This is a genomic window from Clostridium mobile, from assembly GCF_018918285.1.
Taxonomy (GTDB): Bacteria; Bacillota; Clostridia; order Clostridiales; family Clostridiaceae; genus Clostridium_AW; species Clostridium_AW mobile.
In genome coordinates, this window is the sequence record NZ_JAHLQF010000003.1 from 575,934 (window position 1) to 765,222 (window position 189,289).

The following is a 189,289-nucleotide window of genomic DNA, read 5'->3' on the forward strand; positions in this document are numbered from 1 at the left end:
ATGCTTGGGAAATAGGCCATGTTGAAGCTGGAGGAGAAGGAGTATGTATAAAATAGCAGTACTTGTATCAGGCAGTGGTAGCAATCTACAAGCGATAATAAACAATATAGAAGATGGAGATTTAAACTGTAAAATACAATGTGTAATCAGCGACAAACCAGAGGCCTTTGCTATAACTAGAGCTAAGGAAAAAGGCATAGACACCTATGTAATTGACAAAAGAGAGTATAAGGATGAATTAAGTGATAGAATATTAAGCTTAATAGAGGGAAAAGTAGATTTAATCATATTAGCAGGATTTTTATCCATATTAAAAGGAAAGATTATTGAAAAGTTCAAAAATAAGGTGATCAATATACATCCATCATTAATACCTTCATTTATGGGAAATGGTATGTATGGACTAAAAGTACATAAAACTGCTATTGAATACGGAGTCAAAGTAACAGGATGTACAGTTCATATTGTAGATGAAGGAACAGATACAGGACCTATTATAATGCAAAAAGTAGTACCTGTAATGGAGAATGACGATGAAGTGTCTTTACAGAAAAGAGTTTTAGAAGAGGAACATAAAGCTTTATCAGAGGTTATAAGCTTATTTATAGATAATAGAATAAAAATTCAAGAGCGTAAGGTATTTATTATATAAATTGGAGGTAGTTTCATGATTAAAAGGGCTTTAATAAGTGTATTTTATAAAGATGGAATATTAGAATTGGCTAAATTTCTTCAGGAAAGAGGAGTAGAGATAATATCAACAGGGGGAACCTTTAGGTATTTAAAGGAGAATGGAATAGAGGTAATAGATGTAACAGAAGTTACAAATTTTCCTGAAATGCTAGATGGAAGAGTGAAAACCCTAAATCCATATATCCACGGTGGTATACTTGCAATAAGAAATAATGAAGAGCATATGAAAACTATTAAGGCTCATAATATTACCACAATTGATATGATAGTTGTGAATTTATATCCATTCTTTGAAAAGGTAAAGGAAAACTTAAGTTTTGATGAAAAAATAGAATTCATAGACATAGGTGGTCCAACAATGCTTAGGAGCGCTGCTAAAAATTTTAGAGATGTAATAGTATTATCAAATACAGGAGATTATGACAAGGTTATAAGACAAATAGAAGAGACAGGAGATGTGGATTTTAACACTAGAAAATTTTTAGCTGGTAAGGTGTTTAATTTAACCTCAGCTTATGATGCTGCTATCAGTAGCTTTATGTTAGAGGAAGAATATCCAGAATTCCTTAATTTATCATATAAAAAATCCATGGATTTAAGGTATGGTGAAAATAGCCATCAAAGAGCAGCCTACTATGTTTCTACTGTAGAGGACGGGGCTATGAAGGATTTTGAACAGCTAAATGGAAAAGAATTATCCTACAATAATATAAAAGATATGGATATTGCGTGGAAGGTAGTAAATGAATTTGAAGAAATAGCTTGTTGTGCTGTTAAACATAACACCCCTTGTGGAGTGGCCCTAGGGGATAGTGTTAAAGAAGCCTATATAAAAGCATATGAAGGTGATCCTATATCCATTTTCGGAGGTATAGTAGCCTTTAATAGAAAAGTGGATAAGGTTACAGCAGAACAATTAGTGGATATATTTCTTGAAATAGTTATAGCTCCTGATTTTCATGAGGATGCTCTAGAGGTTTTAAAAAATAAGAAAAATCTAAGAGTGATTAAATGTAAGTTTGCACCTAAAGATGGAGTAGAGGTGGCTAAAGTAGATGGTGGTATATTAGTTCAAAGTGTTGATGATAAGCTCACGGAAGAAATTAATGTGGTAACTGAAGCTAAGCCAACAGAGGATCAATTAAAGGATATGGTTTTTGCTATGAAGGTTGTGAAGTATGTAAAATCTAATGCTATTGTAATTGTAGAACATGGAAAAACCCTTGGAATTGGCGGTGGACAAGTAAATAGAATTTGGGCGGCAAAGGAAGCTTTAGAACGCTCAGGAGGTGGAGCGGTACTTGCTTCAGATGCTTTCTTCCCTTTTAGTGATGTTGTTGAAGAAGCAGCGAAGTATGGAGTTAAAGCTATAATTCAACCAGGGGGAGCTATTAGGGACGAAAAATCTATAGAAGCATGCAATAAAAGTGATATTGCTATGGTGTTCACTGGTATTAGACATTTTAAACATTAATCCTATGAATTATGATAATAGGGAGTGAATAATAAAATGAAGATATTAATAATTGGTTCCGGGGGAAGAGAGCATGCTATAGCTTGGAAGGTTTCACAAAATCCTTCTATAGAAAAAGTATATTGTGCCCCTGGAAATGGGGGAACGGCTTTAGAAAACAAATGTGAAAACATACCCTTGAGTAAAATAGATGAATTAGTAAATTTTGCGCTAAGAGAAAAAATAGATTTGACTATAGTTGGACCAGAGATATTTTTGTGCGAAGGAATAGTAGATGAGTTCAAAAACAATGGACTTAAAATATTTGGCCCTTCTAAAGCAGCAGCTAAATTAGAGGGGAGTAAATCCTTTGCAAAGGATTTTATGAAAAAATATGGTGTAAAAACCCCAGGTTATGAAGTGTTTGATGAGGCAAAAAAGGCTATAAATTATCTGGAAAACTGTGATTATCCTGTGGTAATTAAGGCAGATGGATTAGCTTCTGGAAAAGGAGTTGTAATCGCTAATAATAAAAAAGAAGCAGAAGATACGATAAATGCATTTATATTAGATGATATATTCAAAGGTTCAGGAAAGACTGTAGTAATAGAAGAATTTCTTCAAGGAGTGGAGGCATCCATATTATCGATAACCGATGGAGAAAGCATTATACCTTTTATATCTGCAAAGGATCATAAAAAGATTTTTGATGGAGAAAAAGGACCTAATACAGGTGGCATGGGAGTTATAGCTCCAAACCCTTATTGTACCGAGGAAGTTTTAGAAAAGTTTAAAAAAGAAATAATGGAACCTACCTTAAAGGGAATAAAGGAAGAAAACTTAGATTTTACTGGAATTATATTTTTTGGTTTAATGATAAATCAAAAGGGAGTATATTTACTGGAATACAATATGAGAATGGGAGATCCAGAAACCCAAGCAGTTTTACCTCTCATGAAAAGCGATTTAGTAGATTTAATAGAAGAGGCTCTTGATAAAAAGCTAAATGGTTTTAATATAGAATGGAAGGATTTAAGTTCCTGTTGTGTTACTCTAGTATCAGATGGATACCCTGGGGAATATAAAACTGGTTTTCCAATTAATATAGAAGAGTGCGAAAATAAAGAGTGTAAAAATAATGAAGTTAAAAATTTTATTGCAGGAGCTGTATTAAAAGATGATGGACTAGTTACCTCTGGGGGAAGGGTTTTAAATGTAACCTCTTTAGGAGAAAGTCTTCAAGAAGCCAGAGAAAAGGTGTATTCTAATATAAATAAAGTTAATTTTCAAGGAGCTTATTATAGAAAAGATATAGGAGATGTTTAAATATTTGAATGTGCGCTAATGAATGAGTTAGCGTGCATTTTTATTTTTAGGAAGGATAAAAAAGATTATAATATAAAATATAGTGTATAATTAATATAAGATTTAACTTGGATAGGGGTTTAGTGTTATGGAAAAATATTTAATAGATTTAGAAGGGATTGAAATTGCCAAGTATAAAAAAATTGCACAACATATAAAAAAATTAATAGATGATAATAAGATAAAAGATGGAGAAAAGCTACCAGCAATAAGAAACCTTGCAAGCATATTAAGGGTTAATAATGTAACTATAGTCAGTGCCTATAATAAACTAGAAAATGAAGGATATGCTGTTCAAAAAATAGGTAGCGGCACCTATGCTAAAAGAAAAGAAATATCCGTAAATTATAAAAAAAGATACAGCGAAGTTGTGAGAAAAATAAGCAGTGAAAAATCTAGAAAATACATAGACTTTTCAGGGGAGGCAGCAAGTAGTGATCTCTTTTCAGTATCCTCCTTTAAAGATGTAATTAATAAAGTATTAGAGAGAGATGGAACAGATGCACTAGTTTATCAAGAAGCACTTGGATATGAAGGATTGAGAGAGAATATAGACAAGTATTTCTGGAATAACAGTATAGGTAAGGAAAATATTTTAATTGTTTCAGGAGCTCAACAAGGTATAGATATAGTCTCTAAGGCTTTGCTAAATGTAAATGATAATGTAGTAGTTGAAAAACCTACTTATGGTGGTGCTTTGACAGTATTTAAATGGAGAAGAACTAATGTTATTGAAATAGATTTGAGAGAAGACGGCATGGACTTAGATCAATTAGAAAAAATATTAAAAAAGAATAAGATAAAGTGTGTATATTTAATGAGCTATTTTCAAAATCCAACGGGCATTAGTTATAGTGCCCAAAAAAAGAGAAGGCTTTTAAATATGGCTGAAATATATGATTTCTATATCATTGAAGATGATTATTTATCAGAGTTAATATATAATGATGATAAATACATAAGCTTTAAGAGTATAGATACTAATGATAGAGTAATATATATAAAGAGTTTCTCAAAAATATTTCTTCCTGGAATAAGACTAGGATATCTTATAAGTCCTAATATATTTAAAGAAAGTATACAAAATTCAAAAGTAAACACAGATATTGCCACATCTAGCTTAATGCAAAGAGTTTTAGATATGTATATAAAGGAAGGTATGTGGAAGGGACATATAAAAAGATTAAATGAAGTGTATGAAGAAAGATACGTCTACATGAAAAATGCGCTAAATTCTCTCCATGAACATATAAGTTTTATTTTGCCAGGAGGGGGATTACATTTTTATGTAAAGATAAAAGATGAATTTATTAATAGTATGGATTTGTTTTATAGATGTGAAAAACAGGGGGTATTAATAACACCAGGTATAATATTTTATAAAAATCCTGAAGAAGGAAAAGGATATTTTAGAGTTAGTTTTTCACAGACAGACCTTCCTACTATAGAGAATGGATTACGAATCATCAAAAGTGTATTTGAAGAATATTAATACAGGAGAGATTATTTTGAATAAGGGATTAATAAATATACAATGGGAAAAGGTAGAAGAATATTCTGAAGAGGAAATTACTTATTTTTTATTTGTTGAGGGTAAGACTTTAGATGCCATATGTAAAATTAGGAATATAAATAAAGAAACTGCTAAAAGGCACATTATAGAAGGCAAAATAAAATATGGTATACTAGCTAAGAGTGAAAACGAAGAAGAGCTATTAAAAAATATATCAAGGGCAGGAAAAGGGGATAAGCTAGAAATAATTAACTCCTTAGAGAAAGAAATGAAAAGTAAGCTAATAAGCTATATAAAAAATAATTATGTAGAAATGTATCCAAAAGAGAAAGAAACAGCTATTTGGATAATTGGAGAGTTAAAGGAAATTAGCTGTAATGATATATTGTTAAAAAGCTCAGTTCATAAATTTGTTAATGTAAGAAGAATGGCCATATCAGCTATGGGTAAGATTGGAGATAAAAGCTTAGAATTACCTCTAATGAGAGCTTTAGATGATGAAAATCCTCAAGTAGTTTTATATGCTATAAATGGATTGATTAAAATAAAAAGTGAGAAAGCATATGATAAAATCAATAATATATTAGTAAATACATCAAAAGAATATATTAAAAGAGCTGCATTGAGATATATGGATGAAATAAATTCTAATGGACAGGGGGAATAATATGGGATACTTAACCATAAAAGACCAAGTAAGCTCTGAGTTTGAAGAAAAAAAATCAGTATTTATTGGTCATGCAAAAAGAGTTTATAACGAAGAAGAAGCTAAATCCTTTGTTGATAAAATAAAAAGTGAGCATAGCCAAGCTACCCATAATGTTTATGCTTATATAATAGGGGAAAATATGGGTATTCAAAGATATAGTGATGATGGAGAGCCACAGGGCACAGCAGGAATTCCGGTTTTAGATGTAATAAAGAAAAATGGAATAACTAATACAGCCATAGTAGTAACAAGGTATTTTGGAGGCATACTTTTAGGAAAGGGTGGTCTAGTTAGAGCTTATAGTAAAGGAGCAGCTCAAGCCATTAAAGAGGCTGGCGTAGTAGAAAGAGTAGAAGGATGTGCCTTACATATTTATATAGATTATGATTTGCTAGGGAAAGTTCAATATTTATGCGGTCAAAATGATTGGCATATGGAAGATACTATATACACTGATAGAGTTGAGATAATTATTTTATGCGTAGAAGATTTAATGGAAAGAATAAAGAAGGAGATAATTCAAGTCACTTCAGGAAAATGTGACTTTGCAAAAGATAAAGAGGGATACTATTTTAAGATAGAAAATAGACTATATGAGGAAGAAATAATTTGAGTTTATATAAGGCTATATGATATAATATTTTCGGTATTTTATAAGAAAAATTTAATTTAAATAGATTTAAATTATGCAAAAATGTTTTATATACTTAAGGAGGAGATATAAATGTCAGGACACTCTAAGTGGCATAATATACAAGCTAAAAAAGGTAAAACGGATGCTAAAAGAGGTAAGATATTTACTAAAATAGGTAAGGAGTTAGCTATAGCAGCTAAAGATGGTGGTTCTAATCCTGAAACTAATAGTAAATTAAGAGATGTTATTGCAAAAGCAAAAGCTAACAATATGCCTCAAGATACTGTAATGAGAGCAATTAAAAAAGGATCAGGAGAACTAGATAATGTAAACTATGAAGAAATAGTTTATGAAGGATACGGACCTTTTGGAGTTGCAGTAATAGTTTCTGCTCTAACAGATAATAAAAATAGAACAGCTGGAAATGTTAGACCGGCCTTCACTAAATTTGGGGGGAACCTAGGTGCTAACGGATGCGTAGGCTGGATGTTCCAACAAAAAGGGCAAATAGTTATTGAAAGAAAAGAAGAAATGGATGAAGAGGAAATAATGATGGCAGCAATAGAAGCTGGAGCAGAAGATTTCCAACCATCTGAAGAAGCATTTGAAATAATTACTTCTGTTGAAGATTTCGGAACTGTAAGAGAAGCTTTAGAAAAAATGGGCTTTGAGTTCATATCTGCAGAGCTTACAATGATTCCAGATACAACAATGTCATTATCCATGGAAGAATCAGAAACTATACAAAAGCTTATAGATAAACTAGAAGATGATGACGATGTTCAAAACGTTTATCACAATGCTGATTTCCCTGATGAATTTGAAGGATAATATGAAATATAACACTTCTAAATGTATGTATAAAAACTTACTACATTTAGAGGTGTTTTTATTTTAAAATTAAATATATTATTAATATTTTATAATAAATTTATTTTTTTGCATAAAATTATTAATTAATGTCAATAATCCTTCTTAGGAGGGATATTATGGATATTAAGAAAAGCAAAAAATTTTATGTAGTGTTAATTATTATGGTGTCAATAATTATATTTTCATTAAGTTACTATATTAGCATTCAATTTTTCAGAGGGAAAAATGAAGAGGTAGATGACAATAGAATACAGGTAAACAATCAAATCAAAGAGGGTTACACTCAAAATAAAGATAATGAAAGTATATCTTCTAATAGTTCAGTTGTATTTAAAATTAGATATAGAAAGAGTGGAGACACATTAATATCTAAAGTAGATAAAGTAAGTAACCTAAATGTAAAAACTAAAGGTGAATTAGAAGAAAAGTTTAAAGATGAATATAAGTTAACTGATATTACAGATGATAAAATTGTCATGGTAAAGGAAGTAGATAAATATTCTCCTAATAAGTATGTGCTTGGAATAAAAGGTGACTACATAGCAATATTTAGGACAGACAGTAATGGGGAAATGTACATAGAAAATGAAGAAAAAGATATAACAGATAAAAGAATAGATAACTTAAAAGAACAAGATATAGTGTTGTTAACGAATGGTAGTGAATATTTTCAATGCAACACTAGAGAAGAAGCACTATCACGCCTCGAGGATTATGAATAATAGTCCTTGAGGCTTTTTATTAGCCCCTCTTATTCTTGAAATAAATTTATTTAAATGATAAAGTAGAGATTGATAATTTAAATCTTAAGGGGCTGAAACTAATGTACGAATATATTAAAGGCATTTTTAAAGGGATGAACAAAGATTATATAATTGTAGAGAATGGTGGAATAGGTTATAAAATATTTACATCAGGAAATACGTTATCAAAAATTCCTAAGACAGATGAAGAAATAATATTATATTTGCAGCAAATTGTTAGAGAAGACTTTATAGGGCTTTATGGGTTTCACTCTAAAGAAGAAAGGGATATGTTTAACTTGTTATTAACCATAAATGGAGTTGGAGTAAAAGCATCTTTATCATTGCTATCTATAACAAGTACATATAAATTAAAATATGCTATCTTTATTGGTGATGAAAAGACTTTAACTAAAGCTCCGGGCATAGGTAAAAAGACAGCACAAAGAATTATTTTAGAATTAAAAGATAAGCTAAAAGCTGAACATTTTACATCAAAAGAAGAAAATAATTTTGAAGAAGATACTGCAGAAATAGATGTATTTACCGAAGCTTTAGCTGCTTTAATGGCTTTAGGTTATTCAGAAAAAGAAGGAAATAAAGCATTAAATTCTGTGGACAAAAAAGCTCCTTTAGAAGATGTGATTAAACAATGTTTGAAATTTTTAATGAGTTGAAAGGAGTAATAAAATGGAGAATAGATTTGTTACACCTTTAAATATAAAGGAGGACAATGAAATAGAGTTTAGCTTAAGACCTAGAAAGCTAAAGGAATATATCGGACAAAGAAGAGTTAAAGAAAAATTAGATATATTCATAAAGGCAGCACAAGGAAGGGAAGAGGCCTTGGACCATGTTTTGTTACATGGACCACCGGGACTCGGAAAAACCACATTGGCTAATATAATAGCAGAAGAAATGGGTGGTAATCTAAAGATAACATCAGGGCCAGCTATAGAGAGAGCAGGAGATTTAGCAGCTATACTTACAAGCTTGAATGATTATGATGTATTGTTTATTGATGAAATACATAGATTAAACAGATCAGTAGAAGAGATTCTTTATCCAGCTATGGAAGACTATGCTTTGGATATTGTGATAGGGAAAGGTGCTTCTGCTAAATCCATAAGATTAGATTTGCCACAGTTTACTTTAATAGGGGCTACAACTAGAGTAGGAATGCTTACTTCTCCTCTTAGAGATAGATTTGGCGTGTTGTGTCCTATGGAATTCTATGAAGAAGAGGAACTAAAAGAAATAATTATTAGATCTGCTGGAATTCTAAATGTTAAAATTGAAGATAATGCTGCCTTTGAACTTGCAAGAAGCTCAAGAGGTACGCCAAGAATAGCAAATAGAATATTGAAAAGAGTAAGAGATTATTGCCAAGTTAAAGGAAATGGAATAATTGATTATACTTCATCTATGGAAGCCTTAGAATTATTTGAAATTGATAAAGAAGGATTTGATAGTATAGATAATAAAATCCTAAACGCAATTATAGATAATTTTGACGGAGGACCTGTTGGAGTAGAAACTCTTGCTTACTTCATAGGAGAAGAGCTAGATACAATACAGGACGTATATGAACCTTATTTACTTCAAAAAGGATTTATTATTAGAACTCCTCGAGGAAGGACAGCTACAGATAAAGCATATAAACATTTTAATAAAAAAAGAAAAGTAAACACTGAAATTGAACAATGCTCGATAGATATAAAGGAGTGGTAACGTGAAAGTAACAGATTTTGACTACTATTTACCGGAAGAATTGATAGCACAGGTTCCAATAGAAAAAAGAGATGAAGCAAAGTTAATGGTAATAGATAAAAATAATAAAGAGATTGAGCATAAAATATTTAAAGATGTTATAGACTACTTAGAAACCGGTGATTGCCTGGTTTTAAATGATACTAGAGTACTTCCAGCCAGACTTATTGGTGAAAAAAAAGGCAGTGGCGGAAAGATGGAGTTCTTGTTATTGAAAAGAGTAGATAAGGATAATTGGGAAACTTTAGTTAAGCCTGGTAAGAGAGCAAAAATAGGAAGTAGATTTACTTTTGGTAACGGTGAATTAAAGGCTGAAGTAGTAGCTTTAGGAGAAGAAGGAAGTAGAATAGTTAAATTTGAATATGAAGGTGTATTTGAAAGCGTATTAGATAGGCTTGGTCAAATGCCATTACCTCCATATATAAAAGAAAAGTTAGAAGATAAGGAACAATACCAGACTGTATATTCAAAAGAAAGGGGCTCAGCAGCGGCTCCAACAGCCGGATTACATTTCACTGAAGAGTTATTAAGTGAGATCAAAAACAAGGGTATAAGCCTAGTGTTTTTAACTCTTCATGTGGGTCTAGGAACATTTAGACCTGTAAAAGCTGAAGATATAACAGATCATGTTATGCACTCAGAATACTACACTCTTTCGAAAGAAAGTGCAGAAGTTATCAATAAAACAAAGGAAATGGGAAAAAAGGTTATAGCTGTAGGTACTACCTCTTGTAGAACTTTAGAAACTATAGGTGATGACAATGGAAGAGTAAAGGAATCCTCAGGATGGACTGATATATTCATATATCCAGGATATAAATTTAAGATTATAGATGGATTAATAACAAATTTTCACCTTCCTCAATCAACTCTATTAATGTTAGTTAGCGCTTTATGTGGTAGGGAAAAAATATTGAATGCATATAATACAGCAGTTAAAGAAGAATATAGATTTTTCAGTTTTGGAGATGCCATGTTAATTAAGTAAATTTTACTTCAGGAGGAAAATTGATATGTACAAATTAATAAAGAAATGCGGTAATGCAAGAAGGGGTGAGTTTAAAACACCTCATGGAACAATTCAAACACCTGTATTTATGAATGTAGGAACGCTAGGAGTTATAAAAGGTGCAGTATCCTCCATGGATTTAAAAGAAATAGGATGCCAAGTAGAGTTATCTAACACCTATCATCTTCATTTAAGACCTGGTGACCAAGTAATAAAAAAAATGGGTGGATTACATAAATTTATGAATTGGGATAGACCGATTTTAACAGATTCAGGTGGATTCCAAGTCTTTTCCTTAGCCGGTATGAGGAAAATTGAGGAAGAAGGAGTATATTTTAATTCACATATAGATGGAAGAAGAATATTTATGGGACCAGAAGAAAGTATGCAGATACAAAGTAACATAGCTTCTACTATAGCTATGGCTTTTGATGAGTGCATACCTATTCCATCAACAAAGGAGTATGTTGAAAAATCTGTAGCTAGAACGGTAAGATGGCTTGAAAGATGCAAAAAAGAAATGGATAGGTTAAATTCTTTACCAGATACAATAAACAAACAACAAATGCTTTTTGGAATTAACCAAGGAGCAACATTTGACGACATTAGAATAGCTAACGCAAAAGAAATAGTAAAAATGGATCTAGATGGATATGCTATAGGAGGGCTTGCTGTAGGGGAAACTCATGAAGAAATGTATAATACTATAGATACAGTAGTAGAATATTTACCAGATAATAAACCAATCTATCTTATGGGGGTAGGAACACCTAGCAATATTTTAGAAGCCGTTGATAGAGGGGTAGATTTTTTTGATTGTGTTCTTCCAGCAAGAAATGGAAGACATGGCCATGTATTTACCAAGAATGGGAAGATAAATTTAATGAATGCAAAATATGAGTTAGATTCTGACCCAATAGATGAAGGATGTAATTGCCCTGCATGTCAGCACTATTCTAGAGCATATATAAGGCATTTATTTAAGGCAAAAGAAATGTTAGCTATGAGATTATGTGTTCTTCATAACTTGTATTTCTATAATAATATGATGAAAGAAATAAGAGATGCTATAGATGGTGATTATTTCTCCAAATATAAGGAGAGTAAATTAGCTCAGTGGAGTGGAAAAGCTTAGAAAAAAACTTTACATCACATAAAAAGGATTATAAACTTATATTATGAGGGGAGGTGAATATATGTTAGCACTTAAAAATTTAACAACAGTGGCAACAGCTGCTCCGGCATCAGGAAGTATGTTAGGATTATTTTTACCATTTATTATAATGATGCTGTTCTTTTATATAATTGTGTACATACCGGAAAGTAGAAGAAAGAAAAAGTATAGAGGAATGCTGGATTCATTGAAAGTAAATGATGAAATTATTACAAAGGGTGGAATATTAGGGAAAGTTATAAATATCCAGGATACATTTATTATTTTAGAGTCTGGACCTAGTAGAGCTAGAATTAAGCTTGATAAGAATGGTATATTATCAATATTAAATACTAGTGAAGCTGCTGTTGAGGATAAAAAAGAAGACAAGAAAGAAGATAAAGCAGAAGATAAAGCGGAGGAAAATGAATCTCCAGGATACAAGGAAAATTAAATTTCTTATCATAAAACACCTCATTTCTACATAAATTCTAGTAGATAGGAGGTGTTTTTTATATGGAAAAAAGTAGTTTTTTACCAATAGGGGATGGAATTTTAAGAAGTACTATTTTAACAGTAATTTTTATGCTTATATATGCTGTTATAATGACTTTTGTAGATTTAAGCGATAAAACAAATAGCGTATTTTATTTAGTTACAACTATACTCAGTATTATGTATGGAACTGTATATGCTGTGCGAAAGATTAATAAAAAAGGGTGGTTAACTGGGATAGTTATAGCAACATTGTACATGCTAATAATATACTTTGTATCAATAATAGCAGGGAACAATTTAACGGTAGATAATAGAATGATGATAAGATTTTTACTAGCTTTAGGAGTAGGGGCATTATCAGGTATGCTAGGCATAAATATTTGATAATTACTTTATTTTGTGGTCTTTTTATGATATAATCATACGGAAATATGCTATTTAGGAATGGAGGAGTTTATATGAAACATATAAAAACTATAAATAAGACAAACATAAAGGATAGCTTAAAGAAGCCAGGATGTAAAGAATGTGCTAATTCATGCCAATCAGCATGTAAAACTTCCTGTACAGTTGCAAATCTAGCTTGCGAAAATTAATATAAAAAGCAGTAACTTTAGGTTACTGCTTTAAATTTAGCCAAAACGGGTTAGGAGGAAATAATTTGTCACTTATACACAAATTTATTCAAGATGGAGAATACTATATTTTAGATGTAAACTCAGGAGCAGTACATGTAGTTGATGAGTTAGTTTATGAAATAGTTGATAAAGAAGGATTAAGAAAAAAAGAAGATATCTTAAATAAGTTCCAAGATAAATATGACAGAGAAGATATATTAGAAGCCTATGAAGAATTAGAAGTTCTTGTAAATGAGAATATGCTTTATTCAAAAGACTTATATGAAGATATAGGCAAAAATGCAGGAGAGGGACAATCTTTCATAAAGGCTTTGTGTTTAAATATTGCTCATGATTGCAATTTAAGATGTAAATATTGTTTTGCAGACGAAGGAGAATATAAAGGCAAAAGAGAGCTTATGTCACCAGAAGTAGGCAAGAAAGCCATAGATTTTGTAATAAAACATTCAGGACCAAGAAAACATATAGAAGTGGATCTCTTTGGAGGAGAGCCATTAATGGCATTTAACACTATTAAAGAAATAGTAGAATATGCAAAAGAACAGGAAAAGATTCATAATAAAATTGTTAGATTTACTATGACTACCAATGGCGTATTATTGACAAAAGAAATTATGGATTATTTGGATAAAAATATGGGTAACATAGTTTTAAGCATAGATGGCAGAAAAGAAGTTAATGATGGAGTTAGAACCAGAGTTGATGGCAGCGGATGTTACGATACAATTCTACCTAAAATAAAGAAGATGGTAGAAATGAGAGGTAAGGGAAAACAATACTATGCAAGAGGAACCTTTACTAGAAACAATACGGATTTCTTTGAAGATGTGTTACATTTAGTCAATGAAGGATTTGATGAGGTATCCGTAGAACCAGTTGTATTAGAAGAAGGTCACCCTCTTTCCTTAAGAGAGGAGGACTTGCCTAAAATATTTGAACAATATGATAAGATCTATAAAGAAATGGTTAAAAGGCATAAAGAAGGGAACTCATTTAAGTTTTATCATTTCAACGTAGACCTTCAAGGAGGACCTTGTGTTTATAAAAGAATATCAGGATGTGGTGCAGGTCATGAATATGTTGCTATAACCCCTTCAGGAGATATATATCCTTGTCATCAATTCGTTGGAAATGATGAATTTAAAATGGGAAATGTTTTTGAAAGTGATTTAAATGAATCAATAGAAAAACGGTTTAAACAAGGAAATATATATTTTAAACCAACTTGTATAGATTGCTGGGCAAGATTCTATTGTAGTGGTGGATGCCAAGCTAACAACTATAGTTTTAATAAGGATATATTAGTACCTTATAAATTAGGTTGTGAAATGCAAAAGAAGAGAATAGAATGTGCTATAGCATTAAAGTCACAACTGATAGAAGAATAATAGAAAATATCAATATGAGAGGGTAATTAGACTCTCTTATATTGACTATTTTTTACATTGGTTATATAATTTTTGTATGTCGTTTCCTTATAAATTCAAGAAATGATAACTTAATATATAATTAACAAAAGAAGGGGGATAAATATGAAAGGTAATAAAACCTTAAAGAGTACAATCCTATTCATCTTATCAGTTCTTATAATAGGATTTTTAGCTTATGCTGGTGCCTTTGGAATAGACAACATACTTGGAACTGGATATAGGTTTAAATCTTTTAATGAGACCATAAAAAAAGGATTGGATCTTCAAGGAGGCGTGTCAATAGTTGAAGAAATCCAAGAGGATAAAGTAGACAGTGCAACTATAGACAGAACTATTGAACTTATATCTATGAGAGTTAATAAATTAGGAGTTAGTGAAACTATAGTTCAAAGAGAAGGGGAAAAGAGAATCAGAATAGAGATACCAGGCATCTATAATGCTAAGGAAGTAATAGATAGCGTTGGTAAAACAGGTGAATTAAAGTTTGTAGGACCTGATAATGAAGTAATACTTACAGGTAAGGACGTTAAAAATGCAGTGGCTCAGATTGATCCTAGCAATAATCAACCAATAATAAGCTTAGAGTTTACTGATGAAGGAACTAAAAAATTTGCTGAAGCAACTAAAAAGTTTATAGGACAGCAAATAGCAATCTACATGGATGAAGAACTCTTAACTAGTCCAGTAGTAAATGATGTTATAGCTACAGGAAAGGGTATGATTTCAGGAAGTAAATCCCTTGAAGAAGCGAAAAGACAGGCAGGTATAATAAAGTCTGGAGCATTACCAGTGGTTGTTAAACCTGTTGAGGTAAAAACTGTAGGTGCGACGTTAGGAGCTAATGCACTTCCACTTAGCATAAAGGCTGGTGCAATTGGAATAGGACTAGTAATGCTATTTATGTTATTATATTATAGAGTTCCTGGACTTATAGCAAATATAGCTCTAACATTTTACATAGTATTAGTACTCTATACCTTTGTTTCAATAAAAGCTATTTTAACTCTATCAGGAATAGCAGGTTTCTTGCTTACAATAGGTATGGCGGTAGATGCTAATGTACTTATATTTGAGAGAATAAAAGAAGAGTTATCTACAGGTAAATCCATAAGAAGCTCAGTTGATTCTGGATTTCATAGAGCTCTAAGTTCCATTATGGACTCCAATATAACAACTATAATCGCAGGAATAGTTTTATATAACTTAGGTTCTGGAGCGGTAAAAGGCTTTGCCCTTACTTTAATGATCGGAATAGTATTAAGTATGTTCACAGCTTTAGTAGTAACAAAGTTCTTATTAAAGTTAGCTGTAGAAATGGGTATGCTTAATAGTTTGGCAGCTTTTGGTGTAAAGAGGAGGGTAGAGTAAAATGAAGTCTTTTAAAATAATTGAAAAAACAAAGATATGGATAGGAATATCACTTGCGATAATGGTTTTAGGATTGTTTTTTGCAATAAAGGATGGATTTAATTACGGAATTGACTTTAAAGGTGGTACCCTAGTTAAAATTAATATGAAGCAGGAGTATGACAAGGAAGAAGTAGAAAAGATAGTAGAAAAGTATACAAAGGACTATACAACAAATTCTGCAGTTACTACTTCAAATGAAATTTTACTAGAAATAAGAAGTAATTCCTTAACAGAAGACCAAATTGAACCTATGTTTAAGGAAATAAAAGAGAAATATAAGTTGGAAGATAAAGATTTGGTTTCTCAAGAAACAATAGGAGCATCAATAGGTAAAGAATTAAGGCAAAAGGCATTTATTGCTTTAATTTTAGCTAATATAGGAATGTTAATATATATAGGAATTAGGTTTGAATTTAAGTTTGGGTTAGCAGCAATAATTGCATTAGCCCATGATATTTTAATAACCCTAGCTGTATATGCTATATTCCAAATACCAATAAATAGCAGCTTTATAGCAGCTATACTAACAATAGTTGGATATTCAATAAATGATACAATAGTGGTATTTGATAGAATAAGGGAAAATGGTAAGAGAATGAGAAAAATAAGCGATACAGAATTGGCTAATATAAGTATTTCTCAAACCTTAACTAGATCTATAAATACGAGTTTAACAACATTATTTACAATTGTAGCGGTGTATGTATTTGTTCCAGCAGTAAGGGATTTTGCAATACCATTAATAATTGGAATAGTTTCAGGGGCCTACTCTTCTATATTTATAGCTAGCCCTTTATGGGTATATTTTAGAAAGAAGAAATAAAAAAGCGTTAATAGAAAATAAAAAGCGTTTTTATTACAAAACAACTAAAAACCAGAGCGAAACTGCGCTCTGGTTTACTATTTTCAATAAAATATGTATAAAATATTTGTAAAAAAGTATATTTTAAATTATAATATATATGCTTTTTATTTTTTGGAGGACTTAGCTATGGAGAATAGAGGTTATTCTTTTCATAATCCCTTTTTATTAAAGAATATGAATGAGGCTTTAATGAGGATAGTTAGAGCTGTAAATGAAAGGGAAAAAATAATAGTATATGGATGTTGTGATTTAGATGGAATATCAGCGGTTTCATTGCTTTTTTTGGTTTTAAAATATTTGAATGCAGATGTAGAATATTTTATATCCGATGGAGACGATGATAACTTTGATATAAGGACAGATATAATAAAAAATCATGTAAAGTTCTTAGGAACTAATTTAATGATAACAGTTGGTTGCGGGATTAATTCTTCTTATCAAGTAGATTTATGTAAACAGTTGGGTATTGATGTAATAATTACTGATAATCACCACTGTCATAATAAAGTCCCAGATACCATAGTGGTTAGTCCAAAACAAAAGGATTGTATATATCCATTTAAAGATTTATCTAGTGTAGGTGTTGCCTACAAGCTTGTTCAATCGATATCATCTTATTATCAGATGAAGAGTATTAGTAAATATTTAGATTTAGTTATGTTAGGTACTAAGTCGAATAAGGTCTCCTATGAAGGAGAAAATAAGGCTATAATAGATGAAGGTATATATCATATGAACTACACAAATAATTACGGATTGAGAGCTTTAATGAAGGTGAGCAATATAAAGCATATAGATATAATTAATGTAAATAAGCTTATAGACAGTATTGCACCCTCTTGGAATAATACGAGGATGTTGGATAATGCTAGAATTACAGTAGAACTGCTCACTACATCTAATAGTGATAGAGCAGAACAAATTGCTAAATACTTAAAGAATGAAGTAAAGGGTAGTAGGGTTTGTAATAAATAAACTCCTTTTATTGAATAACCTGTCCATTGTAATATATAATTATACGATTCTAGGGGGAATTGATGATGAATTTAAAAGAAAAGATAAGAGTAATTGAAGGATTTCCAAAAGAAGGAATAAGTTTTAAAGATGTGACAACTCTCTTAAAAGATAGTGAGGCTTTAAGGTTTACTATAGATTCAATGATAGATAGTCTAAAAGATAAAAACATTGATGTAATAGTTGCTCCAGAGGCTAGAGGATTTTTATTTGGAGTTACATTAGCCTACACTTTAGGAATAGGATTTGTACCTGTTAGAAAGAAAGGAAAGCTGCCTTGTGAAACCATATCTAGCACTTATGAACTTGAATATGGAAGTGACGTTTTAGAAATGCATAAAGATGCTATAAAACCAGGACAGAGAGTAGCAATTGTAGACGATTTACTTGCTACAGGAGGAACTATTGAATCAGTAGCAAAAATGGTTGAAGGCTTAGGTGGAGAAGTGGCTTCAATTAATTTTGTTATTGAGCTAACTGATTTGAATGGAAGAGATAAATTAAAGAAATATAATACTGAATCCCTTATACAGTACAATATATAAAAATTATATATTATATAAAAAATAACCATTGATAAATTTAATATCAATGGTTATTTTTTTTATTTTATTAATAAAGTTCAATTTTTCTTAACAAAATGTATACGGAAAAGATATTGACTATTAGTCAGTTAATGTATATAATAACAAAGTAGAAAATGACTATTAGTCATAAAATATAAATTAAGGAGAGGATGGCCGTGAAGAAATTCGGAGATTTTATAGTTAAGCATAGAATTTTAGTTATTATATTATCGGTATTATTATTAATTCCATCCTTTATTGGAATGGCCAAAACTAAAATAAACTATGATATGCTTGAATATCTTCCACAGGAATTAGATTCTATGAAAGGACAACAAGTCTTGGATAAGACATTTTCTAATGCTGCAAGTTCGATGCTCATAATAGAAGATATGGAGTCTAAGGATGTTTTAAAGCTTAAAGAGGAAATATCAGAAATAGAAGGTGTAGATACCGTGATATGGATAAGTGACATCTTAGATGAAAGTGTACCTAAAGATATATTACCGGATGAAATAAAAAATGTTTTCTATAGCAAAAATTCAACTATGTTAATTATAAAGTATAATGAGTCTGCTTCATCAGAAGTGACACAAAAGGCTATAGGAACCATAAGAAAAATTACAAATGAGCAGTGTTTTTTAAGTGGTATGTCTGCCATAGTGAAGGACACTAAAGATTTGTCTGATAAGGAAACGCCTATGTATGTGTTAATTGCAGTTATATTATCTGTTGTAGTACTAGCATTAACCATGGAATCCACATTAATTCCAGCAATATTTTTAATAAGCATGGGTTTTGCCATAGTATTTAATATGGGGACTAACATATTTTTAAAAGAAGTATCATATGTAACCAAATCTATAGCTGCAGTACTACAGCTTGGAGTAACAATGGATTATTCTATATTTTTACTTCATAGATATGAGGAAGAAAAGAAGAAGATGGAAAATAGATATGAAGCTATGGCTGAGGCAATATCCAACACCATAGTATCTATATCAGGTAGTTCACTTACTACTATAGCTGGATTTTTAGCTTTGTGCTCAATGAAGTTAAGCTTAGGCAGAGATATAGGTCTTGTGATGGCTAAAGGGGTAGTATTAGGCGTACTATCTACCATTACAATACTTCCAGCGCTTATACTAACTTTTGATAATCAAATTCATAAATACTCACATAGGACAATACTTCCTGAATTTAATAAAGTATCAAAAATAGTATCACAAAAATATAAAACTTTTATTTGGATTTTTTTAATAGCCTTTATACCTGCTTTGTATGGTAACAACAATTTGAAGGTATATTATAACTTAGATAGATCTTTACCAAAAGATTTACCATCAATAATAGCTACAAATAAATTAAAAGAAGATTATAACATGACTACTACTCATTTTATTGTGGTTCATGATAATGTTCCAGCTTATAATATGGAGAAAATGATAAAAGAAATTGAAGGAGTAGAAGGGGTAGATAAGGTATTAGGTTATAACAAATTCATGGGAGAGGCTATACCAGAGAGTTTTATACCAGATAAAATTAGAGAAACCTTTAAAAAAGATGGATACAATTTAATTTTAGTAAACTCAAAATATAAGGCGGCTACAGATGAAGAAAATAAACAAATAGAAGATATAAATTCAATAGTAAAAAATTATGATAAAGAATCTATGATGACAGGTGAAGGAGTATTAACTAAAGATTTAGTTATGCTAGCAGATGAGGATTTTAAGAGTTCAAACTTAATATCTATAGGAGCAATATTTGTCATTATTTTATTGGTGTTTAAATCACTAAGTATACCTATTATATTAGTTCTTGCTATAGAGCTTGCAATACTTGTCAATATGAGTATGTCTTTCTATATGGGAACAACAGTACCTTTTGTAGCTTCTATAGTAATAGGATGTATTCAATTAGGAGCAACTGTTGACTATGCAATATTATTGACTTCAAGGTTTAAAGAAGAGCTAGGAAATGGATTAGATAAATTTACTGCAATGGAGAAGGCGGTAAAGGAATCAGCAAAATCCATTGTGACAAGTGCTTTAGCTTTCTTCGGTGCTACAGCTGGAGTGGGGATAATATCAAATTTATCTATAATAAGAACTCTATGCATTATGATGGCTAGAGGCGCAATTATAAGCATGATCGTTATTATTTTCATTCTTCCATCTATATTGCTAGTATGTGAAGGGATAATAAAGAAAACCACAAAAGGGTGGGTACAATCTAATTAATATAAAGGAGAAGATGTAGTATGGATAAGAAAAGTTTATCAAAAAATTTAGTTTGTTTTGTGTTAATGGGAACTATGTTAGCTCCTAATGTAGTGAGCGCTAAAGAAATGATAATAAAGGATGAATCTGTATATGTAAATCTTTCTGAGAAAGGAGATGTAGAGAATCAAGTAGTTACCGATTGGTTGAGAGGGAATGGACAAAGTATAGAGGTGAAAGATAGATCAGGATTGGAGAATATAAAAAATATAAAAGGTGAAGAAAACTTTAATAAAAGTGGAGAAAACTTAACTTGGAAGATGGAAGGTAAGGATATATTCTACCAAGGAACTACAAATAAAAAGCTGCCTCTAGAAATTAAAATAAAATATTATTTAGATGATAAGGAAGTAAATCCAAAAGAAATTGCAGGTAAGTCAGGAAAATTAAAAATTCAAATAGAATATGTAAATACAAGCATTCATATGGAAAATATCAATGGACAATATGATAAGATATACGCATCAATAACAGTATTGACAATGGTAACTTTACCACTTGAGAACTTCAAAAATATCAAGAGCAATGAAGGTACTATGATATCAGAAGGAAATAACAATATAATAAGCTTTGTATCCTTGCCAGGGCTTAAAGAAAATTTTAATATAGAAAATGGAAATTTAAATATACCAAATAATATAGAGATAGAGTGTGATGTTGAGAACTTTAAAATGTCCCCAATATTAATAACGGCTACTCCTAAATTACCAGAAATAAAGTCTCTTAAAGAAGCTAAAAATGTTGGAGATTTGGATGATGCAATAAAAGAATTAAAAGATGCATCTAATAAAATAATGGATGGAACATTAAAAATAAAAGATGGTAGTGGAAGCTTAAACAAAGGGCTTATAGATTTTAAATCTGCTATGATATCTGCAAAGAATGGATCTGAACAACTAAGCAATGGTATAGGTAAAATGAAAGAAGGAACTGAAAAAATAAAAGAAGAATTACATCAAAATCCAGATAAAATATCATTGATAAGAGATCCTAAAAATGTAGAAGAGGAAAGGAAGTTAATTGACCATGCTTTTAAAGCAAAGGATATGGACATAAATTTACTACAAGATGCTATGAAAGTTCTAACTGCTGAAAATATAGCTTTGTTTAATAAGACATGTAAAGATTTTAAAAATATAGATGAAAATGAAATATTAAATCATCCCCTATATAAAGGATTAAATATTTTAACAAAAGATGATGGTATTAAGAATATAAATTCCCTTATGGCAGGATTGGAGGAAGTAAGTAACGTAGATGGGAATATACTAAAAAAATATAATGATTTATTAAATGATGCACCTAAGATTAATAATAGTGTTAATAAATTTTCAAGTGTTATAGAAAATTTTGATAGCAATAGGCTTACCGCTATTAAAAACGGTTTGAGTAGTGAAAATATAAATTCATTAAGAACTATAATGAATAGTGGAGAAAAAGTGAAAAATATTGATTTGAATTCAATAAATAACATATTAAAGGAAGAAATAAACACTGCTGATGCTTATCATTCTCAAACTGAGCAATTAAGAAAAGAAGAAAATGTTAAATTTTTAGAAGGTATAGTTGATTCTAATGATAAATTATCAAATGAGGAAAAAGTTAAAGCTAAGGCATTGTTAAAAGGATATTATGAAACTGTAGATGAAACTGATAAAAAATTTAAGAATTCTCAAAGTAAAATTTCAAATTTATCAAGTGAGTTAAATTCATTAAATGATCTACAAAGACAATTTAAAGATAATGAAAAAAATATTGGTGAATTAAACTCAGCATTAAATGAAAGTAATATCTACTATATAAATGGTACAATAGATCAATTAGGAAAACTAAAAGAGGAAGTGTCATCTCCAGAAGGGAAAAATATTATAAAAAATATAAATGAAGTATTCAATGAAAAGAATATAACTAATATGCAAGGCTTTATGAAAAAGTTTATAAGTATTAAAGAAGATTTAGATAAAAATAAAAATAATTTAAATCAGATAAAGAGTATTTTAGATGGTATAAATGATCCTGCATCAGCAAAAACTTTAGAAAAGATAAAGTTGCTGCAAGAAGATTTGGATAAATTAATACCTGAATTGACAAAACTCCAAAAATCTTTGCCAGATGATGTAAATAATAATATTAAGGTTGTACCAAAAATGCTAAAAGAACTTACTATTATGCAACAGGATTTAAAAAACAATGAAAAGATACTAGAGTTAGTTAAGGACTCTTTAAAAGAAGAAAATATAAATAAAGCTAATGAAATGTTAGATCAAATTCCTACCTTGAATGATGGCGTAGAGAAGTTATATGAAGGTTCATATAATCTAGATAAAGGAATGGAATCTTTAATTGATAAAGGAGTAAATCCTTTGATTGAAGGAAGTACCAATCTCTTTGAAGGAAGTGAAGAGCTGTACTCAGGAGTATTAAAGTTTAAGAAAGAGGGAGATGGAAAGATAGACTCTAAATTAGGTTTAAAAATTGAAGACATGGATAGAATTATAAAGGTCAAAGATAAACTATATGAAATGTCAGATAGATATGGAACTTACACTGGAGTAGGAGAGGATATGGAAGGTAGTGTTAAATTTATAATGAGAACTGATTCCATAAAAGCTCCACAAGTAAAAAAAGAAAAGAAATTAGTAATTGAAGAAGAAAAAAAGGGAATTCTTCAATGGGTTAAAGACTTGTTCATTTAAGATGAAATAAAATGAATTGAACTCCTATGTAACTAGAATACATAGGGGTTCAATTTATATTTAATATTGACTAAATAAAATTTCTAATCAATAATAGTATATAATATATTACTTAATTGCATATATTTTCCCATAAGGAGGAATTATATTAGTATGACTAAAGAAGAAAATGAGATTAAAAAAAAGAATACAGTAAAAAAAGAAGTAAAACTTTATGAGTCTGCCTTTCAATTGTTTTCTGATAAAGGGGTAAATGATACCTCTATTGATGATATAGTTAAAAATGCAGGAGTAGCAAAAGGAACTTTCTATCTTTATTTTAAAAATAAGTATGATATTATAGATAAAATCATATTAAAAAAGAGCGCTCATATATTGAAAGAGGCGTTAAATCATACTTTAAATATTTTAAATGGTAATGATGAAAGCTTTTCGGAAGGATTAATAATATTTACAGACTATATTATTGAGTATTTTAAGTTGAATAAAAAACTATTGAAGATAATACATAAAAATCTCTCTTGGGGACTCTATAGAAAAGCCATAGCTAATGCTAATCAGTATGAAGAAATGAAAGAGATTATGGAGCTTTCAAAGGATATTATGATAAAAGAAAATATAGATGAAAAGGAATTTGAAATCAAGCTTTTTATGATTATAGAACTTACCAGTTCTATCTGTTATAGTTCTATAATTTTAGAGGAACCATATAGCATAGATATTATGAAGCCGTATCTATTTGGAATGCTTGAAAAGATGGTGTCTTAGCAAAATATAAATTGCATGTTTCTACAAAATATTATATAATGTTAATAAAAAATAATGGCTGGTTATTAAAACCAGCCATTGATTTTAGGGGAGTAAAATATGCTTGAAAAATTGATGGATAGGATAGATAAAAATTGCATAAATGTAGATAAAGAATTAGTAAAAAAAGCATATAATTTTGCCTATGATGCTCATGGGGAGCAGAAAAGGGAGTCAGGTGAGCCATATATTACTCACCCTCTTGAAGTAGCATGCATATTAGCAGAAATGGGTATGGACACCAGCACTATTGTGGCTGGCCTTTTGCATGATGTTATTGAAGATACAATATGTACATATGAGGATGTTGAAAGAGAATTTAGTAAAGAAGTTGCTGATTTAGTTGAGGGTGTAACTAAATTAGGTAAGATAAAATATAAAACAAAAGAAGAACAGCAGGTAGATAATGTAAGGAAGATGCTTTTGGCTATGGCTAAAGACGTTAGAGTTATACTGATTAAACTTGCGGATAGACTTCATAATATGAGAACTTTAAAATATATGCCAGAAGGAAAACAAAAGGAAAAATCTAAGGAGACCTTTGATATATATGCACCATTAGCTCATAGATTAGGAATATCTAAAATAAAATGGGAATTAGAAGATTTAGCTTTTAGATATATAAATTCAGCAGAATACTATGATCTAGTAAAAAAAATAGCAGAAAAAAGGGCAGAGAGAGAAGCATATACAGAAATGATAATAAATCAATTATCAGATAATTTGGAAAAGGCTGGTATTAAATCTGATATTGAAGGTAGGCCAAAACATTTCTATAGTATATTTAGAAAAATGGTTAATCAAAATAAGACCTTAGAGCAGGTATTTGATTTGACTGCAGTAAGAATACTTGTGCATACTGTAAGGGATTGTTACGCAGTTTTAGGAATAGTTCATACTATGTATAAACCAATACCAGGTAGGTTTAAGGATTACATTGCTATGCCTAAACCAAATATGTATCAATCGCTTCATTCAACCGTGATAGGACCTCAAGGAAAACCCTTTGAAATACAAATAAGAACAGAAGAGATGCATAGAACAGCAGAGTATGGTATCGCAGCCCATTGGAAGTATAAAGAGGGAAAAATAAATGAAAGTAATATGGAATTAAAACTTTCTTGGCTTAGAGAGATACTTGAATGGCAAAGAGAAACCCCAGATGCGGAAGAGTTTATGGAAGGCTTTAAAATAGATTTATTTTCAGATGAAGTATTTGTATTTACACCAAAGGGTAATGTAATAAACCTTCCTAGTGAATCAACTCCTATAGATTTTGCATATAAAATTCATACAGATGTAGGGAATAAATGCGTAGGAGCAAAGGTCAATAACAAGATGGTACCTCTTGATTACCATTTAAAAACTGGTGAAATAGTAGAAATAATAACATCTAATTCATCTAAAGGTCCTACTATTGAATGGATTAATATTGCAAAGAGTAATCAAGCTAAAAGTAAAATTAGAGCTTGGTTTAAAAAGGTTAAAAGAGAAGAGTCCGTAGGTAAAGGGAAAGAGCTTTTAGAAAAAGAGGCAAAGAAACAGGGATATAATTTTGGTGAAATAGCAAAAGGCGATATATTGAATAATATATTAAAGAAATATAGCTTTAATTCAGTGGAAGACCTTTATGCTGCCGCAGGTATGGGAGATATATCTCCTTCAAGCATAGTTGCAAAAATAAAAGAAGCTTATGAAAAAGGTAATAAGGTACAGCTCACAAATGAAGAAATATTAAGTAGTATAAATAATAAGAACGCAAAGGGAAATCAAAGTAAGCATAATAAGAAAAGAACTTCTTCCCCAGCAATAATTGTTAAAGGTGTTAGTAATTTATTGGTGAGATTTTCAAAGTGTTGCAACCCAGTGCCAGGAGACGATATAGTAGGCTATATAACAAAAGGAAGAGGAGTTTCTATCCATAGAAAAGATTGCGTAAACTTAGCAAATTTACTGGAAGATGGGGAAAATAAGATTGTAGAAGTAAGTTGGGGAGAATCAAAAATAGGGGATTATATAGCAGAAATTCAAGTAAAAGCAGATGATAGAGATGGTTTACTAGCAGAGATCATGGATATAATTACTCAAACAAAAACAAATCTCTATGCTATAAATGCAAAACCAATAAGAGGTACTACTGCTCTAATAAATATTAAATTTAAAATACCTAATATCGAGCACCTTAAAGATTTAATGAAAAAGATCAAAAGATTAAGAGGTGTTAGTGATGTGTATAGAACTAAGAATTAGAGGTGATGAACTTGAGAGCTGTTGTTCAGAGAGTTAAAATGTCCAAAGTAGAAGTGGACGAAAAAACAATAGGAAGCATAGATAAGGGATTAAATGTTCTCTTAGGTATATGTAAAGAAGATACTATAGAAGACGTAGCTTATTTAAAAGATAAGATATTAAATCTAAGAATTTTTGAAGATGAAGAATGTAAAATGAATAAGTCCTTACTAGATGTAGGTGGAGAATTATTAATAATCTCTCAGTTTACCTTATATGGTGATGTGAGAAAAGGTAAGAGACCTAGCTTCACCCAAGCTTTAGGTGGAGAGGATGCAAAATTTCTATATGAGGAATTTATTAAGCAGTGTAAGGAAATCCTAGGTAATGTGGAAACAGGAGAATTTGGGGCAGATATGGAAGTTACTATAGTAAATGACGGTCCTGTAACTATATTACTAGATAGTAAAAAAACATTTTAAATTATAGGAGTGAATTAAATGAAAATTAATAGATTGCCCGTTGGGTCATATGCTGCTAATTGCTATATAGTTATGGATGATAAGACTAAAGAAACTATGGTGATTGATCCAGGTGCAGAAGCTTCTTTAATAAATAATGAAATAAAGAAAATGGGTGGAAAAGTAAAATATATATTTTTAACCCATGGTCATCTTGATCATACAGGTGCTGTAAGCGAGCTTAAGGAATTAACTAATGCTTTAGTTGGTATAAATGAAAAGGATGAAAAAGCTATAGAAAAAGGTGGCTATGTATTTGGAGATAAAAATAAATTTGGAAGAGCTGATATACATTTAAAAGATGGAGATGAATTTCAAATAGGAGATATTAAAATAAATTGTATAGAAACACCTGGTCATTCCGAAGGAGGAATGTGTTTCTTACTTAAAAATGTAGTATTTACAGGAGATACTCTTTTTGAAGGCTCCATAGGAAGGACAGATTTTGAAGGTGGAGATTTTAAAGTATTGATAGATAGCATTAAAAATAAATTATTAAATCTTCCTAAAGAAACAGTAATACTTCCAGGTCACGGCGGTGAGAGTAGAATAGATTACGAAAAAATGTATAACCCGTTTTTATAAAATTATGAAAGAAAGTAGATAATATGGCAATTTCAATAGAATTGAATAATCTAAAATATAGGTATGATGTATACCAAATTTTTAATTTATTTTTTCCTTTGAACCAATTGGATTTTAACACTACCTCTCCTGATTATAAAATTGAGATAGGGGAAGATTCAATATTAATAGAGGATAAGAATGGATCAGAGAATTTTAATATAAATAAAGATATAAATGTTAAAGAAGAAGTAAAAAAGAGTAGTTACATTTTTCTAGAAAAGAGAACAGGGAAAAAAATTCCCTGGGGAACTCTTGTAGGGATACGGCCTAGTAAAATTGCGTTATCTCTATTGAAAGAGGGAAAATGTGAAAAAGAAATTATAGATTATTATAAAGAGCATCATATAGCAGAAGAAGAAAAAGCTAAACTATGTATTGAAGTAGCGAAAATAGAAAGCAATATGGTTAATAATGATAAGAGAAAAATAAGCATTTATATAGGTATGCCTTTCTGTCCTACTAGATGCTTATATTGTTCTTTTACCTCAAATCCAATAGTAAGTTGCAAAAATGTGGTGAGAGCATACTTGAATGCTTTAACTAAGGAAATAGAAGAAATAAGCAGATTTATTAAAGAAAAAGAACTAATTATAGAAACATTGTACTTTGGAGGGGGGACTCCTACCTCCATAAAAGATGAAGAATTTGAAGATATTATGGAAAAAATATATAATAATTTTATACATGATAATAATGTACGTGAATTTACTGTTGAGTGCGGAAGACCTGATAGTTTATCAGCTCATAAGTTTTCTACCATGAAGAAGTATGGTGTAACAAGAATAAGTATAAACCCTCAAACTATGAACGATGATACTTTAAAACTTATAGGCAGAAATCATTCTGTAGAGGATATTAAAGATAAATATAGAATGGCAAGAGATATGGGTTTTAACAATATAAACATGGACATAATTGTAGGATTGCCGGGTGAAAGGTTACCTCATATAAAGAATACGTATAAAGAAATATATAATCTGAAGCCAGATAGTATAACAGTTCATGGAATGTCTTTTAAAAAAGGATCTAAATTATATGAAAAATTAGAAGAATATTTAAGAGATATAGAACAGAATGAACTAAATAGAATGTACGAGGAAACCTTTAAATTATCAAAGGATTTAAATATGAGCCCATATTATATGTATAGGCAAAAAAATATGGTTGGCAATATGGAGAATGTGGGGTATTCTCTAAAAGGTAAGGAATGTATATATAATATACAGATGATTGAGGAAAGACAAACTATTATAGCTCTAGGAGCAGATGCCGTAACTAAGGTTGTATACTTAGAGTTGAATAAAATAGAAAGAGTACCCAATGTAAAAGATGTATTAGAGTATAATAATAGAATTGATGAAATGATCAATAAAAAAATAACAGAATTAAATAAGCTATATTAACTTTAAGAGCTTATAAAGAGGAGGAAAAACAATGGGCGAAGCGTTGAATGGACTTAAAAGAACTATAATGTGTGGTGAGCTAAGAGAAGAACATGTGGATAGTGACCACATAGTTATGGGATGGGTTCAAAGAAAAAGAAATCTTGGAGGACTAACATTTATAGATTTAAGAGATAGAACAGGCATCCTTCAAGTTGTATTTGGAGAAGAGATAAATAAGGAAGCTTTCGAAAAAGCAGACACAGTAAGATCTGAGTACTGTATATCTGTAAGGGGTAGAGTTGTTAGAAGAGAATCTCCTAATAATAGCCTTCCAACAGGAATGATAGAGCTTAAAGGAGAGGAAATAAAAATATTGTCCGAATCAGAAACTCCTCCTATATATATAAAAGAGGACTTAGATGCTTCAGAAAATATAAGATTAAAATATAGATATTTAGATTTAAGAAGATCTGACATGCAAAAGAGATTTATGATTAGACATAAGACTGCTAAAGCTGTTAGAGATTTTATGGATTCTCAAGGATTCTTAGAGGTTGAAACTCCAATGCTTACAAAGAGCACACCAGAAGGAGCAAGAGATTATTTAGTTCCTAGTAGAAACTATCCAGGAAGTTTTTATGCATTACCACAGTCACCACAATTGTTTAAACAGCTATTAATGGTGTCAGGATTTGATAGATATTTCCAAATAGTTAAGTGCTTTAGAGATGAAGATTTAAGAGCAAATAGACAGCCTGAATTTACTCAGGTGGATATAGAAATGTCCTTTGTAGAAGTTGATGATGTAATAGATATGAATGAAAAGTTAATACAACATGTATTTAAACAGGTATTAGATGTAGATATAAAAATACCATTTGAAAGAATACCATATAGAGTAGCTATGGCTAAGTATGGAAGTGATAAACCAGAGTTAAGATTTGGAATGGAAATAGAAAACATAACAGACGCAGTAAAGAACACTGAGTTTAAAGTGTTTAAAGATGTAGTAGAAAATGGTGGAACCATAGGTGCTATTAAGGCAGAAAATTGTGCTGATATGGGAAGAAAACAAATTGATAAATTAACTGATTTTGTAAAAGGATTTAAGGCAAAAGGATTAGCTTGGATAGCATATAAAGAAGATGAAATAAAATCACCAATTGCTAAGTTCTTAACTGATGAAGAGTTAAAGGCTATAATCCATAAGATGGATGCAAAAGTAGGAGATTTAATTTTAATCGTGTCTGATGTAAAAGAAAAAGTTGTTTTAACAAGTCTAGGACAGTTAAGATTACATTTAGCTAAAGAATTAGAGCTATTAAAAGAAAATAAAGAATTTAGATTTGCATGGATAACTGAATTCCCATTAGTTTCATATAACGAAGAAGAGGATAGATGGGAAGCAGAGCACCATCCATTTACATCACCTATGGATGAAGATATACAATATCTAGATACAGATCCAGGCAGAGTGAGAGCAAAAGCTTATGATATGGTGTTAAATGGAGAAGAGCTAGGTGGAGGAAGTATAAGAATACACGATAGTAGCTTACAGGAAAAAATGTTTAAAGTTTTAGGATTTACTCAAGAAAAAGCTTGGGAAAGATTTGGATTCTTATTAGAAGCATTTAAATATGGTCCGCCACCACACGGAGGATTGGCATTCGGATTTGATAGAATGGTAATGTTCTTAAGTGGAACTGATAACATTAAAGATGTTGTAGCATTCCCTAAAAATCAAAATGCTCTTTGTCCAATGACAGAGGCACCAAGTAACGTTGATGAAGTTCAATTAGATGAATTAGGTTTAGTTATCAATTTAAAGGGTGAAGAATAAAAAATATATAAAATATAATAAAGAATTTAAAAAATGTAGTATAATATAATTAAAAGGAAACATAGCTCCTGCTGTGCTCGTTAGAATAGGTTTATATTGAGCCAACACATAAGTTAAAGGGAATCGGACTCTTTTTGTAGATTTGACGCTTAAATTCTATTTAAGAACAAGGAAACAAAAAGGAGATGCCCACCTGCAAAGGCAGGTTCAAACATGACCTATTTCGGCGGCATGGCGGGGATTGTTTTTATCAATGTTGATTTTTATGATGTACTACATAAAATTGAATAAAAAAACTAATGCAGTATGCATTAGTTTTTTTGTTTTAAAAACAAGTATGAGATTATAAATGCCAATATGCTTGGTATTACCCAGACAAATCCTAGATTTGATAAAGGTATTAATTTAATAGCATTACTTATGAACTCTATATTTAAACCTAAATATTTAAGATTGTCGCATATACTAATTAAAAGTGTTACATAGGTAGTTATACGTATAACTTTATCATTTTTCACACCTATTAATGTCATTAGAACTAATACAATAACTATAGGATAAAGTATTTGTAGTATTGGACCAGATAATAAAACTATTATATCTACACCCTTTAATGCAATTATTGCACTGGCAATAGAAATTACTATTGCATTAGCCTTGTAGGATAGTTTTCCGTTGGATATTTTCTCGAAAAAGGATGCTGCAGAGGATGTAAGTCCAATAGAAGTAGTTAAACAGGCTAGTCCAACGGCTAAGGCTAGTATTACATTTCCAGAGTAACCTAATAATCTATTTACTATTTCTGTTACTAAAGCAGTTTTATTTATGCTTGCTGGTAGTATTGAAGCAGTCTGGCTGCCTAAATACATCAATCCACCATATACAAATCCTAATCCAATAACTGCAACTATTCCTGCTATAGAAGTCATTTTTATAATATCAGAAGTTTCAGTGTATCCTTTAGCTTTAACAGTTGATATAACAATTGAGGCAAATATTACTGATGCCATAGCATCCATTGTCTGATATCCTTCAATTAAAGAAGAGGAAAAAACATTTTTGAAACCTGTATTTACTATTGGCCCTACAGGAGTTATGATACCCTTTATAATAATTATAGTAAGCAATAATAACAGTGCAGGTGTTAATATTTTCCCTATAGTATCTACAATTGAAGAGGGTTTAATGACAAAAGCTAAATTAATAATAAAATATATTAATATTGCAGGTAATATAGGAAAGTTTGGAAAAATTGGTTGAATGCTAAGCTCGAAAGTAGTGGCCGCCGTTCTAGGAATTGCAAGCATTGGGCCTATTGCTAATATAATGGCTGTAGTTGCAATAATTGAAAATAAGTTACCTACTTTTAAGGAGATTTCCCTAAATGTACCTCCGATTTTAGCACAGGCTAGTATACCTAACAACGGTAATCCCACACCAGTCATCAGAAAACCTATAATAGCTAAAGCATAATTGTCTCCTACCATTTTACCTAAATAAGGGGGAAATATTAAATTTCCTGATCCAAAAAACATTGCAAAAAGTGCTAATCCAATTATGAATGCATCTCTAGTTGATTTTTTCATACATATCTCCTTTATACGTAAATTTTGATTTTAAACTATTATATCATGAAATAATTGCTGCACAAAGCATTTGATAGATTATTTTATTATTATATTTGATATGATGAATAAATTAATAAAATATGGTTAATATTTATTACTAAACGAAAATAAGATATAATAATAATTACCTAATATTAGAAATGGGGTATATTTATGGAGAGAACTTTAGTATTAATAAAACCTGATGGAATAAAAAGAAATTTAATTGGAGAAATAATAAGCTTCTATGAAAGAAAAGACTTAAAAATTATAGGTCTAAAGATGATTCAAGGAAATGTAAATACTATAGAAGAGCATTATATTGAACATAAAGAAAAAAAATATTATAAAGAATTAATTGAATATTTAATGGAAGGACCAATTATTGCTATGTTAATTGAAGGTGAAAATGCAATAAAATTTGTTAGAAAAATAAATGGAGCTACAGATCCACTTGAAGCAGATATGGGAAGTATTAGAGGGATGTACGCTTTAACTAAACAAAGAAATCTTGTACATTCATCTGATAGTGAAATAAGCGCTGAAAGGGAAAGGAAAATTTGGTTTCCCGAAATAAAATAATGGATTTGAGGGGATTAATATGAAAGCGATAATTGAGGACGTAAATGATAAATATGTATTCTGTAGAAGAGAAGACAAAGTAATTATACAAATATTATTAAAGTTTTTAAATAATCCTCAAATTGGAGATGTAATTTATCTACCAGAAACTAGATATCTTAACTAATATAGTACTAGTATAAAACTCCTTGACCGTGAGAAAATAAAATGGAAAGGAGTTGTTTTTATGGTTCACAAAATGAAAAGTACTAAGAATAATAGAAAATCTGATGGAAAGTTTAGAAAGAAAACTATAAAACATAATCCTCAAGAAGAAAGTTCTAGAGCTGTATTTGAAGATCCAAAAGCTAAGGAAGAAGAATAAATAAGGAGAGGAAACTATATGCTAGAAGGAAACATTGAAGAGTTAAAAATGAGAGCTAAAAAAATGCTTATAGATGGAAAGACCATAGATGAAATAAGAAGTGAAACAGGATTGAGAGAAAAAGACATTAAAAGAGTACAAAATGAAATAACAAAAGAGTTTTTATAGTTAAATAAAAAGCACTTTGGTTAATTAACCAAAGTGCTTTTGTTATTGATTTATATGGTGCCGAAGGCGGGACTTGAACCCGCACGGGTTTATAGCCCACCGGATTTTGAGTCCGGCGCGTCTGCCGATTCCACCACTTCGGCTCGTGATAAAAAAATAATAACACAAAATATACATATAAGTCAAGTAAATTTTAACATGTCCAATTATTTTAGTAGATTAATACTGCGAACTATAAAAAGTTAGTATTCTTAATTAGAGTATAAGAAGAATAACAAAATATTACTTAATATTTAAAATATTGGAAATATGCTGTTGGTATATGGATGGATTTGGTATAATATACATATATTATATTCATATAAAATAAGGGGGAATATAAATGGGGGATTCAAATGTTCAAATTGAATTAAAAAGTAGCACTGGGAATAACGCTTTTAAACTTTTAGTCTATAGTGCTATAGGAGTATTTATGTTTTTCATACCAATAACCATAGGTAAAAATACTACCATACCTATCGACCATATAGTGAATATTATAAGAAAAATACCTTATTATAATCAAATATACGGTGCACTTATTGTAACTATAGGTGGTATATATCCTTTTATAAATAAAACTTGGAATAAAAATACGGTTAGTAAGATATTTTCTATATTAAAGCTTATAGGAATCGTAGTAGTGTATATGGCCATATTCGAAATAGGACCTAAGGAATTATTTGAAGTAGATATGATTCCTTTCGTATTTGGCAAAGTTGTTGTTCCAGTATCAACTATAGTACCTATAGGATCTGTATTTTTAGCATTTTTAGTGAGTTATGGATTGATGGAATTTGTGGGCGTATTGATGAGACCAGTAATGAAGCCAGTATGGAAAACTCCAGGAAGATCTGCCATTGATGCCGTGGCATCCTTTGTGGGAAGTTATTCATTGGCATTATTGATAACTAACAGAGTTTATAAAGAAGGTAAATACACTACAAAGGAAGCTTGTATAATAGCTACAGGATTTTCAACAGTGTCTGCAACTTTTATGATCATTGTAGCAAATACTCTTGATATAATGCACTTATGGAATACTTATTTTTGGTTAACATTTTTAATTACCTTTATAGTGACAGCTATAACTGCAAGATTAGCTCCTTTAAGTAAGAAGTCAGAAGAATATTATGAGGGAACGAAAGGAGATAAGGAATCAGAAGAAAAGGGGAATGCTTTAAAAAGAGCATGGAGAGAAGGTATAATTGCCGCTGATAGAGCACCTTCGCTTATGGAAAATATAGTAATAAATTTTAAAGATGGTATCATGCTTGCTATAAGTATAGCACCAACCCTTATGTCCATAGGTTTTTTAGGATTAGTTGTTGCCAAATATACTCCGTTGTTTGATATTATAGGATACGTGTTCTACCCATTTACATTTTTATTAAGAATACCAGAACCATTGCTGGCAGCTAAGGCTTGTGCCGTTAGTATTGCAGAAATGTTATTACCAGCCATTGTAGTTGCTAATACTCCTTTGGTAACAAGATTTATAATCGCTGTAGTTTGTGTATCAGAAATATTATTTTTCTCAGCTTCAATACCATGTATGCTATCAACAGATATACCTTTGAATATAAAAGATTTAGTCATAATATGGTTTGAGAGAGTGGTTCTATCATTAATTATTACAGCGCCAATAGCATATTTAATTCTATAAATTAAAAAATAATAAACCACTAGGATGTATTACCTAGTGGTTTTATATTGGCTATAATCTTCTAAAATAAAATTTATAGTTCTTAAATAGGTAAAAAAGATGAATTATAATATAATAAAGTGTAAAATAATAATTATAATACCATTATTATATTAGGAGAGATTAATATGATTAGATTTCTTGATGCTGGTGAATCCCATGGGAAGGCTTTAATTGCAATACTAGATGGGCTTCCATCAAATTTCATAGTTGATATAGATTATATAAATGATGAATTAAAGAGAAGGCAAACAGGTTATGGTAGGGGAGAAAGAATGAAGATAGAAGAAGATAAGATTGAAATTCTTTCAGGACTTAGAGGAAGAAAAACCACTGGAAATCCCATAACTATGATGATTCATAATAAAGATTATGAAAAATGGAAGAATATAATAGATAGAGAACCTGAAGATAAGGAAAAAATAAGTATCCCAAGACCAGGACATGGGGACTTAGTAGGTTATTTTAAATATGGTACTGGAGATATAAGAGACTCCATTGAAAGAACTTCAGCACGGGAGACAGCCATTCGAACAGCTGTAGGTGCTCTATGTAAATCTATATTAAAAGAAATTGGGATAGATATAAGGAGTAAAGTAAATAGCATAGGAAATAGCTATGAAGAAATAGTAGATTTATTTGACGATTCAATATATGAAAAAATAAATAATAGCTCTGTTAGATGTTATGATGAGGAAATTGAAAAGAGCTTCATGAAGAAAATCGATATATGTAAAGAAGAGGGGGAGACTATAGGGGGAAGTGTCTATATATCAGTAAAGGGAGTTCCCATAGGTGTAGGTAGTTATTCCCAGTGGGATAGAAAACTAGATGCTATATTAAGTTATGGTATAATGTCCTTACAGGGAGTAAAGGCTATAGAATTTGGCAATGGATTAGACTTATCCTTAAGAGGAAGTAGTTTTAATGATGAAATACTATATAAAGATGGAAGAATTTCTAGAGACACTAATAATTGTGGAGGAATAGAAGCAGGAGTTTCAAATGGAGAAAAAATAGATATTAAAGTGTTTATTAAGCCCATACCATCTATAAAAAAAGATATAAGAACAATAGATTTAAAAACTAGAGAAGAAAAAACTACAAGATACGAACGTTCAGATGTATCTGCAGTAGTTCCAGCTTCAATAATATTGGAAAATATAGTGGCCTTCTATATATTAAAAGAATTATTAAGTAAATTTCCTAATGATGAATTCAATGATTTTAAAAAGGCAGTAAAGGATTATAGGGATTCTGTATATATAAAGTAATGTTTGATAGGAGAGATAATGATGAGCACTAAAGAAGTGATGTTGATACTGGACGGTAATAGTTTAATGAATAGAGCTTTTTATGCACTACCACTATTAACTAATAATGAAGGATTACATACTAATGCAATTTATGGATTTACTAATATGTTATTGAAAATGAAAGAGGAATTAACCCCTAATTATGTAGTTTGTACTTTTGATAGAAGTGCACCTACCTTTAGACATAATGAATATGAAGATTATAAAGCTGGAAGAAAAAAAATGCCTCCAGAGCTAAGAGAACAATTTCCAGTAGTTAAAGATTTATTAAGTAAGTTAGCTATCGATATTTTTGAAATTGATGGTTTTGAAGCAGATGACTTAATAGGAACTTTATCTAAAGTTGCAGAGGAGCATGATATAGAAACTTATATTGTTACAGGGGATAAGGATGCACTGCAGTTAGCTTCAGATAAAACAAAGGTAGTATTGACCAAAAAAGGTATAACTGAAAAAGAGATATATGATGGTAATAGAATGATTGAAGAGATGGGTGTAACTCCAACTCAGTTTATAGATGTTAAAGGTCTAATGGGAGATCCATCAGATAATATACCTGGAGTACCAGGTGTAGGAGAAAAAACTGCATTTAAATTAATAAAAGAATACGGCAGCATAGAAAATGTTTTAGAGAATATAGATAATATAAGCGGAAAAAAAGTAAAAGAAAATTTATTTGAAAATAGAGAGCAAGCAATTTTTAGTAAAAGACTTGCTACTATTATGAGGGACGTTCCAGTTGATATCGATTTAGAAAGTATAAAATCTAAAGATAATTATGATGAAGAAGGGGTAAGAAGATTATTTATAGATCTTCAATTTAAATCCCTTTTAGATAGAATGCCAAAATCTAATGAAAGCATAGAAAAGGAAGAAAAGTTAAAAGTTGACTATATAGTTGTTGATAATGTGAATAAATTAAAAGATTTGTGTCAATCTATAAATGAAGAAATTTTCATTACCTTTAAAAATGTTAATGAGAATGTATTTTCCAAAAGCTTAATAGAAAATATTTATTTAAATAATAAGGATAATAATTATTTAATAAATTTAAGAAGCATATTAGAAGAGGATGATAAAACTTCTATTGAATGCTTAAAGAAAATTTTTGAAAATGAAGAGATAAAGAAAGTATGTCACGATGTAAAAGTACCTTATACTATTTTGTATAAAATGGGTATAGACTTAAAGTCTGTAATATTTGATACCAAAATAGCTGCGTACCTAGTTGATTCCTCAAGGGGGGACTATGAACTAAATACTTTAATTAGAGAATATCTTAAAATAGTAATAAATAATGATGAAGAAGATATGATAACTGAAACATCATTATTAAAAGATTTGTATAATGAATTGAATTTACAAATTAAGAATTTAAATATGGAAAAACTCTATTATGAAGTAGAACTTCCTCTTACAAAGGTATTAGCATCTATGGAGATTGAAGGATTTAGAGTTGATAAGGAAGCATTAACACATATAGGTGATAAATTTTCAATAGAAATAGAAAAGATTCAAAAGGAAATATATAATTTAGCTGATGAAGAGTTTAATGTAAACTCACCAAAACAATTGGGGAAAATACTATTTGAGAAATTGGATTTGCCAGTAATCAAAAAGACTAAAACGGGATATTCAACTAATGCAGAAGTATTAGCTGAATTAGAGGATAAACATCCTATAATAGAAAAAGTAATATACTATAGACAGTTGGCTAAGTTATATTCCACCTATGTTGAAGGACTAAAAAATGTAATAGATGAAGATGGAAGGATACATTCAAGCTTTAATCAAACTGTAACAACTACAGGAAGGCTTTCTAGTACTGAACCTAATCTTCAAAATATACCTATAAAATATGAAATGGGGAAAGAGATTAGAAAGGTTTTTGTACCAAATGATGATGGATGTGTCATTTTATCTGGTGATTACTCACAAATAGAATTAAGGGTTCTTGCGCATATTGCAGGAGATGAAAGCATGATTGATGCCTTTAAGCATCATACAGATATACATACTAAAACTGCCTCGGAAGTGTTTAAAGTGCCATTAGATCAGGTTACTTCTGTTATGAGAAGCAACGCTAAAGCTGTAAACTTTGGAATAGTTTATGGTATAGGAGACTTTAGTTTGGCAAAGGATTTACATATTTCTAGAAAAGAAGCAAAAGAATATATAGATACATATTTTGAAAGATATCCAAATGTTAAAAAGTATATGGATGACACCATAGAAAAAGCTAAGAAGGATATGTATGTGACAACAATATTAAATAGAAGAAGATTTATACCTGAAATATTAAATTCTAAGAAAATGGTAAAGGCTTTTGGAGAAAGATTAGCTATGAACAGTCCAATACAGGGAAGTGCTGCGGATATAATTAAAATGGCCATGGTTAATGTTTATAATGAATTAGAAAATAGAGAGTTAAAAAGTACTTTAATTTTGCAGGTTCATGACGAACTGATCTTAAATGTATATAAGGATGAGTTAAATGAAGTAAGATCCTTGCTTAAGGAATCTATGGAAAATATAATAAAATTAAATGTTCCTCTAGAAGTAGATATAGACGAGGGAGAAAACTGGTATGAAGCAAAATAAAATATTTAAAATAGGTTTAACCGGTGGAATAGGCAGTGGAAAAAGCACAGTATCTAGAATTCTTAAAGAAAGAGGAATATCTATTATCGACTGTGATGTTATATCAAGAGATGTTTTAAAAAAATACCCTAATATCATAGAAGATATAGAAGAAAAATATGGCAGTGAGTTTGTAGATGAAAATGGGAATTTAAAGAGAAGAGAATTTGGGTCATTTATATTTTCTTCAGAAGAAAAAAGAAGAGAATTTGAGTCTATTATTATTCCTTATATTAATAAAGAAATATATAATATGTTTGATAAATGCCAATGCAATGGAGAAAAAATTTGTGTGTTAGATGCTCCTACTTTATTCGAACAAAATATGCATTTAGTTATGGACTTAATAGTGGTAGTGTGGGTAGATGAAAAAACTCAATTTAATAGAGTGAAAAGTAGGGATAAATTAGATGATAAGGAAGTAATAAATAGAATAAACGCTCAAATATCATTAAATAAAAAAAGAGAAATGGCTCATTTTGTCATAGATAACACTAAGACTATAGATGAAACAGAAATGCAAATAGATACATTAATTCAATTCATCAATGATTTGCGGGGAGTGGAAAAAGCAGTTGAAGAAATTAATTAAAATTACAATATTCATCTTAATAGCCGTTGTAGCAATAAAGCAAATTCCGAACGCAATGAAAAAGCTATATCCTTTAAAATATTCAGATATAGTATATAAATATTCAAGAGAGTATGATATAGATCCTTACTTAGTATTTTCAGTAATAAAAGCTGAGAGTAATTTTAATCCTGATGCTGTATCACACAAAAGTGCCTATGGGCTAATGCAAGTAACTTCTACTACAGGAGAATGGATTGCGGAACAAATGAAGATTGAGGATTTTACATTAAATAAGTTATTTGATCCAGAGTATAATATTCCCATGGGGTGTTGGTACATAGATAATCTAAGAAAAGAATTTGGAGACAATATGGATGTAGTTCTGGCGGCATACAATGCAGGAAGAGGTAATGTTCAAAAGTGGTTAAATGATACAGAGCACTCAAAGGACGGCAAAAACCTTCACTACATACCTTTCAAAGAAACAGACAAATATGTTAAGAAAGTAAAAGTAAACTATAAAATATATAAATTTTTGTATGACAAATAATATTGACAATGAATCTATTAAGAGTATAATATTATTGTGACGCGGATGTGGCGGAATGGCAGACGCACTATCTTGAGGGGGTAGCGAGGAATCCTCGTACGGGTTCAAGTCCCGTCATCCGCACCAAAGAATGAAATCCGAACCTTGTCCCTATCGGGAAGGGTTCGGATTATTGCTTTATTTAATGAATTTATAGCTTTAACAGAGGCTGATGTTATGAACTTTCTTTAGGAATATTCATAACATCAGCCTCTGTTTTTTCTTTATCCTATTTTCAGAGGCGCTTTGGGCGTAGGAATACTGTGCTTATAGGTAGCAATGCCTGATTCAATATATTAAAATAAAGCTGTTGAATAGAATTTCTCATTTGATCCGCACATTTGAGAACGGTAAACCGTTAAACAATTTGAGAGGAGGTTTTAAGATGTCGGTAGATATCCAAGAACAATACGATAAAATCTATCGCTATTGCTACTATAAAGTTGGCAACTCTGCTTTGGCAGAAGATCTGACGCAGGAAACCTTTCTCAAATACTTTGCGCAGAATTCGTATATTGAACACGGGAAGAAGCTTGCTTATCTTTATACTATAGCACGAAACCTTTGCATAGATTCTTTTCGTAAAGTTCAGCCGGAGACACTAAATGATGATATACCGGATACAGATCACTTCGGACGGCTGGAACTTAATATTGCCCTTCGTCAGGCTCTTAAAACCTTACCCGTACGGGAACAGGAGCTACTGCTTCTTCGGTATGCCAACAAACTCGCTGTGGGTGAAATTGCTTCGATCATGGGGATTTCCCGCTTCGCTGTCTATCGTAGAACAAGTTCTGCAATAGCCACCCTAAAAACATTATTTAGAGAGGAGGATTTTCTATGAATAAGAAATTCAAAAAAACTTTGCAGGGAGCTTTTGAAGCGCCGCCCCCAATGAATAAAGCGCATTTCCTCAAAACACTGCGCTTTCCAAAAGCGACTTACAGGGATTTTCTGTTCAGTCAGCTTCACTATATTCGTAAACGGGTGTGGGCAGTTTCTGTTTTAATTGTTTTCATTGGATGGATGATCGCATTCGGAGCACCAGCATTTACCTATCAAAATTTTGAATCATTTAAAATCTGGGGCATTTCCGCTTTACTTCCATTTCTGGCTATGCTGACTGTCACGGAGATCTATCGTTCGGCTGCTTACCGTATGGCAGAGCTGGAGGCCAGCTGCCGGTTCAGTCTGCTGCAGATTATCATGGCGCGCATAACCATCCTTGGCGGAGGGAATTTTGTGATTCTGACATTGCTCCTAATTTTTATAAATTGGGTATCTGCATATAGCCTGCTGCAGATTATCGTCTATTTGATGGTGCCATACCTTGTTGTCTGCGGAATTTGCCTGTGGATACTGAACCGAGCACGCAATCAGGAAGGCGTATATGGCTGTGCGGTAGCAGCTTGTCTTGTGTGCGTAATCAGTATGCTGTTTGGTAATGTTGTGCCAAATATTTACGCAAATGTACACCTGAACAGCTGGCTGGTGATCTTTGCCTGCTGCTGTGTATTTATCGGAATCCAGATATGTAAATTACTCAAAGAAATGGAGGAAAAACAATGGAACTTGAGCTTGATCGAGTGACAAAACACTACGGAAATAAAATAGCCTGTGACCGCATTTCACTCTCTTTTCATACAGGCGTATACGGCCTTCTCGGGGCAAACGGAGCAGGGAAAACCACCCTGATGCGTATGATGTGCGGCGTACTGGCCCCGACCTCGGGAACAATCCGCTTTGACGGCATCGATGTCAGTCATGAGGATTATCGTGATGCACTGGGATATATGCCGCAGGATTTCGGATATTACCCGGAATTTTCTGCGCAGGATTTCATGCTGTACATTGCTACATTAAAGGGATTGCCCAAAACTCGGGCGAAGGAAAAAACCCGGGAGCTTTTAGAGCTTGTCTCCCTTGAAAAAGAAGCAAGAAAGAAAATAAAGACTTTTTCCGGCGGCATGAAGCAGCGGCTTGGCATTGCACAGTCTATGCTGAACGATCCGAAGATATTAATTTTGGATGAACCTACCGCCGGACTTGATCCAAAGGAGCGGGTACGTTTCCGCAACCTAATTTCCCGTCTTGGCGCTGACCGTATTGTTCTGCTTTCGACCCATATCGTTTCGGATGTGGAACATATTGCAGGCACAATCCTTGTAATGAAAAATGGACAATTGATTCATCAGGGCACGCTGGAAGAAATCATTCGGACAATTGAGGGCAAGGTTTGGGAGTGTATACTTCCCCAATCAGAAGCGGATATACTATGCGAAAAGTATCCAGTTATCAATCTGCGCCAAGAGCAGAAGGAGATATTACTGCGCTTGGTTTCAGAAGAGAAGCCTTGTGTTTCGGCAGTAAGTGCAGAGGCTACATTAGAAGATCTGTATTTGTATTATTTTAGCGAGGTGAGTGAAAAATGAATGGCTTTTGGAGTCTGGTCAATTTCGAATACAAGAAAATCCTGCGCAAGAGAAGTGTACAGATAACTTTGCTGCTTGCAATCCTATTTACCGTTTTCAGCGTTGCAGGCACGCTGTTTGGAAGCTATTATGTGGATGGAAAGCCTTACGAATCCAATTATGATGCCATGGTTAAGGATAGAACTTATGCACGAGCTCTAGCAGGACGCCAGCTGGACGGAGAATTGATCATGGAAACAGTGGGGGCTTACTCAGGAATTCCCAAGTCCGACGGCAAGTATTTTGATACGGAAGAATATCAGAAGCTTGCACGGCCCTACAGCGGAATCTACAGCATTGTACGGCCAGTTTTTAACACCTATTCCCGACGGTTCAATATGGAGGATTTTCAAGTACTGACGAAAGAACAGGCAGACCAGTTTTATATCACAAGGCGTGCCCAGCAAGAACAGCTTGTGGAACAGACCCACATGAGTGCCAAAGCTAAGGAACAGGTGCTGGCTCTGGATGCACGGATTAAAACTCCCCTTACATTTTCGTATACGGACGGCTACACACGCTTTTTTGTTCTTATCAATACCTTAGGATTAACGGCGGCATTTGTCATGGCAATATGCGTGGCGCCACTGTTTTCTGGGGAATATGTATCCGGTGCCGATCAGCTTATTCTTGCTTCAAAGCACGGCAAAAACAAGCTCATCGCAGCAAAATTATTTACAGGGTTTTCATTGGCTGCTGTCATCTGTCTTGTGCTGATAGCATTGAGTTATGGCCTATCTATGGGTATTTTCGGTGCGGATGGCAGTAATGCACCATTACAGCTTTATGAAATTTTGTTGCCTTATCCGCTGACTATGGGACAAACAGCGCTGCTTCTGGTGCTCTGTACTTTCTTTGCCTGCCTTATGACAGCGGCCATCACTATGCTGTTGTCCGCGAAACTCAAATCCCCCTTTGGAGTAATAGTTCTGGTCGGCGTACTACTAATCGGCCCTATGCTGGGCAGAATTTCACATACCAATATTGTCCAATACAATCTGTATCGTCTTTTTCCAACGCAAATGGCAAACTTCTCGTCGGCAGTGAACAGCATTCAATACGAACTTTTGAGGTTGGTGGTCAAACCGTATGTGTTTCTGCCTTTGTTTGCAGCTGCAGTCAGCGTGCTGCTTACGCCGTTTGTATATCGTTCATTTAAAAATCATCAGATTGTTTAGGTGTGTGAATGTAGAAACAGTAAGGCGGCGGTTCAGCTTGAACCGCCGCCTTAACTTATCATGGAGGTTATTTTCTTTAATTCCTTTGGTAAATGCATTTGGTCAACCTACTGTATTAATAGATAATTTATATGTAAAGTAAGTTAATAAATTTGCATTGAGTTTATTTAATATAATGTAAAAAAGTTAAGCAACTAATGGATAATTTAGTTCCATCAGTTGCTTTTGGTGGTTCAAATAAATATTTATTTATCTATCATCTTACGTTCCTGATCTTCAACCATTCTTTTAACCATTTCACCACCCAGCATACCGGCACTAGTTAGATTTCCAACAAAGTTTGAAGGATGATCCCCCATATATGGAGCAGAAGTTTTATCTTCAAAATTTGGATTAATACCTAAATCGCTGGCTATTTCCATTTTAAGCTTTTCCATATTACTTCTTGAATCGGAACTATAAAGTCTTTTTCTTGCCATAAAATTTTCTCCTTTCACCATTTTAATAATAGTTTTCACAAAATGTGTTTTTATATGTGAAGAAAATTTTAGTCAATAGTTCTTATAGAATCTATAATGTTCATAGAGGAAATTCTTTTTAAAGGTAGTAGAGTAGCAGATATTCCTAAGCAAACATTAGCAATGAAGTTTATTATCACAGAAATCCAAGGAATATACCATTCTAAATAGGTAAGCTCATTTTTCGTAATTATAAATAATACGTAAGAAAGCAGTATACCTAATATAGATCCCAGTAATCCGCTTATAATGCCATAAAAAGCTCCTTCAAGTTTAATTATATTTCTAAGATCTTCATTAGTAGTACCTAATGCTCTAAAGGTGGCAAACTCTCTAGTTCTCACAATTAAATTAGTGCTAATTGTATTTGTAATATTTAATACTCCGATTACTATAATTACTCCCAGCAAACACAAAGACAGCATTATAATTTGATTTATTAGTGTTTTTAATTTTTTAACTTCTTCTTCAAAAGAAAACAATGTTCCCTCACTAACTTTTTTAGCTACGTGATTAAGTTCCTTTTCTATAAATTCTATATCACTATCCTGGGACAACTTTATATCTATCATCTTATATCCACTTAAACCTATAGAATTTTTATATACATCTTTGTGTAATATTATACTAGGAGCTATATTGCTAAATCCTATAGAATTAGGAGTGTCTTTTAATATACCACCTAATTTAAATTTAAGTTCTTTTATTTCATCTAATTTATCCCCAGTATAATATGAAAATTTATAAGTGATGGTTTGTCCAACATTTATATTCAATTTACCTTCAGGATCTATCAATAAAATTTCATTATTATTAGACATTTTTTCAATATCTATTGTACCAGATAGTAGAAATTTTTTGCTATTATTTAAAATATAATCATCATATGCATATACTAAAGAGTCTAGATTGTACTCCTTAGTATCAGAATCAGGTTTTACATTACGTTTCTCTAAAGATTCTTTATACTTTGATGAGAGCCTTTCTTCAGGGTATGATGAGGTTGCATAATAAGCCTGTGTTGCAAAGACTTTTTCTACTCCAGGAAGTCCTTGTATATAAGATATATCTTCATCATCATATGATTTTGATTTTTCTTTACTTATATTTGTAGTTTTAATGATGTAATCACTATCTATAAGGTTTGTTGCTACATTAGAAATATCTAAATTTTTGACATAATAACTAAATACTATAAAAAGCACGCCAGATAAACACATGGAAGTAATAGTAACTAAAGTCCTTTTTTTATTTCTCCACATATTTTGATAAGCTATTTTCCCTCTAATGTGGAAGAGCCTTTGAAAGAATTTATTTAATAGTGTTGATTTTTTTATAAATTCTTTTTTTGTGCTACTCTTTCTTATAGCTTCAAGAGGAGAAATTTTGCTTGCAAAGTATGAGGGACCTAAAAGTGATAAAAATATAGAAATTATAGCTATTAAAGAGGAAAATAAAATTATGCTTAATGATATTGTAATCTCTTTAATAACATTCTGTAGTATGGGAAGTGATGTTATGAATATTTTTGACAGTAATATTCCTAGTATTATACCTATAGGAATAGATATTAAGCTCAATACTAATCCTTCACATAAAACTATCAATCTTATCTGCTTTGGGGTAGAACCTATAGCTCTTAACATACCAAAATATTGTGTTCTTTCTACTACGGAAATATGAAATATATTGTATATTGTAAGCATGGTAGCTATAACTATGCTTAAACCTAGAAATAGAATAGGTCCATTTATTTTATCATTTTCACCGAGTGCATTCATTAACATAGAATTAAAATCCATATTTTCTTCATCCATATTAATGTTACTTAATATTTCTTCAGAACTTTTTTTAATGCTTAATCCTTCTTTAAGGGTAACAAAAGCTAAGGATAGTGAGGAATAAACTTCCTTAGGCATAATAGATTTAACAGTATCTAAAGATATTAAGGATAAGGAGCTCCCCCAAGCTTTTCCACCACTAATGGCAGGAGTTAAAATACCGGATATTATAAAATCATTTTTCCCTTCATAAGTCTTTAGCTTATCGTTTTCATCTTCATAGGTCTGAGAAAAGCTTAGAGTGATTTTTTCCCCGATATTTAATCCTAATTCATCAATTAGCCATTCTTCTAGTGCAATTTCATGCTTTCCTTTTGGATAACTACCAGATTTTAATGACATACCCATCATTTCCATTGCATTTTCATCCCAAGCCTCTATTGAAATACTTATACTTGTATCTGGAACTTTATGTGTACCCAAGGGCAGTGAAACACCTATATTTTTAATATTAAAGTGATTTTTTAATATTAAAAGTTTTTCTTCACTTAAATTACTATAACTAACATGATAATCCCCACTAAGTTCTATGGCTTGTTTTACTTGAGTGTCCTTGATACTTGAACTTATTATTCCTATAGAAGTAATCATACATATGGATAACACTATGCCAAGTATAGTGAGTAAGGACTTTTTATATTGTTTTTTTAGAAATCTTGGAACTATGCTTATATAATTTTTCATTTTACCATCATCCTATCTTCAACTATTAAGCCGTCTTCAATAGTTATAATTCTATCTGAAGTACTTGCTATTTCTATATCATGAGTGATCATTATTAAGGTTTGATGATATCGTTTTGTGGATATTTTCAACAAGTCCAATACTTCTTTATTAGTTTTCCTATCTAAGTTTCCTGTAGGTTCATCAGCTAAGATAATTGAAGGCTTATTTGCTAATGCTCTAGCAATTGCAACTCTTTGCTGTTGACCACCGGATAGTTCGTTTGGTAAGTGATATCTTCTATCTTTTAATCCTAATAAATCTAATAAGTCTTCAATGTATTTATTATCAATAGATTTTCCATCTAGTAATAAAGGAAATGTAATATTTTCCTCAGCATTAAGTACAGGTATCAAGTTGTAAAATTGAAATATAAATCCTATACTTCTTCGTCTGAAAATAGATAATTTTTTCTCTGAAAGAGAATATATATCCATTCCATCTATAAAAACTTTTCCCAAAGTGGGTCTGTCTAGCCCCCCCAGTAAATGTAATAAGGTACTTTTGCCAGAACCACTAGGGCCGACAATGGCAACAAAATCTCCTTCATTTATAGATAAATCAGTAGGTTTTAGAGCATCTACTTTTGTTTCACCTTCCCCATAGGTCTTAGATAGGCCGATGGTCTTTAATACCTCCATATTTTTTCCTCCTTTAAATTGTGACGGTAATTTAATATTACCAAGGAAAGCTTACAACTAGGTGTATTTAAAGCTTACGATTTAGTAAGGTTATAATGCTACCTTAGGGAATGTCAATGTAAAGGAAGTTCCTTCATTTAAGTTACTATCTACTTGAATAAAAGCTCCATGTTTTTCTATAACTAATTTTGATAAGGCTAGTCCGATACCACTGCTATTTTTAAATGAATTTCTACTAGATGCACCTCGAAAAAATTTGTCAAAGATAAGAGGGAGTTCATCTTCTGATATACCTACTCCTGAATCTTTTATAACAATTCTAACTAAAGTTTCAGTTTCCTCCATAAAAATTGAGATTTCTTTTCCATTAGGAGTGTATTCTATAGCATTATTGACGATATTACCTATAGCCTCTCCTAACCACTCTTTGTCATGTGGAAGACTCATATTGGGAATTAGATCTAGTTTTATAACTTGGTTTTTTTCAATAAATTTCATTTTAAAGCTATTTACTGTTCCTATTAAGGTAAAATAGATGTCTTCAAAATTTTTATTAATATGTATAACCTCAGCTTCTAGCCTAGATATTTTTAGTAGGCTTTGAATAAGCCATTCCATACGTTTAAGTTGAACATTACTTCTATTTAAAAACTCTAAACATATTTCTTTATCATCCATTGCCCCGTCCAATAATAGCTCATTAAAAGCTAAAAGAGAAGATAATGGAGTTTTAAATTGGTGAGAAATATTTGAAATCATATCTTTAAGATGGTTCTTTTCTTTTTTTAAACTATTAAGTGTGAGCTCAAGTCTTTTTGACATTTGATTAAAATTAAAAGCTAACATGGCAAGCTGGCTTTCATCATTGTAAGGAAGCCTTAAATCAAAACTACCATCCATTATTTTATCAGTTCCTAAAGAAAATTCTTTTATACTATGATGAAGCTTATTAAATGTATTTAAGAGAAGTAATAGAATGGCAATAGAGAGGGTTAAAGTAAGAATGAAAAAGTTAAACTTAATAGTTTTGTAGAAATTATTAAGAGAGGAGGTAGAACTTATGGGGAGAGAATCAATATAGCCATATTTCTTTGTGAATTCAATACCCCTTTTATAATTATCTTCATTGAATCCAAGAGAAAAAGATTGCATTATAGTGCTCTCTAGTTCAGGAGATTTCTCTAAAATACTTCCTATGGTAGAAATATTAATTTTTATTGTCTCTGCATTGAATTTTTTAAAGGCACAGTGCAAATATAGTTGAGAGCCAAGAATAAAAATAGTTAATGTAAGGATAAGTTTAAAAATTATTTTATTATAATTTTTCAATTTATATCAACCTCTCATTCCATTTATATCCTAATCCTCTGACAGTAATAATATATTTAGGACTATTAGGATTGTCCTCTATCTTTTCTCTAAGTCTTCGTATATAAACAGACAAAGTATTATCATCTATAAAATGTCCATCTACATCCCATAGTATTTCTAAAATTTGTTCTCTAGTTAAAACTTGCATAGAGTGGTTAACTAAGGTGAAGATTAGTTTGAATTCTAGAGGTGTAAGTCCAATTTGAAGATTATTTTTATATACTTTCATATCTAATGGATATATAACTATATCCTTAGATCTAATATGAGATCCTATATTAGTATTGATTTTTCCTTCATTTATACTAGTTGAAATCTCTGATCTTCTAAGGATAGCTTTAATTCTTGAAATCAATTCCTTTACTCTAAAAGGTTTAGTAATGTAATCATCTCCACCCATATCAAGGCCTAGAACCACATTTACTTCTTCATCACAAGCAGTAAGAAATATTATAGGAATATTAGATTTAGTTCTGATTGATTTACAAAATTCGAAACCATTTCCATCAGGTAGCATAACGTCTAAAAGTATTAAATCAAAATTACTAATAGCCATAAGCTTATATGATGATTTAACGGTATTAGCATTGGTTACTAAATATCCTTCTTTTTCTAAAGCGTATTGTATTCCTCTTGATAAAGATTCATCATCCTCTATTAATAATATATGTTTCATAATATACTTCCCCCATAATATAAAGCATTTATATTATTATAATACATATTTTTCATAATAAACATAAGTTGTGGTAAAATAAAGAATAGATGTTCTAATATGAAAGAGTTGGAGGAGAATATTATGGCAGATATGAAGTGGACAAAGGAACAGAAAAGTGCCATATACACTAAAGATTGTAATTTACTTGTAGCAGCTGCAGCTGGAGCTGGAAAAACTGCTGTTTTAGTTCAAAGAATAATAGAAAGAATAATGGATAAAGAGAATTTAACAGATATTGATAGATTACTGGTTGTTACATTTACCAATGCGGCGGCTTCAGAAATGAAAGAAAGAATAGGAGAAGCCATATCCAAAGAATTGGATAAAAATCCTGATTCAAAAATACTCCAAAGACAGCTTACATTACTTAATAAAGCAAATATAACTACAATACATTCTTTTTGTCTTAGTGTTATGAGAAATAATTTTCACTTAATAGATATTGATCCTAATTTTAGGGTTGGAGATGAAACAGAAACTCTGCTTTTAAAAGGAGAAATTCTAGAAGAGTTATTTGACTATATGTATGAAATTGAAGATGAAGATAAAAAAGCGATTTTCTTAGAATTAATTCAATCCTATGGAGGGAAAGATGATAGACGGGTATTAAATATGGTAGAGGAGTTGTATAACTTTTCTCAAAGTTTACCATGGCCTGAAAATTGGTTATTAGAAAACGCAGAAATTTTCAATGTAGATGATAATTTTGATTTTAATGATACTTTATGGGCTAGTGAATTGATAAATGATATAAAAGTAGAATTAAAGGGATTAAAAATTAAGATGGAGAAATCCATTGATATAGCTAATAGTAATGAAGGATTAGAGCATTACCTGCCAATATTAAAGGAAGACATTGTCATGTTAGACGACATACTAAATAGTGATAATTGGAATGAGATTAGAGATATTATTTTAAATGTAAAATTTAGCGCTCTACCTAGAAAAAAAATACCGGAAGATTTGGTAGAAATAAAGGAAAGTATTTTAGATGTAAGAACAAATGTAAAAGAAAAAATATCTAAAATAAAAGAGGATATATTTTTAGGTAGTGAAAATATAGGGCAAAACTTTAAAAAACTTTACCCGAGAATAAAATGCCTAACGGAATTAGTCATTGAATTTACTAAAAGATATAGAGAGAAGAAAAGAGAAAAAAATATAGTGGATTTTAATGATATAGAGCATTATACATTAGAGATACTAACTGATTATGATGAAAAAGGAAATTCTATGCCTTCAAGTGTGGCTATTGAATACAGAAAAAAATTTGCAGAAATATTAGTAGATGAATATCAAGATAGTAATTTAGTACAGGAAGTAATATTAAGCTCTGTATCAAGACAGCAGAACATAAAATTAGAAGAAGAAAAGTTAACAACTCCAAATATGTTCATGGTTGGTGATGTTAAGCAAAGCATATATAGATTTAGACAGGCGAAACCTGAACTATTTTTACATAAATATAATACCTACTTATTGGAAGAGGGCAGTTTAAATAGAAAGATAAAGTTATTTAAAAATTTTAGAAGTAGAGAAGGTATTATAGATGGGGTAAATTATATATTTACTCAGATAATGTCAAAGACCATAGGTGAATTAGAATATGATGATGGTGAAAAATTAAACCTTGGAGCTGATTACAAGGCTCCAGAAGAAGATATTAACTATGCTGGACCTATAGAAATTCATATTATGGAAAAGCTAAATAAGGATAATGAAGATATTTTATTTGAAGAGGATAATAATGGAGTTCTTTATGATAGCGAGGAAAGACCAGATAATATACAATTAGAAGCAAATATGGTGGGGAAAGTAATAAAAAAACTTATGGATGATGAAAATCCTTATATGGTATTGGATAAAAGAACTAATGAGTATAGAAAATTACAGTTTAGAGATATTGTAATTTTAATGAGAGCTACTTCTCAAATGGCACCTATATTTATGGAAGAATTAAATAACAAAGGTATACCTGTTTTTGCGGATACTTCTTCAGGATATTTTGAAACCACGGAAATAAGAACCATTTTATCTTTATTACAAATTATAGATAATCCAAGGCAAGATATTTCTCTATTAGCTGTACTAAGATCTCCTATTTTTTCTTTTACTCCAGAAGATATTATTGATATAAGATTAGTTAATAGAGAAACAAGTATATATGAAGCTTTAAAAAAGATAAATGATGATGACTTATGTACTGAAGATGAAAAAAAATATGTAAAATCATTAAATCAAGATTTGAAAAATAGAATTGAAAACTTTTTAACTAGACTATTAGATTGGAGAGAAAGATCCCTTCATATGAGTATAGATCAATTTATATGGCGTCTTTATACGGATACAGGGTACTATGGATATGTTGGTGCCATGCCAGGGGGAATACAAAGGCAGGCAAATTTAAGAGTACTTTTTGAGAGAGCTAAACAATATGAGAAAACTAGTTATAGGGGATTGTTTAACTTTATATCATTTATAAATAAGTTAAGAAACAGCAGTGGTGATATGGGAAGTGCTAAGATTCTAGGAGAAAATGAAGATGTAGTGAGAATTATGAGTATTCACAAGAGTAAAGGATTGGAGTTCCCTGTGGTAATCCTCTCAGGTGTAGGTAAGAACTTCAATCTTCAAGATATGAGAAAGAGTATGCTTTTCCATCACCAATTAGGTCTTGGACCTGATTATGTAGATTTGGAGAAAAGAATAACCTATCCTACTATAATTAAAGAAATAATAAAAAGAAAAATAAAATTAGAAACCTTATCAGAAGAAATGAGAATACTATATGTAGCTTTTACCCGTGCTAAAGAAAAATTAATCATTACGGGTATGACAAGTAAAATAGAAGATAGAATAAAAAAATGGTGCAATATAAGCATGGATGATGGAATAAAGATACCTAAATACGCCATCTTAGAAGGAAAGAATTATATGGATTGGATTATACCTTCTGTTTGTAGGCATGAAGATGGCATTTTTTTAAGAGAAAAGGCTGATATAAATAATCCGTACACTAATATAATAAAGGATACATCAAGATGGACGGTAAAAATATGGGATGTAAACGAAGCTATAGAATCTAAAATTGAAGAAAAGGAAGAAGTAGATATTTTAAAGGAGCTGGAGACCTTAAGACTTATGAAAAAGGATGAAGAATACAAAGAAGAAATAGAAAGAAGGCTTAATTGGAATTATAAATATATTCATTCTTGTAATATACCAGCAAAGTTTTCAGTATCAGAACTTAAAAAGAGGTTTTCAGAAACAGAGGATGAAAACTCAGAAAAAATTGTAGGAGAACTTTTGCAAAAAAAACCAATATTCTTACAAGAGTATAAGAAGTTTACATCAGCAGAAATAGGTACTTTAATTCATTTAGTTATGGAGCATATAGATATAAATAAAACTGATAATATAGAAAATATAAGAGAACAAATTCAAGCCATGGTAGTTGATGAATTCATAACTGAAGAAGAATATAAAGTTATAAATCCACATAAGATATTAAATTTTTTCAAGAGTCCTTTAGGAGAAAGAATAAAAAAATCAACTTTAGTAAGTAAAGAAGCACCCTTTTACATTCAAATTAAAAGTGTAGATTTATATAAAGATTTACCTAAAGATATATACGGTGAAGAAAAAGTAATAATCCAAGGAGTAATAGATTTATATTTCGAGGAGGAAGATGGATTAATAATTGTGGATTATAAAACGGATTATGTAGAGGATGAAGAAGAAGTTAAGAAAAAGTATGCACTTCAGTTACGATACTATACTGAAGCTTTAGAGAAGATTACAGGAAAAAAAGTAAAAGAGAAGTATTTATATTTATTCTATTTAGATAAATTCATATTTGTATAATTTGTATAATTTGTATAAATAGAAGCGTTGATGCAAAATAATAAGTAAAGTGCTGATATAAAATAATAGGTAAAAAGAATAGGAGGGTGAAGTTATGAACAAAAAAGGAATCAAAATATCTATTATAGGAGCGGGATTTGTTGGTGCTACTACTGCCTATGCAATAATGATGGAGGGGCTAGCCTCGGAAATTGTAATAGTAGATATAGATAAAGAAAAGGCTAAAGGAGAAGCTATGGACCTGGCTCATGGAGTTTCTTTTTTAAAGCCAGTAGATGTCATATCAGGTGATTATAAGGACACAGAAGGATCAGATATAGTAATAATTACAGCTGGAGTTGGTCAAAAACCAGGAGAAACTAGATTAGATTTAATCAATAAAAATTATAAAGTATTTAAATCCATAGTGCCTCCAGTGGTTGAATATAGCCCTAATTCTATAATAATGGTAGTATCTAATCCGGTGGATGTATTGACATATGTAACATATAAGTTATCAGGATTTCCTCCTGAAAGAGTTATAGGATCAGGAACAGTTTTAGATACATCCAGATTTAAATATTTATTAAGTGAGCATTTTAATGTCGATGCTAGAAATATACATTCATACATATTAGGAGAGCATGGTGATTCTGAAATAGCAGCTTGGAGTCTTACCAATATAGCAGGTATAACTGTAGATGAGTATTGCAATAAGTTTTGTAATAAATGTGATGGAGATTTTAAGAAAAATATATATGAAGATGTTAAAAATGCTGCTTATGAAGTTTTAAATAGAAAAGGAAATACTTATTATGCAGTAGCTTTAGCTGTAAGAAGAATTGTTGAAGCTATTATAAGAAATGAAGACTCTATTCTTACGGTTTCAACTTTATTAAAAGGGGAATTTGGAATTAATGATATATATATGGGAGTGCCTTGTGTAGTTGGAGAAGGTGGAGTGAAAAGAGTATTAGAAGTTAAGTTAAATAAGGAAGAACTGGATAAATTAAAAAAATCAGCAGAAGTTCTTGGAGAGAGCTTAAAGGAAATTAATTATTAGTATGAAATTAAGGGGAGATAGCATGAGTAAAGTAGTAGAAAGATTTTTAAGATATGTAAGGTACAATACAAAATCAGATGAAAATTCAAATACTTATCCTAGCACATCAGAACAATTGATATTAGCTAGGGAATTGGAAAAAGAGCTAAAGGAAATAGGGCTTAGCAATGTAAGGATAGATGAATATGGTTATGTTTTAGGGGAGGTGCCTTCTAATATAGATAAGAAGGTACCAGCAATAGGATTTATAGCTCACATGGATACAAGTCCAGATTTAAGTGGAGAAAATGTAAATCCTAAAATAGTAGAAGATTATGATGGTAAAGATATAGTATTAAACGTGGAAGAAAATATAGTACTTTCTCCTAAAGATTCACCTGAACTAAAAAATTATATTGGAAAAACATTAATAACCACAGATGGAACTACTCTTCTAGGAGGGGATGACAAAGCTGGCATCGCTGAGATAATCACTGCTCTTGAGTATCTTTGTAATAATCCACATATACCCCACGGCAAAATATGTGTGGCCTTCACTCCTGACGAAGAAGTAGGAAATGGAACAAAATATTTTGATGTAGAGAAATTTGGAGCAGATTTTGCCTACACAATAGATGGAGGAGAATTAGGAGAGCTTGAATATGAAAACTTTAATGCTGCAGGAGCTGATATAATCATCAAAGGAAGAAACGTTCATCCAGGTTCAGCTAAGAATAAAATGATTAATTCGATGAAAATTGCTTGTGAATTAATCGATGCTTTGCCTAAAGATGAAGTACCAGAAAGTACTGAAGGATATGAAGGTTTCTATCACTTAACATCCATACAAGGAGAAGTAGAAGAGACTAAATTAAGCTATATAATTAGAGACTTCTTTAAAGAAAGTTTTGAAAATAAGAAAAGTAATTTAGAAAAAATAGTGGGTGAGTTAAATAACAAATATGGAGAAGGCACAGCAATACTAGAATTAGAGGATCAGTATTATAATATGAGAGAAAAAATTGAAGAAGTAAAGTATATCGTAGATATTGCTTATGAAGCTATGAAGGAAGTGGGGGTAGAGCCAAATGTAGTTCCAATAAGAGGAGGTACAGATGGAGCAAGGCTATCTTTTATGGGATTACCAACTCCTAATATATTTACAGGAGGTCATAATTTTCACGGGAGATTTGAATATATACCCACTTTTGCCATGGAAAAGACTGTAGAAGTCATCTTAAAAATTGTAGAATTAACAAACAAATTATAGTAATATTTTCCTCAAGACTGCATATATTATAGTATATGCAGTCTTTTTATGTAGAAGCAATGTTGAATTTTGTTGAGAAGGTGAACATATAATGTTAAAATATAGTACATATAGGTATTTATATGAAAATATTTGGCAATAATTATAATGATTTCATAAATTCAACAAAAAATTAATATTATGAGGGGGAAAATATTAATGCTGTATATCATTATAGTGGGATTGCTAGTTCTAATATATTATGAATGGAGAAAAATAAAAGAACTAGAAGAAAGGGACAGATTAAAAACCGAATTTTTTGTAAATGTTGCCCATGATTTACGGACGCCTTTAAATATAATAATAAATAGTATAAAATTAATTCAACTTAATATTGATAATGGAAATATAATTGATGATAGCTCTAACTTAAATAATAGAATTGTTGTATTGAAACAGAACTCCTATGGACTATTAAAATTAATTAATAATTTAATTGAAGTTACAAAAATCGATGGAAATTACTATAATCTTTCATTAGATAATTATAATATAGTAAGCGTAGTGGAAGAAGTGGTTCAATCGGTTTCAACACTTATAAAGGATAAGGGTGTAACTTTAACGTTTGATACTGCAATGGAAGAGAAAATAATGGCCTGTGATAAAGAAAAAATAGAAAGAGTAATATTAAACTTATTATCTAATGCAGCTAAATTTACACCGAAAGGTGGTAAAATAGATATTAGTATGTATGAAATTAATGATAAAATGATAATTTCTATTAAGGATACTGGTATAGGTATTAAAAAAGAGATGCAGAAATGTATTTTTGAAAGATATAAAAAAATTAATGACAATACTTGTTCTGACTATCATGGTAGTGGAATAGGGCTTTCTTTAGTGAAATCTTTAGTAGAAATGCATGGTGGAGATATAAGTTTATATAGCGAATATAAGAAGGGTAGTGAATTTATAATATCCTTACCTTGCAGAATTATTCACAATGAAGAAAAAAGTAATATTAAGCAATTAAATGCTGAAATAGTTGGAGTTGAATTTTCCGACTTCATAAATCAATAAAATTTAACAGAAATTTAATATAGTTAAAGGTTTTCAAAATGCAAGCGTAATTAAAAACGCTTGCATTTATTTTGAAAGATGATATACTAATCTAGTAAAAAGAATATACGATAAAAATAAAGGAGGTAAGTATATGATTGATGAAAGAATGTTTGTATTAACAGAAGAAGTTATCGAAGAATGCTTAGAAGAAAGCATAGAAAAACCAGAAACAGAAGAATAAAATTTACGAATGATAGGAGATGAACAAAAAAAGTTGGAATCAAATTCATTCCCCCAGAGCATATAAAATCCCTAGCTATGATAAAATTATCAGCTAGGGATTTTATTATTTTATATTAATAAATATCAGAGAAATTATAGTAAACCCAAGAGAAAGCTTTTCTTTTGGCATTAATTTTTCTTTAAATATTATATAACTCAATATATTTATAAATACAATACTTCCAGCACTAAAGACGGGGTAAACAACAGAAGTAGTTAGGCTATTTAATGAAAGGATTAAGAAAAAGGATGAGAAAAAATTAGGTACACCTACTGCAAGTCCTGTGAGTATATCTCTTTTAATAATTTTCTTTTCACCTCTAATAGTGAAAATTGCACTAATTATAAAAGCTGTAAAGAAAATAAAAAATAAAAAAACATTTTTATGATTCAATAAGGCATATTTTTGAAAAAATTTATTAGAAAAGTCAGCCATTCCACCTAAAAAAAATAATAGCAATAATGAGGGATTTATTTTAGTAACGCTTTTCTTATCAAAAGATATATTAACTATGGTTATAGAAAGTAAAGATAGTAGTATACCTAACCACTGCAGAACTGTAGGGGTTTCCTTCCATAAAATTATAGAAAAAGTCATAGGAATTAATATACCCATTTTTGAAAAAGCACCAGATAGCCCTGCACCATTATCTTTAACGCTTTTTTGGTAATATATAAAAGAGGAGAAGAAAAATAATCCAAATAAAATACCGCACATAATCGCCCAAACTAAACTAGCTGATGGGGAGAATAAACCCTGGTTATGTATAATGACTTTAGAAAACTGGCTATTAAATGCTTGGATGGAAGGCTTTTTAATGAAAGGTACTCTTTCTGTGAGTATAAGAATTAAGCTAATAGAAGATGCAGCAAAATAATTGCTTGACGTTAAAGCGTATCTATTTATATTTTTAGATTCACTATACTTAAATATCAAAGCAATAGATGAACTACACAATATAGCTAGTAATAAATGAAACATATATAACATACTCCTTTATAAAAATATAAATTAACTTATAACTTCAAAAAGAGGAAACCGTTGATTAGGCTTCCCCTAAATAAATCTAGCATCTGCAGCAATGATGACACCTGCAGCTATGACGAAAACTAAATAAGCAGAACAAAATTCTCAATAAGAATATTAAAAATATTAGCCAGAAAATAAATATGAATATAAACCCACAAAACATATAAAACACCTCCTGGTGAATAAAGGCTAATACTAGTTTAATATATTATATGTTAAGTCATACAACTTGTTACATGCATTACTTAGTGTTGTAAGAGAATTCGATGTTTAGTCTTTCAGTAATGTCTTTATTTAAATTCTTATTACATGGCGTAAAATTTCTAGAATTTTCTGTTTTTATTACTGGCAATTCTATTATCATTACTGTCCCTTTTCCATATACGCTTTTAGCTTTAATAGTACCTTTATGTAATTCAACAAGGGATTTAACTAGAGATAATCCTATACCAGAACCATCCATACCTTTAGATGAGGGTTTGCCCACTTGGGTAAATCTATTAAAGATATCTTTTAAATCATCCTTTTGTATACCACAACCTGTATCTCTTACTATAACTATTACTGAATCTTTTCTATCCTTTATAATTACTTCAACGAGTCCACCAGGTTTAGTAAATTTAACGGAGTTAGAAATTAAGTTAAGCATAATCCGTTCTATTTTTTCTGGATCACAGGCAATGATTTTTTCCTCAACATTTGTATCAAAAATTAAACAAATTGACTGATCTTCAATATAATTTGCTACTGAAGAAACTATGTCTTCTACGATGCTTATAATATTATAATTACCAAAATTTAAGTTATAGTAACCACTTTCAATTTTGGATAAATCTAATATATCATTTATCATTTTAATCAATCTAAATGAATTTTGTTTAATACTATTATAATAATCTTTCTTTTTTAATTTAGATAAATTAATCTCATCATTTATATCCATATTTAACAATTGAATAGCACCTAATATTATATTAACAGGTGTTCTTAGCTCATGTACAATGTTTGTAAAAAATTCTGCTTTAATATTCTCTAATCCATCTAAATTAGCATTAATTATATCATCAATGGATACAGTGTTACTATAGGAATTGTACAACACATCTTTCTCCGACTCAATTTTATCAACCATATACATACTACAACCCCCCAAAGATTGAAACATAATTACAATATTCTATAAGAATAATAAAAATCCTTTAATTAAATGTAAAAAGTTAGAAAATATTCTTATATAATTGCATTTGCTTTTTTAAAGTGATATATTTTTAATAGTTTATAAAATATATAAAACCTTAGGAGTAATGCAATAATGAATATATATTTAGTGAGGCATGGAGAAACAGATAATAATTATAATAAAACTTATTATGGGAAAACAGATTGTAGCTTAAATAACAATGGAAGATATCAAGCATCAATAATAAAGAATAGAATTGAAAAAATAAATTTTGATAAAGTTTTTACCAGTAAAATGAAAAGAGCTAAAGAAACAGCTCATATTATATTAGATGATAGTAAGTATGAATTGATAGAAGATGAAAGACTTAATGAAATGAATATGGGAATATTTGAAGGAAAAGATCATAAGGAGTTAGAAGAAAATTATTCAGTAGAATGGAAGAATTGGTGTAATAATTGGAAAGAATATAAAATACCCAATGGGGAAAGTTATATAGAATTTTATGAGAGAGTTAAAGACTTTTTTGAGGAAATACTAAGAGGAAAAGAGAAAGATATTCTAGTGGTTGCTCATGGAGGGGTTATAAAAAGCATTTATTCATACATACTTGGGGAAAACTTAGATATTTTTTGGAAAATTAGCAGTAGAAATGGAGATATAGCCTTAATAAAATATGAATATGGTAATATTTATATAGATTCTATAATACCAGTAGAAATTTAATATTTAATAGGAGCGTGAAACAACATGAGTAAAATTATTTTGGTTACTGGAGGAGCAAGAAGTGGTAAAAGTACCTTTGCAGAAAATTTATTGAAAGGGAATGATGATGTCCTTTACATCGCCACTTCTATAATTACAGATGATGAAATGGAGGATAGAGTAAAAAAGCATATAGAGAGAAGAAATCATAATTGGGAGACCTATGAAGGATATTTAGATTTACATAAAGCCTTAGAGAAAAGCAAAAAAAGTCATATATTACTTGATTGTGTAACCATAATGACTACTAATATAATGTTTAGTGAAGATAAAGATCTAGAAGAAATAAGTATGGAAGAAGTTGATAAAATTACAGCTAAGATTAAAGATGAATTTTATAAGCTTATAACTAAAGCAAAAGAAATGGAAAAAACTTTAGTTATGGTTACTAATGAAGTAGGTTTGGGAGTAGTTCCTCCTACAAAATTAGGAAGAATTTTTAGAGATGTATCGGGTTTTATAAATCAGTATATTGGAAGTTTAAGCGATGAAATTTACTTAGTATGCTGTGGTCAACCATTAAAAATCAAATAGGAGTGACATAAATGAAAGAGTACTTTTTAGACTTATTACTTATGATACAATTTTTAACTAGATTACCGGTAAAAAAAAGCCTTCCCTGTGATAGCAAAAATTTTAGAGATGGAAGTGCTATGTTACCTTTAGTAGGGTTAATTATTGGATCTATACAATGGTTAGTTTATTATTTGTGTATAAAAATATTCCCAGCTAATATTACAGCCATATTTGTACTAGCTATAGGCATACTACTTATGGGATGTCTTCATCAAGATGGTTTCGGGGATATATTCGATGGATTTTTTTCCTTTAAAGGGGATAAAGAAAAAATAATTGAAATAATGAAGGATAGTAGAATTGGAACCTATGCCACAGTAGCTTTAATATTTGATATATTAATAAAATATGCTTCTTTATCTTTTATTATTGCAAGAGGAATGGGCAGTGTTATAATAGTTGCCCCCATAATTAGTAGATTTACACTAGTATTATTATTTTTAATAGGAAAGAATGCGAAACCAAAAGGAACGGGAAATTTATTTATAGGAAATACTTCAGTAGGGCACTTTATTGTAAGTCTTAACATTGCTGCAATTTTCTCCTTTTTATTAGTGGGGGTAAGATACGGTATTTATTCAATATTAGTATCATTGGTAGTTACTTTATTATTTTTAAGACTATGCAATAATAAAATTGGTGGAATAACAGGAGATTGCCTTGGAGCAAATAATGAGTTTGTTGAATTGGCGATTTTTGTATTATTCACAGCCCTTTTATAATAAATAGTTGAAACCTTGGGTACATTTTTGAATCTAGCTTAAAACCCATTAGAATTAATTTATAAAAATTCTAATGGGTTTTAAATTTTACTTAGTATATTCTCAAAAATAATTGGCGGAATATTTTGAAAATAAATTGACAAGATATTTCCATAGAGTTAAAATAATGTTAAGTTTATTTAGTATACTAAATAAACTTAATAAACCAGTTCTAAGCATACATGCTTTTTAATATAATTTTATAAACTTTAAAGTAATAGTCTATGTAAAATTATTTATCCTAGGTAAAAGATATAATCTTATCTACCTAGAAAAGCTTTAAGAATACAGGAAGAGGTGAATAAAATGCAAAAACAATATGACGTAATAATTATTGGCTCAGGAGTAGTTGGCAGTGCAATTGCAAGAGAACTTTCCAGGTATGAACTTAAAATAGGTGTATTAGAGAAAGAACAGGATGTAGTGTGTGAGACAAGTGGACGAAATAGTGGGGTGCTTCATGCTGGATTTAATAACAGACCAGAAACCCTTATGGCTAAATTTTGTGTAGAAGGATGCTTAGGTTTTGACAAGATTGCAGAAGAGCTTAATATCCCCTTTAAAAGAACGGGCAAGCTCGTAACGGGTTTTGATGAAGATGATATAAAAGTATTAAATGAGTTAAAGGAACAGGGGGATAGAAATGGTGTTCCAGGTTTAGAAATTGTACCTTCAGAAAGAATTAAAGAATTGGCACCCTATGTAGAAGGAAAAGCGGCATTATATTCTCCTATGACAGGGGTATTAGATCCGTTTATATATACCATTGCATTAGCCGAAAATGCATGTGAAAATGGTGTAGATTTTTATTTAGGAAGGGAAGTAACTGGTATTGAAATAAAAGAATCATGCTATGAAATTACCACAAATAAAGAAACTTATCACGGTAGGTGGGTAATTAATAGTGCAGGATTGAATTCTGACAAAATAGCAAGAATGGTTGGTATTACAGATTACACAATCTATCCATGTAGAGGAGAATATTTTATTCTTGACCAAAAAGCAGGTGAATTTCTTAAGATTCCAGCATATCCAGTTCCTAATAAGAAAGAGGGGGGATTGGGAATCCATCTTACTCCTTCAATTCATGGTAATGTATTTATTGGACCTAGTGCCCAATATATTGATGAAAATGATGATTACTCAGCAACACAAGAGGTTATGGACATGCTTGTGAGAGAAGGAAGGAAAATATTGCCACAAATAAAAAGGGAACATTTCATTAGAAATTTCTCAGGAATTAGACCGAAGCTAGTAGGTAAAGAAAAAGGTGGATACGCAGACTTTGTAATAGAAGAAAGAAATAAAGTGCCAAATATGATTAACTTAATTGGAATCGAGTCTCCGGGATTAACTTCTGCAGTTCCCATTGCAAAATATATAGTAGAAAAAATTAAAAATAAGGAAAACTTAAAAGAGAATAAGGATTTCAACCCTAGAAGGCAAGGAATATTAAAGTTTTCAGAGCAATCTGAGGAAAAACAAGCTGAACTTATAAAGCAAAATCCTGACTATGGAGAAATTATCTGTAGATGTGAGATGATTACAAAAGAAGAAATTTTAGAAGCTATAAATAATGCATTAGGAGTAGATACAGTAACTGGCATTAAGTATAGAACAAGAGCCATGATGGGAAGATGTCAAGGTGGATATTGCCAAACTAGAATTGCAGAGATTATTATGAAAGAAAAAAATAAAAAAATAGATGAAGTAACCTATTCAAGAGAAAAGGGAAAAATGTTTTTAGGGGGCGTAAGGTAATGAAAGCAATACTAAAGGATGCAATCATCATTGGAGGAGGCCCAGCAGGACTTGCAGCAGCTTTAAAGCTAAAAGAAAAAGGCGTAGAAGACATTTTGATATTAGAAAGAGAAAAGAAACCTGGTGGAATATTAAGACAGTGTATTCATGATGGTTTTGGATTAGTAAGATTTAAAGAAGCTCTTAGCGGACCTGAATATGCAAACCGATTTATAGAAAAGGTGGAAGAGGCTAATATTGAAATACAAACAGAGGCCACTGTAACAAATCTTACTAAGGACAAGGAAGTTACAGCAGTTACAAGAGATGGACTTAAAAAATATAAAGCCAAAGCAGTTGTATTAACAATGGGGTGTAGAGAAAGAACAAGAGGAGCTATTAGTATACCTGGGACAAGGCCAGCAGGTGTGTTCACAGCAGGTGTAGCTCAAAGCTATATAAATTTAAAAAATATAATGGTAGGAAAAAGAGTAGTGATATTAGGTTCTGGAGATATCGGACTTATAATGGCAAGAAGGCTTACATTAGAGGGAGCGAAGGTACTTGCAGTAATAGAAAAATTACCTTATCCTAGCGGATTGCCTAGAAACATACAACAATGTCTAAATGACTACAATATTCCTCTATATTTAAATCATACCGTAACAAACATAAAAGGTAGAGAAAGATTGAAAGCTGTAACTGTAAGCGAAGTAAATACAAATGGACAATCTATTAAAGGAACAGAAAAAGAATATGAATGCGACACATTGATACTATCTGTTGGGCTTATTCCAGAAAATGAATTATCCATTAAAGCGGGAGTAGAACTTGATGAAAGAACAAAGGGCCCAATTGTAGATGAAAATCTACAAACAAGTGTCGAAGGAATTTATGCAGCTGGAAATGTTCTTCATGTGCATGACTTAGTGGATTTTGTATCTGATGAGGGAGAAAGATTAGCAGAGGCAGCAGCAAAATATATAAGATATGAAAAACAAAATGAAAATAAAATTTTAATAACAACGGATAAGAACGTTAACAATGTAGTTCCACAAAGAATAAGTGGAGAACAAGACGTGGAGCTATTCTTAAGGGTAAGTAAACCTTCGAGAAATGGAGCAATAGAAATCAAACAGGGTGAAGAAGTGATTAAATTAAAGAAATTTAATAAATTAAATCCTGCAGAGATGATACACATAATATTAAAAAAAGAAGATATTATTAACAAGAAAAATATTAAGGTGGTGGTAGCTCAATGAAGAAGGAAATAACATGTATAATTTGCCCTAATGGATGTGAATTATCTGTAGATTTAGAAGGAAAGAATATAAAAAGCGTAAGTGGAGCTTTGTGTAAAAGAGGAGAAGAATATGTAACACAAGAAATACAAGACCCTAAAAGAACAATTGCATCACTAATAAAAGTAAATAATGGTGAAGTGCCCCTTGTTAGCGTAAGGACAACAAAGGCTATTGCTAAAGAGAAAATATTTGATATTATAGAAGAAGTTAAAAAGTTAGAAATTAATGCACCTATAAAAATTGGTCAAGTAATTGTTGAAAACATTCTTGGTCTTGGTTCAGACATTATTGCTACAAGCTCTGTGGACAAGAAGCAAATTTAGGAGATGAAATTATGACTGTTGAAGAGTTGAATCCGCTTAAAAATGTGCAAAAAATAATTAAGGAAACTTGTAAAAACTTAAACTTAAGTGAAAGTATTTATAAATTAATTAAAGAACCTGATAGAGTGATAGAGGTCAACATTCCAGTTAAAATGGATGATGGATCTATAGAAGTGTTTAAAGGATATAGAAGTCAACATAATAATACTCTGGGTCCTACAAAGGGTGGTATTAGATTTCATCAAGGGGTAAATTTAGATGAAGTAAAAGCATTATCCATATGGATGACCTTTAAATGTGCTATAGCTAATATTCCTTTTGGTGGAGGTAAAGGAGGAATTATAGTAGATCCTAAAACATTGTCTAAAGGTGAATTAGAAAGATTAAGTAGAGGGTATGTTGAAAAACTTTATGAAGTTTTAGGTGAAGATTTAGACATTCCAGCTCCAGATGTAAACACAAATGCTCAGATAATTGCCTGGATGGCAGATGAATATAATAAACTTTCAAGAGAAAATGCTTGGGGAACTTTTACCGGTAAGCCAGTAGTATTAAATGGTTCTAAGGGTAGAAGTGAAGCCACAGGCTTAGGTATAGCTATAGTTCTTAAAGAAGCTTTAAAGAAGTTAAATAAAAGCCTAAATAATTCTTCTATAGCAGTTCAGGGTTTTGGAAATGTAGGAAGTAATGCTGCTCTTTGCATAGAAAATTTAGGCGGAAAAGTAGTGAGTGTAGCAGAATGGCATAGAGAAAAAGGATTTTATGCTATACATGATGAAAGAGGATTAAATATTGAAAAATTAATAAGCTATTTTAATGAAAAAGGAACGTTGCTTGGATTTGCTGGAAGTTCTGAAATAAAAGAAGAGGAATTCTGGAGTTTACCTGTAGATGTATTAGTGCCTGCAGCTTTAGAAAATTCTATAAATATTAATAATGTTGACTTAATAAAGGCAAAATTGATTTGTGAAGGAGCTAATGGTCCACTTACACCGGTAGCTGATGACATATTAAAGAGAAAAGGAATTGAGGTTACGCCAGATATATTAACTAATGCAGGTGGAGTTATAGTATCTTATTTTGAATGGGTACAAAACCTAGATAACTATTACTGGAATGAAGAACATGTTAAAGAGAAAGAAGAAGAATTCTTAGTAGATGCCTTTAATAATGTTTGGAGTATGAAAGAAAAGTTTAATTGTAATATGAGAAATGCTGCTTATATGTATGCTATAAAAAAGTTGGCGGAAGCGATGAAGTATAGAGGGTGGTATTAAAAGGGGGATTTTTTATGGAACTTTTAACTGCTTTTGGCAGTATATTTAGTATTGTTATAATGATATCTATTGGGTATTTTTTAACCCAAAAAAAATGGATTGATGACTCAGGGGCTCAATTATTTTCGAAAATCGTTATAAACGTATCTCTACCAGCTATGATGATTAATAATCTTATGAACGATTTTGATAGGGAAAAACTCTTAAGCCTAGGGAGAGGACTTATAGTTCCGTTTCTTTCCATAGCTATTACTTATTTATTTGGTAAGATATTTATAAAGATTTTTAATATTACTCCCAATAGACGTGGATCTTTTTTATCTATGTTTTTCGTGTCTAATACTATATTTATTGGATTACCAGTTAACCTAGCTTTATTTGGCCCAGAAAGTATTCCATATGTTTTGTTATACTATATAGCTAATACTACATTCTTTTGGACTATAGGCGTTTTTGAAATAAGTAAAGATGGAAAAGGTGAGTCTAAGTCGTTTTTATCCATTACTACTATAAAAAGAATATTTTCACCTCCTTTAATGGGATTTATAGTAGCTATAATATTAATACTTTTAGCTATCCCTGTACCTAAATTTATAATGGATACTTGTAAATATTTAGGAAATACAACTACTCCTTTATCTATGATGTTCATAGGAAATACAATATATCATGTAAATTTAAAAGGAATGCGTTTTGATAAAAATGTTTGGGGAATTCTATTGGGAAGATTTATAATATCACCTTTAATGGTAGTGCTGCTATGTAAAGTTTTCCCCTTGCCTGGACTTATGACAAAAGTATTTATTATTCAAGCTGCTATGCCAGTAATGACTAATACTGCTATAGTATCTAAATTTTATGACGCAGATTATGAATATGCTGCTATCATGATCACTATAACTACTATATTAAGTTTATTTATAATTCCTATATATAAAATACTTCTTCAGTAAAATAAAATTTATAGCTATAAATAAGAAAAAACCTTCTTTTCATTTTATGTGGAAAGAAGGTTTTTATGAAAATTTATTTTCTTTTGAAGGTATTATAAAAAACACTTGGGAGTTGTCTAGTGACACCATAGGCATGTTCTAGATGATCTCTCATGGCTTCACGTGCCAGTTCTTCATCCCTATTTATAAGTGCCTCATATATGCGATGGTGTTTTTTTATGGTGTTTTTTCTATCATCATTTGTTAAAGCTGTATGTATTTGCTCCAATTGATCATAAATTAATGTATTAAGAGTATACATTAATTTAGAACATAGGTCATTTTTAGCACAATTTAAAATACTCATATGAAACAATTGATCTAATTTAGTAAAATTTTTGATATCTCCACGAGGAAGACTAACCATTTCATCAAAAAGACATTTTATCTTAGCGAAGTCTTCTTCCGTTCCTCTAGATGCTGCAAGGCCTACCATCTCTAGTTCTATAGCCATTCTAAGTTCAAAAAGATCTGTGTTACTTGTTTTTTCAAAGGCTAAAATATAGGTAAGTGGCAAATAGTAGTTATTGTTTTTTGGATCACTAATGACAATTCCCTTTCTTGGTGATACTATAACGATTCCTAAAAACTCCATAACCCTTAAGGCTTCACGCAGGGTTGGTCGACTGACGTTTAAAATTTCCATCAATTCTGCTTCGTTATATAATCGTTCTCCGTATTCAAGTTGATTATCAATGATTAAATGAATAAAGGTCTCAATTATTTGAAAATAGGTTTTTTTACTCTTAACAGGTTTGATATCTATTTTATTCATGGTGATCACCTCATTAATGTATTTGTATAAACTTGTGCATAATATTATACTAACACTATATTATACTAACACCAATAGTAGGAACAGTAGGATCTTTTATATTTTGTATAAACAAGGATATATTGGTTGAAATAATGCTCTGAATAATATACATTTAGAAAATTGAATTATATTGACAAATTATAGAGTGTGTAGTACACTAATTATGATAAATGAATACATAATTTCAGGTGCCTAGTATTAGGTGAAAAGGGAATGTGGTTGAATTCCACAGCAGCCCCCGCTACTGTAATTGATGACGAACCTTCAATGTCCACTCGTGAGAGGAAGGAGAAGGAGAGGAAGAATCATGAGCCAGGAGACCTGCCTGAATTTTAGAGAATGAGCTTTCGGCGGGAAAGGATCTTAATAAATGATTCCGGCTTTTGTCGGTCTTTTTTTATGGTTTCCATCAGCAGGCGAGCAGTTCGTCTGCTATTTTTATATATTATATATTGAATGCTGTGTTCTTAGATTAATCTAGACCTCCTAGAACAGAATTCTCCTATCAAACTCTAGAACACAGCCTATTTTTACTAAAGAGGTGTTAAAATTGGCAAAGATAATGATTCAGGGGACAGGTTCCTCAGTAGGAAAAAGTATTTTAGTCACTGCGTTATGCAGAATATTTAAACAGGATGGATATTCTGTTTGTCCATATAAATCACAAAACATGTCATTAAATTCATACATAACTCATGATGGCTTAGAAATGGGTAGAGCCCAAGTTCTTCAAGCTTATGCAGCGGGATTAGAACCAGAAGCCTATATGAATCCTATATTGTTAAAACCTACTAGCGATAAGAAATGTCAAATAATATTCAATGGAAAAGTCTATGGAAATAGTACAGCCATGGAATATCATAATATGAAATTAGACTTTGCTGAAAAATTGAAAACTCAATTTGAAGATATAGAAAAACAGTTTGACATAATAGTTATTGAAGGAGCAGGAAGCCCAGCAGAAATAAACTTAAGAGATAGAGATATAGTAAATATGGGATTTGCTGAAATGGTAGATGCTCCAGTACTTTTAGCTGGAGATATTGATAAAGGTGGAGTTTTCGCTTCCCTTGCAGGTACTATGTTACTGCTTACTGAGGAAGAAAGAAAGAGAGTAAAAGGTACTATAATAAATAAATTTAGAGGGGATATAGAAATATTAAAACCAGGGGTAAAAATGCTAGAAGACATAATTAAAATACCTTGCGTAGGAGTAGTTCCTCACTTTACTTTAGATTTAGAGGATGAGGATGGAGCAGTAGATTTTAATAAGAATAAAAAAGCGGACTTAGATGTTGCAGTTATAAAACTACCTCATATTTCAAATTTTACAGATTTTGATGCCTTAAAGGTTGAGGAAGATGTATCTATAAGATACATAACAGCAAAAGAAAATTTCGGTAATCCGGATTTATTGATAATTCCTGGAACTAAGAATACCATAGATGATTTATTAGTTTTAAGAGAGTGTGGATTAGAAGACTTGATTAAAGAATACTCAAAAGAGGGACTTGTCATCGGAGTATGTGGCGGTTATCAAATGCTTGGTAATGTTTTGAAAGATCCATATGGAGTGGAAACAGATAACGAAGAAGTTAATGGAATGGGACTTTTGGACATTGAAACAACCTTTGAAAAGGAAAAAGTTACCACTAGAGTAAAAGCTAAAGGAAATTATGGAGAGGTATATGGTTATGAAATACATATGGGTATTTCAAACTATGGAAACAATGCAACTCCAATGTTTACTATTTATGATGAAAATGGAAAAGATGTAAATAGAATAGATGGGGCAATAAATGATAGAGAAAATATAATGGGTACTTATATCCATGGTCTATTTGATGGAATTGAATTTAGAGAAAGAACATTAAATAAAGTGAGAGTAGCTAAGGGACTAAAGGAGAGAGAGTCTCTTCACTACGAAAATCTTAGAGAAAAAAATCTAGATGAACTAGCAGACTTAGTTAGAAAAAATATAGATATTGAAAACTTATATAGAATCATGGGAATAAATAGGTAGAGGTGATTACCATAGTTTCGTTTTTATTAAATAATTTTATTGATTTAACTTTAGCAGTAATAATAGATTGGATTATAGGAGATCCTTATTGGTTTCCGCATCCTGTTATTTACATAGGAAAGTTAATAAGTTATTTAGAGAAAAAAGGAAGAAAGTATATTGAAAATGGTAAAGGGTTAAAAGTTTTTGGTGGATTTATCGTTATGATAGTTGCCACAATATCTTTTTTAATTCCCTACAGCCTATTATATCTAACTAAGGGTAATCAATGGATATATCATGTATTAAACGTATTTATTTTATGGACAACTCTTTCAGCTAAGTGTTTGAAAAATGAAGCTATTAAGGTGTACCATGCTTTGAAAAATGAAGATATAGAAGATGCTAGATTAAAATTATCCTACATTGTAGGTAGGGATACAAAGTCTCTAATGGAGGATGAAATAATACGAGCTGACATTGAAACTGTGGCAGAAAACACAGCAGACGGAGTAATTGCTCCACTTTTATATGGATTAGTAGGAGGGGCTCCACTGGCTATGATGTATAAAGGCATAAATACCATGGATTCAATGCTTGGATATATGGATGAAAGATTTATTAATATAGGATTTTTTCCAGCGAAGGTAGATGATGTTTTTAATTATATTCCTGCTAGATTTTCAGGGATTTTAATAGGCTTATCTTCCCCAGTGGTTGGTGGAAATATTATAGAATCTTTTAAAGTGATGATTAGGGACAGGAAGAATCATAAAAGTCCCAATTGTGCTTATCCAGAAGGAGCAGCAGCAGGGGCCATGGGTATACAAGTAGGTGGTACTAATACTTACTTTGGAAAAGTGGTATATAAGCCAACTATAGGAGATAAAAAAGTAGATTTAAACTATAACCATATATTTGGAAGCATAAAATTAATGTTTGCATCAGAAGTACTATTTTTAATAGCATTTGGTATAGTGATTTTAACTTTAAACATAAAGGGAGTGTAACCAGTGCAACATGGTGGAGATGTTTATACAGAAGGAATATTAAAGGGGAAAGAATTAATAGATTTTAGTTCTAATATAAATCCATTAGGTGTACCTAAGGGGTTTATAGATAATTTAAATGAAGGGATTTTAAATATAACAAGATATCCAGATCTTCAATATAGACAACTAAGAGCAGATTTAAAAGAGTATATAAATAATGTAGAGATATTATTTGGGGATGGAGATAGAAGTTTAGAATTAGTTCATGAAGAAGATTTTATACTGGGCAATGGAGCAGCAGAAATAATTGATTTAACTATATCCAGTTTCAAAAGCATTATGATAATTACCCCATCCTTTGGTGAGTATTATGAGAGTGCTGAGAAGTGGGGAGTGGATATAGTATGTGTTTCATTAAATGAAGATATGGAATATGACTATGAAGCTATAGCTAAAAATTTACACAGTGTAGAAGCTATAATCATAGGAAATCCCAACAATCCTAATGGTGGGATAATAGACAAAGAAAAGTTCTTGCCAATAATAGAGCGTTGTGAAAAAGAAGGCAAGAAAATAATAATAGATGAGGCTTTTGTAGAATTTACAGGAAAGCATAAAGACAGCTTTATTTATCAGTTAAAAGATTATAAATCTCTATTTATAATAAGAGCTATAACAAAATTTTATGCCATGCCTGGAATAAGATTTGGCTATGGAATTTCTTCAGATGGGGAATTTATAGATAAATTAAAAGAAAAGCAAAATCCGTGGAACATAAATGCTTTTGCAGAGCTAGCAGTTAAATATGTACTTAAAGATAGAAATTATATCAATAAATCAATAAAGTGGATTAAAGTAGAGAGAGAGTATCTAAAAGGAGAACTAAAGAAATTAGATATTATAGAAAAGGTATTTGATACCCATGGAAACTATATTTTATGTAAACTAAAAAATATTGATTGCGATAGATTATACGAGTATTCACTAGAAAGAGGAATAGTCATAAGAAAATGCAATAATTATATTGGACTTAATAAAAGCTATGTAAGATTTGCAATCAAAGATAGATTGAACAACGATAAATTATTACAGGTACTAAAAAAAATTAATATATAATCTATAGGAGGGTTATAAATGAGTAAAAAGTTTACATTATTTATGATGATGGCTATGGTGTTTACAATGACGTCAAGTGCATCAGCCATGCACATAGCAGAAGGATTTTTGCCACCGATGTGGTCGGGAATTTATTTTGTAATTGCTCTTCCATTTGTAATAATGGGGATAAAGGGGATTAAAGAAAGCACTAGTAAAAATAAAGATATTAAAATGCTTTTAGGTCTTGTAGCTGCATATGCATTTATACTTTCAGCTATGAAAATACCTTCAGTTACAGGAAGTTGTTCTCATCCAACAGGAACAGGGCTTTCAGCTATAATTTTTGGACCTTTTATATCTTCAGTAGTAGGATTGATAGTTCTTGTGTTCCAAGCTATATTTTTAGCCCATGGAGGAATAACAACTCTTGGCGCTAACGTGGTTTCAATGGCCGTAGTTGGACCAATAGTTTCCTACTTAATATACACTGCATTAAAAAATAAAAATAAAAAACTAGGGGTGTTTTTAGCAGCAGCAATAGGTGATTTAGCAACATATTTTGTTACTTCAGTGCAGTTAGCTTTAGCTTTCCCAGCACAGCAAGGTGGAATAATAGCTTCTTTTGGAAAATTCTTTTCAATATTTTCTATAACTCAGATTCCTTTAGCTATAGTAGAAGGATTGCTTACAGTAATAATTTTTGAATTTATTGAAAAATATTCTTCTAAAGAAATAGAAGTACTTAGCGGGGTGAAATAATTGAAAAAGAGAACAGTATCATTATTAATTGCATGCTTTATAGTTATAATAGGTTCTTTGGCTATAGGTAGCATGAGAGGCGGAGAGTTCGAAGGCGCAGATGGAATGATAGAAGATGTAATAGCTGAAACAAGAGGGGATTATGAACCATGGTTTTCAGCATTATGGGAACCACCTTCAGGGGAAATAGAAAGTTTATTGTTTGCAGCTCAAGCTGCTATAGGAGCAGGATTCATGGGGTATTATATAGGAAAGAAGAAAAATGCTAAAGTTAGTAATTGCGCTGTCGAAGAGAAATAAATTAACCTATATTCATCCTTTAGAAAAAATATTTATGACTATATTACCAATAATTATCATGGGGTTTATATATAATCCTATGGTAATTTTTGGTAATATAATGATATTTTTTTTAATGCATATTATCATAAAAAATAATATGAAAATTGTAGCTAATTTTGCTTTTAAAATAGCAGCCTTTGCTGCTTTTTCGTCGTTAACTTTCATTTTTGACTATGGACTTAAATATGTATATGTCATTATATTGAAATGTTTATTTTCTGGATTAAGTCTTTCTTTTTTTACTTTAACTACTCCTATAGAACACATATTATATTATTTTTCTAAAAATAAGTGGTTAACGGATATATGCGATATTGCAAAATCTATGGAAAGATTTTTAATGATATTAGATGATGAATATAATATTATGCACAACGCAATGAAATCAAGGGGAGGATTTGATGGATTTTCCTCAAAAATAAAAAGTACGGGTAAAATAGCGGCATTACTTTTTGTGAATACTATGGAGAGATGGAAAAATATAAAGGATGGGTTAGATAGCAGATGTTACAGAGGATATACTCCTTACATTGCCATAGACTTTAATTTTTCTTATAAGAGATTTATATTTATATGTATATATAATTTTATATTAATTTTTCTTGCGATATATTTAAAATAATTGAACTTTATGGAGTGAAAGAGAATGATAGGAGTTATTGGTATCAGAAATAATATAAAGCTAGATATAAGGGAAAAGTTAAGTATAATACCAAAACGTTATGAAGATTATCTTTTGAAGCTTAATGAAATTTGTGACGAGGTATTAATACTTAGTACTTGTAATAGAACAGAAGTATATTTTTCCACCCAAAAAGACTATGGTGAAATAATTGATGAAATTTTTGAAAGATTAAACTGGAGTAAAGAATATATAAAATATACATTTTTCCATAAAGATGATGAAGCTGTAGATTACATGATGAACGTGGTATGCGGATTCTATTCTTCAATTTTAGGTGAAGATCAAATCTTAGGTCAAGTTAAAGATGCCTATGAAATAGCACTAAAAAATAAAACTATAAAAAGAGAGGTTCAAAAACTATTTCAAATGGCAATAACCTGTGGAAAGGAATTTAGATTTAAATCTAAGTTATACACTATACCTGTTTCCTCTGCGTCTATAGCAGTAAATGAAGGTAGACGCCTAGGTGCAAAGAATTTTATGGTTCTTGGCTATGGAGAAATTGGTAGTTTAGCCTGTAAATATATAATGTCTGGCAGTTTTAATAAATTATATATATCCCTTAGAAACCCTTCTCTTGTTGAAATAGAAGATAGCAGGGTAAAGGCAATACCTTTTAATGAAAGACAGAAATTTTATAAAGATGTAGATTGCATAATATGTTCAACCTCTGCACCACACCCAGTGGTACATAAGAATGATATGTCAGAAAAGGAATTGGTGATTTTTGATTTAGCGGTACCTAGAGATGTGGAAGAGGGAATAGAAAAGATTAATAATATTCAGGTATACGATATAGATAAAATTAGTTTATTAAACGATGAGAATTGTCAGAAAAGAAAATTACAGATGGAAGAAAATAAATATATTTTAGACAAGTACATCAATGATTTTAAGGATTGGCAAAAGATAAGAGAAATATCTCCTCAAATAGAGAAACTAAAAGAATGTGGAGAAGTTGTATATAGAAAGAGATATAAGACCTTTAAGAATAAATTAAAAACTAAGGATAAAGAGATGTTAGCTGAAATGTTATTAAAAAGCACCTCTGATGCCTATGTAAATAGAGCAATAGAAGTATTAAAAGAAGAACAATTGAAAGGCAGGTATGAGGAATGCCTGAATATAATTCAAAGAATATTTTACAATACCAAATAGACTACACTAATATTTCATTAATATCCAATAAGATAAGGGTATTGATTATAGGTGGAGGAAGGGCAGGCTTTATAAAAGCTAAGACTTTTATAAAGAATGGATGTATGGTGACCATGCTTTCTAAGGAATTCACCAATAGCTTTGATGAGTTAAAGGGTAGTCATAATATTGAATTCATAAGAGATGATTATAAACAAGATTATATATTAAATTATCATTTAGTAATAATAGCTATAGATGATAATAATACAAGGGAATTAATAAAAAAACATTGTGAAAAGTATTGTAAGCTCTACTCCGATTCCAGTGAGTTTAGAAGGGGAATGTTCTTAGTACCTTGTCAAAGAAAAACTAGATATATAAATCTTTCACTAAATACTAAGGAAGGTAGTCCTAAGACTTCTGTTTACTTGACTAATAAGTTGACAGATGTAGCTAAGGCATATGACGATTTTGTGGACTACTGTTGTAAATTAAGAAATAGTTTAAAGGATAATCCTTTGAAAAATGAAATAACAAACTTTGTAAACACAGATGACTTTTATTTCTTTTTTGAAAAAAATGTCCATAATAAAGTGTTAAAAATGTTTTATGGAGGTAATGAAATTGAAATTAATTTTAGCTACGAGAAAAAGTATCCTAGCACAGACTCAAACGGATTTAATAATAGATATGATTAAAGAAAAGAATAATGTAGAATGTGAAAAGTTACTAATTGAAACCTTAGGAGATAAAATATTAGATAAAACCTTAGATAAAATTGGAGGTAAAGGGCTATTTATTAAAGAGATAGAAATGGCTCTATTAGAGGATAAAGCTCATATTGCAGTACACAGCATGAAAGACATGCCTTATGAAATACTAGAAGAATTTCAAATAGCCGCAATACCGAAAAGAGAAGATGTAAGAGATGTATTTATATCTGCAGATGGGACTCCTTTTATGGATTTGCCAGAGGGAGCTAAGGTTGGAACTAGTAGCAGAAGAAGAGCTTCACAGTTAAAACTTTTAAGACCAGATGTAGAGATAGTGCCAATAAGAGGAAATGTACAGACTAGAATAAGAAAAATAAAAGAATTAAATTTGCATGGAACTGTACTCGCTTCCGCCGGATTAAATAGACTTGGAATGGAAGATGTAGTAACAAATTATTTTGAGGTTACGGAGATGGTGCCAGCTATAGGACAAGGGGCACTAGGTGTGGAAACAAAGGTAGGATCAGAAGCTTATGAATATGTTAAGCATATAGATCATGAAGAAAGTAGAATTTGTGTAGAAGCTGAAAGAAGCTTTATGAGAGAGTTAAAAGGAGATTGCCATTCCACCATAGGAGCTAATGCAATAATTAAAGGTGATATGTTATATATGGTAGGAATCTTTGAAGTCAATGGAAAAATAGTAAAAAAAGATATAGAAGGCAAAAAAGAAGATTTTATAAACTTAGGAAAAAATTTAGCCAAGAAAATTGAAATGGCTTAGGAGGTAGACTATGAGTAAAGTATATTTAATTGGAGCAGGACCAGGAGATGAGGAGTTAATCACATTGAAAGCTATAAATAAATTAAAAAAATGTACTGCAGTTATGTACGATAGATTAGCCTCACCAGGAATATTAAAATATCTAGATGAAAAATGTGAAATATATTACTGTGGCAAAGAACCTGGATGTCACTATAAAACCCAGGATGAAATAAATGAAATGTTAGTTAATCTTGCTAAAAAAGGACACATAGTAGGAAGAATAAAAGGAGGAGACCCTTTTGTATTCGGCCGTGGAGGAGAAGAAATATTATCACTATTAGAAGAAAATATTGAGTTTGAAGTAATACCAGGTATAACTTCAGCTATATCTGTTCCAAACTATGCAGGGATTCCAGTTACTCATAGAGCTATAGCTCAAGGTTTTCATGTATTTACAGGAATGACTGCAGATAAACTTAACTTAGATTGGAATGCAGTAGCAAAAATTGGAGGAACCCTAATATTTTTAATGGGATTCAATAACTTAGATATAATAACCTCAAGGCTTTTAGAAAATGGCATGGATGAATCTACCCCTTGTGCCATAATAATGAGAGGGACTACTTCTCTTCAAAGAAAAGTAGTTGGCACTATAAAAAACATAAAAGAAAAGGCATTAGAAAAGGGAATAGGGTCCCCTTGTATAATTCTTGTAGGTGATGTGGTTCAGTTTAATGATAAGTTTAACTGGTATGAAAAGAAGCCCCTTTTCGGTAAAAACATATGTGTAACTCGCTCAAAGGAACAGGCGGGAGAACTTATAGAAAAGTTGAGAGATTTAGGAGCACAAACCACAGAAATCAATGCTATAAAGATAGTAAACACAGGGGAAAACTTAAACTCATACATGGATAAATTATCACAATATGATTTTATACTCTTTACCAGTGTAAATGCTGTAAATATATTCTTTGATTATTTAGTAGAAAAAGAATACGACATAAGAAATATAAAAGGAAAATTTGCTGTTATAGGACCTGCTACAGAAAAAGCTCTCATTAAAAGAGGAATAAAACCAGAAATTATGGCAGAAGAATTTGTAGCAGAGGATTTATTCAATAAAATTAAGCCTCAAGTAAAAGAAGGAGATAAAATACTTCTCCCTCGTTCAGCTCAAGCTAGAGAATATTTAGTTGAAGCATTGACAGAGGAGAAAACTTTAGTAGATGAAGTAACTACTTATAGTATAGCTAAAGGGGATTTACCTGAAGGGGAAATATTTGATAATGTGAACATAGTCTTATTTACTAGCCCAAGCATAGTAAGAAACATGATAGATATGGTTGGAGTGGAAGCTATAAAGAGCAAAGAATGTTTAGCTATTGGCCCTATAACTTCAAAAGAGCTTCAAAAGCATGGCATAGAACATACTGTATCTGATGAATATTCGAACGAAGGAATAATTAAAAAACTTTTGGAAAATAAATAGATTTATTTCAATTGATAATTGAGAATGGACAATTGGGAATTAAGGACAGAATTTTGTGAAATGAAATTCTTACAATAACTTTCAATTCTCAATTCTAAACTCTCAATTTTAAAAAAGGAGTGTAATTTATGTTTAATAGACATAGAAGATTGAGAAATAATGAAGCCATAAGGAGTATGGTTAGGGAAACAGTTTTAACTCCAGATGATTTTATATACCCATTATTTGTTGTAGAAGGGGAAAATATAAAAAAAGAAATAACTTCTCTTCCAAACAACTACCATTACTCCATAGATAGGTTACATGAAGTAGTAAAAGAAATAGAAGAGAGCGGAGTTAAGGGAATAATTCTATTTGGTATACCGGATCATAAAGATGAAGTTGGTAGTGAAAGCTATAATGATAATGGAATAATACAAAAGGCAATAAGAAAAATTAGAGAACTATCTAAAGATATTTACATAATAACCGATGTGTGCATGTGCGAGTATACAAGTCATGGTCATTGTGGAATAATTCATGATGAAAATGTAGATAACGATGAAACCCTAGATTATTTGTGCAGAATATCTCTATCCCATGCTAAAGCAGGAGCAGACATGATTGCACCTTCGGATATGATGGACGGAAGAATTGCAGCCATAAGAGAAGCTTTAGATAAAAACGGATATGTTCACATTCCAATAATGTCTTATAGTGCTAAATATTGTTCAGCTTTTTATGGTCCTTTTAGAGAGGCAGCTAATTCAACACCTCAATTTGGAGATAGAAAGACCTATCAAATGGATCCAGGAAATATAAGAGAAGCCATGCTTGAAATAGAAAGTGACATCATGGAAGGAGCAGATATTATTATGGTAAAACCTGCCCTATCTTATTTAGATGTAATAAGATGGGCTAAGGATAAAACCCATATGCCAATAGCAGCTTATAGTGTGAGCGGAGAATACTCTATGGTTAAAGCTGCTGCAAAAATGGGATTAATAGATGAGAAGAAAATAGCACTTGAAATGCTTTTATCCATGAAAAGAGCAGGAGCAGATATGATCATAACCTACTATGCTCTTGATGCGGCTAAATGGCTTAAATAATGGAGAATTGATAATTGAAAATGGAGAATAGGAAAGAAGGGGTGTTTTAAATGAGAAACTTAGAGATATTTGAAGAGTCAAAAAAATATATGCCAGGGGGAGTTAATAGCCCTGTTAGAGCATTTACAAATGTTACAATAAATCCTCCAGTAATGAAAAAAGGTGAAGGTTCACATATATTTGATGAAGATGGAAATGAATACATAGACTTTATAGCATCTTGGGGACCGATGATATTAGGACATAATGATAAGGATGTAGTAAAAGCTATAAAAGATATGGTAGATAATGCCCTAACTTTTGGAGCACCAACGGAAGTGGAATTATTACTTGCAAGACATATGGTAAATACATTAGATAATGTAGATATGGTTAGAATGGTGAATTCAGGTACGGAAGCTACCATGAGTGCTGTAAAACTTGCAAGAGGATATACAAAAAAAGATAAGATAGTAAAATTTGCTGGATGTTATCATGGACACTTCGATGGATTTTTAGTAGAAGCAGGATCAGGAGTACTTACAGAAAGAATTCCAGGTTCTCCAGGGGTACCAAAGAGTAGCATAGAAAACACTTTAATTGCCAAATACAATGATATCCAAAGTGTAAGAGACTTATTTGTTAAATATGGTGATGATATAGCAGGAGTCATAGTTGAACCAGTGGCTGGTAATATGGGGGTTATACCTGGAACTAAAGAGTTCTTAGAAGGACTAAGAAAAGTTTGTGATGAGTATGGAGCATTATTAATTTTTGATGAAGTAATGACTGGATTTAGAGTAGCTTATAAAGGAGCACAAAGCCTTTATGGAGTAGTTCCTGACTTAACCACCTTTGCTAAGATTATGGGAGGAGGACTTCCTTGTGGAGCATACGGTGGTAAAAGAGAGATAATGGAAAACCTATCTCCTATGGGACCTGTGTATCAGGCGGGAACTATGTCAGGTAACCCAGTGGTGATGGCAGCAGGATATGCTACCTTAACTAAGCTATATAATAATTTACATTATTATGATCATGTTGAAAAGTTAGCTAACACTCTTAAAATGGGTATGGAAGAAGTAGCTAAGGAAAAAGGAATATCCTTAGTTATAAATAGATGTGGATCCATGATGACGCCTTTCTTTACAGAGAAAGAGAGTGTTGTAGATTACGAAGATGCTAAAACCTGTGATACAGCGCTATATGGAAGGTTCTTTCATCACATGATAAATGGTGGAATGTACATATCACCTTCACAGTTTGAAGCTATGTTCATAGGGGTTAAGCATAGTGAAGCTGAAATAGAAAAATTCTTAGAACTAATGAGAAAGTTCTAGAAAACAGGTGTTAATATGAAGAGTATTATTGTTTCATCCAACAGTAGTGGTGGAGGGAAAACCACCATTACCCTCGGATTGATTAAAGCTTTAATGAAAAAAGGATTTGATGTTCAAGGATATAAAGTAGGGCCAGATTATATAGATACAGCTTTTCAAAGTAGAATAGCTAAAAAACCTTCCAGAAACTTAGATATATTCCTTATGGGTGAGGAGGGAGTAAAAGCTTCTTACTCTAGAGGAAAGGGAGATTTAGGTGTTATAGAAGGGGTTATGGGACTTTACGATGGAAAGGGAATAGACTCTAAATATTCCACAGCTCATGTGTCAGAAGTGTTAGATTTACCAGTAGTATTAGTGTTATCACCTAAGGCACAAGTGGCTACATTATGTGCTGAGATAAATGGATTAAAAAACTTTGGCAATGTAAATATTTGTGGAGTAATACTAAATAATATTGGTGAAAAATACTATAAGCTTTTAAAGGCATCCATTGAGTATAACTGTAAAATTGAAGTCTTTGGCTATATTCCAAAGGATGAAAAGTTATCTATAAAAAGTAGACACTTAGGTTTAATTCAAAGTAGCGAAATTGAAGATTTAGAAGAGAAAATAGATTTATGCAGCGAATATATATTAAATAATGTGAATTTAGAAGAGCTATTAAAATACTTCAAAGGCACTCCTAAATATGAAGATGATTTTCATATAGAAAACATGCATCTAAAGATAGGAGTACCTATGGATAAGGCTTTTAGCTTTTATTATAGAGAAAATCTAGAGTTGCTAGCTGAAGCAGGAGAAATAGTTTATTTTAGCCCATTAAAGGATAAAGAGCTCCCAGAAAATATAGACTTTTTATATATAGGGGGAGGTTATCCAGAAGTATTTTTAAAGGAATTAAGTGGAAACACAACTATGCTAAATAGTATTAGAGAAAGATTAAATAAAGGGTTGCACTGTTATGCTGAATGTGGTGGACTTATGTATCTAACAGAATCCATAGACAACGGGTTAGAGGAAGAAAAAACAGTGGGATTTTTTAATGGAAATGCTATAATGACAAAATCTCTTCAAAATTTTGGCTATGCAAAGTTGGAATGCAATGATTTAAGTATAAACTGTCATGAGTTTCATAAATCTTATGTTACGCTAAATGATGATAAAGTATATAAATTGACTAAAGAAATATATGATGGAAGTATTAAAGAGTGGAGTTGTGGATATTTAAAAAGTAATACTTTAGCTGCTTATCCCCATATACACTTTTTTGGAAATATGGAGTTTTTAAAAGTTCTATTAAAAAGGAGCGGTGAAAAATGATGGATTACATAAAGAAACCTATGGAAATAGAAGAAAGAAGCTTTGAAATTATAGGTGAAGAAATGGGAGAACATAACTTCACAGAGGAAGAATTAAAAATAGTTAAAAGAACAATACACACTACAGGAGATTTTGATTATAAAAATATTGTGTATATAAGAGAAGGGGCAATAGAAGCAGGTAAAGAGTTGCTTGCAAAGGGAGTTAAAATATATACAGATACAAATATGGCTAAATCAGGTATAAATAAAGCTGCATTAAAGAAATTAAACTGTTCTGTAGAATGTTATGTTTCAAATGAAGACGTGGCAAAGATTGCTAAGGAAAGAGGGATAACTCGTTCTATGGCTGGGATTGAAAAAGCAGTAGAGGATGGAGTAGAAGTTTTTGTTTTTGGTAATGCACCTACAGCTTTGTACAAGCTTATAGAACTTACTAAAGAGGGGAAAGCTAACCCTAAATTTATAATTGGAGCACCAGTAGGTTTTGTAGGGGCAGCAGAATCAAAAGAAGAGGCTGAAAAGCAACTTTCAATCCCGATGGTTACAATTAGAGGAAGAAAAGGTGGAAGCAATGTGGCGGCTGCCATAGTTAATGCATTAATGTATATGGTTGTAGATAGAGAATAAGGCATCATTGACTAGTTATTTCATTTTAGATGCTAAGAAGCAGGTGATTAAATATGCTTGATATGTATGTAAACGTAGATGGTAAAAGATTAAGATGTGGTTATACTACAGGCTCCTGTGCAACAGCAGCAGCAAAAGCAGGAACAATTATGTTGTATTCAGGGCAAGATTTAAAGGAAATAAGCATAGACACTCCTAAAGGTATAAAATTAAATATTCCTATAGAAAAAATTAAAAGAGGAGAAAACTTTGTAGAGTGTTGCGTTATTAAAGATGGAGGAGATGACCCAGATGCTACCCATGGATTAGAAATTTGGGCTAGAGCCGAAAAAAGAGAGGATGGATATAGCCTAAAAGGTGGAATTGGCGTAGGAAAGGTTATGGGGGAAGGACTCTATGTACCTAAAGGTGAGTGGGCCATAAATCCTGTACCGAGAACTATGATAGAAAAAGAAGTAAAAGATGTACTTCCAAAGGATAAAGGAGTAGAGGTTACTATTTTTGTTCCTAAGGGAGAGGAAGTAGCTCAAAAGACCTTCAACCCTAGACTGAATATAATTGGAGGTATATCGATTCTTGGAACTTCAGGTATAGTTATGCCTATGTCAGAGGATGCTTTAAAGGAATCCATAAGAATTGAGGCAAAACAAAAGGTAGCAAAAGGTAGCAAAGAATTAATACTAGTATTTGGTAATATAGGAGAAAAAGCAGGTACTAAAATAGGCTTAAATCCGGACAACATGGTAGTTGTATCTAATTATATTGGATTCGCATTAAATTGTTGTATAGAAAACAAAATTAAAGATGTGACTTTAGTGGGGCATATAGGAAAGCTGTGCAAAATAGCGGGAGGGTGTTTTAACACCCATAGCAGGGTATGTGATGTAAGAATGGAGATCATAGCTCTTGAACTTGCCTTAATGGGGTATCCACAGGAATTAGTACAGAGTGTTTATAATGAAAAAACTACAGAAGGGGCAATAAAGTTCTTAGGGGACGGTTATGAAGAACTTTACAAGAGAATAGCGGAAAAAATCAAAAAAAGAGTTGAAATATTCACTTATAATGAAATCAGCCCTAAAATAGTTATGTTTTCTATGGAAAAAAATTTGTATATAGATGAAGAATTAGTGTAGATCAGTGAAGTGCAAAGAAGGAAAAGTGAAGAGTAATTCTTAACTGTTTACTCAAAAAGAGGTGATATATTGGTTTATATAGTAGGAATTGGACCTGGGAATAGAGAGTACATTTTGCCTAAAGCACTAGAAATAATGCAGAAATCTGACATAATACTTGGATTTGGAAGAGCTATGGAAAGTGTAGATTTCATAGGTAGGAAAAAAATTAAAGTAAATAAAATAAGTGAAGTAGTAGAAGAACTAGAAAAAAATAAGGATAAAATTATATCTGTAGTGGCATCGGGAGATCCTTTATATTATGGTATAACAGAATATGTTAAGAACAATTACCAGGGAGAAATAAAGGTTATACCAGGAATAAGTTCCTTTCAATACTTAACTGGAAGGTTAAACAAAAGCTGGCAGGGTGCCTATTTAGGAAGTCTTCATGGAAGAGAAGAGGATTTTATAAAAAAAGTTAGAGAAAATAAATTATCTATATGGCTTACAGACAGTAAAAATTCTCCAAAGGATTTAGCTAAAAGATTCCTAGAAAAAGGATTAAACCCTAGGATGTATGTAGGAGAAAACCTGTCCTATGAAGATGAAAAAATAGAAATAGGATATCCAGAAGAAATGAAAAATAAAGAATTTTCTTCATTATGTGTGCTATTGCTAGAGAATGAGGAAGTTTCACTAGAAGAAGAAAAATTATCTTTTATATCTGATGAAGATTTCATTAGAGGGAACTGTCCGATGACTAAAGAAGAAATAAGAATTTTAAGTGTTGCTAAAATGAATTTATATAAAAATTCTAGAGTGTTAGATGTGGGAGCAGGAACAGGCTCTATAAGCATTCAAGCGGCTAAAATATGCAGTGAAGGTGAAGTAGTTGCCTTAGAGAAAGATAGTGATGCACTAGAAGTTATATATATAAATAAGGAAAAATTTCAGACGGATAACTTAATAGTTATTGAGGGAGAAGCCTTAACTGCAAAGGTAGAAGGAAAGTTTAATAGCATATTTATAGGCGGTAGCGGAGGAAACTTAAGTGATTTAATCAAAAAATACTGTGAAATGCTAATGGACGGTGGAAAAATAGTATTAAACTTTATAACAATAAATAATCTTTACATAGCTATGGATACATTAATGGAGTTAGGCTATAAAGTAAAGTGCACCCAAGTTTCTGTAAGTAAGACAAAGGGACAAACCTATATGCTAATGGCAAACAACCCAATATTTATAATAGAAGGAGAAAAGAACAATGGCTAAATTATATGGAATAGGCGTAGGACCAGGAAGTGAAGAATTATTAACATTAAAAGCTATAAGATTATTAGAGAAGGCAGAAGTTGTTGTAGCACCATCTCCAATGAAAGATGGAGGAAACAGTATAGCTTTAGATACATCTATAAATTTTATAAATAAAGATGCTGAGGTAATTGTAAAACATTTCCCAATGGGAACACCAGATAAAGAAGAGAAAGTATTTGATGCTTTTAAAACTATAGAAGAAAAACTTCATGAAGGAAAAGATGTAATATTTTTAACTATAGGAGATCCTTTCGTTTATAGTACATACATATATCTATTAAAATATATAAATGAAAAGGGATATGAAGTAGAGACTGTACCGGGAATTACTTCATTTTGCGCATCAGCAAGTCTTGCAGGAGAAATACTAGTTATAGGGGATGAACCATTACTAATATTACCTTCCACTAGATTAGATGCAGTAAAGGATGAGAAATTCTTAGTTATAATGAAACTCTACAATAATGAAGAAAAAGTTGTAAACTTCTTAGAGGAAAAAGGATATGATTACGTTTGTGTAAGAAGGGCCTATAGAGAAGGACAGCAGATATTAAGAGATAAAAACGAAATCATAGAAAACAAAGATTATATGTCCCTAATAATAGCAAATAAAAAATAAAAATAAAATTCGTTAAGAAGGGAAGAAAATACATGGTATATTTTATTGGAGCAGGTCCAGGAGATGTTGATTTAATAACTGTAAAAGGAAGAAAGATAATATCAGAAGCAGATGTGGTTATATATGCAGGATCATTAGTTGCAAAGGAACATTTAGACTTTTGTAAAGAAGGGGTAGTTGCTCATAACTCAGCTTCTATGACATTAGATCAAGTAATAGAAGTAATGAAGGAAGAAGTAAGTAACGGTAAAACTGTTGTAAGATTACATACAGGAGATCCATCTATGTATGGAGCAATTAAAGAACAGATGGATGAATTGGATAAACTTAATATAAAGTATGAAATAATTCCTGGGGTAAGCTCTTGTTTTGCAGCTGCAGCGGCAATACAAAGGGAATTTACTTTACCTAATGTAACACAAACTTTAATTCTTACTAGGGTAGAAGGAAGAACACCAGTACCTGCAACAGAAGATTTAGAGAAATTAGCAAGTGTTGGAGCCTCTATGGCTATATTCTTATCTATAAGTATGATAGAAAAAGTAGTAGAAAAATTAAGAAAAGGATACGGCAAAAATGTACCTATAGCAGTAGTAGAAAGAGCAACTTGGGAAGATCAAAGAATCATACTAGGTACACTAGATGATATAGCAGAGAAGGTTAAAGAAGCTAATATTACTAAATGTGCTCAAATACTTGTAGGAGAATTTATAGACTGTGAATATTCAAAGAGTTTGCTATATGATAAGAGCTTTACTCACATGTTTAGAAAGGCAGAGGAATAATGAATATAGCAGCTATAACCATAACTAAAAATGGAGATTTAATCTGTGAAGAAATTAAAAAATCCATTTCTATACATATCTTTTCAAAAGAAAAAGATGAGAATTTTAATTTTAAGGAAGTAGTAAAAAAAGCAATGGAAAATTATGAAGGAATAATTTTTATCACCTCAACAGGCATAGCAGTTAGAGCAATAGCACCGTATATAAAAAAGAAGGATGAAGATCCGGCAGTATTAACTATCGATAATTCAGGGAAATTTGTCATAAGTCTTTTAAGTGGTCATTTAGGTGGTGCAAATGAATTAGCTATAACAATTTCAAACATACTAGAAGCTATTCCTGTAGTTACTACCGCTACAGACTCCTTAGGAATTGAAGCTCCTGATATGGTGGCAAAGAAAAATAATTTAGTCATAGAGGATTTAAAAGATGCCAAAGATATAGCTGCTCTTTTAGTTGATGGAAAAAAAATTTATTTTCAAGATGAAGATAATATTATACCAATACCTAAAGGCTATAGTGCGGATTTAGAAGGGGCCACAGGTATTGTATATGTAACAAATAAGAACAAGTCTTTTTGGGTAGAGAGGGAAAAAATAAAAAATCCTCAAACCAAAATACTAAAATTAATAAGAAAAAATGTAGTTTTAGGAATAGGGTGCAGAAAAGATTTTTCTTCTGAAGATATGAGAAAAAGAGTTGTAGAAGTTTTAATAGATGAGAACTTAGATTTACAAGGAATAAAGTCTATTGGAACTGTAGAAGTAAAAAAGGATGAAAAAGCTATAAAAGATTTAAGCATTTTTCTAAAATGTGATCTTAATATTTTTAGTATAGAAGATATAAAAAATATAGATCATAAATTTCAAGGAAGCGACTTTGTAGAACAAACCATAGGAGTAAGGACTGTATGTGAACCCTGTGTTGAACTTCAAGGTGGAGCTTTTATAACGGGAAAATTGAGGTTAAATGGAATGACCCTTTCTATTGGAATTATTTAAAGTGAAGATTAAATAGTAAAGATAGAAGATAGAAGATAGAAGATAGAAGAATGAAAAATGAAAGGTGGATTATTTTGGGAAAATTATATGTAGTAGGAATTGGTCCAGGTGGATTAGAACATATGACAGCTAAGGCTAAAGAGGCAATAGAAAAAAGTGAAGTAATTGTAGGATATACAAAATATATAGATTTTATTGAACCATTAATTAAGGATAAAGAAATAGTTTCAACTGGGATGAAGGGTGAAGTAGAGAGATGTGAAAAGGCTTTAGAAATTGCAAAGGAAAAGGTAGTTTCTATTGTTAGTACAGGTGATGCAGGAATATATGGAATGGCAGGACTTATTTTAGAGATGAAAAAAGACGAAGAGGTAGAAATAATTCCGGGAATAACAGCTTCCTCCTCAGCGGCTTCAGTGTTAGGTTCCCCATTAATGCATGATAACTGCAATATAAGTTTAAGTGATTTAATGACTCCTTATGAACTTATAAAAAAGAGAGTGGAACTTGCCTCAGAAGGAGATTTTGTTATATCACTTTACAATCCAAGAAGTCATGGAAGACCACATTATTTAAGAGAATGTATTGACATCATAAAAAAATATAGAAAAGGGAATACTCCAGTAGGAGTAGTTAAAAATGCACTTAGAGATGGACAAGAGATTAGCTTATTCACATTAGAAAACTTTGATGATAGCATAGTAGATATGTTTTCTATAGTAATAGTGGGAAATAGCGGAAGCTATATTAAAGACGGCAAGTTTGTAACGCCAAGAGGATACTCTTTATAATTTTTAATGAAGAGTGAAAAATTGAAAATGCAGGATTAATGGTGAAGTTTCTTTGGAATCTCTGTAGATATATAGTCTGAAAAATTCCAGGGAAATTTTCACTATAACTTTTTAGCTTTAATTTTACGTTTTTTACTCCAAAGGGTTGGTGATAAAATGATTGGATTAATAAGTGGTACTTCGGAAGGTAAAGAAATATTAGGTTTATTAAATGAATATACTGATGATATTTTTGTATCCACGGCCACAGAATATGGCGGGGAACTATTAAAAGATTATAAATATAAGATATTAAATAATAAGCCTTTAAACAAAGAGGAAATGATTGAGACCTTTTCTAGAAATAAAATTAATATATTAATTGATGCTACCCACCCATATGCAATAGATGTAAGCAAAAATCTTATAGACGTATGTAAGAAACTGTCTGTGGAGTACATAAGATTTGAAAGGGAAAGCGTGGTAGATAAATTTAGAAAATGTAAAAAAGTAGTCTTGGTAGAAGATTATTCAGAACTTTATGAAAAGCTAAAAGATATAGATGGAAATATTTTAAATACTACAGGAAGCAGAAATTTAGATAAAATATTAAATTTAGGTGTAGAAAATAGAATAATTCATAGAGTACTACCTTCATTAAAGGTTATGGAAGAATGTTATTCTTTAGGCATTAAATTAGATGATTTAATAGCTATTAAGGGTCCCGTTAATTACGATCTAAATAGAGCTTTTATAAAAAACTACAATGCAAAAGCTATTATAATGAAAGATAGTGGAACAGAGGGTGGAACTGAAGAAAAAATAAAATCTGCGTTAGATGAAGGAATATGGGTTATTATAATAGATAGAGAAAAGTTAAATTATAAAAATTTATATAAAAATAAAGAAGAGTTAATGAAACATTTATTTAATTAATTCAATATATGAAAGGTTTGATAAAAAATGTGTGGTAATGGTTTATAGGTAAGGCGCCTAAATTTTCAGCAATTAGTCGCAATTTATTTAGGAGGATTTAATATGAGAACAAAAAAATTAGTATTAACAGCTTTATTTATAGCCTTATCTTTTGTAGGATCAAACTTAAAGGTAATGGGAACAATTGCTTTCGATTCTATGCCAGGATTTTTAGGAGCACTAATGCTAGGACCAGTTTATGGAGCTATTATTGGAGGAATAGGTCACTTTTTAACAGCATTAACTAGTGGATTTCCACTTTCCTTGCCAGTTCATCTAATTACTATGATAGGAATGGCTGTTACAATGACTGCATTTACCTTTGTTTATAAATTTGTGGGTAGAAAAAATCAACTAGCAGGCATGGTTTTATCTACTATTGTAGGAGTAATTATCAATGGACCCTTAACACTATTAGTATTAACTCCTTTATTACTACCTGTGATGGGTAAGGCAGGAATATTAGGTCTTGTGCCTGTATTATCTTTAGTAGCTGCTATAAATGCCATTGTAGCATTATTAGTATATAAATTATTACCAAGGAGTATGAAGGAATATGAAAATAAATAAAATTAGAGATTTAACTCTAGTCAGTATAGATAGTAATAAAACTATGGTAATTGCTTGTGATAGTTGTGGAAGCATAGGAATGAAAGAAGGAGATGCCTTAAAGGTTCCTTCAATTTTTGTAGGAAAGCTCACTTTAAGAGTAGCAATGTTTGAAGTTTTATCGTCTGGAGCTAATATTGTAGCAATTACTAATGCAGTTTGCAATGAAATGGAGCCTACAGGAAAAGAAATAATTAAAGGGATAGAAGAAGAACTAGAATGTGCAGGAATAGATAAAATAGCGCTAAATGGGAGTACTGAAGAAAACTTTAAAACCACTTCTACTGCACTAGGTATAACTGTAGTTGGAATTGTTGATAATGCCAATTTAAAGGTAAACAATATAAAAGAAGATTGTCTACTTATATCCATAGGCATGCCTAAAGTTGGTGGAGAAATAAATTTATCAAGTAAGGATGAAGACATAGCAGATTATGATGACCTTTATAAAATGTTAGAAACTCAAGGTGTTTTTGAAATAGTGCCTGTAGGATCTAAAGGGATACTATACGAAGGTGAATTGTTGGCTAGAAATAACAATATGAATCTAAATTTAGTGGATAATATGTCTATAGATTTACATAAAACTTGTGGGCCAGCTACTGTACTCATAGCTGCAGTGAGTCATGAGGCCTATGAAAATTTAAAGACTATGAAAAGAGTAAGATTAATAGGTAAATTGAATAAAAATTAAAAAAATTATCCGATGACTATCATCCGTAATACTCCCATCTTCTACAAGTGAGAGATAACGGATGCTACGTCCCTGGATAAGTTCTTCTAAGCTTCAGTTGGAGTAAGTATTCCTTTAAGCAAACTCCATCTGAAGCTAAGAATCACTTGATATAAGTAATGAAAGAAGGGGATGGTATTAATGAGTAAAAAAGGAATATTAGTAGTAAGCTTTGGTACAAGTTATGAAGAAACGAGAAAGGTTACAATCGAAGCAATTGAAAATAGAATAAAAGAAACTTATTCTGATTATGAAGTTAGAAGAGCTTTCACATCAGGCATGATAATTAACAAACTAAAAAAAAGAGACAACTTATATATAGATAATACTGAAGAAGCTTTAGAGAGAATGGCAAAGGAAGGGTTTGAGGAAATATATGTTCAAACTTTACATATAATGCCGGGCGAAGAATATGATGATATAAGAATTGCAGTTCATAAGGCTAGAAAGAACTTTAAAAAGTTAGTTTTAGGAAGACCACTACTTTATAGAACCTCTGATTACAACAAGGCAGTTAAAGCTCTAAAAGGTCAGATTCCAGAAAGAGAAGAGGACCATGCTGTGGTATTCATGGGACATGGAAGCACTCATCCAGCTAACTCAACTTATTCACAATTGCAATGCATAATGGATGTGGAAGGATTCAAAAACGTATTTATAGCTAATGTGGAGGGCTTTCCTGAACTAGATGTCCTATTACCAAAGCTAAGAGAAAATAATATAAAAGAAGTTACTTTAATGCCATTTATGCTAGTAGCAGGGGATCACGCAATTAATGATATGGCTGGTGATGAAGAGGATTCTTGGAAGACTATTTTGGAAAATGAAGGTTATAAGGTAAATATATATCTACACGGACTAGGAGAAAACAAGGAAATTCAAAATATATTTATACAGCATCTTCAAGATTGTATAGATGGAAATCCATTGATGAAAGAAGAATAGTAAGTATTAAAAATTTAGTAAAAGCCAAAAATGAGAAGAATTAAATTTATTAATAAAGGAAATAATTTAACTGTAAATGTTGAAGAGAAATAAACAGAAATTATAATTAATTTCAAATATTTCATAAAAGAAGTATTTTACCATATATTTCATAGAAAATACGGTTGAATTATGATATAATCGTTTACGAGTAGGAGGTTTAAATTTACTCCTATATGGACTTAATTAAACTTATAAAGGACTGCTTTTTTCTATACAATACTTATTAAAATGAGCATTGTAAAAGTTAGTCGACGGACAAAAACTTTTGAAAGAAGGGATTTATTATGGAAAATAAGGGGTATATACAAGTATACACTGGAAATGGTAAGGGGAAAACTACTGCATCATTAGGGCTTTCACTTAGAGCAGTTTGTGCAGGAAAGAAAGTTTTTTTTGGTCAATTTACAAAAGGTATGAAATATAGCGAGCTTGAAGCTGTTAAAATCTTACCTAACTTTGAAATGGAACAGTTTGGCAGAAATGCTTTTATATTTGGAAAACCAACAAAAGCTGATATTGAAGAAGCTAAAAAAGGTTTAAAAAGAGCGGAAGAAGTTTTAACTTGTGGAGACTATGACGTAGTAGTACTTGATGAAATAAATATAGCTTTATTTTATGAATTATTTACAGTTCAAGAAGTTTTAGAACTTATTGAAAAGAAAGCTGAAAAAACTGAATTGATTTTAACAGGAAGATATGCTCCACAAGAAATCATAGATAGAGCAGACTTAGTTACAGAAATGAGAGAAATTAAACATTACTATACTCAAGGAGTACCTTGTAGAGTAGGTATTGAAAACTAGTTTTATAGTTAAAAGCTGAGAATTAAGATTTAAATTTAAAGAAAGGGATTTTTGCAAGACAAAAATCCCTGTTTTAATATAAGGGGGAAGGGTATTATTATGGAAAATAAGGGGTATATTCAAGTTTATACAGGAAACGGCAAGGGAAAGACTACAGCAGCATTAGGATTAACTCTAAGAGCTATTTGTGCAGGGAAAAAAGTATTTTTAGGTCAATTTGTAAAAGGAATGAGATATAGCGAGTTAAAAGCAGTTGAATATTTACATAACTTAACAATTGAACAGTTCGGGAAGAATTGCTTTATATACAATGAGCCAACACAAGATGACATAGATAGAGCTATAAGAGGACTTAAAAGATGTGAAGAAGTAATAAATTCTGGAGAATATGACATTATAATTTTAGATGAGATAAATATTGCTTTATTCTATAACTTATTTACATCAAAAGAAGTTATAGATATATTGGACAAAAAACCTGAGAATACTGAAATTATAATAACAGGAAGATATGCTCCACAAGAGATAATAGATAGAGCAGATTTAGTAACTGAAATGGGAGAAATAAAGCACTATTACTATAAAGGAGTTAAGGTGAGGAAAGGAATAGAAAATTAGTTAATAACTATAATAATTAGCAAAACATATTGAATAAATAGTAGTTATATAATATAATAAAATAAGTATTAAAATTGTATATTTATGTTATTAGGTGCTACCTTAAACCGGTAGTTAAAAGGGAAAGTGGTGAAAATCCACTACAGCCCACCGTTACTGTGATGTAGATGAAACCTTGAATTAAGTCACTGGATAAAAAATTATCTGGGAAGGCAAGGGAGTAAGATGAAACTAAGTCAGGAAACCTGCCTAGTAAATGTTGATTCTTTCGGAGGGAAAGATACATACACAGCTAATGGGAATATTTTAGCCATATTTATGGTGAAATGTTACATTGAATTATTCTAAGAACCCTTCTGGGTTCTTTTTTATGTGTCCATATGTGTTTTGTCCCTTTGAATTCTGTGAGAGGGGGTGGAACAATGAAGATGTTAAAAAAAATCATACCAATTGCAATGCTTTTCTTAATATGTTTTTTTACTATATCATGTGGAGGTAAAAAAACGTCAAATTCTACATTAAGTAATTCTAATATAGCGGTATCTCAAGATATAAATCATAAAGATAAGGTAGCAGCTGAAGATAATAAGTTAACTAAAAATAATGAGTTAACTAAAGATAATAATGAAGCTAATACTAAAAATCACAAAGATGAATTAAAGGATAGTAATGCGTCAAATAAAACGGAGAAAAATAGTGATGATGTAAAGACTAAAGAAAATAATTCAAATAGCAACGCTAATAAAAAAGATATTAAATCTAATAAAAGTATAGAAAATAAATTAAATACTGAAAAAAGTGAACCAAACAGTAAAAAAGTAGAGCTAGATAAGTCAGTACCGAAGGAAGATAAAAAGAAAAAAGATTCATTTACCCTAATAATAGCAAAAGAATCAAAAGGATATACTGGTAAAGAGCCTGAAATACTTGTAGAAAAAGATGTGGAGATATCAGAAGATAAAAACGCTATGACATATCTTAGGGAAAATTCAGATATTAGAGATAAGGGCGGATTTATATATGAAATAAATGAAATACGTAGTATTTATCCAATTCCAGCATCTAAGAAAACTGATGAGCAAAAGAAATTAGGAGTACTAGGGGTAGATTGGTTTATATATTTAAATGGTGAAAAAACATCAGTAGGTGCTAATGATGTGTACCTTAATCCAGGAGATGAATTGCTACTTGATTATCATGAATGGGATAAAAGAGAATTTTCATCGGAGACACAATAAATTAAAAAGTTTATTAAAACAAATGATTATAAAAAGGGAGGATAATATGAACAAAAAGTTATTAAGTAAAATAGCTATAACTATGTTCACTATGACGTCATTATTATTTACAAATTCGTCGGTGACTTATGCTCAAAATGCAAAAAGTAGGGTTTATGGAAAAGACAGAATAGAAACTTCTATTGAAATAAGTAAAGAGGGGTGGAAGACAGGCTCACAGACTGCCATAATAGCTCAGGGTTATAATTACGCAGATGCATTATGTGCAGCGCCCTTAGCTAAAAAATATAATGCCCCAATAATGCTCACATCACAATACTCATTAAGTGAAGATATAATAAAAGAGCTTAAAAGATTAAATGTGAAAAATGTTTATATAATAGGAGGACCTAAAGTAGTTTCAGAAAAGGTTGATGAGCAATTAAAAAGTATAAACATAACTAATATAACACGTTTATATGGAGATACAAGGTATGAGACTTCTCTTAAAATCGCAGATCAACTAGGTAGTGTTAACGAAGTTTTCATAACATCAGCAAATGGATATGCAGATAGCCTTTCAGTTGCAGCTATTGCAGCTAAAAAAGGAGCACCAATAATATTTGCAGATAAAAATGAATTAAAGCAGCCTGTAAAACAATATATTAATAAAGTTAATCCGAAAAAAGTTTTTGTTATAGGTGGAGAAGGCGCCATTTCAAACAATGCTATAAAAGGAATAAACAATGTAGAAAGAATAAGTGGACAAGACAGATTTGAGACAAATGAAAAGGTATTACAAAGCTTTAAAAATGATATTATTTTTGAAAATGTTTATGTGGTACAGGGAGCAGGTCCAAAAGGAAACGAATTTGCAGATGCCCTTTCATGTTCAGCATTAGCAGCACAAAAGGCAGCACCAATAATATTAACAAATAAAGACATAACACCAGATTTAAAGAATTTTGTAAATGATAACATAACATCTTTAAGTAATATAATTGCTATAGGTGGAGAGGACGTAGTTCCATCAAGTATATTGGATAAGATAGAAACTGACGTAGAAGTAACAGAAATTAATAAAGATAACTCAATTTTTGGAGAGGAAAAAACTAAAAAAGTTATAAATGGAGATTTAACAGTAAAAGCCGATAAAGTAACTTTGCAAAATTTACAGGTCAAGGGAGTATTGATAGTAGATCCTGGTGAAAAAGGTTCAATAGATATTAAGAATGTAACTGCTAACACTATAGTAGTAAAATCAGGTGGAGAAAATAGTATTCATTTATTAAATTCTAAAGCTCACAATTTAATAGTTGATAGTAAAAATAATGTAGGAATTGAGTTAAAGGAAAGTAGTAATATAAATAATACTAGTGTTAAGAGTAATGCAATATTAGATAATGTTAGAGGTAATTTTGGAAATGTATTAATTCAAAATAAATCAGATTCAACTGAAAACAAAGTGGTGCTTAAAGGAAAATTTGATAAAACAGTTGATATTATTGGTAAAGCGAATGTAGATTTTAAAGGTGACTTTTCTGAAGTAAAAGTAGCTAGTGAAGCAAAACTAAATATAGAAAAAGACTCTAAAGTAGAAAAAATATCTGCTAATAGTAAATGTAATATAAAAGTTAAAGATGGAGCAACTGTAAACAAAGTAGAAAAAGGAGTCAAAGATGTAGAAATAGATGGTGATGTAAAAGATGTAACAAGCACTGACAAGGGAAATGGGACACCCCCTGGTGAGGGAGAAAAAACAACAGGTAGTGATTCATTCACATTAGTAATATCAAAAGGTAATGGAAGCTCAGAATTAAAAAAAGAAACTTTAAAAATCAAGGACAATAATAATGCAATGAATTATTTAAAGAGTATTGCATCTGTCACAGAAAAGGGAGGACTAATCACTGGAATAGATGGAATTTCAAATAAAACTTTAAAAGAACTTTCAGAAGAGCAAAGAAAAAGAGGAATAATAGGAGAAGACTGGTTTATATATTTAAATGGCTCAAAGACATCTGAAGGGGCTGATGGAGTTTATCCAAAAGCTGGAGATACATTGAAGTTTGATTATCACGAATGGGATTGGCGGGATCTTGCACCAGATGAAAGTGTAATGCCAATAAAAATTTCAAGAGTACCTAATAGCATAAAGGCAGGGGAGAATTTTGAAGTAAGAGCTACTTGTGTATATAAACCAGTATATGATGCTGTAGTTAAAGTTGACGGAAAAGAAGTAGCAAGAACAGATATGGACGGATGTGCAACTATAACAATTAATTCCACTGGAAAGCATACAGTATCTGTTGAAAAAGAAAGTGGAAAAGATGAAAAGACAATTGAAGTAACACCAAATGGTAGTTCAGGTGGCGATAATGGTGGTGACAATGGTGGAGAAATAGATCCAGAAAAACCTTTAGATAATGCATTTAAGATGACTAGCAATGGTGATAAAGTTCAGATGAAAATTACCAATGAGGAAAACGGAGAAATTACAATAACATTGTATGATTCAAATAATTCATTAGTATATATTGGACAAGATACTCTAAACAATGGAGCAGTGAAATTTAATACAGTGTTAGATAATGGAAAGTATTATGGATTTTATAAATTTAAAAATAAAGAAAAAGTTAAAGTAGAATTTGAAATTAAGTAATGCATAGGAAGTGATTTATATTTTCACATATAAAAACAGAAATACATTTTTACAAAGATTACATCCTTTAACAGGGATATTACTTCTTATAGTGTATATTATATTGTTTTTGCAAATAAATAACCCAATACATCTATTAATAATACTAGTAAGTCTTTTAGTTCTTGCGTATTTAGATGATTCTTTAAAAGACTTGCTTTCATATGGAAAACTTATATTGCCCTTTACTTTATTGATCGCTATATTAAATCCTATTATGGTTCATGATGGGAGCACTGTAATATATGAAGGACATATAAATTATCCTGTATTGGGACCTATGAGAATTACTTTAGAAGCTATAATTTATGGAATATTTAATGGTATCAGGGTTATGTGTGTAACACTTACTTTTGGTTTAGGAAATTTAATAATTCACCCTGATAGAGCTTTTGGATTTTTTTCTAAGTTTTTAAAGAAGTCTTCATTACTTATGAGTATGACTATAAGGCTTTTTCCAACTATGATGACCTCCTATGAAAATATAGTTAATGTTGAAAAACTTAGAGGAAATAAAATGTTTCATAAAGATATGAAAAAAAGTATTAAATGCAGTGGAAATATAGTAAAGATATTATTTTTATCAAGCTTAGAAGATTCAGCAGATATGGCAGAATCAATGTATTCAAGGGGATATGGAGCTTTGAAGAAAAGAAGCTCCTATTTCCATGAAAAACTTACACATAGTGATATATTCTTGATTTTAGTATGCATTTTCATTTTTGTGTATTATGCATATTTTAATTTTAAGGGTTTTAATGTTTTAAATTTCTATCCGAAAGTAGATAGTCCAATAAAGGCTTTATCAGTTGAAGGATATATACTTTGCATAATGATGTTTCTTCCATCATTAATATGTTGGGGGTGGAAAACTTGGAAATAATAAATATAGATAAGGTTACATTTAATTATCCAGAAGATAAAAATAATGCTTTGAAAGATATAAGTTTGTCTGTAAAAGAAGGAGAACTTGTATTGATTGTAGGACCATCAGGATGTGGAAAATCTACCCTTATAAGACTTTTAAATAGAATAATTCTTGATTATTATGGAGGAACATTAAAAGGTGAAGTATATGTAAAAGGTAAAAATATTGAAAGCCTTAATAACCATGATATTGTTAAAACTGTAGGTATGGTATATCAGCACCCTGAGAAGCAGATTGTACTTCAAGATGTGGAAAGAGAAATTGCTTTTGGACTTGAAAACCTTAATACGGATATAAACATTATGAAAAGGAATGTAGCGGAAGTTATATCATTGCTTGGAATAAATGAGATAAAGGACAAGCAAACTACAGAAATATCTGGAGGCCAGAAGCAAAGGGTAGCAATAGCTTCCGTAGTGGCCATGGATCCAGATGTTATATTATTTGATGAGCCTATATCTCAGCTTGATCCTATAGCGGGGGAAGAAGTTTTAAATTCTATAAAAAAGTTAAATAGAGATATGGGAAAAACCATAATTCTTGTGGAACAAAGGCTGGATAAATGTTTCCATTTAGCAGATAGAATTATATTTATGGAAGAAGGAAGGATTATTGGAGAAGGAACTCCACATGATGTTCCTAAAAACATACATAAAAAATATCATTTACCTAACATTGCATACATATTTAAAAAAGCAGGAAAAGATACAATACCTACAAATGTTAAGGAAGGTAGGGAAGCTTTGGAAGGTATAAACTTTAAAGAAGTAAAAGTGGAAAAAGAAAAGAGAAATTTTTCACAGTGCATTATGGAAGTAAGCAAATTAAACTTTCAATATGAAAAAGGGAGTAAAACTTTAAACAATATAAGTTTTAAACTGCACGAAGGAGAAATACTGGCGGTTATGGGGGAAAATGGTGCGGGTAAGAGTACTCTTTTTAAAATAATATGTGGGCTTATAGATAGTTATACTGGAAAGGTTTTAATAGAAGATAAGAATATAAAAAAAATTAGTCTGGACAAAAGGATTAAAAAAATAGGGTATCTTTCACAAAATCCAAATGATTATTTTGGAAGAAGAACTGTTTTTGATGAAGTAGGATATACTCTAGAAAACATTAGTGAATACGATGAAAAAAGGATTATTAATGTATTAGAGCGTTTAGATTTGATACATTTAAAGGACAGAAATCCAAGAGACTTAAGTGGTGGAGAAAAGCAAAGAACAGCTATTGCTTGCACATTGATTACAGACCCAGACATTCTTATTTTAGATGAGCCTACACGAGGAATGGACTCTATAGCAAAAGAAAAGCTTGGAGACATTATAAAAGAACTATCTGCACAGGGAAAATCTATTGTACTTATAACCCATGATGCTGATTTTGCTGGAGACTATGTTAATTCTGTAATGCTTATGTTTAATGGTGAAATTGTAGCTAAAGGGCCTGCAAGTACTATACTATATGATTCTATATATTATTCACCACAAATTGCTAAAGTATTTAAGAAAAAATGTAGAGTTATAAAATCTGAAGATGCTATTGAAATTTTGAAGGTGATGTAAATGAAAAAAAAGATTAAGTTAGGACCTATAATTATTATTTTTTATACAATAATGTTACTTTCAATGACTTATTTTGAATTTCCATTGGAAAGAGCAGTAGAAATATCTGCACTATTTATTATAGGTACGGTTATAGTTCTATTTGAAAATAAGGAAATCAACGGAAGAACTATGGCGGCTTTAGCAACAATGTCAGCACTTGGAGGAGTATTAAGAGTACCATTTGCAGCTATACCAGGATTTCAACCAGTTACATTTATATGTGCAGTAACGGGTTATACATTAGGACCTGTAAATGGTTTTATGGTGGGTGCTATGAGCGCATTTATTTCTAATTTCTTTTTAGGTCATGGTCCATGGACACCGTGGCAGATGTTGGGATGGGGCTTATGTGGCGTTTTCTTCGGAGTTTTTAAGAATAAAATTAGCAAGTGTGGAATAAATGGATTTGTAATAATATGTGCAGCTTGGGGATATATCTATGGAACTATATTAAACCAATGGTATGTTTTAGAGTTTATGAGACCAATTACATTAAAAACTATATTGGCAGGAAACATATTAAGTTTTTCTCATGATACATTACATGCAGTAGGTAATGCAATTTTTGCAAAATTTTTTGGAGAAAGTTTCATAGAAGCTTTAGAAAGATATAACAAGAGAAATAAGGTTATAAGAATTAAAAATGAAACTATAGAAAATAAAAGTTTATAGAGGGTAAATAATTAAGGAAATAGTTGTAGATTTGTAATTAAATAGGATGAATTTTATTACAGGGAGGAAACAGAATGAAAAAAAATTATAAAAAGATAGTATCTTTTTTAGTAACATTTATGATGATTTTATCTTTTTTTAATGTTGGAATATTAAAGGATTCTAAGGTTTTTGCAGGGGAAAGTAAAAAGACAAGTATCAGTGTGTCAGCTGAAGGAGATTATAATTATACGCAAACAGAAGAGAGAACAGGTCACTCTGACGATAGAATAGAAACTAAGGATGAAGGTGGAAAAGTAACAATAGAAGAAGATGCTGGAGAGCTTGAAGTTGATGCTGATGGAGAGGACATCATAAAAACAGATGAAGAAAAGGCAGTAGTAAAAGAGCAAACAAATACAGATAATAATGATGAAAAAAATACTGTAAAGGTAGAAGTAAGAGTTGAAGCAAATGATCATACCATAGTTCCTGAAAAAGAAATAGAGGTAGATAATTTTGATTTGAAAACTTATGGTTTTTCCGAGAATGAAGACAGCGTAAAAGCAATACATGCAGTTATTAAAGCTTTGGAAAGTGAAAATATAGATTGTAAAGATAAAAGTAAATTTAATGCTATTGATGGATATATAAATAATATAGCTGGCGTTAAGCAAGGTTCAGTATCTTCAAAAGATGGCTGGATGTTTTATATAAATAATAATTTTGCGTTAGACTACATGAATAGAGTAGATATAAAAGATGGAGATAATATAGTGGTGTTTTTTCAGGAGGATTATGAGAAAAACACATATTCTTGGTTTAATGAAAGTTACATCAAAGCAAAAACAGGAGAAGATATTAATTTAAAACTTTTAGGATTGCAATATGATGTAAATACTAATGAGTCAAAAGAAGTTAGTATAAGCGATGGCAAAATATTAGTAGATAATAAAGATTATATAGAAAACGGAAAGTATGTTACTACGGATAAAGAAGGAAATGCTAAATTCAAATTTGATAAAGAAGGAACTTACGAAATTTCAGCAGTAAGATTTGATGAAGATACAAAAAGAAGAAACATATCAAGACCTTATTGTAAAGTAGTAGTAGAAAAGGGAGAGGGTACAGTAGATAAAACTCCTCTTGTTAATTCAATCGATGAAGGTGAAAAGATTTTTAAAGCTGCAAAGATTGGTGAAGAAATAGGAGAATACTCGAAAAAAGCTAAGGAATTACTTGAAAAATCAATAAGTGAAGCAAAAGTTGTATTAAATAAAGAAGGATTAACTACAAATGATGTAAATACTGCTAATACAAATCTTCAAAATGCCATACTTAAGTTTAAAGAAAGTGTAAATAAGGATGAAAGCTTACAAGATATCATAGATGATGTTCTTTCATACTATGATACTTGGAAAGATAATAGTTTTAAAAGTTTTGATTTCATAACATCTATGGCTTTAAGAAGAGCTGGAGTAGATACGGACAAACTATTAAGTAAAGTAAATATTTATACAATGGATAGCCTACATAATAACTCAAAAAATGTTATGAATATTATAGGTGTTGGAAAAAATCCTAAAGACTATAAAGGTAAAGATTATACAAAGTATCTAATAGATTATAACTATGAGGATGAAGATACTTCAGAATATATTGCTAAAGCTATTATAGCTATGGATATGGCAGGCGTAGAATATGATAAAGAAAAAGTAGTAGGAGCATTATTAAGTAAAGCTCATGACGAAGGAGAAGGAAAAATCTCTTTTGGATCAATAGAAGAAGGTTATTGGGATGATTTTATGCAAGAAGAAACTGAGGATGAATATATACCATACATAGATTATACAGCATGGAGCTTAATTGCCCTATCAAATCATAAGGAGCTAAAAAATGTTCCAGAAGTTATAGAAGGAGCTAAAAAATATTTAAAGTCTAATCAAAGTAAGGATGGATTAATAAAAAATTCATCAGATACAGCATTGACAATTCAAGGAATTATTGCTTTAGGTGAAGATCCAAAATCTGATTATTGGTGTGTAAAAGATGGAGAGAAGAAGATTTCCATGATAGATGGAATGCTAAATTGTAGAAAAGATAATCAGTTTATGCTTTATCCAAAGGCTGGTATGGCATCAGATTTAGCAACCTCACATGTGCTCGCAGCATTAGTGGATTTAAATACTATGACTTCTATGTACAGAAAGCTTAAATATGAAGATATAAGTGTACCAGTTAAAGTACAAGTTTATGGAGAAAAAGAAGTTTATAGCGGAGGAAAGATTAATTTAGAAGCTAAAGCTTTTAATTACAATAATGTAGTTATTAAAGATGCAGCTATTTCTTGGAGAAGTTCAGACGAGAATGTTGCTACAGTAAAAAATGGAGTATTACATACTTTAAAAGAAGGGGAAGTAGAGATTACTGCATATATTACAGGCAGTGAAAAAATAAGTGGCAGTATAAAAATAAAAATAACAATACCTCCACAAATTGATTATAGTGATAGATTAAATAAAGAAATAGAATTCTTAAAAAATCATTATATGGCCTATGGAAAGTATGAATTTTTAGCATCACCAGCAGCTGTTTTATCAGGTGTGGATAAAAATATAGTAAAAGAAAACATATATAGATATTCTAAAAATTCTACTGCATTACAAGTTTCAAAAACAATTATAGCACTTTTAGGAGCAGGATTAGACCCTAGAAATGATGAGGTGAAAAATGCAAAAGTAAACCTTGTGGAAATATTAGAAAAAGCTCAAGTATTAGATGGAGTGAATAAAGGAAAGTTTATAGTAAATGAGGCTATGGATAAAAGTTCTATAGAAACTCAAGCTTACTGCATTATAGCATTGGACTTAGCAGAGGGAAAATATGATAAAGAATTAGCTGTTAAAGCCCTTTTAAATATGTTAAATGATTCAAATTACAAAAATACAGACTTGTCATATAAGTATATTAAAACAGAAGCAGTAGCTGCTACGGCTTTAGCTAAACATAAGGATGTTTTAGGAGCGGAAAATAAAATAAATGAATTAATAACATTCTTCAAAGAAAATCAAAATGAAGATGGAGCTTTTGACATGGTGGCTGGAAGCACCTTTGTTAATAGTCCAGCAGCTACTGGAGTTGTAGTACAAGCTCTTTTATCTAATAATATAGATCCATTATCATGGCAGTGGACTAAGGGTGGAAAGACTGTTTTAGATGGTATGCTAAAGAGTAAATTTGAAGGAAGAGATGCTTCTACATCAGGATACTCTCAAGGGGAAGGTCTTGGATTTGAAAACTCAGAAGCTTCTTACTATGCTTTTTCTGCATTAGTTCAAATGTTAAATAAAAAGTCCATTTATGACATGATAAAGGAAAATATACAAGATGACTCAGAAGAAGTAACTCCAAAAGATTATACATCAATGGTAAATGAAACAATAGACACAATAATAAGCAAAAATTTATCATTAGAGAATGATTGGTATATTATTGAGTTAAATAAGGCAGGCAAGGAAATACCAAAGGATTATATAAAAAAAGTTACAAAAGAAATAGTAGATGCCAAAGGACAATTAAGTAATGATACTGATTATGCTAAAAAAATCCTTGGAATTTTAGCTGCAGGAGGGGATCCAACTAATGTAGGGGGATACAATCTTGTTGAGAAAGTATACAATAATGACTTAACTCAAGGATTAAATGCCTATGTATTTGGTCTTATTGCATTGGATTCAGGAAACTTTACTATACCAAAGGAAAGCAAATGGAATAGAGAAAAACTTATACAGACTATTCTAGAGGGAAGAACAAAGGATAATGGTTGGGCATTTTTCGGAAGTACTACAGATGTAGATGCTACTGCCATGACTATATCTGCCTTAGCACCTTATTATAATAGTAAAAAGGAAGTAAAAGAAGCTATAGATGAAGCGTTAGTTACTCTTTCAAAGATGCAGACAGAAAAAGGCGGCTTTAAATCTTGGGGAAGTGAAAATAGCAATAGTACTTCTATGGTTATAGTAGCACTTTCCTCACTTAATATAGATTTAGCAGCGGATAGTAGATTTATCAAAAACAATAACACTGCAATGGATGCTTTAATGGGTTATAAAACAGAGGATGGAACTTTTGGGTTTAAAGATAATAAATATAATAAATTCGCTACAGAGCAGGCATTAAGAGCTTTAGTAGCATATAAAAACTTTAAAGAAGGAAAAGGGTCTATATATAAATTTGATTTTACACCTGGTGAAGAAGAAGTAATTCCACAAGATCTAGAAATTAAAAACTTAACGGATGTAAAAGAATTTAATTTAAATTCTAATGCAAAAATATCTATACAAGCTACAAACAATAGTAAGGAATCCAAAAATGTAACTTTAATAGTAGGTCTATTTGATGAAGATGGAAAGCTTATAAATTATGTTGCAGCAAATCAAAGTATAGAAAGTGGTAAAAATGTAGAATTAAATGGAGTGTTAAAACTTCCAAAAGAAGGAGAGTACGCAGTTAAAGCCTTTGTTTGGGATAGTTTAGAGGAAATGAACTATATTTCAAATACAATAGAAATACCGGTTAGATAATAAATAGGATTAGGATTTTTTACTTTGTAAAAAATCCTTTTCAAAATATATTAGCTATTAATTAAATTAAAGGAGGATTGTCTGTGTTAAGGAATAAAAAATTTTATATTAATCTATCATTAACTACAGGAATACTTTTATCATTATGTAGCTATGCTAGAGCGGCAGAAGTGAACAAAGACATAGAGGATATACACAAAATCTGGAATATAAAGTTTAATCAGGATGTGAATTTTGATGATGAAACTAAAAGAGAGATCACTATAAAAGACAGCCATGAAAATATATTAGAAACTGAAATAAATTTAAAAAATGGAAAAACTATAATTGTATCTTCTCCTAAAGAAGGTTATAAGGTTGGAGAGACTTATACTTTAAATATTGGTGGTAAAGTTCATTCAAAAGATTTAAAACCCATAAAGGCTCCGAAAAGCTATATCTTCAGGATAAAAGAAAAAACAGCAGATTATAAACATAAAGAAGAAGTTAATACTACAATAAGTACTGCTATTAATGCTTTGAGAAATGGTGCAGAGACAGAGTGGGAAGTAATCGCCCTTGCAAAGGCAGGAAAAACAATACCTGATACTTATGTTAAAAGAATTGAAGCCGATTTTAAAAAATCAAATGGAGTGTTGGATCAGCCCACAGATTATGAAAGAATAGTTCTAGGCTTACTTGCGGCTAAAGCAGATCCAACGAATATTGGTGGATATAATTTAATAGAGAAGATTTATAATAATGAAGATTTAGAGAGCCAAGGAATTAATGCATATATATATGGACTTATTGCACTAGATTCAAAAGAGTATTCTGTGCCTGACTCTGCTGTGTGGACAAGGGAGAAACTAATTAACGTCATATTAGATGAACGTACAAAGGATAAGGGATGGGATTTTGCTGGTATAAAAGCAGATCCAGATATGACAGGAATGGCACTTATAGCATTAGCTCCATATAAAGATATACCGAAGGTTAAAAAGGCTATAGATGAAGGAGTTGAAAAATTAATATCTCTTCAAAAAGAAAGCGGTGCTTTTGCCTCATACAATGTAGAAAATACAGAGAGTATAAGCCAGGTAATAATGGGATTATGTGCTAATGGTATAGATCCTACCGATAGCAGATTTATAAAAAATGGTAAAACCATGATAGATGCGCTAATGACATTTAAAACAGCTGATGGAGGATTTTCGCATTTGAAAAATGGCAGAAATGATGTAAAAGCTACAGAACAAGCGTTATTAGCACTACAAGCTTATAAGAATTTAAAAGAAAAAAATAGTGTTTCCATATATTAACAACTTTATAATAACTAAATTTATGGGGGGAAGTTTATATGAATAACAAAAGGAAAAGAATAATATCTTTTCTCATGGCATTTGCTATGATTTTGTCCACACTTAATTTAAATTTATTTAATTCTAATAAGGTTTATGCAGAGTCAATAGAGAGTGTACAAGCTACTGCAACGGTGAATGAGGCCATAGAAGCGGTAATTGCTTGTATGAATAAAGATTATTATGATAATAAAGGTGGTTCGCTAGAAGGAGAAGCTTATGCGGCTATGCATAAAGCAGGAGCAGACATAGGGAAAAAAGATTGGAGAGTAAATAAGGATACATCTAGCTACGGGCTAGCAGCTTTTGGATCTAAAGTAACTCAGGCATTAGCACTTATGGATTTAGATGAAGATCCAACAATTTATAAAGAAATAAGCTTAATTAGCGATATAGCAAAAGATATAAACAAAGTAAGTTCATCTAGAGATATGGGTATAAATGAAGTTAAAGCTTTAATCTTACTAGATAGATATAGTGAAAAGTATAGTGATAAAAAAGTAGATTATAATTTAGAAAATGCAATTAAAAACTTGATAGAAGCTCAAAAAAAAGATGGTTCAATAAATAATGCACCACAACATACTGCTGCTGCAATAGTTGTGCTAAATAAGCATAGGGATATTGAGGGAGTTAATGATTGTATAAATAAAGCTTTAGATTATTTGCATGGAAAGTATACACAGAATGGAGCTTTAGTAAATTCAAAATTCTTTACTGGGCCTAACGCTGAAGCTGTAATGTGGTTTGTACAAACAGGAGAGAATTTAACATCAGAAAAGTGGATTAAAGATGGTAAAGGAATAATAGAAACATTATTTAATTCATGGAATGGTAAGAAATTTGTAAGTTCTACTGGAAGGAGCGACTATAGCCCAATACCAAAAGTACTTTCTGCACTAGTTTCCCTTAAAGAAGCAGGATATGGAGACTATGAAATAAAAGGGGTAAAATTTGATAATATAAACAAAGAAGAACCTGAAAAAACTTGTAAAGCAAACATAACTATAGTTTATCCAAATGGAGATAAAAAGTATGATGTAAAATTTAAGCCTAGTGAAGTTACTATAAGCAATAAGAAACAATCAGGACTTACAGTTTTAGGAGCATTGCAAGCAACAACGGATGAATATGAAGCAAAAGGTAGTATGGTTACATCTATTTTTGGAATGAAAACTGAAGGCATGAACGGATGGATGTATTCATTAAATGGAGAAGTTCCAAGCACCTATGCAAATGAAACAGAAGTTAAAGATGGAGATAAAATTGTTTGGTATTATAGTAAAGATTCCATGAATGGAAAAGGACCTTCTTACGAAGAAGTAGTAAATTTAGTAAAAGATATGGACAAGGAAGAAAAGCCAGAAGAACCTGAGAAACAAAAAGATGGCAGCAGTATAGCATCAATAATAAACGCGATAGTAAATTATTATAATGAAGATCATTTTATAACTAATCAAGGACAATTACAAGGTTTTCAATACTCTGCTATGTACAAAGCAGGGGCAGATTTAGGTAAAAAACAGTGGTATTTAAGTGAAAAATATGAGAGTTTCGACAAAGACTTAGCCTATGTAGGAAGTAAGGCAAATCAAAGCTTAATCCTTATTGATTTAAATAGGGATGCAAATGATTATAATAATAGAAAATTAATCGATGAAATAGTAGAAAAAATAAATAGTACTAATAGTTATTTTGGACAAAGAGAAATAACTGCTGTTATAGCATTAGATAAATATAATGAAAAATTCAAAGATACAAAGGTTGATTATAATATAGAACATGCTATTAGTAAAATCATAGAAGCACAATGCGAAGATGGAGGATTTAAAGAGAGAGGAAATTCCTCTGTTCCCATAAATACAGGATATGCATTAATGGCCTTAAGCAAGCACAAAGATGTAAAAGGTGTAGATGAAGCTATAGAAAAAGCTTTAACATATTTACAAGGAATACAAAAAGATGATGGTGGGCTATATGATACAGCTTTTATAACAGGATATCATTCAGAAGTCCTTCGTGGAATAATTGCAGCTGGAGAAAATCCTACATCAAAAAAATGGACAAAACCATCAGGTAAAAATCCAGTAGATGCCTTATTCACACTATGGAAAGATAACAATTCTTTTGACGGTAAAAAAGGCGAAAGTATAAACAACAGAGGCTGGGTAGAAGCTACATGGAAAGCATTATATGCATTGATAGACTTAAGGGATGCTGGATATGGTGAATATGTAGTAGATGGAGTAAAGGTTAAAGGAATAGATGATGGAGATAATGAGCAGGAAGAAAAAACTTTTAAGGTTAATGTAGCTATTGCCATACCAGAAGGTGGCAAGTATGAATGTTATTTCAAACCACAAGAAGTTACAATAAGTGATAAAAAGCATGATAAAGGATTTACAGCTCTTGGTGCGTTACAAGCTTCCACCGAACTTTATCAAATGACAGGAGACATGGTTACTTCTATATATGGGATAGAAAATGCAGGAAAAAATGGGTGGATGTATACTGTAAATGAAGTTGTACCAGAGGAGATGGCAAGCAAAGTTTCAGTTAAGGCTGGTGACAAAATTATATGGTATTACTCAATGGGCTCCATGGAAGGTAAAGCACCAACTTGGGAAGAGTTAACAGGAAAAGATTCAGAAGAAAAGCCAGAAGATTATACAAAAGAAGTAGAAGAAGCAATAAAATCATCATCAGCTGTTATATTAAATGGAAATATTGATGATTGGAATGCAATTGCTTTAAAAGTAGCGGGAATAGATGTACCAGATACTTACTTGAAGTCTATAGAAGAAAAAATAAAAAATAGAGATGAGAATTTATTTAATGATAATGGTAAATTTTCAAGTACTACAGATTGTGAAAGAACAATTATAGGAATTGTAGCAGCTGGTGGAGATCCAAGAAATATTGGAAATTACAATTTAATTGAAGATTTATGCAGTAGAGATTTATTAAATGAAAGTAATATATACTCCTTAATTTATGGACTTATTGCACTAGATTCAGGTAAATTTAATTTATTTAATAACTCTAAGTTTACAAGGGAAGATATAGTAAAAGAAATAGTTGATATGCAGTCAAATGGAGGATGGGGATGGGGACCCGTAGATGGAGATACCACATCCATGTGCTTAATAGCTCTTTCAAATTATAAAAATGATGAAAATGTGAAAAAAGCAATAGATAATGGAGTAAAAGTTTTAAATGATATAAGAAATGATGAAGGGGAATATACTTCAGAATGGAATAAAAATGAATCAAGTGAAAGTATCTCTCAAGCGATAGTAGCTCTTACTGCATTAGAAATTGACCCAACCAGTAAAGAATTTACTAAGGGTGAAAAAAATTTATTAGATTGCTTATTAGCATATAAAACTAAGGATGGAGGATTTGCACATACTAAGAATAATTTAAATGTTGCAAATAGAAAAGCAACAGAGCAAGCTTTACAGGCATTGGCAGCATATAAAAACTTTAAAGATGGAAAGATAGATTCTATATACAATATTAAGGAATTCAAAGATGATATAAAAGTAGAAGAAATAGAAATTAAAAACTTAACTAATGTAAAAGAATTTAAATTAGGCACTGATGCAAAAATAATTGTACAAGCAATAAATAATGGAAAAGAAGCTAAAGATGCAGCTTTAATAATAGGTTTATTCGATAAGGATGGAGAGTTTGTAAATTATGTCGCCGCAAAGCAAAGCATAGAATCAGGTAAAACTATAGAATTAAACGGAATAATTAAACTTCCAAAAGAAGGTCAATACACAGTAAAAGCTTTTGTTTGGGATGGCTTAGAAGATATGAATTCTCTCTCAAATGTAATAGAAATACCAGTTAAGTAATCAAGTGACTATTGGCTTCAGATGAAGAGGTAAATTTCATCTGAAGCCAATAATTGATTATCAAAAGTGGTAGATACACTACATAGGGGATAAACAATGATAGCTGTTCCTAAATTTAAATAAAATATTAGCATAGGAGAAAAATTTTATGAAGAAAAAAAGTAAAAAAATAATATCCATTATAATAACTTTTTTAATGTGCTTTTCAATATTGGATTTTTCAATATTAGGATTAAAAGCATCTGCAGAGGGAAATGGAGAAAATGAAACTAATTCCAATATAAGTATAAGAGTAGAAGGAATAAGAGATAATTTATTTGATAAAGAAGTAAGTATAAAAGATGAGGTATATGTAAAGGATTTACTTTCAAATGCGGTAGGGGAAAACAATATAGAAGGACTGGATTCTAATAATGTAACTAAAATTTTGGGAGAAGAGAGAACAGGAAATATAGGATGGATGTATTATCTTGTAGACAACAATGGCGATATATTACAAGGTAATGCAATAAGTGAGCAATTAATTAAAGATATTAAAGGTAATTATTACAAAGAAATGGTTTGGCATATGACAAAATGGCTTGGAGGAATTACATGTATATCTAAAATTTATATAGAAAATACAGGTAATTTATATAAATTAAAAATAACCGAAGAAAATGTTATGATGGGAATTTATCCAAGACCTGCAAAAGAAGTCAATGTAAAAGTTGAAGGAGTAGGGGAATACAAGACAAATGAAATTGGAGAAGTATCTTTCAAAGTAACTGAAGGAGAACATAAAGTTTATATTTATAAAAATGCTAAAGATTTAAAGGGTGAAGAATATCCAGCTATAGTAAGACAATGTTTTTCTATAGTAGGTGAGGCTTCAGAATCTGAAACTAAATTTGAAAATATAATAAAAGATATAAGAAAATATTATGAGAATAATCAACAAGATAATTATTTAAATATACTTTCGTTTAATCATATAAATTCTGGAGAAAAGAAGAATTTTAAATTAGAAGAATCAAATAATGTAGCTGCTATAGCAGATAACATAATGGGAATAATAGCGATTAGCAAAAATCCTTATAGCTATGAGGGAGTAAATTATGTAAAAAAGCTTATAAAATCTCAAAGTGAAAGTGGCAAATTTAGTCTAGGAGATAGTGACGAAGAATCAGTTACTGCACAGGCAGAAGCTATTATTGCATTAGATATGGCTTCAGCTAAATATGATGTAGACAAAGCTTTAGCATCACTAATAGGTTTAGCTAAGGATAGAAAGTATGAAGATATAGATAGTACTACAAAGGCTTTAATAGCACTATCAAAACATAAAGATGTAAATGGAGTTAATGAGTTAATAGAATCTTGTCTTAATTATTTAAAAGATCAGCAATTAGAAGGTGCAGGTTTTGATTATTATGGAATGGGAAATAGTCCTTACTCTACAGCACCTGTTATACAAGCTTTGATTACAGTAGGAGAGAACCCACTAGAAGATAAATGGACTAAAGGTGGAAGAAACTTATTAGATGCACTATTAGCTTGTAAAGTATCTGACAATGGATTTGAATTTATTGAAGGTATGGGAGGAGGATTTTCAGACTCTACAGCAACAAATTTAGCTTTTGCAGCTATTGCAGATATTTATAAAGGACAATCTATGTACCAAAATTTCAAATTCAAATTGGAAGAAAAACTAGATTTAAATAAAATAATAAAGGAAGAACTAGAGGATATTAAAGATTATTATAATAACACTTCAAATTATGATTTTAATACTATAGTTGGTCTAAAAGCTTTAGGCATAGAAGATAGTGTACTCCAAAGTAAAGCAAAATTAAATAATAAAGAATCTATATTATTTGCCGCTGGAGATGTTATTTCTATAATTGGAATGGGAAAAAATCCAAGAAACTATAATGGCAAAAATTATGTAGACATTCTTGTGGATTACATAAAAAATCCTAAGGAAAAACATATACAAACTAAGGCATATTTATATAGCTTAATAGCTTTAGATATGACTTCTGGTGATAAAGAGGATATTAAAATAGTTTTAGAAAAAGTAAAAAGTAAGTGCAAAAGTGGCAAATTTAACAATGTTATAGATGCAGCGTTGACAATCACAGCACTTTCAAATCATAAACATGAAGAGGATATAGCTGATATAATAAATTCAGCTATAACATACTTAAAAGATGAGCAGCTAGAAAATGGAGCTTTTACTATTGATAAAGATATGTGTCCAGAAGGTGATAGTCAAGATACTGCATTTGTTATAGAAGCATTAATTGCCGCTGGAGAAGACCCGTTATCAAAGGAATGGACTAAAGATAATAAAACACTATTAGATGCATTATTATCTTTTAAAATGGGTAAGGGATATATATATTCAAGTATGTTTGGTGCCTATGAACAGGATATGTATACATCTTTTGTGTTAAGAGCATTTATAGCACTAAGGGATAAAGAAACTGTATTTAATAAATTAAAAATTTCTTATGATGCAGACAAAGATAAGACAGAAGATATAAAAAATGCTCTAAAAGATTTGAAAATTTATTATAGTGGTAAAGAAAATTATGAGTTTAGGGAAACATTAGCATTGAATCATACTAGTAATAATATTTCAGAGGATATAAAAGATCTACAGGAAAAATATAAAGTAAGAGAAAATATTGACAGTGCAGCTAGTGTTGCTGCTAATATTATGGGTATAATAGCTAGTGGTAAAGATCCTAAAAAATATAATGGAGTAGATTATGTAGAAAAGCTCACAAACTCTCAGGTGAAAAATGGAGAGGATAAGGGGAAATTTATAATTGAAGAAGAAGATGGAGTGTATCCAACAACACAGGCATATGCAATTATGTCATTAGATATGGCTGATTCAGACTACAATAAAGAAGCAGCTATAAAGGCATTGTGTAATATGAGCATAAATGGAGTATATAGTGATATAGATACCACAGCTATGGTAATTACTGCATTAGCAACTCATAAAGATATAAAGGAAGCGGAAAACATAGTAAAGTCTTCTATAAAATATTTAAAAGAAAAACAAAATAATGAAGGGGGATATGATACTTATGGGCAAGTTAATAATCCATGTACTATATCCACTGTAATACAAGCACTTGTTGCAAATAACATAGATCCATTAAGTGATGAATGGACAAAAGAAAACAGTACTATGGTAGAAGCTCTTTTAAAGAATAAAGTTAATGGTAACTTTGGAAATGATTTTGCAAATAATCAAGCATTTATGGCTTTAGCTGATTTGTATAAGGGAGAATCTATGTTTAAAAGTATTAGACTTTTAGATGCTTCTGGTGTTAAAAAAGTTATAAATGAATTAAAAGACTATTACAGTAACAAGGATAATACCTATAACTATATTCAAGCTCTAACATTAAGTAAAGTTGGATTTTCCAAGGATTTAATAATGCCTAAGTTACAATTAAGAGAAAAAGAGCCTGATTTTTTAAATTATGATAATAAAACTACAAATCATGCTAAAAATATAATAGCTATAGTATCAGCAGGATTAGATCCGAAAAATTATGAAGGTAAAAATTATGTAGATATTTTGGTCAAGTCTCAAAATGATGAGGGACAATTTAAATTACCTGAAGATGATAAATCATCTATTATATCTCAGGCTTATTCTATAACAGCTTTAGATATGTGTAAAGAAAATTACAATATAGATGGAGCTATAAAAATATTAAAAGATGTAGCTGATAATATTAAAAACCCAAATTTATCAATTATATCATCAATAACCATCGCATTATCTAATCATAGGGATATAGAAGGGGTTAATAATTCAATAAATAATTGTGTACAAAAACTTAAGGAATTACAAATTGAAGATGGGGGATTTAGTTTAAGTATAGAATACCAAGATGAGAAATGTTCAGAATATACCTCAGAGGGGATACAAGCTTTAATATCAGCAGGAGAAGATGTATTGTCACCAGCATGGAGTAAAAATGGAAAAACACCATTAGATGCATTAATGACATATAAAAAAGGAGATTATTTTATTTATGATGAAATAAAAGCTAATTATAATGATTTTACAGATGAGGCAAATGGAATGGCTTTTGCAGCTCTAGTAAGTATATATAACGGAGAATCTGTGTTTAAAGCATTAAATCCACAAAAACCAGATGGTGAAAAACCAAGTGAGGATAAGGAGTTTCAAATTAAAAACTTAACAGAAGTAAAAGAATTTAAATTAGGTACTGACGCAAAAATAACTGTGCAAGCGATAAATAATGGAAAAGAAGCTAAGAATACAGCTTTAATAATAGGTTTATTTGATAAGGATGGAGAGTTTGTAAATTATGTTGCCCCAAAGCAAAGCATAGAATCAGGTAAAACTATAGAATTAAACGGAATAATTAAACTTCCAAAAGAAGGGCAGTACACAGTAAAAGCTTTTGTTTGGGATAGCTTAGAAGATATGAATTCTCTCTCAAATGTAATAGAAATACCAGTTGAGTAAATAATAATAGGGATTTTTGCAAGTCAAAAATCCCTATTATAAATGTAAGAAAGAGTGAGGAGAGAGCATTATCTTAAAAAGCTCTTCGCATTTTGTATATATTGTGGTAAAATTTATAATAAGATTTGCTTAAAAATTTTAAATTACTACAAAGGATTAAGGAAGGAAATAAAGTATGAAAAATAAAAAAGATACACAAAGTATAAAAGATACAGAAAGCATGAAAAATAAACAGTCAATTTTGAATATTTTATTTGGACTTATAACATTTTTAACTATAATAGCAAAAAGCTATCCTGTTGGATCTAATGGAAGAATGATCTTAACCATAGTAAGTATAATAGCTGCAGTTCCTTTTTTATTTATATTAGTAAAAAATAAGATGTACAATAATAGACTTAACATGTTTGTGGGCATATTAGTAGTGTTTCAAATAATAAATATTTTTTATTATACTTATGTACTAAAAAGTTAATTTGTATTATTTCATTAAATTTTATAACAGCTGAAGTTATTAAAATAAAAAAGCAACCTACCTTCTATAAGGTATGGTTGCCTTTGTTTTTTTGAAAATGTAACGATACATTTGTTGGATTCAAGGATTTTGTTATAATTATTATACTAGGAATTGCTGGATGCAGTGGAGGTGTGTTATGGTACAAAATGTTATTGAAAACATGATAGACTACTTTGGAGATGATGTAAAGCGTATAAACCATGCAATAAAGGTTTATGGATTTGCATCAAGTATAGGAAAGCTTGAAGGCATTGAGGAAGAAAAACTTTTAATCCTTGAAATTGCTGCAGTATTGCATGACATTGGTATAAAAGTTAGTGAAGAAAAATACGGATGCTCTAATGGAAAGTACCAGGAGTTGGAGGGGCCGCCAGTGGCAGAGGAGATACTTACGAAGCTTGGTGTATCCCAAAATATTATTGAAAGGGTATGCTTTTTAATTGCTAATCATCATACCTATAATAAGATTGATGATATAGACTTTCAAATACTCGTGGAAGCAGATTTTCTTGTTAACATATTTGAGGACAAACTACATGAGAAAGCAAGTTTGATAAAAGAAAAATATTTTAAAACAAAAATTGGAACAGCTTATATTGAAAGAATGTATTTATAAGGGATAGGAGGTTTATATGGGGAAAAAACCGAAAATAAGAATAACTTTAGTAGACAAAAAGAGCAATGGATACTGTAGTCATGGTCACAAATATGGAGATACATTTGATTTCGACACTGAAAGAGGCAAGCTCTGTCCATTAGCGATGCATGCACTTTTTCCAATGATAAATATATTGAGATATGGGGGAAGGTTGCCTGGGGATGACGGAAATAGTGGGCTTTATTGCTGCCCAGATGCAAATATAATCAATATTTTTAAAGTGGAAAAAATAGAAGATATTTAACACTTATAAAGGTAACTAAAGGGAACATTTAGTTACCTTTTAAATAGCTTTTCATAAAAGTTTTCAAACAAGTACTAATATATTTACATAAAATTTGATACAATAAATATAACATATAGTAGCCTAGAAGGGAGATAATAATATTATGGATTACATGAAAGTTTATGAAGAGTGGTTAAATAACAAATATTTTGATGAAGAGACCAGAGCAGAATTAGAGAGTATAAAGGATGATCCTAAGGAGATAGAAGATAGATTTTATAGAAATTTAGAGTTTGGAACAGCGGGTTTAAGAGGGAAAATTGCTGCTGGTACAAATAGAATGAATAAGTACATAATAGCTAAAGTGACTCAAGGACTTGCTGACTTCATAGTGGAAAATGGAAAAGAAGCTATGGACAGAGGAGTAGCTATAGCTTATGATTGCAGACATTATTCAGATGTATTTGCTAAAACTACGGCATTGGTATTAGCAGCTAATGGGATAAAAGCTTATCTTTTTGAAGGATTAAGACCTACACCAGAGCTTTCTTATACTGTAAGAAGATTAAATACTATATCAGGTATAGTTGTTACAGCGAGCCATAATCCAAAAGATTATAATGGGTACAAAGTTTATTGGGAAGATGGAGCTCAAATATTATCTAGTATTGGAGACCCTATCACAGAAAAAATAAATAATATAAATGATTTTAATAAAATAAAGATGATAAGTGAAGAAGAGGCTAAAGAAAAAGGACTTTTAATAATGCTAGGTAAAGAAATTGATGATGAATATATAGAAAAAGTAAAGAGCCTAAGCCTAAGAGAAGAGATTGATAAAGATATACACATAGTTTATACACCTTTAAATGGAACAGGGAATGTACCTGTAAGAAGGGTTTTAAAAGAAAGAGGATTTAATAATATATTTGTAGTTCCTGAACAGGAAAATCCTGATCCAGATTTCACCACAGTAGGATATCCAAATCCTGAAGATGTAAAGGCATTTAAATATGCTGAAGCACTAGGAAAAAAGGTGGGAGCAGAACTTTTAATAGCTACAGATCCAGACTGTGATAGATTAGCTATAATGGTAAAGGATAGAACTGGAGAATATGTAGCTTTTAACGGAAATCAAACTGGAGTTATATTAATAAAATACATAGTTGAAAGTATGAAAGATAAAGAGAAGCTGCCTAAAAATGCTTTCATAGTAAAATCCGTTGTTACTGGAGATTTAGGAAAGGCTATAGCACTAAAATATGGAGTTAAAACTTTTGAAGCATTAACAGGATTTAAAAATATATGTGGAAAGGCTAATGAGTTAGAAAAAGAAGGTAATCATAAATTTATATTTGGATATGAAGAAAGCATAGGGTATGTTGCAGGAGACTTTGTAAAGGATAAGGATGGAGTAATATCTTCAATGTTATTATGTGAGGCTGCTGCATATTATAAAACTTTAGGAAAAACTTTGATAGATGTGTTAAATGAAGTTTATGAAGAACACGGATATTATAGGGAAAAACTAATATCGCTAGTATTAGAAGGGGTAGAAGGACAAAAAAGAATATCTAGAATGATGAAAGTTTATAGAGAAGAATTCCCAAAGGTTATAGGAGAGGCTAAACTAGTTAAATACATTGATTTAGAAAAAGGCATGGAATATGATTTAACAACTGACAAAGAAAGCAAGAGTGAAATACCTAAATCCAATGTATTAAAATTCATATTAGAAGATGGCTCTTGGTATGCTGTAAGACCTTCAGGTACTGAACCAAAAATAAAAATTTATATGTATTCTATAGATAAGACTCTAGAGCAAAGCGAAAATAAGCTAAAAGTGATGGAAGAAGTAATAATGAATAAATTAAATTCAGTGGAATAGTTTTTTAGAGAGAAGAATCAAAAGTGAAAAGTTAAAGAATAAGTAGGGATTTTTGCGTTGCAAAAGTCCCTACTTATTCTATTAGATTCCATTTAAGAAGATTTAATATTAAGGTTTTTAAAGGCTGAAACAAGTGCATTAATACAAGCGTTAACATCCTCAATAGTTGAAGTATTGTTACCAATTTCAACAAGAAGGGAGTTTTTAGATAAGTCTTGATTAAAATAATCAACCCCATTATTGTATAAATATATATTTGCCTTTACTTTTTCTGTCTTATTTATTTCCTCTACAATCAAATCAGCAAGTTTTTTGTTTGTCTCGTAATGAGGATTATTTTTAGAAAGAACAATGGTAATATCACTTTTAGCTGTTTTTGGAGAGTCGACGATATCCCTATGTATATCCAATAATATGACTTTGTCATAATTTTCAACATTGTTTTTTATGGCTTCACGGGAATTAGAGTATGACTCTGTATAGGATTTTGGAGCTTTTAATTCTATAAAGCTACTCTTTAATCCTTCTTTTATAAGACTATCATTAATAATTGCTCCAATATCAGTAACCTTTTTTCCAAAGGCATACTCCTCATCTGCATGGGTATTATATATAACTATAGGAGAAAGGCTTGATTCTGTAGTGGTTTTATTGACTTCCATTGATAAGTCAGTAGAATTATTTATCATATCTGTTTTTTTTCGTGATTTTGAATAGGAAAAACCTACTACTACAACTAATGTAAAAAGTGATATTGCAATAATTATGTTTCTCTGAGATCTTTTCATTGTTATCAACTCCCTTTTAAAATTCTCATATATATTGTAAAAATATATACAAATTTTATTTTAATTCATGTATTTCCATAAATTATGGTTACATTTATATTATGAACAGGTTAGAGTGGATTTATAACCATTGAAAAAAGATAAACATAAAATTATGAATGAATTATTAAGTACATGTAAATTTATAAAAGAAATCTTCAAGTTTACGAAAAAATAGAGGTATAATATTATTGTGATTTTAAATAAAAAAAGGAAAAAATAAAAGATAGATAACATAAAGAGGAGAGAGTAATATGGAAAAAATAGGACTAGTGCTAGAAGGCGGAGGAATGAGAGGATTATATACAGCAGGAGTGTTAGATTTCTTTATGGAAAAAAATCTGTATTTTCCATATGTTATAGGGGTATCTATGGGGGCTTGCAATGGTACATCCTACATATCAAAACAAATAGGAAGAAATAAAGATGTGACTATTGGATATATAAATGATCCTAGATATATAAGCTATAGAAACTTTTTGAAATGTAAAAGTATATTTGGATTAGATTTTATGTATAATGAAATACCTAATAAGTTAAATCCATTTGACTTTCATAGTTTTTCTGAGGCAAAAGAAAACTTTGTAGTTGTAGCTACAGATTGTAAGACAGGGGAACCAATATATTTTTATAAGGATGATAATGAAGATATATTAACCGTAGTAAAAGCTTCAGCTAGCCTTCCTTTTATATCCCCTATAGTAAAGTATAAAGATAGATTATTATTAGATGGTGGAATTGCAGACTCTATTCCTGTAAAGAAGTCTATGAAAGATGGATTTGAGAGAAATATAATAGTGCTGACAAGACCTAAAGGATATAGAAAGGAACCTTTTAAACATAAGAGATTATTAAAAAGAGTTTATTCAGGTTATGATAATTTAATTGAGGCCATATTAGATAGATATAAGCATTACAATGAAACTCTAGATTACATAGAAAAATTAGAAGAAGAGGGTAAAGTTTTTATAATAAGACCTAAAGTAGGATTAAAGGTAGGAAGAATAGAAAGAAATAAAGAAAAGTTGGAGAACTTATATAAAATAGGTTATGAGGATATAGAGAAAAGGTATGAGACATTATTAGACTGGGTAAAGTGAAGCTTAGTTTAAATAGAGTTTTAAATCTATCTGAGCTTTAGCTGAACTAATCTAGGAGCTTAGTAGCACTTAGTAATAAATTAATAATGCTAAGCTATGGGATAAATAAATAAAGTTTGGGAAAGCTATTGACAATATAAATTATAACCTATATAATGAAATTTAATTAATTAACTTGTCCTAAACAAAGACTGTGAGGAGAAGAGTAAGTATAAAAGGTAGTCATAGCGAATGGGGGATGGTGGAAGCCCTATACGAAAGTTATACTGAAGAACATCTCTGAGTCTCTAACCAAAATCCTTAAGGAGAGTAGGCTTAGACGGATCCCAACCGTTAAAAAGGGAGAGTATTGATAGATATTCTTAGTACGAGAAGAGCTTTTTTAAAGCTAATCAGGGTGGTACCGCGGAAGATATATACCTTTCGTCCCTTTATGGGATGAGAGGTTTTTTGTTTTTAAAAATAGTGTGCACTATAAAAACATTATATATAATATAGGAGGTAGCAATAGACTATGGGTAAATATAATGAGAGACTTATAATTCCAGAAGATTATAAAACAGATTTAAGTTTAAAAGAAACTGCAATAGCACTAAAATGTGTTAAGGATACTTTTGAAAGAGCATTAGCTCATAAATTAAATTTAATAAGAGTATCAGCACCTTTATTTGTTAGATGTGATAAAGGATTAAATGATAACCTAAGCGGTGTGGAAAGACCTGTATCCTTTACAATAAAGGATGATAATGAGGCTTCAGCTGAGATAGTACACTCCTTAGCTAAGTGGAAAAGAATGGCCCTATATAGATATGGATTTGATGCAGATGAAGGGCTTTATACAGATATGAATGCCATAAGAAGAGATGAAGATTTAGATAATATACATTCAATATATGTAGATCAATGGGATTGGGAAAAGGTATTAAAAAAAGAGGATAGAAATGAGGGCTATTTAAAGGATATAGTAAGAAAAATATATGAAGCTTTCAAAGAAACTGAAAAGAAAGTAACTGAAAGATATCCTTTTTTACAAAAAAATCTTCCAGAAGAAATAACCTTTATAACCTCTCAAGAGCTTGAAGATTTATTCCCAGGATTAACTCCAAAGGAAAGAGAGGATGCTATAACTAAGGAAAAAGGAGCAGTATTCCTAATGCAAATAGGTAAAACTCTAACCTCTGGTGAAAAACATGATGGTAGAGCTCCAGACTATGATGATTGGGAATTAAATGGAGACATACTTTTCTGGAATCCAATCTTAGGAAAGGCTCTAGAGTTATCCTCTATGGGAATAAGAGTAGATGAAGAAGCGTTATTAAAACAGCTTAAATTAGCTAACTGTGAAGAGAGAATGAATTTAGAATTCCATAAATTATTATTAGAAAAGAAGCTACCTTACACAATAGGTGGAGGAATAGGGCAATCAAGAATGTGTATGTTCTTTTTACAGAAGGCACATATTGGTGAAGTTCAATCATCCATATGGCCTGAAGATATGATTAAATTCTGTGAAGAAAAGGGAATAAATATTTTATAATAAAAAGGTTAAGAGTCTTATAAGATTCTTAACCTTTTTATTTTCTCTCTTATATTATCACATTAGGAATTTAGAATAAGAGGTTTTAAAAAAGATTAAAGATAAGTGTATCAATAATAATTTTAATGCAAATAATATAATAAAAGATATTTTCAAAGTTGAATTTATGTAGTATAATTGAAATTGATATTCATTATCAATAAAGAAAGGGTGGTTACTATGAGTCAACTTGAAATTATATCAACATTAAAAATGATAAATGAATTAGAAGAAAAAGACTATATGTTTTATATGACGGCATACAATATAGCACCTGTCATTAATGGGAACAAACCCTCTTGTATATTAACTTTTTCTCGAAATAACAAAAATTTATATGATATGTGGAAAAGATATAATAATGAATTTTTAGAGAACTATAATATTGATGCGTTTACTATTAAAGATACAGGAGATGTGTATACGGTTATTTTTTATAGAAAAGATAGATTAGAAGAACACATATTTAATCATAGAAACATCCTTTTTCTAAATAGATTTGGATATAATGAAGAAATGTCCTTGGAAGAATGCTTGGAATTAATGAAGAAAAGATATGAGGATTTTTGTCCTCATGAAATGGGAATATTTTTAGGTATACCTTTAGAGGATGTGGAAGCCTTTATGGATTACCCAGAAAGGGATTTTATAACCTTTGGATATTGGAAGGTATATTATAATTTGGAAGAGGCTTTAGAGACGTTTAGATCTTATGATGAAGCTAAAATTAAAGTGTTAAGAGATGTTAGAGAAAAAATACAACCTTGGAGTAATTAATATCACCAAGGTTGTATTTTTGTTTAAAGGACATTTATTAATAATTCTTCTCTCATATAATTTTTACTTATGGGAATTATATGTGGTTTTCCTGTAACGGGATTTTTTATTATGCAAGTTTTTATATTATATGCATTCTGTATATTATTCTCCGTTAATACCTCTTCTGGTACTCCATGAGAGGATATATTGCCTTCTTTTAATAAAACTAAATAATCACTATATTGTGCAGCTAAATTTAAATCGTGGAGTACAGCTATAATAGTAACTTCTCTATTTAAATATTTAACCGTATCTAGAATATCAATTTGGTGTTGAATATCTAGATTAGAAATAGGCTCATCTAATAAAATTATGTCGCTTTTTTGAGATAAGGCTCTAGCTATAATCACTCGTTGGCGTTCGCCACCACTAAGTTGATTAATGAATTTATCTTTAAGGTGCCAGGTATTTGTCATCTCCATAGCCTCTTTAACTATAGATAAATCCTTTTCCCCTTCATTTTCAAATCTTTTTAAATAAGGAGCTCTACCCATAAGGACAATATCTAAAACAGAGAAATCAAAGTCTATATTTGTATTTTGAGGTACTGAGGATAGCTTTTTAGCTAAATCTTTGGTTTTATAATCATTTATTTCCTTACCGTCGATGTAAATACAGCTTTGATTTACAGGTAATGCCCTACCTATATTTTTTAGAAGGGTGGTTTTCCCAGAACCATTAGGTCCTATAATGCTGTAAAATTTATCTTTTTCAAACTTTATATTTATACCATTCAGTATTTGCTTGTCATCATAGGAATAATTTAAATTATTTATATCAACTGAATGTGAGTTATCTCCAGCCATTACATCACCTTCTTTTTATTCTTTATTAAAAGATATATAAAATAGGGAGCACCAAAAATTGAAGTTATTGCACCTACAGGAATTTCTGCAGGTGGTGCCAAAGTTCTTGCTAAAGTATCTGAGATTATCATGAAGATTCCTCCACCTAAGGCTGTAAAAGGAAGCAATACTCTATGGTCAGGACCAACTATAATCCTTATCATATGAGGAATTATTAATCCTACAAACCCAATTATTCCGCTCACAGATACACAAGCGGCTATGATTACTGATGAAATCACAAGCAATATTTTCTTTACCTTATCTACCTCTACACCTAGAGAAGATGCGGTATCATCTCCTGTTAGCATTACATTTAGATCCTTTGAAAATATAAATATTAGAAATCCTCCAATTAAAATAAAAGGTAATAGAGAAAGAACAGCTTTCCAATTTGCTGAATTTAAACTTCCCATTGTCCAAAATATTATCTGCTCAACCTGTTCTCTATTAAAAATCATGATAAGAGAAATTATTGAAGATAATAGAAAGCTCACAGAAACTCCGGCTAATAGTAATGTGTTGGTTGGAAGTTTAGTACCGGTTTTTGCTATGCTATATACTAATAATGTGGTAAGCATAGCTCCAGTGAAAGCAAAGGAGGTAACTCCATTTAGTCCTAAAAATGTAATGTTTAAACCAAGTGTAATTGCAATGGAGGCTCCTAGAGCAGAACCGGAAGAAATTCCTAATATATAGGGATCTGCCATAGGGTTTTTAAAAATGGCTTGAAAAACACATCCCACTAATGATAAACCAGCTCCTATTAGCGCAGCTAATATAATTCTTGGCAATCTTAAGTTTAAAATAATTAATTTATGAGTGGAAGATATGCCTTCTAAATTTATATATTTTCCGAAGAGAGGTATCTTTGAAGAAAGAATTTTCATGCTTTGATAAAAATTTATATTTGCCACTCCTAAGGTACTGGACATTACTGTAATAACTAGCAATATAACTACTAATATAATTAATAAAAATTTATAATGTTTTCTTTTGTTAATATAAGACATGAAAATTCTCCTTTTCTTAATCCTAAATATTATTAAATATAATTAAATATTATTTGAAAGCCTCAGGGTGAATTATTTTAGCTAAAGCTTCTAAGCCGTCAGCCAGTCTCGGCCCTTGTCTATCTAACATATTATTATCAATTTCAAATAAATTACCTTTTTTAATCGCATCTAAATCCTTATATCCAGTTGCAACTTTGATTCTTTCTTTAGTGTCGAAGTATTTTGATACTATAACCATATCAGGATTTTTTTCTAATACTTTTTCAACAGAGTATTTCCAACCTTCTGCATCATCTGCTACATTTTTACCTCCAGCCATAACTATCATATTTCGTATGAAGGTTTCTTTAGTAGCGGTATAATCGCCATATTGGCCAAAATCTATTACATAATATACGGATGGAGTTCCTTTTCCTTGAACTTTTGATGTAACATATTCTACCTTTTCTTTCATTCCATCTACAACTTCTTTTGCTTTATCATTGGTGTTCAATACCTGACCCATTTTCTCTAAAGTATTATAAGCTCCATCAAAACTCTCTTCTCCATATAATGCAACAACTTTAATACCTAAATCTTCAAGTTTTTTAAGTACGTCTTTTGGAAAGTGAGTAGAAGCTATTACAATATCAGGGTTTAAATCAACTATTTTTTCAATACTTGGAGTTTGTAAGCTGCCGATGGATTCAACAGACTTTACCTCTTCTGGATAGTCACAAAAATCTGTTCTTCCTACTAATTTATCTCCTTTACCTAAGGCGTAGATAGCTTCAGTAATATTTGGTCCTAAGGATATTATTCTCTCTGGTTCTTTGTCTATAGTAACTTCTCTTTCATAAGAATCTTTTATTTTTAAAGGATATGTTGTAGTTACTGGCTGTTTAGTAGTGTTTTCATTTTCGTTTTTTACATCCTTTCCACAGGCTGTTAGTGAAACTATAATAATTAGTGATAAAATTCCTATAATAATTTTTTTGAGTTTGGTCATTCTACTTCCTCCTTAAATTTTAAAAAAACAAAAAACCCTTATCATAAGATAACGGCTTAAAATTTTAAACCATTAGCTTATCCACGTAAGCTAAGCGTTTAGACGTTATAGGCAGATTTCCTGGCTTAGATTCATCGTCTATTTAGCTCCTTCCCCAAAATATTGAGTGGACAATGCTAATGACTCATCATCACAGTGGCGGGACCGCAGAAGATTTAACTTCTTTCCCTATTAAACCCTTAAGGGTACCTATAAGTTAATTCTTAATTAAACTTTATTGAATTTTGTTCTAAATTCGAGTTTAACACTTATTCATATAGCTGTCAATATAGCTAAAATCCTATTTACAGAGGGTGAATCCATTGTTAAAATAAAAGTTAAAATAATAAATTTTGAGGAGTATATATGATGGAGGTTGTAGTACGTTACCCTGCAAGTTTTGGTGAAATCATTCAAGGTAAGATTGGTGATAAAGATATTTTATGCTCTTGTCCTATTAATATGTATACAGAAGTAAAAATTTTTGAAAGTAAAAATTCAAACTTAAAATATAGTTATTTTAAGTCATGTAGATTTATGGAGAACTTACTAAAGGACTGGGGAGAAGAAAAATACATCGATGTTTTAGATATAGAAATTAAATCAAATATTCCTACAGGTAAAGGATTTGCTAGCAGTACAGCAGATTTATGTGGAGTATATCATGGACTTTTAAAATTCTTTAATAAGGAGTATAACCCTAGGGAGATAGAAAAACATTGCATAAATATTGAACCTACAGATAGTATAATCTTTAATGAAATGACTATTTTTGACTATAAAAAAGGTTTATATAAAAAAGGAATAGGTGAATACATAGAATTTAATATTTTAGTTTTTGAAGGAAATAAAGTAGTGGATACAGTACAATTTAACAGTAGGCCACTGCCACCATTAAGCAATGTAGAGGATTTAATAGAAGTATTTGAAGAAGGAGTAAAATATAAAGATATAAAAAAAATAGCATATTGTTCAACAGAGAGTATAAAGAGAAATAGTAAGAGATTAAAATATGATATTTTAGATAGGATATTAAAAATAAAAGATGAAATTAAAGGGTATGGAATAATTGGGGCTCATAGTGGAGATGCATTAGGCATAATATATGAAGGAGAAGTAGATTTTAAAACTTTAGAAAAATATAAAGATCAACTTAAAGATTATAAAATTTATGAAGTGAAAGCATTAAAAAGTATATAAGGGGGATTTAATCATGGGGGAAAAAGTTATTGGAGTTGTTGGTAATCTAGAAATTCATAGTGAGGAAGGATTTCCAAGCTACCATAGAATATTTGCAAATAAGGATTATTTAAATGTGGTAGAAGAGTGTGGAGGGGTACCTATAATACTTCCATTTACAGATGACTATTATAAGGTAAAGGAACAGATAAAATTAGTAGATAAAGTCATAATAACTGGAGGAGTGGATATTAATCCATTTTATTATGGTGAGGAATCTATAATAAATGGTGGTACCATTATTCCCGAAAGAGATAATTATGATTTTATGATTATAAAAGCCTGTGAGGAATTGAATAAGCCTATCTTTGGCATATGCAGGGGAATGCAATCTATAAATGTTGCTTATGGTGGTACATTATATCAACATATACCAGAGATTAAGGAATTCTATTTGCAACACTCTCAAAAATCAGCTTATGATGTAGCTGTTCATAAGATAAAAATTAAAGATAATACTAAGCTTTATTCTATATTAGGAGAAGAAGAAGAGGTAAATAGTTTTCATCATCAATCTATCAAAGGTTTAGCACCCAATTTTATAATAAGTGCTTTTTCTAATGATGGAGTAGTTGAAGCTATTGAAAATATCCAAGGAAGAACTATAATTGGGGTTCAATGGCATCCTGAGAAAATGTACTTAAATAATAAAGGGATGAAGGAGTTGTTTCATAAATTTATAAATGTTTATGAATAAGATATATTTATAAAATGAAAATAAGAAAACTGAAGAAAGAATACGAAAGATAATGCCATTTCTTAATATATTACGTTGGTGACATAAAGTTCCACTTGTATATTATGGGCTTTTTCTATAAAATAATTATCAAAATATGTAATAATTTATGTCGAAATAGTTGACTATAGTGTAAAGTATTCGTTACTCTGAGTATGAATACTTTTTTTAATAGACATGAGGGGGCAAAGGATGAGTAAAGATTTAAAAAATATATTAATAACGGGTATGGCTTTATTCTCTACATTTTTCGGAGCGGGAAACTTAATTTTTCCACCTACATTAGGATATATGGCAGGAGATAAATGGGGATATATTGGATTAGGATTTTTAATTACATGCATCGGTTTACCTTTATTTGGAATAATGTCCGTAGCTTTATCGGGGGGAAAGACAGAGGATTTAACAAGCAAAATATCACCAACCTTTGGTAAAATACTATGTTCCATAATAATGTTATCAATAGGGCCTTTATTTGCGGTACCAAGAACTGGAGCTACAACTTTTGAATTAGGGGTTCTTCCTCTATTTCCAAATGCTAACTCAATAGTAGTATCTATTATATTTTTTAGTATCACATATATTTTAGCAGTAAATGAATCTTCTGTAGTAGATAGAATAGGGGCTATTTTAACTCCATTCTTATTAATTACCTTAGGAATTATAATAGTTAAAGGAATTTTATTCCCTATTGGAACGCCTGTAAATACAAACATAGAAGGGGCTTTTTCTAAGGGGTTTACTGAGGGCTACCAAACCATGGATGCATTAGGTTCCATAATATTAGCACAAATGTTCATAGGAGATTTATTTGTAAAAGGATATAAAGATAGAAAAACTCAAATAAATATAATAATGAAGGCTGGAATAGTATCATCTGTATGCCTTGGTATAGTGTATTTAGGATTATTATATATAGGCGGCACTGCTAGCGGAATAGCAGATCAAGATTTTACTAGAACAACTATACTTGTATTCATAAGCCAAAGGTTATTAGGTAATAGTAGTAAAATAATATTCGGAGGGGCAATAGCAGCAGCGTGTCTTACAACTTCTGTAGGTTTAACAGCAACTACTGGAAATTATTTTAACAAATTATTAGAAAATAAAATAAGTTATAAAACAATAGTTCTATTAGCTTGTGTGACAAGTGCTATTATGTCTAACTATGGAGTAGAATCTATAGTAAAATTAGCAATACCAATACTTCAAATTATTTACCCTGTAGTAATAGTGCTTATAGTTTTATCTATGTTTTCAAAATACATCGTAAATAAAGGAATTTATTCTGGAGCTGTATATGGAGCTATGATAGTTAGCCTTATTAACTCTTTAAACTCTGCAGGAATAACATATGTTTTCAGTGATGCCATAAAAATGTTACCTTTTTATGAAGGAGGATTTTCATGGATATTACCTGCAATAGTTGGAGGAATAATCGGAGGAATTTTTTTTAATAAAGATAAAAGTAAATAGTTTCTTGAGACTTGACAACTTGCCATACAGGTTATATAATTATTAAATTAAATGAATTATATATGGCCTCTTGGTCAAGTGGTTAAGACGCCACCCTCTCACGGTGGAATCAGGGGTTCAATTCCCCTAGGGGCTGCCACATAAAAAATAGACTGAAGTTTTTACACAGTCTATTTTTTTGTTTTATATCATAGTATATATTAGCTCCATTATTAAATATTCAATGATATAAATTAGAGGAGGAATGCCCATTGAAGAGGACTTATGTGCTAGATACTAATGTTTTACTGTATTCTCCTGGTGCTATATTCTCCTTTGGGGAACACGATGTGGTAATACCAGAAGTGGTATTAGAAGAATTAGATAAGTTTAAGAAAGATAAAAATGATTTAGGAGCTAATGCACGATACGCGTCAAGACTAATAGATAAATTAAGAAAAGAAGGAAAGCTAAACAAGGGAGTTCCTCTGCCAGGAGGGGGGAAATTAAGAGTAGAGATGAATCATCAACATACTGAGATTCCAATATCCTGGGATAAAACTAAACCTGATAATAGAATAATTCAATTATGTAAGGGACTAAAAGAACTAGGTGAGGATGTATGCTTAATTACTAAGGATATATTTGAAAGGATTAAAGCTGACACCGTAGATATAGACGTTGAAGATTTCTATGAAAAAGTAGTGCCTGAGCATGAAAGTCAATATACAGGAAGAACAGATTTGTATGCTTCCTCAGAGAAGGTGGATCAATTTTACCAAAGTAAATTTATAGAGATAAAGGATTTGGTATATTACTCCTCCATAACTGAGGAATACGTGGTCCCTAACCTTTATTCAAATCAATTTATAATAATACATTCCCTTGATAATCCAAGGAAAACTGCATTAGGAAGATTTGACGGTAAAAAAGTAGTACCTTTGTATTACAAGGAAATGAGTCCATTAGGCATAAATCCTAGAAATGTGGGGCAGAAATTTATGCTAGAAGCTTTGTACACTGACGCTAATATCGCGCCTTTAGTTATAATAAAAGGCCCTGCAGGAACTGCAAAAACTCTTTTTTCTTTAGCAGTGGGATTAAATAAAATATTAGAAGAAGACACAAACCAATATAGAAGAATTTTAGTATGTAGGCCTAATGTAACTATGGATGAAGATATAGGATACTTACCAGGAAAAGAGGAGGAGAAAATTTCTCCTTTTATGAGACCAGTTTTTGATAATTTAGAAATACTTGTAGATTCAGATGAGAAAGAAAGATATAGAAATGAAAAGGAACTGGCAGATAAAATAAGAGAACTTTTCGATAGAAGGATAATTACAACGGAGGCTGTTGCATACTTAAGAGGAAGATCCATTATAAAAAATTGGGTAATAATAGATGAAGCTCAAAACCTAAGTCCAAAACAAGTTAAGGCAATAGTAACTCGTGTAGGAGAAGGGACAAAGTTGATGCTCATAGGAGATCCAGATCAAATAGATCATCCATTTCTAGATTCTAGATCTAATGGACTTTGCTACGCTTCAGAGAAAATGAAGGGTAGTGAACTTTGTTATCAAATAACCTTAAAATATGATGAATGTGAGAGATCACCACTAGCATATGAGGCGTCAAAGAGACTTTGATTTAACAGAGAGTAGAGAATTGAAAATTCAAAGTGGAAAGTCAAAGATTCAAAGTTTAAAATAGAGAAAAAGGATTTTGCTTAGGCAAAATCCTTTAAAATTAAAAGTTTTTGGCGAAAGTTCAAGAACTTTTTTATATTGTAATAATTTTTTGAAAGAAAAAAGTTCTATGGAAAATCCTCCATTATCAATGGTCTGCTACATATTAAAAAGGAGATTATGAATAAATTTATTAAAAATATTAAATTGTTTAGAGAAAATTAATAATTTACTTGCGAATAAATACGTATAAATACAATGATTACTATTTAAAAAAGTACATATTTATTGTACAATGATTATTATATGTTTAATCAGAGGAAAGAATGAAAGGAAAGGTTGAAATATGGAGAGAAAGAAAAAAATAAAGAAGATAAAGAAAAAAAAGAAATTTTCTTTTAAAATATTTATGTTTTTTCTGATATTTGAGTTTGTATTCACGGGTATTACAGCCCCATTAATATTATTCTATGGACCTTTTAAAAATGTAAGAAAGACAATAGTTGGAGCAGCTATGAGTACATTAAGTCATCAATATATAGCTACTACTTTTTTATCAGATAAAAAAATAAAAGAAATTTTAAGTGAAGATGTTGTAGAAGTTATTGATCAAGGAAAAGGAATAGGGGAAATAAAGTTTAACAATAAGCATGATACTAATATAGAAAGATATGATATAGATGGAAAGAAATTTAAGGGTTATATGTTAGTAGTACATGATCCTACTAGAGTAAAGGTTGGTTATAGTAGTAAACTATCAAAGGGATTAGGAGAACTTACAAGCCAAATAGCTAGAAACAACAATGCTATTGCAGCTATAAATGCTGGAGGTTTTGTTGATAAAAATTCAGATGGAAACTGGACAGGTACAGGAGGACAACCTGTTGGAATAATTATGAACGATGGAAAAATGATTAATGACGTCAGCAACCCAGATGCAAAAGATGATGTAATGGCTATTACTGAAGAAGGTGTGTTGTTAGTTGGTAAATATAGTTTAAATGAACTAAGAGACTTAAATGCTAAAGAAGCTATAACCTTTGGTCCTGCTTTAGTAGTAAATGGAAAACCTACTATAAAATCTGGTGATGGTGGATGGGGAATCGCTCCTAGAACTGCCATCGGACAAAGAGAAGATGGAGCTATACTTTTATTAGTTATAGATGGAAGACAGGTTAGCAGTGTAGGGGCTACTCTTAGGGATGTACAGGATATAATGCTAGAATACGGTGCTATGAGTGCTACTAATTTAGATGGTGGGTCTTCTGCCACAATGTATTATGATGGAGAAGTAATTAATAATCCTTGTAACCCACTAGGTGAAAGAGCTATACCTTCCGTCGTATATGTAACACCTTAGAAGGAGAGGAAAAGATGAAGTCTACAAAGAGGATAATTACTTGGATAATATTTTCGTTAGTAATTCAAATAATTGGTTTTATTTATATTGAGAAAGTATATCTATCAACAAATACATCAGTGAAGTTTAAGAAAGTAGAAAAAAAAGAAAAAGATAGTAAAAAGGATATAGAAGTACCCATACCGGAAGGAGCAGAACATGTTAGCCTATCCTTTGACGGTAAGTATGTAACATATTATATAGATGGACAATTAAAGGTTATAAATACAAAAGATGGGCAAGAGAAAAAAGTATCCTTTGAAGAAGGAATAGATATATCCTTCTATAAATGGCTTCCAGATAGAAATAGAATGTTAATAGCTGAGAAACACAATTCTAGTAAAAGCAGTGGATTAAAATTATCCTACTATGATGTTGATAGAGATGAAAAGAATAAAATAAAGGATTTAACCTGGTCAGATGAAAATTCAGAGGTTGAAGATATACAATATTCTATTTTTACTAATGTAATATATGTAAAAGTCTCTAGAAGCGGAGGAAGAAGTAGTTTTTATTGGATAGATATAAATAAACAACTAAAAAATTTATATTTAAAATCTGACTTTGTTGGAGAGATTGCTATTCTGCACAACGAAGATAGGCTTGTCTATGAAGATACAACTTATGACAAGATTTATGCTACTGGTAGGGAAAATTCAATAAAAATAAAAGGTGTAGATAGTCCAAGATTACTTGGTGTTGATGATGACGATAATGTTTATATAGGAGCATTAGAAAACGAAAAAATATCAAAAATATACTATGGAAGTCTAGAGACACCTACAAGTGAATGGAATGTTATGCCTTTAGTAGATCCTGCAAGTAGGGAGGATATATTTATATTAGGTGGAGGAAAGATTGTTATAAATGACAATCTAAAAGGTGCAATTAAGGAAATATCTACAGGAAAAGAATATTCTTATTCTGGTAGATTCCTTCAAGTATATAGTGGTGGTGTTGCATCTATAAAAGATGGCAAGCTAATTAAGACGGCATTTAAATAAAAATTAAAAACTACTAAGATGTTCTCAGGGGCAAATCTTAGTAGTTTTGCTTTATAACTTTATGATATAATAATTTTACATTGATATTAAGAGAGGATGATTTTATTAGTGAATATATTGACATATAAAATATTAATGATTCCAGCTATATTAATTGCATTTACATTTCATGAATATGCCCACGCTTTTGTGGCTGATAGATTAGGAGATAAAACTCCTAAGTTTCAAGGACGATTGACCTTAAATCCATTAGCGCATATAGACCCACTAGGATTTATTATGATTATTCTTGCTGGATTTGGATGGGCAAAACCTGTACAAGTAAACCCAAGAGTATTTAAAAATTATTATAAAGACGATTTAAAGGTTTCAATTGCAGGTCCTTTAGCTAACGTACTAGTTGCCGTGGTGGTGGCTGCTATTCTGTCAGTTGTAAATAAGTTTTTGCCACACTATCTATATTTTAATCCTGTTATCGATTTGCTAATTGGCATTTTATATATAACAATACAATTAAATTGTACTTTGGCCTTTTTTAACATGATGCCATTGCCAGGTTTAGATGGATTTCATGTTTTAAGAGATCTTTTTCCTGCAAAAACTTATAAAATTTATGAAAAAATATATCCTTATCAAACTGTAATACTAATACTATTTATAGTGATACCAGGGATTTCAGGGCTTTTAGTACACACTCCTGCTAATGCACTTTTTGGATTTATAGCAAAAATATTTAATATTTAGTTTGTAAAGGAAGGATTTATATGGATAAGTGGATAATATTAAATAAACTTATTATTTTAGTTTATTCTTCCTTAAAATACATTACATTATATGAAAAAAGAGATGAATTAACAGTATTATTTTTATTGTTATACATCGCTATAAGTATGTTGCTATACATTAGCGAAAATAAAAACACAAAAATTGTTTTGGGAAATGTAATCAGCATATTTTTAATTGTATCTGGGGTCTATATAACCCCATTATTTCTATTTTTGTTACCAATAAATCTTTTTGAACTGATGTATAGAATTCCCGTTGATAATATATATTTAAATATATCTATCATTGCCACTACCATATTTATGGAAAAGGATAGTAGATTAGAGTATTTGTTTATATCTATAGCCACCTATTTATTATTTTCCTTGCTTATAAAAAGTAAGGATAGAATAGATGAATTGATGAAGGAAAACGATAATTTAAAATTGTCTTATGATAATATGCAAAGCAAAATTATTAAGGATGCAGAATATGAAAGTCAAATAATATATACTTCTAAACTAGAAGAAAGAAATAAAATTGCCCAGGAAATACATGACAAAATTGGTCATACACTTTCAGGTAGCATACTTCAACTTCAAGCTTCAAAAATGCTTATGGAAAAAGATAAAGAAAAGAGCATTACCCTTATGGACAATACAATCTCTGTACTAAGTGAAGGAATGGAAAGTATAAGAGTTACCCTAAGAAATATAAAACCTCCTTTTGAACAAGTTGGTATTAATAAAATCAAACTGTTATTGGAAGAATTTACATCTAACAGCAACATAAAACATACATTTATGTTTCAGGGTGAAGTTCAAAATGTAACTTACCGACAATGGAAGGTTATAGAGGAAAATATAAAAGAATGTTTAACAAACACAATAAAATATTCAAAAGGAAATAAGTTAACTGTAGATTTACAGGTTTTTAATAAAATAATTAGAACAGAAATTAAGGATAATGGAGTGGGAAGCTTTAATTTTAGAAAGGGAATGGGCTTAAAGGGCATTGAAGAGAGATGTGGAAGCATGGGAGGAAAAGTTATAGTAGATGGGTCAAGAGGCTTTTCTGTAGTAATTATACTTCCCGTTGAGAGCTGAATTTTGTTTATAGGGGGATTTTTATGGCTATTAGGGTTTTAATTGCAGATGATGATTCTTTAATAAGAGAAAGTTTGAAGATAATACTTACCATGTATGATGATATTCAAATTATTAGAGCCGTGGAAAATGGTCTAGAAGCTTTAGATACATGTATAAAAGAAGAGATAGATGTAGCGCTTTTAGATGTAAGAATGCCAGTTTTGAATGGAGTAGATGGAGTAAGAGAAATAGTTAAAAACACAAATACTAAATGCTTAATATTGACTACTTTTGACGAAGATGAATATATAGTTAATGGCATAAAGAATGGAGCTAAGGGGTATATACTTAAAAACAATTCTCCGGATAAAATAATAGATGCAATAAGAACTGTTTATAAAGGCAATACGGTTTTTCAAGATGTAGTCATGGATAAGGTTAAAGAATTAATAGATAATAAAAAAGAAATAAAACTTGATGAAAGAATTTTTACAACAAGAGAAGTAGAGATTATAGAAGCTGTAGCAGAGGGTTTATCTAATAAAGAAGTTGCTCAAAAACTATATATATCAGAAGGTACGGTTAAAAATTATATTACATCTATATTAGATAAAACTGGGTTAGAACATAGAACACAGATAGCTATTAGTTATTTAAAAGGTAATATTTAATAATATGACTTTTGTCATAAGAAAAAATGACTTTCCATACTAAAGGAGAAGTCATTTTTTTTATATAATTATATAAGGTAGATAAAGATGTGAGGAGATGAATTTATGAGTATAGTTGCTATAGAAAGTTTAACTAGAAAGTTTGGAAACTTTGTGGCATTAGATAATGTGAATTTTAAAATAGAAGAGGGAGAAATATATGGATTATTGGGGCCTAATGGTGCCGGGAAAAGCACTATAATAAATATAATATGTGGACTATTGAAACCTAATAATGGAAAAATAAAAATATTTAATAAGGATATTAGTGGTGAGAGGAAATTCATAAAGAGTAATATAGGGATAGTTCCTCAAGATATAGCAATATATGAAGATTTAACGGTATTTGAGAATGTGAAGTTTTTTGGTAGCCTTTATGGACTAAAAGGTAGTAGTTTAAAAGAAAATTCTTTGACCGCTTTAGAATTTGTGGAACTAGGAGATAAAACAAAAAAATTTCCCAGTGAACTATCGGGAGGAATGAAAAGGAGATTAAATATAGCCTGTGCCTTAGCTCATAAACCTAAACTTATAATAATGGATGAGCCGACAGTAGGCATAGATCCTCAATCAAGAAATCATATTCTTCAATCTGTAAAAAAATTGAACAGTCTTGGCTCTGCTATAATATATACAAGCCATTACATGGAAGAGGTAGAGGAGATATGTAGCAAAATAGCTATAATAGATCATGGAAAACTAATTGCAGAGGGAACTAAGGATGAGCTAAAGTCTCTTGTTTGGGATAAGCAAAGAATAATAATAACCATTGATTCTCTAAGTAGTATAAATGAAAAGGAAATTAGAAAAATTCCAGGGGTTAATGAAGTGGTGGTAAAAGATAATAAGGTAGAGATAAGTAGTAACAAGGATATAAATAATATGGAACAAATAATATTGTATTTTACAAAAAATAACCTATCCATACAAAATGTAGAGTCTAATAAGCCTAACTTAGAAACGGTATTCTTAACCCTTACAGGAAGAAAATTAAGGCATTAGGAGAGGAGATTATGAATTTATTTGCGATAGCCCTAAAAGAAATAAAACATAATTTAAGAGATAAACATTCCATGATTATGATGGTGATATATCCTATAGCTATTATATTGATACTAGGATATGCTTTATCAGGCTCCTTTAATAATTCAATTACTTTTAAGTATAATAAAGTGCTTTATAGCATAGAAGGTAAAAATAATAACTTTAATGAATTTTTAAAAACCATAAAAGATTTAGGCATTGAAAGTAAGCAAATACAATCTAAAGAGGAAGCGTTAAAAAAAATAGAGAATGGCTCTTACACATGTTATATAGAGGTAAATGAAGATAAGGGAGAGATAATCTTTTATAAAAATAGCGTATACAGTTTTAAGGGAGATTTAATAGAGACAATACTTCAAAGTTATGTGGAGAGGTATAATGCTATAAGAGAAATATCCTTAGAGAATCCTAAAAGCTTAGAGAAAATATTAAAGGATAATGATTTTAACTATGTACAAGAAAGTACTATGGAAAAGGGGAAAAAGCCTAGAGCTTTAGATTACTACGCAGTTACCATGTTAACTATGATAATAATGTATGGTTCTTTAGTAGGTTCATTTTCTATAGGAGGAGAGTATATTAGAAATACTTTTAATAGAATAATGTGTGCTCCAGTTAGTAAATATGAGATTTTAACTGGTAAGTTATTAGGTAGTGTAATAGCCACATTTTCACAAGGGTTAATTGTTATATTGTTTACAAAATATGTGTTTAAGACCTATTGGGGAGAAAACATGACTTTAATTTATATTTTAATATTTTCTCAAGTTATTATGTCTATTTCATTAGGAGTTGGAGTTGCATTTATGACAAATAAGGAGACTTTATCTAGTTCCTTATTAAATATGATAGTTCCTATAATGACATTTTTAGGAGGAGGATATATTCCACTTGAGAGCTATAATAATAGAGCACTTAATATCATATGTAAACTTTCTCCGTTAAAGTGGACAAACGATGGAATTTTTGATTATATATATTCTAATAATTATTCAACTGCTTATACTGCAATAATAATAAACTTATGTGTAGCTATATTATTTTTAACTATTTCATCATTAATATATAAAAAGAAGGTGATTTAATTGGATAATATTATAGTGTTATTTACTAATACCTTAAAAAATGTTTTTAGGAAAAAAAGTAGTATAATAATTTATTTTATAATACCCATGCTAAGTTTTGTAGCTTCTTTTTATATTTATAACAGTAGTGCTTCTACTAACTCTATGATAAATGTAGGTTTGATAAATAAAGACAATCAGGTATTAGCTAATGATATGATAGAGTACCTCAAATCTACTAAAAGATTTAAATTTATTACTGGTAGTGAAGATGAATTAAAGGATATGATAGGAGATAGAAAAATAGAATGCATTATGATTATTCCAGAGGATTTTACCAATAGTATATATGAAGAAAACTCTAATGGAATATACATGTATTCCATAAAAGGAGAACAGGCTACTGCCCTTATAAAGAATTACAGTAATATATATATTAAGAATTTGATGGATATAAGTAAAGCTTCAGAAGGGGACAGAAATAAATTTAATAAGCTTTATGATGGATATAAAGATGGGAGCCTTAAAATTAAAGAGGAAATATTAGAGGATAGTTCACTTAATATAGGGATAACCTATTCCGGTATTGGACTTCTAATAATGTTTATGATGTTCGCTACAGGAAATGTATCTAGATTAATGATAAAAGAGAGAAGAAATAGAACTTATTATAGAATATGCGCATCACCGATTAGCTCTAAAACCTATGTGTTATCCAATGTATTAGCAAATTTATTTGTGGTTTTTCTTCAAGTAATTATAATATTATTATTTATTAAAAAAGTAATAAAAGTAAATACTTATGTACCTGATAGTTTAATGATATTAATTTTAGTGAGCTTTGGACTGTCAGCCATAGGTATAGGTATGGTTGTCATGGCATTTGCCAAGTCCTCCACCCAAGGGAGTAATTTAACTACGCTAATAACTATTCCAACTTCTATGTTAGGCGGATGCTTTTGGGAGACATCTTTAATGCCTAAAACTTTACAGAGGGTAAGCAATTTCATTCCTCAAAAGTGGGCAATTGAGGCCATAAACAAACTACAGCATGGAGTAGATTTTAAAGAGGTCTTTATAAATATTATAATACTTTGGTCTTTTGCATTAGCTTTATTTCTTATAGCCATATATAAAATGAATGTAGACGATAAAGTTGAAAATTTTGTTTAATTAATATATTTAGTCATGCTATAATAGATGAAGTTAAGTATTATATAGAGTAGAATATGGAGGAATAGTATGAGACTTAGGAAAAAATGGTGGGCAAGGCCAGAGATGGAAGCTTCCGACTTAATAATAACTAACCCAAGAGATTATAAGGGTAAATGGAGAGAGGAATTTAAAAATGAAAATCCTATACATTTAGAATTAGGATGTGGAAAAGGTGGATTTATCTCAAAGTTAGGAGATAAATTTAAAGATACAAATTATGTTGCCGTAGATTTAAAGGATGAAATACTAGTATATGTTAAAAGACAAGTTGAAGAACTAGAATTGACTAATGTAAGAATTATACCTTTAAATATAATGTTCATAAGTGAAGTGTTTGAAGAAAATGAAGTAGAAAAGATTTATATAAACTTCTGCAATCCATGGCCTAAAGATAGACATAATAAAAGAAGACTTACCCATACTAATTTTTTAAATGAGTATAAAAAATTCTTGAAACCTGGTAGTGAAGTTTGGTTTAAAACCGATGATAGAGACCTTTTTGATGATTCACAAGAATATTTTAAAGAGGCAGGATTTAATTTAGAATATGTAACTTATGATTTACACAATTCAGGCTTTAAAGAAAATATAATGACAGAATATGAAGAGAAATTTTCCTCACAAGGAATGAAAATAATGTTTTTGATAGGAAAAGTTAAATAGTATTTTATCCACCTCCAAGGAAATAATATTATTAAAATGAAATTGGAGGTGCTTTTTATGTATTTTGATCATACATTTGGTCATACTATTGTAGGAGTAGTTAGAGGTGATGATGGAGTCATCACAGCATATAATTTAGATAGCGGAGAGACAGTATCTAAAGAGCAGGCAGTTTTTATGTCAAGACAAACTGCTATAAAGGGAGTGTCTCCTGAAGTAGCAAAACTAGGAAATGAATTTTTAAGAAGTTTACCTGATGATGATAAATATAATTATCTAAAAAATTTACCTGTGGTAGAAGAGTAAGAGTAATAGAAGACTGAAAAAAGACGGGCTGCTGATATAATTATCAGTAGCCTATAATTTTTTATTATTATATAATCTATATGTAAAGTTAAAAATGGGAGAGGATAAAATGTTTGATAAAAACTACAGAGCTTTAGATGAGGAAATATGGCAGGGAAGAATAGATAGTGAAACTAATTTTGATGCTTTTAGATGGCATCAGTGGATAGAATGTGTTGATTTAAATAGAGAGGATTTAACTCCTTTTACAGGGAAATTAGGTTTTGCTCTCATAGGTTTTTGTTGCGATGAAGGGGTTAAGAGAAACAAAGGAAGAGGGGGAGCTTCCAAAGGACCTGAAAGCATTAGAAAGGAATTAGCTAACTTACCTTGTTGCTTTAATGAAGAAGTGAAGATATTTGACATGGGAAATGTATATTGTGAAGATATAACATTAGAAGAGAGTCAAAGTCTACTTTCAAAATGTGTAGATAAAATTTTAGATTTAAATTTATTCCCAATAGTAATGGGAGGAGGACACGAAACCGCCTTTGGAAACTATAGTGGAATATTAAATAATATTAAGAAAATTGAGGATAAACCTAAAATTGGTATAATAAATTTTGATGCTCACTTCGACATAAGACCTTACCCAAATGGAGGCAATTCAGGTACTATGTTTAGGCAAATAGCAGATATATGTAAGGAGGAAAGCTTACCTTATTCATATTTTTGTGTTGGAGTTCAAAAGCACAGCAATACTGTAGAGCTTTTTAAGACAGCAGAAAGGCTAGGTGTTCAATATATTTTAGCTAAGGATGTTTTATATAGTGATAATTGGAATGTCATGGAAAAGTTAGGTGAGTTTATTAAGCATCAGGATTATATTTATGTAACCATATGTACCGATGTATTTTCTTCTGCTTTTGCACCAGGAGTGAGTGCTATTCAGCCATTAGGATTAAATCCAGAAAAAGCTTTAATATTTTTAAAATATATTTTAAGATATAATAAGGTAGTGAGTTTCGATATAGCAGAGGTTTCACCAAGGTTTGATTCAGATAATGTTACTGCGAACTTGGCTGCATCCATAATTTTTACTCTAATTAATACATTAAGCAGAATGAATGATTGTGATATTTACTAAAAGGAAGTGTAAAAATGAATAAGGTAGCACTAGTTACAGGTGGTTCTAGAGGCATAGGCAAAGGAATAGCAATAGAACTTGCAAAAGCAGGATATTCTGTAATAATTAATTATAGAAAGGATGAAGATTCCGCAAAAGAAACCTTAAATGCAGTTAAGAGTCTAGGGGGATACGGGGAGATTTATAAATGTGATGTAAGTTCTTATAAAGACTCTAAAAAAATGATTGAAGATATAATAAGGAAATTTGGTAAACTAGATATATTGGTTAATAATGCAGGAATCTCCAAGGTAGGACTTTTTATAGATTTTAAAGAAGAGGATTGGGATGACATTATAAATACAAATTTAAAAGGAGTATTTAATTGTTGTCGTAATTCCGTACCATATATGTTAGAAAAAAAAGAAGGAGTTATAATAAACATATCCTCCATGTGGGGAGAGGTTGGTGCTTCCTGTGAGGTTATTTACTCAGCATCAAAGGGAGGGATAAACTCCTTTACTAAGGCACTAGCTAAGGAGTTGGGACCTTCTAATATTAGGGTTAATGCTATTTCTCCAGGGGTAATTAATACTGAAATGAATTGTTGGTTATCTGAAGAAGATAGAAAGAGACTTGAAGAAGAAATTCCACTATGTAAATTTGGAGAGTGTGAGGATATAGGAAAAGCAGTAGTGTTTTTATGCAGTAATTCTTCAAAATATATAACTGGTCAAATAATAACCATAGATGGCGGTATGATATAAACATATTGAACCTTCTTACATATAATGTAATAATTATATGTTTTGGAGGTTTTTTATTATGGATAATAATAATAATTATTACTCACATAGTCAGCATAATTTTGAGAGAGGAAGAATGAGATTAAATGGACTAGGAGTTTTGAAAGTTGAGCCAGACATAGCTATTGTAACTCTAGGAGTAATAACAGAAGATAAGAGTTTAGAAAAAGCTCAAAGGGAGAATGCAATAAGGACTAACAAGGTTATAGAAGGATTAAAGAGTATGGGAATAAATGAGGAAGACATAAGTACATTAAGTTATAATATAGAACCTCAATATGATTTTATTGAAGGAAGACAGAAGTTTAGAGGATATAAAGTGTCAAATATTTTAAATGTTAAAGTAAGAGAAATTAATAGAGTAGGAGAAGTGGTGGATAGAGCAGTACAATCTGGAGCTAACACTATTAGTAATATAAAATTTACTGCAGAAAATATAGGCTCATATTACAATAAAGCATTGAAGTTAGCTATAAGAGATGTAGTATTAAAAGCTGTAGAGGTAAGCGATACATTAAAGGTGCGTCTAAACAAAACACCTGTGAGTATAGTTGAACAAAGTTTGGGAGAAGTTGGAGAATCCACTGCGGAACTAAAAGTTTATGCAGCATCAACTCCAATAATCCCGGGGGAAATAAATGTAGTGGCTAGAGTAGAGGCAATTTTTTGCTATTATTAAAGGCGTGTGATTCACGCCTTTCTCTTTATAAATCTCTATTTTTATATACACTCAAAGATAATAATAATGATATGAGCAATGTGGTTAAGGAGAACAGTAAAAATATAGTGAGGAATTTGGCTGGATTAGAGGCCATAATATTTAGTATATTTTTCATTATAGGATTATTTTTCTCAATTAATTTTTGTAAAAATCCAGGCAACATTAACCCTCCTATATATACGAAGAAAGGAAAAATCCTAACAACCGCATATCCAAACTTAAAATACAGTGGGAAGTATACTGAATAAGTTAATAGTATAATTGATATACAAATTAACATTATTGCATAATCTATAAATTCTACTGGTTGAGCAGTGAAAAAAACATTAAGCAAGAAAAAAGGAATTAAAAATATAGATATATTTATAATCATTATTAATAACGAAGACAAATATTTTGAAATAACTATATCATCCCTATTTATAGGGAGACTTACTATGACTAAAGAAGATTTATTTTTTTCCTCATATCCTACTATATATTGAACTGAAAGATAAACGGTTATTATAATGCCAAGAGTGTAAAGTGGTAATATATTACTTGTTCCAGCAAAAATACCTACAATAATCATAATAAGAGAGTAGGGAATAGTTACAAAACTAATCTTTCTTTGAAGAAGTATATCTTTAATTATTAAATTCAACATAAAATCACCCTTTTATAATATATTTAATCTAGTTCTTTATTAACATAGATTTTTATACAAAAATACATAGATAGAAAGTAAATTAATAACGCAATAATTAAAAGTATATAGGTGTTATTAGAAAGAGTTTGTAAAAGACTAGAAAATATATTTATAGTTTCTTTATCGGAAATATTGGATAAAATATTTGCTATTGTAAAGAAGGTAAAGTAAGTTATAAAGGTTATTACTCTACTTTTAGTAAAACCAAATTTTGAATATACAGGAAACATAAAGGAAGCTAACAATAATGATGTTATAAAAACATTGACTATATCCTTTAAGGTGAAAAAATGTATAGTTAAAGGTAAGTTCAAGAATTTTGCAGCAAACATAAATAATGTCATTATGCTTAAGGCAATTATATTGTAAATTATTACTGAAATATATTTAGAGATTATCAGTTCTCTTCTTGTAATAGGAAGACTATTCAATACAATATGACTTTTATTTCTTTCATCGTAAGCGTAACATCCTGTAATGAAAAAGAAAACCATGGTTACTGTTACTAAGCCTAAAACCGTTCCACTAGGCATGCTTTTAAAAGAATATGTGCATATAAGCAAGTATATTAATATAGCAATTAAGCTTCTTTTTTGTACCAATATATCTTTAACAATTAAATTAAACATTTTAACACCTCTTTTTATTTATTGGCAGTATAAACCATGATGTCTTCTAATGAAGCTTTATCAAAAACTACATTTTCGTTAGTAAATAATTTTCGTGTTTTACTTACGTTATTAGTTAAGGCCTCAAAACCAAATGAAGTTTTTCTAACCTTTATAAATTCTTTTTCTAACTCCCTATCTATAAATTCTTTTGGGCCTTTAACTACAGCATAACTTTCCATTATTTCATCTTTAGGTTTTGAAAAAACTATTTCTCCTTTGTTAATGAAAGTTATATAATCTGCTATTTTTTCAAGATCTGTAGTTATATGGGTTGAGAAAAACACGCTTTTATTCTCATCTTGTATTAAGGCATATAGTATGTCTAAAATTTCTTGTCTAAAAACAGGGTCTAGTCCTGAAGTAGGCTCATCCATAATTATTAAATCTGCATTATGGGATAGAGCTATGGCTAAAGAAAATTTCATTTTCATACCTTTTGAAAGAGCTTTAATTTTCTTTTTAGGGTCTAAATCAAAATCTTTAATGTAGTTATTATAAGTATTATCATCCCAATATTTATAAAAGGGAGATATTATTCTTTTTATCTCATTTATAGTTAAGTCTTCATAATAATAGTTTTCATCGTAAACAAAGCCTATTTTTTCCTTAATTTCTTTTTCATATTTTAAGTTGTCTTTACCAAATATTTTGATTTCTCCAGCATCTTTCTTTATAAGATTCATTATGAGCTTTATAGTTGTACTTTTTCCAGCACCATTTGGTCCTATAAATCCCATAATATATCCTCTTTCTAGATTAAAACTTATATCTTTCAATGCAAAATTTTTATATTCTTTTCTTAAATTATTAATTTCAAGTATATTGTTCATAATAAAATACCCCCTAATTAATCATATAAAATTTTTAAAGTTTCTATAATTTCGTTTAGGCTAAGACCTATCAATTTACTTTCCTCTACCACCTCTGAGAGTTTTTCTTCTATAATCCTCATTCGTTTTTCTTTAAGCAGCTCTTTATTTTGACCTGCAACAAAGGAACCTTTTCCAGGGACAGTTTGTATAAAGCCTTCCTTCTCTAGCTCCTCATAAGCTCTTTTAGTAGTTATAACGCTTATTCTCAATCCTTGAGCTAAATTTCTTATGGAAGGAAGGTTATCACCTTCTTTTAACTCACCTGTCAATATTAAGGATTTTATTTGAGTTGTTATTTGCTCATATATTGGCTCCCCGGAGGAATTGGATATTATTATATTCATAGTTACACTCCTTTACTACGAACTGTTCATAACGTATATACTGTATATGTCGTATATATACAGTATATACAAGAGAAATTTAATTGTCAACAAAAAAATTATAATCATTGGCATATTAATTGCTATTAAATATTATTGAAAGAAAAATAGTAATTAGGAGGTATTGTTATGATTGGAAAAACAATAGGGGAAATTAATATTGGAGATAAGGCTTCTTTCAGTAAGACCTTAAGTGAAGCTGATGTTTATCTATTTGCAGGAATATCAGGGGATTTAAATCCAGCTCATGTAAATCAAGTAGAGGCTGAAAAGACTATGTTTAAGGGAAGGATATGCCATGGAATGCTGGTATCAAGTTTAATTTCAACGGTTTTAGGTATGTATTTGCCAGGTCCAGGTACAATTTATATGAGTCAAGAATTAAGATTTTTAGCTCCTGTCAAAATAGGTGACACTTGTACAGCTACGGCTGAAGTTATAGAGAAGAATGAAGAGAAAAATAGAGTAATATTGAAGACTACAGTTGTTAATCAACATGGAAAAGTTGTTATTGATGGACAAGCAAAAGCTTTGGCACCAGTAAGATAAGCATAAAGTTACAAAAGGCGTGTATTTTTTACATGCCTTTTGTAACTTTGTAGTGAAATACTGTCACATATTAGTTACAATATTTTTCGAAGATATAAACTATTATGATGTACAAAGGAGAGAAATTTTATGATTGATAATCTGTTAGAAAATTTACTGGATAATATGGATGTAGGAATGATTGTAGTTAATAATTTAGGAGAAATCTCTATGTTTAATGAAAAAAGTAAAACTATTTTCAATCTAGATATGAGTAAGAATAAATATTTAAAAGAAATAATACCTTCTTTAAATATAGAAGATATACATGGAATAGAGGAATATATAACAAAAAAGCACAAGGATAAAATAATAATTGATAACAAAGTATTGAATATACATAGCATTCCTATAAAAAAAGCAGATATTAAAAGTGGGTATATGCTATTAATATATGACATAACGGAATTGGCAGAATTAAATAATGAGATTAATAAGGAAAGAAGTACCATTAGAATTCTTAATTATACTTTAGAGATGGCATATGACGGTATAATTGTCATAGATAAAGATGGAATTGTGACCATGATAAACAAATCATATACAGAATTTTTAGAAATTGACCAAGATTGGGCTATTGGGAGACATGTAACGGAGGTTATAGAAAACACTCGTATGCATATAGTAGCTAAAACTAGAATTCAAGAGACGGCCCAGCTTCAAAAGATAAAAGGAAGATATATGATTGCAACAAGAATTCCCGTGATAGAAAATGGCGAATTAGTGGCTGTTATCGGGAAAATTCTATTTAAGAATGTTAAAGAACTCGATTTACTATACAATAAAATAAGGAATATTGAAGATGAATACAAAAAATACAAAGGAGAATTCGAGCATAGCAATAGTGCTTCATATTGTTTTGATAATCTTATAGGAAATAGTAAATCTTTTACACAGGCAAAAAAATTAGCTAAGAAGTCAGCACAAACAGATTCTAATGTGCTTTTAAGAGGAGAAAGTGGTACTGGAAAGGAGCTCTTTGCTCATGCTATACATAGGGCTAGCGAAAGAGCCTATGCTAATTTTGTGAAAGTAAATTGTGCAGCCATTCCAATTGATCTGTTAGAAGCAGAACTTTTTGGATATGAAGGAGGATCTTTTACTGGTGCTAGAAAAGAGGGGAAAATGGGAAAGTTTGAATTGGCTAATGAGGGAAGTATATTCCTTGATGAAATAGGGGATATGCCACTTCACATGCAAGCAAAATTGTTAAGAGTATTACAGGAAAAGGAAGTAGAAAGGGTTGGATCTACAAGAACTAAGAAAATAGATGTAAGGATAATTGCAGCAACAAATAGAAACTTAGAAGAAATGATAAAGGAAGGTACTTTTAGAGAAGATTTATATTATAGATTAAATGTAGTTACAATAAATATACCACCATTAAGAGAGAGGCCCGAAGATGTTGAGATATTATCGAATTATTTAACAGAGAAAGTATCCACAAAACTGAATAAGAAAATTAAAGGATTATCTAAGGATGCTGTACATTGTCTTATGAACTACAAGTGGGAGGGTGGAGTGAGGCAATTAGAAAATGTAATAGAAAGAGCAATAAATCTTGTTGGATATGAAAAGTTAATCGAACCGAATCACCTTCCTAAAGAGATAACGGAAAGTAAATACGAATTTGAAAATATTAGCTTAAATGACATTGTAAATGAAGCTGAAAAAGATGCAATATTGAAGGCTTTAATTGCTTGTAATTGGAATAAATCCATGGTAGCTAAAAAGTTAAACATAAGCAGAACTTCCTTATACGAAAAAATTGAAAAACACAGAATTTTAATATAATTCAATAAAATTGTACGGATATCAGTACAATGAAAATGTCGAAAAAAAGTGTAGTGTAAGGAAAACACTACACTTTTTTTGAGTGAAATGCATGGAGTGTAAGGAAAAACTAACAATAATCTTAAGTAAATTCTGAATATTACATAGATTTAAGGGAAAAATTGCTATTTACTTAACAATCTTTGTGATTTTATAGAGAAAGTTTATAATTTTATCAATGGCACGCTTATTGCTAATAATATGTTTATAGAAATTTTGTAGGGGAGGGAATAAATTATGATTTCGAAAGTTATGACTGTGGAACAAGCTATAAACATGATTAAAGATGAAGATACTGTAGCAATTGGCGGCTTTGTTGGTTCATTGCACCCGGAAGAATTAAGCTGTGCTATAGAAAAAAAATTCTTAGAGGAAGGATATCCAAGGGATTTAACTTTAGTGTATGCAGCAGGACAAGGTGATTCAAAAGATAGAGGGCTTAATCATTTTGGCCATGAAGGACTGGTTAAAAAAGTAATAGGAGGTCACTGGGCACTTGTACCTAAACTTCAAAAATTGGCAAATGAAAATAAAATGGAAGCTTACAACTTACCCCAAGGAGTTATTGCTCATTTATTCAGGGATATAGCAGCAGGAAAAATAGGGACAATCACTCATGTTGGATTAAAAACCTTTGTAGATCCAAGAATAGAGGGTGGTAAATTAAATGAAATGACCAAGGAAGATATAGTAAAATTAGTAAATATTGAAGGACATGAAAGATTACTATATAAGGCATTTCCAATTAATGTAGCCTTATTAAAAGGAACTTATGCAGATGAAAAAGGAAATATTAGTATGGAAAAAGAGGCAGTTGTATTAGAATGTGTATCTATAGCACAAGCAGCTAAAAATTCAGGAGGTATAGTAATTGTTCAGGTTGAGAAAGTTGTGCAAAATGGCACACTAGATCCAAAGCTAGTTAAGATTCCAGGTATATATGTAGATGCTGTAGTGATAGGAAAGGAAGAAAATAATTTTATGACTTTTTCAGAGAAATATAATCCTTCTTACTCTGGAGAAATAAAATTGCCATTAGATAATATTCCACCACTACCATTAGATGAAAGAAAGATAATATCAAGGCGTGCTGCCATGGAACTTAGTAAAAACTCAATAGTTAATTTAGGCATAGGAATACCAGAGGGAGTATCCATTGTGGCAAATGAGGAAGGTATAGGGGAAACTTTAACCCTTACTGTGGAAGCAGGTCCAGTTGGAGGAGTGCCAGCAGGAGGATTAAGTTTTGGAGCCTCAACAAATGTAGAAGCTATATTAGATCAAGCTAATCAATTTGATTTCTATGATGGAGGAGGAGTGGATTCAGCCTTTTTAGGATTGGCTCAGTGTGATAAAGATGGAAATATAAATGTAAGTAAATTTGGACCTAAGATACCGGGCTGTGGAGGATTTATAAATATTTCTCAAAATTCAAAGAAGATGGTATTCTGTGGTACCTTTACAGCAGGTGGATTGAAAATAAAAATTCAAGATAAAAAATTAACAATTGAAAATGAAGGTAAGGCAAAAAAATTCGTTGAACATGTAGAACAGATTTCTTTTAGTGGAGAATATGCACGAGAAACTGGACAATCTGTATTGTATATAACTGAAAGAGCAGTATTCAGGTTAGAAGAAGATGGATTAACTTTAATTGAAGTTGCTCCAGGTATAGACTTAGAAAAAGATATACTGAATCAAATGAACTTTAAACCGATTATATCAAAGAATTTGAAATTAATGGATGAAAGAATATTTATAGACGAGCCTATGGGATTAAAGTAGAAACCTTAAAATAATAAAAGAAAGGTGAGATATTATGTTTGGAGTTATAGGGATTATTTTATCATTAATATTACTCATGTATTTGGCTTATAAGGGAATAACAGTATTAATTCTTGCACCAGTATTAGCATTATTTGCAGCTTTAATGAGCAGCATTGGTGGACAAGGTGTTCCTTTAATGGCTACCTTTACAGAAGTGTTTATGAAATCACTGGCGGGATATGTTAAATCATACTTCCCTATATTCTTACTAGGAGCTATCTTTGGTAAGGTAATGGATGATTCAGGAGCAGCTAAAGCTATTTCTCACACTATAGCTAAAAAATTAGGAAAAGATAAGGCTATTATTGCAGTAGTTCTTTCCTGTGCCATATTGACATATGGTGGAGTTTCATTATTTGTTGTTGCTTTTGCAGTTTACCCAATAGCTGTTGCATTATTTAGGGAAGCTAATATTCCAAAGAGGTTGATTCCGGGTTCAATTGCATTAGGTGCTTTTACATTTACAATGACAGCATTACCAGGAACACCTCAAATACAAAATGCAATACCAATGCCTTTTTTCGGAACAAATGGATATGCAGCCCCTATACTAGGTATTGCAGCAGGTATAGTTATGGGAGGCGGAGGATTGGCTTGGTTAACTTATAGAGCTAAAAAGGCCGCAGCTGCAGGTGAAGGTTATGGAAATCATGAAAAAGATAAAATTATCGAATTTGATGAAAGTCAATTACCATCATTTATTGCTGCAATGACTCCAATATTATTGGTGCTTGTTATTAACTTTATCTTATCAAGATATGTATTTATTGCAGGAAAGTATAATGGAGAATATTTAACTCAGGCTCCATACAATACAAGTTTGTCAAGTGTATCAGGTACATGGAGCTTAATTATTGCATTAATAATATCAATAATTGTAGCTATAGTTATTAATTACAAAAGATTTAAAGAAGTTAAAAAATGTGTTAATGATGGGGCTATAGGATCACTTTTGGCAATACTTAATACTGCATCAGAGGTTGGTTACGGAAATGTAATTCAAACTTTAGCAGCATTTGAAATTGTTAAAATGGCTATCCTTGGGATATCAAGCAATCCAATCATTTCTGAAGCTCTTTCTGTTAATATATTGGCAGGTATAACAGGATCAGCATCAGGGGGAATGAGTATTGCATTAGGAACCCTAGGAAAAACCTACTATGATATTGCATTGCAGCAAGGAATAAATCCTCAGGTTCTTCACAGAATAGCAACTCTTGCTTGTGGTGGTCTTGACACATTACCTCATAATGGAGCAGTTATTACATTGCTAGGAATATGTGGTTTAACACATAAAGAATCCTATTTAGATATTGGAATGGTTTCAGTTATAATCCCTATAGCTGGTACTATTATAGCAATCATATTAGCAATAATGGGGGTGGTATAAGAAAATTAAATTTAACCAGTATACTTAAAATTAAAAAAATATATTAACTCGCTCGCTCAATGTAGTTAAATATATTTTGGCTAACTCATTAAAAATTTTCTAAACACATAGAAAAGTAACTAGGTTACTCCAGCAACCTAGTTACTTTTTCATAATATATAAAGAGAGTTAAATAAAGCCTTTAATGGTTTCAGCTCTTTTATGTGCCTTCTCTGTTACTTCCTTTGGATAACCAATATACTCTAAAAGTCTTATTGCATTTCTTGTTTGAGAAACCCCAGTTTTAAGTTTATAATCAAAGCTTAATCCATTCTTATTGTCAACATCTTCGCTGAAATAATAGAATTCATAAGTATCCTTTAAGATATCTACTAACTCTCTATCATGAGTAGCCACAATAGGAATAGTTTTTCCTTTATTTAAGTAGGATAATATTTCTGCTGACATGGCAATTCTTTCTACAGGGTTGGTTCCTCTAAATATTTCATCTATAGGACAAAATACAGGCAATTCTTTTTTTAGAGCATTAATTATTCTCAGTATTCCTTCGGCTTCAGCCATATAGTAGCTCTTTCCTTTTGATAAATCATCATTAGGACTAATTGAGGATACTATATTAAAAAATGAAGCTTCATAATCCTTGGCTAATGCAAAATAGAAAGTTTGTGATAGTAGTATATTTATTCCTATCATTCTCAAAAAAGTAGATTTACCAGACATATTTGTACCAGTAAGTACTATACCTTTGTCCTTAATAAAGATGGAATTTGCCACTGGATTATCTAAAAGTGGATGGATTCCTTCTTTAATATTTAATGAAACCTCATTAGTAAAGGTTGGTTTCACATAGTAATGTTTTAAATTGTGTTGATAACCAGCTATAGATAGCATGGCTTCTAGTTCACCTGCAGTATAAAATATATTCATTAAATAGTTCTTTTTTTCCTTTAAAACTCCAGATACTTTATAATAAGCACATTCTTCTATGAGAAATACTGGAGAAATAGCTTCAAAAAATCCTCCCCAAAAATCAATAATCCCTATTAAAAATAAGCTTATATCAATATTTTTAACATGTTTAAGATCATCTTTTATTTTATCTGTATACTCTTTCAAATCAGGATCTTTTATGTTAGATATTTTATTAGCGGATCTTATAATGTCTTTTAAATATACTATACCACGAGATTTAATAGTACCTCTTTCCCTAGAATTTATGAACATATTTAAACCACTAGTAGCAAATATCATTATGGCATATTTCTCACCAAAAAATATAATTAGAAGAACGGCTATTATAGGAAGTATTTTGCCCAATAGGGTATATAAATAATATTTAAATTTGTTTACTACAAGCTCACTTTCTATCATATCTAAAAAAGCATTCTTTGTATCATTACTCAATTCAAAGAATATGCATAAGAGCTTTTCTCTTAAGTTTGCATCACTTTTAAATAATTCAATGAGCTTATCTCTATCTTTTAATTTTTCTTCATCTTTTAATGGATTTCTTAGCATATGGTATAGAACAGATTCACCCAATGTACTATAGGTTCTATCTAACTTTTTATAAACACTATCCATATCCATGTCATTCCAAGTTTCGTCATCAATGGTATATTCCTCTTTTTTACTCATATCAAAAAATTTCTTCGAATTCTTAATTTTTATATCTTTATCAACATCTTCTTCATATTGTCTTCTTATAATGCTTAAAGCCATATGTTTGTTCAATAGTATGCCCCTTTCAAAGTGGAAATTTTAAATTATTAATATTATATATCTTCTTATAATAACTTATATATTATGATATTTAAAGTTTTCTTATGAATATATTATAACTCTTTTAAAAGTGCATGTGAAATTTAAATGTCCATTATCTAAATATCTAACTAAAATTGTTTTCATATTTATAAATTTCTACGAAACAACTTGGAATTCTAAAAGGGGAGCTAAGTACATAATGACGTCACTTCAAAAAAAGGCGTTCCTACCATTATATACTTAGCTCTTTTATATTTTACAGATGTATTTTCAAATTTGTATTATGGAAGATTAGTTTCTCAAATATTTATCTTTACAATTTTATTGTATAAAACTTGAAAAATGCTATGTAATGTGCCCTATGCATATGAGCAAAACTTAGAAATTCTTAATTTATTTTAGAAAGATACCGTTAAGATGCTGTACATGTTTGATCGAAGAGAGTTTGTCAGCATTAGGGAGCTTTATGAAATAAATTTTAGAAGTTCTTATTGAAGCGAATCAGCATAAGAAACATTGCATAGCATTTTTTATTTGTTGCACCATATATTAGTTTCTAATACATACCTCAGTTCCTTTATGTTTTTCAAATATATTTTCAGATATAAATTTCTAGAGAGATAATTTAGTTTCACAAATAAAGAGCTAAGCAACATTTACACTTTAATCTTTCATAGGTATATCTTATAATTACATATATATGTTATATGATATTACCATATATGTAATTACAAGGTAAAAGGGGGATAATATGATTAATAATTCGTCCTATGCGGAGAAAATACTTGAGTGCTTATTAGATAATTTGGATGAGGGGATTCACATTGTAGATTCTAGTGGGAGAACTATATATTACAATAAAAGCATGGGAAAAGTGGAGGGGATAGATCCTAGTGAAGTATTTGGGAAAAAAGTTAATGAGTATTTGGAAAACGTAGAAGAAAATTCATCTACTCTTATAAAGGCTTTAAAAACTGGGGAGAGAATTCAAGATTTAATACAACATTATAGTAATGAGAATAATAAGAAGGTTATAACCATAAATACTACCGTTCCGGTAGTTGTAGAAGGAGAGAATGTAGCGGCTATTGAAATTGCTAAAGATATGACTCAACTTAGAGAACTAACAGAATGTATATATAAATTACAGAAAACTAATGAACCAACAAAAAAACATTATACTTTTAGTGATATATATGGTAAAGGTGAAGAGATGAAAGAAGTTATAAAAAAAGCCAAAAGAGCAAGTATATCTAATTCACCTATTTTGATTTATGCAGAAACTGGTTGTGGAAAAGAAGTTTTTGCCCAGAGTATTCATTATGATGGATTAAGAAGAGATAAACCATTTATACCAATAAACTGTGCCGCTATTCCAGCTACTTTACTTGAAGGCATGTTGTTTGGCACAGAAAAAGGAAGCTTTACTGGAGCAGAAAATAAAAAAGGATTATTTGAAGAAGCAAATAGAGGTACTATTTTATTAGATGAAGTTAATTCCATGGAACCTTATTTACAGTCTAAGCTTTTAAGGGTGCTTCAAGATGGCTGTATAAGACCTATAGGTAGTAATAAAACAATAGAGGTAGATGTAAGAATAATAGCTACAATAAACGAAGAGCCTAAAAAGCTTATAGAAAGTGGAAAGCTTAGAAAAGATTTTTATTATAGATTGAGTGTTATAAGTATAAACATACCTCCATTAAGAGAAAGAAAAGAAGACGCACCTATGCTTATAAAAAAATTTATTCAACAATATAATAAAATTTTACATAAAAATATAGAAAAAATAGATGACAAAGCTATGGAAGCACTATTGGAATATAATTGGCCGGGAAATATAAGAGAACTTAGAAATGTAATTGAAGCAGCTATGAATATGGTAAACTATGATGCAATTTTAAGTGAAAAACATTTTGAATCTATAATAGTAAATAGTTTTTTTAATAAAAATAACGTAGATATTGATAATTTAAACATTGATAAAGATTTTAGCTTAGAAAAGTATATTGGAGATACAGAGATTAAAATAATAAAAAAAGCTTTAAAAGAGAATGATTATAATATTACTAAAGCTTCTAAGAAATTAAATATTTCAAGACAAAATTTACAGTATAAAATAAAAAAATATAATATAAATTAATATCTGCAAAATGTTCAGAAAAATTAGATAAGTGCAAAAATGTTTTACATATGCAGCAAAATATTTTGCACTTATGATACATTTGGTAATTTATGGGATTGATTAGAATAAATGAAATAAAAATTTAAAATTGATGCAAATTTTTTTGCTTTAAAAAACCATGTATAGGGCTGTAACCGCCTAAATACGTGGTTTTCTTTATTGGCACGTCAATTGCTATAGAAGTAAATAAGTGAAAAATCATTTGAAAAATATTAAATTATGGTAGGTGAAATTTTATGATAGAAAAGGGTACATGGGTTGAAATTGAAGAGATTGTGTTAAGACCAGAGGAGAGGGCAGAAAACATACCTAAGGAAACAAGAAATACATCATTAAAATGTTGGATAAGAGGAAACTGCTTAAATGACTGTGAGATAGGTGAGGAAGTTGAAGTTGAAACCATTGTAGGAAGAGTGGTTAAAGGAAAAATTGTAGAAGTGGAACCAGGATATTATCATTCCTTTGGAAGATATGTAAAGGAAGTAGAGTATATAGGTAAGCAAGCAAGAAAACTTATAGAACAGCAGTAATAAAGTTTGTTTATAGTTAAGGGGGGAATAGGCTGTGAATAAATATGATGAGCTTATGGCAAGAAAGAATGAAATAATGCTAAAATCTGTCGGCTTAGATTATGATAAATATGAAAATGGAAAACTTTCATTTGATTATGAAAAGCTTATGAAGGATGTAGGATATTCTTTAGAGGAAATTGAAAACATTCAAAAAGAGGCAGGAGTAGGAAATACTCCATTATTGGAATTAAGAAATATTACAAAGCTTGCAAGAAAAGTATCTAAAACTGGTAAAGCAGCTAGGATATTTGTAAAAGATGAAAGTTGTAATCCATCAGGAAGTTTTAAAGATAGAAGAGCTAGTGTTTCTGTATATGATGCCATGAAGAGAGGATATAAAGGAGTAGCAGCAGCAACTTCAGGCAATTACGGAGCAGCGGTTGCATCTCAAGCTAATATAAGAGGACTTAGATGCATAATAGCTAACGAATGTTATGACTCAAGTAAAATAGGACAACCAGAAATATTAGAAAAAGGTAGAAAGTGTGAAGGATATGGTTCAGAAGTTTTAAGGCTTACTGTAGGACCAGAACTATTCTATACATTTTTAAAAATACTTGAAGATACAGGATATTATAATGCTTCATTATATTCAACCTATGGAGTGGCTGGTATAGAGACCTTAGGAAGTGAAATTATTAATGAATGTAGAGAAAGGCTAGGAAAAGATCCTTCGGCTGTAATAGTAACTCATGCAGGTGGAGGAAATGCCACAGGGACTGCAAGAGGAATTATAAAAGCAGGAGCAAAGGATGTAAAAATTGTAGGTGCATCTGTAGATCTCTCAGGGTTACATATGGCATCTGACATAGACTTTAATAAGAAATCCTTTACAACAGGTCATACTGGTTTTGGAATCCCATTTATGACTAATCCAGATAGATCTGATGTTCCAAGAAGTGCGGCAAGGCCTTTAAGATATTTAGATAGATATGTAACTATAAGTCAAGGAGAAGTATTTTGGATGACAGAACTTGTGGCACAGATAGAGGGGCTTGAAAGAGGACCTGCTGGGAATACATCTTTAGCAGCAGCCTTTGTTATTGCTCAAGAATATGATGATGATGAAATAATAGTGGTTCAGGAAACTGAGTATACAGGAGCAGGTAAACATTTAATACCTCAGCTTAATTTCGCAAAAGAAAATGGAATAGAAGTTTTTGTAGGAAATCCAAAGAATCAAATACCAGGTAAGAATATAATATTACCTTCTAATCCTAAACTAGTATCTGTAAAAGAAATGGATATGAGTGCTTTAAGAAACTCTTATGTTAAAAATGTTTTGAAAAAAGTGGATGATAATAAAATTTATAAGATTGACTTTGACTTTTTATTAGATGAAACAAAGATGAGTAGAGAAGAGCTTATGGAAATATTAAATGAAAATAATATTGAAATAGAGTAGGGGTGAATTTTATGAAAAGACAAGATGATTACGAAAATAGAAGACAGCATTTAAAAGATTTAACAGATGAACAGCTATATGAAAGATTTTGGAGCCTTACTGAACAAATTGTAAAACCATTAGTAGATTTATCATATACACATACATCTCCAGCTATTGAGCGTTCAGTACTTTTAAGAATGGGATTTTCAAGTCTTGAAGCTAAGCCTATAGTGGACTATGGCACTAAATGGAATCTTCTTGGAAAAGGTATAGGAAATGTAGTTTTAACTTATGGGAAATTAAAAAATAAAGATTATTTAGAGGCGGGAAAAGAATTAGCTAGTGGAATAGGTTGGGATTTAATTGTGGAAAACATGAAAGGCGGTGATAAATAATGGCTGAAAAGTTATATGCTAATAAAAAAATAGATGTGGAAGAAATATTAAAGGATTTAGATATATATGAACCAAAATGGAGAGGATGGCATTGGAGAGAAGCTTATCCAGAAGGAGAAATGGGGGAATTTACTTATAAAGAAATATCACAGCCATTAAAAAATAGCCAACCATTACCAGCAGCTAGAAGTTTTAATAATATAGATCCTCAACCATTGCCAGTTATCACTACAGAAATAGCTTCAGGAAGATTTGAAGATGATTTGAGAAGAATGAGAATGGCTGCCTGGCATGGTGCAGATCATTTGATGGTTATAAGAACAGCTGGACAAAGTCACTTTGATGGATTGATAGAAGGAACACCAGAAGGGGTAGGAGGAGTTCCTATTACTAGAAAACAGGTAAGAGCTACAAGAAAAGCTATAGATTTAATAGAAGAGGAAGTAGGAAGAAAAATTAATTTCCATTCCTATGTTTCGGGTGTTGCAGGACCGGATATAGCCGTTATGTTTGCGGAAGAAGGAGTAAATGGAGCGCACCAAGATCCTCAGTACAATATACTTTATAGAAATGTAAATATGTTTAGATCTTTTGTGGATGCTGCTGTGGCTAAAGGCATAATGGCTTCAGTAGATATGTTACAAATAGATGGAGCACATAATGCTAATGCAACAGCTATGAAAGGTTATAATGTAATGCCAGAGCTTATGGTTCAACATGCTATAAACTCTAAATTCTCAGAGATGGTAGGTATGAAACCAGAAAATATTGCACTATCTACGGTACCACCTACATCTGCCCCAGCTCCTTGTATGAGATATGATTTACCTTATGCAGTTGTTTTAAGACAGCTATTTGATAGATATAAAATGAGAGCTCAAATGAACACTAAGTATATAGAATCCTGTGAAAGGGAAGCTACGGTTGGACATACATTAAATTTATTAATATCAGAACTAACCTCCGCTCATATTCAAAGTACTATAACTCCAGATGAAGGCAAAAACGTTCCATGGCACTATAACAATATACATGCTATAAATACAGCTAAACAGGCATTTGTAAGTATGGACGGATTAATGGATATGGTAGAGCTAAAGAAAACAGGATATTTACCAGAAAAGGTAAGAGAAATAAAGGAAAGAGCTATTTTGTTCCTAGAGGAAATGATTGAAGCTGGTGGATACTTTAAAGCAGTAGACCAAGGATTTTTCGTAGATTCAGGTTTATATCCAGAAAGGAATGGAGACGGAATTGCAAGAAAGATGGACGGCGGAGATGCTGTGGACACTATAGTAAAAAGAGAAGAAGATTATTTTGCTCCAGTTTGTGGACATTTTGGATATAACAATGTAGCAAAGGAATATAAAAAGTCATGTGATGCTATAAATGAATGTACATTATGTAATCATTCAAAAATCAAGTATATAGATGAACTTGATGAGAATGACAATGTATTTAATAGAATGGAAAAAGTTAAGGAAGATGGTACAGTAGTGCCAGAAGTTCAGTGGAGTAAGGATGGATATTTGAAGGTTACTCTATTCTTACCGGAAAATGAACAGATAAGTGAAGCAGCTGCATTGGAAATAGGAAAGAGAATGAATCTAAAAGATGTAGAGATTATTCATAAGCAGGTATTACAAATGTCTGAAGGAACTTTAGTTGAAATTAAGGGAGTTTGTGATTTTACTCCTGTAATACGTGATGAATTGGTTCTACCAAAGAGAAGAAAAGTTTTACCTGATGATATAATGAGAGATTATGTAAAGAAAAATCCAATAAAAGTTGTTGCCGCAACAGTAGGAGAAGATGAGCATTCTGTTGGATTAAGAGAAGTTATTGATATTAAGCATGGAGGCGTTGAAAAATTTGGTGTTGAAGCAGTATATCTTGGAACTTCATGTCCAGTAGAAAAGCTTGTAGATGCAGCTATAGAGTCAAAAGCTCAGGCAATATTATGTAGTACTATAATTACTCACAATGATGTACACACAAAGAATATGCAAAAGTTAAATGATTTGTGTATAGAAAAAGGGGTAAGAGATAAGTTAATACTTGCATCTGGTGGAACTCAAGTAACAGACGAAATAGCAAGAGCAAATGGAATGGATGTTGGTTTTGGAAGAGGTTCTAACGGTACAGATGTTGCATCATTCATAATTAAAAAACTCATGGGAGTTAACACAGAGGAAGATGAATAAAGCTATGTAGGTGATGTACAATTAAGAATTGTATAAACAGGGGGATTTTATGAAAGTTGATTATTTAGTAGCAGAGATAGGGAGTACTACCACATTGGTAACAGCTTTTAATGTGAAGATTAAGAAAGACAAAAGCATATTTGTGGAAGCTGCTTTTCAAGGAAAGAGTTGTACTACAGTACTAGATGGAGATGTAACTATAGGACTTAAAAATGCTGTTAAAGACATTGAAAATCAAGTAGGTGAGCCAATCACTTGGGGTAAGATGCTTGCAACTAGTAGTGCAGCAGGAGGACTTAAAATAACAGTTCATGGACTTATGGAGAGAATGACTGTTAAAGCTGCAAAAGAAGCTGCATTAGGTGCTGGTGGCATAATAAAAATGGTTACATCAGGAAAGATGAGAAAAAGTGATATAAAGATGATACATGAAATAAATCCCAACATGATAATGATTGCAGGGGGAACGGATTATGGAGAAAGAGAAACGTCCCTTTATAATGCAGAGATTATAAGTAAGGAAAAATTTAACGTACCCATAGTATATTGTGGAAACATTGAAAATAGAGAAGAAATAAAAGATATATTTAAGGATCAGGAATTATATATTATTGACAATGTTTATCCAAGTATAGATGAATTAAATGTAGAACCAGCTAGGAAGGTAATACAAGAAGCTTTTGAAAGAAATATTGTAAAAGCTCCAGGAATGAATAAAATAAAGGAAATGGTAGACGGAAGCATAATTCCTACTCCTGGAGCTGTTATGGAAAGTGCAAAAATTCTTTATGATATGATAGGAGATTTAGTAGTTCTAGATGTAGGGGGAGCTACCACAGACGTACATTCTGTTACAGAGGGCAGCGCGGTAGTTTTAGATATGCTTGTAAATCCTGAACCAAAGGCAAAAAGAACCGTAGAAGGAGATATTGGAGTATTTATAAACAGTAAAAATATTATAGACATATTGAATATTAGAGATTTAGGAAATTTTAAAAAGGAATATATAAGTAGTCATATAAAAGCAATACCTACAGAAGGTGATGAAATAAATGCTAGTAGTATATTAACTAAAAAAGCTTTAGATGTTGCAATAAATAGACATGTAGGAACTATAAAGAGAAAATATGGTGGGGAAAGTGGATTTATAGCCTATGGAAAAGATTTATCACAAGTTAAATATATAATAGGCACTGGTGGAGCACTGACTAGATTACCAGTAGGCAAAGAAGCTCTTTTAAATATAAGATACATGAGAGATGATGTTACAATGCTCCCAAGAAAAGGCGCTGAAGCGCTTTTAGATAAAGATTATATTATGGCCTGCGCAGGAGTCTTAAGTAGGGAGAATAAAGAAGCTGCTGAGGCATTACTAAGACAGAGTTTGATGATAACTAAAGACATGGAAGAATTATAGTAATAAAGAAAAAAAGGAGAGTCTCGTTATGAGAAAACAGTATCCCTGTGTGGAAGTTGATTTGTCAAAAATAACTTACAATGCAAAACAAATTTTATCCATGTGTAAAAATAAAGGAATAGATGTCGTTGGAGTAACCAAGGTTTTCTGCGCAGAGATTCCTATTATAAATGCTTTACTTCAGGCAGGATTTACTCATGTTGGAGATTCTAGAGTGCAAAATTTAAAGAAAATGGAGCAGATAAATTGCAAGAAAATGTTGCTTAGAATTTCTATGGAAAGTGAAGCAGAACAGGTAATTAAATATAGTGATGTTAGTTTAAATTCTGAATTAAAAACTATAAAAATATTATCTCAGAAAGCTAAAGAAGTAAACAGAACTCACAATATTATTTTAATGGTAGATATAGGTGATTTAAGAGAAGGCGTTTTAATAAAAGATGTGCTAGGCATAGTTAAGGAGATAATGAATTTACAGCACATAAAATTAGTAGGGTTAGGTACTAATGTAACTTGTTATGGAGGAGTAATTCCTGATAGGGATAACTTGATGAAACTTGTAAACTTAAGGAGTGAAATTAAAAATCTTTATAAATTGGATTTACCTATTATTTCAGGGGGAAACTCTAGCAGTTTATATCTAGTAATGAATGGCTCTATTCCTAAGGAAATTAATCAGCTGAGAGTGGGAGAGGGAATTATACTTGGACGTGAAACTTCTTTTGGAGGTCCAATACCAAATTGCTATGATGATGCTTTTATACTTAAAGGTGAAATAGTGGAAATAAAGGATAAACCTACAGTTCCCACAGGAAAGATAGGCATGGATGCCTTTGGAAACAAGCCTCATTTTCAGGATAAAGGCATAAGAAAAAGGGCTATTGTAGCAGTGGGAAGACAGGATATAAAAGTAGATGGACTTTTTCCTTTAGATAAAAACATAAGTATTTTTGGAGCCAGTAGTGATCATTTACTTTTAGACGTTACAGACAGTGCAAGTCCACTAAAAGTAGGAGACATTGTGGAGTTTAAAATGGACTATGGTTGTGTACTTGCATCAATGACTTCAAATTATGTTAAAAAGTACTATGAAAAACAACCAGAGTATTCCTTAGTTAATTGTTAATTAGAAATTTGAACGGTTAAATAAATTATTTGGAGGGGTTTAATATGAAAAGAAAGATAAAAGTTGTAGTTTGGGGATTAGGTTCTATGGGAAGCGGCATTGCTAAAATGATATTAGGAAAACAGGGATTTACAATTGTAGGAGCTATAGATACAGATCCAAGTAAAGTTGGAAGAAAGCTTTGGGATATATTAGGGATAGAAGAAAATGAAGACAATGGTTGTGTGATTACAAATAAGGCTGAAGAGGTTATAAAAAAAGGGTTTGCAGATGTTTGTGTTATGGCTACAGCTTCCTTTACAAAAGTGGTATTTCCATCAATAAAAATGGCAGCAGAAGCGGGAATGGATATAGTTAGTACAGCAGAAGAAATGGCCTATCCAAGAGTTTTAGATCCAGAATTATCCGATGAAATGGATAGAATAGCTAAGGAAAATAATATATCAATATTAGGAACAGGTGTGAATCCAGGATTCATCATGGATTTAATGGTTATTGCGTTAACTGGTGTATGTGATACTGTGGATAAAATAAATGTAGCTAGAATAAATGATCTTGCTTGTTTTGGAAAAGCAGTTATGGTTGAACAAGGAATAGGGCTTAAGCCAGAAGAATTTAGTGAAGGAGTAAAAAATGATACAGTAGCAGGGCATGTAGGGTTCTTACAATCCTTTGGAATGTTTGAAGAAGCGTTTAATGTAAAGTTTAATAATGTTAGACAGGAAAAAGAAGCAATTTTAACAAACGTTCCTCGCAGCACAGATATTGTTTCAGTTAATCCAGGAGATGTGGCAGGATGCAGACAAATAGGGTATGCAAGCTTAGAAGATAAAGAATTTATTGTAATGGAACATCCTCAACAGATAAGACCAGAATTAGAAAATGTAGATACTGGAGATTATATTTCCATAAAAGGATATCCAAACATAGACCTTCAAATAAAACCGGAAATACCAGGAGGAATTGCTACGATAGCTATATGCGTAAATATGATACCTCTTGTAATGAATTCTACACCAGGATTAAAGACCATGCTAGATTTACCAGTTCCAAGAGCTATAATCGGTGATGTTAGAGAATTAGTAGATAACAGAGAATAGTTTATTTATAATGGTTACTTTTTTAGATAATTACTTTTAAAAAGTAACCATTTTTTAAAATAAAAAATTATAAAGAATTGGGGATGTGAGGTATTAAAATGGAGGGAAATAGTGAAAAAAAGCTTGGGCTAGGTTTATTAATAGCTTTAGGTATAGGCTCAATGATCGCCTCAGGAATTTTTAATAGTCCAACGGATTTAATTATTTATTCTAATCCACAGGCTGTACTTATAGCTTGGGGTATAGGGGTATCTGGAGTAATAATGTTAGCACTGGTATTTAATATGCTTTCAAATAAGAGACCGGAATTAAAAGGGGGAATTTATTCTTATGCTAGAGCAGGTTATGGACCATTTATAGGATTCAACTGTGCATGGGGATATTGGATGAGTTCATTTTTAGGAAATGTGTCATTTACTATTTTAATTTTTAAAACTATTAATAGCTTAATTGGAGAACAATATAAAATGCCTCCAGTTATAACCTTTATATTGGGTTCCGCCCTCTTGTGGTCATATTATTTTATAATAAAAAGGGGAATAAAAGAGGCTGGAGTACTTAATGTAATAATAACCATTGCTAAAGTTATACCTTTGATTCTAGTAATTATATTTGGAATACTAGCTTTTAAAGGGGAGATATTTTACGTACCTAATTGGCAAAATGTTTTAGCATCCACAGGGGAAGCCACTAGTATAGGAAAACAGGTAAGTGGGGCCATGGGAACAGTTCTATGGTGTTTTGTAGGTGTTGAAGCTTTAGTAGTATTATCAGAAAGAGCTGAAACACAGAAATTAGTTGGTAAAGCTACAGTAATTTCATTATTGATTACAGCTGCACTTTATGTGGCTATATCGATTTTATCTATGGGCGTTGTACCAGCTGAAGTTTTAGTTAATTCAACAACTCCATTGGCAGATGTTTTATTAGCTACATCCCTTGGAAAAGCAGGTGCTGTAATAATCAAGGTAGGTATTATAATTTCAAACATTGGAGCTTTACTTTGCTGGAACTTATTAACTACTGAAATATTGTATGTGCCAGCTGTTCAAGATGATTTAATGCCTCAATGGTTTAAAAAGACCAATGAAAAGAATGTACCAGTTAATGCTTTGCTATTTACCATAACAGCTATACAGATATTTTTAATTGCATTGCTTTCACCGGCATTGCAAAAAGGATATTATGTAGCAACTCATATAGCAACTACCAACATATTATTACCTTATTTAATGTCCTCAATGTTTGCATTTAAAGTTTTTAGAAATGAGAAGGGATGTATAAAAGAAAAAGTTATATCTTTAATATCAATTATTTATTCTCTTTATGTTATCTACGCCGTAGGGATTGCATATTTAGGTTTAGCATTTATTATGTATTCCACAGGAATAGTTATATATATTAAAGGTAAAAAAGAAAAAAATGAAAGTGTTACAAGTAGAGAAAAGGGATATATGGCTATTATGCTTATTATATCCGCAATTATGATAATATTAGCAGTTACAGGTAAGATTACGGTGTAAGCTTTAGTTTTACAAATCTTTTCTCAATTATAGTAAATACTTATTTATTGTGCAAAACTTAAAAATGCTATGTAATGTACCCTATGCATTTGAGCAAAATCTAGAAATTCTTAATTTATTTTAGAAGTTCTTATTGAAGCGAATCAGCATAAGAAACATTATGTAGCATTTTTATTTGTTGTACCTCTAAATTTGTTTCACAATTATAAGTTCCTACAAACATAATTGTGGTATCCAAAAGAGGAGCTAAGTACATAATGACGTCACTTCACAAAAAGGCGTTCCTCCCATTATATACTTAGCTCCTTTATGTTTTACAAATGTATTTTCAAAATTAAATAATGTATGAAACTATAAAAAATACAAATTTATAAACATGTTAAAGCATAGTTTGTCCATAAATATATATTTTTATTTAGATTTCTTTTCTACAGTTACAGTTTTTAATGTTTTGTCATCTTTAAACTCATATTCTATAGTACATAATCCGCCTTTAGATTCATACTTTAATTTAGAATCATCTTCCTTTTCAGGTTCTCCTAATTTTTCTTTTATTTGATCTAGGGATAAACCTTTTGGCACTAGTTCATCGATACTTACACCATCATAGTAAACCTCTGGATTCGTATAGTAATATCTCATAGATCTAATTGTACATTCTTCTGTTCTTTTTTCCTCACCACTGTTATTGACAATTGAAAAAGTTCCATAGTTTTTTCCGTCTTTTGAAAAAGAAAATAGAATTGAAGTATATTTTTTCCCTGGAACAGTTTTTACTGGTTCGAATGCCTTAGAATATTCTAAAGTATACCCTTTGTCCAATACTTCTTGAACCGTTGTGGTACCAATTTCAATAGTTGCATCTTCCATCTTAACTAATGGAATATAGCCTTTACCACGAAAATATCCTGAGTTTATTAAAAATAGTACTACTATTAGGCCCAGACCTAACAGAATTTTAATTGATTTTTTCATAGTTTGTCCTCCCTCAATATGCAAATATATAGATGTGTATAATATCATAAATAGAACAATTTTCCAATAATTAAAATAGAATAGTTTTTAATTTAATTATATAATATTTTAAAATAATGAAGTGTTTTTAAAGGATAAGTATAAGGGTTATATAAATTTATGGTAGAAATATGAAAAGTTATTTGATGCAGTATAAGGTTTTTTATAAAGTTTTCGATAATTAAAAGGTTTGCTAGGATTTGCTAGCAAAAATACAATAAATTTATTTTACTTGAGAATGTTTCAAAAATAAGGAGGAGCAAAATGTCAAGATGGCTAGACGAACATGATGAACATATAGAGGAGATGAAAGAGAAAACAAAAAATAATCCCCTGATTCTACTAGGAGTAATAGGTGGAATAGCAATAGCTCTTGTAGTGGCTACAGGGTCATTGGAAGCTTTAAAAGTAACATCACCAGCTATAGTAGTTGCTATAGTAGCACTTTTGGTAAGAAAAAAGATGAATAAGAAAAAAGGTGACCCAAGCTTAAGAGAAAGTGTAGAAAAATATCTTACTACCCCAGAAGAAGTAGAAGCCTTTGATAGGGAAATGTATGGTGAACCTAAGTATAAGGTTGAATTTGGAGATGATAAAAATTATTTGGCAATCACTGATAATTGGATGGTAAAATGTAGGTCTACTTTTGATAAAAAAGACTTTATAATATATAAATTAGATGAAATAAAAATTATAAAAACTATTACAATGAAAGCTGTAGGTAGTTCCATTCCATTTAAAAGGGAATATCATTTACAAATAATATTTAAGGATAATAGTGAAGGAATGATTTTTATAGAAAGTAAAAAGAAATGCATGGAAATTAAAGAAAATCTTCAAAGATTATTACCTTTGGTTGAATTTTGGGGGGCATAATAAATAAAAATTACATATTTTGAAATTAAGGCTATGATAGACTATGTTCTTATCATAGCTTTAATTTTTAAACTTATATTAATTTAAAATTGATATTAAACTGATATTAAACAAAAAAGATCTTTAAATATGAAATTTCTAATTTAAAAATCATTTTATATATTTTACCATAATAAATCTTTCGTTTAAATATTGATATTGAACGTAGTTTAGTATACATTATATTTAAGTAACATATTTTGGAAGAGGGATAAGATGGAGAGATATATTCGATTAGAAATATTAGCTGTTGACAGAATTGGCATAACGTCGGAGATTTTAGAAAAAATATATAAATTAAATATTAATCTTACTTCTGTAGAAGTATTTCCTAATAGAGTTTGTATGAAAGTAAAGGATATACATGAAAATAAAATTGAAGAATTAAAAGAAAATATATTTAAAATTAAAGGAGTATTTCAGATCAATAGAATTGAATTACTAGAACATGAGAAATATCAAAGAAAGCTTCTTGCCATCATAGATTCAATAGATGATGGAATAATGTATATAAATAAAAATTCAGAAGTTGAAATTTTTAATAGTTATTGTGAAAATGTATTTTATTATTCCAAGGAAGATATTATAGGAAAGGATATCAATAGTTTAATAAAAAATAATCCTATGATAGATTTGATAAATAGTGGAGAAAAACACGATAATATTGAAATTTATTTAGAAAACGGTAGAGGTAAAAGCCATTATCTAACCACCATAAGGCCAGTAAAGGATGACAACAATAATAATATTGGAGTAGTGTCTTCCATTAGAGATGTGAAAAAGGTAATAGAAATTGCTAATGTGGTTTCTTCAAGTGATAACAGGGCTTTTAAAGATATTATAGGCAATAGTTCATCTATTGAAAAAGTAAAGGGAATGGTAAGAGCTGTTGCAAATAGCAATTCTACGGTTATTTTAAGAGGGCAAAGTGGTACGGGAAAGGAATTATTTGCAAGAGCAATTCATAATCTTAGTCATAGAAAAGATGAAAAATTTGTTCCCGTAAACTGTGCTGCTCTACCAAATAATTTAATTGAAAGTGAACTTTTTGGATACGAGAAGGGAAGTTTTACAGGTGCTTTTACTACAAAGGAAGGGCTTTTTAAGGAAGCTCATGAAGGAACTTTATTTTTAGATGAAATTGGAGAACTTCCTTTATTATTACAGGCTAAGCTTTTAAGGGCGCTTCAAGAAGGAGTTATAAGAAAAGTAGGAAGCAATATTGAAGAGAGTATAGACGTTAGGATAGTTTGTGCTACCAACAGAGATTTAGAAGAAATGGTGAAGCAAGGCAGATTTAGAGAAGATCTTTATTATAGATTAAATGTTATTCCTATATATATACCATCATTAAGGGAACATTTAGAAGATATACCAAGCCTAGTTACATTTTTTATCGAGGATCTAAATAAAAGGATTAACAAAAATATATTAGGAGCGGAATTAGAGTTTATAAATAATTTAATGAAATATAATTGGCCTGGTAATGTTAGAGAACTTAAAAATGTTGTAGAAAGAGCTATGAACTTATGTAATGATGAATTGCTAAAGAAAGAGCATTTAATGATTCATTTTAATGAAAATCCTAAGAGGATAGATGATATAGTAAAAAATGGAAACTTAAAATTGAAGGATATAGTCGAAATAGCAGAGAAAGAGGCTATTATTAAGTCATTAAAAAAGAACAAAACTTTTAGAAAAGCGGCGAAAGAGCTAGGAGTATCTCATACAACGGTAATAAATAAGATAAATAAGTATGGGATAGAGTGGAAAGAATAATTTACACATGGAAAGATTTTTTTACACAAAACATTGCAAAATGGAATAAAACGTTTACAGAAGATTTTAAATATTTAAATTAAATCTACCTAATTGTTATATATCAGTGTATTGCGGTAAATTGTCGTAATATTATAAAACTTGGCATGGCATTTGCTCTAATATACAGTGAAATATATATAATAAAATAAGGGGGATTTGCTATGAATAAAGAGAATATGGCTAACATGGGATTTGGAACTAAAGCAGTACACGGAGGACACAAAAAGGATTCACAATATGGTGCACTAGGTACTCCTATATATCAAACTTCTACTTTTATATTTGAATCAGCACAACAGGGTGGAAGAAGATTTGCTGGAGAAGAATGTGGACATATATATACAAGACTTGGTAATCCAACTACGGATCAATTAGAAGAAAAAATTGCTATATTAGAAGGAGGAGAAGCAGCTGTTGCTACGGCATCTGGTATGGGAGCTATATCATCAGCTTTATGGGCAGCTTTAAAGGCAGGGGATCATGTGGTGGCAGACGATACACTTTACGGATGCACTTATGCTTTACTAAGTCATGGTTTAACTAGATATGGTATAGAAGTTACTTTTGTTGATACTAGTAATCTAGAAGAAGTTAAAAATGCTATGAGACCAAATACTAAAGTAGTTTATTTAGAAACTCCTGCTAACCCAAATTTAAAGGTTACTGATATTAATAAAGTTTCACAAATAGCTCATGAAGTAGAGGGATGTATGGTATTTGTTGATAATACTTTCTGTACTCCTTATATACAAAGGCCATTAGAATTAGGAGCTGACGTAGTAGTACACTCAGTTACAAAATACTTAAATGGTCATGGAGATGTTGTTGCTGGTTTTGCAGTAGGTAAAAAGGAATTTATAGACCAAGTAAGATTATTTGGAGTAAAAGATATGACTGGCGCGGTTTTAAGTCCTTTCGATGCATTCCTTGTTATTAGAGGTATGAAAACTTTAGAAATTAGAATGGAAAGACATTGTCAAAATGCAATGAAAGTAGCTGAGTTTTTAGAGACTCATCCAGCAATTGAAAAGGTATACTATCCAGGCTTAGAAAGTTTTGAATATTATGAAATAGCTAAAAAGCAGATGGCTTTACCAGGAGCTATGATTGCATTCGAGTTAAAGGGGGGATTAGAAGAAGGAAGAATAGTTATGAACAACGTAAAACTAGCTAGTTTAGCTGTAAGTTTAGGAGATGCAGAAACATTAATTCAGCATCCAGCATCAATGACTCATTCACCATATACAAAAGAAGAAAGAATGGCAGCAGGAATTAGCGACGGATTAGTAAGGCTGTCTATTGGACTAGAAACAGTAGAAGACATAATTGAAGATTTAAAGACAGCATTAGATTTAGTGGTTAAATAACAATTTTATTTTTCTTTGGGGATGGGGGATAGAGTTCAATAAAATTAAATAGGGGGAATTGTAATGGAAAATAAAAAAACGTCAAATGGTCTGGCATTACTACCTTTCTTAGTATTTGTAGCTATTTATCTTGGTAGTGGGATAATATTGCAAGCTAAAGGTGTAGAGATGGCCTTCTATCAGTTGCCAGCACCTGTAGCTATCTTCTGTGGAATAATAAGTGCATTTTTCATTTTAAAAGGAACTGCTGAGGAAAAATTTGACGCATTATTAGAAGGTTGTGGAAATAAAGATATTATTATAATGTGTACAATCTATCTATTAGCAGGAGCCTTTGCTGGTGTATCCAAGGCTATAGGAGGAGTAGAATCCACTGTTAACTTAGGACTTACCTATATACCTGCGCAGTATATAGCCGTTGGATTATTTTTAATAACATGCTTTATATCTATATCCACAGGAACATCTGTTGGTTCAATTGTAGCTATTGGACCAATTGCTGTAGGACTTGCAGAAAAATCAGGACTTTCCTTACCTTTCGTTTTAGCTGCGGTAATGGGAGGAGCTATGTTCGGTGATAATCTTTCAGTAATATCGGATACCACCATTGCTGCAACTCGAACCCAAGGTTGCGAGATGAGGGATAAGTTTAGAGTAAATATATATATAGCGGCTCCTGCAGCTATAATAACTATAATCTTATTATTAATATTTGGACGTCCAGAAGTGATTCCACCAATGCAAGCTTATGATTATAATATAATTAAAGTCTTACCATACCTATTAGTTTTAATTCTATCCTTAATCGGAGTTAATGTTTTTGTTGTTTTAACACTTGGAATAGTAGTTTCTGGTGTTATAGGATTAGCTTACGGAAATCTTACAGTAATAACTTTCTCTCAAGAAATATTTAATGGTTTCTTAGGAATGATAGAAATCTTCTTATTATCCATGTTTACCGGTGGCCTTGCCCATATGATTACGAAAGCCGGAGGAATTCAATATCTATTGGATAAAATTCAAAGCATGGTAAAGGGAAGAAGATCTGCGGAAATAGGAATTGGAGCTTTAGTAGCAATGACAGATGCAGCTGTTGCTAATAATACAGTAGCTATAATAATTAATGGACCTATAGCAAAGGAGATGTGTAATAAATATAAAGTTGACCCAAGAAGAAGTGCAGCTCTGCTTGACATATTTTCTTGTATCATGCAGGGGGTAATTCCTTATGGAGCTCAGATGCTAATACTTCTAAGCTTTACTAAGGGAACAGTTACTCCGTTCCAACTAATGCCGCTGCTATGGTACCAATGGCTTCTTGGAATATCTGCAATCGTATCTATGTACATTCCATTTGCTGATGGATTAATAAAGAAGAACCCTTGGGATTGGAGTAAAAAAGAAGTAAATATATAGAGATAATAGATAAATGACAGAGGAGGTAAATCAATGGACAAAAAGTTAATTGAAATACGTTGGCATGGTCGTGGGGGACAAGGTGCTAAAACTGCTTCCCTACTACTAGCTGAAGCTGCTTTTTCTGCTGGCATGTATATTCAAGGATTTCCTGAATATGGACCAGAAAGAATGGGAGCACCAATTACAGCTTATAACAGAATAGCAAACTACCCACTAAGAGTTCACAGTAATATTTATGAGCCAGATTATGTAGTGGTAGTAGATGAAACCTTGCTTAAAACTGGTGAATGTATTAAAGGGTTAAAAAAAGATGGAGCTATCATTATAAATACTAGAAAGGCTCCAGAGGTAATAAAAAAAGAACTTGGAGGATATGAAGGGGAGATATATACCATAGATGCAAGAACCATCTCAGAAGAAACCTTAGGAGCATATTTCCCAAACACTCCAATGCTTTCAGCTATAGTTAAAATCATTGGAATTATAGATGAGAAAAAGTTTGTAGAGGACATGGAAGATTCCTTTAAACACAAATTTGCAACGAAACCTCATGTTATAGATAAAAATATGGAAGCACTTAAAAGAGGACTTTTGGAGGTGACTAGAATTGGATAAAAGAATGAAGGTTACTCCAGAATCTCCATGGATGGATATTCCAAGAGGTGGATTAATTCTAGATGGAGGAAGTGCAGTAGACTTTAAAACTGGAGACTGGAGAGCAATGAAACCCATTTGGTATGAAGATAAATGCAAGCATTGTATGTTTTGTTGGGCAGTTTGTCCTGATATGTCCATAATAGTAGAGGATGGAAAAATGACTAGCATAGATTATGATCACTGTAAAGGCTGTGGAGTATGTGTAGAACAATGTAATTTTAAAGCTCTAGAGCTGGTTGATGAAGAATAGGAGGGAAGAGAATATGGCAAAAGCTAATCAAATAAGAAAAAGTTTAAGTGGTAATGAAGCTGTAGCAATAGCTATGATGCAGATGGGGCCAGACGTATTTCCAGCATTTCCTATAACTCCATCAACAGAAGTACCTCAGTATTTTTCATCCTTCGTTGCAAATGGCGAGTGTAAAGCAGAATTTGTAGCGGTGGAATCAGAGCACAGTGCTATGAGCGCATGTATTGGAGCCTCAGCAGCAGGAGCTAGAGTAATGACTGCTACATCATCAAATGGATTAGGACTTATGTGGGAAATGCTTCATATAGCTTCAGGGGACAGATGTCCAATTATAATGGCTCTAGTAAACAGAGCCATGTCTCCAGCACTTAACATCCATAACGACCATTCAGATTCCATGGGAGCAAGAGACACAGGATGGATACAAATGTATTCTGAAAATACCCAAGAAGCTTATGATAACGCTATTCAAATATTAAAAATAGCAGAGGACGAGGAAGTTATGGTTCCAGGTATGGTATGCTATGATGGATTTATAACAAGCCACTCTGTAGAAAATTTATTTATTATGGATAATAAAGAAGTTGCAGACTTTGTTGGTATTAATAAAAGAACAGGAGCGGGGCTGCTTGGAGAAAAGAGTATAGCTGTTGGCCCTATGGTTCTTACTAACTATTATATGGAAATGAAAAGACAGCAAAAACAAGGTCTTTTAAATGCTAAAGATGTAGCTTTAAGAGTAGCTAAAGAGTATGAAGAGTTAACAGGAAGAAAATATGGATTGTTTGAAGCTTACAGATTAGAAGATGCTGAAGTAGCTTTAGTTATAATAGGTTCCTCTGCTGGAACAGCAAAAGCTGTGGCAGATGAATTAAGAGAAAAAGGCATCAAAGCTGGAGTGCTAAAAATAAGATTATATAGACCTTTCCCAGTAGAGGAAATTTGCGAAGCACTTAAAAACGTTAAAGCCATAGCTGTAATGGATAAGGCAGAAGGCTTATCAGGAAATGGTGGACCATTATATGTGGATGTAGCAGGTTCTCTATATGGAAAATATAGTGATAAAATATTAATGAGCTATATCTATGGACTAGGGGGAAGAGACGTTAGAGTGGAAAGCTTAGAAAGTGTTTACATGGATTTATTAGAAGCTTTAGAAACAGGAAAATACAATAAATATAACTACTTAGGTTTAAGGGAATAGGGGGGTAAAGGATGGCTACATTAAAAGAATTAACTAAAATTCCAGATAGAATAACTAGTGGACATAGAATGTGTGGTGGATGTGGAGCCCCTATGATTGCAAAGTGGGTACTAAAGGCAGTTAAACCAGAGCATAAGGCAGTTATATCTAATGCTACAGGATGCTTAGAGGTTTCCACAAGTTTATACCCTTACTCAGCTTGGAAGGACTCCTTTATCCATACAGCCTTTGAAAATGCAGCGGCTACAATTAGTGGAACTGAAGCAGCTTATAAAGTGTTAAAAGCTAAGGGCCAAATAAAAGAAGAATTTAAATTTATCGCTTTTGGAGGAGATGGTGGAACCTATGATATAGGATTCCAGTCATTATCCGGTGCCATGGAAAGAGGACATGACATGCTATATGTGTGCTATGATAACGGAGCATACATGAACACAGGAATTCAAAGATCCTCTGCAACTCCAGCAGGAGCAGACACTACAACAACTCCTCAAGGAAGTGAATCTTTAGGTAAAAAACAGGGTGGAAAAGATTTAACTATGATTATGGCAGCTCACAATCTACCATATGTAGCACAAACAGTTCCTGTAATACCTGGAACAAGATACACTATGGATTTATATAATAAAGCTGACAGAGCTCTAAATGAATTTAAGGGAGCTAAATTCATGAACGTATTAGCTCCATGTCCAAGAGGATGGAGATGTGATACAGCAACGGAACTAGAACTAATAAAATTAGCAGTTGAAACTTGTTACTGGCCACTATATGAAGTGGTAAACGGAGAATTTAAATTAAGCTATAAGCCTAAAAATAAACTTCCAATTGAAGAATGGCTAAAGCCACAGGGAAGATTTAAACACTTGTTCAAGTCAGAGGCAGGAAAAGCTTTAATTGCTAAGGCTCAAGAAGAAGTAGATAGAAAATGGAAGAAATTATTGTTCCTTTGTGGGGAAGAAGAATAAGGTTGGTTTTTAATTGAGTAGTTTTTTAGTTCAATAGTAAAGAAGGGATTTTGCGGTGCAAAATCCCTTTTTAGTTAAATATATATCTGTAAAATTTAGGGAATATTATTTACCTGCAGCTCTTAAAATAGCCTGCTGATGATCAGGGTCTTCACGACCATCTTTGTGTCTTGTGCTATTCAAGAAGTGTATATCTACAACTCCATCCATACCATTATTCTTAACAGCATCAAGATTTTCACCAGTGCCATAGCCATCTGAACGATTTTGAACAGTAGCTACAGCTGGTGCAGAATCAACTCCTGCATGTGGCATAGCTGCCATAGAAGCGGCAATTCTTTTCTCGTTTACAGTTACTATAACCGGTCTTCTTTCCCATGTGAAACCTCCCCAAATGTTTTTTATTATATCTGTATCAGAAGGGGTTAAAGCTTCAGCATCGGCATGATTAGTACCAAAGGTTCTTTTAACATTAAAAGATTTACCTGTCTGCAAGTCTGTAACTTGTGCAACAGAACCATTAGGGAATATATTTTGAACAGATTCCCACCAGTCTAGTAACTCACCATATTTCGATGGTTCTTCAACTTTATTTCCTGTTATGCTAGTCCCACCTCTAGAAGGAGATACTTTCTTTTCAGGGCTTTTACTAGCCACATTATTATTTTCGCTAGAAGAATTTTGAACAACAACTTTAACATTGTTCTTTTCTTCTGGCTCTTTTTCTTCTAGTTTTTTCTCTTCTGGAATAGTGTTAGATTTTTCTGAAAGACTTACCTTCTGGCTTAAAGGGGGAGTGGGTTGTAATTTATATGTAGCCATCGTTGAAGAAGCAAACACAAAAGACAAAGCGGCAAATAGCGCCACGTAAAAATTTTTCATTTTATTTCTCCTCTCTGTGCCTACGAGGTTAGTTGACGGGTTTGGGAAGAGAGTATCCCTACTTTTAAAGATTCACCCCTAAAATATTTCCCCCGTTGCTAAATAATAGCATTCGGCAAAATATTAGCTTGTACAATTCATGATTATAAACAAAGAACAATAAAAAAGATAGCGGAAATATATTCTTTGGAAATTTACTCTACCTCATGAATTAATTTCAGTATTTTTACTATTTAAATTACCTATAAAATTCCCTTAGTGATAAATTTGTCCTGTTTAAAAAATTCAAGGTCAGTGAATATATGTGATGAGATGTATTATAATAAAACTATAATATAAGGTTACGAGGTGATATATAATGAAAATAATTGGTCTTATGGAGAATACCACTAGAGATGAAGAGTTAGTTTGTGAACATGGATTATGTATATACATAGAATTCGGAGATAGAAAAATATTATTGGACACAGGAGGTTCAGGTAGTTTTGTAAGTAATGGGGAAAAGCTGGGGGTAAACATTGAAAAGGTGGATATGGTTGTACTATCCCACGGACATCTTGACCACGGGGGAGGATTGTTATCTTTTTTCAGCAGTAATAATTTAGGTGAGGTATATTTAAAAAAGGAAGCCGTTAAAGATTACTATTTAGATAAAAATGGTGAAAAGATATATATAGGACTTAACAAGGACGTAGTTGAAGATAACTTTAATAGGCTTCAGTTTGTAGATGGATTTACCCAAATAGATAAAAATATTTTTATTGTCACAGATATATTAAAAGAATACCCATTACCACAGGGGAATAATAATCTTTATATGGAAGAAAAGAGTGAGGAGGAAGAGCCCCGATTTATCAAGGATAGTTTTCAACATGAACTAATATTAGTCTTTAAAGTAGAAGATGGGCTTATAATATTTACAGGATGTGCGCACAATGGAATAATCAATATTATAGAAACTATTAAGAGTGCGTTCCCAGAGGAAAATATTAAAGGAATAGTTGGAGGCTTTCATTTAATGATCGAAGGTAAATGGGATGGTTTATGCATGGAAGATGAGTATATAGACAATATATCTCAAAAAATTATTGAAGAAGGAATAGGAAAAGTATACACAGGACACTGCACAGGAGAAAATGGGTATGCGCGATTAAAAGAAAAATTAGGAGATAAGGTTGAATATTTAAGTACAGGAGCTAAAATAAATATTTAGTGAATTAAAGATAATATTAATATAATATTATATTATATTATATTATATTATATTATATTATATGCTTCACCTGACAAAGAAGTTTTTTATAAAAAGTTGAACTTTAAAAAAATGAAAACAGGAATGGCACTATTTCACAATAAATGATATATATTTATCCTAACTTGGTTTAAATAATAATTGTGTAAAAAGAAAGGGGTATATTATGGTAATAGCAATAATGGCATGTAGAAGATTAGTTGGCAAGTGCTCTGGTACAGGGTGCTTTAAAGCGTACAATAATTCAACGGATGCCTTTGAACTGTATGGTGATAACAAACCACTTCTTGGAAGCTTCTTCTACTGCAGTGGTTGTGGACAGACTATAGGGAAGGATGATGACTGGGAACACAAAATAAAGCAACTTAAGAATAATAATGTAGATACTGTTCATTTGGCCCTTTGTACAAAAGTAGAATGTCATGAGTATGAGAAGCACGAAAAAATGCTAAAAAATGAAGGCTTTAAAATAGTTCATGGAAGTCATTTTTAAAAAATTAAGAGTCAGAATTGAAAAATTAAGATTGAAAGTCTAGGAATAAATGATGAAAAGAAACTTAATTCGTAGTGAAAGCTCAACTTTTATAAGTATTTTGCTATGAATTAAGTTTTTTTTATATAAATTTCATATTTGATTAAATATAATTATAGAAATATACTTAATCATCTAAATAATACAAATAATCAGAAAAAATAACGTTTTCATATTGACATCCGATATTTTCCATTGTACAATAAAGATGGTCGATGATGTATGATGCATCATGTATAATAAATAACAAATAATGAATAATAAATTATAAATTAAATTCAAGGAGGATTTTTATTATGGATTACATGGATTTAAGTAAGTACCCTGCGGAACCTTTTAAGATTAAGAGTGTAGAAGTTGTAAAAATGATCTCAAGAGAAGAACGTGAGATTGCAATGAAAGAAGCTGGATATAATACGTTTAACTTGAAGTCAGAGGATGTTTATATTGACTTGCTTACTGACTCAGGAACAAATGCCATGAGTGATGTTCAATGGGCAGGAATGATGATTGGAGACGAAGCTTATGCTGGCAGTAAAAACTGGGTATATCTAGAATCTACTATCCAAGAGTTATTTGGATTTAAACACGTTGTTCCTACTCACCAAGGACGTGGTGCAGAAAATATTCTATCAAGTATAGCTATAAAGCCAGGACAATACGTAGCTGGTAATATGTATTTTACAACTACTAGATATCATCAAGAAAAAAATGGCGGTATCTTTGTAGACATTGTTCAAGATGCAGCACACGATGCTTCAGCAAATGTTAAGTTTAAAGGTAACATTGATGTAAATAAACTTCAAAAATTAATAGATGAAAAAGGTGCAGAAAACATAGCGTATGTATGTCTTGCTGTTACTGTAAATTTAGCAGGTGGACAACCAGTTTCTATGGCTAACATGAGAGCAGTTAGAGAACTTACAGCAAAACATGGAATCAAAGTTTTCTATGATGCTACTAGATGTGTTGAAAATGCATATTTCATTAAAGAACAAGAAGAAGGATATGCAGATGTTTCAATTAAAGATATAGTACATGAAATGTTCAGCTACTCTGACGGTGCCACTATGTCCGGTAAAAAAGATGGTATAGTAAATATCGGTGGATTCTTAGCGATTAATGATGAAGAATTATTCGGAAAAGCTAAAGAAATAGTTGTAGTTTACGAAGGTATGCCATCATATGGCGGTATGACTGGCCGTGATATGCAAGCTATAGCAATTGGATTTAGAGAAGCAATGCAATATGAATATATAGAACATAGAATAAAACAAGTTAGATATCTTGGAGATAGATTAAAAGAAGCGGGAGTTCCTATAGTTGAACCTGTTGGTGGACACGCTGTATTCTTAGATGCAAGAAGATTCTGTCCACATCTAGATCAAGAACAATTCCCAGCTCAATCACTAGCTGCTTCACTTTACATTGACTCTGGCGTTAGATCCATGGAACGTGGTATAGTTTCTGCAGGTAGAGATGTTGTTACAGGTGAAAACCATAGACCAAAGTTAGAAACAGTTAGACTTACTATTCCAAGAAGAGTTTACACTTACAAGCATATGGATGTTGTAGCTGAATCAGTTATCCATCTATATAAACATAAAGAAGACATAAGACCACTTAAATTCATTTATGAACCTGCACAATTAAGATTCTTTACTGCAAAATTTGATTATGCAGACTAATTAAAGTAAAAACTTATTATTCTATATTTTCGGGTCTTATGCCCGAAAATATAGAATATATATAATATACATATATTAAAAAGGTGGGCTGATTAAAAAAAATACTACTTTATAATGACTCCTATTATAAAGTTAAAAATGGGGAGGAAATGTATGCAAACTCAAGTGGATCAAAATACCAAAAATATTCAGAATAGTCCTAAATTTGCATCAAAATGGGGATTTATATTAGCGTGTGTAGGTTCAGCAGTAGGTATGGCTAATGTTTGGGGGTTTCCTTATAAACTAGGAAGCAACGGTGGTGGAGCATTCTTAGTAGCTTATCTCATATTCATAGTGATTTTTAGTTACACAGGACTTTCAGCAGAATATGCAATCGGTCGTAGAGCAAAAACCGGTACCCTTGGTGCTTACGAGAATGCTTGGAAATCTGGTGGTAAAGAAGGAATTGGTAAATTTGTGGGATGGCTTCCTCTTGTAGGCTCTATGTGTATAGCAATAGGTTATGCAGTAATTATCTCATATGTACTTAAAGGTTGGACTCAATCTGTTACAGGTAGTCTCATGACTGTGGACACAGGAGTATGGTTTGAATCATTCTCTATGACGGATTATTCCGTTATTCCATATCACTTAATAGTTGTTGTTGGAACATTGCTTACATTGACACTTGGTGCGGACAGTATTGAAAAGACTAATAAGATTATGATGCCATTGTTTTTTATGTTATTTATAATTCTTGCTATTCGTGTAGCATTTTTACCTGGGGCCGCGGAAGGATATAAATTCATGTTCATGCCTAGATGGGAAATGTTAAAAGACCCAATGGTTTGGATTTGGGCTATGGGACAAGCCTTCTTCTCTCTATCTGTAACTGGTAGTGGAATGATTGTATATGGTGCATATCTTTCAGATAATGAAGATATAGTAGATGGAGCGAAAAGCACTGCTATATTTGACACAATTGCAGCAATAGTAGCAGCATTAGTTATTATACCTGCTTGCTTTGCATACAATGTGGATGTTGGTTCTGGCCCCGGACTTTTATTTGTAACCTTGCCTAGAATATTACAGGACATACCAGGGGGAAGAATATTTGCAATAATATTATTTACAGCAGTGGTATTTGGAGGAGTATCTTCTCTACAAAACATGTTTGAAGTAGTTGGAGAATCATTAATGTATAAATTTCCTAAACTAAAGCGTGTTCCTATGTTAATATTACTTTGTGTAATTTGCTTTGGTATAGGCGTTAATATGGAACCTATATTTAAGTGGGGACCATGGATGGACATTATATCTATATATATTATTCCAATCGGAGCAACCTTAGGCGCCATATCCTGGTTCTGGGTTATGAAAAAAGAAGATTTACTTAATGAAATAAATTTAGGAGCTAAAAAGAAGCAAGGAGATTTGTGGTATAACTTGGGTAAGTACGTTTATGTACCTTTTGCAGCAATATTATGCATAGTTGCTCTATTTATGAAAGTAGCATTTTAAAACTAACAAATTAGCATTAAAAGAAAGTCGAGGTGGAGTGTCGCTCTGCCTCTTTCATTTACATAATAAAAGATTAATGATATAATATATCAAATTAATTTATTTTACTTAATATAAAAACAGGAGTAGTGGCGTGTTAATTAACAAAAAAACTTTAAGTGATCAAATTTATGATGTATTAAAAATGGAAATATTAAAAAGAGAGATTCCTTTTGGCTCAAAGCTTGTCAATAGGACATTACAAAAAAGATTTGGAGTTAGTTCATCTCCTATTCGAGATGCCATAAATCGTCTAAATCAAGATGGATTGATCACATCTATAGACAAATCTGGAGCAACAGTGGTTGATTTTGATTACGATTTTTTTCTTGAGGTCAATGAGGTACTTCTATATGTAATTAACACCGGTGTAAAACTGTCTTTTGAGAAAGTTGACACTGAAGAAGTATGTAAGCATTTAGAAAAATATTTATTACTTCAGGAGAAGTATATAGGCACTGATGAATTCTATGACTATGATTATAAGTTTCATAAGACATTTATTAATTACTCTAAAAATAGCAGATTAAAAAAGATCTTTAAAGAATATAATGTTCTTCATGAAATGCTTGTTAGGAATTTTTATAACTCTGGTACCTTTCAAATTCAAGAAGACAGCATTAAGATGCATAAAAAAATAATGAATGCATTTAGAGACAAGGACTATGAATTGGCAATGAGACTTACGGAGGAGCATTATAAAGCTGCTGAAGAAACCTTTATAAAAATACTTGAGCAAAGAGAAAAAAAATTAGAAGAAGATGATTTTTATGATTAAACTAAATTATTGTTTAGAAAGACGAAAAAGGGAGCTGTTTCAAAATGCAATTTTGATATAGCTCCTTTTATATTTTATTCTCTTAATTGAAGGTTTTGTCCTTAAATATATTTGCAACTATTGAGTCAAGCAGTGCTATTAGAACAAGCATGAAACTCTGCCTTAAGATGATAACTGGAAATAATGCGAAGACAAAGCTAGATAGTATTATGCAATATACAATACTCCCGCTTGATTTATAAAGAGTAGTCAATAGTATACTTATTCCCACTAAATATGCTGCGAATTGTGCATAAAACTGTGGGAGTATAATGAATTGTGGTATATAAATAAGTGGCAAAAACCACAATGACCAAAACAATCCTGTTATAATAGAGGATTTCCAAAATCCATTTTTCTGTTCATTTCCTGGCTGAATTATTCCCCTCCAACCAATTTCTTGAGAGCCTAGTATTATCGCCATAGGGAGATAACGAAAAAAATCTATAATACTACCATATCTATAAACATTTTTCAAAAGTATTGCAAAACCATAATGTGCTATTAGAAATACTGGTATTAAAACAAAGGTTTTTGGAGCTTTAACTATTCTAAACTTGTCTATAAATCCTCTCATTCCGCCTAGTTCTTTTCTATTTAAAATATGTACAATAAATGATGAAATAAGAGGGCCTAGACACCCAAGCACAAATAGAGATAGATAAAGAGGAGAATTAAATATCTGGGTAAATGCAATCCTAGAATAAACTATTATACCAAAACATATGTAGCTTATGATAAAGGATATTATTAAAAATTGTTTAGAACTCTTTTTCAAGGCTTGTCCTCCAATAAACTATATTTGGTCGATGTTTGTATATAATCATATATTTATATTATCATATTTATACAGAAAAATCATTATTTTTAAAAGATTATGAAAAAAGAATTTATAATAAAATAAAAAGTTGCGACAAATTTTATTAAATAAAAATTATATCGCAACTTTTTTATTTATTCATCACAACAGTTTTCATTCATACCTTGAATATGACCTATAGGAACTGTAAACATTAAACCTACACCAGGTTTTGAAATATCTCCAACTACGTCATTAACTGCTTGCATAGCTTTTATTACAAGTTCTTCACTTTGAATAACAGTAAAGATTGTTTTATTATAAGGTCTAGAACTATCTAGAAAGCTTTTTAATGATCTAAAAAGAGGTATGTCTCTATTTTCGCGATGAACTATGGCGCTACCCATCCCTTGGCTATCCAAGATAGTTGCACCTTTTACACCAATATCTAAAAAAGTAGACAGAATATCATCTAAGTAGTCAACTTCATTGAGAACTAGAAATAATGCATACATTGTATCACCAACTTTCATAATATAAATCATATAATTACTTACCTAAATTATATACAATGAAGTATCTTTTTCCAATGACTTTTATTGTTTTTAACAGGCTTGACCTGCAACTTTCTTTAAGCCGTTTACCTCTCCAGCTTTTTCTATGGCTATCTTTGCTAGGATAGGCCCTGAAATTTCATAAACTAATACACTAAAGAGAATAACTGTAGTTATGGCTGCAGCAAATTGTGGTAATTCCTGTCTTACTATTATAGATAATCCTATGGAAACACCACCCTGTGGCAATAGACTAAGTCCTAAATATTTAACCACCGCATCATCTGCATTTACGGATTTTGCTCCTAGGAAAGCTCCGAGCATCTTTCCAATTGCTCTAGCTATAATGTATCCCACACCTAAAGCTCCAACTTGAGCTAGAACGCTTAGATTTAAATCTGCTCCTGCTAAAGTAAAAAACATCAAATAAATGGGAGGAGTAAAATCTGTTATAAGTGTAAATACACGATTTGAGTTGTGCATTAAATTTACAAGGGTTGCACCAAGCATCATACAAGTTAAAAGAGGAGACAATTTTAATAAGTTAGCCAGTCCAGTGCTAACAGCAATTACAGCCAATATAATTGACAATAGTTCCTCTTTACTCTTCGATTTGTTAGCTAAAAATGTAAGTACAACTCCTAATAAAAATCCTAATAAAAGAGAGCCAAAAATTTCTATAATTGGTGCGCTAATCATCTGTAAAAAAGAATGGCTTGTTGAACCAATAGATATTTTAGCTAATGACATAGCAAGTCCAAAGAGCATAATTCCTACAGCATCATCAATGGCAACAACGGGTAAAATAGTTCTTGTAAGAGGTCCATGAGCTTTATATTGTTTAATCACCATCATTGTTGCAGCAGGAGCTGTGGCTGCGGACATAGAGGCTATTACAATACTAAATGGAAAGGACTGATTAAATACATAATAAGTTACTAAAAATACTAATATTACAGCGCCAATGGCTTCTGCCAGTGTGATTATAAGAATACTTTTACCTACTTTTAACATGTCCTTTAATAAAAATTCACTACCTATGCTAAAAGCAATGGCCGCTAATGCTACTTCATTGACAATTGAAAAGCTTGGCATGTCTTGTTCAGTAATTATTCCTAAAAAAGATACACCAATAAATAATCCAGCTACTAAATAACCTGTTACATTAGGAAGTTTAAAATGTTTAGCTACCCTTCCTCCTATAACACCAGCAAATAATAAAATACCAATTTTTAAGAGTAAATCCAATGTGTATACCCTCCTATATAATATATTTATTTTATGAATCTAAGCAAAATAATGATGACATAAGTTTAGGGGCTATATGCATATAACCCCTAAATTGTATTCTTATTAAAAGAATAAATATATTCCCTTTAACTTCCTCTCTGGCTTTAGAGGAAATGAGAGCATAAAAAAAGAACTTCTTATAAATATTTTAGGAGTTCCTGTTTTTATACAAGCTCTAATTTATATGTTTTTAATTAAAAACTCATAATCGGAATATAACAGACTTTTGGGTAAATACAACTAATTGATTTATATTGCTTAGATTCCAATAATATGCAAATATTTCTTTAATTGAGTTGTACAACCATATTATATACTATATAGATAAAAAATTCAAATTTCCCAAGAGGTAAAGCTTAATCTATGATTGCTCTAAGGAATAGGAGAACTTTATAAGTTTTTATTGAAGCCAACTAGCATCTAAGAATCTAAAGAACTAAACATCTAACTAAATTTGTATTTTTATAAAAAATATGATATTATTAATCAATAAAGTTGAGATATGGTGATGGAGTTCACCTTAACTGCTGTGAAGCTAATGACTCCTACAGGTAATGTTTTTATTCCTGTAGGAGTTTTTTGTATTTCCAGGGAAATTTAATTAGGAGGGACAACTATGGCTACAAGCTTAGCGATTATTATTTTATTAGGATTACTTGCAAATGCTCTTTTTGAAAAGCTTAAGATGCCTGGGTTACTGGGTATGCTTATTTTAGGAGTTATTATAGGGCCCTATGGGTTTAAATTAATTGGAGCAGATATAATGAATGTGTCTGATGATCTTCGTAAAATTGCTCTAATCATAATACTATTGAGAGCAGGATTTGGAATAAGTAGAGATGATTTAAGAAAGGTTGGGAAAACGGCAATTAAAATCAGTTGCATTCCAGGTTTAATAGAAGGATTTTTTATTGCTTTTGCGTCAACAAAACTTTTAGGATTTTCCTTTATACAAGGAGGCATACTAGGGTTTATTATTGCAGCAGTATCTCCAGCAGTAGTAGTACCTCAAATGATTAATTTTATAGAAAATGGCATAGGGACAAATAAAGGCATACCAACCTTAATATTAGCAGGTGCTTCAATTGATGATGTATTTGCAATCACAATATTTAGCACATTTTTGGGATTATATAGTGGTAATCATGTTAACATAGGAGTAAAAATTTTAGGTATTCCTATTTCAATTATTTTAGGAGTTGTATCTGGGATTATTATTGGATTTATCCTCATATGGATATTTAAAAAATATCATATAAGAGATACAAAAAAAGTATTGCTTATACTAGGTTCTTCTATATTGCTCACAACATTAGAAAGCCTACTAAAAAATAAGGTGGAAATAGCGGGACTTTTAGGAGTAATGACTATTGGATTTATAATACTTGAAAAGATGCCTAATGTAGGAAAGCGATTGGCAATGAAATTTAATAAAATTTGGGTTTTTGCAGAGATATTACTTTTTGTATTAGTAGGTGCTCAAGTAAATATAAAAGTAGCACTTGAGGCTGGAGGAATGGGTATTATTGTTATATTAATTGGACTCTTAGGAAGAAGTATAGGTGTTATAATTTCTGTATTAGGTACAGAATTAAATTGGAAAGAGAGATTTTTTTGTGTGATTTCATATATTCCTAAAGCTACTGTTCAAGCAGCAATGGGGGCCATACCTCTATCTTTAGGAGTAGAGTCAGGAGAGGTAATATTAGCAGTGGCGGTTTTATCTATTTTAATAACAGCACCCTTGGGGGCAATTGCAATAAAACTATCTGCAATGAAACTTTTAGAAACTGATATCACAAAGTTATAGTATGAAAATTTTATGTGATATTTTATCGAAAAATATATAAGTAATGAATTTCAAATAAATGCTTATACCTTGAAACTTTAATAATCTAGAAATATAATTATGATAGACTAAGTATCAACTATTGTATTTACTATTGCTATAACTATGGTAAATATGATAATTTTAAATTCTGAATATAGTGATTTATATCCTTGGTCAGCAACACTAGTTATAGCAAAAAATAATAAATTTAGAAAAGGTGATTATATGGAAACAATATCTTTGATAATAAAATCTATAATACTAGGAATCGTGGAAGGTATAACAGAATTCTTACCAGTATCTTCAACAGGACATATTGTTATTTTTCAAAATTTAATGGGGTTTAAAGGAATAACTCCAAATTATGTTGAGCTGTATACATATGTTATACAGCTTGGAGCAATACTTGCTGTAGTTATACTTTATTGGAAAAAGATAAAAGATACTCTTGTAAATTTCTTTCCGAAAAAAGTTGGATATGAGAAATCAGGATTTAAATTTTGGTTTATGATATTTATTGCTTGTATTCCTGGGGGTATTTTAGGAGTACTATTAGATGATTTAGCTGATAAGTACTTATTCACACCAATATCTGTAGCTATAACTTTGTTTTTAGGCGGTATATGGATGATATATGCTGAAAAGAAATTTAGAAATAATAGTTCAAAAGAACAAGAATTAAATGTTACAGTGAAACAAGCATGGATAATCGGATTATTTCAATGTCTAGCTATAATTCCAGGGATGTCACGTTCAGCTTCAACAATTATAGGGGGATGGGTATCAGGACTTTCTACTGTTGCAGCTGCTGAATTTTCATTCTTCTTAGCAATCCCAGTAATGGTTGGAATGAGCTTTTTAAAGTTTTTGAAGGTTGGTGGTTTATTTATTCTTACATCACAAGAAATAATTTCTCTTGTTGTTGGCTTTTTAGTTTCATTTATAGTAGCTTTAATAGTAATTAATAAGTTTATTTCATATTTAAAGAAAAAACCAATGAAAATATTTGCAATATATAGAATGATATTCGCAGTTATAGTTTTGTTAGCTGGAACTATGGGAGTATTTTATTAAAAAGATTCTAAAACAATTTTTCATTGAATAGAATGGAAAGGACATAAGAATATAACTTTATTTGCCATTTGAATGTCAATTGAATGGAAGTTTGCTCATAGAATATAGATAAAGGGAATTAATAATAAAGAAAGGCGTATTTATGAGTGATGTTAATGAGTATTATATCGATTTAGATGAAAGAGCGGAAAAGATGCTAAGAGAAGGGGAATTTTTAGGAAAGGGAAACAACGGTGTAGTATATCTACTTCCAGAGAATAGAGTGATTAAGATTTTTAAAGAAAAAAGGATATGCAAAAGGGAATATAGTATTTTAGCGAGAACAGAAGGCAGTGAATATTTCCCTAATGTATACAGCAACGGAACATATTATATTGTAAGAGACTATGTAGGGGGAGAACGTTTAGATAAGTATATAAAGAAGAATGGATTAGATAAGGAAGTAGCATGCAAGGTTATTGAACTTATGAAGGAATTTCAAAGGCTTAATTTTACTAAACTTGATATAAGATGTAAAGATTTATACATTACAGAGGAACTTTCTTTAATGGTAATAGATCCTAGAAATAATTATTCTAAAGATCGCACCTATCCTAGACATTTGATGAAAGGGCTAAATAAATTAGGGGTATTAGAAAAGTTTTTAGAAGTAGTTAAGGATGAGTATGATGAGTTCTATGACGAATGGAACTCAAAGATGAAAAGATATTTAGAAACGGGTATTAAGTAGGTATTATAAATTGGCGTACTAATATCTTGTGCTAGTCGTAGATATAGTATGCCAATTATTTTTATTTCCATTATATTAATACAAACTAATAATAATTATTATTTAATAATCATTATTGACTAAGCATAAAACATATGATATTATATATTTAGAAGCTTGAAATTGATAATAATAAATATCCGATTAATAAGTATTTAAAGCTTTTGCTTAATGAGTATATAAATTAATTAAGGGGGTTTTTTTATGAAATCATTAAAAGGAACAAGAACTGCTGAAAATTTATTAAAAGCATTTGCAGGTGAATCACAGGCAAGAAATAGGTACACATATTATGCTAGCGTTGCTAAAAAACAAGGATTTGTACAGATTGCCAACATATTCATCGAAACAGCTGAACAGGAAAGAGAGCATGCGAAAAGATTTTATAAATTCTTAAAGGATGATTATAAAGACGAGGCAATAGAAATCACTGCTAAATATCCAGTATCACTACATGATAATACTGCAGACAATTTAAAGGCGGCGGCAATGGGAGAAAATGAAGAATGGACAGAATTATATCCAGAGTTTGCAAGGATAGCAAGAGAAGAAGGATTTACAGAAGTAGCCGTAGCATTTGAAATGATATCAAAGGTTGAAAAAGAACATGAAGAAAGATATTTAAAATTATTAGAAAATGTTAAAAATGGCCAAGTGTTTGAAAAGGATGAAAAAGTTCTTTGGAAATGTACTAATTGCGGATTTATATATGAAGGAACATCTGCTCCAGACAAATGTCCAGCATGTGTACACCCAAGAGACTATTTTGAATTAGCTAGTAAAAACTATTAATTTAATCTTTAGTTTTAAAATGTAAAATAAATAACAAAAAACTTTATATAAAACTCTGTATGCTTATTTTATAAGGTGTACAGAGTTTTATTATGTTATTTTTTATTTCATGTGAACTAATTTTATATAGAAAATAATCTTATTAAAATATAATAAGGAATATATTATAATAAAGTTGTGACAAATAGAAAGCTTTGGAAAATTGCTGTGATTCATTTAAAATATAATTCTGGAGAATAGATATGAATAGAAAAAATGTATATATAATTAAATTTATAATTTTATTGTTAAATATAATATACGCTGTATCTATGATGGAGGAAGCTCACCTTCCATATTTTATAATAGTTATTTTGTTGATTTTGTTTAATATGCAGCTAAGGATGATGTATTTTAAAGAAAAAATCTATGTCTTTTCCATTCTTTTAGATTTAGTTCTAATCTACACTCTTTTTAATAATTTTAAGGGGATTACATATATTTTTATATATAGCACTCTTATAGAAGGAATAAGTTATTCTAAAAAATACGCTAATGGTATTATAACTCTCACTTTTATCATGCTTATTTATTTAATTAAGGATTTTTCTATAGAAGTTATATTAATAAATTTACTTATCTATAGTCTATGTGTTTTACAAACTTTTAGCATAAATAAATTGAAGGATGAAACACGTGAGTTGGAGTATTTATATGACGATGTTAGAAGGTACAGTTATGAAGTGGAGAAAACTAAAAAACAATTGGAGCAATATTCTCATAGAGTAAGACATTTAACTCAATTAGAAGAAAGAAATAGAATATCTGAAGAAATTCATGACACCATAGGACATAGATTGACTGCACTACTTATACAACTTCAAGCAGGAGTAAGTATAATAGATTTAGATGAAAAAAAGTCAAAGGAACTTTTAAAATCTTCAGTGGAAAATCTAAGAGAAACTATAGATATACTAAGATATACTGTTAAAGATATGAAAAATATCAAATTAGAAAATATAGTGGATTCCATTAAAGATTTGACAAAAAAGTTTACCCTGGACACAGGAATTAACATAGATTTCATATCAAAGGGAGAGATAATAAATTTAAATGGTGAAATTAAATTGACTCTTTATAAAAATATTCAAGAGTGTATAACAAATGCAGTAAAGCATGGAGGCGCTAAGAATATAAACATTGAACTCATATTCAAAGAAAAGAAAGTTTGTCTTAAGATAAGTGATGATGGGAGTGGATGTACAAGCTTTCAAAAAGGCATGGGAATTATTAATATGGAAGAAAGATTAAAGGGAATAGGTGGAGAATTGAAAATATATAATTTTAATGGATTTATTGTGGAAAGCATAATTCCACTTTAATTAGGAGGGGACAGAAAATGAGTATAAAAGTGGTTATAGCAGATGACGACATAATGGTGAGAGAAGGCATGAAAATAATATTGTCTCTAGATGAAGAGATTGAAGTTGTAGGTACATGCTCAAATGGAGATGAAGCCTTTAAATTCTGTCAGGGGAACTCTGTAGATGTAATTTTAATGGATATTAGAATGCCAATATGTGACGGAGTATTAGGTACAAGAAAAATATGTGAGGCATTTCCAAAGATAAAAGTTTTGATACTTACTACATTTAATGATGATGAATACATAGTAGAAGCATTGAAAAACGGAGCGTCAGGTTATTTGCTTAAAAATATTTTACCTGAAGAGGTAATTAAGGCAGTTAAAATAGTTAATGAAGGAAATATGCTCATTCATCCTAGCATAGCGGAAAAAGTACCTTATTTATTAAAAAGAGGGGATAAGAAGGACTTTTCCAAGTATAATCTTCAAGAAGTTGAAATAGAAATAATGAAACTCATTTCTGAAGGATACTCAAATAAAGAAATATCAGAAAAAGTGTTTTTAAGCCAAGGTACTGTAAAAAATAAAATTACAGATATACTATCAAAATTAAATTTAAGGGATAGAACTCAAATAGCTATATTTTATCTTAAAGATGGAAAATGAAAAATTGCAATTTTTCTTCATAGAATTCACTAGATGTTTGTAAAAGCATAGCTATATAATATAAAGAAGCTAAGAAATAATTATTATTTCAACAAATAAAAAATGCTATATAATGTTTTTTATGCTATCTCACTGCAATAAGAACTTCTAAAATTTATTTTATAAAACTTCCTAATGCTGACAAACTCCTTTTGGTTGATATGCTCCCCTTGAGGTAGACAGATTAAAAAATAAAAATCTGTCACTAGAAAGGGGAGTATTTTTATGTCCAGAAGAACTAAATATACAGCAGAAGAAAAGTATGAAATTTTAATG

At 30.8% G+C, this 189,289-nt stretch carries 168 protein-coding genes, 3 tRNA genes, 1 other RNA gene, 2 pseudogenes, 5 riboswitches and 1 other annotated feature (1 of these 180 running past the window's edge); of the genes and pseudogenes, 150 read left to right on the forward strand and 24 right to left on the reverse strand.

The features are described 5' to 3' along the window. The 30 genes from purM to ssrS all read left to right on the forward strand — a co-directional run. A protein-coding gene (gene purM / locus KQI86_RS14455) for a phosphoribosylformylglycinamidine cyclo-ligase (protein WP_216440249.1) crosses the window boundary here: on the forward strand, positions 1-56 show its 3' end. The gene continues 943 nt to the left of window position 1, outside the view; the window shows 56 of its 999 coding nt (coding positions 944-999); the start codon falls outside the window, past its left edge; it ends in the stop codon at positions 54-56. Next, positions 44-652 (forward strand): phosphoribosylglycinamide formyltransferase, encoded by a 609-nt coding sequence (gene purN, locus KQI86_RS14460; protein ID WP_216440059.1) that lies wholly within the window; start codon positions 44-46, stop codon positions 650-652. The genes purM and purN overlap by 13 nt, the downstream gene beginning before the upstream one ends. Before the next feature lie 15 nt (positions 653-667). Then, a complete protein-coding gene (gene purH, locus KQI86_RS14465) occupies positions 668-2,167 on the forward strand; it encodes a bifunctional phosphoribosylaminoimidazolecarboxamide formyltransferase/IMP cyclohydrolase (RefSeq protein ID WP_216440060.1) in 1,500 nt (499 codons plus the stop codon). A 36-nt stretch (positions 2,168-2,203) separates the two neighbouring features. Continuing rightward, entirely contained in the window at positions 2,204-3,472 is a 1,269-nt protein-coding gene (purD, locus tag KQI86_RS14470) for a phosphoribosylamine--glycine ligase (RefSeq protein ID WP_216440061.1), read from the forward strand. A gap of 127 nt (positions 3,473-3,599) precedes the next feature. After that, a complete protein-coding gene (pdxR, locus tag KQI86_RS14475) occupies positions 3,600-5,003 on the forward strand; it encodes a MocR-like pyridoxine biosynthesis transcription factor PdxR (protein ID WP_216440062.1) in 1,404 nt (467 codons plus the stop codon). 16 nt (positions 5,004-5,019) lie between these two features. Next, the gene (locus tag KQI86_RS14480) at positions 5,020-5,691 is read left to right on the forward strand and encodes a HEAT repeat domain-containing protein (RefSeq protein WP_216440063.1); all 672 of its coding nucleotides are present in this window, start codon (positions 5,020-5,022) and stop codon (positions 5,689-5,691) included. A 1-nt stretch (position 5,692) separates the two neighbouring features. Then, entirely contained in the window at positions 5,693-6,346 is a 654-nt protein-coding gene (locus KQI86_RS14485; RefSeq protein WP_216440064.1) for a YigZ family protein, read from the forward strand. Positions 6,347-6,457: 111 nt separating this feature from the next. Beyond that, positions 6,458-7,198 carry a YebC/PmpR family DNA-binding transcriptional regulator gene (locus tag KQI86_RS14490; RefSeq protein WP_216440065.1) on the forward strand — a complete coding sequence of 247 codons (741 nt, stop codon included), beginning with the start codon at positions 6,458-6,460 and terminating at the stop codon, positions 7,196-7,198. Positions 7,199-7,356: 158 nt separating this feature from the next. Further along, entirely contained in the window at positions 7,357-7,962 is a 606-nt protein-coding gene (locus KQI86_RS14495; RefSeq protein ID WP_216440066.1) for a hypothetical protein, read from the forward strand. A gap of 101 nt (positions 7,963-8,063) precedes the next feature. Then, positions 8,064-8,660 (forward strand): Holliday junction branch migration protein RuvA, encoded by a 597-nt coding sequence (gene ruvA / locus KQI86_RS14500; protein ID WP_216440067.1) that lies wholly within the window; start codon positions 8,064-8,066, stop codon positions 8,658-8,660. A gap of 13 nt (positions 8,661-8,673) precedes the next feature. Next, positions 8,674-9,714, forward strand: a complete 1,041-nt coding sequence (gene ruvB, locus KQI86_RS14505) for a Holliday junction branch migration DNA helicase RuvB (RefSeq protein WP_216440068.1) — start codon at positions 8,674-8,676, stop codon at positions 9,712-9,714. Between the two features lies 1 nt (position 9,715). Then, positions 9,716-10,741, forward strand: a complete 1,026-nt coding sequence (gene queA, locus KQI86_RS14510) for a tRNA preQ1(34) S-adenosylmethionine ribosyltransferase-isomerase QueA (protein ID WP_216440069.1) — start codon at positions 9,716-9,718, stop codon at positions 10,739-10,741. Positions 10,742-10,766: 25 nt separating this feature from the next. Next, positions 10,767-11,897: a tRNA guanosine(34) transglycosylase Tgt gene (tgt, locus tag KQI86_RS14515; RefSeq protein WP_216440070.1), complete on the forward strand. Its 1,131-nt coding sequence runs from the start codon at positions 10,767-10,769 to the stop codon at positions 11,895-11,897. 61 nt (positions 11,898-11,958) lie between these two features. Continuing rightward, positions 11,959-12,369, forward strand: coding sequence for a preprotein translocase subunit YajC (gene yajC, locus KQI86_RS14520; RefSeq protein ID WP_425514383.1), 411 nt, complete (start codon positions 11,959-11,961; stop codon positions 12,367-12,369). A gap of 62 nt (positions 12,370-12,431) precedes the next feature. Continuing rightward, complete coding sequence (locus tag KQI86_RS14525) at positions 12,432-12,797, forward strand: TIGR04086 family membrane protein (RefSeq protein ID WP_216440071.1); 366 nt, start codon at positions 12,432-12,434, stop codon at positions 12,795-12,797. 74 nt (positions 12,798-12,871) lie between these two features. Then, positions 12,872-13,009, forward strand: a complete 138-nt coding sequence (gene scfA, locus KQI86_RS14530; RefSeq protein ID WP_216440072.1) for a six-cysteine ranthipeptide SCIFF — start codon at positions 12,872-12,874, stop codon at positions 13,007-13,009. A 65-nt stretch (positions 13,010-13,074) separates the two neighbouring features. Then, entirely contained in the window at positions 13,075-14,439 is a 1,365-nt protein-coding gene (gene scfB / locus KQI86_RS14535; protein WP_216440073.1) for a thioether cross-link-forming SCIFF peptide maturase, read from the forward strand. A 144-nt stretch (positions 14,440-14,583) separates the two neighbouring features. Then, the gene (gene secD, locus KQI86_RS14540; RefSeq protein WP_216440074.1) at positions 14,584-15,849 is read left to right on the forward strand and encodes a protein translocase subunit SecD; all 1,266 of its coding nucleotides are present in this window, start codon (positions 14,584-14,586) and stop codon (positions 15,847-15,849) included. A gap of 1 nt (position 15,850) precedes the next feature. After that, positions 15,851-16,714, forward strand: a complete 864-nt coding sequence (gene secF, locus KQI86_RS14545) for a protein translocase subunit SecF (protein WP_216440075.1) — start codon at positions 15,851-15,853, stop codon at positions 16,712-16,714. Between the two features lie 168 nt (positions 16,715-16,882). Beyond that, positions 16,883-17,731, forward strand: a complete 849-nt coding sequence (locus tag KQI86_RS14550) for a DHH family phosphoesterase (protein WP_216440076.1) — start codon at positions 16,883-16,885, stop codon at positions 17,729-17,731. Positions 17,732-17,796: 65 nt separating this feature from the next. Beyond that, complete coding sequence (locus KQI86_RS14555) at positions 17,797-18,315, forward strand: adenine phosphoribosyltransferase (RefSeq protein WP_216440077.1); 519 nt, start codon at positions 17,797-17,799, stop codon at positions 18,313-18,315. A gap of 191 nt (positions 18,316-18,506) precedes the next feature. Then, positions 18,507-20,579, forward strand: coding sequence for an efflux RND transporter permease subunit (locus tag KQI86_RS14560; protein ID WP_246582820.1), 2,073 nt, complete (start codon positions 18,507-18,509; stop codon positions 20,577-20,579). Between the two features lie 20 nt (positions 20,580-20,599). Then, on the forward strand, positions 20,600-23,314 hold the full coding sequence (locus KQI86_RS14565; RefSeq protein ID WP_216440079.1) for a GumC domain-containing protein: 2,715 nt from the start codon (positions 20,600-20,602) through the stop codon (positions 23,312-23,314). Between the two features lie 153 nt (positions 23,315-23,467). Continuing rightward, entirely contained in the window at positions 23,468-24,082 is a 615-nt protein-coding gene (locus KQI86_RS14570) for a TetR/AcrR family transcriptional regulator (protein ID WP_216440080.1), read from the forward strand. A 99-nt stretch (positions 24,083-24,181) separates the two neighbouring features. Continuing rightward, positions 24,182-26,371, forward strand: coding sequence for a RelA/SpoT family protein (locus KQI86_RS14575; RefSeq protein ID WP_216440081.1), 2,190 nt, complete (start codon positions 24,182-24,184; stop codon positions 26,369-26,371). Between the two features lie 11 nt (positions 26,372-26,382). Beyond that, positions 26,383-26,832, forward strand: a complete 450-nt coding sequence (gene dtd / locus KQI86_RS14580) for a D-aminoacyl-tRNA deacylase (RefSeq protein ID WP_216440251.1) — start codon at positions 26,383-26,385, stop codon at positions 26,830-26,832. An 18-nt stretch (positions 26,833-26,850) separates the two neighbouring features. Beyond that, positions 26,851-27,456 carry an MBL fold metallo-hydrolase gene (locus KQI86_RS14585; protein ID WP_216440082.1) on the forward strand — a complete coding sequence of 202 codons (606 nt, stop codon included), beginning with the start codon at positions 26,851-26,853 and terminating at the stop codon, positions 27,454-27,456. A 23-nt stretch (positions 27,457-27,479) separates the two neighbouring features. Further along, positions 27,480-28,901: a coproporphyrinogen III oxidase gene (locus tag KQI86_RS14590; RefSeq protein ID WP_216440083.1), complete on the forward strand. Its 1,422-nt coding sequence runs from the start codon at positions 27,480-27,482 to the stop codon at positions 28,899-28,901. 31 nt (positions 28,902-28,932) lie between these two features. After that, positions 28,933-30,723 carry an aspartate--tRNA ligase gene (aspS, locus tag KQI86_RS14595; RefSeq protein WP_216440084.1) on the forward strand — a complete coding sequence of 597 codons (1,791 nt, stop codon included), beginning with the start codon at positions 28,933-28,935 and terminating at the stop codon, positions 30,721-30,723. 62 nt (positions 30,724-30,785) lie between these two features. Then, a non-coding RNA gene (gene ssrS / locus KQI86_RS14600) (6S RNA) lies at positions 30,786-30,968 on the forward strand. A gap of 66 nt (positions 30,969-31,034) precedes the next feature. Here ssrS and brnQ (KQI86_RS14605) read toward each other — a convergent pair. Next, positions 31,035-32,309, reverse strand: a complete 1,275-nt coding sequence (gene brnQ / locus KQI86_RS14605) for a branched-chain amino acid transport system II carrier protein (RefSeq protein WP_216440085.1) — start codon at positions 32,307-32,309, stop codon at positions 31,035-31,037. Positions 32,310-32,504: 195 nt separating this feature from the next. Between brnQ (KQI86_RS14605) and ndk the strand changes: the two genes are divergently transcribed. Genes ndk through KQI86_RS14625 form a run of 4 tightly spaced genes read left to right on the forward strand, consistent with a single transcriptional unit; the run spans position 32,505 to position 33,444 of the window. After that, on the forward strand, positions 32,505-32,912 hold the full coding sequence (ndk, locus tag KQI86_RS14610; RefSeq protein ID WP_216440086.1) for a nucleoside-diphosphate kinase: 408 nt from the start codon (positions 32,505-32,507) through the stop codon (positions 32,910-32,912). Between the two features lie 19 nt (positions 32,913-32,931). Continuing rightward, complete coding sequence (locus KQI86_RS14615) at positions 32,932-33,078, forward strand: hypothetical protein (RefSeq protein ID WP_216440087.1); 147 nt, start codon at positions 32,932-32,934, stop codon at positions 33,076-33,078. A 60-nt stretch (positions 33,079-33,138) separates the two neighbouring features. Next, positions 33,139-33,276 carry a CPC_1213 family protein gene (locus tag KQI86_RS14620; protein WP_216440088.1) on the forward strand — a complete coding sequence of 46 codons (138 nt, stop codon included), beginning with the start codon at positions 33,139-33,141 and terminating at the stop codon, positions 33,274-33,276. An 18-nt stretch (positions 33,277-33,294) separates the two neighbouring features. Continuing rightward, positions 33,295-33,444, forward strand: coding sequence for a hypothetical protein (locus KQI86_RS14625; protein WP_216440089.1), 150 nt, complete (start codon positions 33,295-33,297; stop codon positions 33,442-33,444). Between the two features lie 55 nt (positions 33,445-33,499). On the opposite strand, the gene KQI86_RS14630 is transcribed toward KQI86_RS14625, so the two are convergent. Further along, positions 33,500-33,587 (reverse strand) — tRNA-Leu (locus KQI86_RS14630). A 239-nt stretch (positions 33,588-33,826) separates the two neighbouring features. Here KQI86_RS14630 and KQI86_RS14635 point away from each other — a divergent pair. The 10 genes from KQI86_RS14635 (at position 33,827) to KQI86_RS14680 (ending at position 43,956) form a co-directional block, all read left to right on the forward strand. Next, positions 33,827-35,149 (forward strand): YjiH family protein, encoded by a 1,323-nt coding sequence (locus KQI86_RS14635; RefSeq protein WP_216440090.1) that lies wholly within the window; start codon positions 33,827-33,829, stop codon positions 35,147-35,149. A gap of 167 nt (positions 35,150-35,316) precedes the next feature. Further along, positions 35,317-36,462 carry a chorismate synthase gene (gene aroC / locus KQI86_RS14640; protein ID WP_216440091.1) on the forward strand — a complete coding sequence of 382 codons (1,146 nt, stop codon included), beginning with the start codon at positions 35,317-35,319 and terminating at the stop codon, positions 36,460-36,462. 21 nt (positions 36,463-36,483) lie between these two features. Continuing rightward, the gene (gene polA, locus KQI86_RS14645) at positions 36,484-39,105 is read left to right on the forward strand and encodes a DNA polymerase I (RefSeq protein WP_216440092.1); all 2,622 of its coding nucleotides are present in this window, start codon (positions 36,484-36,486) and stop codon (positions 39,103-39,105) included. Further along, positions 39,092-39,736 carry a dephospho-CoA kinase gene (gene coaE, locus KQI86_RS14650; protein ID WP_216440093.1) on the forward strand — a complete coding sequence of 215 codons (645 nt, stop codon included), beginning with the start codon at positions 39,092-39,094 and terminating at the stop codon, positions 39,734-39,736. The genes polA and coaE overlap by 14 nt, the downstream gene beginning before the upstream one ends. 55 nt (positions 39,737-39,791) lie before the next feature. Then, positions 39,792-40,268, forward strand: a complete 477-nt coding sequence (locus KQI86_RS14655; protein WP_216440252.1) for a lytic transglycosylase domain-containing protein — start codon at positions 39,792-39,794, stop codon at positions 40,266-40,268. 41 nt (positions 40,269-40,309) lie between these two features. Further along, positions 40,310-40,394: transfer RNA gene (locus KQI86_RS14660), tRNA-Leu, on the forward strand. Positions 40,395-40,692: 298 nt separating this feature from the next. Beyond that, a complete protein-coding gene (locus tag KQI86_RS14665; RefSeq protein ID WP_216440094.1) occupies positions 40,693-41,151 on the forward strand; it encodes an RNA polymerase sigma factor in 459 nt (152 codons plus the stop codon). Further along, positions 41,148-41,897 (forward strand): hypothetical protein, encoded by a 750-nt coding sequence (locus tag KQI86_RS14670; RefSeq protein ID WP_216440095.1) that lies wholly within the window; start codon positions 41,148-41,150, stop codon positions 41,895-41,897. Before KQI86_RS14665 ends, KQI86_RS14670 begins: the two co-directional genes overlap by 4 nt. Then, the gene (locus tag KQI86_RS14675; protein ID WP_216440096.1) at positions 41,873-42,739 is read left to right on the forward strand and encodes an ABC transporter ATP-binding protein; all 867 of its coding nucleotides are present in this window, start codon (positions 41,873-41,875) and stop codon (positions 42,737-42,739) included. Before KQI86_RS14670 ends, KQI86_RS14675 begins: the two co-directional genes overlap by 25 nt. Beyond that, positions 42,736-43,956 (forward strand): ABC transporter permease, encoded by a 1,221-nt coding sequence (locus KQI86_RS14680; RefSeq protein WP_216440097.1) that lies wholly within the window; start codon positions 42,736-42,738, stop codon positions 43,954-43,956. The genes KQI86_RS14675 and KQI86_RS14680 overlap by 4 nt, the downstream gene beginning before the upstream one ends. 245 nt (positions 43,957-44,201) lie before the next feature. On the opposite strand, the gene KQI86_RS14685 is transcribed toward KQI86_RS14680, so the two are convergent. The 5 genes from KQI86_RS14685 to KQI86_RS14705 all read right to left on the reverse strand — a co-directional run bounded on the left by KQI86_RS14685 (position 44,202) and on the right by KQI86_RS14705 (position 49,726). Continuing rightward, a complete protein-coding gene (locus tag KQI86_RS14685) occupies positions 44,202-44,435 on the reverse strand; it encodes an alpha/beta-type small acid-soluble spore protein (RefSeq protein ID WP_216440098.1) in 234 nt (77 codons plus the stop codon). 68 nt (positions 44,436-44,503) lie between these two features. Then, positions 44,504-46,999: an ABC transporter permease gene (locus tag KQI86_RS14690; protein WP_216440099.1), complete on the reverse strand. Its 2,496-nt coding sequence runs from the start codon at positions 46,997-46,999 to the stop codon at positions 44,504-44,506. Beyond that, positions 46,996-47,679, reverse strand: coding sequence for an ABC transporter ATP-binding protein (locus KQI86_RS14695; protein ID WP_216440100.1), 684 nt, complete (start codon positions 47,677-47,679; stop codon positions 46,996-46,998). The genes KQI86_RS14690 and KQI86_RS14695 overlap by 4 nt, the downstream gene beginning before the upstream one ends. Before the next feature lie 90 nt (positions 47,680-47,769). Further along, entirely contained in the window at positions 47,770-49,008 is a 1,239-nt protein-coding gene (locus KQI86_RS14700; RefSeq protein ID WP_216440101.1) for a HAMP domain-containing sensor histidine kinase, read from the reverse strand. Position 49,009: 1 nt separating this feature from the next. Further along, positions 49,010-49,726: a response regulator transcription factor gene (locus tag KQI86_RS14705; protein WP_216440102.1), complete on the reverse strand. Its 717-nt coding sequence runs from the start codon at positions 49,724-49,726 to the stop codon at positions 49,010-49,012. A gap of 123 nt (positions 49,727-49,849) precedes the next feature. Between KQI86_RS14705 and addA the strand changes: the two genes are divergently transcribed. The 4 genes from addA to KQI86_RS14725 all read left to right on the forward strand — a co-directional run bounded on the left by addA (position 49,850) and on the right by KQI86_RS14725 (position 56,982). Next, on the forward strand, positions 49,850-53,632 hold the full coding sequence (gene addA / locus KQI86_RS14710; protein ID WP_216440103.1) for a helicase-exonuclease AddAB subunit AddA: 3,783 nt from the start codon (positions 49,850-49,852) through the stop codon (positions 53,630-53,632). Between the two features lie 94 nt (positions 53,633-53,726). Continuing rightward, the gene (locus KQI86_RS14715; RefSeq protein WP_216440104.1) at positions 53,727-54,674 is read left to right on the forward strand and encodes an L-lactate dehydrogenase; all 948 of its coding nucleotides are present in this window, start codon (positions 53,727-53,729) and stop codon (positions 54,672-54,674) included. 22 nt (positions 54,675-54,696) lie between these two features. After that, positions 54,697-55,923, forward strand: a complete 1,227-nt coding sequence (gene pepT / locus KQI86_RS14720; RefSeq protein WP_216440105.1) for a peptidase T — start codon at positions 54,697-54,699, stop codon at positions 55,921-55,923. 198 nt (positions 55,924-56,121) lie between these two features. Continuing rightward, complete coding sequence (locus tag KQI86_RS14725) at positions 56,122-56,982, forward strand: sensor histidine kinase (protein ID WP_216440106.1); 861 nt, start codon at positions 56,122-56,124, stop codon at positions 56,980-56,982. Between the two features lie 328 nt (positions 56,983-57,310). Here the strand turns inward: KQI86_RS14725 and KQI86_RS14730 are convergent, their stop codons facing one another. Next, complete coding sequence (locus KQI86_RS14730) at positions 57,311-58,228, reverse strand: EamA family transporter (RefSeq protein WP_216440107.1); 918 nt, start codon at positions 58,226-58,228, stop codon at positions 57,311-57,313. 289 nt (positions 58,229-58,517) lie between these two features. Continuing rightward, positions 58,518-59,414, reverse strand: a complete 897-nt coding sequence (locus KQI86_RS14735; protein ID WP_216440108.1) for a sensor histidine kinase — start codon at positions 59,412-59,414, stop codon at positions 58,518-58,520. A 174-nt stretch (positions 59,415-59,588) separates the two neighbouring features. Between KQI86_RS14735 and cobC the strand changes: the two genes are divergently transcribed. The 8 genes from cobC (at position 59,589) to KQI86_RS14775 (ending at position 67,155) form a co-directional block, all read left to right on the forward strand. Then, positions 59,589-60,182: an alpha-ribazole phosphatase gene (gene cobC / locus KQI86_RS14740; protein ID WP_216440109.1), complete on the forward strand. Its 594-nt coding sequence runs from the start codon at positions 59,589-59,591 to the stop codon at positions 60,180-60,182. A 24-nt stretch (positions 60,183-60,206) separates the two neighbouring features. After that, positions 60,207-60,755 (forward strand): bifunctional adenosylcobinamide kinase/adenosylcobinamide-phosphate guanylyltransferase, encoded by a 549-nt coding sequence (gene cobU, locus KQI86_RS14745; RefSeq protein ID WP_216440110.1) that lies wholly within the window; start codon positions 60,207-60,209, stop codon positions 60,753-60,755. 11 nt (positions 60,756-60,766) lie between these two features. Beyond that, positions 60,767-61,519 (forward strand): adenosylcobinamide-GDP ribazoletransferase, encoded by a 753-nt coding sequence (gene cobS, locus KQI86_RS14750; protein ID WP_216440111.1) that lies wholly within the window; start codon positions 60,767-60,769, stop codon positions 61,517-61,519. Between the two features lie 345 nt (positions 61,520-61,864). Beyond that, positions 61,865-63,319 (forward strand): NAD(P)/FAD-dependent oxidoreductase, encoded by a 1,455-nt coding sequence (locus KQI86_RS14755; protein ID WP_216440112.1) that lies wholly within the window; start codon positions 61,865-61,867, stop codon positions 63,317-63,319. Next, complete coding sequence (locus KQI86_RS14760) at positions 63,319-64,560, forward strand: NAD(P)/FAD-dependent oxidoreductase (protein ID WP_246582821.1); 1,242 nt, start codon at positions 63,319-63,321, stop codon at positions 64,558-64,560. The genes KQI86_RS14755 and KQI86_RS14760 overlap by 1 nt, the downstream gene beginning before the upstream one ends. After that, positions 64,557-64,925 carry a DUF1667 domain-containing protein gene (locus KQI86_RS14765; protein WP_216440113.1) on the forward strand — a complete coding sequence of 123 codons (369 nt, stop codon included), beginning with the start codon at positions 64,557-64,559 and terminating at the stop codon, positions 64,923-64,925. The genes KQI86_RS14760 and KQI86_RS14765 overlap by 4 nt, the downstream gene beginning before the upstream one ends. An 11-nt stretch (positions 64,926-64,936) precedes the next feature. Next, entirely contained in the window at positions 64,937-66,202 is a 1,266-nt protein-coding gene (locus KQI86_RS14770) for a Glu/Leu/Phe/Val family dehydrogenase (protein ID WP_216440114.1), read from the forward strand. Between the two features lie 14 nt (positions 66,203-66,216). Then, the gene (locus tag KQI86_RS14775; protein WP_216440115.1) at positions 66,217-67,155 is read left to right on the forward strand and encodes an AEC family transporter; all 939 of its coding nucleotides are present in this window, start codon (positions 66,217-66,219) and stop codon (positions 67,153-67,155) included. Between the two features lie 73 nt (positions 67,156-67,228). On the opposite strand, the gene KQI86_RS14780 is transcribed toward KQI86_RS14775, so the two are convergent. Next, on the reverse strand, positions 67,229-67,969 hold the full coding sequence (locus tag KQI86_RS14780) for a FadR/GntR family transcriptional regulator (RefSeq protein WP_216440116.1): 741 nt from the start codon (positions 67,967-67,969) through the stop codon (positions 67,229-67,231). Positions 67,970-68,180: 211 nt separating this feature from the next. Next, positions 68,181-68,354, forward strand: a riboswitch (cobalamin riboswitch). Between the two features lie 207 nt (positions 68,355-68,561). Here KQI86_RS14780 and KQI86_RS14785 point away from each other — a divergent pair. The 40 genes and pseudogenes from KQI86_RS14785 (at position 68,562) to KQI86_RS14975 (ending at position 117,386) form a co-directional block, all read left to right on the forward strand. Further along, positions 68,562-70,034: a cobyric acid synthase gene (locus KQI86_RS14785; protein WP_216440117.1), complete on the forward strand. Its 1,473-nt coding sequence runs from the start codon at positions 68,562-68,564 to the stop codon at positions 70,032-70,034. Positions 70,035-70,045: 11 nt separating this feature from the next. Further along, positions 70,046-71,023, forward strand: coding sequence for an adenosylcobinamide-phosphate synthase CbiB (gene cbiB / locus KQI86_RS14790; protein ID WP_216440254.1), 978 nt, complete (start codon positions 70,046-70,048; stop codon positions 71,021-71,023). A gap of 3 nt (positions 71,024-71,026) precedes the next feature. Beyond that, on the forward strand, positions 71,027-72,121 hold the full coding sequence (locus KQI86_RS14795; RefSeq protein ID WP_216440118.1) for a pyridoxal phosphate-dependent aminotransferase: 1,095 nt from the start codon (positions 71,027-71,029) through the stop codon (positions 72,119-72,121). 18 nt (positions 72,122-72,139) lie between these two features. After that, positions 72,140-72,862 carry an energy-coupling factor ABC transporter permease gene (locus KQI86_RS14800; RefSeq protein ID WP_216440119.1) on the forward strand — a complete coding sequence of 241 codons (723 nt, stop codon included), beginning with the start codon at positions 72,140-72,142 and terminating at the stop codon, positions 72,860-72,862. Beyond that, positions 72,863-73,162: an energy-coupling factor ABC transporter substrate-binding protein gene (locus KQI86_RS14805; RefSeq protein WP_216440120.1), complete on the forward strand. Its 300-nt coding sequence runs from the start codon at positions 72,863-72,865 to the stop codon at positions 73,160-73,162. After that, complete coding sequence (locus tag KQI86_RS14810; protein ID WP_216440121.1) at positions 73,125-73,826, forward strand: CbiQ family ECF transporter T component; 702 nt, start codon at positions 73,125-73,127, stop codon at positions 73,824-73,826. Before KQI86_RS14805 ends, KQI86_RS14810 begins: the two co-directional genes overlap by 38 nt. A 24-nt stretch (positions 73,827-73,850) precedes the next feature. After that, a complete protein-coding gene (gene hemA / locus KQI86_RS14815) occupies positions 73,851-75,047 on the forward strand; it encodes a glutamyl-tRNA reductase (protein WP_216440122.1) in 1,197 nt (398 codons plus the stop codon). Continuing rightward, positions 75,005-75,727: an NAD(P)-dependent oxidoreductase gene (locus tag KQI86_RS14820; RefSeq protein WP_216440123.1), complete on the forward strand. Its 723-nt coding sequence runs from the start codon at positions 75,005-75,007 to the stop codon at positions 75,725-75,727. The genes hemA and KQI86_RS14820 overlap by 43 nt, the downstream gene beginning before the upstream one ends. After that, entirely contained in the window at positions 75,654-76,526 is an 873-nt protein-coding gene (hemC, locus tag KQI86_RS14825) for a hydroxymethylbilane synthase (RefSeq protein WP_216440124.1), read from the forward strand. Before KQI86_RS14820 ends, hemC begins: the two co-directional genes overlap by 74 nt. Before the next feature lie 10 nt (positions 76,527-76,536). Beyond that, the gene (gene cobA, locus KQI86_RS14830; protein WP_216440125.1) at positions 76,537-77,997 is read left to right on the forward strand and encodes a uroporphyrinogen-III C-methyltransferase; all 1,461 of its coding nucleotides are present in this window, start codon (positions 76,537-76,539) and stop codon (positions 77,995-77,997) included. A gap of 128 nt (positions 77,998-78,125) precedes the next feature. Continuing rightward, positions 78,126-79,088, forward strand: a complete 963-nt coding sequence (hemB, locus tag KQI86_RS14835; RefSeq protein WP_216440126.1) for a porphobilinogen synthase — start codon at positions 78,126-78,128, stop codon at positions 79,086-79,088. A gap of 50 nt (positions 79,089-79,138) precedes the next feature. Next, positions 79,139-80,407 (forward strand): glutamate-1-semialdehyde 2,1-aminomutase, encoded by a 1,269-nt coding sequence (gene hemL / locus KQI86_RS14840; RefSeq protein ID WP_216440127.1) that lies wholly within the window; start codon positions 79,139-79,141, stop codon positions 80,405-80,407. A 15-nt stretch (positions 80,408-80,422) separates the two neighbouring features. Beyond that, positions 80,423-81,730 carry a cobyrinic acid a,c-diamide synthase CobB gene (locus tag KQI86_RS14845; RefSeq protein WP_216440128.1) on the forward strand — a complete coding sequence of 436 codons (1,308 nt, stop codon included), beginning with the start codon at positions 80,423-80,425 and terminating at the stop codon, positions 81,728-81,730. Next, entirely contained in the window at positions 81,727-82,359 is a 633-nt protein-coding gene (locus tag KQI86_RS14850) for a precorrin-8X methylmutase (protein WP_216440129.1), read from the forward strand. Before KQI86_RS14845 ends, KQI86_RS14850 begins: the two co-directional genes overlap by 4 nt. Before the next feature lie 53 nt (positions 82,360-82,412). Beyond that, a complete protein-coding gene (cbiD, locus tag KQI86_RS14855) occupies positions 82,413-83,495 on the forward strand; it encodes a cobalt-precorrin-5B (C(1))-methyltransferase CbiD (RefSeq protein WP_216440130.1) in 1,083 nt (360 codons plus the stop codon). Between the two features lie 69 nt (positions 83,496-83,564). Continuing rightward, positions 83,565-84,131, forward strand: a pseudogene (gene cbiE, locus KQI86_RS20530) (precorrin-6y C5,15-methyltransferase (decarboxylating) subunit CbiE); the annotation flags it as partial. A 102-nt stretch (positions 84,132-84,233) separates the two neighbouring features. After that, a complete protein-coding gene (gene cbiT / locus KQI86_RS20535) occupies positions 84,234-84,752 on the forward strand; it encodes a precorrin-6Y C5,15-methyltransferase (decarboxylating) subunit CbiT (protein ID WP_484793050.1) in 519 nt (172 codons plus the stop codon). Then, positions 84,745-85,413 (forward strand): cobalt-factor II C(20)-methyltransferase, encoded by a 669-nt coding sequence (locus KQI86_RS14865; protein WP_216440131.1) that lies wholly within the window; start codon positions 84,745-84,747, stop codon positions 85,411-85,413. The genes cbiT and KQI86_RS14865 overlap by 8 nt, the downstream gene beginning before the upstream one ends. Before the next feature lie 32 nt (positions 85,414-85,445). Beyond that, positions 85,446-86,198: a precorrin-4 C(11)-methyltransferase gene (cobM, locus tag KQI86_RS14870; protein ID WP_216440132.1), complete on the forward strand. Its 753-nt coding sequence runs from the start codon at positions 85,446-85,448 to the stop codon at positions 86,196-86,198. Further along, positions 86,198-87,199, forward strand: a complete 1,002-nt coding sequence (gene cbiG / locus KQI86_RS14875; protein WP_216440133.1) for a cobalt-precorrin 5A hydrolase — start codon at positions 86,198-86,200, stop codon at positions 87,197-87,199. Before cobM ends, cbiG begins: the two co-directional genes overlap by 1 nt. A 74-nt stretch (positions 87,200-87,273) precedes the next feature. Beyond that, on the forward strand, positions 87,274-87,990 hold the full coding sequence (gene cobJ / locus KQI86_RS14880) for a precorrin-3B C(17)-methyltransferase (RefSeq protein WP_216440134.1): 717 nt from the start codon (positions 87,274-87,276) through the stop codon (positions 87,988-87,990). Positions 87,991-88,146: 156 nt separating this feature from the next. Continuing rightward, positions 88,147-88,905, forward strand: coding sequence for a cobalt-precorrin-6A reductase (locus KQI86_RS14885; protein ID WP_216440135.1), 759 nt, complete (start codon positions 88,147-88,149; stop codon positions 88,903-88,905). 102 nt (positions 88,906-89,007) lie between these two features. Continuing rightward, positions 89,008-89,514, forward strand: coding sequence for an ECF transporter S component (locus KQI86_RS14890; protein ID WP_216440136.1), 507 nt, complete (start codon positions 89,008-89,010; stop codon positions 89,512-89,514). Then, positions 89,501-90,247: an AIR synthase related protein gene (locus KQI86_RS14895; protein WP_216440137.1), complete on the forward strand. Its 747-nt coding sequence runs from the start codon at positions 89,501-89,503 to the stop codon at positions 90,245-90,247. Before KQI86_RS14890 ends, KQI86_RS14895 begins: the two co-directional genes overlap by 14 nt. A 180-nt stretch (positions 90,248-90,427) precedes the next feature. After that, positions 90,428-91,231 (forward strand): sirohydrochlorin cobaltochelatase, encoded by an 804-nt coding sequence (locus KQI86_RS14900; RefSeq protein ID WP_216440138.1) that lies wholly within the window; start codon positions 90,428-90,430, stop codon positions 91,229-91,231. 323 nt (positions 91,232-91,554) lie between these two features. Next, a complete protein-coding gene (gene cobO / locus KQI86_RS14905) occupies positions 91,555-92,076 on the forward strand; it encodes a cob(I)yrinic acid a,c-diamide adenosyltransferase (RefSeq protein WP_216440256.1) in 522 nt (173 codons plus the stop codon). Between the two features lie 96 nt (positions 92,077-92,172). Next, positions 92,173-92,694 carry a cob(I)yrinic acid a,c-diamide adenosyltransferase gene (cobO, locus tag KQI86_RS14910; protein ID WP_343216184.1) on the forward strand — a complete coding sequence of 174 codons (522 nt, stop codon included), beginning with the start codon at positions 92,173-92,175 and terminating at the stop codon, positions 92,692-92,694. A 75-nt stretch (positions 92,695-92,769) separates the two neighbouring features. Next, positions 92,770-92,961: riboswitch (cobalamin riboswitch) on the forward strand. Between the two features lie 155 nt (positions 92,962-93,116). Beyond that, entirely contained in the window at positions 93,117-93,932 is an 816-nt protein-coding gene (locus KQI86_RS14915) for a DUF4430 domain-containing protein (protein WP_216440140.1), read from the forward strand. A gap of 46 nt (positions 93,933-93,978) precedes the next feature. After that, a complete protein-coding gene (locus tag KQI86_RS14920; protein ID WP_216440141.1) occupies positions 93,979-96,573 on the forward strand; it encodes a cell wall-binding repeat-containing protein in 2,595 nt (864 codons plus the stop codon). A gap of 10 nt (positions 96,574-96,583) precedes the next feature. Next, positions 96,584-97,495, forward strand: a complete 912-nt coding sequence (locus KQI86_RS14925) for an energy-coupling factor transporter transmembrane component T (RefSeq protein ID WP_343216177.1) — start codon at positions 96,584-96,586, stop codon at positions 97,493-97,495. Next, a complete protein-coding gene (locus KQI86_RS14930; protein ID WP_246582823.1) occupies positions 97,486-99,108 on the forward strand; it encodes an ABC transporter ATP-binding protein in 1,623 nt (540 codons plus the stop codon). Before KQI86_RS14925 ends, KQI86_RS14930 begins: the two co-directional genes overlap by 10 nt. Further along, positions 99,109-99,822 (forward strand): ECF transporter S component, encoded by a 714-nt coding sequence (locus KQI86_RS14935; RefSeq protein ID WP_216440142.1) that lies wholly within the window; start codon positions 99,109-99,111, stop codon positions 99,820-99,822. It abuts the gene before it with no gap. 74 nt (positions 99,823-99,896) lie between these two features. Beyond that, positions 99,897-104,387, forward strand: a complete 4,491-nt coding sequence (locus tag KQI86_RS14940; RefSeq protein ID WP_216440143.1) for a DUF4430 domain-containing protein — start codon at positions 99,897-99,899, stop codon at positions 104,385-104,387. 83 nt (positions 104,388-104,470) lie between these two features. Further along, entirely contained in the window at positions 104,471-105,688 is a 1,218-nt protein-coding gene (locus KQI86_RS14945; protein ID WP_216440144.1) for a prenyltransferase/squalene oxidase repeat-containing protein, read from the forward strand. A 38-nt stretch (positions 105,689-105,726) separates the two neighbouring features. Further along, positions 105,727-109,590, forward strand: a complete 3,864-nt coding sequence (locus KQI86_RS14950) for a DUF4430 domain-containing protein (RefSeq protein WP_216440145.1) — start codon at positions 105,727-105,729, stop codon at positions 109,588-109,590. A 148-nt stretch (positions 109,591-109,738) separates the two neighbouring features. Continuing rightward, positions 109,739-114,097, forward strand: a complete 4,359-nt coding sequence (locus tag KQI86_RS14955; protein ID WP_216440146.1) for a prenyltransferase/squalene oxidase repeat-containing protein — start codon at positions 109,739-109,741, stop codon at positions 114,095-114,097. Positions 114,098-114,272: 175 nt separating this feature from the next. Beyond that, a complete protein-coding gene (locus KQI86_RS14960) occupies positions 114,273-114,572 on the forward strand; it encodes a hypothetical protein (protein WP_216440147.1) in 300 nt (99 codons plus the stop codon). A 178-nt stretch (positions 114,573-114,750) separates the two neighbouring features. Continuing rightward, complete coding sequence (locus tag KQI86_RS14965; RefSeq protein WP_216440148.1) at positions 114,751-115,230, forward strand: HD domain-containing protein; 480 nt, start codon at positions 114,751-114,753, stop codon at positions 115,228-115,230. Between the two features lie 16 nt (positions 115,231-115,246). Further along, positions 115,247-115,516 carry a TIGR04076 family protein gene (locus KQI86_RS14970; protein ID WP_216440149.1) on the forward strand — a complete coding sequence of 90 codons (270 nt, stop codon included), beginning with the start codon at positions 115,247-115,249 and terminating at the stop codon, positions 115,514-115,516. Positions 115,517-115,661: 145 nt separating this feature from the next. After that, positions 115,662-117,386 carry a phospho-sugar mutase gene (locus KQI86_RS14975; protein ID WP_216440150.1) on the forward strand — a complete coding sequence of 575 codons (1,725 nt, stop codon included), beginning with the start codon at positions 115,662-115,664 and terminating at the stop codon, positions 117,384-117,386. 92 nt (positions 117,387-117,478) lie between these two features. On the opposite strand, the gene KQI86_RS14980 is transcribed toward KQI86_RS14975, so the two are convergent. After that, entirely contained in the window at positions 117,479-118,174 is a 696-nt protein-coding gene (locus KQI86_RS14980) for a stage II sporulation protein P (RefSeq protein WP_216440151.1), read from the reverse strand. 293 nt (positions 118,175-118,467) lie between these two features. Between KQI86_RS14980 and KQI86_RS14985 the strand changes: the two genes are divergently transcribed. The 3 genes from KQI86_RS14985 (at position 118,468) to KQI86_RS14995 (ending at position 121,666) form a co-directional block, all read left to right on the forward strand. Further along, entirely contained in the window at positions 118,468-119,313 is an 846-nt protein-coding gene (locus KQI86_RS14985; protein ID WP_216440152.1) for a patatin-like phospholipase family protein, read from the forward strand. Positions 119,314-119,497: 184 nt separating this feature from the next. Then, positions 119,498-119,747 (forward strand) — a binding site (T-box leader). Between the two features lie 80 nt (positions 119,748-119,827). Beyond that, positions 119,828-120,850: an aspartate--ammonia ligase gene (asnA, locus tag KQI86_RS14990; protein ID WP_216440153.1), complete on the forward strand. Its 1,023-nt coding sequence runs from the start codon at positions 119,828-119,830 to the stop codon at positions 120,848-120,850. A 219-nt stretch (positions 120,851-121,069) separates the two neighbouring features. Then, positions 121,070-121,666 (forward strand): DUF3793 family protein, encoded by a 597-nt coding sequence (locus KQI86_RS14995; protein ID WP_216440154.1) that lies wholly within the window; start codon positions 121,070-121,072, stop codon positions 121,664-121,666. A gap of 23 nt (positions 121,667-121,689) precedes the next feature. On the opposite strand, the gene KQI86_RS15000 is transcribed toward KQI86_RS14995, so the two are convergent. Genes KQI86_RS15000 through KQI86_RS15010 form a run of 3 tightly spaced genes read right to left on the reverse strand, consistent with a single transcriptional unit; the run spans position 121,690 to position 124,557 of the window. Further along, positions 121,690-122,514 (reverse strand): ABC transporter ATP-binding protein, encoded by an 825-nt coding sequence (locus KQI86_RS15000; RefSeq protein ID WP_216440155.1) that lies wholly within the window; start codon positions 122,512-122,514, stop codon positions 121,690-121,692. After that, entirely contained in the window at positions 122,514-123,566 is a 1,053-nt protein-coding gene (locus KQI86_RS15005; protein WP_216440156.1) for a FecCD family ABC transporter permease, read from the reverse strand. Before KQI86_RS15005 ends, KQI86_RS15000 begins: the two co-directional genes overlap by 1 nt. 49 nt (positions 123,567-123,615) lie before the next feature. After that, positions 123,616-124,557 carry an ABC transporter substrate-binding protein gene (locus tag KQI86_RS15010; RefSeq protein ID WP_216440157.1) on the reverse strand — a complete coding sequence of 314 codons (942 nt, stop codon included), beginning with the start codon at positions 124,555-124,557 and terminating at the stop codon, positions 123,616-123,618. Between the two features lie 93 nt (positions 124,558-124,650). Next, positions 124,651-124,825, reverse strand: a riboswitch (cobalamin riboswitch). A gap of 140 nt (positions 124,826-124,965) precedes the next feature. Between KQI86_RS15010 and KQI86_RS15015 the strand changes: the two genes are divergently transcribed. The 18 genes from KQI86_RS15015 (at position 124,966) to KQI86_RS15100 (ending at position 141,562) form a co-directional block, all read left to right on the forward strand. Further along, a complete protein-coding gene (locus KQI86_RS15015; RefSeq protein WP_216440158.1) occupies positions 124,966-125,796 on the forward strand; it encodes a GHMP family kinase ATP-binding protein in 831 nt (276 codons plus the stop codon). A 13-nt stretch (positions 125,797-125,809) separates the two neighbouring features. Then, positions 125,810-126,532 (forward strand): gamma-glutamyl-gamma-aminobutyrate hydrolase family protein, encoded by a 723-nt coding sequence (locus tag KQI86_RS15020; RefSeq protein WP_216440159.1) that lies wholly within the window; start codon positions 125,810-125,812, stop codon positions 126,530-126,532. A 231-nt stretch (positions 126,533-126,763) separates the two neighbouring features. Next, positions 126,764-128,047, forward strand: a complete 1,284-nt coding sequence (gene brnQ / locus KQI86_RS15025; RefSeq protein WP_216440160.1) for a branched-chain amino acid transport system II carrier protein — start codon at positions 126,764-126,766, stop codon at positions 128,045-128,047. Between the two features lie 64 nt (positions 128,048-128,111). After that, positions 128,112-128,186, forward strand: a tRNA-Glu gene (locus KQI86_RS15030). Between the two features lie 112 nt (positions 128,187-128,298). After that, positions 128,299-129,675, forward strand: a complete 1,377-nt coding sequence (locus KQI86_RS15035; protein WP_216440161.1) for a PhoH family protein — start codon at positions 128,299-128,301, stop codon at positions 129,673-129,675. A gap of 385 nt (positions 129,676-130,060) precedes the next feature. After that, the gene (locus KQI86_RS15040; protein ID WP_216440162.1) at positions 130,061-131,074 is read left to right on the forward strand and encodes a phosphodiester glycosidase family protein; all 1,014 of its coding nucleotides are present in this window, start codon (positions 130,061-130,063) and stop codon (positions 131,072-131,074) included. A 14-nt stretch (positions 131,075-131,088) separates the two neighbouring features. Next, positions 131,089-132,117 carry a hypothetical protein gene (locus KQI86_RS15045; RefSeq protein WP_216440163.1) on the forward strand — a complete coding sequence of 343 codons (1,029 nt, stop codon included), beginning with the start codon at positions 131,089-131,091 and terminating at the stop codon, positions 132,115-132,117. A 96-nt stretch (positions 132,118-132,213) separates the two neighbouring features. Further along, positions 132,214-132,861: a site-2 protease family protein gene (locus KQI86_RS15050; RefSeq protein ID WP_216440164.1), complete on the forward strand. Its 648-nt coding sequence runs from the start codon at positions 132,214-132,216 to the stop codon at positions 132,859-132,861. A gap of 20 nt (positions 132,862-132,881) precedes the next feature. Beyond that, entirely contained in the window at positions 132,882-133,988 is a 1,107-nt protein-coding gene (locus KQI86_RS15055; RefSeq protein ID WP_216440165.1) for a sensor histidine kinase, read from the forward strand. Between the two features lie 23 nt (positions 133,989-134,011). Then, on the forward strand, positions 134,012-134,641 hold the full coding sequence (locus KQI86_RS15060) for a response regulator transcription factor (RefSeq protein ID WP_216440166.1): 630 nt from the start codon (positions 134,012-134,014) through the stop codon (positions 134,639-134,641). Positions 134,642-134,746: 105 nt separating this feature from the next. Then, positions 134,747-135,682 carry an ABC transporter ATP-binding protein gene (locus KQI86_RS15065; RefSeq protein ID WP_216440167.1) on the forward strand — a complete coding sequence of 312 codons (936 nt, stop codon included), beginning with the start codon at positions 134,747-134,749 and terminating at the stop codon, positions 135,680-135,682. A gap of 11 nt (positions 135,683-135,693) precedes the next feature. Beyond that, on the forward strand, positions 135,694-136,809 hold the full coding sequence (sagH, locus tag KQI86_RS15070) for a SagH family ABC transporter permease subunit (protein WP_216440168.1): 1,116 nt from the start codon (positions 135,694-135,696) through the stop codon (positions 136,807-136,809). 15 nt (positions 136,810-136,824) lie between these two features. Continuing rightward, complete coding sequence (locus tag KQI86_RS15075) at positions 136,825-137,961, forward strand: ABC transporter permease (protein ID WP_343216185.1); 1,137 nt, start codon at positions 136,825-136,827, stop codon at positions 137,959-137,961. A gap of 69 nt (positions 137,962-138,030) precedes the next feature. Further along, entirely contained in the window at positions 138,031-138,666 is a 636-nt protein-coding gene (gene trmB / locus KQI86_RS15080) for a tRNA (guanosine(46)-N7)-methyltransferase TrmB (protein ID WP_216440170.1), read from the forward strand. 57 nt (positions 138,667-138,723) lie between these two features. Continuing rightward, a complete protein-coding gene (locus tag KQI86_RS15085; protein WP_216440171.1) occupies positions 138,724-138,972 on the forward strand; it encodes a DUF3892 domain-containing protein in 249 nt (82 codons plus the stop codon). A 109-nt stretch (positions 138,973-139,081) separates the two neighbouring features. Then, positions 139,082-140,098 (forward strand): formimidoylglutamase, encoded by a 1,017-nt coding sequence (hutG, locus tag KQI86_RS15090; RefSeq protein ID WP_216440172.1) that lies wholly within the window; start codon positions 139,082-139,084, stop codon positions 140,096-140,098. A 14-nt stretch (positions 140,099-140,112) separates the two neighbouring features. Then, positions 140,113-140,844 carry an elongation factor P 5-aminopentanone reductase gene (ymfI, locus tag KQI86_RS15095; RefSeq protein ID WP_216440173.1) on the forward strand — a complete coding sequence of 244 codons (732 nt, stop codon included), beginning with the start codon at positions 140,113-140,115 and terminating at the stop codon, positions 140,842-140,844. 58 nt (positions 140,845-140,902) lie between these two features. Beyond that, the gene (locus KQI86_RS15100; RefSeq protein ID WP_216440174.1) at positions 140,903-141,562 is read left to right on the forward strand and encodes an SIMPL domain-containing protein; all 660 of its coding nucleotides are present in this window, start codon (positions 140,903-140,905) and stop codon (positions 141,560-141,562) included. 25 nt (positions 141,563-141,587) lie between these two features. Here the strand turns inward: KQI86_RS15100 and KQI86_RS15105 are convergent, their stop codons facing one another. Genes KQI86_RS15105 through KQI86_RS15120 form a run of 4 tightly spaced genes read right to left on the reverse strand, consistent with a single transcriptional unit; the run spans position 141,588 to position 144,179 of the window. Beyond that, on the reverse strand, positions 141,588-142,250 hold the full coding sequence (locus KQI86_RS15105) for an ABC-2 transporter permease (RefSeq protein ID WP_216440175.1): 663 nt from the start codon (positions 142,248-142,250) through the stop codon (positions 141,588-141,590). A gap of 23 nt (positions 142,251-142,273) precedes the next feature. Beyond that, positions 142,274-142,921: an ABC-2 transporter permease gene (locus KQI86_RS15110; protein WP_216440176.1), complete on the reverse strand. Its 648-nt coding sequence runs from the start codon at positions 142,919-142,921 to the stop codon at positions 142,274-142,276. A 14-nt stretch (positions 142,922-142,935) separates the two neighbouring features. Further along, on the reverse strand, positions 142,936-143,793 hold the full coding sequence (locus tag KQI86_RS15115; protein WP_216440177.1) for an ABC transporter ATP-binding protein: 858 nt from the start codon (positions 143,791-143,793) through the stop codon (positions 142,936-142,938). 17 nt (positions 143,794-143,810) lie between these two features. Next, positions 143,811-144,179 carry a GntR family transcriptional regulator gene (locus KQI86_RS15120; RefSeq protein ID WP_216440178.1) on the reverse strand — a complete coding sequence of 123 codons (369 nt, stop codon included), beginning with the start codon at positions 144,177-144,179 and terminating at the stop codon, positions 143,811-143,813. A gap of 168 nt (positions 144,180-144,347) precedes the next feature. Here KQI86_RS15120 and KQI86_RS15125 point away from each other — a divergent pair, with 168 nt between their 5' ends. From KQI86_RS15125 to KQI86_RS15140, 4 genes are all read left to right on the forward strand, one after another. Further along, entirely contained in the window at positions 144,348-144,767 is a 420-nt protein-coding gene (locus KQI86_RS15125; protein ID WP_216440179.1) for a MaoC family dehydratase, read from the forward strand. A 129-nt stretch (positions 144,768-144,896) separates the two neighbouring features. After that, the gene (locus tag KQI86_RS15130) at positions 144,897-146,600 is read left to right on the forward strand and encodes a sigma 54-interacting transcriptional regulator (protein WP_216440180.1); all 1,704 of its coding nucleotides are present in this window, start codon (positions 144,897-144,899) and stop codon (positions 146,598-146,600) included. A 276-nt stretch (positions 146,601-146,876) separates the two neighbouring features. Then, complete coding sequence (locus KQI86_RS15135) at positions 146,877-148,424, forward strand: acyl CoA:acetate/3-ketoacid CoA transferase (protein ID WP_216440181.1); 1,548 nt, start codon at positions 146,877-146,879, stop codon at positions 148,422-148,424. Between the two features lie 34 nt (positions 148,425-148,458). After that, a complete protein-coding gene (locus tag KQI86_RS15140; protein WP_216440182.1) occupies positions 148,459-149,856 on the forward strand; it encodes a GntP family permease in 1,398 nt (465 codons plus the stop codon). A gap of 168 nt (positions 149,857-150,024) precedes the next feature. Here the strand turns inward: KQI86_RS15140 and KQI86_RS15145 are convergent, their stop codons facing one another. Further along, on the reverse strand, positions 150,025-151,590 hold the full coding sequence (locus tag KQI86_RS15145) for a MutS-related protein (RefSeq protein WP_216440183.1): 1,566 nt from the start codon (positions 151,588-151,590) through the stop codon (positions 150,025-150,027). Positions 151,591-152,371: 781 nt separating this feature from the next. On the opposite strand from KQI86_RS15145, the gene KQI86_RS15150 reads away from it, so the two are divergent. The 9 genes from KQI86_RS15150 to KQI86_RS15190 all read left to right on the forward strand — a co-directional run bounded on the left by KQI86_RS15150 (position 152,372) and on the right by KQI86_RS15190 (position 163,529). Then, positions 152,372-153,763: a sigma-54 interaction domain-containing protein gene (locus KQI86_RS15150; protein WP_216440184.1), complete on the forward strand. Its 1,392-nt coding sequence runs from the start codon at positions 152,372-152,374 to the stop codon at positions 153,761-153,763. A 278-nt stretch (positions 153,764-154,041) separates the two neighbouring features. Beyond that, positions 154,042-154,335: a 2-amino-4-oxopentanoate thiolase subunit OrtA gene (ortA, locus tag KQI86_RS15155; protein ID WP_216440185.1), complete on the forward strand. Its 294-nt coding sequence runs from the start codon at positions 154,042-154,044 to the stop codon at positions 154,333-154,335. Positions 154,336-154,369: 34 nt separating this feature from the next. After that, on the forward strand, positions 154,370-155,782 hold the full coding sequence (gene ortB, locus KQI86_RS15160; protein ID WP_343216178.1) for a 2-amino-4-oxopentanoate thiolase subunit OrtB: 1,413 nt from the start codon (positions 154,370-154,372) through the stop codon (positions 155,780-155,782). 11 nt (positions 155,783-155,793) lie between these two features. Then, complete coding sequence (locus tag KQI86_RS15165; protein WP_216440186.1) at positions 155,794-156,159, forward strand: ornithine aminomutase subunit alpha; 366 nt, start codon at positions 155,794-155,796, stop codon at positions 156,157-156,159. Beyond that, positions 156,159-158,363, forward strand: coding sequence for a D-ornithine 4,5-aminomutase subunit OraE (gene oraE / locus KQI86_RS15170; protein ID WP_216440187.1), 2,205 nt, complete (start codon positions 156,159-156,161; stop codon positions 158,361-158,363). The genes KQI86_RS15165 and oraE overlap by 1 nt, the downstream gene beginning before the upstream one ends. A gap of 49 nt (positions 158,364-158,412) precedes the next feature. Continuing rightward, positions 158,413-159,780: a GlmL-related ornithine degradation protein gene (locus tag KQI86_RS15175; RefSeq protein WP_216440188.1), complete on the forward strand. Its 1,368-nt coding sequence runs from the start codon at positions 158,413-158,415 to the stop codon at positions 159,778-159,780. Between the two features lie 28 nt (positions 159,781-159,808). Next, on the forward strand, positions 159,809-160,906 hold the full coding sequence (orr, locus tag KQI86_RS15180) for an ornithine racemase Orr (protein WP_216440189.1): 1,098 nt from the start codon (positions 159,809-159,811) through the stop codon (positions 160,904-160,906). 44 nt (positions 160,907-160,950) lie between these two features. Then, entirely contained in the window at positions 160,951-162,006 is a 1,056-nt protein-coding gene (gene ord / locus KQI86_RS15185) for a 2,4-diaminopentanoate dehydrogenase (protein WP_216440190.1), read from the forward strand. A gap of 98 nt (positions 162,007-162,104) precedes the next feature. Next, positions 162,105-163,529, forward strand: a complete 1,425-nt coding sequence (locus tag KQI86_RS15190) for an amino acid permease (protein WP_216440191.1) — start codon at positions 162,105-162,107, stop codon at positions 163,527-163,529. 411 nt (positions 163,530-163,940) lie between these two features. Here KQI86_RS15190 and KQI86_RS15195 read toward each other — a convergent pair whose 3' ends face one another. Beyond that, positions 163,941-164,504, reverse strand: a complete 564-nt coding sequence (locus tag KQI86_RS15195) for a hypothetical protein (RefSeq protein ID WP_216440192.1) — start codon at positions 164,502-164,504, stop codon at positions 163,941-163,943. A gap of 303 nt (positions 164,505-164,807) precedes the next feature. Here KQI86_RS15195 and KQI86_RS15200 point away from each other — a divergent pair, with 303 nt between their 5' ends. The 8 genes from KQI86_RS15200 to KQI86_RS15235 all read left to right on the forward strand — a co-directional run bounded on the left by KQI86_RS15200 (position 164,808) and on the right by KQI86_RS15235 (position 173,141). Then, positions 164,808-165,419, forward strand: a complete 612-nt coding sequence (locus tag KQI86_RS15200) for a hypothetical protein (protein WP_216440193.1) — start codon at positions 164,808-164,810, stop codon at positions 165,417-165,419. A 255-nt stretch (positions 165,420-165,674) separates the two neighbouring features. Beyond that, entirely contained in the window at positions 165,675-167,237 is a 1,563-nt protein-coding gene (locus tag KQI86_RS15205) for a sigma 54-interacting transcriptional regulator (RefSeq protein WP_216440194.1), read from the forward strand. Between the two features lie 203 nt (positions 167,238-167,440). Next, entirely contained in the window at positions 167,441-168,646 is a 1,206-nt protein-coding gene (gene megL, locus KQI86_RS15210; protein ID WP_216440195.1) for a methionine gamma-lyase, read from the forward strand. Between the two features lie 63 nt (positions 168,647-168,709). Beyond that, positions 168,710-170,062, forward strand: coding sequence for a Na+/H+ antiporter NhaC family protein (locus KQI86_RS15215; RefSeq protein ID WP_216440196.1), 1,353 nt, complete (start codon positions 168,710-168,712; stop codon positions 170,060-170,062). 33 nt (positions 170,063-170,095) lie between these two features. Continuing rightward, positions 170,096-170,680 carry a 2-oxoacid:acceptor oxidoreductase subunit gamma family protein gene (locus tag KQI86_RS15220; RefSeq protein ID WP_216440197.1) on the forward strand — a complete coding sequence of 195 codons (585 nt, stop codon included), beginning with the start codon at positions 170,096-170,098 and terminating at the stop codon, positions 170,678-170,680. Beyond that, positions 170,673-170,972, forward strand: coding sequence for a 4Fe-4S binding protein (locus KQI86_RS15225; protein WP_216440198.1), 300 nt, complete (start codon positions 170,673-170,675; stop codon positions 170,970-170,972). Before KQI86_RS15220 ends, KQI86_RS15225 begins: the two co-directional genes overlap by 8 nt. Before the next feature lie 13 nt (positions 170,973-170,985). Next, positions 170,986-172,176 carry a transketolase C-terminal domain-containing protein gene (locus KQI86_RS15230; protein ID WP_216440199.1) on the forward strand — a complete coding sequence of 397 codons (1,191 nt, stop codon included), beginning with the start codon at positions 170,986-170,988 and terminating at the stop codon, positions 172,174-172,176. Positions 172,177-172,187: 11 nt separating this feature from the next. Continuing rightward, positions 172,188-173,141: a thiamine pyrophosphate-dependent enzyme gene (locus KQI86_RS15235; protein WP_216440200.1), complete on the forward strand. Its 954-nt coding sequence runs from the start codon at positions 172,188-172,190 to the stop codon at positions 173,139-173,141. A 105-nt stretch (positions 173,142-173,246) separates the two neighbouring features. On the opposite strand, the gene KQI86_RS15240 is transcribed toward KQI86_RS15235, so the two are convergent. Beyond that, positions 173,247-174,023 carry a hypothetical protein gene (locus KQI86_RS15240; RefSeq protein WP_216440201.1) on the reverse strand — a complete coding sequence of 259 codons (777 nt, stop codon included), beginning with the start codon at positions 174,021-174,023 and terminating at the stop codon, positions 173,247-173,249. A gap of 2 nt (positions 174,024-174,025) precedes the next feature. Beyond that, a riboswitch (cyclic di-AMP (ydaO/yuaA leader) is annotated at positions 174,026-174,151 on the reverse strand. A 230-nt stretch (positions 174,152-174,381) separates the two neighbouring features. On the opposite strand from KQI86_RS15240, the gene KQI86_RS15245 reads away from it, so the two are divergent. From KQI86_RS15245 to KQI86_RS15265, 6 genes and pseudogenes are all read left to right on the forward strand, one after another. Further along, positions 174,382-175,236 (forward strand): MBL fold metallo-hydrolase, encoded by an 855-nt coding sequence (locus KQI86_RS15245; protein ID WP_216440202.1) that lies wholly within the window; start codon positions 174,382-174,384, stop codon positions 175,234-175,236. A gap of 51 nt (positions 175,237-175,287) precedes the next feature. Beyond that, positions 175,288-175,383, forward strand: a pseudogene (locus KQI86_RS20225) (GNAT family N-acetyltransferase); the annotation flags it as partial. Between the two features lie 58 nt (positions 175,384-175,441). Then, positions 175,442-175,768, forward strand: coding sequence for a CGGC domain-containing protein (locus tag KQI86_RS15250; RefSeq protein WP_216440203.1), 327 nt, complete (start codon positions 175,442-175,444; stop codon positions 175,766-175,768). 335 nt (positions 175,769-176,103) lie between these two features. Then, on the forward strand, positions 176,104-177,495 hold the full coding sequence (locus KQI86_RS15255) for a tyrosine phenol-lyase (RefSeq protein WP_343216179.1): 1,392 nt from the start codon (positions 176,104-176,106) through the stop codon (positions 177,493-177,495). A 153-nt stretch (positions 177,496-177,648) separates the two neighbouring features. After that, on the forward strand, positions 177,649-178,998 hold the full coding sequence (locus KQI86_RS15260) for a sodium-dependent transporter (RefSeq protein WP_246582825.1): 1,350 nt from the start codon (positions 177,649-177,651) through the stop codon (positions 178,996-178,998). 133 nt (positions 178,999-179,131) lie between these two features. Next, positions 179,132-179,815 (forward strand): GntR family transcriptional regulator, encoded by a 684-nt coding sequence (locus KQI86_RS15265; protein ID WP_216440205.1) that lies wholly within the window; start codon positions 179,132-179,134, stop codon positions 179,813-179,815. Between the two features lie 82 nt (positions 179,816-179,897). Here the strand turns inward: KQI86_RS15265 and KQI86_RS15270 are convergent, their stop codons facing one another. The 3 genes from KQI86_RS15270 to KQI86_RS15280 form a co-directional block, all read right to left on the reverse strand. After that, entirely contained in the window at positions 179,898-180,632 is a 735-nt protein-coding gene (locus tag KQI86_RS15270; RefSeq protein ID WP_216440206.1) for a CPBP family intramembrane glutamic endopeptidase, read from the reverse strand. Between the two features lie 176 nt (positions 180,633-180,808). Then, a complete protein-coding gene (locus KQI86_RS15275) occupies positions 180,809-181,186 on the reverse strand; it encodes a hypothetical protein (RefSeq protein ID WP_246582826.1) in 378 nt (125 codons plus the stop codon). Positions 181,187-181,258: 72 nt separating this feature from the next. After that, positions 181,259-182,455: a cation:proton antiporter gene (locus KQI86_RS15280; RefSeq protein WP_216440207.1), complete on the reverse strand. Its 1,197-nt coding sequence runs from the start codon at positions 182,453-182,455 to the stop codon at positions 181,259-181,261. Positions 182,456-182,992: 537 nt separating this feature from the next. After that, a riboswitch (Fluoride riboswitch) is annotated at positions 182,993-183,052 on the forward strand. Positions 183,053-183,113: 61 nt separating this feature from the next. Between KQI86_RS15280 and KQI86_RS15285 the strand changes: the two genes are divergently transcribed. From KQI86_RS15285 to KQI86_RS15310, 6 genes are all read left to right on the forward strand, one after another. Next, on the forward strand, positions 183,114-184,307 hold the full coding sequence (locus KQI86_RS15285) for a cation:proton antiporter domain-containing protein (protein ID WP_216440208.1): 1,194 nt from the start codon (positions 183,114-183,116) through the stop codon (positions 184,305-184,307). A 246-nt stretch (positions 184,308-184,553) separates the two neighbouring features. Next, positions 184,554-185,402, forward strand: coding sequence for an undecaprenyl-diphosphate phosphatase (locus KQI86_RS15290; RefSeq protein ID WP_216440262.1), 849 nt, complete (start codon positions 184,554-184,556; stop codon positions 185,400-185,402). A gap of 142 nt (positions 185,403-185,544) precedes the next feature. After that, positions 185,545-186,132, forward strand: a complete 588-nt coding sequence (locus KQI86_RS15295; RefSeq protein WP_216440209.1) for a protein kinase — start codon at positions 185,545-185,547, stop codon at positions 186,130-186,132. 243 nt (positions 186,133-186,375) lie between these two features. Beyond that, positions 186,376-186,963, forward strand: a complete 588-nt coding sequence (gene rbr, locus KQI86_RS15300; RefSeq protein ID WP_216440210.1) for a rubrerythrin — start codon at positions 186,376-186,378, stop codon at positions 186,961-186,963. A gap of 242 nt (positions 186,964-187,205) precedes the next feature. Continuing rightward, positions 187,206-188,324, forward strand: a complete 1,119-nt coding sequence (locus tag KQI86_RS15305) for a sensor histidine kinase (RefSeq protein ID WP_216440211.1) — start codon at positions 187,206-187,208, stop codon at positions 188,322-188,324. Positions 188,325-188,341: 17 nt separating this feature from the next. Further along, positions 188,342-188,974, forward strand: coding sequence for a response regulator transcription factor (locus KQI86_RS15310; RefSeq protein ID WP_216440212.1), 633 nt, complete (start codon positions 188,342-188,344; stop codon positions 188,972-188,974). Positions 188,975-189,289: the final 315 nt, after the last annotated feature.

What these genes read in the sequence shown, in the direction of transcription:
- KQI86_RS14575 (WP_216440081.1), top strand. Translation starts at nt 24,182, where the DNA reads ATGCTTGAAAAATTGATGGATAGGATAGATAAAAATTGCATAAATGTA.
- KQI86_RS15040 (WP_216440162.1), top strand. Translation starts at nt 130,061, where the DNA reads ATGGAGAGAAAGAAAAAAATAAAGAAGATAAAGAAAAAAAAGAAATTT.
- purH (WP_216440060.1), top strand. Translation starts at nt 668, where the DNA reads ATGATTAAAAGGGCTTTAATAAGTGTATTTTATAAAGATGGAATATTA.
- KQI86_RS15130 (WP_216440180.1), top strand. Translation starts at nt 144,897, where the DNA reads ATGATTGATAATCTGTTAGAAAATTTACTGGATAATATGGATGTAGGA.
- KQI86_RS15220 (WP_216440197.1), top strand. Translation starts at nt 170,096, where the DNA reads ATGGACAAAAAGTTAATTGAAATACGTTGGCATGGTCGTGGGGGACAA.
- cobA (WP_216440125.1), top strand. Translation starts at nt 76,537, where the DNA reads ATGAGTAAAGTATATTTAATTGGAGCAGGACCAGGAGATGAGGAGTTA.
- aroC (WP_216440091.1), top strand. Translation starts at nt 35,317, where the DNA reads ATGATTAGATTTCTTGATGCTGGTGAATCCCATGGGAAGGCTTTAATT.
- hemB (WP_216440126.1), top strand. Translation starts at nt 78,126, where the DNA reads ATGTTTAATAGACATAGAAGATTGAGAAATAATGAAGCCATAAGGAGT.
- KQI86_RS15125 (WP_216440179.1), top strand. Translation starts at nt 144,348, where the DNA reads ATGATTGGAAAAACAATAGGGGAAATTAATATTGGAGATAAGGCTTCT.
- ruvA (WP_216440067.1), top strand. Translation starts at nt 8,064, where the DNA reads ATGTACGAATATATTAAAGGCATTTTTAAAGGGATGAACAAAGATTAT.
- KQI86_RS15230 (WP_216440199.1), top strand. Translation starts at nt 170,986, where the DNA reads ATGGCAAAAGCTAATCAAATAAGAAAAAGTTTAAGTGGTAATGAAGCT.
- rbr (WP_216440210.1), top strand. Translation starts at nt 186,376, where the DNA reads ATGAAATCATTAAAAGGAACAAGAACTGCTGAAAATTTATTAAAAGCA.
- hemL (WP_216440127.1), top strand. Translation starts at nt 79,139, where the DNA reads ATGAGAAACTTAGAGATATTTGAAGAGTCAAAAAAATATATGCCAGGG.
- KQI86_RS14850 (WP_216440129.1), top strand. Translation starts at nt 81,727, where the DNA reads ATGATGGATTACATAAAGAAACCTATGGAAATAGAAGAAAGAAGCTTT.
- KQI86_RS15205 (WP_216440194.1), top strand. Translation starts at nt 165,675, where the DNA reads ATGGAGAGATATATTCGATTAGAAATATTAGCTGTTGACAGAATTGGC.
- KQI86_RS14565 (WP_216440079.1), top strand. Translation starts at nt 20,600, where the DNA reads ATGGATAAGAAAAGTTTATCAAAAAATTTAGTTTGTTTTGTGTTAATG.
- tgt (WP_216440070.1), top strand. Translation starts at nt 10,767, where the DNA reads ATGTACAAATTAATAAAGAAATGCGGTAATGCAAGAAGGGGTGAGTTT.
- cbiT (WP_484793050.1), top strand. Translation starts at nt 84,234, where the DNA reads ATGACTAAAGAAGAAATAAGAATTTTAAGTGTTGCTAAAATGAATTTA.
- KQI86_RS14915 (WP_216440140.1), top strand. Translation starts at nt 93,117, where the DNA reads ATGAAGATGTTAAAAAAAATCATACCAATTGCAATGCTTTTCTTAATA.
- KQI86_RS15060 (WP_216440166.1), top strand. Translation starts at nt 134,012, where the DNA reads ATGGCTATTAGGGTTTTAATTGCAGATGATGATTCTTTAATAAGAGAA.
- KQI86_RS14800 (WP_216440119.1), top strand. Translation starts at nt 72,140, where the DNA reads ATGAGTAAAAAGTTTACATTATTTATGATGATGGCTATGGTGTTTACA.
- KQI86_RS15290 (WP_216440262.1), top strand. Translation starts at nt 184,554, where the DNA reads ATGGAAACAATATCTTTGATAATAAAATCTATAATACTAGGAATCGTG.
- hemA (WP_216440122.1), top strand. Translation starts at nt 73,851, where the DNA reads ATGATAGGAGTTATTGGTATCAGAAATAATATAAAGCTAGATATAAGG.
- KQI86_RS15115 (WP_216440177.1), bottom strand. Translation starts at nt 143,793, where the DNA reads ATGAACAATATACTTGAAATTAATAATTTAAGAAAAGAATATAAAAAT.
- KQI86_RS14995 (WP_216440154.1), top strand. Translation starts at nt 121,070, where the DNA reads ATGAGTCAACTTGAAATTATATCAACATTAAAAATGATAAATGAATTA.
- yajC (WP_425514383.1), top strand. Translation starts at nt 11,959, where the DNA reads ATGTTAGCACTTAAAAATTTAACAACAGTGGCAACAGCTGCTCCGGCA.
- trmB (WP_216440170.1), top strand. Translation starts at nt 138,031, where the DNA reads ATGAGACTTAGGAAAAAATGGTGGGCAAGGCCAGAGATGGAAGCTTCC.
- megL (WP_216440195.1), top strand. Translation starts at nt 167,441, where the DNA reads ATGAATAAAGAGAATATGGCTAACATGGGATTTGGAACTAAAGCAGTA.
- KQI86_RS14780 (WP_216440116.1), bottom strand. Translation starts at nt 67,969, where the DNA reads ATGAATAAAATAGATATCAAACCTGTTAAGAGTAAAAAAACCTATTTT.
- cobU (WP_216440110.1), top strand. Translation starts at nt 60,207, where the DNA reads ATGAGTAAAATTATTTTGGTTACTGGAGGAGCAAGAAGTGGTAAAAGT.
- polA (WP_216440092.1), top strand. Translation starts at nt 36,484, where the DNA reads ATGAGCACTAAAGAAGTGATGTTGATACTGGACGGTAATAGTTTAATG.
- KQI86_RS14770 (WP_216440114.1), top strand. Translation starts at nt 64,937, where the DNA reads ATGACTGTTGAAGAGTTGAATCCGCTTAAAAATGTGCAAAAAATAATT.
- KQI86_RS14550 (WP_216440076.1), top strand. Translation starts at nt 16,883, where the DNA reads ATGGAGAATAGAGGTTATTCTTTTCATAATCCCTTTTTATTAAAGAAT.
- KQI86_RS14560 (WP_246582820.1), top strand. Translation starts at nt 18,507, where the DNA reads ATGGCCGTGAAGAAATTCGGAGATTTTATAGTTAAGCATAGAATTTTA.
- KQI86_RS14885 (WP_216440135.1), top strand. Translation starts at nt 88,147, where the DNA reads ATGATTGGATTAATAAGTGGTACTTCGGAAGGTAAAGAAATATTAGGT.
- coaE (WP_216440093.1), top strand. Translation starts at nt 39,092, where the DNA reads ATGAAGCAAAATAAAATATTTAAAATAGGTTTAACCGGTGGAATAGGC.
- KQI86_RS14585 (WP_216440082.1), top strand. Translation starts at nt 26,851, where the DNA reads ATGAAAATTAATAGATTGCCCGTTGGGTCATATGCTGCTAATTGCTAT.
- KQI86_RS14955 (WP_216440146.1), top strand. Translation starts at nt 109,739, where the DNA reads ATGAAGAAAAAAAGTAAAAAAATAATATCCATTATAATAACTTTTTTA.
- KQI86_RS14980 (WP_216440151.1), bottom strand. Translation starts at nt 118,174, where the DNA reads ATGAAAAGATCTCAGAGAAACATAATTATTGCAATATCACTTTTTACA.
- hutG (WP_216440172.1), top strand. Translation starts at nt 139,082, where the DNA reads ATGTTTGATAAAAACTACAGAGCTTTAGATGAGGAAATATGGCAGGGA.
- KQI86_RS15235 (WP_216440200.1), top strand. Translation starts at nt 172,188, where the DNA reads ATGGCTACATTAAAAGAATTAACTAAAATTCCAGATAGAATAACTAGT.
- KQI86_RS15245 (WP_216440202.1), top strand. Translation starts at nt 174,382, where the DNA reads ATGAAAATAATTGGTCTTATGGAGAATACCACTAGAGATGAAGAGTTA.
- KQI86_RS15140 (WP_216440182.1), top strand. Translation starts at nt 148,459, where the DNA reads ATGTTTGGAGTTATAGGGATTATTTTATCATTAATATTACTCATGTAT.
- KQI86_RS14985 (WP_216440152.1), top strand. Translation starts at nt 118,468, where the DNA reads ATGGAAAAAATAGGACTAGTGCTAGAAGGCGGAGGAATGAGAGGATTA.
- KQI86_RS14685 (WP_216440098.1), bottom strand. Translation starts at nt 44,435, where the DNA reads ATGGCAAGAAAAAGACTTTATAGTTCCGATTCAAGAAGTAATATGGAA.
- KQI86_RS14490 (WP_216440065.1), top strand. Translation starts at nt 6,458, where the DNA reads ATGTCAGGACACTCTAAGTGGCATAATATACAAGCTAAAAAAGGTAAA.
- ortA (WP_216440185.1), top strand. Translation starts at nt 154,042, where the DNA reads ATGATAGAAAAGGGTACATGGGTTGAAATTGAAGAGATTGTGTTAAGA.
- KQI86_RS15250 (WP_216440203.1), top strand. Translation starts at nt 175,442, where the DNA reads ATGGTAATAGCAATAATGGCATGTAGAAGATTAGTTGGCAAGTGCTCT.
- KQI86_RS14495 (WP_216440066.1), top strand. Translation starts at nt 7,357, where the DNA reads ATGGATATTAAGAAAAGCAAAAAATTTTATGTAGTGTTAATTATTATG.
- KQI86_RS15135 (WP_216440181.1), top strand. Translation starts at nt 146,877, where the DNA reads ATGATTTCGAAAGTTATGACTGTGGAACAAGCTATAAACATGATTAAA.
- KQI86_RS15050 (WP_216440164.1), top strand. Translation starts at nt 132,214, where the DNA reads ATGATTTTATTAGTGAATATATTGACATATAAAATATTAATGATTCCA.
- KQI86_RS14810 (WP_216440121.1), top strand. Translation starts at nt 73,125, where the DNA reads ATGCTAAAGTTAGTAATTGCGCTGTCGAAGAGAAATAAATTAACCTAT.
- KQI86_RS15150 (WP_216440184.1), top strand. Translation starts at nt 152,372, where the DNA reads ATGATTAATAATTCGTCCTATGCGGAGAAAATACTTGAGTGCTTATTA.
- purN (WP_216440059.1), top strand. Translation starts at nt 44, where the DNA reads ATGTATAAAATAGCAGTACTTGTATCAGGCAGTGGTAGCAATCTACAA.
- KQI86_RS14680 (WP_216440097.1), top strand. Translation starts at nt 42,736, where the DNA reads ATGAATGGCTTTTGGAGTCTGGTCAATTTCGAATACAAGAAAATCCTG.
- pdxR (WP_216440062.1), top strand. Translation starts at nt 3,600, where the DNA reads ATGGAAAAATATTTAATAGATTTAGAAGGGATTGAAATTGCCAAGTAT.
- ndk (WP_216440086.1), top strand. Translation starts at nt 32,505, where the DNA reads ATGGAGAGAACTTTAGTATTAATAAAACCTGATGGAATAAAAAGAAAT.
- KQI86_RS14765 (WP_216440113.1), top strand. Translation starts at nt 64,557, where the DNA reads ATGAAGAAGGAAATAACATGTATAATTTGCCCTAATGGATGTGAATTA.
- KQI86_RS14705 (WP_216440102.1), bottom strand. Translation starts at nt 49,726, where the DNA reads ATGAAACATATATTATTAATAGAGGATGATGAATCTTTATCAAGAGGA.
- KQI86_RS14655 (WP_216440252.1), top strand. Translation starts at nt 39,792, where the DNA reads ATGAAAAAGCTATATCCTTTAAAATATTCAGATATAGTATATAAATAT.
- KQI86_RS15175 (WP_216440188.1), top strand. Translation starts at nt 158,413, where the DNA reads ATGAAAGTTGATTATTTAGTAGCAGAGATAGGGAGTACTACCACATTG.
- KQI86_RS15055 (WP_216440165.1), top strand. Translation starts at nt 132,882, where the DNA reads ATGGATAAGTGGATAATATTAAATAAACTTATTATTTTAGTTTATTCT.
- KQI86_RS15295 (WP_216440209.1), top strand. Translation starts at nt 185,545, where the DNA reads ATGAGTGATGTTAATGAGTATTATATCGATTTAGATGAAAGAGCGGAA.
- KQI86_RS14975 (WP_216440150.1), top strand. Translation starts at nt 115,662, where the DNA reads ATGGATTACATGAAAGTTTATGAAGAGTGGTTAAATAACAAATATTTT.
- KQI86_RS14890 (WP_216440136.1), top strand. Translation starts at nt 89,008, where the DNA reads ATGAGAACAAAAAAATTAGTATTAACAGCTTTATTTATAGCCTTATCT.
- KQI86_RS15065 (WP_216440167.1), top strand. Translation starts at nt 134,747, where the DNA reads ATGAGTATAGTTGCTATAGAAAGTTTAACTAGAAAGTTTGGAAACTTT.
- KQI86_RS14845 (WP_216440128.1), top strand. Translation starts at nt 80,423, where the DNA reads ATGAAGAGTATTATTGTTTCATCCAACAGTAGTGGTGGAGGGAAAACC.
- KQI86_RS14950 (WP_216440145.1), top strand. Translation starts at nt 105,727, where the DNA reads ATGAATAACAAAAGGAAAAGAATAATATCTTTTCTCATGGCATTTGCT.
- KQI86_RS15015 (WP_216440158.1), top strand. Translation starts at nt 124,966, where the DNA reads ATGGAGGTTGTAGTACGTTACCCTGCAAGTTTTGGTGAAATCATTCAA.
- secD (WP_216440074.1), top strand. Translation starts at nt 14,584, where the DNA reads ATGAAAGGTAATAAAACCTTAAAGAGTACAATCCTATTCATCTTATCA.
- KQI86_RS15105 (WP_216440175.1), bottom strand. Translation starts at nt 142,250, where the DNA reads ATGTTGAATTTAATAATTAAAGATATACTTCTTCAAAGAAAGATTAGT.
- ymfI (WP_216440173.1), top strand. Translation starts at nt 140,113, where the DNA reads ATGAATAAGGTAGCACTAGTTACAGGTGGTTCTAGAGGCATAGGCAAA.
- KQI86_RS15020 (WP_216440159.1), top strand. Translation starts at nt 125,810, where the DNA reads ATGGGGGAAAAAGTTATTGGAGTTGTTGGTAATCTAGAAATTCATAGT.
- cbiD (WP_216440130.1), top strand. Translation starts at nt 82,413, where the DNA reads ATGCTTGATATGTATGTAAACGTAGATGGTAAAAGATTAAGATGTGGT.
- KQI86_RS14625 (WP_216440089.1), top strand. Translation starts at nt 33,295, where the DNA reads ATGCTAGAAGGAAACATTGAAGAGTTAAAAATGAGAGCTAAAAAAATG.
- KQI86_RS15010 (WP_216440157.1), bottom strand. Translation starts at nt 124,557, where the DNA reads ATGACCAAACTCAAAAAAATTATTATAGGAATTTTATCACTAATTATT.
- secF (WP_216440075.1), top strand. Translation starts at nt 15,851, where the DNA reads ATGAAGTCTTTTAAAATAATTGAAAAAACAAAGATATGGATAGGAATA.
- KQI86_RS15165 (WP_216440186.1), top strand. Translation starts at nt 155,794, where the DNA reads ATGAAAAGACAAGATGATTACGAAAATAGAAGACAGCATTTAAAAGAT.
- KQI86_RS15310 (WP_216440212.1), top strand. Translation starts at nt 188,342, where the DNA reads ATGAGTATAAAAGTGGTTATAGCAGATGACGACATAATGGTGAGAGAA.
- KQI86_RS15120 (WP_216440178.1), bottom strand. Translation starts at nt 144,179, where the DNA reads ATGAATATAATAATATCCAATTCCTCCGGGGAGCCAATATATGAGCAA.
- KQI86_RS14775 (WP_216440115.1), top strand. Translation starts at nt 66,217, where the DNA reads ATGGAACTTTTAACTGCTTTTGGCAGTATATTTAGTATTGTTATAATG.
- KQI86_RS14725 (WP_216440106.1), top strand. Translation starts at nt 56,122, where the DNA reads ATGCTGTATATCATTATAGTGGGATTGCTAGTTCTAATATATTATGAA.
- cbiG (WP_216440133.1), top strand. Translation starts at nt 86,198, where the DNA reads ATGAATATAGCAGCTATAACCATAACTAAAAATGGAGATTTAATCTGT.
- brnQ (WP_216440085.1), bottom strand. Translation starts at nt 32,309, where the DNA reads ATGAAAAAATCAACTAGAGATGCATTCATAATTGGATTAGCACTTTTT.
- KQI86_RS15005 (WP_216440156.1), bottom strand. Translation starts at nt 123,566, where the DNA reads ATGTCTTATATTAACAAAAGAAAACATTATAAATTTTTATTAATTATA.
- pepT (WP_216440105.1), top strand. Translation starts at nt 54,697, where the DNA reads ATGAGTAAAGTAGTAGAAAGATTTTTAAGATATGTAAGGTACAATACA.
- KQI86_RS14935 (WP_216440142.1), top strand. Translation starts at nt 99,109, where the DNA reads ATGAAAAAAAAGATTAAGTTAGGACCTATAATTATTATTTTTTATACA.
- KQI86_RS14695 (WP_216440100.1), bottom strand. Translation starts at nt 47,679, where the DNA reads ATGGAGGTATTAAAGACCATCGGCCTATCTAAGACCTATGGGGAAGGT.
- KQI86_RS15200 (WP_216440193.1), top strand. Translation starts at nt 164,808, where the DNA reads ATGTCAAGATGGCTAGACGAACATGATGAACATATAGAGGAGATGAAA.
- purD (WP_216440061.1), top strand. Translation starts at nt 2,204, where the DNA reads ATGAAGATATTAATAATTGGTTCCGGGGGAAGAGAGCATGCTATAGCT.
- aspS (WP_216440084.1), top strand. Translation starts at nt 28,933, where the DNA reads ATGGGCGAAGCGTTGAATGGACTTAAAAGAACTATAATGTGTGGTGAG.
- scfA (WP_216440072.1), top strand. Translation starts at nt 12,872, where the DNA reads ATGAAACATATAAAAACTATAAATAAGACAAACATAAAGGATAGCTTA.
- addA (WP_216440103.1), top strand. Translation starts at nt 49,850, where the DNA reads ATGGCAGATATGAAGTGGACAAAGGAACAGAAAAGTGCCATATACACT.
- KQI86_RS14760 (WP_246582821.1), top strand. Translation starts at nt 63,319, where the DNA reads ATGAAAGCAATACTAAAGGATGCAATCATCATTGGAGGAGGCCCAGCA.
- KQI86_RS15255 (WP_343216179.1), top strand. Translation starts at nt 176,104, where the DNA reads ATGGATTACATGGATTTAAGTAAGTACCCTGCGGAACCTTTTAAGATT.
- KQI86_RS14675 (WP_216440096.1), top strand. Translation starts at nt 41,873, where the DNA reads ATGGAACTTGAGCTTGATCGAGTGACAAAACACTACGGAAATAAAATA.
- KQI86_RS14525 (WP_216440071.1), top strand. Translation starts at nt 12,432, where the DNA reads ATGGAAAAAAGTAGTTTTTTACCAATAGGGGATGGAATTTTAAGAAGT.
- asnA (WP_216440153.1), top strand. Translation starts at nt 119,828, where the DNA reads ATGGGTAAATATAATGAGAGACTTATAATTCCAGAAGATTATAAAACA.
- KQI86_RS14895 (WP_216440137.1), top strand. Translation starts at nt 89,501, where the DNA reads ATGAAAATAAATAAAATTAGAGATTTAACTCTAGTCAGTATAGATAGT.
- KQI86_RS14570 (WP_216440080.1), top strand. Translation starts at nt 23,468, where the DNA reads ATGACTAAAGAAGAAAATGAGATTAAAAAAAAGAATACAGTAAAAAAA.
- KQI86_RS15085 (WP_216440171.1), top strand. Translation starts at nt 138,724, where the DNA reads ATGTATTTTGATCATACATTTGGTCATACTATTGTAGGAGTAGTTAGA.
- KQI86_RS15260 (WP_246582825.1), top strand. Translation starts at nt 177,649, where the DNA reads ATGCAAACTCAAGTGGATCAAAATACCAAAAATATTCAGAATAGTCCT.
- KQI86_RS14965 (WP_216440148.1), top strand. Translation starts at nt 114,751, where the DNA reads ATGGTACAAAATGTTATTGAAAACATGATAGACTACTTTGGAGATGAT.
- KQI86_RS14665 (WP_216440094.1), top strand. Translation starts at nt 40,693, where the DNA reads ATGTCGGTAGATATCCAAGAACAATACGATAAAATCTATCGCTATTGC.
- orr (WP_216440189.1), top strand. Translation starts at nt 159,809, where the DNA reads ATGAGAAAACAGTATCCCTGTGTGGAAGTTGATTTGTCAAAAATAACT.
- KQI86_RS14900 (WP_216440138.1), top strand. Translation starts at nt 90,428, where the DNA reads ATGAGTAAAAAAGGAATATTAGTAGTAAGCTTTGGTACAAGTTATGAA.
- KQI86_RS14635 (WP_216440090.1), top strand. Translation starts at nt 33,827, where the DNA reads ATGGGGGATTCAAATGTTCAAATTGAATTAAAAAGTAGCACTGGGAAT.
- KQI86_RS14690 (WP_216440099.1), bottom strand. Translation starts at nt 46,999, where the DNA reads ATGAAAAATTATATAAGCATAGTTCCAAGATTTCTAAAAAAACAATAT.
- cobS (WP_216440111.1), top strand. Translation starts at nt 60,767, where the DNA reads ATGAAAGAGTACTTTTTAGACTTATTACTTATGATACAATTTTTAACT.
- KQI86_RS14735 (WP_216440108.1), bottom strand. Translation starts at nt 59,414, where the DNA reads ATGTATATGGTTGATAAAATTGAGTCGGAGAAAGATGTGTTGTACAAT.
- KQI86_RS15000 (WP_216440155.1), bottom strand. Translation starts at nt 122,514, where the DNA reads ATGGCTGGAGATAACTCACATTCAGTTGATATAAATAATTTAAATTAT.
- KQI86_RS14590 (WP_216440083.1), top strand. Translation starts at nt 27,480, where the DNA reads ATGGCAATTTCAATAGAATTGAATAATCTAAAATATAGGTATGATGTA.
- sagH (WP_216440168.1), top strand. Translation starts at nt 135,694, where the DNA reads ATGAATTTATTTGCGATAGCCCTAAAAGAAATAAAACATAATTTAAGA.
- KQI86_RS15100 (WP_216440174.1), top strand. Translation starts at nt 140,903, where the DNA reads ATGGATAATAATAATAATTATTACTCACATAGTCAGCATAATTTTGAG.
- KQI86_RS14715 (WP_216440104.1), top strand. Translation starts at nt 53,727, where the DNA reads ATGAACAAAAAAGGAATCAAAATATCTATTATAGGAGCGGGATTTGTT.
- cobM (WP_216440132.1), top strand. Translation starts at nt 85,446, where the DNA reads ATGGTATATTTTATTGGAGCAGGTCCAGGAGATGTTGATTTAATAACT.
- KQI86_RS15285 (WP_216440208.1), top strand. Translation starts at nt 183,114, where the DNA reads ATGGCTACAAGCTTAGCGATTATTATTTTATTAGGATTACTTGCAAAT.
- KQI86_RS15195 (WP_216440192.1), bottom strand. Translation starts at nt 164,504, where the DNA reads ATGAAAAAATCAATTAAAATTCTGTTAGGTCTGGGCCTAATAGTAGTA.
- KQI86_RS14615 (WP_216440087.1), top strand. Translation starts at nt 32,932, where the DNA reads ATGAAAGCGATAATTGAGGACGTAAATGATAAATATGTATTCTGTAGA.
- KQI86_RS14485 (WP_216440064.1), top strand. Translation starts at nt 5,693, where the DNA reads ATGGGATACTTAACCATAAAAGACCAAGTAAGCTCTGAGTTTGAAGAA.
- KQI86_RS14820 (WP_216440123.1), top strand. Translation starts at nt 75,005, where the DNA reads ATGCCTGAATATAATTCAAAGAATATTTTACAATACCAAATAGACTAC.
- KQI86_RS15275 (WP_246582826.1), bottom strand. Translation starts at nt 181,186, where the DNA reads ATGAAAGTTGGTGATACAATGTATGCATTATTTCTAGTTCTCAATGAA.
- KQI86_RS15240 (WP_216440201.1), bottom strand. Translation starts at nt 174,023, where the DNA reads ATGAAAAATTTTTACGTGGCGCTATTTGCCGCTTTGTCTTTTGTGTTT.
- KQI86_RS14960 (WP_216440147.1), top strand. Translation starts at nt 114,273, where the DNA reads ATGAAAAATAAAAAAGATACACAAAGTATAAAAGATACAGAAAGCATG.
- KQI86_RS15305 (WP_216440211.1), top strand. Translation starts at nt 187,206, where the DNA reads ATGAATAGAAAAAATGTATATATAATTAAATTTATAATTTTATTGTTA.
- ord (WP_216440190.1), top strand. Translation starts at nt 160,951, where the DNA reads ATGAAAAGAAAGATAAAAGTTGTAGTTTGGGGATTAGGTTCTATGGGA.
- KQI86_RS15110 (WP_216440176.1), bottom strand. Translation starts at nt 142,921, where the DNA reads ATGTTTAATTTAATTGTTAAAGATATATTGGTACAAAAAAGAAGCTTA.
- KQI86_RS14940 (WP_216440143.1), top strand. Translation starts at nt 99,897, where the DNA reads ATGAAAAAAAATTATAAAAAGATAGTATCTTTTTTAGTAACATTTATG.
- KQI86_RS14970 (WP_216440149.1), top strand. Translation starts at nt 115,247, where the DNA reads ATGGGGAAAAAACCGAAAATAAGAATAACTTTAGTAGACAAAAAGAGC.
- KQI86_RS14555 (WP_216440077.1), top strand. Translation starts at nt 17,797, where the DNA reads ATGAATTTAAAAGAAAAGATAAGAGTAATTGAAGGATTTCCAAAAGAA.
- brnQ (WP_216440160.1), top strand. Translation starts at nt 126,764, where the DNA reads ATGAGTAAAGATTTAAAAAATATATTAATAACGGGTATGGCTTTATTC.
- KQI86_RS14920 (WP_216440141.1), top strand. Translation starts at nt 93,979, where the DNA reads ATGAACAAAAAGTTATTAAGTAAAATAGCTATAACTATGTTCACTATG.
- KQI86_RS15190 (WP_216440191.1), top strand. Translation starts at nt 162,105, where the DNA reads ATGGAGGGAAATAGTGAAAAAAAGCTTGGGCTAGGTTTATTAATAGCT.
- KQI86_RS14670 (WP_216440095.1), top strand. Translation starts at nt 41,148, where the DNA reads ATGAATAAGAAATTCAAAAAAACTTTGCAGGGAGCTTTTGAAGCGCCG.
- KQI86_RS15045 (WP_216440163.1), top strand. Translation starts at nt 131,089, where the DNA reads ATGAAGTCTACAAAGAGGATAATTACTTGGATAATATTTTCGTTAGTA.
- KQI86_RS14620 (WP_216440088.1), top strand. Translation starts at nt 33,139, where the DNA reads ATGGTTCACAAAATGAAAAGTACTAAGAATAATAGAAAATCTGATGGA.
- ruvB (WP_216440068.1), top strand. Translation starts at nt 8,674, where the DNA reads ATGGAGAATAGATTTGTTACACCTTTAAATATAAAGGAGGACAATGAA.
- KQI86_RS15215 (WP_216440196.1), top strand. Translation starts at nt 168,710, where the DNA reads ATGGAAAATAAAAAAACGTCAAATGGTCTGGCATTACTACCTTTCTTA.
- KQI86_RS14755 (WP_216440112.1), top strand. Translation starts at nt 61,865, where the DNA reads ATGCAAAAACAATATGACGTAATAATTATTGGCTCAGGAGTAGTTGGC.
- cobC (WP_216440109.1), top strand. Translation starts at nt 59,589, where the DNA reads ATGAATATATATTTAGTGAGGCATGGAGAAACAGATAATAATTATAAT.
- oraE (WP_216440187.1), top strand. Translation starts at nt 156,159, where the DNA reads ATGGCTGAAAAGTTATATGCTAATAAAAAAATAGATGTGGAAGAAATA.
- KQI86_RS14865 (WP_216440131.1), top strand. Translation starts at nt 84,745, where the DNA reads ATGGCTAAATTATATGGAATAGGCGTAGGACCAGGAAGTGAAGAATTA.
- KQI86_RS14730 (WP_216440107.1), bottom strand. Translation starts at nt 58,228, where the DNA reads ATGTTTCATTTATTACTAGCTATATTGTGTAGTTCATCTATTGCTTTG.